Source organism: Actinomyces sp. oral taxon 171 str. F0337 (assembly GCF_005696555.1).
Taxonomy (GTDB): Bacteria; Actinomycetota; Actinomycetes; order Actinomycetales; family Actinomycetaceae; genus Actinomyces; species Actinomyces oris_E.
Genome location: NZ_CP040005.1, coordinates 2,065,025 through 2,295,710, shown reverse-complemented (window position 1 = coordinate 2,295,710; position 230,686 = coordinate 2,065,025). Strand labels below are relative to the sequence as shown.

Annotated in this window: 169 protein-coding genes, 2 tRNA genes and 2 pseudogenes (2 of these 173 cut by a window edge); 88 read left to right on the top strand and 85 right to left on the bottom strand. The window is 67.9% G+C overall.

Annotated features, from left to right (window positions below; translation table 11 throughout):
• The 6 genes from FBF36_RS09900 to FBF36_RS09875 form a co-directional block, all read right to left on the bottom strand.
• Positions 1-3,413: the 5' portion of a tetratricopeptide repeat protein gene (locus FBF36_RS09900; protein ID WP_138137455.1), read on the bottom strand. Its footprint begins 70 nt before the window's first position; the window shows 3,413 of its 3,483 coding nt (coding positions 1-3,413); it begins with the start codon at positions 3,411-3,413; its stop codon lies off the left edge, out of view.
• 42 nt (positions 3,414-3,455) lie between these two features.
• Positions 3,456-6,890: a tetratricopeptide repeat protein gene (locus tag FBF36_RS09895; protein ID WP_138137453.1), complete on the bottom strand. Its 3,435-nt coding sequence runs from the start codon at positions 6,888-6,890 to the stop codon at positions 3,456-3,458.
• A 42-nt stretch (positions 6,891-6,932) separates the two neighbouring features.
• A complete protein-coding gene (locus FBF36_RS09890) occupies positions 6,933-9,359 on the bottom strand; it encodes a tetratricopeptide repeat protein (protein WP_050792637.1) in 2,427 nt (808 codons plus the stop codon).
• Positions 9,360-9,598: 239 nt separating this feature from the next.
• On the bottom strand, positions 9,599-10,435 hold the full coding sequence (locus FBF36_RS09885) for an undecaprenyl-diphosphate phosphatase (protein ID WP_009394638.1): 837 nt from the start codon (positions 10,433-10,435) through the stop codon (positions 9,599-9,601).
• Positions 10,436-10,682: 247 nt separating this feature from the next.
• Entirely contained in the window at positions 10,683-11,795 is a 1,113-nt protein-coding gene (locus tag FBF36_RS09880; protein WP_009394637.1) for an ATP-binding protein, read from the bottom strand.
• Between the two features lie 106 nt (positions 11,796-11,901).
• A complete protein-coding gene (locus FBF36_RS09875; RefSeq protein WP_009394636.1) occupies positions 11,902-12,795 on the bottom strand; it encodes an inositol monophosphatase family protein in 894 nt (297 codons plus the stop codon).
• 257 nt (positions 12,796-13,052) lie between these two features.
• On the opposite strand from FBF36_RS09875, the gene FBF36_RS13745 reads away from it, so the two are divergent.
• Positions 13,053-14,381 (top strand): NAD(P)H-dependent oxidoreductase, encoded by a 1,329-nt coding sequence (locus FBF36_RS13745; protein ID WP_009394634.1) that lies wholly within the window; start codon positions 13,053-13,055, stop codon positions 14,379-14,381.
• A gap of 94 nt (positions 14,382-14,475) precedes the next feature.
• On the top strand, positions 14,476-14,970 hold the full coding sequence (locus FBF36_RS09865; protein WP_009394633.1) for a GNAT family N-acetyltransferase: 495 nt from the start codon (positions 14,476-14,478) through the stop codon (positions 14,968-14,970).
• Positions 14,971-15,054: 84 nt separating this feature from the next.
• On the opposite strand, the gene FBF36_RS09860 is transcribed toward FBF36_RS09865, so the two are convergent.
• From FBF36_RS09860 to FBF36_RS09845, 4 genes are all read right to left on the bottom strand, one after another.
• On the bottom strand, positions 15,055-15,606 hold the full coding sequence (locus FBF36_RS09860; protein WP_009394632.1) for an NAD(P)H-dependent oxidoreductase: 552 nt from the start codon (positions 15,604-15,606) through the stop codon (positions 15,055-15,057).
• A 46-nt stretch (positions 15,607-15,652) separates the two neighbouring features.
• Positions 15,653-16,675: a zinc-dependent alcohol dehydrogenase family protein gene (locus FBF36_RS09855; protein ID WP_009394631.1), complete on the bottom strand. Its 1,023-nt coding sequence runs from the start codon at positions 16,673-16,675 to the stop codon at positions 15,653-15,655.
• 280 nt (positions 16,676-16,955) lie between these two features.
• The gene (locus FBF36_RS09850; protein WP_009394628.1) at positions 16,956-17,822 is read right to left on the bottom strand and encodes an ABC transporter ATP-binding protein; all 867 of its coding nucleotides are present in this window, start codon (positions 17,820-17,822) and stop codon (positions 16,956-16,958) included.
• A 3-nt stretch (positions 17,823-17,825) separates the two neighbouring features.
• Complete coding sequence (locus FBF36_RS09845) at positions 17,826-18,893, bottom strand: iron-siderophore ABC transporter substrate-binding protein (protein WP_034491530.1); 1,068 nt, start codon at positions 18,891-18,893, stop codon at positions 17,826-17,828.
• A gap of 70 nt (positions 18,894-18,963) precedes the next feature.
• Between FBF36_RS09845 and FBF36_RS09840 the strand changes: the two genes are divergently transcribed.
• Positions 18,964-20,007 (top strand): FecCD family ABC transporter permease, encoded by a 1,044-nt coding sequence (locus tag FBF36_RS09840; protein ID WP_009394623.1) that lies wholly within the window; start codon positions 18,964-18,966, stop codon positions 20,005-20,007.
• Positions 20,004-21,119 (top strand): FecCD family ABC transporter permease, encoded by a 1,116-nt coding sequence (locus tag FBF36_RS09835; protein ID WP_009394621.1) that lies wholly within the window; start codon positions 20,004-20,006, stop codon positions 21,117-21,119. Before FBF36_RS09840 ends, FBF36_RS09835 begins: the two co-directional genes overlap by 4 nt.
• A gap of 468 nt (positions 21,120-21,587) precedes the next feature.
• On the opposite strand, the gene FBF36_RS09830 is transcribed toward FBF36_RS09835, so the two are convergent.
• The 11 genes from FBF36_RS09830 to FBF36_RS09775 all read right to left on the bottom strand — a co-directional run bounded on the left by FBF36_RS09830 (position 21,588) and on the right by FBF36_RS09775 (position 37,380).
• Positions 21,588-22,682: an HAD hydrolase family protein gene (locus FBF36_RS09830; protein WP_009394617.1), complete on the bottom strand. Its 1,095-nt coding sequence runs from the start codon at positions 22,680-22,682 to the stop codon at positions 21,588-21,590.
• Entirely contained in the window at positions 22,676-23,098 is a 423-nt protein-coding gene (locus tag FBF36_RS09825) for an NUDIX hydrolase (RefSeq protein ID WP_050792636.1), read from the bottom strand. The genes FBF36_RS09830 and FBF36_RS09825 overlap by 7 nt, the downstream gene beginning before the upstream one ends.
• Positions 23,088-23,912 carry a DMT family transporter gene (locus tag FBF36_RS09820; protein ID WP_263970036.1) on the bottom strand — a complete coding sequence of 275 codons (825 nt, stop codon included), beginning with the start codon at positions 23,910-23,912 and terminating at the stop codon, positions 23,088-23,090. Before FBF36_RS09820 ends, FBF36_RS09825 begins: the two co-directional genes overlap by 11 nt.
• Positions 23,913-24,239: 327 nt before the next feature.
• Positions 24,240-25,565, bottom strand: coding sequence for a molybdopterin-synthase adenylyltransferase MoeB (gene moeB, locus FBF36_RS09810; protein ID WP_050792635.1), 1,326 nt, complete (start codon positions 25,563-25,565; stop codon positions 24,240-24,242).
• 41 nt (positions 25,566-25,606) lie between these two features.
• On the bottom strand, positions 25,607-27,751 hold the full coding sequence (modB, locus tag FBF36_RS09805; RefSeq protein ID WP_138137451.1) for a molybdate ABC transporter permease subunit: 2,145 nt from the start codon (positions 27,749-27,751) through the stop codon (positions 25,607-25,609).
• Positions 27,752-27,793: 42 nt separating this feature from the next.
• A complete protein-coding gene (gene modA / locus FBF36_RS09800) occupies positions 27,794-28,765 on the bottom strand; it encodes a molybdate ABC transporter substrate-binding protein (RefSeq protein ID WP_009394473.1) in 972 nt (323 codons plus the stop codon).
• Positions 28,766-28,800: 35 nt separating this feature from the next.
• Positions 28,801-29,589: a respiratory nitrate reductase subunit gamma gene (narI, locus tag FBF36_RS09795; protein ID WP_009394471.1), complete on the bottom strand. Its 789-nt coding sequence runs from the start codon at positions 29,587-29,589 to the stop codon at positions 28,801-28,803.
• Position 29,590: 1 nt separating this feature from the next.
• Positions 29,591-30,352, bottom strand: a complete 762-nt coding sequence (gene narJ / locus FBF36_RS09790) for a nitrate reductase molybdenum cofactor assembly chaperone (RefSeq protein ID WP_009394469.1) — start codon at positions 30,350-30,352, stop codon at positions 29,591-29,593.
• A 1-nt stretch (position 30,353) separates the two neighbouring features.
• Positions 30,354-32,051: a nitrate reductase subunit beta gene (narH, locus tag FBF36_RS09785; protein WP_138137449.1), complete on the bottom strand. Its 1,698-nt coding sequence runs from the start codon at positions 32,049-32,051 to the stop codon at positions 30,354-30,356.
• Entirely contained in the window at positions 32,051-35,827 is a 3,777-nt protein-coding gene (locus FBF36_RS09780; protein ID WP_009396940.1) for a nitrate reductase subunit alpha, read from the bottom strand. Before FBF36_RS09780 ends, narH begins: the two co-directional genes overlap by 1 nt.
• 221 nt (positions 35,828-36,048) lie before the next feature.
• Positions 36,049-37,380: an MFS transporter gene (locus FBF36_RS09775; RefSeq protein WP_138137448.1), complete on the bottom strand. Its 1,332-nt coding sequence runs from the start codon at positions 37,378-37,380 to the stop codon at positions 36,049-36,051.
• A gap of 320 nt (positions 37,381-37,700) precedes the next feature.
• Here FBF36_RS09775 and FBF36_RS09770 point away from each other — a divergent pair, with 320 nt between their 5' ends.
• Positions 37,701-38,234 (top strand): molybdenum cofactor biosynthesis protein B, encoded by a 534-nt coding sequence (locus FBF36_RS09770; RefSeq protein ID WP_009396935.1) that lies wholly within the window; start codon positions 37,701-37,703, stop codon positions 38,232-38,234.
• Between the two features lie 43 nt (positions 38,235-38,277).
• On the opposite strand, the gene FBF36_RS09765 is transcribed toward FBF36_RS09770, so the two are convergent.
• The 3 genes from FBF36_RS09765 to glp form a co-directional block, all read right to left on the bottom strand.
• On the bottom strand, positions 38,278-38,928 hold the full coding sequence (locus tag FBF36_RS09765; protein WP_050792674.1) for a molybdenum cofactor guanylyltransferase: 651 nt from the start codon (positions 38,926-38,928) through the stop codon (positions 38,278-38,280).
• A gap of 19 nt (positions 38,929-38,947) precedes the next feature.
• Complete coding sequence (moaC, locus tag FBF36_RS09760) at positions 38,948-39,451, bottom strand: cyclic pyranopterin monophosphate synthase MoaC (protein WP_009396933.1); 504 nt, start codon at positions 39,449-39,451, stop codon at positions 38,948-38,950.
• Positions 39,452-39,545: 94 nt separating this feature from the next.
• Positions 39,546-40,871: a gephyrin-like molybdotransferase Glp gene (gene glp, locus FBF36_RS09755; RefSeq protein ID WP_138137446.1), complete on the bottom strand. Its 1,326-nt coding sequence runs from the start codon at positions 40,869-40,871 to the stop codon at positions 39,546-39,548.
• Positions 40,872-41,053: 182 nt separating this feature from the next.
• Here glp and FBF36_RS09750 point away from each other — a divergent pair, with 182 nt between their 5' ends.
• The gene (locus FBF36_RS09750) at positions 41,054-41,521 is read left to right on the top strand and encodes a molybdenum cofactor biosynthesis protein MoaE (protein ID WP_178387588.1); all 468 of its coding nucleotides are present in this window, start codon (positions 41,054-41,056) and stop codon (positions 41,519-41,521) included.
• A gap of 134 nt (positions 41,522-41,655) precedes the next feature.
• Here FBF36_RS09750 and FBF36_RS09745 read toward each other — a convergent pair whose 3' ends face one another.
• From FBF36_RS09745 to FBF36_RS09735, 3 genes are all read right to left on the bottom strand, one after another.
• Positions 41,656-41,964, bottom strand: a complete 309-nt coding sequence (locus FBF36_RS09745) for a MoaD/ThiS family protein (protein WP_009733996.1) — start codon at positions 41,962-41,964, stop codon at positions 41,656-41,658.
• A 24-nt stretch (positions 41,965-41,988) separates the two neighbouring features.
• Entirely contained in the window at positions 41,989-43,218 is a 1,230-nt protein-coding gene (gene moaA / locus FBF36_RS09740) for a GTP 3',8-cyclase MoaA (RefSeq protein ID WP_009733995.1), read from the bottom strand.
• A 121-nt stretch (positions 43,219-43,339) separates the two neighbouring features.
• Positions 43,340-43,636 carry a DUF2249 domain-containing protein gene (locus tag FBF36_RS09735; protein WP_003785642.1) on the bottom strand — a complete coding sequence of 99 codons (297 nt, stop codon included), beginning with the start codon at positions 43,634-43,636 and terminating at the stop codon, positions 43,340-43,342.
• Between the two features lie 232 nt (positions 43,637-43,868).
• Between FBF36_RS09735 and FBF36_RS09730 the strand changes: the two genes are divergently transcribed.
• Genes FBF36_RS09730 through FBF36_RS09720 form a run of 3 tightly spaced genes read left to right on the top strand, consistent with a single transcriptional unit; the run spans position 43,869 to position 48,231 of the window.
• A complete protein-coding gene (locus FBF36_RS09730; RefSeq protein WP_009733993.1) occupies positions 43,869-45,182 on the top strand; it encodes a membrane protein in 1,314 nt (437 codons plus the stop codon).
• Positions 45,179-46,555 (top strand): hypothetical protein, encoded by a 1,377-nt coding sequence (locus FBF36_RS09725; RefSeq protein ID WP_034492735.1) that lies wholly within the window; start codon positions 45,179-45,181, stop codon positions 46,553-46,555. The genes FBF36_RS09730 and FBF36_RS09725 overlap by 4 nt, the downstream gene beginning before the upstream one ends.
• The gene (locus tag FBF36_RS09720) at positions 46,552-48,231 is read left to right on the top strand and encodes a multicopper oxidase domain-containing protein (protein ID WP_138137444.1); all 1,680 of its coding nucleotides are present in this window, start codon (positions 46,552-46,554) and stop codon (positions 48,229-48,231) included. The genes FBF36_RS09725 and FBF36_RS09720 overlap by 4 nt, the downstream gene beginning before the upstream one ends.
• A gap of 135 nt (positions 48,232-48,366) precedes the next feature.
• Here FBF36_RS09720 and FBF36_RS09715 read toward each other — a convergent pair whose 3' ends face one another.
• The 6 genes from FBF36_RS09715 to FBF36_RS09690 form a co-directional block, all read right to left on the bottom strand.
• Complete coding sequence (locus FBF36_RS09715; RefSeq protein ID WP_034491075.1) at positions 48,367-49,098, bottom strand: helix-turn-helix transcriptional regulator; 732 nt, start codon at positions 49,096-49,098, stop codon at positions 48,367-48,369.
• A gap of 259 nt (positions 49,099-49,357) precedes the next feature.
• Positions 49,358-50,479 (bottom strand): ribosome small subunit-dependent GTPase A, encoded by a 1,122-nt coding sequence (gene rsgA / locus FBF36_RS09710; protein WP_009393597.1) that lies wholly within the window; start codon positions 50,477-50,479, stop codon positions 49,358-49,360.
• Positions 50,479-51,918: a 3-phosphoshikimate 1-carboxyvinyltransferase gene (aroA, locus tag FBF36_RS09705; RefSeq protein ID WP_225792337.1), complete on the bottom strand. Its 1,440-nt coding sequence runs from the start codon at positions 51,916-51,918 to the stop codon at positions 50,479-50,481. Before aroA ends, rsgA begins: the two co-directional genes overlap by 1 nt.
• 185 nt (positions 51,919-52,103) lie before the next feature.
• On the bottom strand, positions 52,104-53,900 hold the full coding sequence (locus FBF36_RS09700; RefSeq protein WP_009398197.1) for an AIPR family protein: 1,797 nt from the start codon (positions 53,898-53,900) through the stop codon (positions 52,104-52,106).
• A gap of 87 nt (positions 53,901-53,987) precedes the next feature.
• Positions 53,988-56,264: an NADP-dependent isocitrate dehydrogenase gene (locus FBF36_RS09695; protein ID WP_009398199.1), complete on the bottom strand. Its 2,277-nt coding sequence runs from the start codon at positions 56,262-56,264 to the stop codon at positions 53,988-53,990.
• A gap of 209 nt (positions 56,265-56,473) precedes the next feature.
• Positions 56,474-56,974 (bottom strand): DoxX family membrane protein, encoded by a 501-nt coding sequence (locus tag FBF36_RS09690; RefSeq protein WP_009398204.1) that lies wholly within the window; start codon positions 56,972-56,974, stop codon positions 56,474-56,476.
• Positions 56,975-57,306: 332 nt separating this feature from the next.
• Between FBF36_RS09690 and FBF36_RS09685 the strand changes: the two genes are divergently transcribed.
• The 3 genes from FBF36_RS09685 to FBF36_RS13835 all read left to right on the top strand — a co-directional run bounded on the left by FBF36_RS09685 (position 57,307) and on the right by FBF36_RS13835 (position 58,662).
• Positions 57,307-57,975: a sigma-70 family RNA polymerase sigma factor gene (locus FBF36_RS09685; protein WP_034493433.1), complete on the top strand. Its 669-nt coding sequence runs from the start codon at positions 57,307-57,309 to the stop codon at positions 57,973-57,975.
• On the top strand, positions 57,972-58,415 hold the full coding sequence (rsrA, locus tag FBF36_RS09680) for a mycothiol system anti-sigma-R factor (RefSeq protein WP_009398208.1): 444 nt from the start codon (positions 57,972-57,974) through the stop codon (positions 58,413-58,415). The genes FBF36_RS09685 and rsrA overlap by 4 nt, the downstream gene beginning before the upstream one ends.
• Positions 58,416-58,587: 172 nt before the next feature.
• Entirely contained in the window at positions 58,588-58,662 is a 75-nt protein-coding gene (locus FBF36_RS13835) for a 50S ribosomal protein bL37 (RefSeq protein WP_370538935.1), read from the top strand.
• Positions 58,663-58,763: 101 nt separating this feature from the next.
• Here FBF36_RS13835 and FBF36_RS09675 read toward each other — a convergent pair whose 3' ends face one another.
• Positions 58,764-59,357 carry a GDSL-type esterase/lipase family protein gene (locus FBF36_RS09675; RefSeq protein ID WP_009398209.1) on the bottom strand — a complete coding sequence of 198 codons (594 nt, stop codon included), beginning with the start codon at positions 59,355-59,357 and terminating at the stop codon, positions 58,764-58,766.
• A 132-nt stretch (positions 59,358-59,489) separates the two neighbouring features.
• Positions 59,490-63,314: a multifunctional oxoglutarate decarboxylase/oxoglutarate dehydrogenase thiamine pyrophosphate-binding subunit/dihydrolipoyllysine-residue succinyltransferase subunit gene (locus tag FBF36_RS09670; RefSeq protein WP_009398211.1), complete on the bottom strand. Its 3,825-nt coding sequence runs from the start codon at positions 63,312-63,314 to the stop codon at positions 59,490-59,492.
• A gap of 362 nt (positions 63,315-63,676) precedes the next feature.
• Between FBF36_RS09670 and FBF36_RS09665 the strand changes: the two genes are divergently transcribed.
• From FBF36_RS09665 to FBF36_RS09650, 4 genes are all read left to right on the top strand, one after another.
• Positions 63,677-65,020, top strand: a complete 1,344-nt coding sequence (locus FBF36_RS09665) for a hemolysin family protein (protein WP_009398215.1) — start codon at positions 63,677-63,679, stop codon at positions 65,018-65,020.
• A complete protein-coding gene (locus FBF36_RS09660; RefSeq protein WP_009398217.1) occupies positions 65,017-66,096 on the top strand; it encodes a hemolysin family protein in 1,080 nt (359 codons plus the stop codon). The genes FBF36_RS09665 and FBF36_RS09660 overlap by 4 nt, the downstream gene beginning before the upstream one ends.
• A gap of 758 nt (positions 66,097-66,854) precedes the next feature.
• The gene (locus tag FBF36_RS09655; RefSeq protein WP_087944038.1) at positions 66,855-68,744 is read left to right on the top strand and encodes a peptidoglycan DD-metalloendopeptidase family protein; all 1,890 of its coding nucleotides are present in this window, start codon (positions 66,855-66,857) and stop codon (positions 68,742-68,744) included.
• A gap of 12 nt (positions 68,745-68,756) precedes the next feature.
• Positions 68,757-69,512, top strand: coding sequence for a glycerophosphodiester phosphodiesterase (locus tag FBF36_RS09650; RefSeq protein ID WP_050792692.1), 756 nt, complete (start codon positions 68,757-68,759; stop codon positions 69,510-69,512).
• A 131-nt stretch (positions 69,513-69,643) separates the two neighbouring features.
• Here the strand turns inward: FBF36_RS09650 and FBF36_RS09645 are convergent.
• A tRNA-Arg gene (locus FBF36_RS09645) sits at positions 69,644-69,719 on the bottom strand.
• Positions 69,720-69,851: 132 nt separating this feature from the next.
• Between FBF36_RS09645 and argS the strand changes: the two genes are divergently transcribed.
• The 12 genes from argS to prmC all read left to right on the top strand — a co-directional run bounded on the left by argS (position 69,852) and on the right by prmC (position 85,374).
• Positions 69,852-71,537 carry an arginine--tRNA ligase gene (gene argS, locus FBF36_RS09640; RefSeq protein ID WP_009398227.1) on the top strand — a complete coding sequence of 562 codons (1,686 nt, stop codon included), beginning with the start codon at positions 69,852-69,854 and terminating at the stop codon, positions 71,535-71,537.
• Positions 71,538-71,543: 6 nt separating this feature from the next.
• Complete coding sequence (gene lysA, locus FBF36_RS09635) at positions 71,544-73,004, top strand: diaminopimelate decarboxylase (RefSeq protein WP_009398230.1); 1,461 nt, start codon at positions 71,544-71,546, stop codon at positions 73,002-73,004.
• A gap of 482 nt (positions 73,005-73,486) precedes the next feature.
• The gene (locus tag FBF36_RS09630) at positions 73,487-75,397 is read left to right on the top strand and encodes a DUF5979 domain-containing protein (protein WP_138137442.1); all 1,911 of its coding nucleotides are present in this window, start codon (positions 73,487-73,489) and stop codon (positions 75,395-75,397) included.
• Positions 75,398-75,656: 259 nt separating this feature from the next.
• Positions 75,657-75,818, top strand: coding sequence for a hypothetical protein (locus FBF36_RS13285; protein ID WP_009398236.1), 162 nt, complete (start codon positions 75,657-75,659; stop codon positions 75,816-75,818).
• 270 nt (positions 75,819-76,088) lie between these two features.
• A complete protein-coding gene (locus FBF36_RS09625) occupies positions 76,089-77,417 on the top strand; it encodes a homoserine dehydrogenase (protein ID WP_009398244.1) in 1,329 nt (442 codons plus the stop codon).
• A gap of 1 nt (position 77,418) precedes the next feature.
• The gene (thrB, locus tag FBF36_RS09620; RefSeq protein ID WP_009398246.1) at positions 77,419-78,321 is read left to right on the top strand and encodes a homoserine kinase; all 903 of its coding nucleotides are present in this window, start codon (positions 77,419-77,421) and stop codon (positions 78,319-78,321) included.
• Between the two features lie 225 nt (positions 78,322-78,546).
• Positions 78,547-79,695 carry a CE1758 family FMN-dependent luciferase-like monooxygenase gene (locus FBF36_RS09615; RefSeq protein ID WP_009398248.1) on the top strand — a complete coding sequence of 383 codons (1,149 nt, stop codon included), beginning with the start codon at positions 78,547-78,549 and terminating at the stop codon, positions 79,693-79,695.
• 1 nt (position 79,696) lies between these two features.
• On the top strand, positions 79,697-80,491 hold the full coding sequence (locus FBF36_RS09610) for a CE1759 family FMN reductase (RefSeq protein ID WP_009398250.1): 795 nt from the start codon (positions 79,697-79,699) through the stop codon (positions 80,489-80,491).
• A 374-nt stretch (positions 80,492-80,865) separates the two neighbouring features.
• Complete coding sequence (rho, locus tag FBF36_RS09600; protein ID WP_138137440.1) at positions 80,866-82,920, top strand: transcription termination factor Rho; 2,055 nt, start codon at positions 80,866-80,868, stop codon at positions 82,918-82,920.
• Positions 82,921-83,061: 141 nt separating this feature from the next.
• A complete protein-coding gene (gene rpmE, locus FBF36_RS09595) occupies positions 83,062-83,274 on the top strand; it encodes a 50S ribosomal protein L31 (protein ID WP_003782958.1) in 213 nt (70 codons plus the stop codon).
• A gap of 119 nt (positions 83,275-83,393) precedes the next feature.
• Positions 83,394-84,488, top strand: a complete 1,095-nt coding sequence (prfA, locus tag FBF36_RS09590) for a peptide chain release factor 1 (protein ID WP_138137438.1) — start codon at positions 83,394-83,396, stop codon at positions 84,486-84,488.
• Positions 84,478-85,374: a peptide chain release factor N(5)-glutamine methyltransferase gene (gene prmC / locus FBF36_RS09585; RefSeq protein WP_138137436.1), complete on the top strand. Its 897-nt coding sequence runs from the start codon at positions 84,478-84,480 to the stop codon at positions 85,372-85,374. The genes prfA and prmC overlap by 11 nt, the downstream gene beginning before the upstream one ends.
• 219 nt (positions 85,375-85,593) lie before the next feature.
• On the opposite strand, the gene FBF36_RS09580 is transcribed toward prmC, so the two are convergent.
• The 5 genes from FBF36_RS09580 to FBF36_RS09560 are packed head-to-tail and all read right to left on the bottom strand — an operon-like array spanning position 85,594 to position 90,316.
• Entirely contained in the window at positions 85,594-86,298 is a 705-nt protein-coding gene (locus FBF36_RS09580; protein WP_034492292.1) for an N-acetylmannosamine-6-phosphate 2-epimerase, read from the bottom strand.
• Positions 86,291-87,214 (bottom strand): alpha/beta hydrolase, encoded by a 924-nt coding sequence (locus FBF36_RS09575; protein WP_087943999.1) that lies wholly within the window; start codon positions 87,212-87,214, stop codon positions 86,291-86,293. The genes FBF36_RS09580 and FBF36_RS09575 overlap by 8 nt, the downstream gene beginning before the upstream one ends.
• Positions 87,211-88,011, bottom strand: coding sequence for an alpha/beta fold hydrolase (locus tag FBF36_RS09570; RefSeq protein ID WP_087943998.1), 801 nt, complete (start codon positions 88,009-88,011; stop codon positions 87,211-87,213). Before FBF36_RS09570 ends, FBF36_RS09575 begins: the two co-directional genes overlap by 4 nt.
• A complete protein-coding gene (locus FBF36_RS09565) occupies positions 88,008-89,363 on the bottom strand; it encodes a sugar porter family MFS transporter (RefSeq protein ID WP_034492291.1) in 1,356 nt (451 codons plus the stop codon). The genes FBF36_RS09570 and FBF36_RS09565 overlap by 4 nt, the downstream gene beginning before the upstream one ends.
• A gap of 2 nt (positions 89,364-89,365) precedes the next feature.
• The gene (locus FBF36_RS09560; RefSeq protein ID WP_050792665.1) at positions 89,366-90,316 is read right to left on the bottom strand and encodes an ROK family protein; all 951 of its coding nucleotides are present in this window, start codon (positions 90,314-90,316) and stop codon (positions 89,366-89,368) included.
• 237 nt (positions 90,317-90,553) lie between these two features.
• Here FBF36_RS09560 and FBF36_RS09555 point away from each other — a divergent pair, with 237 nt between their 5' ends.
• Positions 90,554-91,240: a GntR family transcriptional regulator gene (locus tag FBF36_RS09555; protein ID WP_087943996.1), complete on the top strand. Its 687-nt coding sequence runs from the start codon at positions 90,554-90,556 to the stop codon at positions 91,238-91,240.
• A gap of 317 nt (positions 91,241-91,557) precedes the next feature.
• On the top strand, positions 91,558-91,974 hold the full coding sequence (locus FBF36_RS09545) for a nucleotidyltransferase family protein (RefSeq protein WP_138137434.1): 417 nt from the start codon (positions 91,558-91,560) through the stop codon (positions 91,972-91,974).
• Between the two features lie 33 nt (positions 91,975-92,007).
• On the opposite strand, the gene FBF36_RS09540 is transcribed toward FBF36_RS09545, so the two are convergent.
• Positions 92,008-92,472 (bottom strand): MarR family winged helix-turn-helix transcriptional regulator, encoded by a 465-nt coding sequence (locus FBF36_RS09540; protein ID WP_034492288.1) that lies wholly within the window; start codon positions 92,470-92,472, stop codon positions 92,008-92,010.
• 35 nt (positions 92,473-92,507) lie between these two features.
• Positions 92,508-93,503: an NADP-dependent oxidoreductase gene (locus FBF36_RS09535; RefSeq protein ID WP_009396350.1), complete on the bottom strand. Its 996-nt coding sequence runs from the start codon at positions 93,501-93,503 to the stop codon at positions 92,508-92,510.
• A gap of 396 nt (positions 93,504-93,899) precedes the next feature.
• Here FBF36_RS09535 and FBF36_RS13830 point away from each other — a divergent pair, with 396 nt between their 5' ends.
• Positions 93,900-94,379, top strand: a complete 480-nt coding sequence (locus tag FBF36_RS13830; RefSeq protein WP_009396348.1) for a nuclear transport factor 2 family protein — start codon at positions 93,900-93,902, stop codon at positions 94,377-94,379.
• Between the two features lie 326 nt (positions 94,380-94,705).
• A complete protein-coding gene (locus FBF36_RS09525; RefSeq protein WP_138137432.1) occupies positions 94,706-97,624 on the top strand; it encodes an ATP-dependent helicase in 2,919 nt (972 codons plus the stop codon).
• A 91-nt stretch (positions 97,625-97,715) separates the two neighbouring features.
• On the opposite strand, the gene FBF36_RS09520 is transcribed toward FBF36_RS09525, so the two are convergent.
• From FBF36_RS09520 to FBF36_RS09510, 3 genes are all read right to left on the bottom strand, one after another.
• Positions 97,716-98,435 carry a nitroreductase gene (locus FBF36_RS09520; protein WP_009395142.1) on the bottom strand — a complete coding sequence of 240 codons (720 nt, stop codon included), beginning with the start codon at positions 98,433-98,435 and terminating at the stop codon, positions 97,716-97,718.
• Positions 98,432-99,097: a sugar O-acetyltransferase gene (locus FBF36_RS09515; protein WP_009395144.1), complete on the bottom strand. Its 666-nt coding sequence runs from the start codon at positions 99,095-99,097 to the stop codon at positions 98,432-98,434. The genes FBF36_RS09520 and FBF36_RS09515 overlap by 4 nt, the downstream gene beginning before the upstream one ends.
• 79 nt (positions 99,098-99,176) lie before the next feature.
• Positions 99,177-101,705: a TIM-barrel domain-containing protein gene (locus FBF36_RS09510; protein ID WP_138137430.1), complete on the bottom strand. Its 2,529-nt coding sequence runs from the start codon at positions 101,703-101,705 to the stop codon at positions 99,177-99,179.
• 246 nt (positions 101,706-101,951) lie between these two features.
• Here FBF36_RS09510 and FBF36_RS09505 point away from each other — a divergent pair, with 246 nt between their 5' ends.
• Positions 101,952-103,814 carry an alpha-glucosidase gene (locus FBF36_RS09505; protein ID WP_009395149.1) on the top strand — a complete coding sequence of 621 codons (1,863 nt, stop codon included), beginning with the start codon at positions 101,952-101,954 and terminating at the stop codon, positions 103,812-103,814.
• Between the two features lie 13 nt (positions 103,815-103,827).
• On the top strand, positions 103,828-104,097 hold the full coding sequence (locus FBF36_RS09500) for a ribbon-helix-helix domain-containing protein (protein WP_009395150.1): 270 nt from the start codon (positions 103,828-103,830) through the stop codon (positions 104,095-104,097).
• On the opposite strand, the gene FBF36_RS09495 is transcribed toward FBF36_RS09500, so the two are convergent.
• The 4 genes from FBF36_RS09495 to FBF36_RS09480 form a co-directional block, all read right to left on the bottom strand.
• On the bottom strand, positions 104,094-104,957 hold the full coding sequence (locus FBF36_RS09495) for a CPBP family intramembrane glutamic endopeptidase (RefSeq protein ID WP_009395151.1): 864 nt from the start codon (positions 104,955-104,957) through the stop codon (positions 104,094-104,096). The two genes, FBF36_RS09500 and FBF36_RS09495, sit on opposite strands and share 4 nt — an antisense overlap.
• A gap of 100 nt (positions 104,958-105,057) precedes the next feature.
• Positions 105,058-106,359, bottom strand: coding sequence for a chloride channel protein (locus tag FBF36_RS09490; protein ID WP_009395152.1), 1,302 nt, complete (start codon positions 106,357-106,359; stop codon positions 105,058-105,060).
• A 43-nt stretch (positions 106,360-106,402) separates the two neighbouring features.
• Positions 106,403-108,769, bottom strand: coding sequence for a 6-phosphofructokinase (locus tag FBF36_RS09485; RefSeq protein WP_192574966.1), 2,367 nt, complete (start codon positions 108,767-108,769; stop codon positions 106,403-106,405).
• A gap of 347 nt (positions 108,770-109,116) precedes the next feature.
• Positions 109,117-109,887 (bottom strand): phosphotransferase, encoded by a 771-nt coding sequence (locus tag FBF36_RS09480; protein ID WP_034491787.1) that lies wholly within the window; start codon positions 109,885-109,887, stop codon positions 109,117-109,119.
• Positions 109,888-110,178: 291 nt separating this feature from the next.
• Between FBF36_RS09480 and sucC the strand changes: the two genes are divergently transcribed.
• Genes sucC through FBF36_RS09465 form a run of 3 tightly spaced genes read left to right on the top strand, consistent with a single transcriptional unit; the run spans position 110,179 to position 113,597 of the window.
• Complete coding sequence (gene sucC, locus FBF36_RS09475) at positions 110,179-111,384, top strand: ADP-forming succinate--CoA ligase subunit beta (RefSeq protein WP_138137428.1); 1,206 nt, start codon at positions 110,179-110,181, stop codon at positions 111,382-111,384.
• Between the two features lie 3 nt (positions 111,385-111,387).
• Positions 111,388-112,329 (top strand): succinate--CoA ligase subunit alpha, encoded by a 942-nt coding sequence (sucD, locus tag FBF36_RS09470; RefSeq protein WP_009395162.1) that lies wholly within the window; start codon positions 111,388-111,390, stop codon positions 112,327-112,329.
• Complete coding sequence (locus FBF36_RS09465; RefSeq protein ID WP_009395163.1) at positions 112,326-113,597, top strand: DUF6350 family protein; 1,272 nt, start codon at positions 112,326-112,328, stop codon at positions 113,595-113,597. The genes sucD and FBF36_RS09465 overlap by 4 nt, the downstream gene beginning before the upstream one ends.
• 8 nt (positions 113,598-113,605) lie before the next feature.
• Here FBF36_RS09465 and FBF36_RS09460 read toward each other — a convergent pair whose 3' ends face one another.
• Positions 113,606-116,101 (bottom strand): hypothetical protein, encoded by a 2,496-nt coding sequence (locus tag FBF36_RS09460; RefSeq protein ID WP_034491789.1) that lies wholly within the window; start codon positions 116,099-116,101, stop codon positions 113,606-113,608.
• Positions 116,102-116,375: 274 nt separating this feature from the next.
• Between FBF36_RS09460 and purH the strand changes: the two genes are divergently transcribed.
• The 3 genes from purH (at position 116,376) to FBF36_RS09440 (ending at position 120,308) form a co-directional block, all read left to right on the top strand.
• Complete coding sequence (gene purH / locus FBF36_RS09450; protein WP_138137842.1) at positions 116,376-118,211, top strand: bifunctional phosphoribosylaminoimidazolecarboxamide formyltransferase/IMP cyclohydrolase; 1,836 nt, start codon at positions 116,376-116,378, stop codon at positions 118,209-118,211.
• Between the two features lie 116 nt (positions 118,212-118,327).
• Positions 118,328-118,627: a DUF3017 domain-containing protein gene (locus FBF36_RS09445; protein WP_009394204.1), complete on the top strand. Its 300-nt coding sequence runs from the start codon at positions 118,328-118,330 to the stop codon at positions 118,625-118,627.
• A 349-nt stretch (positions 118,628-118,976) separates the two neighbouring features.
• A complete protein-coding gene (locus FBF36_RS09440) occupies positions 118,977-120,308 on the top strand; it encodes a dicarboxylate/amino acid:cation symporter (RefSeq protein ID WP_034491358.1) in 1,332 nt (443 codons plus the stop codon).
• 109 nt (positions 120,309-120,417) lie between these two features.
• Here the strand turns inward: FBF36_RS09440 and FBF36_RS09435 are convergent, their stop codons facing one another.
• Entirely contained in the window at positions 120,418-122,274 is a 1,857-nt protein-coding gene (locus tag FBF36_RS09435; protein WP_034491355.1) for an ABC transporter ATP-binding protein, read from the bottom strand.
• The gene (locus tag FBF36_RS09430; protein WP_009394201.1) at positions 122,271-124,097 is read right to left on the bottom strand and encodes an ABC transporter ATP-binding protein/permease; all 1,827 of its coding nucleotides are present in this window, start codon (positions 124,095-124,097) and stop codon (positions 122,271-122,273) included. The genes FBF36_RS09435 and FBF36_RS09430 overlap by 4 nt, the downstream gene beginning before the upstream one ends.
• Positions 124,098-124,348: 251 nt before the next feature.
• Between FBF36_RS09430 and FBF36_RS09425 the strand changes: the two genes are divergently transcribed.
• The 5 genes from FBF36_RS09425 to FBF36_RS09405 all read left to right on the top strand — a co-directional run bounded on the left by FBF36_RS09425 (position 124,349) and on the right by FBF36_RS09405 (position 129,367).
• Positions 124,349-125,335 carry a malate dehydrogenase gene (locus FBF36_RS09425; protein WP_009394199.1) on the top strand — a complete coding sequence of 329 codons (987 nt, stop codon included), beginning with the start codon at positions 124,349-124,351 and terminating at the stop codon, positions 125,333-125,335.
• Between the two features lie 379 nt (positions 125,336-125,714).
• Positions 125,715-127,034, top strand: a complete 1,320-nt coding sequence (locus FBF36_RS09420; protein WP_009394198.1) for an ABC transporter substrate-binding protein — start codon at positions 125,715-125,717, stop codon at positions 127,032-127,034.
• Between the two features lie 141 nt (positions 127,035-127,175).
• Positions 127,176-128,105 (top strand): carbohydrate ABC transporter permease, encoded by a 930-nt coding sequence (locus tag FBF36_RS09415; RefSeq protein ID WP_009394197.1) that lies wholly within the window; start codon positions 127,176-127,178, stop codon positions 128,103-128,105.
• 6 nt (positions 128,106-128,111) lie between these two features.
• Positions 128,112-128,966 (top strand): carbohydrate ABC transporter permease, encoded by an 855-nt coding sequence (locus FBF36_RS09410; RefSeq protein WP_009394196.1) that lies wholly within the window; start codon positions 128,112-128,114, stop codon positions 128,964-128,966.
• A 110-nt stretch (positions 128,967-129,076) separates the two neighbouring features.
• Positions 129,077-129,367, top strand: a complete 291-nt coding sequence (locus FBF36_RS09405; RefSeq protein ID WP_034491353.1) for a hypothetical protein — start codon at positions 129,077-129,079, stop codon at positions 129,365-129,367.
• Between the two features lie 37 nt (positions 129,368-129,404).
• On the opposite strand, the gene FBF36_RS09400 is transcribed toward FBF36_RS09405, so the two are convergent.
• Entirely contained in the window at positions 129,405-129,896 is a 492-nt protein-coding gene (locus FBF36_RS09400; protein ID WP_009394194.1) for a hypothetical protein, read from the bottom strand.
• A 9-nt stretch (positions 129,897-129,905) separates the two neighbouring features.
• Positions 129,906-131,528: a DivIVA domain-containing protein gene (locus tag FBF36_RS09395; RefSeq protein ID WP_009394193.1), complete on the bottom strand. Its 1,623-nt coding sequence runs from the start codon at positions 131,526-131,528 to the stop codon at positions 129,906-129,908.
• A gap of 151 nt (positions 131,529-131,679) precedes the next feature.
• Here FBF36_RS09395 and FBF36_RS13690 point away from each other — a divergent pair, with 151 nt between their 5' ends.
• The 4 genes from FBF36_RS13690 to FBF36_RS09380 all read left to right on the top strand — a co-directional run bounded on the left by FBF36_RS13690 (position 131,680) and on the right by FBF36_RS09380 (position 135,889).
• Positions 131,680-131,808: a hypothetical protein gene (locus FBF36_RS13690; RefSeq protein WP_009394192.1), complete on the top strand. Its 129-nt coding sequence runs from the start codon at positions 131,680-131,682 to the stop codon at positions 131,806-131,808.
• Positions 131,809-131,993: 185 nt separating this feature from the next.
• A complete protein-coding gene (locus FBF36_RS09390; RefSeq protein ID WP_034491349.1) occupies positions 131,994-133,742 on the top strand; it encodes a hypothetical protein in 1,749 nt (582 codons plus the stop codon).
• A complete protein-coding gene (locus tag FBF36_RS09385) occupies positions 133,739-134,788 on the top strand; it encodes a hypothetical protein (RefSeq protein WP_009394189.1) in 1,050 nt (349 codons plus the stop codon). The genes FBF36_RS09390 and FBF36_RS09385 overlap by 4 nt, the downstream gene beginning before the upstream one ends.
• Positions 134,789-134,953: 165 nt before the next feature.
• Positions 134,954-135,889 (top strand): tetratricopeptide repeat protein, encoded by a 936-nt coding sequence (locus FBF36_RS09380; protein WP_009394188.1) that lies wholly within the window; start codon positions 134,954-134,956, stop codon positions 135,887-135,889.
• Between the two features lie 101 nt (positions 135,890-135,990).
• On the opposite strand, the gene FBF36_RS09375 is transcribed toward FBF36_RS09380, so the two are convergent.
• The 7 genes from FBF36_RS09375 to glgX form a co-directional block, all read right to left on the bottom strand.
• Positions 135,991-138,357 carry a glycogen/starch/alpha-glucan phosphorylase gene (locus FBF36_RS09375; protein WP_009394187.1) on the bottom strand — a complete coding sequence of 789 codons (2,367 nt, stop codon included), beginning with the start codon at positions 138,355-138,357 and terminating at the stop codon, positions 135,991-135,993.
• 275 nt (positions 138,358-138,632) lie between these two features.
• On the bottom strand, positions 138,633-140,867 hold the full coding sequence (gene glgB, locus FBF36_RS09370) for a 1,4-alpha-glucan branching protein GlgB (RefSeq protein ID WP_009394186.1): 2,235 nt from the start codon (positions 140,865-140,867) through the stop codon (positions 138,633-138,635).
• A gap of 88 nt (positions 140,868-140,955) precedes the next feature.
• Positions 140,956-142,578, bottom strand: a complete 1,623-nt coding sequence (locus tag FBF36_RS09365; protein ID WP_009394185.1) for a phosphotransferase — start codon at positions 142,576-142,578, stop codon at positions 140,956-140,958.
• A complete protein-coding gene (treS, locus tag FBF36_RS09360) occupies positions 142,578-144,485 on the bottom strand; it encodes a maltose alpha-D-glucosyltransferase (RefSeq protein WP_034491347.1) in 1,908 nt (635 codons plus the stop codon). Before treS ends, FBF36_RS09365 begins: the two co-directional genes overlap by 1 nt.
• Positions 144,486-144,511: 26 nt before the next feature.
• Positions 144,512-146,671, bottom strand: coding sequence for an alpha-1,4-glucan--maltose-1-phosphate maltosyltransferase (locus FBF36_RS09355; RefSeq protein ID WP_269719376.1), 2,160 nt, complete (start codon positions 146,669-146,671; stop codon positions 144,512-144,514).
• Positions 146,672-146,802: 131 nt separating this feature from the next.
• Positions 146,803-147,915: a tryptophan--tRNA ligase gene (trpS, locus tag FBF36_RS09350; protein WP_009394180.1), complete on the bottom strand. Its 1,113-nt coding sequence runs from the start codon at positions 147,913-147,915 to the stop codon at positions 146,803-146,805.
• A gap of 71 nt (positions 147,916-147,986) precedes the next feature.
• A complete protein-coding gene (gene glgX, locus FBF36_RS09345) occupies positions 147,987-150,380 on the bottom strand; it encodes a glycogen debranching protein GlgX (protein ID WP_009394178.1) in 2,394 nt (797 codons plus the stop codon).
• A 215-nt stretch (positions 150,381-150,595) separates the two neighbouring features.
• Between glgX and FBF36_RS09340 the strand changes: the two genes are divergently transcribed.
• The 8 genes from FBF36_RS09340 (at position 150,596) to FBF36_RS09310 (ending at position 163,345) form a co-directional block, all read left to right on the top strand.
• The gene (locus FBF36_RS09340; RefSeq protein WP_009394172.1) at positions 150,596-151,354 is read left to right on the top strand and encodes an electron transfer flavoprotein subunit beta/FixA family protein; all 759 of its coding nucleotides are present in this window, start codon (positions 150,596-150,598) and stop codon (positions 151,352-151,354) included.
• Positions 151,355-151,466: 112 nt separating this feature from the next.
• Positions 151,467-152,459 carry an electron transfer flavoprotein subunit alpha/FixB family protein gene (locus FBF36_RS09335; RefSeq protein ID WP_138137426.1) on the top strand — a complete coding sequence of 331 codons (993 nt, stop codon included), beginning with the start codon at positions 151,467-151,469 and terminating at the stop codon, positions 152,457-152,459.
• Between the two features lie 52 nt (positions 152,460-152,511).
• Positions 152,512-153,636: an ATP-binding protein gene (locus FBF36_RS09330; RefSeq protein ID WP_009397870.1), complete on the top strand. Its 1,125-nt coding sequence runs from the start codon at positions 152,512-152,514 to the stop codon at positions 153,634-153,636.
• Complete coding sequence (locus FBF36_RS09325; RefSeq protein ID WP_138137424.1) at positions 153,633-156,164, top strand: DUF5682 family protein; 2,532 nt, start codon at positions 153,633-153,635, stop codon at positions 156,162-156,164. Before FBF36_RS09330 ends, FBF36_RS09325 begins: the two co-directional genes overlap by 4 nt.
• Positions 156,161-157,336 carry a VWA domain-containing protein gene (locus FBF36_RS09320; RefSeq protein ID WP_009397876.1) on the top strand — a complete coding sequence of 392 codons (1,176 nt, stop codon included), beginning with the start codon at positions 156,161-156,163 and terminating at the stop codon, positions 157,334-157,336. The genes FBF36_RS09325 and FBF36_RS09320 overlap by 4 nt, the downstream gene beginning before the upstream one ends.
• The gene (locus FBF36_RS13520; RefSeq protein ID WP_225792336.1) at positions 157,333-157,959 is read left to right on the top strand and encodes a hypothetical protein; all 627 of its coding nucleotides are present in this window, start codon (positions 157,333-157,335) and stop codon (positions 157,957-157,959) included. Before FBF36_RS09320 ends, FBF36_RS13520 begins: the two co-directional genes overlap by 4 nt.
• Positions 157,956-159,479, top strand: a complete 1,524-nt coding sequence (locus tag FBF36_RS09315; protein WP_225792335.1) for a hypothetical protein — start codon at positions 157,956-157,958, stop codon at positions 159,477-159,479. The genes FBF36_RS13520 and FBF36_RS09315 overlap by 4 nt, the downstream gene beginning before the upstream one ends.
• Positions 159,480-160,513: 1,034 nt before the next feature.
• On the top strand, positions 160,514-163,345 hold the full coding sequence (locus FBF36_RS09310) for a DUF4132 domain-containing protein (RefSeq protein ID WP_157184131.1): 2,832 nt from the start codon (positions 160,514-160,516) through the stop codon (positions 163,343-163,345).
• A 129-nt stretch (positions 163,346-163,474) separates the two neighbouring features.
• On the opposite strand, the gene FBF36_RS13515 is transcribed toward FBF36_RS09310, so the two are convergent.
• Together FBF36_RS13515 and FBF36_RS13510 are read right to left on the bottom strand one after the other, a co-directional pair.
• Positions 163,475-164,389 (bottom strand): hypothetical protein, encoded by a 915-nt coding sequence (locus FBF36_RS13515; RefSeq protein WP_009397880.1) that lies wholly within the window; start codon positions 164,387-164,389, stop codon positions 163,475-163,477.
• Positions 164,386-165,546 carry a hypothetical protein gene (locus FBF36_RS13510; protein WP_009397881.1) on the bottom strand — a complete coding sequence of 387 codons (1,161 nt, stop codon included), beginning with the start codon at positions 165,544-165,546 and terminating at the stop codon, positions 164,386-164,388. The genes FBF36_RS13515 and FBF36_RS13510 overlap by 4 nt, the downstream gene beginning before the upstream one ends.
• A gap of 502 nt (positions 165,547-166,048) precedes the next feature.
• On the opposite strand from FBF36_RS13510, the gene FBF36_RS09300 reads away from it, so the two are divergent.
• The 4 genes from FBF36_RS09300 to FBF36_RS09285 all read left to right on the top strand — a co-directional run bounded on the left by FBF36_RS09300 (position 166,049) and on the right by FBF36_RS09285 (position 170,367).
• Positions 166,049-168,190, top strand: coding sequence for a DUF4132 domain-containing protein (locus tag FBF36_RS09300; protein WP_225792334.1), 2,142 nt, complete (start codon positions 166,049-166,051; stop codon positions 168,188-168,190).
• Positions 168,191-168,386: 196 nt separating this feature from the next.
• Positions 168,387-168,773, top strand: coding sequence for a GntR family transcriptional regulator (locus FBF36_RS09295; RefSeq protein WP_009397883.1), 387 nt, complete (start codon positions 168,387-168,389; stop codon positions 168,771-168,773).
• The gene (locus tag FBF36_RS09290; protein WP_009397884.1) at positions 168,770-169,546 is read left to right on the top strand and encodes an ABC transporter ATP-binding protein; all 777 of its coding nucleotides are present in this window, start codon (positions 168,770-168,772) and stop codon (positions 169,544-169,546) included. Before FBF36_RS09295 ends, FBF36_RS09290 begins: the two co-directional genes overlap by 4 nt.
• Complete coding sequence (locus FBF36_RS09285) at positions 169,546-170,367, top strand: hypothetical protein (RefSeq protein WP_009397885.1); 822 nt, start codon at positions 169,546-169,548, stop codon at positions 170,365-170,367. Before FBF36_RS09290 ends, FBF36_RS09285 begins: the two co-directional genes overlap by 1 nt.
• 140 nt (positions 170,368-170,507) lie before the next feature.
• Here the strand turns inward: FBF36_RS09285 and mnmA are convergent, their stop codons facing one another.
• A complete protein-coding gene (gene mnmA / locus FBF36_RS09280) occupies positions 170,508-171,629 on the bottom strand; it encodes a tRNA 2-thiouridine(34) synthase MnmA (protein ID WP_138137422.1) in 1,122 nt (373 codons plus the stop codon).
• 134 nt (positions 171,630-171,763) lie between these two features.
• On the opposite strand from mnmA, the gene FBF36_RS09275 reads away from it, so the two are divergent.
• A complete protein-coding gene (locus tag FBF36_RS09275) occupies positions 171,764-172,507 on the top strand; it encodes a Fic family protein (protein ID WP_009397888.1) in 744 nt (247 codons plus the stop codon).
• Between the two features lie 46 nt (positions 172,508-172,553).
• Here FBF36_RS09275 and FBF36_RS13825 read toward each other — a convergent pair.
• A pseudogene (locus FBF36_RS13825) lies at positions 172,554-174,147 on the bottom strand (IS1634 family transposase).
• Positions 174,148-174,274: 127 nt separating this feature from the next.
• Between FBF36_RS13825 and FBF36_RS09265 the strand changes: the two are divergent.
• Positions 174,275-176,455 (top strand): RNA ligase, encoded by a 2,181-nt coding sequence (locus FBF36_RS09265; RefSeq protein WP_009397893.1) that lies wholly within the window; start codon positions 174,275-174,277, stop codon positions 176,453-176,455.
• On the opposite strand, the gene FBF36_RS13490 is transcribed toward FBF36_RS09265, so the two are convergent.
• Positions 176,406-176,792, bottom strand: coding sequence for a transposase (locus tag FBF36_RS13490; RefSeq protein ID WP_232272303.1), 387 nt, complete (start codon positions 176,790-176,792; stop codon positions 176,406-176,408). The two genes, FBF36_RS09265 and FBF36_RS13490, sit on opposite strands and share 50 nt — an antisense overlap.
• Here FBF36_RS13490 and FBF36_RS13280 point away from each other — a divergent pair.
• Positions 176,791-176,952 (top strand): hypothetical protein, encoded by a 162-nt coding sequence (locus FBF36_RS13280; RefSeq protein WP_192575024.1) that lies wholly within the window; start codon positions 176,791-176,793, stop codon positions 176,950-176,952. The two genes, FBF36_RS13490 and FBF36_RS13280, sit on opposite strands and share 2 nt — an antisense overlap.
• 30 nt (positions 176,953-176,982) lie before the next feature.
• On the opposite strand, the gene FBF36_RS09250 is transcribed toward FBF36_RS13280, so the two are convergent.
• The 5 genes from FBF36_RS09250 to FBF36_RS09230 all read right to left on the bottom strand — a co-directional run bounded on the left by FBF36_RS09250 (position 176,983) and on the right by FBF36_RS09230 (position 182,035).
• Complete coding sequence (locus FBF36_RS09250; RefSeq protein ID WP_009397895.1) at positions 176,983-177,348, bottom strand: DUF5655 domain-containing protein; 366 nt, start codon at positions 177,346-177,348, stop codon at positions 176,983-176,985.
• A gap of 103 nt (positions 177,349-177,451) precedes the next feature.
• Positions 177,452-178,498 (bottom strand): DUF418 domain-containing protein, encoded by a 1,047-nt coding sequence (locus FBF36_RS09245; protein ID WP_009397896.1) that lies wholly within the window; start codon positions 178,496-178,498, stop codon positions 177,452-177,454.
• Between the two features lie 115 nt (positions 178,499-178,613).
• Positions 178,614-179,312: a response regulator transcription factor gene (locus FBF36_RS09240; RefSeq protein WP_009397897.1), complete on the bottom strand. Its 699-nt coding sequence runs from the start codon at positions 179,310-179,312 to the stop codon at positions 178,614-178,616.
• A 1-nt stretch (position 179,313) separates the two neighbouring features.
• Positions 179,314-180,663: a sensor histidine kinase gene (locus FBF36_RS09235; protein WP_009397898.1), complete on the bottom strand. Its 1,350-nt coding sequence runs from the start codon at positions 180,661-180,663 to the stop codon at positions 179,314-179,316.
• Between the two features lie 142 nt (positions 180,664-180,805).
• Positions 180,806-182,035 (bottom strand): cysteine desulfurase family protein, encoded by a 1,230-nt coding sequence (locus tag FBF36_RS09230; RefSeq protein ID WP_138137420.1) that lies wholly within the window; start codon positions 182,033-182,035, stop codon positions 180,806-180,808.
• A gap of 398 nt (positions 182,036-182,433) precedes the next feature.
• On the opposite strand from FBF36_RS09230, the gene FBF36_RS13485 reads away from it, so the two are divergent.
• From FBF36_RS13485 to FBF36_RS09210, 3 genes are all read left to right on the top strand, one after another.
• Positions 182,434-184,425, top strand: coding sequence for a PfkB family carbohydrate kinase (locus FBF36_RS13485; protein ID WP_087944031.1), 1,992 nt, complete (start codon positions 182,434-182,436; stop codon positions 184,423-184,425).
• Positions 184,426-184,552: 127 nt separating this feature from the next.
• Positions 184,553-185,668: an NAD(+) diphosphatase gene (gene nudC / locus FBF36_RS09215; protein WP_138137416.1), complete on the top strand. Its 1,116-nt coding sequence runs from the start codon at positions 184,553-184,555 to the stop codon at positions 185,666-185,668.
• A gap of 63 nt (positions 185,669-185,731) precedes the next feature.
• On the top strand, positions 185,732-187,819 hold the full coding sequence (locus FBF36_RS09210; RefSeq protein ID WP_138137414.1) for an ATP-dependent helicase: 2,088 nt from the start codon (positions 185,732-185,734) through the stop codon (positions 187,817-187,819).
• Between the two features lie 80 nt (positions 187,820-187,899).
• Here the strand turns inward: FBF36_RS09210 and FBF36_RS09205 are convergent, their stop codons facing one another.
• Positions 187,900-188,880: a hypothetical protein gene (locus tag FBF36_RS09205; RefSeq protein WP_009395710.1), complete on the bottom strand. Its 981-nt coding sequence runs from the start codon at positions 188,878-188,880 to the stop codon at positions 187,900-187,902.
• 168 nt (positions 188,881-189,048) lie between these two features.
• On the bottom strand, positions 189,049-190,278 hold the full coding sequence (locus tag FBF36_RS09200; protein WP_034492008.1) for a PDZ domain-containing protein: 1,230 nt from the start codon (positions 190,276-190,278) through the stop codon (positions 189,049-189,051).
• 237 nt (positions 190,279-190,515) lie between these two features.
• On the opposite strand from FBF36_RS09200, the gene FBF36_RS09195 reads away from it, so the two are divergent.
• Entirely contained in the window at positions 190,516-192,081 is a 1,566-nt protein-coding gene (locus FBF36_RS09195; RefSeq protein WP_034491994.1) for a zinc-dependent metalloprotease, read from the top strand.
• 61 nt (positions 192,082-192,142) lie between these two features.
• On the opposite strand, the gene FBF36_RS09190 is transcribed toward FBF36_RS09195, so the two are convergent.
• On the bottom strand, positions 192,143-192,724 hold the full coding sequence (locus FBF36_RS09190) for a PPA1309 family protein (RefSeq protein ID WP_009395718.1): 582 nt from the start codon (positions 192,722-192,724) through the stop codon (positions 192,143-192,145).
• Between the two features lie 234 nt (positions 192,725-192,958).
• On the opposite strand from FBF36_RS09190, the gene FBF36_RS09185 reads away from it, so the two are divergent.
• Positions 192,959-196,141, top strand: coding sequence for a UPF0182 family protein (locus tag FBF36_RS09185; protein WP_034491999.1), 3,183 nt, complete (start codon positions 192,959-192,961; stop codon positions 196,139-196,141).
• 120 nt (positions 196,142-196,261) lie between these two features.
• Positions 196,262-196,338: transfer RNA gene (locus FBF36_RS09180), tRNA-Met, on the top strand.
• 616 nt (positions 196,339-196,954) lie between these two features.
• Here FBF36_RS09180 and FBF36_RS09175 read toward each other — a convergent pair.
• Positions 196,955-197,650 (bottom strand): hypothetical protein, encoded by a 696-nt coding sequence (locus tag FBF36_RS09175; RefSeq protein WP_034492001.1) that lies wholly within the window; start codon positions 197,648-197,650, stop codon positions 196,955-196,957.
• Between the two features lie 353 nt (positions 197,651-198,003).
• Here FBF36_RS09175 and ppk2 point away from each other — a divergent pair.
• Positions 198,004-198,842: pseudogene (gene ppk2, locus FBF36_RS09170) on the top strand (polyphosphate kinase 2).
• Here the strand turns inward: ppk2 and FBF36_RS09165 are convergent.
• A complete protein-coding gene (locus FBF36_RS09165; protein ID WP_034492003.1) occupies positions 198,839-199,594 on the bottom strand; it encodes an NAD-dependent protein deacylase in 756 nt (251 codons plus the stop codon). The pseudogene ppk2 and the gene FBF36_RS09165 sit on opposite strands and share 4 nt — an antisense overlap.
• Before the next feature lie 140 nt (positions 199,595-199,734).
• Positions 199,735-199,950 (bottom strand): DUF3107 domain-containing protein, encoded by a 216-nt coding sequence (locus FBF36_RS09160; protein WP_009395727.1) that lies wholly within the window; start codon positions 199,948-199,950, stop codon positions 199,735-199,737.
• Between the two features lie 246 nt (positions 199,951-200,196).
• Between FBF36_RS09160 and FBF36_RS09155 the strand changes: the two genes are divergently transcribed.
• The 3 genes from FBF36_RS09155 to FBF36_RS09145 all read left to right on the top strand — a co-directional run bounded on the left by FBF36_RS09155 (position 200,197) and on the right by FBF36_RS09145 (position 208,054).
• A complete protein-coding gene (locus FBF36_RS09155; protein ID WP_138137412.1) occupies positions 200,197-203,757 on the top strand; it encodes a UrvD/REP family ATP-dependent DNA helicase in 3,561 nt (1,186 codons plus the stop codon).
• Positions 203,754-207,218 carry an ATP-dependent DNA helicase gene (locus tag FBF36_RS09150; RefSeq protein WP_138137410.1) on the top strand — a complete coding sequence of 1,155 codons (3,465 nt, stop codon included), beginning with the start codon at positions 203,754-203,756 and terminating at the stop codon, positions 207,216-207,218. Before FBF36_RS09155 ends, FBF36_RS09150 begins: the two co-directional genes overlap by 4 nt.
• Positions 207,219-207,322: 104 nt before the next feature.
• Positions 207,323-208,054 carry a hypothetical protein gene (locus FBF36_RS09145; RefSeq protein WP_009393284.1) on the top strand — a complete coding sequence of 244 codons (732 nt, stop codon included), beginning with the start codon at positions 207,323-207,325 and terminating at the stop codon, positions 208,052-208,054.
• 25 nt (positions 208,055-208,079) lie between these two features.
• On the opposite strand, the gene FBF36_RS09140 is transcribed toward FBF36_RS09145, so the two are convergent.
• Entirely contained in the window at positions 208,080-209,399 is a 1,320-nt protein-coding gene (locus FBF36_RS09140; protein ID WP_009393283.1) for a phosphotransferase, read from the bottom strand.
• A gap of 286 nt (positions 209,400-209,685) precedes the next feature.
• Between FBF36_RS09140 and FBF36_RS09135 the strand changes: the two genes are divergently transcribed.
• From FBF36_RS09135 to FBF36_RS09105, 7 genes are all read left to right on the top strand, one after another.
• Positions 209,686-210,936 (top strand): CpaF family protein, encoded by a 1,251-nt coding sequence (locus FBF36_RS09135; protein WP_009393282.1) that lies wholly within the window; start codon positions 209,686-209,688, stop codon positions 210,934-210,936.
• Positions 210,936-211,787 (top strand): type II secretion system F family protein, encoded by an 852-nt coding sequence (locus FBF36_RS09130; protein ID WP_009393281.1) that lies wholly within the window; start codon positions 210,936-210,938, stop codon positions 211,785-211,787. The genes FBF36_RS09135 and FBF36_RS09130 overlap by 1 nt, the downstream gene beginning before the upstream one ends.
• A complete protein-coding gene (locus FBF36_RS09125) occupies positions 211,784-212,737 on the top strand; it encodes a type II secretion system F family protein (RefSeq protein WP_009393280.1) in 954 nt (317 codons plus the stop codon). The genes FBF36_RS09130 and FBF36_RS09125 overlap by 4 nt, the downstream gene beginning before the upstream one ends.
• A gap of 86 nt (positions 212,738-212,823) precedes the next feature.
• Positions 212,824-213,054: a hypothetical protein gene (locus tag FBF36_RS09120; RefSeq protein ID WP_009393279.1), complete on the top strand. Its 231-nt coding sequence runs from the start codon at positions 212,824-212,826 to the stop codon at positions 213,052-213,054.
• Entirely contained in the window at positions 213,044-213,526 is a 483-nt protein-coding gene (locus FBF36_RS09115) for a TadE/TadG family type IV pilus assembly protein (RefSeq protein WP_034490843.1), read from the top strand. Before FBF36_RS09120 ends, FBF36_RS09115 begins: the two co-directional genes overlap by 11 nt.
• 147 nt (positions 213,527-213,673) lie before the next feature.
• Positions 213,674-214,087 carry a hypothetical protein gene (locus FBF36_RS09110; protein WP_009393277.1) on the top strand — a complete coding sequence of 138 codons (414 nt, stop codon included), beginning with the start codon at positions 213,674-213,676 and terminating at the stop codon, positions 214,085-214,087.
• A gap of 5 nt (positions 214,088-214,092) precedes the next feature.
• The gene (locus FBF36_RS09105) at positions 214,093-214,590 is read left to right on the top strand and encodes a hypothetical protein (protein ID WP_009393276.1); all 498 of its coding nucleotides are present in this window, start codon (positions 214,093-214,095) and stop codon (positions 214,588-214,590) included.
• A 76-nt stretch (positions 214,591-214,666) separates the two neighbouring features.
• On the opposite strand, the gene FBF36_RS09100 is transcribed toward FBF36_RS09105, so the two are convergent.
• Positions 214,667-215,023, bottom strand: a complete 357-nt coding sequence (locus tag FBF36_RS09100) for a CBU_0592 family membrane protein (RefSeq protein WP_034490837.1) — start codon at positions 215,021-215,023, stop codon at positions 214,667-214,669.
• Positions 215,024-215,095: 72 nt separating this feature from the next.
• Here FBF36_RS09100 and FBF36_RS09095 point away from each other — a divergent pair, with 72 nt between their 5' ends.
• From FBF36_RS09095 to FBF36_RS09085, 3 genes are all read left to right on the top strand, one after another.
• A complete protein-coding gene (locus FBF36_RS09095; protein ID WP_009393270.1) occupies positions 215,096-216,007 on the top strand; it encodes a LysR family transcriptional regulator in 912 nt (303 codons plus the stop codon).
• Positions 216,008-216,107: 100 nt separating this feature from the next.
• Positions 216,108-217,229, top strand: coding sequence for a peptide chain release factor 2 (gene prfB, locus FBF36_RS09090; protein ID WP_009393268.1), 1,122 nt, complete (start codon positions 216,108-216,110; stop codon positions 217,227-217,229).
• A 243-nt stretch (positions 217,230-217,472) separates the two neighbouring features.
• A complete protein-coding gene (locus FBF36_RS09085) occupies positions 217,473-218,312 on the top strand; it encodes a CPBP family intramembrane glutamic endopeptidase (protein WP_009393266.1) in 840 nt (279 codons plus the stop codon).
• Here the strand turns inward: FBF36_RS09085 and FBF36_RS09080 are convergent.
• Positions 218,251-220,323, bottom strand: a complete 2,073-nt coding sequence (locus tag FBF36_RS09080; RefSeq protein WP_138137408.1) for a methylated-DNA--[protein]-cysteine S-methyltransferase — start codon at positions 220,321-220,323, stop codon at positions 218,251-218,253. The two genes, FBF36_RS09085 and FBF36_RS09080, sit on opposite strands and share 62 nt — an antisense overlap.
• Before the next feature lie 316 nt (positions 220,324-220,639).
• Here FBF36_RS09080 and ettA point away from each other — a divergent pair, with 316 nt between their 5' ends.
• Complete coding sequence (gene ettA, locus FBF36_RS09075; protein WP_009393260.1) at positions 220,640-222,322, top strand: energy-dependent translational throttle protein EttA; 1,683 nt, start codon at positions 220,640-220,642, stop codon at positions 222,320-222,322.
• Positions 222,323-222,487: 165 nt separating this feature from the next.
• The gene (locus FBF36_RS09070; protein WP_087944022.1) at positions 222,488-223,192 is read left to right on the top strand and encodes a M23 family metallopeptidase; all 705 of its coding nucleotides are present in this window, start codon (positions 222,488-222,490) and stop codon (positions 223,190-223,192) included.
• 180 nt (positions 223,193-223,372) lie between these two features.
• Here the strand turns inward: FBF36_RS09070 and FBF36_RS09065 are convergent, their stop codons facing one another.
• The 3 genes from FBF36_RS09065 to ptsP form a co-directional block, all read right to left on the bottom strand.
• Positions 223,373-224,152: an alpha/beta fold hydrolase gene (locus tag FBF36_RS09065; protein ID WP_087944021.1), complete on the bottom strand. Its 780-nt coding sequence runs from the start codon at positions 224,150-224,152 to the stop codon at positions 223,373-223,375.
• Positions 224,153-224,431: 279 nt separating this feature from the next.
• Positions 224,432-225,412: an acyl-CoA thioesterase gene (locus tag FBF36_RS09060; protein ID WP_009397270.1), complete on the bottom strand. Its 981-nt coding sequence runs from the start codon at positions 225,410-225,412 to the stop codon at positions 224,432-224,434.
• Positions 225,409-227,106, bottom strand: coding sequence for a phosphoenolpyruvate--protein phosphotransferase (ptsP, locus tag FBF36_RS09055; RefSeq protein WP_138137406.1), 1,698 nt, complete (start codon positions 227,104-227,106; stop codon positions 225,409-225,411). Before ptsP ends, FBF36_RS09060 begins: the two co-directional genes overlap by 4 nt.
• A 324-nt stretch (positions 227,107-227,430) precedes the next feature.
• Between ptsP and FBF36_RS09050 the strand changes: the two genes are divergently transcribed.
• Complete coding sequence (locus tag FBF36_RS09050) at positions 227,431-227,691, top strand: glucose PTS transporter subunit EIIB (RefSeq protein ID WP_075377182.1); 261 nt, start codon at positions 227,431-227,433, stop codon at positions 227,689-227,691.
• A 456-nt stretch (positions 227,692-228,147) separates the two neighbouring features.
• The gene (malQ, locus tag FBF36_RS09045) at positions 228,148-230,367 is read left to right on the top strand and encodes a 4-alpha-glucanotransferase (protein ID WP_009397275.1); all 2,220 of its coding nucleotides are present in this window, start codon (positions 228,148-228,150) and stop codon (positions 230,365-230,367) included.
• A gap of 142 nt (positions 230,368-230,509) precedes the next feature.
• Here the strand turns inward: malQ and FBF36_RS09040 are convergent, their stop codons facing one another.
• Positions 230,510-230,686, bottom strand: the end of a protein-coding gene (locus FBF36_RS09040; RefSeq protein WP_009397276.1) for a PTS glucose transporter subunit IIA. The gene runs 285 nt beyond the window's last position; only the last 177 of its 462 coding nucleotides appear in the window; the start codon falls outside the window, past its right edge; the stop codon is at positions 230,510-230,512.

The following is a 230,686-nucleotide window of genomic DNA, read 5'->3' as shown; positions in this document are numbered from 1 at the left end:
GTCTTGAAGAGGCTGTCTGCATCATCGAATCTGCCCGCGGCGCGATAAGCCTCGGCGAGGTGGTGGCGTGTGGTGAGGGTGTGGGGGTGGTGGGGGCCCAGGATGCGGGTGCAGTCTTTGAGGGTCTGTTCGTACAGGGTGATGGCTTCGTCGAGCCTGCCGGCGTCCTGGTAGGCGCTGGCGAGGTTGTTGCGTGAGATGAGGGTGTCGGGGTGGTGGGGGCCCAGGATGCGGGTGCAGTCTTTGAGGGTCTGTTCGTACAGGGTGATGGCTTCGTCGAGCCTGCCGGCGTCCAGGTAGGTGACTGCAAGGTTGTTGCGTGAGGTCAGGGTGCTGGGGTGGTGGGGTCCCAGGATGCGGGTGAGGTCGGTGAGGGTCTGTTCGTACAGGGTGATGGCTTCGTCGAGCCTGCCCGCGTCGTGGTAGGTGACTGCGAGGTTGTTGCGTGCGGTGAGGATATGCGGGTGGTGGGGTCCCAGGATGTGGATGCTGTCCTCAAGGTTCTGTTCCTGCAGGGTGATGGCTTCGTCAATTCTTCCTGCATCCTGGTAGGCGACTGCGAGGTTGTTGCGTGAGGCCAGGGTATCGGGGTGGTGGGGTCCCAGGATGTGGATGCGGTCCTCAAGGTTCTGTTGGTGCAGGGTGATGGCTTCGTTGAGTCTGCCTGCATCCTGGTAGGCGTTGGCGAGGTTGTTGCGTGAGGCCAGGGTATCGGGGTGGTCGGGGCCCAGGATGTGGATGCGGTCCTCAAGGTTCTGCTCGTACAGGTGGATGGTTTCATCGAGCCTGCCCATGTCCCGATAGGCATCGGCGAGGTTGTGACGTGAGGCCAGGGTATCGGGGTGGTCGGGGCCCAGGATGTGGATGCGGTCCTCAAGGTTCTGCTCGTACAGGTGGATGGCTTCGTTGAGTCTGCCGGCAGCCTGGTAGGCGTTGGCGAGGTTGTTGCGTGAGGCCAGGGTATCGGGGTGGTCGGGGCCCAGGATGCGAGTGCGGTCTTTGAGATTCTGCTCGAGTAGGATGATTGCCTCCTCGAACCTGCCCACCTCTTGGTAAGCGCCAGCGAGATTATTGCGGAAGGTGAGAGTTCCGGGGTGGCTGGGCCCGAGAATGCGTTTAGAATCCTCTAGGTTCTGCTTATACAGAATGATTGCCTCCTCGAGCTTGCCTACCTCTTGGAGAGTGCCAGCGAGATTATTGCGTGAGGTCAGGATGTCGGGGTGATCGGGGCCCAGAATGCGGATGCGATCAGCGAGGATTTTCTCGAACAGGGAGGCGGCATCTTCGATATTGCCGCTGTCTCGGCTGGCATTAGCGAGGGTGTTGAGTGAGGCCAGGGTGGCTGGATGTGTGTCTCCAAGTAGTTTTCTGGAGTACTTGAGATTCTGCTGAACTAACTTGACAGCCTTTTCTATATGCCCTTCTAGTAGGTAGGCATCAGCGAGGCTGTTACGTGATGCGAGGATGTCAGGGTGATCTACCCCTAAAATGTCGCTAGCTTTAGTGAGTGGATTAATGAGGGTGAGTGTAATCTGATGCATGCCGAGTCGCCAGGCATTTTGAAGGGTTCTCGCGAGTATTGTGGCGATGGTGGGGTCAGCAAATAAAGGAAGTGAGTATTCTTGGGAGGCGATGATGCTTAGCTGTTCGATGAGGTTCTGCGTCTCTTGTCGTTCTCTGTCTAGAATGTCTTCAGTGTGTGTGCTAATGCTCTCCAGCACATGAATTGCCGTGGAAACAGCAGTGTTCAGCTCTGTTTTCGTGCTGAGATGGTTCTCTCTAAAAACTCGTCCTTGAAGTTGATGGATTAGAACCTTCTTGCCGTCTGCTGAGATTTGGCACACCGAGGAGTTCAATAGTGCACTGAGAGACTTCTTGGCGTTCTCTGTGTCGTTATAATCTTCCAGCCAGGTGATGGGTACTCCCGGTGAGGCGAGTAGGGATAGCGTGTTCATCTGATGGAGTGATAATTTCCCCTGCGTGGAGTTCTTCTTCTTGATGCTGCCTATTGTCGCTTTGCATGCAAGCCATAAGGCTGTGCTGATTGCTTGTGGGTAATGTTCACCTTCTTGTTTATCGATAGTGGCTGCTAGTGGAAAGTTGTTCAGTCTGCTGAGGTATTCAGTGAGGGTGTATCTCTCATTGTGGGCTGTCGTGGCGGCTTGTGTTATGGCGACGGGGAGGTCGCCAAGAGCCTCTGCGATCTGGTCCGCCGCATCGCGGTGAGTGTCGCCAGTGCGTTCGCAGAGGAGAGTGATCGACTCATCTCTTTCAAAGACGCCGACTGTGATTGGGTGCCATCCGAGACTGTCCCAGTCAAGGTGACGTGTGGTGGTGATGATGACCCGGACTCCTTTACCTTCAGGGATGAGGTGTTTCAGGTCGTCAAGGTTTTCTACGTTGTCGAAGACGAAGAGGTTGTCTGCCGCATCTGCTGAGCGTAGCTGATCTAGAATACGCCGAACGATGATCTCTGGAGGGGTGTCCTTCGTTGCGTTGACGCCGCTCCGCAGCGCGAACTCGTAGAGATCGCCAATAATATCCTTGCGTGAGGCCGCGTGGATCCATGCGACGATGGGCCATCTCTCGTCTTCGCACTTGGATGCAATCGAAGCGGCTAGCTGAGTCTTGCCACTTCCTCGCATCCCCGTCAATACTGTACGAGGCTCGTTGTGGGAGAAGATGGCGTCGACGAGTTGATTCTGCGCTGTTCGTGGAACGAAGTTGGTGGTAACCATAGGGCGGCTGCCGAACCGAATCTGTGTGGGGGTGGCGTGTAGTTGAGCGCGTGTGTTTTGGATGTTGTCGATAATCCTGTCCAAGCGCTCGTAAGTTTTCGTGTACTGATCTAGTAGTCGTTCCTGCCCGGCAAGTAGCTGTTCCTGGCCTGCGAGCAGCTGCTTGAGTGCAGCGATGTCGAAAGCCCGCGAGCCTGGAGCGCGGTAGATGAACTCGTCGGCGACGATGCGGGTCAGGTCGTCGAAGAAGGACTCAGCTGCTGCCTCGACGTTTTGGCGGCGGCTGGCCGTCCGCCGTCGGAGGTAGGTCTCGAAGTTGTCCGGGAACCGCACCGCCTCAATGACTGCGGCGTCGTCACCGCTGAGCTCCTTGAGCGCCACCTCCATCTCGGTGACGGCTCCAGCCAGGATGGATCGACTGATTCCGGCCAGTTCATACCTTTCGCTGGCGTCATCCACCTGCTTCTGAAGACGGCTCTTGATGGAGGCCTCCAGCGGATTCTCCTGTCCACCTCGCCCCCGTTGCAGACGTCTCAGGCTGCGCCACGCGTTAAGGGCATCGCTTGGCAGTGACGCCGCGCTGCCCCACGAAGGATCAACAGCCACAGCGGCTCCACGCATGAGCAGCCCGGTGATGCTGGCAGACAGGACAGCGAGGGAGAGGGGATCGGCCATGCCGCTATCGTACAAGCGGTCAGCGTCCCCGAAACAGAATTCTCACGGCGTCCTGAAGAGCTTCTCCGCATCCTCAATCCTGCCTGCGGCGCGATAGGCGCCGGCGAGGTTGTTGCGTGCGGTGAGGGTGACTGGGTGGGCAGGTCCCAGGGTGCGGGTGCGGTCCTCGAGGTTCTGCTCGAACAGGGCGATGGCCTCCTCGAGCCTGCCGGTTGCCTGGTAGGCGATGGCGAGGTTGTTGCGTGAGGTCAGGGTGTCGGGGTGGTGGGGTCCCAGGATGCGGGTGCTGTCCTCGAGGGTCTGCTCGAGCAGGGGGATGGCTTCGTCGAGTCTGCCTGCGTTGTGGTAGGCGATGGCGAGGTTGTTGCGTGAGGTCAGGGTGTTGGGGTGGCGGGGGCCCAGGATGCGGGTGCGGTCCTCGAGGGTCTGATCGAACAATGGGATGGCCTCATCGAGCCTGCCTGCGTCGTGGTAGGCGCTGGCGAGGTTGTTGCGTGCGGTGAGGGTGCCTGGGTGGGCAGGTCCCAGAATGTGGGTGTGGTCCTCGAGGTTCTGCTCGAACAGGGCGATGGCCTCCTCGAGCCTGCCCGCTGTCTTGTAGGCGTTGGCGAGGTTGTGGCGTGCGGTGAGGGTGCTGGGGTGGTGGGGGTCCAGGATGCGGGTGCTGTCTTCGAGGTTCTGCTCGAACAGTTTGATGGCCTCGTGGAGCCTGCCCGCTGTCTGGTAGGCGAAGGCGAGGTTGTCGCGTGAGAGCAGGGTGTTGGGGTGGTGGGGGTCCAGGATGCGGGTGCTGTCTTCGAGGTTCTGCTCGAACAGTTTGATGGCCTCGTGGAGCCTGCCCGCTGTCTGGTAGGCGAAGGCGAGGTTGTTGCGTGAGATGAGGGTGTCGGGGTGGTGGGGGCCCAGGATGCGGATGGAGTCGGTGAGGGTTTGCTCGTACAGGGGGATGGCCTCGTGGAGCCTGCCCGCTGTCTGGTAGGCGAAGGCGAGGTTGTCGCGTGAGATGAGGGTGTCGGGGTGGTGGGGGCCCAGGATGCGGGTGCGGTCGTCGAGGTTCTGCTCGTACAGGGGGATGGCCTCGTGGAGCCGGCCCGCTTCCCGGTAGGCGCCGGCGAGGTTATTGCGTGAGGTGAGGGTGTCGGGGTGGTGGGGGCCCAGGATGCGGGTGCGGTCGTCGAGGTTCTGCTCGAACAGTTCGATGGCCTCGTGGAGCCGGCCCGCTTCCCGGTAGGCGTAGGCGAGGTTGTCGCGTGAGGTGAGGGTGTCGGGGTGGTGGGGGCCCAGGATGCGGGTGCGGTCGTCGAGGTTCTGCTCGAACAGTTCGATGGCCTCGTGGAGCCGGCCCGCTTCCCGGTAGGCGTCGGCGAGGTTGTCGCGTGAGGTGAGGGTGTCGGGGTGGTGGGGGCCCAGGATGCGGGTGCGGTCGTCGAGGTTCTGCTCGAACAGTTCGATGGCCTCGTGGAGCCGGCCCGCTTCCCGGTAGGCGCCGGCGAGGCTGAGGCGTGCGGTCAGGGTACTGGGGTGATCGGAGCCCAGGGTGTCGCCCGCCCGCGTAACAGAATCAGTAAGGGCAAGTGCCAGATGTGGCATCCCAAGGTCGGTCGCATTCCGCAGAGTCGTTGCAAGTAGTGCAGCAAAATCCGGATCGGAGAATAATGGGTGAGAGTGGTGTTGAGGTGTGACAGCACTTACTTGTTCGACGAGATTGCGTGTTTCCTGTCGCTGCTGTTCAAAATTTTCTAGCTGGTCCACGTCGATTTCGTTGAGAAGAGATGTTGCGTGCGCACGTGCCTCGTTGAGCTTCTCTGGATTGCTCAGGTAGGTTTCGCGGTAAACTTTCCCCTGGAGGCGGTGAATGATGGTCTTGTTGCTGTCGATGGATTCTTGGAGAATTGATGCTCTCTTCAGGAATGACAGGGTGTCTCGGACTGCGTCGGAGTCATCGTCGAGCGCCAGAAGCCAGTGAGTCGGTACTCCGGAAGCGGCCAGAAGGGATAGAATATCAAGGAGTGAGGTGGCGACGCTCTCCTGCTGAGGGTGCTTGGTTCTGAGTTGTTCCAAGGCCTGTTCGTACGCCATGAACAGTGCGCCCCCGACGGCGTCCGGGTAGTCATCTCCCTCGAGGCGGCTGATACTTGACTCGAGCGGGTGATTGCTCAGCCTGTCAAGGTAGCCGGATAAGGTGTATTCACCCCATCTTGCTGTCGCAGCCACTTGGGTCACGGCGACAGGAAGATCGCCAAGCACCTCTGCGATCTGGTCAGCCGCATCTCGGTGAGCGTCACCGGTGCGTTGGCAGAGAAGAGCGATCGACTGCTCCCGTTCAAAGACGCCGACTACCATTGGTGACCACCCCAAACTGTTCCAGTCAAGGTGGCGCGTCGTGGTGATGAGGGCTCGAACTCCGTCGCCCTTTGGGGTAAGGTCTCTCAGGTCGTCGAGATTCTCCACGTTGTCGAAGACGAAGAGACGGTCCGCCGCATCTGCTGAGCGTAGCTGATCCAGGAAGCGCCGAATAATAGTCTCCGGAGGGACATCCTTCGGCGCATTGATACCGATGCGCAGTGCGAGTTCGTAGAGATCGGCGACAAGCTCCTTGCGGGAGGCTGCATTGATCCATGCGACCAGGGGCCAGCCCCCCTCTTCACACTTGGCGGCAACCGCGGCTGCCAGCTGAGTCTTGCCGCTTCCTCGCATCCCGGTCAGTACCGTACGAGGCTCGGCGCGGGTAAGAACGGCATCGAACAGCTCGTCCTGCCCTTCTCGCTTGACGAAGCCTGTAGTGACCTTGGGGCGGCTGCCGAAGCGAATCCGCGTGGGTGAGGCGGATTGTCCGCGCGGGATTGCGCCATGGATCTCCTTGATATCCGTCGCCATAGCCCCCAGCAGTCCGTGAGTCTCTGCCTGCCCCTCCAGCAGTTGCTCCTGCCCGGCAAGCAGCTGTTCCTGGCCTGCGAGCAGCTGCTTGAGCGCGGCGATGTCGAACGCCCGCGAGCCCGGCGTGAGACGGATGAACTCTTCGGCGACGATGCGGGTCAGGTCATCGAAGAAGGGTTCGGCTGCCGCCTCGACGTTCTGGCGGCGGCCGACCGTTTGCCGTCGGAGGTAGGTCTCGAAGTTGTCCGGGAACCGCACCGCCTCAATGACTGCGGCGTCGTCACCGCTGAGCTCCGTGAGTGCCACCTCCATCTCGGTGACGGCTCCAGCCAGGGCGGATTGAGTGACGCTGGTCCGCTCGTACCGTTCGCTGGCGTCATCCACCTGCTTCTGAAGTCGGGCCTTGATGGAGGCCTCCAGTGGATTCTCCTGTCCACCTCGCCCCTGTTGCAGACGTCTCAGGCTGCGCCATGCGTTGAGGGCCTCGCCTGGCAGTGACGCCGCGCTGCTCCACGAAGGATCAACGGCCACAGCGGCTCCGCGCATGAGCAGCCCGGTGATGCTGGCAGACAGGACAGCGAGGGAGAGGGGATCGGCCATGCCGCTATCGTACAAGCGGTCAGCGGTGACGAAACAGAATTCTCACGGCGTCCCGAAGAGCTTCTCCGCATCCTCAAATCTTCCCGCGGCGCGATAGGCGCCGGCGAGGTTGCCGCGCGAGGTGAGAGTGACAGGGTGAGCGGGTCCCAGGGTGCGGGTGCGGTCCTCGAGGTTCTGCTCGAAGAGGGGGATGGCGTCGTCGAGCCTGCCGGCTGCCTGGTAGGCGCCGGCGAGCGTGCTACGTGAGGTGAAGGTGTCGGGGCGGTCGGGACCCAGGATGCGGATGAAGTCGGTGAGGTTCTGCTCGAACAGGGGGATGGCCTCGTCGAGCCTGCCCGCTTCCCGGTAGGCGCCGGCGAGGCTGTGGCGTGAGGCCAAGGTTTCAGGATGGTCGAGGCCCAGCGTGCGGGCGACGTCGTCGAGGTTCTGCTCGAACAGGGGGATGGCTTCGTCGAGCCTGTCCGCATCCCGGTAGGCGCCGGCGAGCGTGCCGCGCGAGGCCAAGGTTTCAGGGTGGTCGGGACCCACAAGGCGGGTGAAGTCGGTGAGGTTCTGCTGATACAGGGCGATGGCCTCGTCAAGTCTGCCCGCGTCCCGGTAGGCGCCAGCGAGGCGGTGGCGTGAGACCAAAGTTTCAGGGTGATGGGGGCCCGCGAGCCGGGTGAATTCCTCGAGGTTCTCCTTGTACAGGGGGATGGCCTCGTCGAGCCTGCCCGCATCCCGGTAGGTAGCGGCGAGGTTACTACGTGCGGCCGAAGCGCCGGGGCTGTCGGCACCCATGATGCGCATGGCGTCTGCGAGGATCTGCTTTTTCAGGGTGATGGCCTCGTCGAGTCTGCCCGCTTCCCAGTAGGTGTCGGCGAGATGGTCACGCGCGGTGAGGGTGCTGCGGTCATCGGGGACCAGGACGCGGCTGCGGCCGCTGAAAACCTGCTCGTACAGGGCGATGGCCTCCTCGAGCCTGCCGCTCGCTCTGTAGGCGCCGGCGAGGTCGAAACGTGAGGTCAGGGTGCGGGGATGGTCGAGACCCAGGACGCGGATGGAGTCCTCGAGGATCTGCTCGTACAGGGCGATGGCTTTGTCGAGCCTGCCCGCATCCCGGTAGGAGCCGGCGAGACTGTTGCGTGAGGTGAGGGTGTCGGGGTGGTGGGGGCCCAAGACGTCGCAGGCCCGGGTCACGGAGTCAGTGAGGCCAAGGGCCAGCTGCGACATCCCAAGGCTGGTCGCGTAGTGCAGTGTCTCGGCGAGCTTTGAAGACACCTGTGGCTCAGAAAACAGTGAATGAGAGTATTCCTGTGATGTGACTGAGAGAAACTGCTCGATGAGATGGTGGGTCTCGTCTCGCCGCTGTTCACCATCCTCTAGGCGGTCTACGTCAATCCCGCTGAGAACTGATGCGGCGCACGTACGCGCCTCACCGAGCTTCTTCTGGTCATTCAGGTAGGTTTCCCGGTACGCGTGTCCCTGGAGCCAGTGAATGAAGGTCTTGTCGCCGTTGCTGGATTCTTGGATGACGGAAGCACTATTCAGAACAGACAGAGTGTCGCGTACTGTATCGGAGTCGCCGTCGAGCGCCAAGAGCCAGTGAGTCGGCACTCCGGAAGCAGCCAGGAGGGACAGCGCGCCGAGGAGCGATACGGCGATCCTCTCCTGCTGAGGGTGCGTGGTTCTGAGCTGCTCCAGGGCCTGTTCATAGGCCATGAGCAGTGCGATGCCGACGGCGTCCGGGTAGTCGTCGCCCTCGAGGCGACTGATGCGTGACTCGAGCGGGTGACGACTCAGTCTGTCAAGGTAGCCGGATGAGGCGTATCCACCCTGTTGTGCTGTCGCTGCGGCTTGGGTGATGGCGAGGGGCACGTCGCCGAGCACCTCCGCGATCCGGTCAGCTGCTTCGCGGTGAGTGTCACCGGTGTGCTCGCACAGGAGGGTGATCGACTGCTCCCGTTCGAAGGCGCCAACCGTCAACCGCAGCCACCCCGGGCCGTCCCAGTCAAGGTGGTGCGTGGTGGTGATGAGGGCCCGGACTCCAGTGCCCTCGGGGATGAGGTCTCGCAGGTCGTCGGGGTTCTCCACGTTGTCGAAGACGAAGAGACGGTCCGCTGCCTCTGCTGAGCGCATCTGATCCAGGAGGCGCTGAACAATGACCTCCAGAGGGATGTTCTTCGGCGCATCGATACCGATCCGCAGTGCGAGCTCGTAGAGACCGGCAAGGAGCTCCTTGCGTGAGGCTGCATGAATCCACGCAACCAGGGGCCAGCCCCTCTCCTCGCACCTGGCCGCAACCGCAGCGGCCAACTGAGTCTTGCCGCTTCCTCGCATCCCCGTCAGAACTGTATGAGGCTGGGAGCGAGCGAAGACGGCCTCGAAGAGCTCATCCTGCCCTTGCCGCTTGACGAAACCTGCGGCGATTGCGGGACGACTTCCGAAGCGAATACGCGTGGGAGAAATGGATGGGTGGCGTGTGGTCATGCTACGAATCTCCCCGACGTCTTTAGCCGACGTCCTCAGCGGCTCGTGAGTCTGCGGTTACCCCAGGGGGTGGTCGTGCCGCCTATCGTACAAGCGGACGACGATGCCGGAACAGGATTCGTACGGCGTCGGAGCCCGACGCTGAGGACCACAGAAAACACGTGGGGCAACGGAGAAATCCGTTGCCCCACGTGAAGAATGCCGGCGAAGGTGAATTGAGATCGGCGGCAAGAACTCCGTCAGGCGGCGATGGTGCCAGCGGCTACCAAGGCGATGATGATCAGGCCCAGCAGCACGCGGTAGACGAGGAAGGACGTGAACTTGTTGGAGGACACGAAGCGCAGCAGCCAGGCGATGGTCGCGTAGGCGACGATGCCGGAGACGACGGTCGCGACAATGGTGGGCGTCCAGCCCACGGTGTTGCTGATGGTGCTGGCCTCCGTTGCGGCCTCCAGCAGTCCGGCCGCGACCAGGGATGGGATACCCATGTAGAAGGACAGGCGCGTGGCCGTCACCCGGTCGAACTTGAGGAACAGGCCGGCGGAGATCGTCGCCCCGGAACGGGAGATGCCGGGGAACACCGGGGCCAGGGCCTGGAACGCACCGATGATGAGGGCGTCCTTGACGGTCACGTCCTTCATGCCCTTGGTGAGGTTCTGCTGGCGGTCAGCTAGCCACATGGCCCCCGACCAGATGATGAGGGCTCCGGCGATCACCCACAGGGAGCGGACCGGCCCCTCGATGAAGTCCTTGAACAGCAGCCCGACGACGGCCACCGGGATCGAGCCCAGGATGATGCCCCAACCGAGCGTGTAGTCGGGGTCCTGGCGGGCCCGCGGGTTGCTCAGGCCCCTGAACCAGGCGCTGACGATGCGGACGATGTCGGCCCAGAAGTAGATGATGGCCGCGAGGATCGCACCCACCTGGATGACGGCGGTGAATGCGGTCGTGCCCGCGGAGTTGATCTCGTAGCCGAGCAGCTTCTCGACAATGTTGAGGTGCCCGGTGGAGGACACCGGGAGGAACTCGGTGATGCCCTCGACGATGCCGAGGAGGACGGCGTGCAGCCAGTTCAAAGGGACTCCTGGGGTGGATGGATGGTGGACTCACGGCAGGTTACCGGCGCACGAGGTGGGGAAACGGCCGGGTAACTGTGGTACCCGCCGCAGCGGTGGCGGTTCAGCCGAGCGGCGACACCGGGGCAAAGGCCCGACTCTGTGGCCGCGTATCAGTTTGTGTCCCTTTTATAACGTTGGAGCCGTGGCAAGTCCAGTCCGTGTGATCCCGGCGTGTGGCCGAGGAGTGGCCGTCGGCTGCTGCGACTCACTCCATGACGAGGTGTGCTGCGTGCTCGCGCAGGTACTCGCGCAGATAGGGGGCGGCGAAGTCGATCTTGCCGTATCCGGCGGTCTTGATGATTCCGGCGGCGAGCAGCCGGTTGCGGTAGACCGACACGTAGTTGACGGGGCGGTCCATGCGTTCGGCGATGTCGGCGATCTGTGACGGACCGTCGTCCTTGGCCATGCACACGAGCATCGTGCGGTCGACGTCGGACAGGTCGCGCAGCGCCGGAGCGTGCACCAGGTTGCCGAGGCGCAGTCGGGCGGCGGTTGTTCCTGCGGCGACTGCTGGCTGGGTCACCGTGCCGTCACCACTGTGTTTCCACACCTGATACCCCACGAGCTGGATCATGAATGGGTAGCCGCCGGTCGCGTTCGCGCACTCCTGAGCCAGGTCGTTGCTCAGCGCCTTCTCGCCCGCGTCGAAGGTCGACTTCAAGGCGTCACAGACGTCGTCGATGGCCACCTCGCCGAGCTCGATCCGCTCGGCCCGGCGCAGGAAGGTGGTGATGTCGTCATTGAGGAGCTCCTCAACGGCCTTGGGGAGGCCCGCCATGAGAAGGCCGATGGGAGCCCCCTCGCGAATGAGGTGCTGCACCTCTGCGGACAGGGCTCGCAGCTCCTCGCGCGGAATGGCATGCACTTCGTCGATCGTGAGCAGCAGACCGGTGCCGTGTTCCGCGAGCCACTGGGTCAGTGCTCGCGCCTTCTGCCGCCAGGAGGGCTCAGGAGTGGGTGCGTGCTCGAGTGTTGCGCTACCGCCACCAAGCGGTGTGCTCAGGCTCAAGGAGGTCAACCGTGAGCGCTCCTTGCCGGCGAGCTGCGACAGCTGGCGAGTGAACTCGGCGGCGAGTCGGTCCATGAGCCCCTCTCGTGCGGTCTCATCAATGACCACCCAGCCGCGCTCTCGTGCCGAGTCTCCCAGAGCGGTGAGCATGACGGTCTTCCCGACGCCCCTGGCGCCAGTGATGAGTTCCAAGAGCCCAGGCGCTCCGGGGCCGTCGTCGAGGCTTTCCAGAAACTCCTCAATGACGCGGTTGCGGCCAACAAGCAACGGAGGCGTCGCGCCCGCTGTCGGTTTGAAGGGGTTGGCCATGTGTGATCGTCTCCACTTTTGCGCGCTTTAGATCTTTTAGATCTTTTATAACTTCGGGGTGTGCTGATGTCTAGCAGAAGGGAATGTCGGCTCAACCGGGGCCGGCTCAGTCCGTCTCGGCGCTCAGGTGGTGCAGGGCGACGTCGTGCAGCAGTGAGTTCGTGGCCACCGCGTTGCCGCCGAAGGGCCCGGGCTCGCCGTCGAGGGAGGTGAAGCGCCCGCCTGCCTCGGTGACCACGGGGACGAGCGCCGCCATGTCGTAGAGCTCGAGCTCTGGCTCGGCGGCCAGGTCCACGGCGCCCTCGGCAACGAGCATGTAGGACCAGAAGTCCCCGTAGGCGCGGGTGCGCCAGCACGACTGCATGAGGCCCAGCATCCCGCGCAGCCGCTTGGTCTGGGCCCACCCCGACAGCGAGGAGTAGGACATCGAGGCCCGGGTGAGGTCGTCGACGCCGGACACGGACAGTCGCCGCGCCGAGCTCAGTGACCGCCCGGTCCAGGCCCCGCCGCCGGACACGGCCCACCAGCGCCTCCCCAGCGCTGGGGCCGAGACCAGCCCGACGACGCACTGGCCGTCCTCGATGAGGCCGATGAGCGTGGCCCACACCGGCACGCCCCGCACGAAGTTCTTGGTCCCGTCGATCGGGTCGATGACCCACTGGCGCGAGGAGTGCCCGGTGGTGGGCAGCTCCTCGCCCAGGACGGAGTCGCGCCCGCGCGCCCGCCCCAGCTGCTCGCGGATGACGTGTTCGGCCTCCTTGTCGGCCTCAGTGACCGGCGTGAGGTCCGACTTGGTCTCCACGGTGAAGTTGCCGGCGTCGAAACGGGCCTGGGTGAGGCTGTCCACCTTGTTAGCGATCGTGTGCGCCAGGTGCAGGTCGTCGCGCCACCGCCGCTGCTTGGCCGGGGGCGCCGTTGGAGCGGGGGGCGCCGCTACCGGTGAGGGTGCCGCGGGCGGCTCCGGAAAGACGGGGCGCTGTGGGCGGGGAGTCTCGCTCATGGCACCACGGTAACGGGGGAGCGGGCTTGGTGAGACCCCGCTGTCATCGGGCGCGCCACCTGGTGGGCCGTCCGGGGTGTGCCGAGTCGTTATCCCGTCTTGAGATCCCGGATCGCGCGAGCGGTGTGGCGAGAGATGGTTTTTGTCTTTATGTTGCGGAAGAACGGCGTCCGTCATCGTGTGGATAGATGCCTTCGATTTGGCGGCCTGTTATTGGTTCGTTACGCTGACAAGTATGACCCAACCCGGGAGGCTCAATGCAGCATAATGCCGGTTTTACCAGGGATGACGTCGTCACGGCTGCCCTTGAGATCGGTGTGGACCGGTTCACGATGGGCAAGGTGGCGCGTCGACTCGGGGTGAGCGCGGCTGATCTGGGACACACCGTCAGCTCGCGCGACGACCTGCTCGTGGCCTGCCTGGAGCGTGTTTCCGCCGACGCCACACTGCCCCCCACCGGCCTGAGCTGGCAGGACTACCTGCGCCAGCTCTCCGACTCGCTGTGGGACGTGCTCGATGCTCATCCCGGCCTGGATCACACCCTCATCAACCTGGCCTGGGCCTACGTGCCTCTCATGTCCGTGGCCAAGCGCGCCCACAACGCCCTCGTCTCCGGGGGCCTGCGCAGTGAAGACGCCTACCTGGCGCTCAACTACACCTTCTCGACGGTTCTGACCGCCCATCAGCAGGCGGTCGCCATGGCCGAGACCGTCGAGTCCGATCGTCAGCCGGGTCGGGGCGAGCGAGGCATCGACGTCGCCACCCGTATGTGGGACGAGCGCTTCGGCGGCTCGGGTGCCGCCCTGGGCATGCGTGGGCCGCAGGAGCTGGACAGCGGTGACGACACCGACCGTGTCCCCTTCCGTCCCAAGGAGTCCTGGCTGGACCGCGGTGCGATGGCCCCTAAGCTGGAGGTCATCATTGGCGGCTTCTCCGGCCTGAGCGACGTCCTGTCCGCCTCCGGCGCCGGGGACGACGGCGCCTCACGGGGATCATCCCCCGCATCTCAGTCCAACGACACCAGGGAGTCCTCCGTGAACACTCTCGTCCTCGTCTTCCACCCCAATATCTCCGAGTCTCGGGTCAACAAGGCCCTCGGGGCCGCGGCGGAGTCGCTCGGCGGCAACATCACCGTGCGCTACATGTACGACATCTACCCCGACTTCAACATCGATGTGGCCACCGAGCAGGCGGCCCTGCTGGGCGCCGACCGGATCGTGCTGCAGTACCCCATGTACTGGCTCTCCTGCCCGCCTCTGCTCAAGAAGTGGCTCGACGACGTCCTCACCTTCGGCTGGGCCTACGGCTCGACCGGCACCGCCCTGCACGGCAAGGAGCTGCTCCTGGCCGTCAGCGTCGGCGGCGCCGGCAGCGCCTACGGCCGCGAGGGCGCACACATCTACACCATCCACGAGTTCCTGCGGCCCATGCAGGGAACCTCGCGAGTCATCGGCACCAAGTACGCGGTGCCCTTCCTGTCGGTGGGTGCCCTGGAGATCACCGATGAGGCCATTGCCGGCCGCGCGCATGACTACGCCGCGGTCCTCCAGACCCCTGAGCTCCCGCTGCTCGACATCTTCGGCTGAGGTTCCTGAGCGGTCCCGAGCCTGCTGGGTCCCTGCCGGCGCGATGACCGGCGGGGACCCGGCGTATCCATGGGGAGCGCCGTAGGATCTTGGCATGGTTGAGATCGTCGCGTACCGGCCGGAGCAGCGTCAGGCGCTGCTGGACCTGTCCCTGCGCGCCTGGGCCCCGGTGTTCCCGCTTATGGAGCAGGACGTGCCCGCCTTCGTCTACCACTCCTTCTACCCCGAGGGCTGGCGGCAGCGGCAGGTCGCAGATCTCGCCGAGGTCCTCGATGGTGAGCCCGACGGCGTCGACGTCGCCGTCCTCGAGGGGCGCCCGGTGGGCTGGGTGTGTACCCGGTTGCACCCCGAGGACCGGATGGGGGAGGTCTATATCGTCGTCGTCGACCCCGACTACCAGCGTCGCGGCATCGGGCGGGCCCTCATGAACCACTCCATGGAACGGGCTCGGGCAGCGGGAATGGCCATGGTGATGGTGGAGACCGGCGGGGACCACGGGCACGCCCCGGCCCGCGCCACCTATGAGGGGCTCGGCTTCCAGCGCTGGCCGGTGGCACGCTACTTCAAGGACCTGGCCGACGGCGACTGAGACGTCCGTGAGACGCGCCGAGGGCCCCAGGCCGGTTCGCCGGTCTGGGGCCCTCGGACTTGTGGAAGCTGCGTGCCGGTGTGCTCAGCCGTGAGGCTCCAGGACGGGCAGGTCCTTGGACTGCAGGACGGCCGCGTAGTCCTCGGCCCGCTGAGTCAGGGCCTCATCGGTGATGGTGAGGATCCCAGTGGTGGTAAAGGGCTTGAGGTAGGTCATCTGGACCATGTTCGCCGTCGCCTGGAGCGGGCGCAGCAGCTCGGTGATCGTGTAGCCGTAGGAGGCCTCGTGGCTGTAGGCGTCACTGGAGCCGCCGGTGCTGACGGCCACCAGCAGCTCCTTGCCGGCCAGGGCCTTGCCGGTGGAGCCGTAGGCCCAGCCGTAGAGGAGCACGTCGTCCTGCCACTGCTTGAGCAGGGCGGGAGTGGAGTACCAGTACATGGGGAACTGGAGGACGACCCGGTCGGCGGTCTCCAGGGCGGCCTGCTCGGCGGCGACGTCGACCTTCTGGTCGGGGTAGATGTCGTACATGTAGCGCACGGTGACGTCGTCAACGAGGGTCTCGGCCCTGGCCGCCAGGGGCCGGTTGACGCGCGAGGCGGACATGTCGGGGTGGAAGACGAGAACGAGGGTCTTCATGAACGCTCCTGTTGTCAGACGGTGATGGTGGGGCGTGCGGCTCGGATCAGGGCTCCAGGAGCACCTTGATGGCGCGGCGCTCATCCATGGCCTTGTAGGCCTCGGGGGCCTCCTCCAGGGGCAGGCGCAGGGTGAAGACCTTGCCGGGATTGATCTCGCGCTTGAGGATGCGGTCGATGAGGTCGGGCAGGAAGCGGCGCACCGGGGCGGGACCGCCCAGCATGTTGATCTCGGCGAAGAAGAGCTGGTCCCCGGGCAGGGAGACACCGTGGGCCACGCCCACGTAGCCGAGGTGCCCGCCGGGGCGGCAGGAGGCGATGGCCTGCATCATCGAGGTCTGGTTGCCCACGGCCTCGACGACGCCGTGCGCGCCGTAGCCGCCGGTGAGCTCCTTGACCTTCGCGGCGCCCTCGTCACCGCGCTCGGCGATGACGACGTCGGCGCCGAACTCGCGGGCGAGCTCCGCCCGGTCCTCGTGGCGGGAGAAGACGATGACCTTCTCAGCCCCCAGAGCCTTGGCAGCCAGGACAGCGGACAGACCCACGGCGCCATCGCCGACCACCGTGATGGTCTTGCCGGGGCCGGCCTGAGCCGCGACGGCCCCGAACCAGCCGGTTCCCAGGACGTCGGAGGCGGCCAGCAGTGAGGCGATGATCTCAGGGTCCTCGGGCCTGCCGCCGGGAACGACGACGAGGGGCCCGTCGGCCAGGGCCACGCGCGTGTACTCGGCCTGGGTGTCCCCGATGAAGCCGCCGTTGGCGCAGCGCGACTGGTAGCCGTCCTCGCAGATCTCGCAGGTGTTGTCGCTCAGGCAGAAGGAGCCGACGACGAAGTCGCCGACCCTGACGTTCTTGACCTCGTCGCCGACCTCGACGACGGCGCCCACGTACTCGTGGCCCATGGGACGGGCCTCCTCCACGGGGGAGATGCCCCGGTAGGGCCACAGGTCCGAGCCGCATACGCAGGCGGCCTCGAGCTTGATGACGGCGTCGGTGGGCTCGATGACGTGGGGGACCTCGCGGTCCTCGACGCGGACGTCACCGGCGGCGTGCATGACGACGCCGCGCATGGTGGTGGGCAGGGTGGGAGCAGAAGCAGTCACAAGCAGTCCTCACATCAGTTCGGGTTGATACGTGAAGACTAGGCACGCGCCTCGATGCGGGTCCACCGCCTGGCAGGTTCTGTCGGGGCCACCCAGTGGGGCTGCAGGGGACCGGTCTCTGCCTGGGGGCAGCGTGCTTCGGCCCGAGAGCGGGCGAAGACCGATGCCGACAGTCGGGCAGAGACGCTCGCGGACGATCACGGATGATCGCGCTCGGCCGAAGCCCGGTTGTGGGCGCCGCCGTTCCCTACCCGGCCTCCCCGGCCGACGCCGTATCCCGGGGCTTGCGCGGAAGCGGTAGAACCAGTGGGGTTCCGGTGAGTGGATCGGTGATGACCTGGACCGCCAGGCCGAAGACCTCCTCGACCATCTCGGCGGTGACGACATCCTCGGGGCGGCCATGGGCCAGGATGCTGCCGGCGCGCATGGCGATCACCTCGTCACCGTAACGGCAGGCCTGGTTGAGGTCGTGGAGCACCGCCACGATCGTGGTGCCCATCTCCGCGTTCAGGTCGCGGCACAGCTCGAGGAGGTCCACCTGGTGGGCCAGGTCCAGGTAGGTGGTCGGCTCGTCGAGCAGGAGGATGTCGGTGCGCTGGGCCAGGGCCATGGCCACCCACACCCGCTGGCGCTGCCCGCCGGAGAGCGCGGACACGTGCCGGTTGGCCAGGCCAACGACGTCGGTGCGCTCCATGGCCTCGGTGACGGCCGCGTCGTCGTCCGCCGACCACTGGCGAAGAAGTGACTGATACGGGTAGCGCCCGCGCGCCACCAGCTCGTGGACCGTGATCCCGGGCGGGGCGATGGAGGACTGGGCGAGCATGCCCACTCGCCGGGCCAGCTTCTTGGGGGGCAGGGTGGCGATATCGCGACCGTCGAGGACCACCTGGCCGGCGCCCGGGGAGAGGACCCGGCTCATGGCGCGCAGCAGCGTGGACTTCCCGCAGGCGTTGGGGCCCACGATCATCGTCACCGCGCCCGGGGTGATGGCCGTGCTCAGGTCCTCGATCACCGGATGGCTGGGGTGGTAGGCCAGGGAGATGCCCCGGACGCCCAGGCCCGTGGCGGGGGCCTGGGCGTCCGCGGGCGCCTTCGTCGAGACGGGACCGGGCACGGACTACTTCTTCTTCGGCAGAGTGTCCGCCACCGTCGTCATGACGAGCCGTGCCGCGGTGGGGCCGGCGTTGAGGAAGAAGGCGTCGTCGTCGACGCGCACGGCGTGCTTGTCGTTGACGGCCTTGAGCCCCGCCCACAGGGGGATGGCGGTCAGCTCGGTGTTGTTCCTGTCCTTGTCCTTCTCATCCTTCGGGGTCTTCTGCGCCCCGTAGAGGATCCAGTCGGCCTCGGCCTCGGCCAGGGTCTCGGAGCTGATGTCCTTGCTGCCGTTGTCGGTGAAGGTCTGGGTGCTGGGGCGGGCGACGCCCATGTCGGACAGGACCGAGCCGGCCAGAGAGACCGCCCCGAAGATACGAAGCTTGTCGCTGGTCTTGCGCAGCAGGGAGACGGTGGGGCTGCCTTCGATGGTTGTGCCGGCCTTCGCGGCGTCGGCCTCATAGGTCTCGATCCACTTCTTGGCAGTGTCCGGCTTGCCCAGGGCGTCGGCCATGAGCAGGAGGTCCTGCTTCCAGGCCTCGCTCTTGCCCTGGGTGACGACGGTCGGTGCCACCTCGGACAGGGACTTGTAGAGGGTGTCGATGTCGTCCTTGCCGGCCTGGTTGACGAGGATGAGGTCCGGGGACAGGTTGCCGATGTCCTCGACGCTGGGGGACTTGCGCGAGCCGACGTCCTTGATGGCGCCCAGCTTGTCAGCCTGCTTGGGGAAGGCCTTCTTGAGGTACTCCGGGACCGTCGCGGCGCCATCGCCCTTGGTTGAGCCGATCGGCACGATACCCAGGGTCAGGGCGGCGTCGAGCTGACCGGTGGACAGGATGACCACCTTGGTGGGGGCCTTCTTGATCTCGGTGCTGCCCTTGAAGTGGGCGACCTTGCGGGGGAAGACGCCGTCGGCCTTGCCCGAGCCCTTGCCCTCGGGCATGCCGGTGGGCACCGACGAGGTGGGCTTGGCCCTGGCGGACGAGGAGGCGCTGGCGTCGGCCTTCTTGCTGGAGCAGGCGGCGAGGACGGGGACGGCGGTGACCAGACCTGCGAAGGCGAGAGCGCTGCGGCGGCTGTAGTGGGATGTCATGGTCTCAGGCTAACCTCAGTCGTGGCGCTTTGATCAAGAATCATCCAGAGGAAAAGGTGGGGGTGGGGACGTGGCAGAGATCGCCCTTCGGGCGCAACCCGAGACGGGGCGTGCGGCCACAAGAGTCCCTACAGGGGTTGTCGTCATTGTCCTGGCGGTGCTGACCGTTCTCCTGTGCCTGGTGAGCCTGGCCGTCGGGTCGCAAAGTCTGACGCTGGAGGAGCTGGTGAGCGCCTTCGTTCCGGGGGAGAGGACGGTGGCCTCGATCATCGTCTGGCAGCTGCGAATGCCGCGGACCGTCCTGGCAGCCATGGTGGGTGCCGCGCTGGCCGTGGCCGGGGTCGTCATGCAGGGCCTGACCCGCAACCCCTTGGCCGAGCCGGGTATTCTCGGCGTCAACGCGGGGGCGTCATTGTCGGTGGTCCTGTCGATGTCTTTGCTGGGGCTGACCGACGTCGGCGAATTCCTCTGGTTCGCCTTCGCGGGGGCCGCCCTGGCCGCCTTCCTCGTCCATCTCATATCAGTGCGCAGCGCCGACGCCGGCCCCGCCAGACTCGTGCTGGCCGGGGTGGCACTGGGGGCGAGCCTGCGGTCGATCACCGGGACCGTCACGATGTACGACTCCGTCACCTTCGACTCCTACCGCTTCTGGGTTCTGGGCTCGCTGGTGGACCGTGATGCGGAGTTGCTGGTGTGGGTGGCGCCCTTCCTCGTCGTCGGACTGGTGCTGGCCCTGGCCTCGGGACTCACTCTCAACGCCCTGGCGCTGGGGGAGGAGCAGGCCCAGGCCCTCGGTGTCAGCCCGAGGCGCGCTCGGGCTCTGGCACTCACCTCGATCACCCTCCTGTGCGGTGCGTCGACGGCGGCGGTCGGGCCGATCTCCTTCGTCGGGCTGGTGGTCCCGCACGTGCTGCGGCTGGCCCTGGGGGCCGATCAGCGCAAGCTGCTGGTGGTCTCCGTCGTCGCCGGGCCGGTCCTGCTGCTGGCCGCCGACATCCTGGGGCGGGTCATCCTGGACTCCGGTGAGATGGAGGCGGGCGTCGTGACCGCGTTCATCGGTGGTCCGGTGCTGCTGCTCATGGTCATTCAGCGCATGGGGGTGAGAGGGCGATGAGGCGGGTGAGGGAGGCGGCCGACGGCTCGCCGTCGTTGATCGCGGGGGTGCGTCTCGGACCGCCGATCTCCCAGCTGCGGTATCGCGTTGGAGGACAGAGGGCGTTCCTCGTCCACCAGCGGGCCGCCGCGGTGACGGTGCTGGCGCTGGCCGCGACGTTGGTCGTGGTGGTTGCCTCGGTGCTGTTCGGTGCCTACAACATCTCCGCGGCAGACGCGCTGCACACGCTGCTGACAGGGGGTGGAAGCAAGATGGATCGTTTCTTCGTCCTCAACCAGCGGCTTCCGCGCGCGGTCGCGGCGGTGCTGGTGGGGGCGATGCTGGCGCTATCAGGTGCTGTTTTCCAAAGCCTGTCGCGAAATCCTCTGGGCAGTCCCGACATCGTCGGGTTCACGACCGGGGCCTCCACCGGCGGGTTGTTCATGCTCCTGCTGGCAGCGTCGGCGAGTGATCTCCAGGTCTCGGCGGGTGCGGTCGTCGGAGGGTTCGTGACCGCGGCGGCGGTTGCACTCGTCTCACGGCGCGGGGGTGTGGGTGGGGACAACCTGGTCCTGACCGGGGTCGCCATCTCCGAGATGCTCTCGGCGGCCAATAACTACCTCATCTCCCAGGCAAGTCTTCCCAGTGCCGAGTCGGCCAAGGCCTGGCAGTACGGCTCCTTCAACGCGATCTCCTGGGGGCAGGTCAGGCCCCTGGCTCTTGCCGCGCTGGTGCTGCTGTCCCAGGTCGTGTGGCTCGTGCGGCCCGCGGGTCTGCTGGAGATGGGCGACGACGCCGCGACCAGCCTGGGACTGCAGGTCGGCAGGGTGCGTGGCGCGATGCTCGGCTACGGCGTCGTGCTCGCGGCGATCTGCGTGGCAACGGCCGGGCCGATCGGTTTCATCGCCCTGGCCGCACCGCAGCTGGCACGCCGGTTGAGCCGGTCGGCCGGGATCACGATGATCACCTCGGCGGCGATGGGGGCGCTGCTGCTGGGCGGGGCCGATTTTCTGGCGCAGCGACTGCTCAGCCCTTTTCAGATTCCTGTGGGCCTGGTCAGTGCAGCAGTCGGCGGGTTCTACCTCATCTGGCTGCTCATGTTCTCCTCCGACCGCCGCGGGCAGACCGGCTGAGGCCAGCGTGAGTGCCAGCGCGTCTGCGGCCGTCGCCCGTGCCGAGAGGAGCATCACCTGCACCAACGCCTTCGCGTTCCGTGCCCTCGCAAGCACCTTGGTCGCCGACGTTGTTCCTTCGCAAGCCAGGCTGCTGCATTTTAGGAACTCGTGTCTCCCACGCAGCTGATGGACCTCCGCCTTGAGCTTCGTGAGTTTTAAGCCGACTCGGAGGTCTTCTGACTGTCCTGGCCGGTGGCATGCACCTTCCTTGCGGCCCGGTTGCCCACGTCTGTGGCTCACAAGATCGTAGGACTCGGTCACCTCCGCTGTGGTGGTCCTCCACAGGCCGCTTCACGCTTGATCTGTGTCCAGCAGTTCCTCTGAGTACTTCGCTGCTCGCATGGTCTTCTCCCATATCTACTCATGAAAAGAGAATCTCCCCAAGTCCGAGAAACGCCAGGCACTCCACACATGCCGGTGGTGACGTCAGTGGTGCAGCTCAAGCAGCTGCTCCAGAATGGACACCACCGCGCCAGGGCGTGAGGGGACGCGGACCGTCTGCCTCCTTGCCCTGACCTCTTTCAGCCCGTCCCCGACAATGACACCGATGTCTGCCGCGCAGATCATCTCCACGTCGTTGGCGTCGTTGCCTACCGCGACCCACGTGGAGACGGGTCGATGGCGAAGGGCCGGTGACTGCCCCATGATGGCTGTCCCTCCCATGGTACCCGCACCTCCCGAGGCGGCCGGCAGCCTCATGCAGACGCTCTTGTCCACCCCTGCCGCGCAGACATCGACCACGCCGTCCTCGTGCGGGTAGGCGACGACGCCGTCGAGGCGTAGCCCCAGCGAGTCCTGGAGAGTGCTCGCGGGCTCCGGCCCACCCGTATCCTGCGCGTCAGCAGCCCTCGTACCCGGACCAGCCGCTCCTTGTAGCGGATCAGTAATGCTCTGCCTGATGATGTCCTGCCCCGCACGGCCCCGGCACCTTTTGCTGACGACCGTCACCTTGAGCACATCCTCAGTCGGTACCTGCGCCGGGTCGGTGCACCACGTGCCATCCGGGTAGTCCCGCATGTGCTCCAGGCCGTCCCAGAGGCCCTGTGCCGTCCCGGAATCTTGGCTGTCCCTTCGCCGGGACTTCTTCTCCACCCCTGTCTCTGGAGACTCAGCGAAATCTGAGACCGCTTCAGACACTTCCCCCGACCACGGATCTGCGGCGGGGTCATGGCCCGCCAGTGCAGTGAAAGAGCTGCCCTGGTCCACGTAGAGGGGCATGCCCGCGCGGAAGGCGGCGTCCACGACGGCGCGGACGTGATCAGCCCTCATGGGGTAGCGCCTCTCCTTGTCTCCTAGGCGCAAGAGAGCCCCGTTGAGGCAGACCGAGCCTTCCAGGCAGGCCACGGCGTCGCCCAGTACCTCGGCCATTCCTCGGGGTGCACGCGAGGTCGCCACGATGACCGATATGTCCTCACGTCCCGCGGCCCGCCTGATAAAGGGGGACAGCCGGGGATCGGCGACTCGGCCGAAGACGACGGTCCCGTCCAGGTCTGTCACTACGCCCACCGGGCTGCTCAGCATTGGCCACGCATCCTTGCAATATCAGGAATGACCCTGCTCTGAAAGGTTGACCCATCGCCTGGCGAGCAGGTCACGGGGACCCATTCTACGGCCTCGATCTCAGAGCGAGGGACCGGGTCGCCCACAATATCGCACATGTAGACGAATAGGGTGATCATCCTGCTCCGGTCGAAGATGGAGACGTCATCGTAGGTACCAAAGTAGGTGGCCGACACCAACGAGACCCCGAGTTCCTCATCAAGCTCACGAGCGAGGCAGGCGACATGCGATTCCCCCCTCTCCAGCTTGCCTCCAGGAGAAATGAGGTCGGTCGTACCACGCTTGCGGACAAGCAGCATGCTGTTCCCGCGGAGGACGACCGCAGCGCACTTGATGACTGGCGGACTCTCCCCCATGTCACGCTTATCACGTCGCACCCGCTCTCTCCCTCCTTGAGCGGCGAATGTAGTACGTGTTGAGGCCGATGATCGCCCCGATGACCACCGACCCACCTACGAGTGAGGCCGCCCCGGGATTCTCACGGAAGAACAGCCACACCCACACCGGGCCCAGCACCGTCTCCGCCAACACGAAGATCGCCACATGGTGCACGGGCAGGAACTTCGGCCCAACCGATAAGCAGACCAGACCGACCGGCATGACCACGAAGCCCTCGGCCACCAGAGGCAGCCATGAGGAGGACTCATCAGGAGCCTCGACCCCGTGCAGAAGGGCAGCAGCGGTGAGTGCGCACAGCGCCCCACCGACGGCAGTGGTGAGGAAAGGGCTGGAGCGGCGTCTGGAGGAGCATACGAAACCACCGCTCATCGACACGGCAGCCAGCAGGGCCAGCAGTTCCCCCCGACCTGCGGCGCTGGACAGCTGTGAAGCGAAGATGACCGTCATACCGGCCAGCGACGCCAGGATCGCCAGGACCGTCGGCCGGTCGATGCTGGCTCGAAGAAACACTCGTCCCAGAACTGCCGACCATACCGGCATGGTAGCCATGATAAAAAGCGTGTTAGCGGCGGAAGTGCTCTCGATGGAGTACACGAACGCCACCGATGCCATCCCGAACATCAGTCCGTTACCCCAAGCAGCCCACTCGTTGTCCCAGCGTTGCTTTACTCCAGCAACGTGGCAGACTCCTGCCGCCAGCACCATGGCAGCGCATATCAGCACGCCGCGCCACAACGACAACACCCCGGCCGGCTGATCTACGGCACGGATGAGGGCTGCATCGAAGGACATGAGCAGGACCCCACCGAGCACCACCACCGCGCCCCGGGCATATCGGTCATCTAGTATTCCCGGCATCTGATCAGTCCTTCCAGGTCGCGGCAGAAGGCATCGGTAGCATCGATCCAGGAGTCATCCTTGCACCCCAGGGGCGAGTACGAGTAGCGAATGATTCCCTGACCGGGACGGATCACCCGAGGATCACCGGTCGCGAGCAACACCCAGGTTGAGCAACGCTTGATCTGCGCCATCTCGGGTACCCGGATGTCAGTAGACCTCACATCACCACAACGACCTTCCCCATGCCCAGAAGCGCGTCGCCCGACGCCGAAGCTCCGGTCAGTCGGCTGCTCCGGCCGCCCAGGCCTTCATGCCGCCCTCGAGGTTGATAAGCCGACCGGGGTAATTCGCTGCGCTTAGTGCCTCGATGGCTCGGACCGAGCGCACGCCAGCGGCGCATACGACCACGGTCGGACGATCCCCATCCAGCTCGTCCATCCGTGCCACGACCTCGCGCAGCGGAATGTGCAGCGCGCCCTCCATCGGCTCGAGCGCCACCTCGATGTCCTCACGCACGTCCAGCAGCGCCGGCGGCTCGGCGCCCTCCAGGAGCCTCCTCAGCCCGGCAGCTGAGACGGTCTCCACCCCTGCCCCGGGCTCCAGGACCTCACCGCCTCCCTGAATCCGAGGGGACGCAGCGTAGCTGGACTCGGAACTCCTGGGCTGCCGGCGGACGACGTCCCCGGAGCCGGGCTCCTGCGGCTGCGTGTCGGCCTTGGGAGTCCGGGGACTCACGCAGGCATCAGTCTCCGGAACCAGCGTCGTGATACTCGGGTTCTCCCCGCACACCGGGCAGGCCGGGTTCTTCGCCACCGGAATCTCCCGCAGATGCGCCCCCCAGGCGTCAAGCATCGCCAGCCTCCCCAGCAGCGGCTGCCCGCCGCCGATCACCAGCTTGAGCGCCTCGGCGGCCTGCATCGTCCCGATGATGCCGGGCAGTACCCCCAGCACCCCCGCCTCCGCACAGGAGGGCACCGATCCTGCGGGCGGTGGAGCGGGGTGCAGGCACCGGTAGCACGGGCCCCGGCGCGCATCGAAGACCCCCACCTGCCCGTTGAACCCCAGCACCGCCCCGTGCACCAGCGGCAGCCCCAGCATGACGGCGGCGTCGTTGACCAGGTACCGCGTGGGGAAGTTGTCCGTGCCGTCAATGACCACGTCCCAGCCGCCCAGTAGGTCCCGGGCATTGTCCGCCGTCAACCGAGTCCGGTGGGCAACGACCTCAACGTCGGGATTGAGCGCCCTGATCGCCTCGGCCGCCGAGTCCACCTTGGGGCGCCCCACGGCGGCCGTGGCATGGATGACCTGGCGTTGCAGGTTGGACACGTCGACGTCGTCGTCGTCAATGAGCCCGATCGTCTCCACCCCGGCGGCCGCCAGGTACAGGGCCGCCGGCGCCCCGAGCCCGCCGGCACCGATGAGCAGGACCCGGGACGCGCGGATGCGCTGCTGCCCCACGACCCCCACCTGCGGCACGAGCGCGTTGCGGTGGTAGCGCTCCAGCTCATCGCGGCTCAGCGGCCGCAGACGCTCCTCAGCGACCACCGAACTGCAGACGCCATCGCGAGTGCTTCGGTCAACGGTGCTCACAAGGCCCTCCCTCATCCTCATCCGGTACTTCTCTCAACGCCCCGGTACCGCAGTTCTCAACCCCGGCGAGCCAGGATACGCACCTGAACAGCCTTGATGACGCAGCAGATCTCCCGGCCCTCGGTGATGCCGAGCTCGGCCACGGCACCCGCGGTGACCGCCGCCGACAGCCGCTGCCCCTCCTCCAGCTCCAGGCGCACGCTCACCAGCGCCCCCGAGCGCTCCAGACCCGTCACGCGGCCGGACAGGACGTTGCGGGGACTGCCGTGCGGCGCCTGCCTGTAGAGGGCGACGGCGTCGGGCGGTACCAGCGCAATTCCCGGCGCTCCGGGGTGCAGGGCCTCGTGGACCTCGTCGTGGTTGTCCCGGTGGCGCTGCTCGCCGACCCACCCGTCAGGGGCATCCTCCCGGGGGCGGCCATGAACGACCTGCCCCGACGGCAGGCGCAATCCCGGCGCCTCGGCGTCGCCGTCAACGACCCCGGTGAGTACGGCCGTCCCCGTCAGGCGGGCGACGAAGTCCGAACGCGGCGCGGGCAGGACCCGCGCCGTCGGCCCCTGCTCCACGACTCGGCCACGGTCCAGGACGACGACGTCCTCGGCCAGAGCCGTCAGGTCCAGGACGTCATGGGTCACCAGCAGCAGCGTCAGCCCCTCCTCAGCGCATCGGCGTGCCACCAGGCGGCGCATCTCCTGGCGGGCGGTGACGTCAAGGGCGGCCATCGGCTCGTCCAGGACCAGCAGGCGAGGGCCCGTCGCCAGCGCCCGGGCCAGCGCCACCCGGGCCGCCTGCCCGCCCGAGAGCGCGCCTCCCGAACGGGAGGCCAGGTGATCGGCCCCGACGGCGGCCAGCTCGGCGCGGGCCCGGCGCGTCGCCTCCAGGCGGCCCACCCCCTGGCAGCGCAGCGCGAACATCACGTTGCCCAGCACCGACATGTGGGTGAAGACGCCCGGCTGCTGGCTGAGCAGCGCCACCTGGCGCCGCCCCGCCCGCACGAAGCCCCCGGGGCCGTCCAGGACTCGTCCGCCGAGCACCACGTGACCGTTCTCGGCGTCAAGCAGGCCGGCCACCACGGAGCAGACCGTCGACTTGCCTGAGCCATTGGGGCCGATGAGCGCCGTCGTGCGCCCCGCCTCCACCTCCAGGTTGACGACGACATCGCGCTCCGGCAGCTCGAAGGTGACGTGCAGGTCCTGGCCGCGCCCGGTGCCCTGGGGCGGTTCGGTGGACGCGGTGCTCGCGGAAGAGGGCACGTCGCCGTCGGATTCCTCATCCGAGGAGGGCTCGGACGACGAGGAGACCTCCTGCTCGGCCCGCTCCCGGCGACCACTCAGCAGCGCACCGACCAGACCGGACCAGTCCACGGTCGTGGCCCCGACGATGATGAACGACATCCCGATGAGCACGACTGCGAGGGCCAGGGCCGTGGCCGCGTCGCTCTCCTTCTCCAGGTAGATGGCCAGCGGCATGGTGCGGGTGACGCCCTCCCGGGAACCCGCGAAGGCGATGGTCGCCCCGAACTCACCCAGGCTCCGGCCCAGAGCCAGGGCGGTGCCCCGGGCCAGTGCAGGAGCCGCCAGCGGCAGCGTGATCTGCGTCAGCACCCGCCAGGGCCCCGCCCCCAGGGTTCGAGCAGTGGTCTCGGCCTGAGTGTCGCGGCTGCGCAGCGCCGCCTCCAGAGTGACCACCAGGTAAGGCATGGCGACGAAGACCTGGGCGAGCACGACGGCGGTCGTCGTGAAGGCGATCGGAGCATCCCAGGCCTCCAGGTAGGTGCCGAACACGCCCCGACGTCCGAAGGTCGCCAGCAGCGCGATACCGGCAACCACCGGCGGCATCGTCATCGGCAGGATCGCGAGGACTCGTGCGAATCTCACCCCCGGCCAGCTGCGGGACAGAAGCAGTGCCAGTGGTATGCCCAGCGCCACGCAGACGAGTGTGGCAGTCAGGCAGGTACGAATCGACAACCAGAGGGCGGCCTGCGCCGACGGCGTTCCCAGCAACTGGGGCAGCTGCCCCCAGGACACACGAGTGCCCATGCCCATCAGAGGCAGGATGATGGCGCAGCCCCCCAGGATCGCCAGGACAGTGACGAGTACCGGCAGAGGGGAACGAGCGGCCCGCCCACGCCCCAGGAGGGCGCGGGCGGGCCGCTGTACCGACTGCTGCGCGGAGCGCGCAGTGGGGGACATCTGCTTCACAGAATCATGTGTACCAGGTCCCCGAGCCAGACAGGTACGTCATCACGGAGCAGTCGTCTCCGCAGTGGGCTTGTCCGTCTCCGTGGCGGACGTCCCCTCAGCGGTCGCGGCCTGAGACGGGGCGGCGCCGGCTGCGGTGCTGGCCGTAGCGGCGCCCCCGGCGCTGGAGCTCGCCCCGGCACTTGCGCTACCGGTGTCGCCGGGCTTCCCGAAACCGTACTTGGCCAGGATGTCCTGACCGGGTTTGCTGGTGATGGCGTTGATGAAGACCTGAGCGGCCTCGGGGTTGGAGGGCTTGGCGGTCTGGGCGATCGGGTAGTGGTTCACGACGCCCTTGTTGTCGATGGTGATCTCATCGACCTTGTCCTTGGCGGCCACGGCGTCAGTCTTGTAGACCACGCCCGCGTCGGCCTCACCGGACTCGACCTTGGTGCGCACGTCCGTCACCTTCTGCTCCTCGGAGACCGGGTTGAGAGTGACGTTGTAGGCCTTGGCCAGCTCCTTGGCGGCATTGCCGCACGGGGCGGTCTCCACACAGACCACGAGCTTGGCGCCGTCGAGTGAGGAGTCAATGCCCTTGACGTTGGCGGGGTTGCCCTTGGGCACGATGAGGGTCGGGACGTTGGTGGCGAACTCGGTGCGCTCGCCGACCAGCTTCTGCTCCACGGCCTTGTTCATGGTGGGCTCGTCGGCCGTGGCCAGGACGTCGGCCGCGTTGCCCTCGGACAGCGAGCTGACGAGGGTCTGGGAGCCCTGGAAGTCGAAGGTGACGTGGAGTCCGGGGTTGTCCTTCTCCAGCTGGGTCCCGATCTCCGTGAAGGACGCCTTGAGGGAGGCGGCGGCCAGGACCTTGAGCTCGCCGGTGGCCTTCTGCGGGGCACCTGAGCCGCTTGCGGAGGCGGCGCCCGAAGCGGCGTTGGTGGAGCTGTTGGAGGCGGAGCCGCCGCAGGCGGCCAGGGAGACGGCGGAGAGCAGACTGACGGCGGCGATGGCGGCGCGACGGGAGATACCCAATGCGTGTCCTTTCGCTGAAGGCAGGGGCGGCCGGCTCAGGCGCCCTGGGAGGGAGTGACGTCGTTGACCCCCTGGTTGCCGGTGCCCTGGGTCCGTACCGGGGTCCAGCCACGTGAGGTCCGGGCAGTGGAGGTGGCCCCCTCGCGTGAACGGTAGACCACGTAGGGGCGGGTCACGTAGCCCACGGGCGCGGAGACCACGTGGACTAGGCGGGTGAAGGGCCAGATCGCCAGGAGCAGGAAGCCCGCGATGACGTGGAGCTTGAAGGAGACCGGCACGTCGGCCATGAGCTCGGGGCGCGGCTGGAGGACCAGCACCGAGCGCAGCCAGGGGCTGATCGTCTCGCGGTAGTCGTAGCCGTGGGCGTCGGAGAGCTGGTTGAGGACCGTGGCGGCCGTTCCCAGCAGGACCGGGACGATGAGGAAGCAGTACATGACCACGTCGTTGCGGGTGGTGGCCAGGCGCACGCTCTTGACGACGATGCGTCGGTAGATGAGCCCGACCAGGCCCACGATCGTCAGGATGGCCGCGAAGGTTCCCAGGTAGGTGGCGCCCAGGTGGTACATGTGCTGGGAGACGCCCAGCATCTCGGTGACGTCCTTGGGCACCAGGAGCCCGACGACGTGACCGCCCATCACCATGAGGAAGCCCAGGTGGAACAGGGGGGAGGCCAGGCGCAGGATGCGGGACTCGTTCCACTGCGAGGAGCGGGAGGTCCAGCCGAACTGGTCGGTGCGCCACCGCCAGACCATGCCTGCCACCAGCAGCACCAGGCTGGCGTAGGGCAGGGCCACCCACATGAGGTTCTGCTGAATCGGGCTCATGTCATGCTCTCCTGGCTGCTCGTGAGGGGGAAGGAACGGCGACTGGTACGGAGCCCGGCACAGTAGGTGCACCGGACAGACTCGGGTTGCGCACGGGAATGGTCGGGAAGGGCAGGGTGTCGGTGACACCGACGGTCTCGGTGGGAGGTCCGGCCGCCACGAGGGCGCGCACGCGCTCGGCGGTGGCCCCGTCGATCTGCGGCAGGGTCATCGAGACGGCCTCCACCAGCCCCGCGTAGGGGGAGGCGGCGTCGGCCAGGGCGCTGCGCAGCACCTCGATGCCCTCACGGTGGGAGGACAGAAGCGCACTGGCCACCTCGTCACCGCTGCGCGCGGACAGCTCGAGGACCACCGGCAGGTAGTCGGGCAGCTCGTCAGCGGCCATCTCGTAGCCGGCCGCCGCCAGCGCCTGCTTGAAGGCCAGTAGCGCGGCGCCCCGGTGCCGGGTGTCGCCCACCGTGTAGTACGTCAGGTACAGGCAGCAGCGCCGACGGCGGTCGAAGACCTCCACGTAGTGCTCGGCCATGGCCCGCTCGCCGCGGCGCCGCGCCTGAGCGACGAACTCCTCCAGGAGGACGGCGACCTCCGCCGGCAGCGTGGCCAGCTCGGCCTCGACGGCGTTCAGACGCGTCTCCAGAGTGCCCTCGGCCGGGTAGTCCAGCAGCAGCGAGGCCGCCATGTGCACGGTGGCTCGCTGAGAGGCCGTCAGGTACACCTCGGCAGGGGTCTGAAGGACCCTGGGGGCGCGGACGAAGGAGACCATCTCAGAGGTCCCTCGGGGCTGCGACCGCAGGGCCGGTCGAGGCTGCCCCTGCGGAGGAGTCGGCCGCCTGAGCCTGCCCCACCGGCTGAGGCACACCGACCTGCGGCATGCCCGGGCCGGCAGCCGGCACCGGCTCGCGGCGCACCGTCGGCAGCGGCAGGCTCACCGGGCCGTTGTTGACGCCGCCGGCAGCGCCCTGGCCGTGGAAGGAGGCGACGTCGGGGTGGCATCCGGCCGGGGCGCCCTCACCCAGGAGGGTCTTGACGTCGTTGCCCATGGACTCCATGCCGCGGGGGACCTCGGGCTTGGCGGTGGGGATGACGTAGCGGTCGTCGTACTTGGCAATGGCCAGCAGGCGGTACATGGCCTCCAGCTTCTTGCCGTCCAGGCCCACAGAGGCGGCGATGGCCGGGTCGGGCTCGCGGCCCAGGCGCACGTCGCGCATGTGGGAGCGCATCGCGGCCAGACGCCGCAGCACGAGCTCAACCGTGTTGGTCTCACCGGCCGTGAACAGGCCCGCCAGGTACTCCAGCGGGATGCGCATGTCGGAGACGGCCGTCAGCAGCACCTTGTAGTTCTCGCCGTCCAGGCCGGCGGCCGCAACCTCGTCGACGACCGGGGAGAGCGGCGGGATGTACCAGACCATCGGCATGGTGCGGTACTCGGGGTGCAGGGGCAGGGCCACCTCGTAGGTGTCGATGAGGTCCCAGATGGGGGAGGCCTGGGCGGCCTCGATCCAGTTGTCCGGGACGCCCTCGGCGCGCGCGCCCGCCACGACCTCGGGGTCGTGGGGGTTGAGGAGGATCTCGCGCTGGGCCATGTAGAGGTCCTGCGGGTCCTTGACGGCGGCGGCCTGCGAGACGCGGTCGGCGTCGTAAAGGAGGACGCCCAGGTAGCGCAGGCGTCCCACGCAGGTCTCCGAGCACACGGTGGGCTCGCCGATCTCCAGGCGCGGGTAGCACAGGGTGCACTTCTCGGCCTTGCCGGTGGCGTGGTTGAAGTAGACCTTCTTGTAGGGGCAGGAGGACACGCACATGCGCCAGCCGCGGCAGGCGTCCTGGTCCACCAGGACGATGCCGTCCTCGGTGCGCTTGTACATGGCGCCCGACGGGCATGCGGACACGCAGGTGGGGTTGAGGCAGTGCTCGCAGATGCGCGGCAGGTAGAACATGAAGGCCGACTCGATGTCGGTGCGCACCTTCGTGCTCATCGCCTCGATGATCGGGTCCTGCTGGAGGGTCTCCATGGAGCCGCCCAGATCGTCGTCCCAGTTGGGACCCCACTTGATGGTGGGCATGTACTCGCCGGTCAGCTGGCTCTTGGCTCGCGCCACCGGGAGCGCCGGGGAGTCCTTGGGTGCCGAGAGCAGACGGTCGTACTCGTAGGTCCACGGCTCGTAGTAGTCCTCGACCGTGGGCATCTCCGGGTTGGCGAAGATGTTGACCAACCGGCGCAGGCGCCCGCCCGAGCGGGGCCGCAGGCGACCCGAGGCCGTGCGCTCCCAGCCGCCGCACCAGGTGTCCTGGTCCTCCCAGCCCTTGGGGTAGCCGACACCGGGGCGGGTTTCGACGTTGTTGAACCACATGTACTCGGTGCCCTCGCGGTTGGTCCAGGCCTGCTTGCAGGTCACTGAACAGGTGTGGCAGCCGATGCACTTGTCGAGGTTCATCACCATTGCGATCTGGGCCATGACCTTCATCAGAAAGTCACCTCCTGGTTGCTGCGGCGACGGATGAGCGTGACCTCGTCGCGGTTGTTGCCCGTGGGGCCGATGTAGTTGAAGGCGTAGGACAGCTGCCCGTAGCCGCCGGCGAAGTGGCTGGGCTTGAGCACGATACGGGTCAGCGAGTTGTGCGTCCCGCCGCGCCTGCCGCTGGACTCGGTCAGCGGGGTGTTCATGGTGCGCTCCTGGGCGTGGTGCATGAAGACCATGCCCTCGGGGATGCGGTGGGAGACGATGGCGCGCGCCGCCACGATGCCGTTGCGGTTGTAGGCCTCGACCCACTCGTTGTCCTTGACACCGATCTTGTCGGCGTCCTGGGGACTCATCCAGATGGTCTGGCCCCCGCGTCCCAGCGTGAGCATGTGCAGGTTGTCGAAGTACTGCGAGTGGATCGCCCACTTGTTGTGCGCGGTGATGTAGCGCACCGCGACCTCCGCCGTGCCCGCCTGGCTCGTGGACACCGCGCCTGGTGCGGCCTCCCCGTACAGGGCGTGGAAGTCCAGCGGAGGCCGGAAGACCGGCAGGGACTCGCCCATGTCCCGCATCCAGTCGTGGTCGAGGTAGTAGTGCATGCGCCCGGTCAGGGTGTGCCAGGGCTTGGCGTGCTCCACGTTGACCACGAAGGCCGAGTAGCGCCGGCCGCCGTGCTCGGAGCCGGACCACTCCGGGGAGGTGATGACTCCCTGGGGCTTGACCTGGGTGTCGGCGAAGGAGATGAGTTTTCCGGCCTCCTCCTCGCTGAGCTCGACCAGCGGGGTGCCGGTGCGCTTGGACAGCGTGTCCCAGCCCTCGGTGGAGATGCGCCCGTTGGTGGTTCCCGACAGCGTGAAGATCGCGTCGGCGGCGCGGATGTCGGTGTCGAGCAGCGGCCGGCCGGCGGCCGCGCCGTCGGAGGAGACCCCGTGGTTGCGGGCCAGGCGCTCCACCTCCGGCCCGGGCTTGAGCATGATGCCCTTGCAGGGCAGTCCCAGTTTCTCGGCCAGGGGACCCAGGGCGTCGAACTTGGCCCGGATCTGGGTGTAGTCCCGCTCGGTGGGCACCAGCTTGGGCATCGTCACTCCCGGCACCCACTCCTGGGGCAGGGAGGACACGTCGCCGTGCGCCATCGTCAGGGCGTCGGGGGTGTCGTGGGTCAGGGGCGCGGCGACGACGTCGGTCTGGGTGCCCAGGTAGCGCGGCGCCCAGGCGGAGATGAGCCCGGCCAGGGTCTGGAAGACCTGGAAGTCGGTGCGCGCCTCCCAGGGCGGGTCGATGGCCGCGTTGAAGGAGTGCACGAAGGGGTGCATGTCGGTCGAGGAGATGTCGTGCTTCTCGTACCAGGTGGCCGCAGGCAGGACGACGTCGGAGTGCAGGGTGGTGGAGGTGTTGCGGAAGTCCGCGGTCCACATGAGGTCGAGCTTTCCGACAGGGGCCTCGTCGCGCCAGGTCACCGAGGCGGGACGCTGCTCGGGCGGGGTCTCGACGGCATTGACGTCGTTGTCCGCGCCCACCATGTGGCGCAGGAAGAACTCCGTGCCCTTGGCCGAGCTGCCCAGCAGGTTCGTGCGCCACGAGCACAGGATGCGGGGGAAGTTCTCGGGGGCGTCGGGGTCCTCGCAGGCGAAGCGCAGCTCACCGGATCGCAGCTGCTCGACGACGTAGTCCTTGGGGTCCATGCCCGCCTCGGCGGCCTGCTGGCCCAGGAGCAGCGGGCTGCGGTTGAAGGTGGGGTAGGACGGCGTCCACCCGCGCTTCATGGCCTCGACCATGGCGTCGGTGGTCGTCTTGCCCGCCAGGGTGCCCGGTCCCAGCGGGGAGGCCAGGCGCTCGGCGGAGGTGGTGTCGTAGCGCCACTGGTCGGTGGTGATGTACCAGAAGCCCGTGGAGATCATCTGCCGGGCCGGGCGGTGCCAGTCCAGGGCGAAGGCGTACTGCTGGAAGCCGCTGAGCGGGCGGACCTTCTCCTGACCCACGTAGTGGGCCCAGCCACCGCCGTTGACCCCCTGGGTGGCGCACATGGAGGTCAGCGCCAGGATCGTCCGGTAGATCTGGTCGGCGTGGTAGTAGTGGTTGATGCCCGCGCCCATGACGATCTGGGAGCGGCCGCCGGACTCCACGGCGTTGAGGGCGAAGTCGCGCGCCACCTGGATGATGGCGGGGCCCGGGACGCCGGTGATCTCGCTGGCCCAGGCGGGCGTGCCCGGGACCGTGGCGTCCTGGTAGTCCGCGGGCCACTCGCCCGGCATGGACGGGCGCTCGACGGCGTACTGGGCCAGGAGCAGGTCGTAGACGGTGGTGACCAGACGGTCCCCGATACGGGTGACCGGCACGCCGCGGCGCACGACGCCGCCGCCCACAGAACCCTCGGGGGTGGAGGAGCCGGGCAGGTCGAAGCGGGGCAGGAGCACCTCGGCGGCCTGAACCTGGGGGCCCTCGCCGTGCAGGTCCAGGATGCTCATGACCGGGTCGACGTCCTCCATGAGCAGGTTCCACTTGCCCTCGCCCTCGGGGGTGAAGCGGTCGGCCAGGGTGCCCCCGGGGTCGGCCGGGCCGCGCTGGCGGTCCCACACGAGGGGACGGAACTCGTTCTTCGGGGCACCGGTGGCGACCCCGTTGACGTCGGAGGCCGTTACGAAGCGGCCGGGTACGTAGCTGGTGCCGTCGGGGGAGGGCTCCAGGCCGATGAGGAAGGGGGAGTCGGTGTGGCGGCGCATGTAGTCCAGGAAGAAGGACTCCTCGCGCTTGACGTGGAACTCGGAGAGGATGACGTGTCCCATCGCCTGGGCCAGGGCGCCGTCGGTACCCGGGGCAACGCGCAGCCACTGGTCAGCGAACTTGGTGTTGTCGGCGTAGTCGGGGGAGACCGCCACCACCTTCTGCCCGTGGTAGCGGGCCTCGGTCATGAAGTGGGCGTCCGGGGTGCGGGTCAGCGGCAGGTTGGAGCCCCACATCATGAGGTACTGGGAGTTGTACCAGTCGCCGGCCTCGGGGACGTCGGTCTGGTCCCCGAAGACCTGCGGTGAGGCCGGCGGCAGGTCGGCGTACCAGTCGTAGAAGGAGAGCATCGTGCCGCCGATGAGCTCGTGGAGGCGGCCGCCGGCCCCGTAGGAGACCTGGGACATGGCCGGGATGACGCTGAAGCCGGCGATCCGGTCCGGGCCCCAGGCGCGGATGGTGTGGACATAGGCGGCCGCGACGATCTCCATGGCCTCGTCCCAGCCCACGCGCACCATGCCGCCCTTGCCTCGGGCCGACTTATAGGCCTTGGCGGTGGCGGGGTCATCGGTGACCTGCGCCCAGGCGGCGACCGGGTCGCCGTCGTTGTCGGCCTTCGCGGCACGGAAGGCGTCCAGCAGGACTGAGCGCACGTAGGGGTAGCGGATGCGCGTGGGGGAGTAGGTGTACCAGGAGAAGGCCGCGCCACGCGGGCAGCCGCGGGGCTCGTACTCGGGCATGTCCGGTCCCGTGGTGGGGTAGTCGGTGATCTGCTTCTCCCAGGTGATGATGCCGTCGGAGACGTAGACCTCCCAGGCGCACGACCCGGTGCAGTTGACCCCGTGGGTTGAGTGGACCATCTTGTCGTGGCTCCACCGGTGCCGATAGAAGGTGTCGGACTCGCGTCCGCCGGTCAGGAACAGGCGGCGGGCGTCGGCAGAGGCTTGTCCTCGACGCAGGTACGAGCCCAGCGTGAGCAGTCCGGGGGCGTTCTCGACCTGCTGGTCGGGTCCAGGGACGATCCCGGGGCCGGTGGTCTGGGAGCCGGTGGTGCTCATCAATGGTCCTTTGGTCCGTGAAGCTGGTGGGTGGTCAATGGTGTGTCTGTGTTCATCGGTGTTCAGCGTGGGGGCGCGGCGGTCCGGCGGGTCGATGGCGACCGGACGGGCACCGAGCGCCCCCGCCGACGGGGCAGGCGCGCGGGTGAGCCGTTAGCCGCCGCGCCGTTGTCCCCGTCAGTCGGTTACGGGTGGCCCGGGCGGACGCCGGATGCTGGAACTCAGCCCGGGAACGGGGCTCCCGGTCGGGCATAGCGCAGCCAGCAGATGACCGCGCACACGGCGCAGTAGGTGACCGAGATCCAGAACCAGGCGGTGGTGCCCAGGGAGGCGATGGCGACGCCGACGATGAAGGGGCCCAGGCTGGCAACGGCAGCCGTGAAGCCGATGGCGCCGCCGGCCTGCCGCTTAGGCATGATCATTGGCATTTGCTTGAAGGTGCCGGCGTTGCCCAGGCCGGAGAAGAAGAACATCGCCAGCATGGACCACAGGAACCCGGGGAACTGCGCCGGATCGGTCGGATGGAGGTAGAAGGTGGTGACGGCCAGCGTGGCACCCATTCCGATGATGGAGATGAAGGTCCAGATGGCCCCGCCGAAGCGGTCGCACAGGGGCCCCCACAGCATTCGGACCACCGACCCGATCAGTGGCCCGAGGAAGGCGTAAGTCGCCCCCAGGGGCAGAAGTGACTTGTCGAAGTGCTCGGCCAGGGCCGACTGAGGCCCGTAGGTGTTCTTGATGAGGAGTCCGAACTGTGCGGCGAACCCGGAGAACAGGCCGAAGGTCGCCACGTACATGAGCGTCATGTACCAGGTGTCGGGGTTGGTGAAGATGTCGATCTGCTGGCGGATGTTGGCCTTGACCGGGACGTCCTTGAGCAGGGCGAAGGCGAGAAGCGCGGCCACGATGGTCCACGGGATGAAGAAGACGGCCACGTTGTGGACCCAGACCTGGCCGCTGCCGGCGTGCTGGGGGGCGATCCAGGTGATGCCCAGCAGTCCGAAACCCATGAGCCAGGGGCTCAGCAGCTGGATGATGCTCATTCCCATGTTCCCGATGCCCGCCTGGATCCCCAGGGCGGTACCGGTCAGCCGCTTGGGGAAGAAGTACCCGGTCGAGGGCATGTAGCCGGAGAACGAGCCGCCTCCGATCCCGCAGGCGAAGGCCAGGGCGAGCAGCGTCCCGAAGCTCGTCTCGGTGCTCTGCACCGCGAAGAACCAGCCGAGCATCGGCAGTGCGTAGAGCAGGGAGGACCATGCGACGAGCTTGCGCGTGCCGACGATCGGCGGCAGGAACATGTAGATGAGGCGGATCAGGCCGCAGGACAGGCCGGGCATGGCGGCGAGCCAGTACAGCTGGCTCTCGGTGAGCTTGAAGCCGATCTCGGTGAGCTTGGGGGCGATCGCGCTGGGAAGGAACCAGACGCAGAAGGCCAGGATCATCGAGTAGGTCGAGACGATCAGTGTGGTCCAGGCGATCTTCGCGGACCAGTTCTCCGGCTCCTCGGGGTTCCACCCTGTCAGGACGCGACCGGAGGTGTCAAGCGTGGACATAGGGCTCCTGCTGTGTGTAAGGCCTGGTCTGCTGGGCGACGGCGCCGTGGACCTGAGGCTGTCGTGAAGATGTGGGAGGGGGCGTGCGGGCACGCGCCGCCCTCATGATGCAGGTCTGTGGTCAGATCTTCAGGCTGGGTGTGATTGTCTCAGCAATACAAGGGGAAAACGGAGGGTCGGCCGTGCTCGGGGCAAGCAAATTAAGATAAACTCATGTTATCTAATTGATGTGGGGTGGAGTGAGACCGCCGAGAACCCCTCGGGGAGCGACTCGTGCGGTGAGGGGTTCAGCGGACGCTCGTGCGGACTACGGTGGGGCTATGAGCGAGACCCCCATCGTCCAGAAGGGCCTGGCGGCCCTGCCCGAGCCCGTCAAGGGCGCCGTCATCACCGTCTCCGACCGCTGCGTCAGTGGTGAGCGCGAGGACCTCTCCGGCCCGCTGGCCCAGCGTCTCCTGGCCGAGCACGACGTCATCGTCGACACGGTGGACCTCGTGCCCGACGGCGTCGAGCCGGTGCGTGAGGCCATCAGGCGGGCGGTGTCCGCCGGCGCGCGGGTGGTCCTGACCACGGGCGGCACCGGCGTCACCCCCAGAGACCTCACCCCGGAGGCCACGGCGCCACTGCTGCAGACCCGTATCGAGGGCATCGAGGCGCAGATCCGCGCCCACGGGCTGACCAAGACGCCGCTGGCGGGACTGTCCCGCGGCCTGGTGGGAGTGACCTCCCGCGGTGCCGACGGAGCCCTGGTCGTCAATGCCCCAGGCTCTCGCGGCGGGGTCAAGGACACCGTCGCCGTCGTCGGCCCCCTGGTGCCCCACGTCCTGGAGCAGCTCGGCGGCGGAGACCACTGAGCGCCACCGTGCGCTACGGAGCGGATCGGCCTGAGCGGGCCCGTTACTCCGAGCGGCCTGCGTCCCAGGCGCGGACCTCGGCCCAGGTATCCAGGTCCCGCACGACATCACGGGACACGGGCAGCGCTGCGATCCGGAGGGGCCTGAGGGCCCGGCGCACGGCGGTGTCCCGCAGAGGTACGCCGCCTGGGGCCACGGCCGTGGCCAGTGCCCGGCGGCGGTAGAGGCCCAGCAGGTACTGGGTGTGCTCACCGTCGCGGGCGCAGACGCCGTCCAGCTCCGGCCCCGCCTTCGCCAGCGCACGGTGCAGAGTCGGCAGCACCTGCCAGGAGGACGGGGCGTCGCAGGTGAGGATCCCGGTGAGCCCCACGACCGGAACGCACCTGCCCAGGAGCTCCAGCCCGGCCGCGATCCCGGCGACAGGCCCTCCCAGGGGAGGGTCCTCCAGCGCCCGCAGGACGTCGCCGGGCAGCGCGACCTCTTCCGGAGCGACGACGCACACGCGCCCGAGCGCGAGGCCCTGTTCCCGTAGCCGCTCCACTCCGGCCAGGACGTGGTCGAGCAGGCGCGCCCCTCGGGCGACGACGTCGGGCTTGGAGGCTCCGCCCAACCGCCTGCCGGTCCCACCTGCCAGCACGACGACATCGGCGACATCGGCGACATCGGCGGCGCCGGCCGGGTCTGCGGTGCTCATGGTGGTGCCAGCCGTCTGCTCAGGCCTCGTCACCGCAGTCACCGCGCACCCAGTCCCCTGAGCGCCCCCCGGACTTGGCCACCACCTTGGCCTCGCGCAGCTCGACGCCGCGGTCCACTCCCTTGACCATGTCGACGATCGCCAGCCCCGCCACCGTGGCTGCGGTAAGGGCCTCCATCTCCACCCCGGTGCGGTCGGCAGTGCGCACCGTGGTCTCGATGCGCACGCCGCCGTCGACGATCTCCAGGTCCACGCGCGCCCCGTGCACGCCGATGACATGCGCCAGCGGCAGGAGCTCGGGGACCTTCTTCGTCGCCGCGATCCCGGCCACGCGGGCCACGGCGAGCACGTCCCCCTTGGGGACCGAGCCCCCGCGCAGGGCGTCGACGATCACCTCCGAGCAGGCCACGAAGGCGCTGGCGCGGGCCTCGCGCACAGTCGGGGTCTTGGCAGTGACGTCCACCATGTAGGCGGCGCCCGCCTCGTCCAGGTGGGTGAGGGTGATCTCGGGGCGAGTAATCATAGGGGCTCCTTCACAAGGGGTGTGGGATCACGTGTTGTGGCCGCGGTCCGGGGGCCTCGCAGGCGGTCCCGACCCGAGGGGTGGTTCGCGAGCTCTACGAGGCGGATAGCGGGATGAGGGGCAGCTCGTCGCCGACCTCGACCGCCTCGACCTCGGCGGCCACCACCGCCAGGGCCTGCGCGGCGGGCAGTGAGGCCACCAGGTGCGAGCCGGAGCCCAGCCGGTGGGTGGGCGTCACCCAGGGCAGGCCCGCGCCGTCACCGACGTCGGAACCGGCGGGGGCCTTGGTGAAGCGCACGGGCACGTGCTGGCGCCGTCCCGGTGGGGTCTGCCAGCCCACTGCCGCACGCGCCGTCAGGCGAGGCCGGCCCGGAAGCGACTCGGTGCCGCCGTCCGCCATCTCCTGACCGGACAGCCGGGCCAGAGCCGGGGCCACGATCGTGGTGAAGGACACCAGGACACTCACCGGGTTACCCGGCAGGCAGATGATCGGCACCCGCCGACCGTCGTCGGCGAGCACCCAGCCGTGCCCCTGGGGCTTGCCCGGCTGCATGGCCACCTTGACGAAGTCCAGGTGCACCGGGACCGCCTCGCCCTGCTGAGCCTGCGCCAGCATCGTCAGGGGATCGAAGGCCCCCGCGGACACGCCCCCGGAGGTGACGATGAGGTCGGCGTCGGCCGCGGCCTGCCGCAGCACCTTAGCCAGGGCCTCGGCCGTGTCGCCGCTGCGGGCCACGCTCGTGCACACCGCTCCGTGCTCGGCGACCAATCCGGCCAGCAGCAGGGAGTTGGAGTCGGGGATCGTTCCGGGCTCAAGCGCCTGACCGGCGTCACGCAGCTCGGCCCCGGTGGAGACCACGGCCACGCGCACCTGCGGACTCACCAGCACCGAGCCGAGCCCCACGGAGGCCAGGGCGGAGATGGCCGCCGCGGACAGCCTCGTCCCACTCGCCATGACCGGATCGCCCGCGGTCACGTCCTCCCCGGCTCGGCGCACGCTGAGACCGGGGCTCACTGCGGCGTGGATCTCGACGCGCTCCGGAACCGGTTGCGGGCCGGGATCCTGGTCGGTGTCCTCCACCTTGACCACGGCGTCAGCGCCCTCGGGCAGCATCGCCCCGGTCATGATCCGCTGGGCGGTTCCGGCAGCGAGGGGACGCGGCGCGGCGCCGGCCGGAACGTCCCCGCTCACTGGCAGAACCACGGGCGTCTGCGGGCCGGCGCCGGTCGTATCCTCAGCACGCACCGCGTAACCGTCCATCGCCGAGTTCGTCCACGGCGGCACCGGGACGGCGGCGGTCACGTCCTCGGCCAGCACCCTGCCGTGCGCCTGTCCCAGCGCCAGGCGGCTGCCTTCCAGGGGCGACAGGGCCCCAAGCACCTGGGCGACGTAGTCCTCCAGGGGAATCATCTGCGCCATCACGGTCCTTTCTCGACGGGCTGCCCTGGGGGTCGTGACCTCAGAGCGGACGGTCGCGGGCGGGGCAGTGCCCGAACGTCGTGGCCCTATCATGCCCGTTCATCCGGAGGTGCCCACATGGGTATGCTCGCGGCCGACCATCCGGTGACGCCCAGCCCGCCGCCCAGATCGAGGAGACTCCCGTGACGTCCAGTCCCGACCAGCCCAGCCGACCGCTCCCGGCTTCCACGCCCCGCGTGGTTCGAGCCGAGGTCACTGAGGCTCCCATCAGCGTCACCGAGCTCGCCGACGCCGTCCAGGACGCGGCCGCCGGCGCCGTCGTCACCTTCGAGGGCGTGGTCCGCAACCATGACGCTGATCGCGCCGTCACCGGCATCGGCTACTCCTGCCACCCCACGGCCGACCAGGTCGTCGAGCAGATCGCCCAGGACGTGGCCCAACGGGGTCGGGTGCGCGCCCTCGGCGTCGTTCACCGCGTCGGCGACCTGAGCGTTGGGGAGGCGGCGCTCGCGGTCGCAGTCAGCTCCGACCACCGCGCCGAGGCCTTCGCCGTGTGCAGCGAGATCGTCGAGGAGGTCAAGCAGCGCCTGCCCGTGTGGAAGCGCCAGACCTTCACCGACGGCTCGACCCAGTGGAGCAACATCGCCTGAGCGCCGCTCCACCTTCTTCGCTGAGCCGGGCACTCCTCGCACAGTCGGGCGGAAAAAATGGTTGGGGCTACGCGTAACCCGCCCGCCTCGATGCGGGCGCGGCGTGGGATCGGTGCGAGAACGCGGCGGGAGACTCACCCGCCGGCGAAGGGTGGGAGCACGTCAACGGCGTCGCCGTCGGCCAGGGGCGTGAGGGAGTCCGCCGGGGTGGAGACCGAGTTGACCAAGAAGCTGCAGATCGGGATGACCCGCGCCATCTCCAGCCCCTGCCCGGCCAGCTGCTCGCGCAGGCCTGCCAGCGTCGTGCCGGTGGGCAGGTCCAGGCGCTCCTCAGGGCGGCCTGCGGCCTCAGCGGCCGCGGCGAAGTAGCGCAGGGTCACGGAGATCTGCTCCGGACTCGCCTGCGCGACCGTCTCAGGGGACGGATCGGGGGAAGGACTCATCGTGGTGGCTCCTAACGACTCGGGTCAGCCACCGATGGCCGACATGGTGCGCTGCGGGCGGGCGAAGCCGTCGCCCTCGGTCTGGGGACTGTCCGAGCCGTGTGCGCGAGGCTTGCCCCAGGTGGCCCTGGACCAGATGCGGATGAGCTCGTCGTCGTCGGCCCCTGCGCGCATGGGGCCGCGCAGGTCGGTCTCGGTACTGGAGAAAAGGCAGGTCATGAGGCGCCCGTCGGCCGTGACACGGGTGCGGTCGCAGTCCGAGCAGAAGGGGGCGGTGACCGAGGCGATGACGCCCACCGTCCCAGCCGGATGGTCCTGGCCCGACGCGCTCCCAGCGGCAACGCGCCACAGTGCCGCAGGACGACGGTCCGGGCGGCCCACCTCGGTGAGGCTGAAGCCGGCCTCCCGCAGCACCCCCAGGATCTGATCGACGCCGACGACGTCCTGGCTGCTCCAGGTCTCGCGCGGTCCCAGTGGCATGTGCTCGATGAACCGCAGCTGCCAGCCACGGCGCAGGCACTCGGCCAGGAGCCGCGGAGCCCGCTCCTCCACGGTGGTGGGCACGGCCACGGCATTGACCTTGATGGGGTCCAGGCCGGCCTCCTGGGCGCCGGCGATCCCCGTCAGGACGTCGGCGAGCCGGTCTCGGCGAGTGATGGCGGCGTAGTCCTGCGGGTCCAGGGAGTCGATGGAGATGTTGACGCGGTCCAGGCCCGCCGCACGCAGCCCAGTGGCCCGTTTCTCCAGCCCCAGACCGTTCGTGGTCAGGGCGATGTCCGGCTTGACACCTGTCGACGTCCGCAGCGCGGACAGTGAGCCGATGATCTCCTCCAGGTCGCGTCGCAGCAGCGGCTCACCGCCGGTCAGCCTGATGCGCTCCACTCCCAGGCGCTCGACGGCGATGCGCCCCAGACGGGCGAGCTCGGCGGTGGTCAGCAGATCCGGGGTGGGCAACCACTGGAGCCCCTGCGCGGGCATGCAGTAGGTGCAGCGCAGGTTGCAGCGGTCGGTGATGGACAGGCGCAGGTCGCGCACGGTGCGTCCGTAGCGGTCGACCAGCTGCTGGGGGACGTCGTCGTCAGCCAGGGCCGGCGGCTCCGGGGCCGTCTCCGCAGAGAGGACCGGCCCCGACGGGCCCGGACGTCCAGATAACTCGGGTAGCACCGACCGGGTCGCCGGCACGGGCAGGTCCGCGGAGGTCCCACGGATCCTGCTCCGGCCGACGACCTCGGCATCGAGCGGTGCTGGTGTCATGCGTTGAGCATATCGGGAGCGCGCCGGTGGCATGCAGTGAGAGCCAATGAGGCCCTGAGCTCATGGCCGAGGGCTCAGACCCGCGGATGCCTCCCGCCAACCGGCTGCGACGGGGCGTGGATCAGGCGGTGCGCAGGATCTCGACGCGGGCGAAGCCCTCGGACTGCTCCAGCAGCGTGTGCTGGAAGGTGAAGGGCAGCTGGTCGATCTGGGCCAGCAGCGGGGTGGGCACATGCGGGGCCACCAGGTCGAAGCCCTCACCGGGGTTCAGGGAGGAGGCGGCACCGATGACCGCGGCGTGGCGCAGACGGTGCGGGATGGCGCGTGCGTCCAGGGTGAGGCGCTCGTCGCTGTGCTCGTGGCAGCCGCAGCTGGACTTCTTCTCAGTGACGGGCAGCAGCTCGGGGCTCTCGCTCATGGGGGTCTCCTTCGGAGTGTTTCTTACTGGTGTGCGTGACCTTACTACTACCGCAGGGCCAGCAGGAACGACCGTCCACAGCGGGAACGGCCGTCCGGCACGACCTGCGCCTCTCAAACCTACCGAAACTTCTTAGACGACAGCGTCGTCAACGACGCGGAGCCGTGTCGGCTATGACGTTCTTGTTGATGCGAGTGCGGGCGTTTCCAGCGCGGTTGGATACGGTTGGGTCGTGGAGACGGACAAGCCGGCGGCGGCCGCGCACGCGCAGGTCAAGGCGCTCGCTGATGACAACGCGGCCGGCGACGTGACCAACGGGACCGCCAATGCCGACGACGCGGCTGACAACGCGGCCGACCGGCTCGGTCGGCTCGGTCGGCTCGGTCGGGCGCTGACCATCCGGGTGGCACCGCGCCTGGTGGCCCTGGCCCTGGGCGCCGCCTGCATCCTCATGGGACTCAACGCCGCGCTCCTGCGTCTCAACCTGCCGGCGCCCATTGACGGGGCCGAGCTGGCGGCGCTCCACGGCCCCCTCATGCTCGTCGGCTTCCTGGGGACCGTCATCGCCCTGGAACGGGCGGTCGCCGCCCGCGCCCCCTGGGCCTTGCTCGCCCCACTGGGCAGTGCCACGGGCTGCCTGGCCCTCATGGCCGGTGCGCCCAACGTTGTCGGCAGGGGACTCATGACCGGCGCCGCCGGCATCCTGTGCGCCATCTACCTGCGGGTTCACCGGCGCGCCCCCAGCGCCGCCGTCGACGTCGAGGCCATGGGCGCGGCCGCCCTCCTGCTGGGAGACATCCTGTGGCTGGGTGGCCGCGGCATGGAGGACGTCGTCCCGCTGTGGCTGCTCTTCCCCACGCTCACCATCGTCGGTGAGCGCCTGGAGCTGGCCCGCATCGCCTTCCTCGACGAGATGGTGGAGACCGTTGTCGAGGTGCTGTCCGGTGCGGCGGTCCTGGGCGCCTGCCTGATGCTGATCGCTCAGGGCTCCTACCTCGTGGTCGCACCGGCCCTGCTGGGTCTGGCCGTCGTCATGGCCTACCACGACGTCGCCCGGCGCACGGTCCGCCTGCGCGGCGGAGTGCGCTTCATGGCGGCCTCCATGCTCGCCGGCTACGTGTGGCTCGCCGTCGCCGGGGCGGTCTGGTCGCTGTGGGGCCTGCAGGGGCTGAACGGGGCCGCCTACGAGACCGTCATCCACTGCATCACGGTGGGCTTCGCCTTCTCCATGATCCTGGCCCATGCACCGGTCATCATCCCCGCGATCGTCCACCGCGCCCTGCCCTACCACCGGCTCATGTGGCTGCCCTACGTTCTGCTTCACGCCGGCCTGGTGGTGCGCGTCGTCGGTCTGCTGGCGGAGGCCTCCACGGTCTGGAAGGTCGGCGGCGCCGTGGGAGTGGCGGCGATTCTCGTCTTCATGGTCCTCACCCTGGGGCGTGTCCTGACCTCCGGCAGCATCCGCAAGCCGGTCCGGGCAGGACCGCCGGCTGCGGCCGCGGCATCCGGGGCGACGACGTCGCGGGCGGGAGGGCGCCCCGCATGAGCCTGTCCATCGGTTCTCCCGGTACCGGGTCCGCCCCCCGCCCCGGCTCGCTTCCCGGCCCCGGTCGTCCCACCAAGAAGCCCTCCCGGCGCACCACCCAGGTGCGTCGCAACGCCCTTGTCATGGCCTGGCTGCTCACCGCCGCCGTCCTGGCGGCCCTGACCATCGTGGGCCCCCTGGTCTCCTGGGGCACCTGGTTGCCCCTGCACGCCCTGCTCCTGGGCGGGATCGGCAGCGCCATCACCATCTGGTCCGCCCACTTCGCCGACACCCTCCTGCACCGCCCGGCCCTGGGCGGCGCCGCCCTCCTGGACGCGCGCCTCTACGCCCACAGCCTCGGCACGGCCGTTGTGCTCACCGGCATCACCATGGGCCAGCAGGCGGTGGCGCTTATCGGGGCGGGCATCGTCATGGCCCAGGCCATCGCCGGCGTCGTGGCCATCACCGTGCAGTACCGGCGCGCCATCGCCCCGCGCCTGGCGTCCCTGGCCCTCCACTACGCCGTCGCCCTGGTCCTGCTGGCCACTGGTGCGCTCCTGGGCTTCCTCATCTCCTGGTCCAACGCCCACGGACGCTCCGACCTGGCCGACGGCTTCTACCTGGCCCACACGACCACCATGCTGCTGGGCTTCGTGGGTACCACGGTCCTGGGCACGCTCACCGTACTGTGGCCCACGATGCTGCGCACCCCCATGGAGCCGGTCGCGCCGCGCTGGACCACCCGTGGTCTGCCCTACCTCGTGGGTGGCACTGCTCTGGTGGCCGCCTGCGGGCTGTGGCCCCCTCTGGCGGGGCTGGGCACCCTGGTCTACCTGGGAGGTGCCTGCGGAGTCCTCGTACCCGCGTACCGAACCGCCCGCCGGGTCCCACCGGCCTCCTTCGCCACGGCCTCCGCCACGGCCTCGGTGGCCTGGTTCGTCGGCTGTGTCGCCCTCCTGGGGGCCCGCATGGCGCTGGCCGATGACGCCGCCACCGCCCGCCAGGTCATCCACGTCCTGCGCCTGCCCCTGGCGGCGGGCTTCGCCCTCCAGATCCTCGTGGCGGCCCTGAGCTACCTCACCCCGGTGATGCTCGGCGGCGGCCCTGCGGCCACGCGGGCCACCAACGCGATCATGGACCGCTGCGCCGCCTACCGGGTCACCGCCGCCAATGCCTGCCTCCTGCTGGCGCTCTACCCGGCGGCGCCCTGGCAGGTGCGCGTCGTCGCCGGCGCCCTGGCCGCGCTGGTGACCTCCTACCTCCTGGTGGGCATGATCCTCAGCCTGCGCCAGCTCTCCCGCCGCAAGCGCACGCCTCGCACCCCGGCCGACGCCGCTCCCACCTCCGACCCCGCGGGCCGCCGGTCCGCCCAGCTCCGAAGAGGAACCCGATGACCAAGACGCCCAACGCGCAGGCACCATCCCCCGATGAGGCCGCCGCTTCTGAGGACGCCACTGCAGGCGGCGCTCAGGACACCGCCGCCAACGGAACCGCGAACAGCGACACCAGCAGTGCTGCTCCGGCTCCCGGCGATGCCGCTGCCGGGAGCCCCGGGACAAGCGTCGACAAGCCCGATGCCGTCCGCCGTCGAGCGGTGACGGCCGGTACGGCCCCCGCCATCGACCGCAGCCGACGCCCCCTGCCTGGCGGGGCCGGCTCGACGCCGGGAGGCGGGGCCGCGGCAGCGTCATCGGGCGGTCTGCTCCAGTCAGCTGACCGCCGCGGCATCCTCATGGGACTGCTCACCGCGGGAGCGGCCGTCGTCGTCGGCAGCGTCATCGGCAACCGTGGTCAGGGCGGAGCCGCCCAGGACGTCTCGCCCACCGGGAACACCGTCAACGCCACCATCAAGGTGGAGGGCCTGCGGTTCGTGCCGGACACGGTCGACGTCACCCCCGGCGACCGGCTTGTCATCACCCTGGACAACACCGCCGATCAGGTCCACGACCTTGTCCTGGCCACCGGCCAGACCACCGGGCGCATCGCCGCCCGAGCCAAGGGCACCCTCGACGCCGGCATCGTTGCGGGGCCGATCGAGGGCTGGTGCTCCATCGCCGGCCACCGCGCCCAGGGCATGGTCTTCCACGTCACCGCGGGCGGGGCGTCCGCCGGCGGCCACCAGCACGGCGGGGGCCAGAGCAAGCACACAGGCTCCGGCAATGACGCGGTTCCCGACTACTCGGCCCGCCTGCCCGCCGACTTCAAGGCCTTCGACGCCGCTCTGCCGCCGGCCCCCGCCAGCCCCGACGGCGGTCCCATGACCCACCGGCACACCTTCACCGTCAAGGAGCAGGTCATGCAGGTCGGCGCCGGCGTCACCCAACGGCGCCTGACCTTCAACGGGCAGGTCCCCGGCCCCGTCCTGCGCGGCAAGGTGGGGGACACCTTCGAGATCACTCTGGTCAACGACGGCACGATGAGCCACTCCCTCGACTTCCACGCCGGGATCACCCCGCCCGATAAAGCGATGCGCTCGATCAACCCCGGGGAGTCCCTCGTCTACACCTTCAAGGCCCAGCACTCGGGGATCTGGCTCTACCACTGCTCCACCTCGCCGATGAGTCTGCACCTGGCCGCCGGCATGCACGGGGCCGTCATCATCGATCCACCGGGACTGCCGGCCGTGGACCGCGAGTACGCCATCGTCGCCTCCGAGGTCTACCTCGGTCCCGAGGGCGGTGAGCCCAACACCGACAAGATCGCCGCCAAGACCCCCGACCTCATGACCTTCAACGGGGTGGCCTTCCAGTACCACCAGCAGCCGCTCAAGGCCAAGGTGGGTGAGCGCGTGCGCTTCTGGGTCATGGCCGCCGGGCCCTCCCTGCCGACGCCCTTCCACGTCGTCGGCCTGCAGTTCGACCAGGTCTTCTTCGAGGGGGCCTGGACCCTCGGTGGCCCGGGCCAGATCGGCAACGCCTGGTCCGGTGGCTCCCAGGCCCTCGGCCTGCAGCCCGCCCAGGGCGGCTTCGTGGAGTGCGTCGCCTCCGAGCCGGGCCACTACGCGTTCGTGTCCCACTCCTTCGCCGACATGGAGAAGGGTGCTCACGGCGTCCTGGAGGTCAGTCCCTGAGCTGCGGCGTCCTCAGGCCATGGCTGGGAGTGCCACCGAACGCTGCTTCGGCCCCGGACGACTGTGCCCGGGGCCGAGGCCTTGCAATCTCAGAAGTGGTGGACGGGTGGATGGGGTGCTGTTGGAGCAGCGCGGTCAGGCGACGTCGGCGTGAACGACCTTGAGGTCCGGCTCCTCGTGGATGGGCTGAGTCGAGCCGATCTGGCAGCCGTCAGGCCCGTTGGGCAGGAACTTGAGGCGCTCGTAGGCAGCCGGGTCGGGGCCGACGACGGCCCGTAGGAAACCCTCGTGCATGGTGCACACCAGGTCGCGCGGCCGGTGGTTGCGCGTGATGAGCGGGCAGGAGCGCAGGACGACGGTGTCACCGGAGACCTCCGGGGCGAAGCCCATGACCGCCAGGTAGGGGATGAGGGCGGTGACCCGGTCCACCTGCTCGCCGTCGACCGTGGGCTCGGCAACGGTGCCGGGGGTCAGCTCGGCCCAGCGGCGACCGATCTCCAGAGCGGTGGCCCGGGCTTCCTCGCCCTCGCCCAGGGTGTCGGCGATCGCGTCGAGCAGCAGCAGGTAGGCGTCGACCATCTGCTGGGGGTCGGGGGCCGTTGAGGCGTAGCGCAGGGCCGGGCGGCCCCGCTTACCCGTCGGTTTGGTGGACACCGTGACGAATCCGGCGTCAACCAGGGCGTCGAGGTGCTCACGAACAGTGTTGTGGTGCAGGTTGAGTGCGCTGGCGACCTGAACGGCCGTCATCGCGTCGTTTGAAGCCTCCACGACCTCCAGGACGCGCCGGCGCGCCGCAGAGAGGTTGGCGCGTGCGGACAGGTCGCCCAGGGCGGGACGTGGGAGCGGAGGAGTCGGACGGTTGTGCATGTCATGAGACTATCGCGCTTTCGCTTGTGGGAACCGTCAAAATCGGTGTGTAGTTGAATCCTGCAACGGCTCTGTGATGTGAGTTCTAGCACATGATGTCCAATAGTGAGTCCATTGAAGCGTGAAAAAACTCAGTACTGACGCCGTTTCTGTCGGGTCGTCGCCCGGTGGCAGGACAAACGACCCTCAGGGAGAAGGATCCCGCTGTCGACGAAATTGTGATGCTCCCGGAAGGGCGCCGCCCGTGCTCAGGGGTGCTTCAGGGGCGGCTGGGATCCTCGGCCTCCAGCGAGGGCGCCAGCAGCCGGCGGAAGGACTCCACCCGTGCGCGTCGATCCTCGGGAGCCACCGAGGCTCCCGGTGCGGCCGGCCCGTCGGCCGTGCCGGCCCATGCGTCCAGGGCGCAGTCGACGACGTCGTCCTCGTGGGTGCACCCGCGAGGACAGTCCTCGGCCACGGAGGCCAGGTCCGGGAAGCCCCGAAGGACGTCGGTGCTGCCGACGTGGGAAACCCCGAAGGAACGCACGCCGGGGGTGTCGATGACCCAGCCGCCCCCGGGCAGCTCGAGGGCCTGAAGACTGGTGGAGGTGTGGCGACCTCGGCCGGTGACCTCGTTGACGTGTCCGGTGGCGCGGTCGGCTCCGGGTACGAGTGCGTTGATGAGCGTGGACTTGCCGACTCCGGAGTGGCCCACGAGTACCGAGGATGCGCCGTTGAGCGCCTGGCGGACCGCTTCGACGCCGTCGTCGGGCCGTTGGTCCCCACCGGTCTGGGAGGGCTCGGTCCCGGCGATGTGGGGGCTCAGTCTCGTGGCCAGGCAGCGCACGCCCAGGGGGCCGTAGAGGTCCGTCAGCGGGGCGGCGTCGGCCAGGTCGGTCTTGGTGAGCACGATGAGTGGCTCCATGCCGGCGTCGTAGGCGGCCACGAGGTAGCGGTCGATCATGCGTGGGCGCGGCTCGGGGTCGGCCACGGCGGTGACGATGACGAGCTGGTTCGCGTTGGCGACGATCCCCCTCTCGGTGCCGGCGGTGTCCCCGTCCTCGGCGCTGCGGCGCAGCAGGGTGGTGCGCTCCTCGATGCGGACCATGCGTGCCAGGGTGCCCTTGCGGCCGCTGGTGTCCCCGACGACGGCGACCCGGTCGCCGACGACGACCTTGCCCCGACCGAGCTCGCGGGCCTTCATGGCGGTGATGTTGCCGCTGGAGTCCTCGGTGAGGTCCGGCTCGTCCAGGCGGATGCGGTAGTGGCCGCGGTCGATGCGGGTGACCATGCCCAGGGCCGCGTCGGCGTGGCTGGGTCGCTGCTTGGTGCGCGGGCGTGAGCCCCGACCGGGGCGGACCCTCACGCGCGGGTCGTCGGTGCCGATGTCGCGGCGAGCCATCAGGCGCCATCTCCCGGGGGCGTCAGCTGAACGTGTGCCCCAGCGGTCGCTCCGGTGCGGTCCCCACAGGCGGCAGTGGCCAGCATGGCGGCCCACAGGTCCGTGAAGCCGGGCAGCGTCTTGGAGGTGCACTCGACGTCGTCCAGGCTCACCCCGTCCACGCTCAGGCCGATGATGGCGGCGAAGGTGGCCATCCGGTGGTCGGCGTAGGAGCGCAGGGCGGCGCCGTGCAGCGGTGCGGGGCGGATAATGAGCCCGTCGTTGCTCTCCTCCGCCTCCCCGCCCAGGAGGCGGATCTGGGCGGCCAGGGCCGCCAGGCGGTCGGTCTCGTGCCCGCGCAGGTGCGCGATGCCGGTGAGGGTGCTGGTGTGGCCCTGCGCCCCGGCGAGGGTCGCCAGGGCCGCCACCGTGGGGGCCAGCTCGCCGACGTCGGACAGGTCCGCGTGGATCCCGGTCAGCCGCCCGGTGCCGCGGGCCGTGAGAGTCCCGTCGGTGAGTGTCACCTCCCCGCCCAGGCGGGGGAGGACCTCGCGCCAGGCGTCGCCGGCCTGGGTCGTGGCCGTCGGCCAGTGGGGGATGCTGACCCGGCCCCCGGCCACGAGGGCCGCCGCCAGGAAGGGGCCGGCGTTGGACAGGTCCGGCTCGATGGCCACCCGTCCGCCGAGGGGGTGGCCGGGGTGGACCCGCCAGGTGCGCTCGCCGTCACCGGCCCCGGGGGCGGGCTCGTCAACGGCGATGCCCCGCTCGCGCAGCGTCTCCACCGTCATGGCCACGTGCGTCAGCGAGGGCACCGGCCCGGTGGGGGTGAGCTCCAGGCCGCCGGGCAGGAGAGCGCCCAGGAGCAGCAGGGCGGAGACGAACTGGGAGGATGCCGAGCCGTCGACCGCCACCCGGGCGCCCTCGGCTCGCAGGAGGGCGCCGTCGCCGGGGGCGACTCGGAAGGGCAGGAAGCCGGGCTCACCGAGGTGGGTGACTTCCGCGCCCAGGGAGGCCAGCGCGTCGAGCAGAGGCGCCATGGGGCGGCGCCGGGCGGCCTCGTCCCCGTCGAAGATGACCGGGGCGTCGGCCAGCGCGGCCAGGGCGGGCACGAATCGCATGACGGTCCCGGCCAGGCCGACGTCGATGCGTCCGATGCCGTCGGATCCGGTCTGCACATGCAGTGGCAGGGGAGCGGGCGTGACGCGCAGCCGGGTGCCGGTCTCGTTGAGGTCCTCGAAGCGGGCGCCGAGCACGCTCAAGGCGGCGAGCATGAGCTCGGTGTCGCGCGAGCGCAGGAGCCCGGTGAGCGTCGTCTGCGCGTCGGCAACGGCGGCCAGGAGCAGGGCCCGGGCACTGAGCGACTTCGACCCCGGCAGCTCCACGACGGCGTCCAGCCCCCCGGCCGCCACCGGTGCCCGCCACGAGATCGCTGGGGCTCCGGGAGATGAGTTTAATGCCATCTAGTTATTATGGCAGATGTGAGGCCCCAACTGCAGTTGGGGCCTCACATCTGTGCTGGTTTGGAGAGCGTAGCGATCGACGGCTCTCAGATAGAAAGCAGGTGCTCAGAAGCATTGTGTGACAGCGCCACTATTCAAGGTGCGTGTCAAGATGCATAGAGTATGGAATGTCAGCGATGCAGATGTTAAAGGGATGCCCTCGTATCTCTCACTCTCGCAAGAAGCGCCTTTTGGTGCTGTAGACCTCTGACATGATCTTTCCGTAGGCTCCCACCTTCTTCTTGCAGGGTGTTCGCAAAGTAATCATAGGTTTCATTGGCAGATATCGATATAGCGGCATCAATTTTTTCCTGATTATTTGGCGCCGCTTTAAGTTTTTTCCTCAGGGGACTCTTCATTTTCGTTAATCTATCTTGTATTTTTTCGTTGTCTTCTTCTTCGAAGTTACTGATAAACTCGGGAAGAGCTATAGCTGAAGCCATCATGGCAATATGATATTTCGCCGCTCGCAGGACTGAATGATTTGCCGTTCGTGCGATGTGTCGTTCCACCCGGTACGTAACCCATGCCGCATAATAAAAGAGTTCGGGTGGGTAGTCTCCCCAAACATAAGAATTTTCTTCCTGGAGTTCTTTGGAGTCAGATATAGCCTTGTTGGAGTCTCCGAAGACGGTAGCGGCGACGGCCCTGTCGAGTTCTAATGTACTAAATACTCTTGTCCTGGCGAAAGGGAGCCCTTCTCCGCGACGCTGCCTTTCATAGCGAAGCCCCTCGGATCCCGATCGGTCGAAGTAGCTCTCGACTTCTTTTGCTATCTGGGAACTAGCTTGAATGTCGGCATTACTGATTGCGCTTTGCAGGTTGGTTGAGACCGTCACGTTTGCTCTGATTTCAGGATTGGTAGACACGATTATTTTTATGGGAATCCAAACTGAAGACAGTAAGTCGTTTTTCTTGCTCTCGTTTAGGGAATCTGCCCACTGAACAATCTGGTTGCTCGTTTGTCCGCCGTTGACGATCTGATATACTGAAGCCAACATCCTATTGCCATGCACTTCAAGTCTTGTGGCGATCATTGTGACGCCGTTGTTTAGGAAGGGAAAGTTGCTGCGCTGCTCGGATTCGAGAGTCTTGTAGATGCGCTGATTTACAGAGTTCTTCCCTCCAAGATGAAGTCGGACGTTGTCGTCGAATATCCCTGGACGCAGCCCACTTTCGTCGCAAAGTAATTTCATAAGTTCCTTTGCGGAAATAACGCCAATATATGATATGGGGTCGTCGACGTCGTCTCCCCCGGAAATTGCGAGGGACTTCTCGAAATTAAACTGTACCTTTTGAGGTCCTCGATTCTCTTTTTCCTTTGCGTCAATCTGCCTGTAGCCTTGGGTTCGAATAGTGAGGTGCTCGTTGTAGACTTGCAGATCGTTGATTCTAGTTAAAGCTTCTGATATTTGAAGATCATTGGTGACGTTCTGTCCGTCGTTCGCGCTGGTGGTGACATAGTACAACTCACATGGAATTCTAAAATCGTCGAAATACTTTCCGTTGTCGGCGATGCATTCTAGTAATTTTGCGATATCGACTAGTTGGGGTGGTAGTTTGATAGACCCGGGCTTCATTGCATATTTTGCAACAGCCTCAACGCCGTGAAGGAACTTTGAAATCAGTTTGGCGTCGTAGCCTTCACTTGTTTTGGCTTGAATGAAAATTACTTTAGCTGAATTGGATGGTTGAGTTGATATCCTGTCTTCTATTTCTTTTGGGTCCGTCACGACTTCATTGTTGACGATTACGGCAGCGACATCTATTCCTTCGTCTGACCCGCCGCCCATAACTGCTGACCTGATTTGTTCCTTGTCTCCTTTTATATACCGATGGAGGTATACTGCCGCAGTATAGAGTTCAAATTTTTCTGCGTCTGAAACATCGAAACCGTAGTCTCTTGCAAATTTGTTTGCACGTTTTTCGATTAGGGCGTGCATGCTGTATTTCCTTTCGAGGTGCTGATTCGCTGATTTCTTTGATCCTTAGAATATGGGTTGCTCTTGTACTCCTTACTTTATGTGAGTTTACTGGAGCGCCTCGATGACCGCATTGAGGGTGGTCGAGGGACGCATGACGGCGTCGGTCAGGGCCTTATCGGGGCGGTAGTAGCCGCCGATGTCCACCGGGGAGCCCTGGACGGCCAGCAGCTCGGCCTGGATCGTGTCGTTGAAGGCCTCGAGCTGCTGGGCGATCGGGGAGAAGACGGCGGCGAGCTCGGTACTGGTCTCCTGCGCGGCCAGCTCGCGGGCCCAGTACAGGGCCAGCCAGGCGTGCGAGCCGCGGTTGTCGATCTGCCCCAGGCGGCGTGCCGGGGAACGGTTCTCCTCCAGCAGCCGGGCCGTGGCGGCCTCCAGGGCGTCGGCCAGCACCTCGGCGCGCTCGTTGCCACTGACCTGGCCCACGTGGTGGAAGGCCTCCGCCAGGGCCAGGAACTCGCCCAGGGAGTCCCAGCGCAGGTAGTCCTCCTCGAGCAGCTGGCGCACGTGCTTGGGGGCCGAGCCCCCGGCCCCGGTCTCATAGAGGCCGCCGCCGTTCATCAGCGGCACCACCGAGAGCATCTTGGCGCTCGTGCCCAGCTCGAGGATGGGGAAGAGGTCCGTGTTGTAGTCACGCAGCACGTTGCCGGTCACCGAGATGGTGTCCTCGCCGCGGCGGGCGCGCTCCAGGGACAGGCGCGTGGCCGCCACCGGGTCCAGGACGCGGATGTCCAGGCCCTCGGTGTCCTCACCTGCCAGGTAACGGTGCACCAGGTCGATGAGGACGGCGTCGTGGCCACGCTCGGGGTCCAGCCAGAAGACGGCCGGGGCACCGGTGGCCCGGGCCCGCGTGACCGCCAGGTGCACCCAGTCGCGCACGGGGGCGTCCTGCGTGGTGCAGGCCCGCCAGATGTCGCCGGCGGCCACCTCGTGGGACAGCAGCACCGCACCGGGCTCGGCGCCCGCGTCCTCGACCGCGACGACCTCCACGGTGCCGTCGGCCGGGATGAGGAAGGTCTTGTCGTGGCTGCCGTACTCCTCGGCCTTGCGGGCCATGAGACCCACGTTGGGCACCGAGCCCATGGTGGCCGGGTCCAGGGCCCCGTGGGCTCGGCAGTCCTCGATGACAGCCTGGTAGACCCCGGCGTAGGAGGAGTCCGGGATGACGGCGAGCGTGTCCGCGGTCTGGCCGTCCGGTCCCCACAGGTGGCCGCCGGCACGGATCATGGCGGGCATGGAGGCATCGATGATGACGTCACTGGGCACGTGCAGGTTCGTGATGCCGCGGTCGGAGTCCACCATGGACAGGCGGGGCCCGGCGGCGAGCTCGGCCTCGATGGCGGCGCGGATCTCCTCACCCTGGGGCAGCGAGTCCAGGCCCGCCAGGATCGAGGCCAGCCCGTCCTCGGGGCGCAGACCCGCCTCGGCCAGTACCCGCCCGTAGGTGGAGAAGACGCCCGGAAGGGCGGCGCGCACCGCGTGACCGAAGATGATCGGGTCGGAGACCTTCATCATCGTGGCCTTGAGGTGCACCGACAGCAGCAGGTCCTCATCCTTGGCGGCGGCCACCTGTCGGGCGAGGAACTCGTCCAGGGCGGCGGCGCTCATGAAGGTGGCGTCCACGACCTCCCCGGCCGTCACCGGCAGCGACTCCCGCAGGACGATCGGATCGCCGCCGTCGGACGGGCGCAACCGGATCTGCAGGGTGCCGGCCTCGGGCACGACGACGCTGCGCTCATTGCGCCGGAAGTCCCCGGTCCCCATCGTGGCCACGCGGGTGCGCGACTCGGGCGACCAGGCCCCCATCGAGTGCGGGTGGGAGCGGGCGTAGGCCTTGACGGCCGCCGGGGCGCGCCGGTCCGAGTTGCCCTCACGCAGGACGGGGTTGACAGCGCTGCCCTTGACGGCGTCGTAGGCGGCGCGCGCCTCCCGCTCGGCGGGCGTGGCAGGGGAGTCGGGGTAGTCGGGGATCTCGTGGCCCAGGGCCTGAAGCTCGGCGATGGCGGCCTTGAGCTGGGGCAGGGAGGCCGAGATGTTGGGCAGCTTGATGATCGTGGCCGCCGGGGACTGGGTGAGCTCACCCAGGCGGGCCAGGTCGTCGTCGGCCAGGGAGAAGGATGCCAGGATGCGTCCCGCCAACGAGATGTCCGCCGTGCCGACGCTCACGCCCGCCCGCTGGGCGAAACCGCGCACGACCGGCAGGAAGGAGTGGGTCGCCAACATCGGGGCTTCGTCGGTCCAGGTGTAGACGATGTCGGGCTCCTCAGCCTGCTTCGACTGGGTCGTCTGGCTTGCCTGAGCCGGCTGGGCGGACTGGACGGTCATGAGTGCTCCCTGCGTGTCGATGACGTGTCTGCGTGTGGTGATGAGGTGGTGCGGGCGCGTCAGGGCGCCGCGACCGGTCGGCAGCGGACCGGGGTGAGAGTAGCCGCCGCCCGTGACACCCAGGTGACAGCTACCGGAGCGTTCTAGACGGTGGCGGTGAACCGACGTCTGACCCGGGCCAGGGGCCGACGGGTTCCGACGTCGGCGCCTCAGGCGGTCACGTGGCGCTGCTGGACGGCCTGCTGGGCGGCCTGCATCGCCTCACGCTGCTGGCGGGCGTTGCGCACCTGCCAGGCCAGTGACGGCCTGCCCTGACGATCGACGGCGGCCAGCGCGAGCCCGGCCCCCAGGGCGGCCCCGCGCAGCAGCCCGGAGAGGGCCTCCTTACGGGCCTGCGTCCCCTTCACCGTCCACACGGGGTTGTTGACCACGGTGAGGGGTACGTTGAGGGCGGCCAGGATGGTGGCGTTCGTGCGGGGAGCTCGGCCGGCGGCCAGCCCCAGTCCGGCCACGAGGCTTGCGGCACCCGAGGCGCGGGTGAGCAGCCGGGCGTCGGCGGCCAGCACCGGTGGCAGGCCGACCCGCTCCAGCGTGGGGGCGACCTTCTCGAACTTCTCCACGTGGCGCGACGGACGCACCAGGGCGTCGAGCCCATCGACGATGAAGGGTGCAGCGAGCATGGGGCGGGCGAAGGATCGCAGAATGTTCATGCCCCCATCCTGGCCTACGTGGGCGGCTCGGGCCAGCAATATCGCCGTTCGAACGTGGCGCGTGCCTCGCTGAACGCGGACGGGGAATGAATCCGGGGCGTCATCGTGTTGGCCGGGACATGAGCACTCAGCAGCCGACCGTGCCGTCGTTGAGCCGGACCGCACGCCGACGGGGCGCACCGCCGGGCGGGCCACGAGGTCGTCATGAGCGATCCGGTCGCCAGGACGGGCACCGTCGGCACCGCCGCATGCCGGGACGAGTCGCCACGATGACCGAGCTTCTCGGCGCAGGTGAGGCCGAGGACTCCCTGGGCACGTTAGGCTCATGGTTGATGACGGACATCGACGACCACACAGATGAGATCGCCCTGGACGAGGTGATCGATCCGGGCGATGCTGCGCACGGTCTGGACCGGGCGCCGGCAGGTGAGGACGAGGCCGCCCGCGCCGCCCGCTTCGAGGCCGAGGCCCTGCCCTACCTGGACCAGCTCTACGGCGCCGCCCTACGCATGACCCGCAACCGAGCCGATGCCGAGGACCTCGTGCAGGATGCCTACGCCAAGGCCTTCGGCTCCTTCCACCAGTACCGGCCCGGCACCAACCTCAAGGCCTGGCTCTACCGGATCCTGACCAACACCTTCATCAACTCCTACCGCAAGAAGCAGCGCGAGCCGCTCCAGTCCGACGCGGAGACGGTCGAGGACTGGCAGCTGCACCGGGCCGCCTCCCACGACTCGGTGGGGCTGCCCAGCGCGGAGAACCTCGCCCTGGACGCCCTGCCGGACTCCGACATCAAGGACGCCCTGGGTCAGCTCACCGAGGACCGTCGCCTGGCCGTCTACCTGGCGGACGTGGAGGGCTTCTCCTACAAGGAGATCGCCGAGATCATGGACACGCCCATCGGGACCGTCATGTCCCGGCTGCACCGAGGGCGCCGCCAGCTGCGCGAGCTGCTGGCCGACTACGCCCGCGAGTACGGGTACGGGGAGGAGGAGAAATGACAGACCGCATGAAACCGGGAACCAGCAGCGACAACGCTGAGCCCGCCAAGAACCCCAAGACCCTTAAGACTACGGACGGCTCCCAGGACTGCTCCTGCGCCGAGGCCCGCGCCCACCTGGAGGCCTTCCTCGACCGCGAGTGCACCGCCGACCTCGCCGAGCGCCTCGCCCAGCACGTGGCCACCTGCTCGCACTGCTCGCGCATCGCCGACGCCGAGACCCACCTGCGTGAGATCCTGCGCTCGCGGTGCGCCGAGCAGGCCCCTCCCGAGCTGCGCGCCCGGGTCCTTGGGCGCCTGTCGGCCCTGCGCGCCACCGCGGTGAGCGTGACGACGACGTCGACCACGACCCGGACTCGGGCCTCCGCCTCCGGACAGGTGGTGCGCATCGTGGAGTCCAGGGTCGAGTCCTCCCGGACCGTCCGCTTCGAGCGCGACTGAGGGGGCGGCCCCGGGCCATCCCGGCTCCGTGTCGTCGTCGCCAGCAGTGACGTGTGGTCTCCTTCACCGGCTGGTCGGCGGTGCGAGACTGGCCGGGGCGCGTTGCCGTGTGCGAGAATTGGCGGCGTTCCGTGCCCCCTCGTGGGGCGAGTCAAGACACGAGGAGGCAGTGATGAGCAAGCGCGGTCGTAAGCGTCGTGCACGCGCCAAGTCCAGCGCCAACCACGGCAAGCGTCCCAACGCCTGAGCCGGGTGGCGCGCTGAGCGCAACGCCCTGAGATATAGCAGACGTCGGCCGGTCACCGCAGCGGTGACCGGCCGACGTGACGTAACCGGGGCCGTCGGGTCTCAGGACTCGGGGCGCTCGACGCCGAGCCACTCGTACCAGCCGCGGTGCAGCACCAGCCAGGCCAGCAGACCGTATCCGGCCTGGCCCGGGTGCGTGCCGCCGGCGGCAGCCACGTCGGCCGTCCACTGCTCGTGGTTGCGCAGCGGCTCGAAGGCGTCCACGTAGGGCACATTGCGGCGCAGGCACACCTCCTCGGCGGCCTGGGACAGCTGGGCGGTGGCGTCGGGATCGGCCTCCGGCAGGGGAGGGGGCCCGACGACGAAGCACTCGCGGTGGTCGGAGGCGGCAGTGTCGAGGATGTTGGCCAGGGCCAGGCGTGAGCGGGCGTATGATATGCCGGCGATCACGTCGGCCACTCCCAGTCCCACGACGAGCCGGTTGATGCCGGTGTGCGTGGAGCGCCGTGCCACCTCGGGCCCCCAGCGGTCGGACATCTGGGCGGTCGTCTCACCGGGAACCGCCAGTGAGGTCCACAGGATGTCGGCGTCCCGGGGCGTACGGGCCATGACCCGGCCCGTCCATCCCAGAGCGCGCCCGTCACCATGACCGGCCACCAGCTCGTCGCCGATGAAGCTCAGCCTCGTCTCACGCATGACAGCGCCTCCTCATGCCTCATGATTCCTCATGCTGCCTTGACATTATCGTGACCTTGCGTCGTAACGGGGGAGGCTGACGGCATTTCGATGGGGCTGACCGGGGACGGATCGGTGATGACCGGCCTGGTCTCAGTCCCGGGTGAAGGCCTGGTGGATGATCTCCTCCTGCTGGGCGCGGTGAAGGCCGGCGGTGCCCACCGCCGGGGCGGCGGCCTCGGGCCGGGAGACCAGCGTGGGCAGGACACCGCCGGTCAGGTCGGTCGGCAGGTTGAGCGCCAGGTAGGGCCACATGCCCTGGTTGGCGGGCTCATCCTGAACCCACACGAGCTCGGCCCCGCTGAAGGGAGCCAGCGCCTCGGCGATGGCAGAGGCATCTAGCGGGTAGAGCTGCTCGAGGCGGACGATGGCCGTGCCCGTGTCCCCGATCTTGGTCCGGTGGGCCAGCAGGTCGTAGTAGACGCGCCCCGAGCACAGCAGCACCCGGTCCACGTTCTGCTTCTGCGCCGCGGCTAGGACGGCGTCGTCGGTCTCCCCGATGACCGGCTGGAAGGTGCCGGAGGTGAAGTCCTCCACCGGTGAGCAGGCGGCCTTCAGACGCAGCAGCTGCTTGGGGGTGAAGACGATGAGAGGACGGCGTGGGCGGCGGTAGGTGTGCTCGCGCAGCAGGTGGAAATAGCTGGCGGGCGTGGAGGGCTGGGCCACCAGCATGTTGTCCTGGGCGCACATCTGCAGGTAGCGCTCGATACGGGCTGAGGAGTGGTCCGGTCCCTGCCCCTCCTGGCCGTGGGGGAGCAGCATGACCAGGCCGGAGCGCTGCCCCCACTTCTGGGCGGCGGAGGTGACGTACTCGTCGATGACGGACTGGGCGCCGTTGGCGAAGTCGCCGAACTGGGCCTCCCACATGGTCAGCCCCTCGGGCCGCTCCACCGAGTAGCCGTACTCGAAGGCCAGGGCGGCGTACTCGCTGAGCAGCGAGTCGTAGATCTCCAGGGGCGCCTGGTCCGGCGTGAGGAAGTTCAGGGGCGTCCACTCCTGACCGGAGGTGTGGTCGTGCAGGACGGCGTGACGCTGGGCGAAGGTGGCGCGGCGGGCGTCCTCGCCGACCAGGCGGATCGGCACGCCCTCCATGAGCAGGCTCCCCAGGGCGATGAGCTCTCCGAGCCCCCAGTCGATACCGCCCTCGCGTGTGGCCTCGCGGCGCTTGGAGAGCATGGCCTGGAGCTTGGGGTGGACGGTGAAGGACTCGGGCCAGGAGACCTGGGCGTCCCCGATGCGCTCGACGACATCGCGCGGCACGGCCGAGGTCCAGCCGAGCATCATGCCGATGCCCGCCTGCTGGGAGTAGGGGATCTCCAGGGAGGACAGGGGCACGCCCACCTTCGTGGGGTCCGACAGGTCCTGTGCGGAGGTGTTGGTCGTCTCGGCGTCGGTATCGGAGACCTTGCCCCCGGTGACCTGGAGGCGGGCCTCGGTGAAGATCCTCTCCAGCTCGTCCTGGTAGCTCTTGGCGATCTCCTGGGCCTCCTGCGGGGTGACGTCGCCGCGCCCCACGAGAGCGGAGGTGTAGACCCCTCGGGTGGAGTCCAGGGAGTCGATGAGCCGGTACATGAGCGGCTGGGTCATCGAGGGGTCGTCCCCCTCGTTGTGCCCGCGGCGCCGGTAGCAGATGAGGTCGATGATGACGTCCTTGTGGAAGGTGCGCCGGTACTCGTAGGCGTGGCGTGCGGTACGGGCCACCGTCTCGGGGTCGTCGGCGTTGACGTGGAAGATCGGCACCTGCAGGCCCTTGGCCAGGTCGGTGGCGTAGATGGTGGAACGGGCCGAGGCCGAGCCGGTGGTGAAGCCGATCTGGTTGTTGACGACGATGTGGACGGTGCCGCCGGTGCGGTAGGCGGGCAGCTGGCTCATGTTGAGGGTCTCGTAGACCACGCCCTGGCCGGCGAAGGCGGCGTCACCGTGGACGAGGACCGGCATGACCGTGTAGCCCTTCTCGCCCAGGCCGATGCGGTCCTGCTTGGCGCGCACGATGCCCTCGACGACGCCGTCGACCGTCTCCAGGTGGGAGGGGTTGGCGGCCAGGGAGACGCGGGTGGACACGCCGTCGGTCCCGGAGAAGACGCCCACGGTGCCCAGGTGGTACTTGACGTCCCCGGTGCCGGCGCCCTCGATGACGCCGTTGCCCTCGAACTCGTCGAAGACCTGGGCGTAGGACTTGCCGGCGATGTTGGTGAGCACGTTGAGGCGGCCGCGGTGGGCCATGCCGATGACGACCTCGTCGAGGCCGTCGTGGGCTGCGGCGTCGAGCAGGCGGTCCAGGGCCACGATGAGGGACTCCCCTCCCTCGAGGCTGAAGCGCTTCTGGCCCACGTACTTGGTCTGCAGGAAGGTCTCGAAGGCCTCGGCCTGCTCCAGCTTGGTGAGGATCCGACGGCGCTCCTCATCGCCGATGTTCTCCCAGTCCCGCTCGAGGCGCTCCTGCCACCAGGCTCGCTGGGCCGGGTCCTGGATGTGCATGTACTCCACGCCCACGGTGCGGCAGTAGGCGTCGCGCAGCATCTTGAGGATCTCGCGCAGGGTGGCCCGATCGCGCCCGCCCAGCCCCCGGGTGGGGAAGGAGCGGTCCAGGTCCCACAGGCTCAGCCCGTAGGAGGTGATGTCCAGGTCGGGGTGGCGGCGCAGGCGGTAGGTGAGCGGGTCGTTGTCGGCGGCCAGGTGTCCGCGCTGACGGTAGGCGTGGATGAGCTCGGCCACGCGCGCCGGCTTGCCGGTCTCCAGCTCGGGGTCGTAGGTGGTGTCACGCATCCACGCGACCGGCTCGAGGGGGATGCGCAGGGACTCGAAGGCCCGGTTCCAGAAGCCGTCCAGTCCCAGGAGCTTGCGTTCCACCAGGCGCAGGAAATCGCCCGAGGCGGCGCCCTGGATGACGCGGTGGTCGTAGGTGGAGGTCAGGGTGACGACCTTGCCGATGGCCTGGCGGGCCAGCGTGTCGGGGCTCGCACCGGCGAAGGCGGCCGGGTAGTCCATGCTGCCGACCCCCACGATGAGTCCCTGGCCGGGCATGAGGCGAGGCACCGAGTGCAGGGTGCCGATCATGCCGGGGTTGGTCAGGGTCACGGTGGTGCCGCGGAAGTCGTCGAGGTCCAGCTTGTTGTCGCGGGCCTTGGCCACGATGGCCTCGTAGGCCTCAACGAACTGGGACAGGTCCATGAGGTCGGCCTGCTTGATGGAGGGCACCAGCAGTCGGCGCTGCCCGTCAGCGCCGGGCACGTCGATGGCCAGGCCGAAGGCCACGTGGGCGGGCTCGTGCAGGACCGGCTTGCCGGCCTCGTCGACTCCGTAGGCGACGTTCATCGAGGGCATCTCGGCCAGCGACTCGACCACCGCCCAGCCGATGAGGTGGGTGAAGGAGACCTTGCCGCCGCGAGTGCGGGCCAGGTGGCTGTTGATGACGGCACGGTTCTCGATGAGGACCTTGGCGGGCACGGCCCGGGCGGAGGTGGCCGTGGGCATGGACAGGGAGTCGTCCATGTTCTTGGCGGTGCGGGCCGCCGCCCCCTTGAGCCGGACGGATCTCTCCTCGCAGCCGTCGCCCTCCAGGTCGTGCGCGGGGTGGGCGGCCAGACGCTGGGCGTAAGGCGAGGTCGGGGGAGCGGTGTCCGACGGCGGGGCCGGCGGAAGGTCTGAGCGCGTGACGTCCTGGACGGCGGAGGAGTGACGCAGGGGGGAGGCGACCTGAGGCGTGATGGTGGCCCGGCGCGGACCACCGGCAGCCGCCGACGCGAAGCCATTCGAAGGGTTACTTGACCGGTGCAGGCCGGCGCTCGGATCGGTCTCGAAGAGCTCTCGCCACTGGGGGCTCACGGAGGAGGGATCCGCTGACCAGGCGGCCCGCATCTCCTCCACCATCCACTCGTTGGCGCCGAAGCCTGGGCTGGTCTGGTCCTGCGTGGGCACGTCGGGTCTCCTCGGAGCTTGTCAGTCTCCCGTTCCGGCACTGGGAGCCTCAGCGGGACCCCGGGGGAGGAACGGCGGCATTCATCGGACATCCTAGAAGGCGAAGGGTGTCTCAAGCGAGTAAATGCGGGACCAAGGACACACGCGTGTCTCGACCGTGATGTCGCTTCGTGCCCGGGTTGTGACAGTCCTGGAGGAAGGCCGCGGTGGTACCGTTCGGTCACTATGCGATCGGCTTTCCGTCGGGCCCGCAGGCGCCGCACCCGCACGCACCGCGCCTCCTCGCCCGCCTCTGACCACCCTCACCCCGACTCGTCCTCCTCCGGCGCCCACGTCGCACTCCACGTGGGGGAGGATCTCGCATGACCGACTGGCTCATGATCGCCGTCGGCGTGGTCCTCACCGTGGGCACCGCCCTGTTCGTGGCCGGTGAGTTCTCCCTGGTGGCCCTCGACCCCTCCACTGTTGAGACCCGCGCCGCCGCTGGGAACAGGCGCGCCACCGTCGTCCAGCGTGCCCTGAGCCGCCTGTCCACCCTCCTGTCCGGAGCCCAGGTCGGCATCACCCTGACCACGGTGCTCCTGGGCTACACCATGCAGGCGGCCCTGGCGAACCTGCTCACCGACCTCATGAGCCACTGGCTGGCCACCTCGGTGGCCACCGGCGCCGCAGTCGTCATCGCCCTCATCGTCGTCAACGCCTTCTCCATGGTCATCGGCGAGCTCATCCCCAAGAACGCCACCCTGGCCGACCCCATGCGCGCCGCTGGGCTCGTGGCCCCCTTCCTCATGGGCTTCACCACCCTCCTCAAGCCCCTCATCGTCCTGCTCAACGGCGCCGCCAACGCCGTTCTGCACGCCATGGGCATCGAACCCGCCGAGGAGCTCAGCGGCACCCGCAGCGCCGGCGAGCTCGCCTCCCTCGTGCGCCACAGCGCCGAGGAGGGCACCCTCGACGCCTCCACCGCCACCCTGCTCACCCGCTCCATCGGCCTGGGGGCGCTGACCGCCATCGACGTCATGACCGACCGCGGCCGCCTCCACACTCTTGAGGCCGACGACTCCGCCGAGGACGTCGTGCACCTGGCCCGCGCCACCGGCCACTCCCGCTTCCCCGTCATCGGCCGGGACGTCGACGACGTCATGGGCATCGTCCACCTGCGCCGCGCCATCGGCGTCCCCTACGAGCGGCGCGCCGACGTGCCGGTGGCCTCCACCTCCCTCATGACCCCCGCGCCCCGCGTCCCCGAGACCATGCCGCTGGCCGACCTGCTCGTCGAGCTGCGCGCCCAGGGCTCCCAGATGGCGATCGTCGTCGACGAGTACGGCGGCACCGCCGGCGTCGTCACCCTCGAGGACGCCGTCGAGGAGGTCGTCGGGGATGTCGCCGACGAGCACGACCGCCGCCGCGCCGGCGCCCACCTCGACCCCTCGGGCCACTGGGTCGTTCCCGGGTGGATGCGCCCCGACGAGCTCGCCACCCGCGCCGCCATCCAGGTACCCGACGACGGCCCCTACGAGACCCTCGGCGGCCTGGTCATGACCGAGCTCGGCCGCATTCCCGCCGTCGGCGACGTCGTCGAGCTGACTCACGCGTCCCTGACCGTCGACGCCATGGACGGGCGCCGCGTCACCCGCCTCCACGTGCGCCCCAAGGACCCTGAGGTCGCGTCCGGGGGACGGGCGCCTGAGGGGGAGCCCCGATGAACACGCCGCTCGCCCTCCTGATCACCGTCATCCTCCTGGCCGGAAACGCCTTCTTCGTCGGCGCCGAGTTCGCCGTCACCTCCTCGCGCCGCAGCCAGCTCGAGCCGCTGGCCGAGGCCGGTGACACCCGAGCCGCCACCGCCCTGCGGGCCCTGCAGAACGTCTCGCGCATGCTGGCCACCGCCCAGCTCGGCGTGACTCTGTGCTCCACGGGCCTGGGTGTCGTCGCAGAGCCGGCCATCGCCCACGCCCTGGAGCCCCTGCTCGCGACCGTCGGCGTCGGGCACTCCGGCTCCCACGCCGTGGCCGTCCTCATCGCCCTGGTCATCGTCGTGGGCCTGCACGTCGTCGCCGGGGAGATGGTGCCCAAGAACATCTCCATCGCCTCCCCGGAGAAGGCGGTGCGCTGGCTCGCCCCGCCCCTGGTGTGGTGCTCGCGCGTCTTCAGTCCCGTAGTCAACGCTCTCAACGGCTTCGCCAACGGGGTCCTCAAGGTTCTGGGCATCGAGGCCAAGGAGGAGATCGCCGCCGCCTTCAACGCCCAGGAGGTCGCCTCCATCGTCGAGCGCTCCACGGCCGAAGGCGTCCTGGAGGACTCCACCGGCCTGCTCAGCGGCGCCCTGGAGTTCTCCGAGGAGACCGCGGGCAGCGTCATGGTGCCCCTGAGCGAGCTCGTCACCCTGCCCCAGGACTGCACGCCCGAGGACGTGGAACGGGCCGTGGCCTCCACCGGCTTCTCCCGCTTCCCGCTCGTTGCCGATCGGGCCGCAGCCGACGAGGGAGAGGAGCCGGCCATCACCGGCTACCTGCACCTCAAGGACATCCTCTACGCCGACGGCGCCGACCGCACCGAACCGGTACCCGCCTGGCGCGCTCGCGCACTCGTACCCGTCGGCTATGACGACGAGGTCGAGGAGGCGCTGGCGGCCATGCAGCGCTCGGGGGCCCACCTCGGGCACGTGCGCAACGCGCAGGGGCGATTCGTCGGGGTCCTCTTCCTGGAGGACATCCTCGAAGAGCTCGTCGGCGAGGTCAACGACGCCATGCAGCGCGAGGAGTACCAGCGCCGTGACTAAATCGTGATTCAAGGGGTGGGATCAGCGGATACCCACAGATCGGGCCGTTTCTGACGACAATCGTCGACTGCCGGTCAGGCTGCGGTGACCAGGAGTCGATTCGTTCGTATGACACGTGTTTCTGGCTCAGGAGTGGTGCCGCGAACGGGACCGTCACATTTGTGCGGGAAGTACAGGTCACACAAAGGTGTGCTGGTTCTCCTGGCAAGACCCACAGGAGACCGCTACTGTTTTAACCGAGTACAACCAAGGCTGTCGCCCTGGCAGCCACCACATCGTGACCGCCGAGTCGTCGGCAGCAACGACTTCCTTCCCTATGTCCCTATGACAACAGCCACCTGGAGGCTTCCCACGTGACCCCGCAGCCCATGAGTCGACGCCAGCGTCGCGAGGCGGAACGTGCTGCCGAAGCCGCTCGCCAAGTCGCTGAGGCGCAGGTCGGAGCCACCCCGCCGTCACCGTCGACGACGCACACCACTCACGTCGCCGGGGCCACTCGCCGCTCACGTCGCGACCTTCACACTCACCGCGCTCAGAATGGCGCCGCCTCCAGCCCCGTCACCGCTCCGAGCCCATCGGCTCTCCCCGACGTTCCGCTCGCCCCGCAGAAGCAGAACCATCCACAGCGGCCCGTGGCTCCGGCAGCGCCTCCGGCAACGGAGGCAGGCACTCGGACAGGAACGCGCCCAGCCGGCGGATCCTCCCGATCGGTCCCCGAAGACCCGACGGAGTCGCAGCCCGTGGCGCCGATGAGCCGCATGGCTCGCCGACGTCAGAACGCCATTGAGCAGCCGGAGTCCGCCTCGCGTCAGCCCGAGCATCCGCACATGTCGGCGGCGCAGGCGCACAGCGCCGCGTCTGTGTCCCCGTCCGTCTCCTCCTCGCCGCAGGTCGCCGGCGATACCCGTCCCACCCGGCGCTCCCGCAAGGACCTGCGTACCGCCCAGGTCGTCGAGGGCACTCAGCAGACGCGGGAGACCCCTGTCGTCGAGAGCACGCCGCAGTCCCAGTCTCGCCGGTTCGAGGGGCGTTCGGAGAACCGTCGTGACCGACACCGCTCTCATCGCGGCGAGCACGCTGAGTCCTCGTCGGCGGCGCCGTCAACACCCTCGGCCCTGACGCCCCTGGTCGCGGCCTCTCTGGCCGAGTCCACCTCGGATCTCGGGCGGGCAGCCAGTGACTCCACCGGTACCACGCCTTGGTGGGCCAGCGGTGGCACGGCTCCTGCTGCGTCCGACGGCACACAGCGCCGTCGTCATGCGGCCGCTCAGACCACCTCTGCCGGGCCAGAGGCCGGAGTAGTCTCGCAGACCGCGCCCCGTTCCGGGAGCCGACGTCAGCAACGTGCCTCCGCAGCGTCTCCCACTGGCGTCTCGGCCGCCTCGGCCAAGCCTGTCGTGGCCTCCACCCCCCACCATGCCGCCCTCTTCGGTGCCCCCGGCACACAGGCGGGCCGTGCCGCGGCCCAGACACCGCAGGCCGAACCATCAGTGCCCGCGACGCCCTTCACTCCCGAGGCGCCGCACGAGATCCGATTCTCACAGCGGATCACGGACTTCCGCGGCGCGGAGACCGTTGAGGTCCCTGAGGTCCGCAAGATCATGGCCGCACGCAAGGCCGGGGTGCCGCTGGCGGACGAGGAGACCCTTCGCGCCATCAAGGCCGCCCGGAGTGCCAGGAAGACCAAGCCCGAAAGGGCGGCTGCCGAGACCACGGGGACCGGGGCCGCCGACGAGTCTGTCGCCCCGGCGTCGTCGGCCAGGGGCGCGGCAGCGTCGAAGCCGGACACTCACCGTGACTCCTCAACCGGACCCGCCCCCGTGCGCCCTGTCCGCCGGCGCACCGGTTCCGGGATCCTGGGGCGCACCGCCGTCCTGTCGGTCCTGGCTGCGGCCACGGTGCTCGCCCCCTTGTCCAGCCACCTCGACAACACCCCTCTGGCCTCGGCCGCCATGAAGATGCACTCCGGCGGCTCCGCCACTCAGAGCCCGGCCGCCGGCGGAACGAGGTCCTCGTCCGTCGCTAGTGCCGTGCTCGGCAGCGACGACCTGGAGTCGGCCTCCGACACCCAGCTGTCCAACGTTCCCGACGCCGCCACCCGGGCCAGGATCCGCGAGGCCTTCCAGAACGCCGCCAAGACCTGCTCCTCGGCGACCGGCGCCTCCGGCGACACCAGCGCCTTCACCTCCAAGCCGCAGCTGTTCTACCCGATGCTTCCGGGAACCTACGAGATCTCCTCGGAGTACGGTTACCGCACCCACCCCACCCTCGGCTACCGCAAGCTGCACGCCGGACAGGACATGGCCGCCCCTGTGGGGACGCCCATCTACGCGGCCGCCGCCGGCACCGTCACCACCGCCGGCATGGTCGACGGCACCGGAACCATCACCATCAAGCACGAGATTGACGGCCAGGTCTGGTACACCAGCTACCTGCACATGTACGAGGACGGCATCCATGTCAAGGTCGGCGACACCGTCACGGCCGGTCAGATGATCGCCGGAGTGGGCAACACGGGCCGGTCCTCCGGGTCTCACCTGCACTTCGAGGTGCGGACCAAGGACGACACCGCAGACGAGTCCACCGTGGAGCCGTGGGGCTGGCTCAAGCAGCACAACGCCGTCGAGCTCACCACCAACTGCAGCTGAGGGAGACCCACTGTGCCGCCTGCCGCGTCACGAACCCGCCGTCCTGCCGTCATCGCCCACCGTGGTGGCGGACGCGAGGTTCCGGAGAACACCTGGAGCGCCGTCGAGCATGTGGCTGCGCTCGGGCTGGAGTGGATGGAGACAGACCTGCGGCTGACCGCCGACGGCGTCGTCGTGCTCAGTCATGATGAGGACCTGCGCCGCACCGCGAACGACCCCCGCACCGTCGGAGAGGTCATGTGGGCCGAGATGGCCGATCTCGACTCCGGTGACGGGCGCGGCTTCGTACGACTCGATGACGCCCTCCACGCCCATCCGACGATGAGGTTCAACGTCGATCTCAAGGACTCCTGCGTGGTCCAGGCCGCCCTGCAGACGGTGCGCGACGCCGAGGCCCTTGAACGAGTCCGGTTCGCCTCCTTCTCCGCCAGAAGGCTGGCCGTGCTGCGCCGCCAGGAGCCGCGGGCCATGACCTCTCTGGGAGTCAGCGACGTACTCGGACTCATGCTGCGCAGCGAGGCGGCCGTCCCCCTGCCCCAGACCCGCTGGGGCTGGACGCGCGGCAAGGTCGACGCCGTCCAGGTGCCGGAGAGCTACCACGGCGTCCCGGTGGTCACCCGCCGCTTCGTCGCCTCCGCGCACACCGCGGGCCTGGAGGTCCACGTCTGGACGGTGGACGATCCCGAGCGGATGCGTCGCCTGGCCGACCTCAACGTGGACGCCATCATGACCGATGTCCCCAGTCTCGCCCTGAAGACCCTCAACTGAAGGACCCGTCAAGAGCCCGGAGCCGGTTCACGGCCTCGCGGAACTCGCTTGGGCTCCGCCTCGGCCAGGGGAATTGTGCCGCAACACGCATGAGCGAGCCCCCGCCGCGGGTGGCGACGGGGGCTCGGGTGTGGTGCCCCGGACAGGATTCGAACCTGCGACCTTCTGCTCCGGAGGCAGACGCTCTATCCACTGAGCTACCGGGGCCCGAGGCGTGACTGTACCAGCGTCCCGGTCCCGGAGCGAAACCGGCACGAGACTGCGACATGTCCCACGATGCCCGGAGGCTGTTGGCCTCCCTCGTGATCCGGTCCGCCCGTTGACGGTACGCTGACGCGCGTGACCCCAGAAGAGCTTGCCGCAGCCATCCGCACCGTCCTGGAGGAGGCCTCCGCCGAGGGCTCCCTCGCCCTGCCCGCCGCCGAGATCCCCGACCCTCGCGTCGAGCGTCCCCGCAACCGCGACCACGGCGACTGGTCCACCAACGTGGCCATGCAGCTGGCCAAGAAGGCGGGCACTAAGCCGCGCGATCTCGCCGAGCTCCTCGTCCCGCGTCTTGAGGCCCTCAACGGCATCGCCTCCGTGGAGGTCGCCGGCCCCGGATTCCTCAACATCCGCCTCGACGCCGCCAGCGCCGGCGAGCTCGCCCGCTCCATCGTCGAGGCCGGAGAGGCCTACGGCCGCAACGACTCCCTGAGCGGCCAGCACATCAACCTCGAGTACGTCTCGGCCAACCCCACCGGGCCGGTCCACCTGGGTGGCGCTCGCTGGGCCGCAGTCGGCGACTCCCTGGCCCGGATCCTGTCCGCCTGCGGGGCCGAGGTCACACGGGAGTACTACTTCAACGACCACGGTACCCAGATCGACCGCTTCGCCCGATCCCTGCTGGCCTCCGCACGCGGCGAGCAGACCCCCGAGGACGGCTACGGCGGCGCCTACATCAGTGAGATCGCCCAGCAGGTGACCGCCGACGAGCTCGCCGCCGGCCGCCCCGACCCGGCCACCCTGCCCGACGTCGAGGCCACCGAGGTCTTCCGCTCCCGCGGCGTCGACCTCATGTTCGCCGCCGTCAAGGCCGAGCTGCACGCCTTCCGTTCCGACTTCGACGTCTTCTTCCACGAGGACTCCCTGCACACCTCCGGCGCCGTCGAGCGCGCCATCACCCGCCTGCGCGAGCGCGGCGTCATCGAGGAGCGCGACGGCGCCACCTGGCTGCGCACCACCGACTTCGGGGACGACAAGGACCGCGTCCTCATCAAGTCCGACGGCAACGCCGCCTACTTCGCCGCCGACCTCGCCTACTACCTGGACAAGCGCGAGCGCGGCGCCGACTGCGCCCTCTACCTGTTCGGGGCCGACCACCACGGCTACATCGGCCGCATGATGGCCATGTGCGCGGCCTTCGGGGACACCCCGGGCACCAACATGCAGATCCTCATCGGCCAGCTCGTCAACCTCGTGCGCAACGGAGTCCCGGTGCGCATGTCCAAGCGCGCCGGCACCATCGTCATCCTGGAGGATCTGGTCGACGCCGTCGGAGTGGACGCCGCCCGCTATGCCCTGGCCCGCTCCTCCATGGACTCCATGATCGACATCGACCTGGACCTGCTGGCCTCCTCCACCTCAGACAACCCCGTCTACTACGTTCAGTACGCCCATGCCCGAACCCGCAACGTGGCCCGCAACGCCGCCGAGCACGGCGTGAGCCGCGACCCGAACGAGGCGCCCTTCGAGCCCGCCGCCCTGGACGATCCGGCCGACGCCGCCCTGCTGGGGGTCCTGGCCCAGTTCCCCGCCACCGTGGCCCAGGCCGCCTCCCTGCGCGAGCAGCACCGAGTGGCCCGTTACCTCGAACAGCTCGCTGCCGCCTACCACGCCTGGTATGGCGCCACCCGCGTCACCCCCCGTGGGGATGACGCCGTGGGCTCCGGGCACGTGGCCCGCCTGTGGCTCAACGACGCCGTCGGGCAGGTCCTGGCCAACGGGCTCGGCCTGCTGGGCGTGGCAGCTCCCGAGAGGATGTGAGAGTCCATGACTGACCAGCTTCCCGCCGGCGAGCCGCCCCTGGGGGCCCTGGCCTGTCCCGAGCCCGAGGACCGTCCCGACCTGTGGCCCACCACAGCACGGCGCACCGCCGACGGCGAGCTCGCCCTGGGTGGGCTGACCGTCTCCGAGATCCTTGCCGACGCCCCCAGCCCCGTTTTCGTCCTGGATGAGGCCGATCTGCGCGGCCGCGCCGCCTCCTGGAGCGCCGCCATGGCCGAGGAGTTCTGGCCGAACTACGGCATGGCCGGGGGAGAGGCCTTCTATGCAGGGAAAGCATTCCTGGCCACCAAGGTGGCCCAGTGGGTCCTCGAGGAGGGGATGGGCATTGACACCGCCTCCCGCGTCGAGCTGGCCGTGGGGCTGGCAGGCCTGGAGAAGGTCGACGGATACGAGGCCACAACCCGTGCCCGCCGCCTAGGGCTGCACGGCAACGGCAAGACCCCGGCGGAGGTGACCACCGCGGTACGCCACCGGGTGGGGCACCTGGTCATCGACTCCCCGGAGGAGGTCGACTACGCCGTGGCCGCGGTGCACGAGCTGCGGCGCAGCGGCGACTTCGGCCCAGCGGAGCGTGCCCGCGTCATGGTGCGCCTGACCACCGGCATCCACGCCGGAGGGCACGAGTACATCTCTACCGCCCATGAGGACCAGAAGTTCGGCCTGTCGGTGTCCACCGGCGCGGCCCGACGCACCATCGACGCCATCATGGCCGCCGAGGAGCTCGAGCTGGCCGGCCTGCACTCCCACATCGGTTCCCAGATCCTGGACCTGGCCGGCTTCCGGGAGGCCGTCGGTGTCGTCCTCGGCCTGCGCCACGAGATCGCCGTCGATACCGGGCACCTGTGCCCGGAGATCGACCTGGGTGGAGGCTACGGCATCGCCTACACCGGCGCCGACCCCGTGGCGCCCTCGCCGGCACAGGTTGCCCGCGCCCTGGCCGAGGCCGTGCGCGAGACCTGCGAGCGCCTCGGAGATGAGGTTCCCACCGTCTCCATCGAGCCCGGTCGCGCGGTTGCCGGCCCGACGACAGTCACCCTCTACACCGTCACCGGCCTCAAGCGCGTCGAGCTGGGAGCGGGGGCCTCGCGCCTCTATGTCAGCATCGACGGTGGCATGAGTGACAACATCCGCCCCGCCCTCTACGAGGCCGCCTACACGGCCCTGGTCGCCAACCGTCGACCCGACCCGCAGGCCGGGCTGGTGCGCAGCCGGGTGGTGGGTAAGCACTGCGAGTCCGGTGACGTCGTCGTGCGTGACGTGGACCTGCCCACCGACCTGGCTGTCGGTGACGTGCTGGCCGTGCCCGCCACAGGCGCCTACGGGCGCTCCATGGCCTCCAGCTACAACCTCTTCACTCGCCCCGGTGTTCGCTGGGTGCTTGAGGGCGAGTCGGGATGGGTCCTGCGCCCTGAGACAATCGAGGACCTCCTGCGCCTCGAGGGCTGAGACCTCCGGTAACTCTCAGGGGCGTCGTCGTTCCAGGAACAATTCCTGGAACCACGGCGCCCCTGTGTGAATTCTGATGAAAGCGTGAGTTAATTCTGGAGGTAATGACAACCTAAAAGAACTCTGAGTGAAGTTGTTCTGAAATGGGGCTGACGACGAATTGTTTTGGAGGGGTGACACAACTGAAGCGCGGTACAACCGATAGGTGAGACACAGGGTTGGCATAGTCAGGCGATACTTGCATTGTGTGAAACCTACAAATTGTGGGGAACTGAGTTGTTTGAAAAGTAAGTTTTGGATGTGCTGAGACTGTGAGGTCGTGCGTGTTCTGAGTGTTCGCTGTTCCCAAACAGTCGGTTTGTGACACAGTGGTCTTGGTCATCACGGGGCGGCCTTTCCCTCTCCTGAACAGACGGTGGGAACGTTCGGTGATGTTTCACAAGGCAAACCCTTGTCATCTATGCCAGGAATCCGGAGAACCCATGAACACAATGTCCACGGGCGCCGCCTCTCGGCCGGCCCTCTCGCGAGGGGCGGTGAGGGGGGCCGCCGCCATCCTCACTCTCTTCCTTGTCGCGATCATGTCCCAGTTCGCCCCCCAGGCGAGCGCCGAGGAGAACAAGAGCGTCAACGTCACCAACCTGTCTCTGACACGTGTGGACGGCAACAACGTTGAGCAGGACGGAAAGCTCAACACCTACGACCTCGCCCGCCTCAGCTTCGACTGGAGCGGTGTCGACGCCAACCTCAAGTCCGGCGACTCCTTCACGATCGGTCTGGGTGAGTACTTCACCAACCTGCAGAACAGCGAGACCCACCCGATGACCGTCGAGCACGGCGGCAAGGACGTCGAGGTCGGCACCTGCACCCTGACTGTCAAGGACGTCACCTGCACCTTCAACTCCAAGGTTGACGAGCTGAAGGCCGCCGGCTTCCACAACTTCAAGGGTTCCGGCTCCGCCCTGGTGGCCGTTGCCAAGGCTGCCGACGTGCAGACTGTCGACTTCACCGTCAACGGTGTGACCACGGCCGTCACCCTGCCCGGTGGCGGCGGCATCGGCGGCCCCGAGGAGAGCAACTGGGAGCTCACCAAGTGGGCCTCCAGCTTCTACAACAACTACAAGGAGCTGACCTGGGGCGTGAACTTCGGGGCCAACCAGACCACTGGAGATAAGCTCGGCAAGACCTTCGACGGCTCCCGCCAGACCATCGTCTTCACCGACACGCTCGGTGCCGGCATGACCTTTAACCAGGCTGACGCCACCCGCACAGTCCTCAACCTGCGTCCCGCGGACGGCAAGTCCATCCCGGTGACCAACGCCGCTGGTCAGGACGCCACCACCCAGTACGGTGACTTCGACGTCAAGGCCACCTACTCCCAGGACGGCCGCACTGCGACTTATGAGGTGACTGGTCCGTTCCAGAACGGCACCAACTTCACCCTGGAGTACCCCGTCTCCTTCGTGGACGCCAACGGCAACGCCGTCGCCGCCTCCCGGGGCACCTCTTACGAGAACACCGTGAACCTCAAGGGTACGGACCTGACCAGCACCCAGCAGCAGTCCTACGTCCAGTACTTTGACATCTCGGTCCAGATGGAGCCCGGCTTCGGCGGCTTCGACGTGACCAAGGTCGTCGAGGGCGAGGCTGCCGCACAGGCCGCCGGCTCCAGCTTCGTCGTCGACGTCGCCTACGAGCTGCCGGCCGCAGCCAGCTCCTACCCGGACTGGAAGGCTCCCGAGGGCCAGAAGGCCACCGGAGAGGGCCGCACCGGAACCTCCTCCGTCACGGTCAAGCCGGGTGAGCCGGTCGCCTTCGACGGCACCTTCCCCGTGGGCACCAAGATCACGCTCACCGAGGACACCTCCAAGGCTCAGCCCGCCGCCTCCGGCTTCAGCTGGGGCGAGCCGGTCTTCACCGTGGACGGTCAGAAGACCAATACCTTCACCATCCGCGACCAGGAGCTCGTCAAGGTCTCCCTGACCAACACGACGACCGCGACGCCGCCGACGACCGCGCAGATGCCGCCCACGGCGTCCAACCCGCCGGCCACCCCGCCGACGACGACCGCGACGCCGCCGACGACCGCGCAGGCCCCGCCCACGGCGTCCAACCCGCCGGCCACCCCGCCGACGACGACCGCGCAGGCCCCGCCCACGGCGTCCAACCCGCCCGCGACCCCGCCGGTGAACACCCCGACGACGACCACGCAGGAGCAGCCGCCGAGCACTCCGGGTGCTCCGGTGCCGCCCACCTCCACCCCGAAGACGCCGAATGGTGGCACCCCGCCGCTGGCGCACACCGGTGCTAACGCCGTTGCGCTCCTGCTGCTCGCCGGTGCCGGCCTGGGTGGTGGCGCCCTGCTGGTGGCTCGCCGCCGCAAGGCCTCCTGAACGCGGGTAGCCGCTTCTCGAGCCTGAGCGCTCTGACATCGGAGCCCACCCAGTGGCCCCGCCCCGGTTGAACCGGGGCGGGGCCACTGGCCATCTCCGCCCAGCGGGCCGTTCGGCATTCCGTCGGCCCTGCTCGGGACGGACTGCCGGAAGCAGGAGAAACCCATGGGATCGTCTCAGCCTTGGGGAGGAGGATCCCTCCCCGCCAATCGTTCTCCTGGGGGGCGCTAGGTGGCGCGCTGCTTCCTAACCTGAAGGCATGAGCGCAACGACCTCCTCGTCCTCACTGACTGCCTTCGTCTCCTCCCTGGAGCAGCCGCCCCCGGCCTGGGGGTACTCCGACGGTGCGACCACCCCGGTATCCATGGGCCTGGGGCGGGTGATCGTTCGGCTGCTCAAGCAGATCATCTGGCGCCGCTGAGAGAGTCCCTCCCGTCCGTGCCTTCTCAGGCGGGTTCCGGAGGCGCCTCTCCCGGCTCCATCGGATCAAGGCGCACAGGGTCGGCCGTGTGTCCACAGGCGGACACGCAAGCGCTCCACGGCCGATGCCCCTTATGCTGGCCCGCAGTGATGGCCAGCGCGGGCGTGCGGCCGGTTGACCGTGCCCGTCGTGAGCGGCCTCATCGCATGACGCAGTCGAAGTGCCCACGCACGGCACGCAACACAGTACACACAGCAAGGTGGTCATCCCGTGGCTCAGGACCTCTCACCCGCCCAGCGCACACTCACCGTCGGCGTCCTCGGCGCCGGGACCGTTGGCAGTCAGGTCATTCGCCTCCTCAGCGAGCAGGCCGACGACTTCGCCGCCCGCTCCGGTGCACGTCTTGAGATCACGGGCGTCGCCGTCCGTGATGTCAACGCGCCGCGTGACGCCTCCGTCTCCCGGGACCTTCTTACCGATGACGCCACCGCTGTCGCCACCGGGAACGACCTGGTCATTGAGCTTATCGGCGGGATCGAGCCGGCCCGCACCCTCATCCTGGCCGCTTTCAAGGCCGGGGCCAGCGTCATCACCGGCAACAAGGCCCTCATCGCAGCCCACGGCCCCGAGCTCTACACCGCCGCGGCTGCGGCCGGCACTGACTTCTACTACGAAGCCGCTGTCGCCGGTGCCATCCCGGTCGTCTACGCGCTGCGCGAGTCGATGGCCGGCGACCGCGTCACCAGCGTCCTCGGCATTGTCAACGGCACCACCAACTACATCCTCGATGAGATGAGCATCAAGGGCCTGTCCTTCGAGACCGCCCTGGCCACCGCCCAGGAGCTCGGCTACGCCGAGGCCGACCCCACCGCCGACGTCGACGGCCTGGACGCCGCCGCCAAGGCCGCCATCATCGCCTCGCTCGCCTTCCACACCCGCGTGGGCCTCGATGACGTCTCCGTCGAAGGTATCCGTGAAGTCACCGCCGACGACATCCGGGAGGCCCACGCCTCGGGCTGCGAGCTCAAGCTGCTCGCCATCGCCCAGCACCGCGACGACGAGCACGCACAAGGCGTCTCCGTGCGGGTCCATCCCGCCCTCGTGCCCAACGACCACCCGCTGGCCAGCGTTCACGGCGCCTACAATGCCGTCCTCGTCGAGGCCGAGAGCGCCGGGCGCCTCATGTTCTACGGTCAGGGCGCAGGAGGAGCCCCGACAGCATCCGCAGTCCTGTCCGACGTCGTCGCCGCCGCCGCCCACCGGGTCCACGGCGGCCAGGCCCCCCGTGAGTCCTCCTACGCGAGCCTGACGGTCCTCGGCCCGGAGGCCGCCGTCACCCGGTACCAGATCCAGCTGCGCTCCGACGACGCCGTCGGCTCCCTGGCCGCCATGGCCACGGTCTTCGCTGAGAATGGGGTCTCCATCAACTCGGTGCGCCAGAGCGCCTACGTCACCACCGATGGCAGCGAGGACCAGGCCGTCGTGACCTTCGTGACCCATCCGGCTCCCGTCTTCCACCTCGACGCCGCTGTCGAGGGGCTGCGAGCCTCGGACCGGGTCGCCGAGATCGTCTCCATCCAACGCGTCGAGGGTGAGTGACATGCGCATCGTCTACGAGCGCGCGGCCGTCCGGGTCCCGGCAACGACGGCGAACATGGGACCCGGATTCGACTCCTTCGGTATGGCCTTCCGCTACTACGACGAGGTCTCGGTACGGCCGACCACCGGCACCACCCGCGTCATCGTCGAGGGCGTCGGCGCCGAGACGGTCCCCACTGACGACGACAATCTCGTCGTGCAGGCCCTGCGGGCAGGTCTGGACGCCGTCGGAGCACCTCAGGCCGGCTTCGAGATGCGCTGCGTCAACCGGATCCCCCACGGCGGGGGCATGGGATCCTCCGCCAGTGCCGCGGTGGCCGGGCTCATGCTGGCGCGCGGCCTCATCTCCGAGCCCGAGGCTCTCAGCGACGACCGGATCTTCGCCCTGGCCACCGACTTCGAGGGTCACCCCGACAACGTCGCTCCCGCCGTCTTCGGAGGCGCGACCGTCGCCTGGGTCGAGCGCGGGGGGCGCCCGCGCATGGCGCCCATGCCCGTGGACGCCTCCCTCGGCGTCAGTCTGCTCATCCCGCCGGCGACGACGCGCCTGTCCACCAAGGAGGCCCGCCAGGTCCTGCCGGTCTCCGTGCCGCGCGAGGACGCCCTGTTCAACACTTCCCGGGCCGCCGTGCTCATGCTCGCGCTCGCCGGGCGCCCCGACCTGCTCATGGCCGGGACCGAGGACCGGCTCCACCAGGAGTACCGGCGTGGGGTCCTACCCGCCTCGATGGCGGTCATGGACTCCCTGCGCGAGCAGGGCTACCCGGCCGTCATCTCCGGCGCAGGTCCCACGGTTCTGGTTCTGTCCACTCTGGCCGACCAGACCCGATTCGCCCTGGAGAACCACGGCTGGAGCGTGCTCAGCCCCGGTATCGACACCCGCGGGGCGGTCCTGACCTCCTGACCCGCACGAACGGCTTCTTCATCCGCCTTCTTGATCGCGGGCGTCCTCGAGTCCGAGGGCGCCCGCGATCCGCGTCCGCCTCGGAGTCCCGGTGGGGTGGTCGTGCCACGCTCCCACGTGGGAATCGCGCCACACTCACGAAGTTGAGAAATAAACTATCGATGTCCTCGGTTCCGTCAGCACACAAGAAATGAAGTAGATCCAGTGTAGAAAAGAGGACGTCTTATGCAGTTCGGAATCTTCACGGTGGGAGATATCACCACCGACCCGGCTACCGGTAAGGCACCCAGTGAGCACCAACGCATCAAGAACACTGTCGAGATGGCGGTCCTGGCCGAGCAGGCAGGTCTGGACTTCTTCGCCACCGGGGAGCACCACAACCCGCCCTTCGCGCCATCGTCGCCCACGACCCTGCTGGCCAACATCGCCGCACGCACGGACAAGCTGCTCCTGACCACCGCGACCACCCTCATCACCACCAACGATCCGGTGCGTCTGGCTGAGGAGTACGCCTACCTCCAGCACCTTGCCGACGGGCGCGTCGACCTCATGATGGGGCGCGGCAACACCGGCCCGGTCTACCCCTGGTTCGGCAAGGACATCCGCAAGGGCATCTCGCTCGCGGTGGAGAACTACGACCTGCTGCGCCGCCTGTGGCGCGAGACCAACGTGGACTGGGAGGGTGAGTTCCGCACCGCGCTGCAGGACTTCACCTCCATGCCCCGCCCGCTCGACGGCGTCCCGCCCTTCGTATGGCACGCCTCCATCCGCTCGCCCCAGATCGCCGAGCAGGCTGCCTACTATGGAGACGGATACCTGCACAACAACATCTTCTGGCCCATCGACCACGTCAAGAAGATGGTCGGCCTCTACCGAGAGCGCTTCGCCTTCTACGGCCATGGCAGGCCCGAGCAGGCGATCGTGGGCCTGGGCGGCCAGATCTTCGCCGCCAGGAGCGAGGCCGAGGCCATCGAGCGCTACACCCCATACTTCCGCAACACCTACGTCTACCAGGGGGCGTCTTTGGAGGAGATGACGCAGCACACGCCTCTCGCCGTCGGCACGCCCGAGCAGATCGTGGAGAAGTACCTGACCTACCGGGACGCGATCGGCGACTACCAGCGTCAGGCCTTCAATCTGGACCTGGGCGGCGTCCCGCACGAGGAGATCATGAAGCAGATCGAGTACCTGGGCTCCGAGATCGTCCCGGCGCTGCGCGCCGAGCTGGAGCCCACTACGTCCGAGGGTGTTCCTGACGCGCCGCTCCATCCGCGCCACCGGGCCCTGCTGGAGGGGGCCGAGCCCCCGGCTGAGGGGCCCTTCTCCATGTCCAACGAGTTCGACCCGCTCACAGGTCGGAAGGTGAGGATCTGAGATGGCCTGGGAGACCTTTGACACCACTGACACGACGAGTGACGAGCAGAAGAAGGATGACATGACCACTGGCACGACCGCGCCCGTCGCCCCGTTCGGGGGCACCCAGTCCCTGGCCGGATCGCCGACCTACGATGTCTACGCCAATACCCAGATGGGGCGTCTGAGCCGGATCGTGGCTCTGCACGCGGGGGTCTCGGAGCCCTCGACCTCCCGGATGCTCGCCGAGCGGTTGGCCGAGTCGACCCGCAAGGCCCTGGAGTCCGACTCCCGCCTCGCCAGCATCGAGGTCATCGGGCTCAGGCCCCTGGTCAAGGACATCGCCCTGGCCAGTGTGGGCGGACCGGTGTCTGCCGACCTGCAGAAGATGATCGACGCCCTGTCCGCCGCCGACGGCGTCATCCTTGTCAGCCCGGTCTTTCAGGCCTCCTACTCCGGACTGTTCAAGTCCGCCATGGATGTGCTGCCGGCTGGCACGCTTGAGGGCGTCCCCGTCCTGCTGGGGGCGACGGCCGGCACTGCGCGGCACAGTCTTGTCACCGAGATGGCGCTGCGACCGCTGGTCGCCTACATGAAGGCCCTGCCGACGCGGACCGCTGTCTTCGCTGCCAGTGAGGACTTCGGTGCGGCCTGGCAGACACCGTCTTCCTCTGAGAGGCCCGAGTCGCCCTTGAACGAGCGCGTGGCCCGGGCGGGGCGGGAGCTGGCCACACTCATGGAGCGCTTCCCGCGCCAGGCGCCGGTTGACCCGCTGGCCGACTTCGCGCCCATGGGGGCGCTTCTCGCAGGTCGCTGAAGCCGCAAGCCCGGGGGCTTGAAGGATAGGAGCCGGCTCGGGTGCGCCTGAGTCGATCAGCCTGGTGGGGCTGATCGTACGGACGGTCGGCCCCACCGGCGTCGAGGCGGCGAGAGACGTCATGGGTGGAATACCGGCGGCATCCCCGGCGTTGCTCGCCGGTGTTCCGTTAGGCACTGCGCGAAGGGGCTGCTATGCTGACGCCGTCGGCCGCGCGGATCGCACCACGCCGCTGACCGCACCAGCCCCGGACCTGAGGCTCAGGTCTCAGCAGAAACCGGCAGTGCATTGACCCACCCCGTGAACGATTCCGGGGAAGTCTCCCCAGTTGAACGTCTCCTTCTTCGGAGCGTCATCACACCGTTAGGACACTCGTGACCGAGACCTCCAGCGCCCAGCCCTCGCTTTCCACCATGCGTCTGGCCGAGCTTCAGTCGCTTGCCGGCTCCATGGGCCTCAAGGGCACCTCCCGTATGCGCAAGAGTGAGCTCGTCGCCGCCATCCGTCAGGCGCGCGACTCCTCCGCCTCCGCTCCCGACTCCCACAGCGCGTCGGACAGCTCGTCCGATGCCGGGGTGACCGACGTCGCCGACTCCTCTGCCTCTTCCTCCACCTCTCCGACTGGTGAACCCTCATCGGAGCAGTCCCGGAACGCCTCAGGGCGCTCCCGCCGCCGGCGCGCCACGGCGGCCTCCGGCGCCCCCGAGGGGCGCCAGACCGTGCCGGCTCTTGACCTGGGCCTCGATCTGCCGGATCGGTCCGGTGCCTCCAGCAGCGACTCGGCCAGCGGCTCCGGCCACGACGAGGAGCGTCCCGCACGCAGCCGTTGGCGTGAGCGCACTGAGCGCACTGAGCGCTCCTCGCGCGACCAGCTTCGCCGCGGCCGCCGACGCGCCCAGGCCTCCGCCGGCGCCCCCGAGAACCAGGAGCGCGCCTCACGCGAGCCCCGCACCGACTCGCCTGAGGATCACGCCGACGCCAAGGCCGCCCTCATGCGCGACCTGGCCGATGCCACTGGAAGCTCCGTCGTCGAGTCCCAGGAGCGCCCGCGCCGGGGCCGGGACGGCAACGACGAGTCCGACGGCTACGACGACGAGCGCGGCGGGCGACGCCGTCGGGGCCGCAAGCGCGGACGCGACCGCTTCGACCGCGATGACCGGGACTCCGGCCGTGAGGGCCGGGACAGCAACGCGGGGCGCGGCAACCGCAACCAGCCACGCGAGGACGAGGTCCTCCTGCCGGTTGCCGGCATCCTGGACGTCACCGACAACCAGCACGCCTACCTGCGCACCTCCGGGTACCTGCCCGGCCCCAAGGACGTCTACGTCTCCAACCAGCTCATCAAGGACAACGGGCTGCGTGCCGGCGACGCCGTGACCGGCTGGGTCCGTGAGGGCGCGGATTCCTCCACGCCTCACCAGGGAGGGCGCAACAACCGCCGTCAGAACCGGGCCAGCCGGGTCAAGTACAACCCCATGGTCAGCGTCGAGACCGTCAACGGCATGGACGCCGAGCGCTCCAAGCGCCGCCCTGAGTTCGCCAAGCTCACCCCCCTCTACCCCCAGGAGCAGCTGCGCCTGGAGACCACGCCCAAGGCCGTCACCCCGCGGATCATCGACCTGGTCTCGCCCATCGGCAAGGGACAGCGCGGACTCATCGTCTCCCCGCCCAAGGCGGGTAAGACGATCGTCCTGCAGCAGATCGCCAACGCCATCAGCGTCAACAACCCCGAGGCCCACCTCATGGTCGTGCTCGTCGACGAGCGCCCCGAGGAGGTCACCGACATGCAGCGCACGGTCAAGGGCGAGGTCATCGCCTCCACCTTCGACCGCCCCGCCTCCGACCACACGATCGTGGCCGAGCTGGCCATCGAGCGCGCCAAGCGTCTCGTGGAGCTGGGACAGGACGTCGTCGTGCTGCTGGACTCCATCACCAGGCTCGGGCGCGCCTACAACCTGGCGGCCCCGGCCAGCGGTCGGATCCTCTCCGGTGGTGTGGACGCCTCCGCCCTCTACCCGCCCAAGCGTTTCTTCGGGGCGGCCCGCAACGTGGAGAACGGCGGCAGTCTGACCATCCTGGCCACGGCCCTGGTGGAGACCGGCTCTAAGATGGATGAGGTCATCTTCGAGGAGTTCAAGGGGACCGGGAACATGGAGCTGCGGCTGTCGCGCCAGCTCGCCGACAAGCGCATCTTCCCGGCCGTGGACGTGGCCGCCTCCGGCACCCGCCGCGAGGAGCTGCTCATCGACCCCGCCCAGCTCAAGATCATGTGGCGCCTGCGTCGACTCTTCGCCGGGCTCGAGCAGCAGCAGGCCCTCGAGCTGGTGCTGTCCAAGCTCAAGGACACCCAGTCCAACGCCGAGTTCCTCATGGTGCTGTCCAAGACCACCCCGGCCGGCACGTCCCTGGCCGACGGCGAGGACGAGTAACGCAACCGGCCAGGTGCCCGGTCTCACGCGGCTCAGCCATTGCGATGGTGCGTGAGACAGTGGCAAAATCTGCTGCTGGCCTCCGGTTCACCCGCGCTCCCGTGTGGGACCCGGGACCCTCTGACGCTTAAGGAGAAACCTATGAAGCAGGGCATCCACCCCGACTACGTGGCCACCACGGTCACGTGCACCTGTGGCAACACCTTCGAGACCCGCTCCACCGTCACCTCCGGTGAGATCCGCGTGGACGTGTGCTCGGCCTGCCACCCGTTCTACACCGGCAAACAGAAGATCCTCGACACCGGTGGCCGTGTTGCCCGCTTCGAGGCCCGGTACGGCAAGCGCAGCAAGTAGCCGCGTCTCACGACGCCGGCGGCCGGCTCCCAGAGCCGCCGTCGGCGTCGTTTGCATATCGCACGAGTGCCGCTGGCGCCCGTCAGCACGACTCCTAGCCAGTGAAGGAACCCGAGTCCATGAGTGAGGACTTCTCCGCCGCAGAGCCGCTCCTGGCCGAGTACGCGGATATCGAGGCCGAGATGGCCGGGCCGGCGGCCGCCGACCCCGGTGCCATGCGTCGGCTGGGGCGCCGCTACGCCGAGCTGGGCAGGGTCGTCTCCGCCTACCGGGCCTGGCAGGCGGCCAGCGCCGACCTGGCCGACGTCCGCGAGCTGGCCGCGGAGGACGAGGACTTCGCCGCCGAGGTGCCGGCTCTTGAGACTGCTGAGGCTGCGGCCGGTGAGCACCTGCGCGAGGTCCTCGTACCCCGGGATCCCGATGACGCCCGCGACGTCATCATCGAGGTCAAGGCGGGTGAGGGCGGTGAGGAGTCGGCGCTGTTCGCCTCCGACCTGGCACGTATGTACTCCCGCTACGCCGAGCGGCAGGGATGGGCCGTGGAGGTCCTTGACGCCACCGACTCCGACCTGGGTGGCTACAAGGACGTGCGCCTGGCCATCAAGACCCGTGGGCCCACGGAGCCCCAGGACGGGGTGTGGGCGCACCTGAAGTACGAGGGCGGTGTCCACCGTGTCCAGCGCGTCCCGGTCACCGAGTCCCAGGGGCGCATCCACACCTCCGCGGCCGGCGTCCTCGTCATGCCGGAGGCCGATGACCCCGGCGAGCTCCAGATCGACGCCGCCGATCTGCGCATCGACGTCTTCCGCTCCTCGGGGCCAGGGGGCCAGAGCGTCAACACCACGGACTCGGCGGTGCGTATCACGCACCTACCCACGGGGATCGTCGTGTCCATGCAGAACGAGAAGTCTCAGCTGCAGAACAAGGAGGCGGCCATGCGGGTCCTGCGGGCCCGGCTCCTGGCTGAGCGTGCGGCGGCCGCGGCCGCCGAGGCGGCGCAGGCCCGTCGCAGTCAGGTGCGCACTGTGGACCGCTCCGAGCGCATCCGGACCTACAATTTCCCTGAGAACCGGATCGCCGACCACCGCACCGGCTTCAAGGCCTACAACCTCGACGCCGTTCTTGACGGTGATCTCGGCCCGGTGATCGCCTCGGCCATCGCCATGGACGAGGCTGAACGATTATCCCAGGTGGGTGAGGGCAGTGGTTCCTGAGTTGTGTGGCGGCGCGCCGGCGGGCGCGGTGGACCGCTACGGGCTGCGGGCGCTGGTGCGTCAGGCGGCCGGTCGGCTGGCTGCTGCCGGCGTGACCAGTCCTCAGGTCGACGCCCGAATCCTGGCCGAGCACCTGCTGGGGCGGGCCCTGCTGTTGGCCGACGGCGCCGACGGCGATTTCCCGGCCGCCTATGACGCGCTGGTGCTGCGCCGCGAGTGCCGTGAGCCGCTCCAGCACATCATCGGCCGCATGTGGCTGCGGGGCGCCGAGCTCATCAGCCGTCCCGGCGTGTTTATCGTGCGCCCGGAGACCGAGGTGGTGGCCGGGGCCGCCATTGAGGCGGCCCGCGAGGTGATGGACGGCGGCGGGGGAGTGGTCCTGACCGCTGACCTGTGCACCGGCTCGGGCGCGATCGCGGCCTGCGTCGCCAAGGAGGTGCCGGGAGCCCGGGTGGTCGCCGTCGAGATCAGCGAGACCGCTGCCTCCCTGGCCCGCGAGAACTGCGAGCGGTTGGTGCCCGGACGCGTCGAGGTGATCCACGCCGACGCCACCGACCCGCTAGTCCTTCACGACCTCAATGGGCAGGTCGACGTCGTCGTCTCCAACCCGCCCTACGTGCCGGCCGGCGCCGTGGAGGACACTGAGACGGCCCAGCACGAGCCCACGGTGGCGCTCTACGGCGGGGGACCTGACGGGCTGGATATCCCGATCGATGTCCTGGTGCGTTCGGTCGCGCTGCTGCGCACCGGCGGGGTGCTCGTCATGGAGCACGACCACGAGCAGGGGGCGCTGCTACGTGCGGCCGCGCTCGGGGCCGGGTTCAAGCAGGCCGAGACCGGCCAGGACCTCACCGGCCGCGATCGCTACCTGCGCGCCGTGCGGTAAACCCCGCCGGCGGGGCCAGCGGTGTTGAGAGTCCCTGTGGTTCTGAAGGTCGCCCCGAGCCCGACCGCGGCGGATACTTGTTTCGGCAGTGTGATGCTCACTCGCACTCGGTGAGCTGAGGCGTCGCAGATTGAGCAGATGTGGACTGGTGGTGGGCTCGTCAACACCGTTGACGAGCCCACCAGATCGGCGGAACAATCGCGCCTTGATGTTCCTCGACTACTTACTATTCACGCCGTCTCCATGCGCCTGCGCAATTCCGTCGCAGAACCAACGGGTGATCGATTCCGGGTGCGTGATCGCCGTACCAATGGTGACGGCTAGAGCCCCGCGTTGTAAGGCCTGAGCCGCTTCGCTAGCATTGTGAATTCGGCCCTCGGCAATGATCGGAACATCGATGTGCTCGCTCAGATCCTCAACCAGCTCCAAGTCGGGACCATGCGTTGCTTGGCGCTCACCGCTGTATCCGGCCAGAGTCGTCCCCACGAGATCAGCGCCCGCATCCCGACTGGCTAGGCCGTCGTCCAGCGAGCCGCAGTCCGCCATGAGGAGGGTACCGGGGAACTGACGCTGCACCTCGGTGATGGTTTCCCTGAGAGAATACCCATCGGGGCGAGGGCGGCGTGTTCCATCAATGGCAACGATCTCGCACCCAGTCTCGGCTACAGCGAGCGCATCCTTGAGCGTGGGAGTGATGTAGACGCCGACGTTGCCGACCTTCACCAGCCCGATGATGGGGACGTGCAACACCGATCTGGCGAGGCGGAGATCGTCCAGGCCCTTAAGTCGCACACCCACGGCTCCGCCACGGACTACCGACTGGGCGACCTGGGTCATAGTTTGCGGATGGAGCATTGGTTCGCCTGGATATGCCTGGCAAGAGACGATGAGTCCGCCGCGAAGTGCTTCGATGATGTCACTCATAGGGTCTCCCGATGCCGATGAGGTCTACCAATCGCTCGAGAACCAATTTCCTCGCCCTGTCGGCGATCCTTGGCCCGTTGAGACCGAGAATCCCGTGGCAGGTTCCGGGAAGCAGGATCGCCTCGGTAGGAACGTTTGCCTCCGTCAGAGATCTAGCGAATGCAAGATTCTCATCCAGGAGAGGATCGCACTGGTTCGCAAGAAGGAATGTTGGCGGAAACCCTGAAAGATCGGTCTCTCTTGCCGGTGCCGCGTGGGGCGTCGGCTTTTGATCACCAAGATATGCCTTCCACGAAGCAGTTGCGTTCGGCAAGTCCCATACGGCTGTACTGGTGGCGCCCTGCATCGAGGCAGTACTCAGACGGTCGTCCAGCACCGGTTCAATGAGGAATACATAGTCCGGCACGCGGATTCCAGTATCTCGACATCGAAGAGATAGCCCCGCAGCCAGGTTTCCCCCGGCGGAGTCGCCGTAGATGAATCGCGTTGCTTCCGGGTACTGCGTGAGGATCCATGTCCAGGCGGCAACGCAGTCCTCGAGTGGAAGTGGAAAAGGGGCTTCAGGAGCGAGTCGGTAGTTAGGGCTTACGACCGTTGCGCCGGTGCGCAGGGATAGAACGGCGTTCCACGCGTCGTCGTACTTTGCCTGCCCAGCAACAAAGCCTCCACCATGAATGGATAGGATGACCGCGCTCTCACCATCCTCCGGGGCATGAACTCTCAGTTCCAATTCCCCGCCATCGGTCGGAACTGTGAGGACTGTGCGAGTAAGCCCCTCAGGGACGGGGGTATCCTGGTCGAGGATCGTTGCCCCTGCGGCACGCATCGTCTGTGGATCCCAGGTGGTCTGGGGAGGAACCTCCTCCACAGCTACCACCACTTCAGGATCAAGAAGGCGAGAAGGCTCAAATGTCATGAGATGACCTCCTTCAGGAACGAGTCGCACACCGCATAGAAGCCCTCGGACTGGTCACGGCGCACGCAGTGAGATGCTCCAGGAACTAGGGTTGTACGGATTATGGTGTTGCCGAGAGAATGAACCGCCTGTAGTCCGTAAACTCCCAGGAGGACGTCATCGCCGTCAGACGTCACTAGGAGCGTGGGCATAGTCAGGACCGACGCCGTCTCTTTCCAGGAGGTATGGGGGGAGACATAGCCGGTGCGGATGAAGTCTCGATCTACCTGAACCTTGCCCTGCAACCACGCACAGGACTCTTCGAGGTCCCACGCGGGGTAAAGCTCTCGGTTCTCGGTTAGCGCCTTGTCCGGATGATCTGAGATCCATGCCATACGGGTAGCCAGTGCTGGCGCGTCGTTGCTGTAAGCGGTTCTCTGATCCTCGGAGAGCCACGCAGGTTCTTCTAGAACCAGTGCGTCAACGAGATCCGGACGCTGAGCGGCAGCGGCCGCTGCAACCGCACCGCCCATTGAATGGCCAATCAAGATCAGCGCAGTGCTGTGCTCGCGGCCCTCGAGGATGGTGATGAGGTCCTTGACCATTACCCCAACTGGATCGTTTAGCTCTGCGGGGCTGAAATGGGCGGATAGGCCGTGACCGCGTGCATCTATGGAGGTGACGTCGTAGTCATTCCGCCAGTGCCGGTGCGCGGCTGCCAGCGATGCTGCGTTGTCGGTGACACCATGATTAAGGAAGAGCTGAGGCGCTCCGGATTTGATGGTGTGGATGCGCGCGATTCCAGACGTGCTTGTCATGCTTCTCTCCTGACATACTCGCGCTCGATGTCCTCAAGTGTTTTACCGCATGTCTCAGGAATGACCTTCAGGGCGAAGACAGCCAGGAGAGCCGTTGCAACGGCGTAGATCCCGAAGGTGCCGACTCCACCAAGGGCATCGAAGAGGCTGAGGAAGGTTAGCGAGACAATGAAGCTCAGCGTCCAGTTGACTCCGATAGTCAGGCTCATGGCGGTCGCACGGATTCGTAGGGGATACAGCTCGGAAGGAATGATGAAGACGACGATGTCCAGTCCGACGGCGACTGCGGCAATGTACAGGAATATGCAGGCAACTCCGATGAAAGAGGTGGCGCCGGAGGTAATTCCACCCATGAGTAGGAAAGCGAAGACGGCGAGACAGATCGCTTGCCCTGCGGCACCGGCTGCGAGCAGTTTGGTGCGACCGATCTTGTCTACCAACCCCATCCCTATAACCGTAAAGATGATGTTGATAACGCCTACACCCACCGTAGCGAGAAGGGCCGATGAGGCGCCGAGTCCAGCGCTCTCGAAGATGGACGGGGCGTAGTAGACCACGGCGTTGACGCCAGTGAGCTGTCCTAGGATCTGCAGCCCTACACCTGCGACGAGAACATGGCGTAGCCGGGGATCGAGCAGTGCCTTCCATCCATCAGACTGGGTGGTCTCGTCAGTGGAGCGGATGTCCTCAAGCTCGGTCTTCACCTCTTCTGGGGTGCGGAACTTTTCTAGCACCTTCTGAGCCTCATCGCTACGGCCGTTGATGGCGAGCCAACGCGGTGATTCCGCCAGGCTGAGGACTCCGATGCCCAGGAGCAGAGAGGGGATGACTGCTAGGCCGATCATCCAGCGCCAGTCCTGGTTGATACCGGCAAGCGCGTAATTGGACAGGTAGGCGAACATGATGCCGGAGACGATCATCAGTTGGTTCAAGCTGACCAGTCTGCCTCGTAGGTCTGCCGGGGCGAGTTCGGAGATGAATACGGGGACGATGCTGGAGGCGCATCCGACAGCCAATCCTAGGATGACCCGGGAGACCACCATGATTGGTACAGACGTTGAGAACGCGGCCATCAGTGAACCAATGACGAATACGGCAGATGCGGCTAGGAGGACAGGTCGACGCCCGAACTTGTCAGACAGACGTCCGGAGGACATAGCTCCCAGCGCGGCTCCCACGGTGAGGGAAGAGACGACGACGCCTGAGGTGAAGGGTGTCAGTCCGAAGTAGTCGGTCATGGCGGGTAATGCCCCGGAAATGACTCCGGTGTCGTAGCCGAAGAGCAGTCCGCCCAGCGCGATGATGGAAGTGGCCCAGATGACGTGGCCATTTCGGGTTCCAGGCGTTGTCATGGTCAGGCTTCCGTTCCTTCAGTAGGGATGTCACATGTCGGGAAATTCAGGGAAAAAGCGGCGGCACCCAGCAGGGCTGCCTGTGAGCCTCGGGTCGCGGTGGTGATAGGAGTGTTGGCGACTACGTCCATGGCGTCATGGGCCACTCCCTGCTTGACCGCGTCGATCCACCCGCTGTAGGCCTCGGTGACGCCACCCGCAAGAGTGACTAGATCGACGTCGAGGGTGTTGAGCAGGCTGCCGATGACTCTGCCTGTGGCGAATCCTGCGATGCGGTATGCCTCCTGCGCGGCGGTATTGCCCTCCTCTGCGGCTCGAGCGAGGGCCTTTCCGTCCTTCGTTGCGTCATCACCAGCATTCAGCTTCTTGGCGACACGTAGGATTCCCGGGCCTGAGGCCAATGCCTCGATGTGTCCGTTGCGCCCGCAGGTGCACTTCATCCCCTCGGCCTCACTGACACCGATGTGCCCAAGGTGTCCAGCTGCACCATGGGATCCTTGAAGGAGGCTCCCGTTGGTCACGATGCTCCCACCGATTCCTGTGCCGACGGCCACCATCATCATTGAGCGGTGATCGCGGCCAGCTCCGAAGAGGGCTTCGCCCAAGCCATGCGCGTGGGCGTCGTTCAGAGCACGGAAAGGTGCGGAGAACTCGGCAGTGAATGGTGCGGAGAGGTCGGCTCCTCTCCAACCCGGGATAGTGTCAGTGGCGTGAGTGACGACACCACGACTGGAATCTATGACTCCGCCTGCTGACATACCGACAGCGTCGAGCTGAACGCCTGGGTGACCCGAGAGCACATCCCTGGCTACTCGAACGGCCGCCGCCAGGATACCGTCACTGCCGTCCTTAGCCACGGTCGGGGTTGTTGCTGACGTGATGATCTCGGCGTCGCCGCCGCTGATACGTACCAGCGCAGCGTTGATCTTGGTGCCGCCGATGTCCAGTGCCACGACGTTGCGTCGTGGGCTGGCTCCACTCTGATGCAATGGGGGTTGCATGAAAACTCACTCTCCTTTGAGCTAGTTCCGCGCGAGGTCCAGGGACCGGGATCTCACGCATCTGCCTGGGCCTGATACGATCCCAGTCAGATCACCATATGGTAATATTCCTAACCATAGGGTGTTTGTTACCGATGGTACACCTGTGCCGGGTGGATGGGAACGGTTTGATTAAAGATTGGAAAAGCCGTGCATAAGTACGAGCGTATTCGTGAGGCCATTGCGGTGATGGTGACTGAGGCTGGTCCTGGGGCGCGCCTGCCCACTGAGAAGGAGCTGGCTCGGCGCTTCGATGCCTCAACGATGACTGTGCGGCGCGCTCTGCAGGTGCTCGCGGAAGCCGGCCAGCTCTATGGGGTTCCCGGGAAGGGCATCTTTGTGGCGCGTTCTCGTGTGACCAAGGTGGCTTGTGTGTCTACCTCCTTCACGGAGGCGCTGCGGGCTTCGGGGCGTCGGGCGAGTAGTCGACTCATCTCGGCAGCTTTGCGGCCGCCCTTGGATGAGGCTGAGCGTGACTTCTTTGCTGTTGGTGAGGGAGGGTTTGTTGTTGAGGTGCGTCGCGTGCGCCTGGGGGATGGGGTTCCTATTGGATTCGAGGTCGCTACTCTTAATGCGGCTATACTTCCTCGAATTCTCGGGTGCGATCTTACTGGGTCTCTGTACGAGTTGATTGAACATCGCTACCATCTTGAGATTGAGCGCACAGGTATTGTTGTGTCATCCCGACTTCCGGATGGGGGTGAGGCGAAGCTACTTGAGGTAGCGACCACTGAGCCGTGCCTGCAGACAATTGTCACCGCCCAGGTTGCAGGTGGGCAAAACCTTGAGCGTACCGTAGCGCTTTATCGCGGCGACATGTATGAGCTTGCCATCTGATTCCGGTGTTTATATAGATGTGGTTCGCTCAAGTTGCTTCGGAGTGGCGGTTGTCGGGGCGGATTAAAGTAAGGGGTAGAAAATTCGTGCTAGCTGCGATGCGTTGTCTATCTGACGGGTGTCCAGCACTGCATATAACGATCTGCGCTCGGGGTCGGGTTCAAGCAGGCCGAGACCGGCCAGGACCTCACCGGCCGCGACCGCTACCTGCGCGCCGTGCGGTAGGTTCTTCGGTAGACGAGGCAAAGGTGGCCGGGCCGCCTGCCGCATTGGTCGGTTCTCTGGTCATCGTTCCGCGGTTCTGAGAGAATAGTTCTGTGGCGGTGAAAGTGGCGATCGATTCCAAGGAACTGTCGGAGGCGTGCGCCCGGTTCGGTGTTGCTCGATTGTGTGTCTTCGGATCAGTGCTTACCGATCATTTTGATCCCCATACCAGTGACATTGACTTTCTTGTTGACTTCCAGGTGGGGCGGGAGGATCGATTCGCGGATTTCTTCGGACTTCAGGATGAGTTGACGAGGATCTTTGGAAGAAAGATTGACCTGGTCGTTGCCGAGTCGGTCAGGAATCCTTACTTCAAGTCCTCGGTGCTGAGGGGTGCTGAGGATGTCTATGCTGCCGGAGTGACGGTGTTGGAGGCTGAGCCGATCCAGGTTGCTGCGGGTACTTGTGATGGCACCGTGATGCTCACTCGTATTCGGCGAGCTGAGGTGTCGCAGCTTGAGCGGATGTGAACTCACCGTTCATGGAGGGGTGTACGACCGGGGTCAGGAGTCGCGGCCGTCTGCGGAGGATAACTGTTCTGCCGACTCGTGGATCACCTTGGTGGCGTTTTCCAGGAACTCAATGAGCTGGTCGACCTGGCTGTCCGGCCAGTGCTCGACCAGAGCAGTCAGCTTCTGGTTGGCGGGCAGGAATATCTCGGCAAGACGATCAACGCTTGTTGCGTGGATGGTGAAGGATCGCAGGTCCGTCTCACTGGGGCGACGCTCCACCCATCCGTCGCGGACGAGTCGCCGCAGCACGCTCGTCATCGTTGTTGTCCCCATCCGGGTTCGGTGGGCGAGGGCAGTGGGGGTCTGTGGCCCGTTGCGGTGCAGGACGTCGAGCACCGCCAGATCGCTGTCATTGAGCCCGGTTTGGGCCGCAACAGCACGGTTGCTGGCGGTGAGTTCGCTGTTCATGGCGCGCAGCGCCTGAATGAGACGCTGATCGTGAATCCGTCTGCTCAAGCGATTCTCCTGATCCGGCTGAACGTGGATGAGCGTCAGGATAGATCGACGACGAGCTTGCCGCGGACATGCCCCGTCGCCAGCTCGGTGTAGGCGGCGCGAATCTGCTCCAGCGTGAAGGAGTAGGTACGGGCGAGTTCGACCTTGATGGCGTCGTCCGCCACCAGCTGTGCCACGTCCTCGAGGTCGCCGCGTCCACTGCTGTGGCGTGAGCCGGTGAACTGCACGCCCTTGAGGATCACCGCGGGCGAAGGAACCAGAGTGCCAATGGAGCGGCCTGTCAGCCCGAGATCGCGGCCAAGTCGTACGTAGCCGCCGCCGTAGCAGTCCAGGAGCTTGGTGACGGACGAGGGAGCCGCTTCGCGAACCCGGTTTGTCAGATTTTCACCGTATGTGACTGGAATAGCGCCCAAGGAGCGGAGGTAGTCCAGATTGCGGGCGCCGGCGATTCCGATGACCGTGGCGCCTCGGCTCACGGCCAGCTGAGCGGCGATCGACCCCACGCCGCCTGCTGCGGCACTGATGACAATGACATCGCCCTGGTGCAGGTTCAGCTGCCTGAATGCGCCGCACGCGGTTTGCGAGGCCACACCCAGGCAGGCTGCCTGCGTGAACGACAGTCGGGCCGGCTTCTTGACGACGTCGTCGGCGGGTGCCACCAGCTCGGTGATGAGTGCTCCGCGGGTATCGGCCTGGCCAGGAGCGCTTCGCAAGGTCCCCAGCACGGCATCGCCCACAGCGAGGTCGGTGACGTTCGCACCGACGGCGTCAATGACACCTGCGAAATCTCGGGCCACGCCCCTGGGGAAGCGAGCGGATGCGCCCTCGAACCAGCGTCGAGGGTGAATGATGCGCTGAACCCGTTCAAGCCGTCGCAGGTCGCCCTGGAAGGTCTTGAAGTCGAGGGGGTTGAGTCCGACGGCGCGCACCGCGACGCGTACCTCTCCTTCGCCGGGCGCCTGCTCCGGGCGCTCGGCCTCCTCCAGAACCTCTGGTCCGCCGAATCTGCGGTACTCGATCGCTCGCTTCATGGTTACCTCCTTGGGCTCGCTCGGCGGCGAGATGGCTGGTCGTTGCTCTGAAGTACTTCGTCGAATGAATAATACGATGATCGTACTAGATTGAGCAATGGTGTGTTTCTGGCCGCCTTCGCGACAACATCCATCGCTGTCGAGAGCTCTCCTCGTCTGCTCGCCCAAGCGGGCTTGGAGGTCTTGATGTTGAGGGAGTCCCTGAGTGCTCGATGTATGTTTTTGCACCTGTAACAAACTACTTGATCTCGAGTGTTGCAACGACCGACGCTGGGTGGATGTTGTCGAAGTGTTTGGTGAACTAATGTTCATCGAACTTGTGGTGTTCATGGGTTGTGAAATGTTGTGCTCGTCACAAATTATCGAGATCGTTGTGAGTGTTGAGTTTAGTTTCTTATGCTTGTGTTGTGCCATGCAGAAGAATTCGACCGTGAAAGCGGGGGTGACATGTCGACATTGCTGGAACACAAAGAGGCCATCCGTGAAGTCATAGATCTTTTCTCGAACCTGGAGATCGATGTGCTTGAGCAGGCTAAGCTCGTCACCTCCGACGTTCATTTCGAGGTCTACGACTCGGATGGTTCTGTCATGGTGGAACTTGACGGTAGAGATAAGCTTATTGAAGTATTTCAAAAGGCAATTTCGGAAATCAAAACTGCTTATCACCTCAATGGGCAGCAAGTCATTACTGTTGATGGCGATTCCGCCATCGATGTTCACTATGGCAAAGCGATTTTGGTGCAAGAGGTGGATGGTAAGGACGTTGTTGTGGATCGCTCCTATCGTTACACTGACACCCTCGTGCTGACAGACGGCGCTTGGCTCATCAAGCGTCGCATTCAGCATCTTGTTTTGAGTGAAACGCGGCCACTTTGAGTGTCGAGATAATCCCATTGCGTAACGTCGCAAGTTAATGGTCATGAGTGCCGTGTAGTCCCCCCGACCGTTGAGGAAGACCTGTTCCCCGGAGCTGGCCACTGCGTCGGCCGCAATTTCGGTGATCCGCATGATCTCTGCGGTGAAGGGGATCGTGTGGATGCCCGAGGCGGTGGTGACGCCCCGGTTGGTCACCACCGGGGCCTCCTCGTAGCGCGCACCACCGCGGTACCCACTGGCCTCCAGGTAGGAGGCGGCATTCGGGGTGTGGCGGCGCTCGTCAAGAGCGGAACGTGTCGGTGCCCTGGCCTAGGCTTGGCCTCACGATGAACGCGATGAACTCCCTCTTTGGCGCCCTGCCCATGCCCGGCTCCGGCGGTGCGGCCACGCCGCCGCCCGAGGCCGCGCTGCCCGCCCTCGTTCCCGCCGCAGGCTCCTTCGACGACGACTCCTGGGCCGACGTCGAGGCCCCGGAGGAGGACTGGGGCCCCGAGGACGCCCCACCGCTCGAGGACGAGTCCGCCGCAGCCCCCACCTGGCAGGAGCGCCAGGACGAGGTCTCCGCCCTGGTCGCCCGCGCCCAGGCCAATGCCGTCGCGGCCCGCGCCCGAGCCGACGGCGCCGCGCCGTTGGGCCAGCCCTCCGGCCCTGCCTGGGGGGTGACGGTTTCAGACCCGGCCGAGCTGCTCTCCGGCCTCAACCCCGCCCAGGAGGCCGCCGTCACCCACGCCGGCGCCCCCCTGCTCATCATCGCCGGCGCGGGCTCGGGCAAGACCCGGGTCCTGACCCACCGCATCGCCCGCCTCATCGCCACCGGCCGCGCCCGCCCCGGAGAGATCCTGGCCATCACCTTCACCAACAAGGCCGCCGCCGAGATGCGCGAACGCGTCACCGCCCTGGTCGGGCCCGCCGGCGAGCGCATGTGGGTCTCCACCTTCCACTCCGCCTGCGTGCGGATCCTGCGCCGCGAGCACGAGGCCGCCGGCCTGCGCTCCACCTTCTCCATCTACGACGCCGCAGACTCCACCCGCCTCATCACCCTCATCGTGCGCGAGCTGGGCATCGACCCCAAGCGCTTCACCCCCAAGACCTTCGCCCACCGCATCTCCGACCTCAAGAACGAGCTCATCACCCCGGCCCAGTTCGCCGAGCGCGCCGTCACCTCCAACCCCCTCGAGTGTCACCTCGCCGAGGTCTACCGCGCCTACGCCGAGCGCCTGAGCGCCGCCAACGCCCTGGACTTCGACGACATCATCATGCGCACCGTCGCCCTGCTCCAGACCCGGCCGGCCGTGGCCGAGATGTACCGGCGCCGCTTCCGCCACATCCTGGTCGACGAGTACCAGGACACCAACCACGCCCAGTACGTCCTCGTGCGCGAGCTCGTCGGCGGCCCCGGCACCTCCGGGGCGGGCTCGGCCCTGCCCCCGGGCGAGCTCACCGTCGTCGGCGACTCCGACCAGTCCATCTACGCCTTCCGCGGCGCCACCATCCGCAACATCGAGGAGTTCGAGGAGGACTACCCGGCGGCGCGCACCATCCTGCTGGAGCAGAACTACCGCTCCACCCAGAACATCCTCTCGGCCGCCAATGCCGTCATCTCCCGCAACAGCGGCCGGCGCGAGAAGAACCTGTGGACCGCCGCCGGCGACGGCGCCCCCATCACCGGCTACGTCGCCGACTCCGAGCACGACGAGGCCCGCTGGATCAGCCAGGAGGTCGACCGCCTGGCCGACGAGCACGGCGTGCGCCCCCGCGACGTCGCCGTCTTCTACCGCACCAACGCCCAGTCCCGCGCCCTCGAAGAGGCCTTCATGCGCGCCGGCCAGCCCTACAAGGTCATCGGCGGCACCCGCTTCTACGACCGCCGCGAGATCAAGGACGCCATCGCCTACCTGCGTGCCGTCGACAACCCCGACGACGACGTCAACCTGCGCCGTATCCTCAACGTCCCCAAACGCGGCCTGGGGGACAAGGCCGAGGGTGCCCTGGCCGAGCACGCCGCCCGCTACGCCGTCTCCTTCGGGCAGGCCGTCGCTGACGCCGCCGGAGCCCCCCGCGAGGACCAGGCCAACGAGCCTGACGGGACCGAGGGTGCCGACGGGCAGGCCCCCTCCAGCATCGGGACGAGCGAGCCGCCCGAGGTCGAGGGCCTGACCACCCGCGCCCGCAACCAGGTGCGCGGCTTCCACGAGCTGCTCACCACCCTGCGCCACATGGTCACTGCCGGTGACGGCGTCGCCGATGTCCTCGACTCCGCCCTGGACGCCTCGGGCTATCTCGCCGAGCTGCGCGCCAGTGACGACCCCCAGGACGCCACCCGCGTGGAGAACCTTGCCGAGCTCCACTCGGTGGCCAGCGACTTCCAGGCCGCCAACCCAGACGGAACCCTGGCCGACTTCCTCGAACGCGTCTCGCTCGTGGCCGACTCCGACCAGCTCCCGCCCAGCGCCGACCTGGAGGACGAGGACGCCCGACAGGCCGAGGAACAGGGCCAGATCACCCTCATGACCGTCCACACCGCCAAGGGCCTGGAGTTCCCGGTCGTCTTCGTCACCGGTATGGAGGACGGCACCTTCCCCCACACCCGCTCCCTGGCCGAGGAGACCGAGCTCGCCGAGGAGCGCCGCCTGGCCTACGTGGCCCTGACCCGAGCCCGCGAGCGCCTCTACCTCACCCGCGCCGCCGTGCGCTCGGCCTGGGGCGCCGCCAACGCCATGCCCGCCTCCCGCTTCCTCGACGACGTGCCGGACGAGACCATCGACTGGAAGCGTCTGGCCTCCTCCATGGAGGCGCTGCGCGGCGGCGGCACCGGCTGGGGTAGCAGCTGGGGCGAGGGCGGCTTCGGCTCGGGCGGGCGGCGCTCGGGCGCCTCTCGACAGAGCACCTACTCCGACGACGATGATTTCGCCCCACCCGTGGGCGCAGGCACCAAGCGCTCGGGCAAGCTGGGGCGCGTGGAGACCGCCCAGGACCGGGCCGCCAAGCGCGCCTCCGCCCGCCTCGAGGCCCGCGGGAAGCAGAGCGCCCCCTCATCGGCCGGCGCCGCCTCGGAGGACCTGCCCGCAGCCGTCGCCGGGCTGAGGACCGGCGACCAGGTGCGCCACGACTCCTACGGGGTGGGTACTGTCGTCGGCCTGGAGGGCAAGGGGCGATCCCTGACCGCCCGCGTCGAGTTCGTCATCGACGGCGCCCCCGCCACCAAGCGCCTCATCCTGCGCTACGCCCCCGTGACCAAGATCTGACGGTTCTGCTCTTGCTTCACCTTCCGCGGGATCGCGCCTGACAGCCCCAGATACTCCAGATACTTCGGTAGTCGCCCGAGTCACGACCGAGTCAGGAGCGGGCGGGCACCAGGCGCACGGGGCGCCGCTCGGCCCGGAAGTCGTTGACAGGGGCGCCGGAGGCGTAACCCAAAGCGAAGCCCGTGATGAGACGGTAGTCCGACGGCGCCTCGAACTCAGCGTCGAAGGGGCGGCGCCAGGTGGCCAGGACCCCCAGGGGGCAGGAGTCGACGCCGTGGGCCTTGGCGGACAGGAACAGGGTCTGCAGCATGATCCCGGCGTCGAGCGCGGCGAAGGGCATGAGGCCCTGGTGGACCAGGACGAAACCGATGACCGGGGCGCCGAAGGCCTCACAGTTGCGGCGGGCGGCCGCGTCACGGGCCTCACGGTCCTTGCGGGCGATGCCCATGTGCGCGTACAGCCGGCCACCGACCGCCTGGGAGTGGGGCAGCAGGTCCGCGGGGTAGGGCGCCCAGGTCGAGTAGTCGCCGTCGGGAGCCTTGCCGCTCAAGGCCAGACGGGCCATCGCCCCCCGCTCCTTGTGCTGGACGGGGAGGGTGGCATCGAACTCCTTGACGTAGGCCGCGCGCAGGCGGTCCGCCTGCTCACCGGTGGCCAGGGCCACCATGAAGGGGCGCGTGTTCGACCAGCTCGGTGCCTGGCGCGCATCCTCCAGGATCTCCTCAATGACCTCAGGCGGTACAGGATCGGCCCGGAAGTCCCGCACGGAGTGCCGGGAAGCGGCCAGGTCGGAGAAGGCTTCAGGGTTCATTGCGGCGTCTCCTCAGGCAGGTGCTGGTGGCGGGGGCCGAAGGTGGAGTCATCGAGCTGACGTAGGACCCGGGCCGGGTTGCCCACCGCCAGGCTGCCTGCGGGAACGTCCTTGGTGACCACTGAGCCCGCGCCGATGACGCAGTTGTCCCCGATGGTCACGCCGGGGCAGACAATGACCCCGCCGCCCAGCCACACGTTGTCCCCGATCGTGATGGGGTCGGCCGCCTCCAGGGAGCAGGCGCGCGGCGTCGGCTCCAGGGGGTGGACCGGCGTGAGCAGCTGGACGTTCGGACCGATCTGGCAGTGCGCACCGATACTGATCCGGGCGACGTCGAGGGCCACGAGCCCGTAGTTGACGAAGGTCCCCTCACCCACGGTGATGTTGTCCCCGTAGTCCACGCGCACCGGCGGCAGCAGACGAGCCTGGTCGCCCAGCCCCGGGATCGCTGAGCGCAGCAGGTCCCAGCAGTCCTCCTCGCCCTCGGCGAAGGCCCGCTCGAAGCGGTGGAGCATCTTGCGGGCGTGGGCGGCGATCCTGGCGTTGTCCGGGTCGTCGGCGACGTACCAGTCACCGGCGAGCATGCGCTCGCGGTTGGTGCGCTTGTCGCCCACGAAGTAGGGCTCGGCCTCCGGGAAGCGCGGGGCGGGACTCTCACTCATACCCAGCAGCCTAGCGGCGGCCCGATGCGCCCGTCGGTCCGTTCGAGCCGACCCGCCGGATCCGGTGCTCGGAGCCTGTTCAGGAGTGGGGGAGCACCTCGGCCACGGCCGCCCGCAGCGTCTCCGGAAGGCCCAGGGCCTCGAGCTCACCCAGCAGGGCGGTTCCGCTCAGACCCCGCTGCACCGCGTCCCAGGCCAGGTCCTTGGCCAGGTACTCCACCCGCGCGGCATCCAGGATCGCGTGGACCTCGGCCCGCCAGTCGGCAGGGGAGTGCTCGGTGCCGCGAAGGACCAGCTGGACGCCGTCGATGAGCTCCTGGCGGCTCAGCTCCTCCAGGTGCACCAGCGTCCCGGCCCCCAGGGTGAAGCCGTCCCCACTGACCTCCTCGGTGGCCAGCCGGCGCGCACGCTCACCCACCCCCAGCCAGGCGCCGGCCACCTGGCCGGCCAGAAGCCGCACCGTCACCAGTCGCGAGGCCGGCACGACCTCGGCCGCCCCCTCCAGGCGGATGCGCAGCACCACGTCGGCGCCGTCCTCGGCCTCCGGCCAGGTCAGCGCCATGTGGGTGCGGGCGATGCGGTCCTCCCCGGGCTGGGCCGAGCCGTCGTCCTCCTCCAGGGTGAAGCTCCCCGAGCCACCGGGCACGACGACGATCTCCAGCTCGCGCGGATTGTCCCCGGCCGCCTCCGTCAGGTTCCCGGCCAGGGGGATCACTGAGCCCGCCCGGGCCAGCACCCCGATCCGGTCCAGGGGGCGCGACAGGCTCAGCATGCGCCCGCGCCCGCCGGTCGTGGCCTCATAGCGGCGCCCCGTGGGCAGGTCGTACCAGACGCCGTCGGGCAGCCAGGTCAGCTCCCGACCCAGGCCGGTGGCCTCATCGAGCCGGGAGGTGAAGGGCACCACCAGCAGGTCCCCAAAGCAGAAGCTGCCCTGGTGCTCGTAGGCGGCCAGCTCGCGCGGGTGGTCGTGGTAGACCGGGCGCACCGGCCCGATGCCCTCACCCACCGAGCGGCGCGCCCACGTGTACAGGTAGGGCACCAGTCGGTGACGCAGCCGCAGGTACGCCTCCATCGTGGCGCGGGCGTCACGCGAGTAGCGCCAGGGCTCCTTGGAGGTGAAGCCCGAGTTCGACGAGTGCAGGCGGTTGATGGGGGAGAAGCAGCCCAGCTGGAACCAGCGGGCTGCCATCGCGTCGTCGCTGCCGCCCATCATGTGCCCGCCGATGTCGTTGGACCACCAGAAGTAGCCGATGTTGGCGGCCGTGGCCGTGAACCGGGGCTGAAAGCGCAGAGAGTCCCAGCTGATGATCGTGTCCCCGGAGAAGCCCACCGGGGTGCGGTGGCTCGAGGCGTCGGCGAAGCGCGAGAAGGTCACTGGGCGGCGACGCTCCACGCCTCCGCCGGCCGTCGGGCGCTCGCGGCCCGAGTCGAGGTAGTGGACGTGGTTGAGCATCCACAGCGGGTCCAGGCCGGGGACCGTCGTGGAGCCGCCCTGCTGCCAGTCCAGCCACCAGAAGTCCACGCCCTCGTCCTCCAGGGGACGGTGGAGGCGCGAGAGGTAGGAGCCCACGAAGTCACGGTCGGCGATGTTGAAGGGCACGTCCTCCCCGGTGCTCGCATCCAGGCCCAGGTCGGCGCAGACCTCCTCGTAGGCTCCCTCATGGCGCCGCACCCCCTGGGCCGGGTGCACGTTGAGCGTGGTGAGCATGCCCCGCTCGTGCAGGCGGGCCAGGAACGCCGCCGGGTCGGGGAACAGCTCCCGGTTCCAGGTGTAGCCGGTCCAGCCCGTGCCGATCGCCGGGTCGATGTCGGTGACGTGCCAGTCCATGTCGATGACGGCCACGGAGAAGGGCAGCTCCTCGGCGGCGAAGCGGTCCATGAGCGCCAGGTACTCCTGGTCGCTGTAGGGGTGGTAGCGGCTCCACCAGTTGCCCAGCAGCGCCCGCGGGATGAGGGGGCTCGGCCCGGTGAGGCGGAAGAAGTCCCGCAGAGCCTCCTGGTAGTCCTGGCCGTAGCCGAAGACATAGAGGTCCTGCGCCCCGTCGGCCAGGCGGTTGCCGGGTTCACGGGGCTGGACCCACTCGTCCTGGGTGAGCAGCAGCGAGGCCGAGTCGTCCAGGGCGGTGATGCCGTTGAGGCTCAGCAGACCCGGACCGAGGGCGACGGCGCCGTCGGCCTCATCCAGGGTGCGGGTGGTGCCGCCCAGGTTCGTCGGGAAGGTCTCGTCCGGATCCCACACGTCGCCGTGGTGCCAGGTGCCGCCGTGGGCGTGGAGTGCCGTCGAGCGCAGCCTGACGCTGAGCCCGGACGGGGAGAAGCCCAGGGAGGGCACGTGGGTCAGGTGCAGGTGCTCGGTGATGATCTCCAGACGGTCCTGACCATGCACCACCCGGAACGACGGCGTCTCACCCAGGTCGCGGCTGACGACCAGCTGGGTGGCGGCGTCGGTGAAGACGCCCGTGGGGGAGTGCTCCATGCGGATGAGCCGAGAGGTGAGCACCGTGAACCGGTAGCGGGACTCCTCCGACGAGGTCCCGGCAATGACCGCCTCAGGGCGGGCGGCGGCTGGACGCGGAGTGTCAGGGGCATCGCGGAGAGGAGAAACCAACGGTCGGCCTTTCAAAGCAGGAGTCGTCGCAGGGAGCGGCGGGAGAGGCAGCGCCCTGGCCAAGGCGCGAGAACTCATCTTAATCGGCCCTGGTCCCAGGAGTGTTCTGACACAATCGGTACCGATCCTCGAGGCTCCGTCAGTCCTTGGCGGTGCAGCAGGGGCAGGCCCTCAAGCACCCTGTCCGACCCTGCTTCTCCTGGATTTCCCTCGGATCTTCCCCGGCCGGTAGGAAGGAAATCGCCCATGACCTCTCCCGCACCCCTGGTCGTCTCCGCCCACCACGTCGGCGACGATCCGGATTGGTGGCGCCACGCCGTCGTCTACCAGGTCTACCCCCGCTCCTTCGCCGACTCCGACGGCGACGGGATCGGCGACGTCCCCGGCCTGACCAGCCGCCTGGACCACCTCGACGAGCTCGGGGTCGACGTCGTGTGGCTCAGCCCCGTCTACCGCTCCCCTCAGGACGACAACGGCTACGACATCTCCGACTATCAGGACATCGACCCCCTCTTCGGATCCCTGGCCGACCTCGACGCCCTCATCGAGGGACTGCACACCCGCGGCATGCGACTTGTCATGGACCTCGTCGTCAACCACACCAGCGACGAGCACCCCTGGTTCACCGCCAGCCGCTCCTCGACGGACAACCCCAAGCGAGACTGGTACATCTGGCGTCCCGCCAGGCAGGTCGACGGGCTCGCCCCCGGGCAGCCGGGCACCGAACCCACCAACTGGGGCTCGGCCTTCTCCGGACCGGCCTGGGCCTGGGACGAGGGCACCCAGGAGTTCTACCTGCACCTCTTCTCACCCAAGCAGCCTGACCTCAACTGGGAGAACCCGCAGATGCGCCGCGCCATCCACGAGATGATGACCTGGTGGCTGGACCGCGGCGTCGACGGCTTCCGCATGGACGTCATCAACCTCATCTCCAAGACCTACCCGCTCACCGACGCGCCCCAGGGCGAGGGCGACCTCTACGGCGACGCCTTCGCCGCCGTCGCCAACGGCCCCCGCATCCACGAGTTCCTCCACGAGATGAACCAGCAGGTCCTCGCGCCGCGGCCCGGACACGTCCTCACCGTTGGCGAGATGCCCGGGGCCACGCGAAGCGAGGCCGCCCTCTACACCGACCCGGCCCGAGGCGAGCTCGACATGGTCTTCCAGTTCGAGCACGTCAGCCTCACCGACGGACCCGGAGGCAAGTTCGACCCACAACCCCTCGACCTCGTCACCCTCAAGCAGAACCTGGCCCACTGGCAGGCCGCCCTCGCCCCCGCCACCGATCCATCCGGCGCCGTGAGCCAGGAGAAGGGCTGGAACTCCACCTACTGGGACAACCACGACCAGCCCCGCGCCGTCTCCCGCTTCGGCGACGACGACCCCGCCTGGCGCGTCCGCTCGGCCAAGACCCTCGCCACGATCCTCCACACCCACCGCGGCACCCCCTACATCTACCAGGGCGAGGAGCTCGGCATGGCCAACACGGTCTTCCGTGGCATCGAGGACTACCGGGACCTGGAGTCCGTCAATCACTTCCACGAGCGCGTGCACGCCGGCGACGACCCGGCCGCTGTCCTGGCCGGTATCGCCCCCGTCTCCCGGGACAACGCCCGCACCCCCGTCCACTGGGACAGCAGCGAGAAGGCCGGGTTCACCACCGGCGAGCCCTGGATCGCCCTGGCCCCCGACCACGGCACCGTCAACGCCGCCGCCCAGGTGGGAGTACCCGGCAGCGTCTTCGAGCACTACCGCCACCTCATCGCCCTGCGGCACGACGACGACGCCTTCGCCCTGGGGACCTTCCGGCTCCTGGCGGCCGACCACCCCACCGCCTGGGTCATCCTGCGCCAGTGGCGCGCCCCCGAGACGGAGGGCAGTGGCGTCGAGCATCTCCTGCTCATCGCCCAGTGCGCCCGCGAGGACCTGCCCCTGGTCGGTGAAGGCGGTCTGCTGGTCACGCTCGCGGCCGAGGGCCTGGAGCCGGGGGAGTGGAGCGGTGCCGAGCAGGTCCTGCGCGCCGGCGACCCGGACGTCCAGCCCGGCTCCGGACACGCAGGCCTGCCGGAGGTGCTACCGGGCTGGGACTCGCTCCTGCTGCGCCGATGAGCAGGAGGAGATCATGAACCGCGATCAGATGAACGCCGCCTTCGGGGTGACTGATGAGCAGCTTGATTCCTTGGCTGCCGACTACGAGTCAGGTGACTGGAAGGGGCGACTTGGTCCTGTAGTGCAGGGTCGTCCTCGTCTGTACGAGGAAGAGATGAGGACTGTTTCTTTCCGCATACCTGCTTCGCGTTTACAGGCCATCGATGCGCATGCTGAGCGTAACGGAAAGAGCCGGTCGGAGTTTCTTCGCCAAGCCATTGATGATGCCCTTCTCGCTGGTTAGAAGACTGGTGATGGCACTCTTCTACGTCGGCCCAGGAGGAGGATGAGACCGGCGACCACGGCCGCGCCGGCGAGCAGGATCGTCGCATTGAGCCACGAGATCTCGAAGTCGGGCAGGTTCTCGCTCTGGAGCTGGCCGATGAACAGGCCCAGGGCGTTTCCGCTGATATGCAGGCCCAGGGCGAAGAACATCGAACGCAGCCGGACCACCGACCAGCCGGCGAGCAGCCCGAAGAGCACCTTGTGCAGAATCTGCCAGGCGTAGCCCTTGAGACTGGTGTCGGAGGTCAGCCAGGTCGGAAGATGCAGGGCGGTGAAGGAGACCGTCGTCATCAGCACAGCAGCCGTTGCCCCAAGACGCTCGTGTACCGGCGAGAACAGGGTGCGTCTCAGCGTGATCTCCTCGGGGATCGCGTTGTAGGCGATGCCGACGGTCAGGGCGAAGACCAGGGCGTGAAGCACCGTGGATGCGGTGATCTCCGGCTTCCACAGCGGGCCGGTGCCCGTCGGCCCCATCCAGGTGTGCAGACCGCCGAAGGCGACTCCGCCCAGGGCGCCGGTGGTGAACAGGACGGTTCTGCTGCGAATGCCTCCACCGGTCAGCAGGTCGCACCAACCGCGGCCCGATAGCCCGAACCACAGGGCGAGCCCGCCCACGTGAAGGAGGACGAGCATGAGGAACCACTGCCCCTGACGGATTGCCAGGGCAGTACCCAATGCCGGAGCGCCGGCCAGCATGGCGACCGCGGTCAGGGCGACGCCTTCGGAGACAGCGGGCCGTCCGGTCTCGAAGGTGTAGGCGTCGGCCGCGGAGGGCCGTAACGCGTGACGAGGCGGTGCGACGTCATAGTGACGATCCATAGTGATTCCGATTGAGACATGCCTGCTGGCTGCGATCCGCGCAGGAGTATACGTTCGCTCGGTAGGATGAATGGCCCTGACACGTCGCAGGAGAGCTCATCTACCGCGCCCGCGAGGCCCTCAGACGCGAGCCTGCTGCATGCCACCAGGCGGGGGAGGCCAGCAGCGTGGCCGTCAGGACGACCGCCAACAGGGCCACCAGTGTCCAGGCTCCGGCGCGGGCCAGCTCCCAGGTGAAGACGATCCCGAAGACGGGGGCCCTCTGGGTGGTGGCGAGCACCGCCCCCGCACCGGCCATCGCCAGAGCCGGCACGCTTACCTCCACCCCGTAAGCATGGAGCACGACTGCCAGGGCGGTTCCGGCGCTTGCGCCCGTTGCCAGCGAGGGAGCCAGCCGGCCACCGGTGGCGCCGGCTGCGAGCGTGAGACCGGTGAGGACCGGCTTGAGGACCACGACGCCCAGCAGCAGGACCACACCGGCCCCCGCAGCGTCGCTCGAGACCTCGGGAACGCGAGTACCCAGGGCCACCTCCATGGCATCACGGCCATTGCCGACGACGGCTGGGACCCACAGACTCACCAGCCCGGTGACCAGCCCCGCCGCTCCGATTGCCGCTGGCAACCACCGGAGGGTGCGCACCCGGTGCGCCAGCATCCACGACCACAGCGCCCTAGCCCCCACGCCGAGCGCGGCGGCTACCGGCACGAGCAGGACCAGGCCGAGGGCGGTCCCCGACGACAGTCCGTTCGAAGCGACCTCGAAGGTGGGCCGCCCGTGGGAGTGCAGCCAGGAGACGATCGTGGCGATGAGGCACACCGGCACTGCCACGAGGGCTCCGCGCCGTCGCATCCCGGACACCATGACGAGCTCGACGGCGTAGGCCGCCCCTCCCATCGGCGCGTTGTACATGGCCGCCAGCCCCGCGCCGGCGGCGGAGGCGATGAGGATCGCACCCTCGGCCCTGCCGATCCCCAGGCGGGTGGTGAGCCTGGCCGCCACCGCTCCAGCAGCCAGGCGCGGGGCGCCTTCGCGCCCCACCGAGTTGCCCGCGCCGACCGTGAGGACCTGAGTGACAGCGTCGAGGAAGGGACGCGCCAGTCCCATCCGGGGAGCCGCTTCGCCGCTGCGATCCGCCACCGCGGACTCCACGTCGGCCACCTCGCCGGTTGCGCGCAGCCACCACCACAGGCCACCGGCGACAAGGCCTCCCAAGGCCGGGGCGAGTATGCGCCGCCAGGGTGGGGAGGCGGCCAGCCGCTCCAGGAGCCCGCCATGGGTGAGGCCGTAGAACAAGGACTCGAAGAGCTCCAGGAGCAGCGCCATCGCGATCCCGATGAGCCCCGCGGCCACGCCCGCCACGGCGGCAGCCACCAGGAACCGGGGTCGTATCAGCGCGCGCACGCCAGGCACGATACCCGGCCCCGCGCCTGCCGGGGCCGGTGGGTCAGCTGGCCGCGTCGTCGACCGCTTCACCGAAGTCGGGGATGTCCTGAAGCGCCAGGATCCCGGTGTCCTGGCTGACCAGCCCCACGGCGGGGCGCAGGCCCAGCCACCACTGGTGACGGGGGCGACGGTTGTCCCGGTCGAGGTCGTCGTTCATGCGGTCCAACGGGTGGTCGGAGACCTTGCCCCCCACCAGACCGACGTAGGAGGCCGTCGGCTCGCCGTGCTTGAGGGCGCAGGCCAGCAGCTCCAGGGAGTGGGCGACGAGCTTGGTCGCCATGATGCGGTCGAAGGCCGTGGGGCTGCCGCCCTGCTGCTGGTGGCCCAGGATCGCCTCGCGCACGTCGTAGAGGCCCTTGCCCTCCTCGGCGAAGATGTGGGCCAGGACGTCGGTGGTGTAGTTGACGCTGGCCCGCTCGTTGCGGATCACCAGGTAGAGGCTGCGGCCCGAGCGGAAGGACTCCACCATCCGCTCGGAGTCGGCGGCCAGGCCCTTCAGGGTGATGCCCTCCTCGTTGAGGTAGACCTTCTCCGCGCCGGTGGCCAGGCCCGACATCAGTGACAGGTAGCCGCACTTGCGGCCCATGACCTCGGCGACGAAGCAGCGGTGCGAGGCCGCCGCGGAGAGCTTGATGGAGTCCAGTGCCACCACGGCGTTGTTGAGGGCGGTGTCGGTGCCGATGCTCAGCTCGGAGCCGGGCAGGTTGTTGTCGATGGAGGCCGGTACGCACACGATCGGGATCTGGAAGGCGGGGTAGCGGTCCCGCTCGGTGACCAGACGGAAGGCGCTCAGGTAGGCGTTGTAGCCGCCGATGACCAGCAGGGCGTCGATCTCATGGAGCTCGATGGCCCGCCCCAGGGCGTAGAGCTGCTCGATGGTGGGCACCTCGCGGCGCGTGCCCAGCTGGGCGCCGCCGTCACCGACCCAGCCCTCGACGTCGGCCCAGGTCAGCTCGTGCACGTCGCCGTCGAGCAGGCCGGGGAAGCCGCCGTAGACGCCCAGCATCGTGAAGTCATGGTCGATGCCCAGGCGCACGGCCGCGCGCGCCGCCGTGTTCATCCCCGGGGCCAGGCCGCCGGCGTGGATGATGGCGACCCGCTTGGGGCGGTCGCTGGACGACGGCGTCGAGCCCGCATCGGTGGCCGGCTCGACGGGAGGCGTGGACATGGTCTCGAACAGCTCGAGCATCCTGCCGAAGCTGGCCCCGCGGGCCTGGATCGCCCCGAGGTAGTCGTGGGCGGCCACGAGGTCCTTGACGGCGCGGGTGGCCGCGATCTGCTCCATCATCGGCAGGCGGCGGATGCGGTTGTGGCGCTCGGCGATGATGACCGGCTCGCTGCCCGGCTCCATGGACACCACCTCGCGGGCGGCGGCGCAGCCCAGCAGCGTCGACATCCAGCGGTCGTAGGCGCTGGGGCGGCCACCGCGCTGGACGTGACCCAGGATGGTGACGCGGGCTGCCTCGCCCAGCTTGTCGGCGATGACCTGGCGGACGTCGTCGGCGGTGATGCGGTTGCCCTCGCGGTCGGTGGCGCCCTCGGCGACGATCACCATGGACTCGCGGCGCCCGGCCTCCCGGCCCGCCTTGAGCTTGGAGCACATGTCCTCCTCCCAGTCCTTGCCCGGGGGGAGCTCGGGGACCAGGACGTAGTCACAGCCCCCGGCCACGGCCGCCATGAGGGCCAGGTAGCCGCAGTGGCGGCCCATGACCTCCACGACGAAGGTGCGCTGGTGGGAGGCGGCCGTCGAAGAGATGTCGTCGATGGCCTCCAGGATGCGGTGGAGCGCGGAGTCGGTACCGATGGTCATGTCGGCGCCCACCAGGTCGTTGTCGATGCTGCCCACCAGGCCGGTCACCATGAGGACGGGGTGGGAGGCGGCCGTCTCCGCGCTGATGTCACCGGCCTCGACGAGCTCCTCGAGCAGGGAGGGCCAGTTCTTGCGGAACTCGTTGGTGCCGGTCAGGGAGCCGTCGCCGCCGACGACCACGAGCCGGTCGATGCCGTGCTCCAGGAGGTTGCGGGCGGCCGCCAGCTGGCCGGCGCGCTCGCGGAACTCGGCCGAGCGGGCGGTGCCGATGATGGTGCCGCCGCGCTGGAGAACGGAGCCCACCGAGTCCCACTCCAGGGGGCGGATGCCGTCGCCGCCGGACACGGCCCCGGCCCACCCCTCCATGACCGCGTAGGGCCTGGCCCCCAGGCGGATGGCGGTGCGCACTACGGCCCGCACGGCCGCGTTCATGCCCTGGGCGTCTCCGCCGGAGGTGAGGACCCCGATGCGCAGGGGCTCGCCGTCCAGGCCGAGCAGCGGGCCGGCCGACGAGCCGGTGGGGGAGGGGACGGTGTCTGAGGACATGGCGGCTGGCATGTGGGGTCCTTCCCTGGGATCGCCGGTGGGCCTGGCTCCCGACGTCGGCCGGGAGGGCATCAGCCCTTATTGTTGCTGGTGAGCGCCGCCACGTCATCCGCCTGTGGTCCCAGGATCGGCTCCACGCGTTCGTCGGTCCCCGGTGAGTACATGGATGAAGGGGAGTGGTGTGTCCGCTTGCTGTGGGAGCAGGGGCTGTCAGGTTCACGACCCGGGATCTACCCGCCTCGGCGGGCCCGGAACCTGTGGGGCTCGGCGTCGAGGACGCGCTTGCGTCGTCGGCCCCATCGCCTGCCGCTCCAGAGGCCGAGCAGCACCATGGCACCCACCATTGCGCTTGGGGTCTCTTACATGAGCGCCCTGCTAAGTGCCGCCGCGTTGGTCCTCAGATAGTGGACGTCACGTAGATAGACGGTGTCGTGGCCGTCGTCGAGGTGGGACTGGAACGCCGCGTCGCCCTGCGCCGCCTGCGACCGCATGTAGCTGACGAGATCGAGCAGCCGTCGGCACGCGGTCTCAACGACCTGAGTCCGATTCACCTCCCCGTACTTGTCGCAGAACAGCCGAGCCCGCCGAGCCTGCTCGGCCAGAGAGCCGAAACCGACCGCGTTTCCTGGTGCGGTGAGTGGGGCGAAACGATAGATCGCGTAGGCGACGTCGCGGATGCGAGGGCCCGGGTGCGCGGTGTCGAAGTCGATGATTCCAACCAGCCCGCTCCCGTCGAACACGCAGTTGTACGGCGCGAAGTCCCCGTGGCAGATGACCTCGTAGGGCTCAACTGCCTCCAGCATCCAGCCGTCCACCACCTCGGTCGCCAGGTCACTGGTCACCTCGTGCAGTGAGCGCAGCGCTCGGGCAGCTGAGATGAGTGCCTCGTCGCTGCGCAGTGCTGCAGGCAGTGGGTAGCTGCCGGCCCGACCCTCCATGAACTCGAGGACCTGCCGGTCGTCGTCGGACAGACCCAGGAAACGTGGGGAGTACCTGAACCCCCTGCGCTCCAGCACGGTGAGCAGCCACTCGACATTGGTGCTGCCCTGGCGCCGACTGCGAAGGACTCTGCCACCCACCTTGGTGATCTCGGTCGAGCCGCCCTGAAGGTCCTCGGGAATCTCGCTCATGACACCTGCCCCATCTCTCATCATCCTACGTGGGCGGACGGCGCGCGTGGCCGACGACGGCTACGAGACGGGCCGGTCAGTCGACCGATCAAGCAGTGAACCGGTCAATGGCTGAGCCGTGACGAAGGACCCGTCCGCACGCCCAGTCGTGAGACGCGGTGACCACGCTGTGTGAGACGCCGCCTCCTCCCGCTCGTGTCCGACCTCCCCGAGCGGTACCGGGACGTTAGGCTCACCACTGGTGCCTGCCCGGCCCGCAAGCCATCCACATGCCCCGAGAGGATCAGCTGCATGGATCTGTACGAATACCAGGCCAGGAACCTGTTCCGCCAGCACGGCGTCCCCGTGCTCGACGGCGCCGTGGCCACGACCCCCGAGGAGGCGCGCAGCGCCGCGCAGTCCCTCCTCGATGCGGGCAGTGAGCTGGTGGTCGTCAAGGCCCAGGTCAAGACCGGCGGCCGCGGCAAGGCCGGCGGCGTCAAGCTCGCCCGCACCGCCGAGGAGGCCGAGGCCCGTGCCCGCGACATCCTGGGCATGGACATCAAGGGCCACACGGTGCGCGCCGTCCTCATCTCCGACGGCGTCGACCTCGACGCCGAGTACTACTTCTCCATCCTCCTGGACCGCGCCGAGCGCCAGTACCTGGCGATGTGCTCGCGTGAGGGCGGCATGGACATTGAGACCCTCGCGGCCGAGCGCCCCGAGGCCCTGGCCCGCGTCGGCATCGACCCGCTCGAGGGCATCACCCCCGCCGTCGCCCACCGGATCGTCGAGGCCGCAGGCTTCGAGGCCGGCCCCCTGGCCGACGAGGTCGCCGCTGTCATTGAACGCCTCTGGGAGGTCTTCACCGCTGAGGACGCCACCCTCGTGGAGGTCAACCCCCTGGTCAAGGCCGCCGACGGCCGCATCATCGCCCTGGATGGCAAGGTCACCCTCGACGACAACTCCCGCTTCCGCCACCCCGCCCACGCCGAGCTCGTCGACAACGCCGCCACCGACCCCCTGGAGGCCCGCGCCCGCGAGGCCGGCCTCAACTACGTGCGCCTCGAGGGCGAGGTCGGGGTCCTGGGCAACGGCGCCGGCCTGGTCATGTCCACCCTCGACGTCGTCGCCGGCGCCGGTGAGCGCCACGGCGGTATGAAGCCCGCCAACTTCCTCGACCTGGGAGGAGGGTCATCGGCCGAGGTCATGGCCACCGGCCTGGAGGTCGTCGCCTCCGACCCCCAGGTGCGCGCCATCCTCGTAAACGTCTTCGGCGGCATCACCTCCTGCGACACCGTCGCCCAGGGCATCGTGGCCGCCGTCGAGTCCCTGGGCGGGCTGCCCAAGCCCGTCGTCGTGCGCCTGGACGGCAACAACGCCGAGACCGGACGCGCTATCCTGGCCGACGCCGCTATCGAGGGCGTCACCGTCGTCGACACCATGGACGGGGCCGCCGACGTCGTCACCGCCATCGCCGAGCAGATCAGCGGCCGGCCCGCTGGCAAGGAGGCCTGAGACATGAGCATCTTCCTGACTGAGAACGACCGCGTCATCGTCCAGGGCATGACCGGCTCCGAGGGCCGCAAGCACACCACCCGCATGCTCTCGGCCGGCACGAAGGTCGTCGCCGGCGTCAACCCCCGCAAGGCCGGCACCACCGTCTCCTTCGACGTCACCCCCATCGGCCCCGGAGCCGGTGAGGTCCAGGCCGGAACCGTCGAGGTCCCCGTCCACGGCACCGTCGCCGAGGCCAAGGAGGCCACCGGCGCCGAGGTCAGCGTCGTCTTCGTCCCGCCCGCCTTCGCCAAGGGCGCCGTCGTCGAGGCCGTCGACGCCGGAGTGCGCCTCGTCGTCGTCATCACCGAGGGCATCCCGGTGGCCGACGCCACCTGGATGCGCGCCTACGCGGCCGACCGCGGCGTGCAGATCATCGGCCCCAACTGCCCCGGCATCATCTCCCCGGCCCGCTCCAACGTGGGCATCACCCCGCCCGACATCACCGGCCCCGGCCCCCTGGGACTGGTCTCCAAGTCCGGGACCCTCACCTACCAGCTCATGCACGAGCTGTCCGATCTGGGCTTCACCACCTGCATCGGCATCGGTGGGGACCCGGTGGTCGGCACCACCCACATCGACGCCCTGGCCGCCTTCGAGGCCGACCCCGACACCCGCCTGGTCGTCATGATCGGTGAGATCGGGGGCGACGCCGAGGAACGCGCCGCCGCCTACATCCGCGAGCACATGACCAAGCCGGTCGTCGCCTACGTCGCCGGTTTCACCGCCCCCGAGGGCCGCACCATGGGGCACGCCGGTGCCATCGTCTCCGGCTCCTCGGGCACCGCCGATGCCAAGAAGATCGCGCTGGAGGCCGCCGGCGTACGAGTGGGGCGCACCCCTAGCCAGACCGCTGAGATCGCCCGCGAGCTCTACCGCCGGCTGGCCGGTGAGGTGAGCGCTTGAGCCTGGCGCGGCAGCGAGCCATCAGCCTGACGTCCTGGGCCCTGTGGTCCCTGCGCGTAGGGGTCGAGTCGGTCGGCCTGGTCTGGCTGGTGGTGGTGCTGGCGACCATCGCCGTGTCCAAGGCGGCCTCCGGTGTCAACGCCGCGGCCATTCTGAGTGCAGGTGACGCCCTGCACGCCGGGACGGCCCTGTGGAGCCTCGCCTTCGGGGGAACGGTCGCCCTGTCCTCCGAGGACGATGGCGTGCTCAGTCTGCCGCTGCTGGGACTCACCCTGGTGCAGGCGGGCTGGACCTGGTTCTGTGTGCGGCGAGCACGCCCCTCCCGACCGGCGGCCGGGGCGGCCATCGTCGCCGCAGCGACCGTCGTCGCGGTCCTGGCCTGCCTCACCGGCCCCTCGGGACTGGACACCTGGCCCGCCGTCATCGGCATCGCCCTGCTCACCGGCGCCATCGTCGCCATCCAGCTCACACGCGCCGGCCACGACTGGCCCCCCTTGACCCGCTGGTGGGAACGCCGTCCCCATTGGTTGGGGCCGTCCCTGTCACTGGCCTACGGGACCACGCGGGCCCTGAGCCTGCTGAGCCTGCTGGTGGTGGTCGTGGCCCTCTTCAACGGTGCCGGCCGGGTCTCGGTCCTGCACGACTCCCTGGCCAAGGACGGCTTCGTCGCGATGGTCGGCCTGATCCTGCTTCAGGCCGGCTGGGTGCCGACCATGGTCATCTGGGCCTGCTCCTGGCTCATCGGCGCAGGCTTCAGCGTCGGCACGGGCACCGTCTTCGCCCCCGACCGCGTGGTGGCCGGCCCCGTCCCACGCCTGCCACTGCTGGGACTGGTGCCGTCAGCACCGCTGAGCAGTGTGGGCCTGTGGCTGCCGCTGGTGGTGACGGCCGGCGCCATGGTCGCCGCCTGGCGGCGTCGGGCGGTACTCAACGCCCTGCGGGTGCGCTATGCCCTCAGCGCCGCCGGTCTGGCAGCCCTCCTCGTGGCCGGCGGTGTGGCTCTGCTGTGCCTGGCCGCCTCCGGGTCCGTGGGGCCGGACCGGATGACTGCCGTCGGCCCACTGGTTCTCTACACCGTCATCCTCGTCTTCGTCGAGGTCGGTGTCGGACTGGCCTCCATGGCCGTTCTGGCCCACCCCTACACGCGCACCTGGGCCAGGAACACCCTGCCCGAGTCGGTCCTTCCGGCCGCCTACCGGCGGCACGATCCGCGCGAAGGTGCCGTCCATGAGGAGGCCGCTGAGGAGGACGAGGACGACGAGGCGTAGACCCCGCGTCAGTGCGCCGTCGTGCCGGTGCTGCTCAGGGCATGGAGGGCCGCATCCACGCCCTCGACGAGCTCAGGCGTCACCGCCAGGAGCGCCGTCCCGGCCCGGTAGGTCATCCCGGGGATGGGGGTGTAGAGGACATTCGCCTGCAGGAGCGCCCGCCCCTCCTTGAGAGCCCGCCACAGCTCGGGATTCTCCCGGAAGAACCGCGTGACGCGCTCATCGGAGGCCAGGTGCTCCAGGACGTTGTCGGCCGACTTGTGCGCCACCCGCCCCGGCAGCCTGCGGGGAGGAATGTCGGTCTCGTCGTCGTCATCGATGGTGGGTGCCGCCCCCTGGTACTCAAGGACCACCAGCTGCTCCCCGTCGGGGGAGAGCGCCAGGGCGTGGACGGGGCTGTCCACCGGCCGCTGGTCGATGGCCTCCCCGCGGAAGTCGTCAGTGATCCTGAAGCCCTCCAGGATGGCGAACTGCTCGCCGTTACCGGTGTTGAGTCGGCGCGTCAGGCTCAGGATCTCGGCCTGCTGCTCCGCCACTGAGGCGGCCAGGTCTCGCATCTGGCCGACGACCCGGGAATCGGCCCCGGAGTCGGCCAGATCGGCGACGGTCTCGTCGAGTCGGCTGGGCTCCAGGGCATCGATACCGACGACGCCCAAGGACTCGGCGAGCTCTCGAAGACGCGCGATGTCGGCCTCCACCGCCACCTGCCGCTTGGTGCGCGCCGTGAAGAGCGCCTGGCTCTTGGAGAAGCTCTCAGCGCCCCGGATCCGCCGGTTGACGGAGAGCTCGGCGGCCAGATCGGTACCGCCCCCGGCGGGACTCGCGCTCAGGGCCGAGCGCGGCATGTATGTCATGGCGAAGTCCAGCAGCGCCAGGCACGCCTGTCCCGGCGTGAGCGTGACCAGGTGACCCAAGAGGCCGGTCGACGACGGTACTGTACTGATACGGCGCCTCGGCGCCCCCAGCGTCAGGACGAGGGACAGGCACATGGCCACCGCGGCCAGCGCGCCAATCGCGTAGAGGAGCCCCTGGGTGCCACTCAACCCGCTCCACCACTGGGAGAACAGGCGCGGCAGGGCTGAGAGGAACAGATCGTCCTCGGTCTCCTTGAGCTCGGGGGCGATCTGCCAGACGGTGCGTACCTCGTACATGCAGCACAGGAGGAACAGCACGACGCTGACCACCAGGATCCCCAGACGGAAGCCCTGACGGGCGTTCGGCTCGGCGCCCGGTGTCGTGGCCTCCATGGCGTCGGCCCGCACGCCGCGCACCTGCTCGGCGGTGGCCCGCCCCGCCCGCATGGCGTAGAGGCGTCCCTGGCGCAGGTCCCCGTAGGCGCCCCAGGTGACGGCCAGATCGCCCCAGGTGAAGTTCGCCAGGGCCACCACCGAGACGATGAGAGCGCGCACGAACGGCGGTGCCTCGGTGAGGTTGGGGTAGCGGGGAGCCGGTGCCCCGGCCACCGTCCAGCCGTGCACGCCCGCGTAGGCGCGGCGGTGGGCGTCCAGGAGCAGGCAGGCGGCCATGAGGATGACGGACAGGGGGATGGCGCTCAGGCCTCCGCCGTTGACCTTCCACAGGAACATGAGCAGCGCCGGGAAACCGCCGCCGGAGTCGCTCTGCCCGAGCTGCTGGGCGATCCTGGCGATGTAGGTGGCGTGGTCACTCACCGACTGCAGGATGACCACCGCCGGAAGGATCCAGGCCACGATCCGCAGCCACACGAGGTTCCTGGCGCCTTCGAAGGCCGGCGAGTCCTTGAGACGCCACAGCGTGATCGCCAGTGCCACCGCCATCGTGATGTTCGCGGTGCTCACCTGGTTGCTGACCGCCAGGACGTTGCTGTTCTCCTGGGTCATGGACCCAGAGGTCCACGGGTTGAAGGAGAAGGGCAGGCGCCCATTGCCCAGGACCGAGGAGAGCAGGCTGTTCTTCTCGAGCGCCCGGACGCCGTCATTGAGGGCCGTCAGGCCCGCGCCGGCGGCGAAGCCCAGCAGGGCCCAGTCGGAGGCCGCCAGACGGCGCATCCGGCCCGGTGCCAGGAAGACCACGAGCACCAGAGGCACCAACGGGCTGAGAACCTCCAGGGCGATGGTCAGCGCGATGCTCATCCCGTTACCCATGACGGACAGTCCTGCGCGGGTGCGCACCGAGCTCATGATCATGGCCACGACGAGCGACCAGGCTGCGCCGACGCCGTACATGAGGAGGACCGAGCGCCAGCTGATGGTGCGTGTGCGCGCCAGGAGAGCAACCACCATGAGGCATACGGCCATGAAGGCCGCCGGAACGGCGGCGTAGGCCAGCCGCGGCACCATCACCAGAGCAGCGATGAGCAGCGGGATCATGAGGGCGTAGGCTCCGCGCACCACCAGGTTCAGAGCGCTGGATAACCCCGGGTGGCGGCTCCACCAGCGCCGGTAGGCGGAGGCGGCCTCCTGCCACCGCTCAGGGGGAGTTCCCCGATATACCGGTGTTGCTGCGATATTGATGGGCGCAGTCATGTTGCGGACTGTATGCCGTATCTAAAGCCGCTCGCAAGGAAACAGGCCATTCGGTCGGGTGGTTCGCCGGAAGCGACATGGCACATGTCAGGGCAGGGAGGAACGTCGCCTCCTCCCGGTGGCGTCACTGCCGCCACTCGATAGGATGGGCCCGGCTGCGACTGGCGAGGGTGGGGCACCACCGGGGAGTGGCCGAGGCCGTCCATGAGCGGGGCGTCGCCCGCCTGGGCGTCCCGCTCCCACACGCCGCACCAGGAGCACCATGTCCTCGTCCATGTCCCCGTCGTCGTCCCCGTCGTCGTCCCGGTCCTCGCAGTCCACGAACCAGACGGTCCCCACCGCTCACGTCCCCACCGAGGGTCTCGTCAGCCCCGACAGCGTCCCCGTGCGCCGCGCCCTCGTCTCCGTCTACGACAAGACCGGCCTCGTCCCGCTCGCCCGCGCCCTGGCCGACGCCGGTGTTGAGATCGTCTCCACCGGCTCCACTGCCGCCACCATCGCCGCCGCCGGCCTGACCGTCACGCCGGTGGAGGAGGTCACCGGCTTCCCCGAGTGCCTCGAGGGGCGGGTCAAGACCCTCCACCCGGCCGTCCACGCCGCTATCCTCGCCGACCGCCGCAAGCCCGCGCATCTCAGCCAGCTCGAGGCCCTGGACGTCACCCCCATCGACCTGGTCGTCGTCAATCTCTACCCCTTCACCGACACCGTCGCCTCCGGCGCTCCCTTCGACGCCTGCGTCGAGCAGATCGACATTGGTGGCCCCACCATGGTGCGCGCCGCCGCCAAGAACCACCCCGCCGTCGCCGTGGTCACCAGCCCCAACCGGTACGACGACGTCGCGGCCGCCGTGCGAGACGGCGGCTTCACCCTGGCCGAGCGCCGCCGCCTGGCCGCTGAGGCCTTCGCCCACACCGCCGCCTACGACGCCGCCGTCTCGACCTGGCTGGCCGGCCAGCTCGAGACCGACGACGTTGCCGACGCCACGGACTCTGCCGACGCCCCCGCGTCCGAAGTGAGCAGGTCGGCCGCGCCGCCGGCCTATATCGGCGTCGGCTACGAGCGCCTGGCGAGCCTGCGCTACGGGGAGAACCCCCATCAGCGGGCCGCCGTCTACCGCGCCGCCGGGGCGAGCGGGGGAGTGGCCGGTGCCCGCCAGCTCCACGGCAAGGCCATGAGCTACAACAACTACACCGACACCGATGCCGCCGTGCGCGCCGCCTACGACCACGGCCAGGCCGTCACGGTCGCCGTCGTCAAGCACGCCAACCCCTGCGGCATCGCCGTCTCGGAGTCCGGTGACGTCGCCGAGGCCCACCGCAAGGCCCACGCCTGCGACCCGGTCTCCGCCTACGGCGGCGTCATCGCCACCAACACGCTCGTCACCGCCGAGATGGCCCGTCAGATCAAGCCGATCTTCACCGAGGTCGTCGCCGCCCCCGCCTTCGAGGACGAGGCCGTGGAGATCCTGTCCACCAAGAAGAACCTGCGCCTGCTCCTCGTCGAGGCCCCGGAGCGTGAGGGTTATGAGATCAAGCAGGTCACGGGGGGCGCCGTCATCCAGGAGCGTGACGTCCTGGATGCAGACGGCGACGCCCCCTCAACCTGGACCCTGGCCGCGGGGCCGGCCGCCGACGACGCGCTTCTGGCCGATCTCGTCTTCGCCTGGCGCTCGGTGCGAGCCGTGCGCTCCAACGCGGTCCTCCTGGCCCACGACGGCGCCACCGTCGGCGTGGGAATGGGGCAGGTCAACCGCGTCGACTCCTGCAAGCTGGCCGTCGAGCGCGCCAATACCCTGGGGCTCCGCTCCACCGGCGACGCCGCACTCGACGGCCCGCAGCAGGAGAAGGGCGCCGTCGGAGGGGCCGACGCCGCCGAGGTCCTGGGCGACTCGGTCGGTGACGCGGCCCCCGCACCGCAGCGCGCCCGCGGGGCCGTGGCCGCCTCCGACGCCTTCTTTCCCTTCGCCGACGGCCTCCAGGTCCTCATCGACGCCGGGGTTCGCGCCGTCGTCCAGCCCGGAGGCTCCATCCGTGACCAGGAGGTCATTGATGCCGCCCAGGCCGCAGGCGTCACCATGTACCTCACCGGCACCCGCCACTTCTCCCACTGAGCCGGCTTCGCCGCCTCGTGCCCGAATCCTCACGCCGGGCACAAGGCCTGCATGCGAGTCGGGGAGCCGGAGAAAGGGCATGGACCCGCACCCCACGCGCCGATAGGCTCCTGTCCGTGACTCATGACCCGCATCCCCAGCAGGCCGAGCACAAGGAGCCCTATCGCACCATCTGTGTTGTCCTCGTGGCCCTCGGCCTGGCAGCGGTCCCCGCCATCGCGCTGCTGGGGCACCGCCGTATTGCCGTCCTGTGGGCGGCCGCTGGGATCCTGACGCTGGCCATCGTCCGGATCCAGCGCCCTGACGGCACCTGGCTGGCGGCGCGCAGCCGCCTGTTCGACGTCGGTCTCGGCATCGGCCTGGCCGCCGTCCTGCTCCTCCTGTCGCCTTACGTCAACCTGCCCCGCATCCTGTGAGCGAGGAGCAGTCCGTACATCGCCTGAGTTCTCACGGCGACGCTGCGCGCCGCCCTGTGTGATCTGCGCCCCTGGGAGTGCTCGTTCTTTGGTCCGGTGCGGCGCTGTGACCGAGTGGTATGGCACGCTGGCCCCAGTCAAGACGTCTTGTCGCTTCGTTTCACATCCTGAAGGTCCCTTTATGCCAAGCAATCCCTCGTCCCTTACCAGGCGCCTGTTGGCCGCGGTGTGGAGGCTCCTATGCCCGATCCGGTGGCTGCTGGCTCTGCTGTGGCGGCCCGTCCGCTGGGTGCTGTTCCTGCCTCCGTTCAGGTGGTGCGGGCGCAAGATCAGAAGCTTTGCGCATCGGATGATTCCGGTGATCCGTCGTCTTCTGCACAGCATTCTGACCTGGGTCATTGGCGCGATCCTGTTGGCCCTGCTCGTGGGTTCGGTCCGCTTTGGGGGCCACCCGATCATTCCCAAGCCCGTCGGCAATGTCTTCGCGACCTTCTCCGACCTGTTCAGCCAGTTCCTCAGCTTCTCCATCCCGCTCATCATCATCGGTCTGGTGACCCCCGCCATCGCCGATCTGGGACGCGGGGCCGGCAAGTGGCTTGGAGTCACGACGGCTCTGGCCTACACCTCCACCCTCTTCGCCGGTTTCCTCACCTTCCTGGTGTGCGCCGCCACCTTCCCGCGGCTGCTCGCAGGAACCTCTCTGGCTGATGTCGCCAAGCCAGAGGGGGCTCTGAGCAGCTACTTCACGGTGGAGATGCCGCCGGCCGTCGAGGTCATGACCGCCCTGCTGCTGTCCTTCGTCCTTGGGATCGGTCTGTCCATGGTGCCCCGGGGCGTGCTGCGCAAGGGCTTCATCGAGTTCCGGGCCATCATCACCCGCCTCATCGAGCGGATCATCATCCCTCTGCTGCCTCTTCATATCTTCGGCATCTTCCTCAACCTCACCTACACCGGGGCGGCCGGGGCGGTGATGAAGGCGCTCCTGCGGGTCGTCGTCGTGGTCCTCATCCTCGAGGTCGTCATTCTGAGCATCCAGTTCCTCACCGCAGGACTCATCGGCCGCCGCAACCCGATCAAGGCACTGCTCACCATGCTCCCGGCCTACCTGACGGCTCTGGGCACCTCCTCGTCCGCGGCCACGATCCCGGTCACCCTGCGCCAGACGAGGAAGAACGGCGTCTCCGACGCGGTGGCCTCCTTCACCATCCCGCTGTGCGCCACGATCCACCTGGCGGGGTCGACCTCGAAGATCTTCTCCTTCGCCTTCGCGATCGTTCTCACCCAGGGCCTGCACGTGAGCACCGCCCAGTGGATCGGCTTCATCTTCATGCTCGGCATCACGATGGTGGCCGCACCGGGCGTGCCCGGGGGCGCCATCATGGCGGCCACCGGTCTGCTGTCCTCCATGCTCGGCTTCAACGACCAGCAGGTGGCCCTCATGATCGCCACCTACATCGCCCTGGACTCCTTCGGCACTGCCACGAACGTCACGGGTGACGGCGCCATCGCCATCATCGTCGATCGCATGGCCGGCGGCTCCGTCAATGACGAGGGCGACCCGGAGAACGTTCGCGAGCTCTCCTTCGACGGCATGGCCTACCTCCACGCCGTCAGTGTCGAGGGGGTCGTCAGTCCCGAGGAGCTCGAGGCCTCGGCCGCGGCCACCCGCTCCGGCGAGTAGAGCCGGGTGGAGCGCAGTCAGCCGATCGGGCTCCGGGAGTCAAGCGACTCTCGGAGCCCGATCCGTGCTTCAGTCTGATCCGCGTGAATCCGCCTGCTGCCGGTTTCTCTCAGCGACCTCGGCCGGTCAGCGTGCGCAGCGGTCCGGGCTCGGCCAGGAGCTTGGCCGGCGGCCCCGTCTGCACGATCGTCCCCGCGTCCATGACGACGACGTGGTCGGCCTGCTCGGACCACTGCAGGCGGTGAGTGATCTCGATGATCGTCGCCTGCGGAAGATAGGTGCGCACCCCGATGCGCACCCGCTCATCCAGCTCAGGGTCCAGGTGGGAGGTGAACTCGTCGAGGATGAGCACCCCGGGACGGGCCAGGAGCACGCGCGCCAGTGCCAGGCGCTGCCGCTGGCCCCCGGACAGCGACTGTCCGCGCTCGCCCACAAGGGTGTCGTAACCGTTCTCGAGGGCCTCGATGTCCTCGTCGATGCAGGCGGCTCGGCAGGCTCGGCGCACCTGGGCATCGCTGGCCGACGGCGCCGCCAGCCGCACATTGTCCGCAATGGTCGCCCGCATGAGGTTGACCCGCTGATCCACCATGCCGATCTCCTGATAGAGGCTGATGGCACGCAGATCGGTCACGTCCTGGCCGTCGATGAGAATGCGGCCTGAATCCGGCTCATCGAAGCGCACCGCCAGCTGGGCAAGTGTGGACTTGCCCGATCCGGAGGCCCCCACGATGCAGGTCCACCGTCCCGCCCTGGCCCTGACGCTGACGCCGCGAACGGCCTGGGCGGCGGTGTTGGGGTAGGAGTAGGAGACGTCCTGCCACAGGACCTCGTGGGAGATGCCGGCGGTCAGCTCCTGATCGCCGTCGCGCACCTCCACGGGAGCGTTGACAACCTCCCACACTCTTTCAGCCGAGGCGAAGGAGGCATTGAGTGCGCCCGAGAGCTCCTCGACGCCGCGCCCGGTGTCGGACAGACGCAGCACCGCAGCGGCCGCGGCAGCCAGGAGGGGGACATCTGTGCTGGAGCCGGTTACGGACATCATCGTGCCCACGGTGACGACGGCGATCGGCGCGGTCAAGCCCGCCAGCTGGCTGATGCCTCGTCGCACGGAGGCCCACTGGCCGTTTGGTCGCGCGGCACCGGCGATCTCGGCGTCGATCCTGGCCATCTCATCAAGACGCTCCTGGCTGCGCCCGTACCCGACGACCTCGCTCATGCCCTGAACGGTGTCGGTCACGTGCTGGGTGAGATCCGCCCGTGCCGCCGAGACTGAGCGGGAGGCATCCACCGAGGTGGCGAACCCCAGGCGGGGCACGATGAGCAGCTGGAGTGTCACGAAGGGGAGCGCCGCCAGGGCCACCAGCCAGGACACCCGCAGGCCGATGACCGTGAGCACCGTGATCGGGACGACGACGGCGCAGACCGCCGGAGCAAAAGTATGCGCGAAGAAGGCCTCGATCCGGTCCACGTCCTTGGTAGCCCGCGCCAGCAGGTCGCCCGAGCGCGACGTCGCACTGACCCTGGGGGAGCGGGGGATGAGGGAGCGGAAGATCTGGCCGCGCAGCAGCTCGAGCGCCTTGAAGGCCACCAGATGACCGAGGAACTGCTCGGCGTAGCGCAGGGCCGCCTTGAGCAGGGACAGCCCCGCCATGACGGCCAGGACCGGCCAGATGGCGGACACTGGTGCGCCAGTCGTCATTGCCAGACCTGCCCGGGCCACGGCGTAGGCCCCTAAGGAGAACAGGGCCACGCCGCACAGCAGGTCGGTGATACGGCACAGGGTGGAGCCCAGCAGCGGTGAGAGGACCGGGCGGGTGACCTGAAGCAGCCACCGCACCAGCAGCGCACGTGAGGGGGGTGCCTGCGCGGAGGCATCGGCCCGACCGGCTCCGCTGCGCTGCCCCGAGCCACCGGCCACCCGGGAGCGGGGCACCGATGATCGCCTCGACTGGTTCGATCGGATCATGCCCGCTCCTCCTGGTGATCCCCATCGGTGGCCTTGGGGGAGGACGCGTCGGCCTCATGGGTGCCGGGCTCAGTGGCCTCCTGATCGGGCGCTGCGCCGGCGGGGCCGGGGGCACTGGCTCCACCCGCCTCGTGCACCGCCCCGGCCTCGACCCTCACGGTCCGGTCCACTGCGGTCAGCGCCCCGGCGCGGTGCGAGATGGTGACGACGGTGCGGCCCCGGGCCAGCTGCTCAATGGACTTGACGATGGCTGCTTCGCTGGCCAGGTCCACCTGGCTGGTGGGCTCGTCCAGGAGCAGCACGGGGCGGTCGGCCAGGAACGCGCGAGCCAGGGACAGGCGCTGGGCCTGACCGCCCGACAGCCCCAGCCCGGCCTCGCCGACCTGCGTCTCCAGCCCCTCGGGCATGAGCGCCACCTCCTTGTCCAGGCGGGCCACCTCCAGGGCCTGCCACATCTGCGACGGCGTTGCGTAGGGCTGGGCCAGGCGCAGGTTGTCGGCGATCGTCCCGGTGAACAGCCAGGTCGTCTGCGCCACCAGCGCGGAGGCGGAACGCACCTCGTCCTGGGTGACGGCGCTCAGCTCGGTGCCCTCGACTTGCACGGACCCGCTGCTGGGCAGCAGGTTGCCGGCGAGCACCGCCATGAGCGTCGACTTCCCCGCACCCGAGGGGCCGACAATCGCCAGGCTCTCCCCGCGCCGCACGCTCAGGTCCACGCCCTCCAGCACGGGGTCCGCGCCCCAGGTGGCCTCGACGTCGTCGAGCACGATGGATGACTGCGCGGTCGCTGCGGGAGAGGTCCTGGCTCCGGGACTCGTGGTGGAGTGTGGCAGAGGGCGCGACAGAAGCCTGCGGATGGCCCGCTGGTTGGCCATTCCGCCCATGCCCACGTAGAAGAAGGCGCCCACGTGAGCCAGCGGCTCGAGGAGCACGTAGGAGGTCAGGACGATCGCCAAGGCGTCACCGACGTCGATCACTCCGGTGGACAGACGCAGCAGAGCCAGACCCGCGGCCGCGGTGATGAGGAAGAGCGAGAACAGGCCGTCGGTGAGCAGGATGACGAGCTGGTTGCCCGCCAGCAGCCCCATGACAGCGCGCCGGTTCGACTCCCCCTCCAGGCGCAGACGCGCGCTGGTGCGTTCCGCGGCCCGGGCCAGGGTGAGGGTCCGCAGCCCCTGGATCGCGTCGAGGTACTCGGCGGCCAGGCGCATACGGGCCCGTCGGGAGTCCGACGACGAGGCCCTCAGCCGTGAGTGGCACCAGATGATGAAGGCCGGCACCATGATGACGGCCGCTGCCAGGACCAGGGCGGGAACGACGTCGACCACCACGGCCAGCTCGATGAGTACCAGCAGAGGCGCTGCTGCGGCCGCCAGAGTGGGGGCCAGGAAGGTCTGACGGTAGAGAGCCACGCGCTCGGCGCCGTCGGTCAGCAGGGAGGCGGTCGCACCGCTGCGGACGTCGGCAGCGCGCGCCGGGCCCAGCCCCAGCAGGTGAGCCAGGGTGAGCCGGCGCAGGTGCGCCTCCTCAGTGATCGCACTGAAGCGAGCGACCCGCTGGGCCAGCAGCTGGCAGACAGCGCTCAGGGCGGCTGCTGCCAGAGCCTGAGCGAGCAGGCCCGCTGCCGACGAGGATCTCAGCAGCGCGCCCAGGGCGCGTCCGGTGGAGATGAGGCACCAACCGGATCCCAGGGCGCCCAGGAGCGTCAGACCGAATGAGAGGGAGCCTGCTCGGCGCCCGGCGGGCGAGGAGACCGCAGGACGGGGCGGGGAACCGCGGCGCAGTGGCGCAAGGATGGACGCGGGGGATCGGCGTGAGCTCATCACGGTCCTGGAAGCGAGAAACGGGCTGGGGAGGCCCCAGCGTATCGACCAGGACGGGATGTTGTCAGGGGCGGCGAGTATCTCACTGAGATCACGGGTACCAGGAGGAATGCGACCTCCCCGGCTCTAGGGAGTGGTGAGAGTCACGAAATGTCGCGGACTGGTGTGTTCACCTGCGCGAACGTCATAGCGTTGTCCTGCCGGGCTGCCGCCTGCGGCCCGCGACGACACACGTCTCGAAGGAGTCCTCGATGGCAAACGCCCCCGTCAACATCACCGTCACCGGTGCTGCCGGCAACATCGGCTACGCCCTGCTGTTCCGCATCGCCTCCGGCGCCCTCCTCGGCCCGGACCAGCGCGTCAACCTCCGCCTGCTGGAGATCCCGCCGGCCGTCAAGGCCGCTGAGGGGACTGCTATGGAGCTGTTCGACTCCGCCTTCTCGACCCTGGGCAGCGTTGACGTCTTCGACGACGCCAAGGCCGCCTTCGAGGGCGCCAACATCGCCTTCCTCGTCGGTTCCATGCCCCGCAAGGCCGGCATGGAGCGTGCCGACCTGCTCTCCGCCAACGGTGGCATCTTCGGTCCCCAGGGCGAGGCCCTCAACGCCGGCGCCGCCGACGACATCAAGGTGCTCGTCGTGGGCAACCCCGCCAACACCAACGCCCTCATCGCGGCCTCGCACGCTCCCGACATCCCCTCCTCGCGATTCACAGCCATGACCCGCCTGGACCACAACCGCGCCCTGGCCCAGCTGGCCACCAAGGCCGGCTGCCACGTCACCGACATCGACAAGGTCACCGTCTGGGGCAACCACTCCTCCACCCAGTACCCCGACCTGACCCAGGCCACCGTCAAGGGCGCCCCGATCGCCGACATCCTGGCCGACCGGGCCTGGGTCGAGAACGACTTCATCCCGACCGTCGCCAAGCGCGGCGCCGCCATCATCGACGCGCGCGGCGCCTCCTCGGCGGCCTCAGCGGCCTCGGCCGCCATCGACCATGTGCACGACTGGGTGCTGGGCACCTCCGGGTCCTGGACCTCCTCCTCGATCATGTCCGACGGGTCCTACGACGTGCCTGAGGGCATCATCTCCTCCTTCCCCTGCACCTCGGAGAACGGTGAGTGGAAGATCGTCCAGGGTCTTGAGATCGACGACTTCTCCCGCGGCAAGATCGACGCCTCGGCGGCCGAGCTCGTCGAGGAGAAGAACACGGTGGCGTCCATGGGGCTCATCTGAGCCCCTCGCACCCTCCGACTCGGCGCCCGGGCTCGGCCTGAGACCCCGCTCGGGCCCACCCCGTTCCTGGTACGGACCACCTTGGGGTGCGGGGCAGTGAGGCCTCGTCCGCTCCTCCTAGGTCCTCGCCGCTCATTCGAGCGGCGAGGACCCTTTTTCATGTCTGTGGTGGATGGGGTGGTGGATGAGCGTTGACATTGCTGGTACAGACCTGTGGTTCACGACCAGTATAATGATTGTTTGCGCAATGTATGCTTGAGTTTCACTCAGTTTGGGTCTACTCTCTGGCGAGATCAGATGACTAGACAACATCTGATCCTCCCGCCCGCGGCAATGGTGCCGTGGTCATGAGACACCGTCGTTTCTAAGGAGCAGTCCCATGCGTTCCACCCACTACCTCTCCCGTCGTGCCGTGCTGGCGGGGCTGGGAACCACTGCAGTCGCCGCTACCCTGGCCGCCTGCGCCACCTCCGGCAGTTCCGGCTCGAAGTCCGCTGGAGCCGCCGGTGAAGGGGACGCCAGCCAGGTCGACGTCGTCACATGGTGGTCGGCCGGCTCGGAGAAGCTCGGCCTGGATGCCCTGGTCAAGGTCTTCAACCAGCAGTTCCCCAAGACGAAGTTCGAGAACAAGGCCGTCTCCGGTGGTGCCGGCAGCCAGGCCAAGCAGAAGCTCGCCGCGGACCTGGCCGCCAAGAACCCGCCGGACACCTACCAGGCCCACGCAGGTGCCGAGATCAAGGACCACATCGAGGCCGGCTACCTGCTGGACGTCTCCGGCCTCTATGAGGAGTTCAAGCTCAACGAGGCCTTCCCGGCCACCCTCATGGACCGTCTCAAGGACTCCGACGGCAAGATCTACTCCGTGCCCTCCAACATCCACCGGGCCAATGTCGTGTGGGCCTCGGTGCCCGCCCTCAAGGCCGCCGGGCTCGACCCGACCAAGCCCGCCACTTCCATCGACGCCTGGATCGCCGACATGGAGAAGGTCAAGGCCGCCGGCCTGACGCCCATCACCATGGGCATGGCCTGGACCCAGCTCGAGCTGCTCGAGACCATCCTCATCGCCGACCTGGGCGTGGACGCCTACAACGGGCTCTTCGCTGGCAAGACCGACTGGGGCGGCGCCGAGGTCACCAAGGCGCTGGGTCACTACAAGACCATCGTGGGGTTCACCGACTCCTCCCTCTACACCGAGGACTGGGAACCTGCCATGAAGCCCATCATGGACGGCAAGGCCGCCTTCAACGTCATGGGCGACTGGGCCGTGGCCGGCTTCGACGCCGCCGGCAAGAAGGCCGGCCAGGACTACGTCTACTTCCCGGTCCCGGGCACCGACGGCGTCTTCGACTTCCTCGCCGACTCCTTCACACTGCCCGACGGCGCCAAGCACCCCGGTGGAGCCAAGAACTGGCTCAACGCCATCTCCTCCAAGGACGGCCAGATCGCCTTCAACACGGTCAAGGGTTCCATCCCCGCCCGCACCGACCTCAGCGACGAGGAGAAGGGCAAGTTCTCCGAGTACCAGCGCTCGGCCATGGAGTCCTTCGCCAAGGACAAGATCGTCTCCTCCATCGCTCACGGCGCGGCCCTGCCCGCAAAGGCCACCAACGCGATGAACGATGCCCTGACCAAGTTCGCTCAGGGCGCCTCCGACGTCACCGCCCTGCAGGCCGACCTCAAGGCCGCTGCCGCCTCCTGATCGGTTCCCCGGGGGTGGGAGCGGGCCGCGCATCCGCTCCGGCTCGCCCCGCCCCGGGGCCGACCTCTCACCGATCATTCAGCCGGCTGTCATCACTACGACAGACGGATTCTTCCGTCACCTACGTATCTGGAGAACCTTGTGAGCACCAAGAGCGCCCCCGTGCGGCGCCGTCGGACGGGCTGGAGGCAGTGGGGGCCCGGCCTCCTCCTCATCTCGCCCTCGATCATCCTTGTCGGCGTCTTCGTCTACGGGATGATCGGGATCAACATCAACACCTCCCTGCTGGACATGCACACCGCCGGTCAGGTCTCAGGACGCCGGGGCACCACCGTCGTCGGCCTGAGCAACTTCACGACCCTGTTCGGCAACCCGGACTTCCGGCACTCCTTCATCAACCTCATCCTGTTCACGGTCACGTTCCTGGCCGGCACCCTCGTGGTCGGCTTCCTGTGGGCCTGGCTCCTGGACCGCCCCATCAAGGGGGAAGGGGTCTTCCGCTCCATCTTCCTGTTCCCCATGGCCGTGTCCTTCGTGGCCTCGGGCGTGGTGTGGCGGTGGCTGCTCAACTCCGCGCAGGGCGAGAAGGCCTCCGGGCTCAACCGTCTCTTCGAGATGACCGGTCTGAGGTTCCTGGAGAACTCATGGACCCAGAACACCACCTGGGGGATCCTCGCCATCGCGCTGCCGGCCGTGTGGCAGCTGGCCGGTTACGTCATGGCCCTCTTCCTGGCCGGCTTCCGTGGCATTCCCGACGACCTGCGTGAGGCCGCCCGGGTCGACGGCGCCAGCGAGTGGCAGCTCTACAAGTCGATCATCTTCCCCCAGCTGACCCCGATCGCCCTGAGCGCCGTCATCATCATCGGGCACATGTCCCTGAAGTCCTTCGACCTCATCATGTCGATCACGGACCAGCGGACCTACTCCACCAAGGTCCCGGCCATCGACATGTTCAACTTCATGACCGACAACGACTATTCCAACGCCGCCGCCGTCGGCACGATCCTGCTGGTCCTGGTCGCCGTCGCCGTCATCCCCTACCTCATCCACGACGCCAAGGGCCGGAGGTGAGCGGCGATGGCACAGTCACTCACGACGCGCAGCCCGCGCCGCCCCGGCTGGGGCCAGACCGTCCGGTTCATCCTGCTGCTGGCCTCGGTGGTCCTCGTCCTCATCCCGGTCTACGTCCTGCTGGTGACCTCCTTCAAGGGCTCCGCCGACGCCGACCCCTCGCGCACCTGGTACCTGCCCGAGGTCTGGGTCACCAAGAACTGGGCCAACGCCTGGAACCAGCTCAGTGGTGGGCTGCTGCGCTCGCTGGCCCTGGTCATCCCCTCCTCGATCATCTCGGCGATGCTGGGCAGCGCCAACGGGTTCGTCCTGTCCAAATGGCGCTTCCCCGGGGCCAACGTGGTCTTCACCCTCATCCTGTTCGGCATGTTCATCCCCTACCAGGCGGTCATGATCCCGCTCATGCGACTGGTGACCAGCGCCGACCTGGGCTTCGGGATCCACACGCTGATCCTCATGCACGTCGTCTACGGCATCCCGATCACGACGCTCATCTTCCGCAACTACTACGAGACCATTCCCAACGAGCTCATTGAGGCGGCCAGGGTCGACGGGGCCGGCATGCTGCGCACCTACGTCTCGGTGGTCCTGCCGATCTCGGTGCCCAGCTTCGTCGTGGTCCTCATCTGGCAGTTCACCTCCGCCTGGAACGACTTCCTGTTCGCCCTGTTCTTCGGCGGCGGGGCACAGTCCGGGCCGGTGACATTGGCGCTGAACAACCTGGCTCACGGGTCGATCCTGGCCGACTACGGTGCCTCCATGTCCGGTGCGCTCATCGCCTCGGTGCCGACCCTGGCGGTCTACATCCTGCTGGGCAAGTACTTCGTCGGCGGCCTCATGGCCGGATCCGTCAAGGGCTGAGGCCGGCCAGAGGGCCGCTCACCCCGCTTCCCCTGCGGACCCCGCCTGTTCTCGCATCCGGCTGCCGCCCCCGGCTTGGGGACGGCAGCCGGATGTGATGAGATCTGGTCATGGCACGTCGCAGATCCAAGCGCCCCTACGGGCAGGGGCACATTCCCCTGAGCATGGACCGTCTCGCCTCCGTGCCGCGCACCCAGACCGGTCCCGGCGGCGCGGACTTCACCGTGCGCCACCTGCGTGGTGGGGACAAGTCCTACACCTGCCCCGGCTGCCACCGCGTCATCCCCGCCGGCACCGCGCACGTGGTGGCCTGGACCAACGAGTCCCTCTTCGGAGCCGACCGGGGACTGGAGGAGCGGCGCCACTGGCACACCTCGTGCTGGGAGCGCCGCCTCTGGTAGAACCCGGCACCGCGGTGGGAAGCGGTGGGGCTGAGAGTCACACGAGCGGCTCGGGGGAGCGCTCCTCCCAGCCCGGCAGCAGGCGGTCGAGCGCGAAGCGCAGCGGCACGACGTCGCCGTCACGCCCGCCCTCGCCAATGGTCATCGGCACGGGTTGACTCTCGGGCCTGACCCCGCGCAGGCGGTGCCGAAGGCTCAGCGGCATCGACAGGACGTAGTAGTTCCCCTCCGTGTCGATACCGACCTTCTCATCGGCCCTCAGGTACCAACCGTGCAGCGGGGTGCGGGCACTACCGCCCGCGTAGCCGCGCACCCGCAGAGGAACGTCCTCAAGGCCCTCTTCGCGGGCGACCCTGAGGAAGAGCCCCACGATGCGGCAGGCCCGGGCGTGCTCGGCGTCCTGATGCTCCTGGAGCATGCGGGCCCGCTGCATGGCCGCTCGACGACGCGACGCCGCCCAGTCGGAGTCACCAGGACCGGAGGTGCTGGTCGACTCGGTCTCGAACCGGGCGGCGTCGTCGGTGGTCACTTCTGCGTCTCAGCGGCGACCTTTGCCCTGGCGGGGGTGGCGATTGCCTGCGTTACCGGAGTTGTTAGAGCTCTTACCGGGGGCCGGAACGTGCTCAATACGACCGGCTCCACCCTTCTGGGCGTTCTTCGGTGCCGACTGCGTGCCAGCCTGCTGGCCACCGCCCGAGGTCGCAGCGGCCTTGCTGCCGGCCGACGCAGGGGCCGCCGAGGTGGCCGACGGTGCGGAGGCGGCGCTGCTCGAGCCGGCGGAGTGCGCGCTGCTGGCACTGCCGGATGCGGCCGGCTCCGCCGAATCCGCGGAGGACTGGTCCGGAGCCGGAGCCGGGCTCGACTCCTGAGGCAGGGCCGCGACGTGGTCGCTGAAGGTGGGAGCCTGGGGCAGTACGCCTCCCAGGACGCCGCGCATCTCGGTGAGGTAGGCGGCGACCGAGTCGCGCTGGCGCTCGAGCTCCTGGAGCTGACGGGCGGCCACCTGGGCGGTGACGTCGGCGTCCGCGCGGGCGTCGCTGATGATCTGCTCGGCCTCGATCCGTGCCTGTGCCAGGGTCTCCTCAGCCTGGGCGACCGCCTCCTCCTGGCGCTTGCGGGCCTCGGTGTCGGTGCGGGCGCGGACCTCCTCAGCCCGGGACAGCGCCTCCTGAAGACGCTCCTCGGCCTCCTGGGCCTGGATCTGGGCCTGCTCCTGCATCTCGCGGATGCGCTCGCGCGTGGCCTCGTGGGCGTCGGAGTCCTCCTGAGCGGCCTGCTCGTGCGCCGCGGCGATCTCCAGGGTCGCCTGCTGGCGCAGCTCGGTGGCCTCGGAGCGGGCCGCGGCCGCCTCGTCGGTGGCCGAGCGACGCAGTGTCTCGGACTCGTTGCGCGCCGAGGTGAGGATCTCCTCGGCCTCGCGCTTCGCCTTGCCGACGGTCAGCTCGGCCTCCTGCTTGGCGGCCGAGAGGATCTCCTCGGCCTTCGCCGTGGAGGTCTTGTGCAGCTCGTCGGCCTCGGCCGCGGCCGCCTCTCGGTTGGCGGTGGCGTCGCGCTCGGAGGTGATGGCGATCTCGGCGGCCTGCTTGCGAGCCTGAGACAGGACCAGGGCGGCCTCGCGCTCCGCGGTGGCTCGCATCTCGGTGACGGCCGCCTCGGAGTCGGCGGAGATCTGGGCGGCCTTGCGTGAGGCGGAGGAGACCAGCTCCTGGGCGCGGGCCTCGGCGTTGGCCAGGGCGGTCGAGGCCTCCCCCTGGGAGCGGGAGCGCAGCTCACTGGCCTCTCGGCGGGCGTCGGCGAGCAGGGTCGCCGCCTCCGAGGCGCTGCGCTCGGAGAGGTTCTTGGCGTTGGTTCGGGTGCGGGTCAGGAGGGCGTCGGCCTCGGCGTTGGCCTTGGACAGGACGGAGGCGCTCTGCTCCTCGGCGCTGCGCAGCAGCTGCTCGATCCGTGAGCCCAGGCCTGCGTAGGTCGGCTTGTCGGACTCCCGCAGCCGGCGCTGGGCGTCGGCCAGCTCGCCGGCCAGCGTCATGGCGCGCTGGTCAAGACTGGCCACCTCACGACGGGCGTCGGCCAGCTGACGCGAGAGCTGCTCCAGCTTCCGGTCGACCTGGGCACGGTCGTAACCGCGCATCGTGATGGCAAACTCGCTGTATTCCTCAGCCACGTCGGGTTCCTCCTCCTGGCGAGCCGGGGACGCTCACCACCGGGCCAAGCCTAACGATTGGGTGTGATCCGGACGGTAAACACGAAAGTGTGACCATGCGCACAAGAAGTGAGTGTGGGATCCGTTCCTGGCCGAGTGAGAGCGGCCGGGGATGGTGATGCTGATGGTCTGCTCGGGCGCGATCGATCTCGTGCGCACGTTTCTCCTCGCGTTCCTCTGGCTCCGCTTCGAGACCGGAGCGCTGCTCGGTGGGCCGGTGGCGCTCTTTCTGTCGGGGTAATCCCGGGAGATGTCGATTCGCTCAGCGCGTGTCTGGTTGTGATCTTGCGCTGAGGTCGGTGCGGTCGCGGGGTCCGTCATGCGATTCTGGTCCCCAGGCGGGCGCACGGTGAGCGCTCGCAGCGATACCCGGCTCCGTAGCCGGCCGTCGTCGAACCGTGTCCACGAACATAGGAGACCCGCGTCGTGAGTCGACGTATCTTGAGCGTGGTGGTGACCGTCCTCGGGCTGGTCCTGGTCGCCCTGGCCGTTTGCTCGGCCACCATCTGGAAACCCAGCTCCAAGGCCGAGGCGAAGCTCGCCTCCGCTCCTTCCCAGCCCTACGTCTTCACAGCCCCCGGGGTTCTCAGTGGTGTGGGGTCCGACGTCACCGTGACCGCGAGCTCCTCCGACGGCAAGGACGTCCACCTCTTCGTGGCCAGGGCGGCCGACCTCGACGCCTGGATGAGCCCCGACGCCGACAGGGCGCTTCCTTACACGGTGGTCACCCGTATCGACGCCGATGCCGGAAGTCTGTCCTCCAAGGACGAGACCAAGTACTGCCCATCGGCCTCCGCCACCCCCGCCGCCTCCGCTCAGGCGGGGGCGACGCCGTCGTCCGCCGGGACGCAGTGCTCGGAGCGCAAGGCCAATGCCGTGACCGCCTCGGGCTCCGATATCTGGCTGGGGGAGAAGACCGGTGGCTCGTCAGTCACCTTCAACACCGCGGAGGACGCTGACCGCGCCATGCTGCCGCGTAAGGACATCGACGAGCAGATCGTCGTCATGGCCATGACCGACGGCAAGGCCCCGGCTCCTAGTCTGACCGTCACCTGGGAGCGGCAGGTGGAAACGCCCTGGTACTTCTACGGGGGGCTGGTTCTGGGCGGCCTCTTCGTGCTCGTGGGGGCATTCCTGTTCTTCATCGACCTCCAGCTGCGCCGCGCCAATGTTGATCGGCGGACCCGTTCCGCCGAGCGTGCGGCCCGCATCGCCAACGCCGACTCCGTCTCCACCGAGGGTATCCCTCAGGTGGACGATCCCGACCGGCAGCTGACTCGCCGAGAGCTGCGGGTCAAGGAGCGCGCCGAGGCATCTGGCGAGCCCTGGACCGACCCGCGCACGGGGCGCGTCTACCTCGACGGCATCGAGACGTCCTCCGTCCCCCAGGCGCCTGAGGCGCCTCCCGCCAACGGTTACGGCTATGACCCCGCCGCCGGGATCAGCGGTGGGTCCAGCGGCGGGTTCGGCGACGAGCCTGACGGCGCCTACGGTGAGGGGCCCGGCGGTCAGGGTGATCATGCGGTTGCTGGAGTGACCCGAGGCGCGTCGGTCGTTCCCGGTCTTGATGAGGCCGCCACCCAGCAGTACCGAGCCGGCCGGGAGCCGGAGGGTCTCCAGGACGGCGAGGCGCTGTCAATCGCCTCGGATGCTGCCGACATGTCCGACTCGTCGGCTCGCTCCAACCCCCCGGCTCTCAGTGATGCTGCAGCCGGCGCCGGCCACATGGCCGTGGGCGTGGACCAGATCACCGACCAGCCCGCTGATGTCCAGGACCACTCCCGCTTCGCGCCGCCGGAGCACCGCACCAGCCACGTGGCAGGCGATGTCGATGCGCAGTCCTTCAAGACCGACACCGCCGGGCTCCAGGACGTGACGGCCTCGGCCCCGTCGCAGGACCCCAGCCTTCAGATGCCGACCGGAATCACCCAGCCGGAGGTGACCGACGCGTCGCTGAGCCGGAGTGAGCAGGAGGTCGAGCCGGCGCAGGGGACCTTCTCCCCGAACAGCTTCGGGGACTCCTCCGCGACGTCGACCACCGTGTCCTGGCCCTCCTACTCCGGCGGCGTCGAGCTGCCTCCCGAGACCGACCCCGCCGTCATCCAGGCCGTCGACGCCGAGCCTCTCGGCGAACCAGACCCCACCGCGGACCCCGACCACCAGGAGCACGCATGATGTCCACCCGTCGAGCCTTTCTGAGCGCAGGCGGTGCCTCCGCCATCGCCCTGAGCCTGGCCGCCTGCTCGCGGTCCCAGACCAAGACCGCCGAGACCCTGGCCTCCGGCACGCCGATCGCCGAGCCCGTCCTCAACGACAAGCAGCTCGCCGAGATCCTCCAGCGCGTCCAGACCGGCCTGGCGGCGGCGGACAAGGAGAAGAGCGAGGCGAAGGTCAAGGAGGTCATGTCCGGGCCTGCGGCGCGGATCCGTGCCGCCGAGTACCGCACCGCCTCCGCCAGTGGGAACGACTCGTTCATCCACGCCATGACCACGAAGATCCAGGGCGGGGGCGTGGGGCAGACCGTCGGTTTCCCGCGTAACGCCGCCGTCGCCTCGGAGGGCGACAAGAGCGTCTCGATCATCTCCCTGGAGCAGGGCTCGGCCCGGGACCAGTTCAAGGTGTGGGGCTGGGTGCAGGGATTCGCCGCGCAGGCGAGCATTCCCGTGCTGACCAAGCAGTCTGCCCAGCGCGCCAAGCAGGTGACGGCCGAGTCCACAGGGCTGGTCGCCACCCCCAAGGCCGTCCTCGACTCCTATGTCGATGCGCTCAACCACCCCGACGGTGAGAACGGCAAGGCCTTCCCCGATGACAGCCTGCGCCGAAAGGTTCACGACGCCCGAACGACCGACCTGAGCAACTACGGGGAAGTGACCGTGACGGCGGTCCCCGGTCAGGACGGGTTCCAGGGCCTCCAGCTGGAGGAGGGGGACGGCGGGGCGCTGGTCTTCACCACCCTGACCTTCACGGTGGTCTACAAGCGCACCGTTGACGGCTCCGACCTCACCCTGCAGGGCGATGTTGCCGCCTACATGGGTGGCAACCAGAAGATCCTCGGCACCGTGACCGCCACCTACGACTCCATGGTCGCCTTCTCCATCCCCAAGGAGGGAACCGGTGAGAAGGTGACCGTTCTGGGCGCCGAGACAGCGCTCATGAAAGTGGAACGGGATGACTCCAAGACGCCCGCCCCCACGGCGTCGGCATCGGCCAAACCGTCCTGAGCGCCACCGATCCCCGGCCCGGCTCCATGACCACTCGGGGCCGGGCCGCTGGTGCGACCAGGCCTCCGAGCGGCGTGAGGCCTGTCAACCGCGCCGATACTAGGACAACGAAAGACCCAGACCATAGAAGCAACCGGGCTGCGGCCCGAGGAAGGCAGAGCTGCTATGAGCATGTTCGGCGCCGTCGACCTGTCCAGTCTCGCCCCCGCCAAACCTGCCGGCTCTACCGGTGGTACCCCGAGCCCCGCCACCAAGGGCCCCGCGGGAGCCTCCGGCCTGCCGGTGCCGCTCGTCGTCGACGTCGATGCCTCCAGCCTGCGCGACGTCGCCGAGGTCTCGACCCAGGTCCCCGTCATCGTCGTCCTGCACAGCCCGCGCAGCCAGGCCAGTGCTGATCTCGCCACCGTCCTGGAACAGCTCGCCGGACAGTACGCCGGCCGCTTCCAGCTGGCGCGCGTGAACGTGGATGCCGCCCCGGAGGTCGCTCAGGCCCTCCAGGCTCAGGCCGTTCCCACCGTCGTGGCCCTCATCGCGGGCCAGCCGGTGCCGATGTTCCAGGGGACGGTGCCTCAGGAGCAGGTGCGCTCGGTCATCGACCAGCTGCTGGAGGTGGCGGCCGCCAACGGTGTCGACGGCACCATCGCCGTCGACGGCGCAGCCGGCGCTGACACTGAGGTCGAGCCCGAGGAGACCGAGGTCGAGCGGGCCGCCCGCGAGGCCATCGAGGCCGGGGACTTCGCCGCCGCCGAGGAGGTGTACACCCACGCCATTGCCCAGAACCCGGGCGACGACGACCTCAAGGTGGCCCGCAACCAGGTGCGTCTCATGGCCCGCCTGGACGGCCAGGACCCCCATCAGCTCCTTGCGGCGGCCGACGCCGCTCCCACGGATCTGGCCGCGGCCCTGGCCGGCGCCGACGCCGCCCTGGCCCTGGGGGATGTCAACGCCGCTCTGGGCCGAGCCCTGGAGGCCGTGCGTACCCACACGGGGGAGGAGCGGGAGACGGCCCGGCTGCGACTGCTCGAGCTCTTCGAGGTCATCGGCTCCACCTCCCCGGAGGTCGCCCAGGCCCGCCGCCGCCTGGCCACCATGCTCTACTGAGCCTCGATGGGTCCCGCTGAGGGCCTGGCAGTCCGGCGCACCAAGCACATACGAGCGCCCCTCGCCAGTGCGGTGAGGGGCGCTCGTATGTGCCTTGACGATCAGGCGATCGGCTCGGGATCGATCTTCCAGACCTCGCGGGCGTAGTCGCTGATAGTGCGGTCGGAGGAGAAGCGGCCCGAGCGGGTGATGTTCACCCAGGCCTTGCGCTGCCAGGCGCGGGTGTCCGCGTAGTCGGCCGCCATGGCGTCCTTGGTCTCGCGGTAGGAGGCGAAGTCGCCCAGGACGTAGTAGACGTCGGCGGGCTCGTAGGAGGCCTCCAGCAGGCTGCGGCGCAGATCGGCGAACCAGCCCGAGCCGTTGTCATCGAGGGTTCCGTCGGTGAAGGCGTCCAGGACGCGCTTGAGACCGGGGACGTTCTCGTAGTGCCACACGGGGTCGTAGCTCTCGCGCAGGGAGGGCAGCTCGTCCTCGGTGGCGCCGAAGATGTAGGCGTTGTCGTCCCCGACGGCCTCCAGGATCTCCACGTTGGCGCCGTCGAGCGTGCCCAGGGTCAGGGCCCCGTTCATCATGAACTTCATGTTGGAGGTGCCCGAGGCCTCCTTACCTGCCATCGAGATCTGCTCGGAGACGTCGGCGGCCGGGATGATGTGCTCGGCCGGGGAGACGTTGTAGTTGTGGACGAAGACGACCTTGATGGTCTGGGAGACCACGGGGTCGTTGTTGACCAGGTCGGCGATGGCGTTGATGAGCTTGATGACGCCCTTGGCCCGGATGTACCCGGGAGCCGCCTTCGCCCCGAAGATGAAGACCCGCTTGGGGACCTGCAGGCTCGGGTCCTGCTTCATGCGGAAGTAGAGGTCCAGGATGTAGATGGCGTTGAGCAGCTGGCGCTTGTACTCGTGGAGGCGCTTGATCTGGACGTCGAAGATCGCCTCCGGGTCGATCTCGACCCCCTCGCGACGGGCGATCCAGGCGGCGAAGTCCGCCTTGTTGGCGTGCTTGATCTCCGCCAGGCGGTCGTAGACGGACTCGTCCACGGAGTCGGTGTGCTCGGCCAGGACGGAGAGGTCCTTGACCCAGGTGTCCGAGCCGGTGACCTCGTCCAGGAGCGCCGACAGGCGCGGGTTGCACTGGCGCAGCCAGCGACGCGGGGTGACGCCGTTGGTCTTGTTGTTGAAGCGCTCGGGCCAGATGGCGTGCCACTCGCCCAGGGTCTCGCGCTTGATGATCTCGGTGTGCAGCGCGGCGACGCCGTTGATGGAGTAGGAGGCGTAGCAGGCGATCCACGCCATGCGCACCTTGTCCCCGGAGATGGGGGCCATGTAGTCGATGGTGCCCTGCTCCAGGCCGCGCTCGGCCATCTCGAGGCGGAAGCGGCGGTCGATCTCGCGAACGATCTCGGTGATGCGCGGGAAGAGACGGTCGAAGATGGAGATCTCCCAGGTCTCCAGGGCCTCGGCCAGCACCGTGTGGTTGGTGTAGGCGAAGGTCTTGGTGACCACCTCCCAGGCCTGCTCCCAGCCCAGGTGGTGCTCGTCCAGGAGGATGCGCATCAGCTCGGGGATGGCGAGTACCGGGTGGGTGTCGTTGAGCTGGATGGCGTTGTAGTCGGCGAAGCCGGACAGGTCCTCACCGTGGTGGCTGACGTAGTTCTCAACGATCTGCTGCAGGGAGGCCGAGCAGAAGAAGTACTGCTGGCGCACCCGCAGGACCTTGCCCTCGTAGGTGGTGTCGTTGGGGTAGAGGACACGGGAGATGTCCGAGGTGCGCTCGCGCTCGACGATGGCCTCGGTGAAGCGCTGGGAGTTGAAGGCGTCGTAGTCGAACTCCTCAAGCGGCTCGGCCTTCCACAGGCGCAGGGTCCCCACGTTCCTGGTGCCGTAGCCGGTGATGGGCATGTCGTAGGGGATGGCGCGCACGGTCATGTCCTGGTAGCGCACCAGGCGCTGGGCCTCCTCGTGGCGGATGACGAAGGGGTAGCCCTCCTCCATCCAGGGGTCGGGGTGCTCGGTCTGGAAGCCGTCTTCGAAGAGCTGCTTGAACAGCCCGTAGCGGTAGAGGATGCCGAAGCCGTTGACCGGCAGGTCGAGGGTGGCGCAGGAGTCGAGGAAACAGGCGGCCAGGCGTCCCAGACCGCCGTTGCCCAGAGCGGCGTCGGGCTCCTGCTCCAGGACGTCGGTGAGGTTGACTCCGAAGGAATCGACGGTCTCGCGCGCCTCGTCGACCATCCCCAGGTTGGAGAGGTTGTTGAGCAGAGCGCGGCCCATGAGGAACTCGGCGGAGAAGTAGTGCTCCTGGCGTCCGGCGCTGTACCTCTGCTCGGTGGCGTACCAGTCGTCCGCGATGGTGTCGACGACGGCGGCGGACAGGCCCTGCCAGACCTCCATGAGGGTGGCTGCGGTCTCGGGCCGACCGGATACGGCGCGCACCTGCGCGGGGGCGCTCGTGACCAGCTTCTGTGTCATTCTTCTTCCCTTGTCAGGCATCGTGGTCGCCGACTGCAAGACTCTTGCATCGGACTGAAACATCGTACATCGACGGGGCCGGACCGACCGGAGCGCGCAGGGAGCACAGGGCACCGGAGGCCGCGCGCCTGTGCGAGACAAGGCCCAGACTACCGGCTCATAGGTGATGGCGGAGGGTCGAGTTCAAGGTTCTGATCACGTTATGGGCATCAGACCGCGGTGGGGCGAGAGGCTCATGCCCCTCACCCCACCGCGGTGCGTGGTTTCAGCTCGGGTCAGTCCTGAGCCGGACGCAGGAAGACCGCTCCCATTGGGGGGACTCGCAGGCGCACCGAGGCCGGGCGCCCGTTCCAGGGCAGGTCCTCGGCCTCGACACGGCCCAGGTTGCCCACGCCGGAGCCTCCGTACTCCTCGGAGTCGGTGTTGAGGACCTCCTCCCAGTCCCCGGCGAAGGGCAGGCCCACCCGGTAGCCCTCGTGCGGGGTGCCGGCGAAGTTGACGATGCAGACCATCAGGTCGGCCCGCCCGTCGGCGTCGGTCCCCTTGCGCAGGTAGGACAGGACGTTGTGGTCGCCGTCGCCGGCCTCGATCCACTCGAATCCCCGGTGGGAGAAGTCCTCTGACCACAGGGCCGGCGAGCTCAGGTAGAGGCGGTTGAGGTCACTGACCAGGGAGAGCAGCCCCTGGTGGCCGGGGTCATCCAGGATCCACCAGTCCAGGGACGTGTCCGCGTTCCACTCGGTTCCCTGCCCGAACTCCTGCCCCATGAACAGCAGCTGCTTGCCGGGGTGGGACCACTGGTAGGCGTACAGGGTGCGCAGGCCCGCCAGCTCCTGCCAGGGGTCGCCGGGCATCTTGGACAGCAGGGAGCCCTTGCCGTGGACGACCTCATCGTGGCTCAGCGGCAGGATGAACTGCTCGGAGAAGGCGTAGACGAGGGAGAAGGTCAGCTCGCCGTGGTGGTAGCGGCGGTTGACCGGGTCCTCCGCGAGGTAGCGCAGGGTGTCGTTCATCCAGCCCATGTTCCACTTCAGTCCGAAGCCCAGGCCGCCGTACTCGGTGGGGGCGGTGACGCCCGGCCACGCCGTGGACTCCTCGGCGGCCATGATGATGCCGGGGTTCTTGCGGTAGGCGGTGGCGGTGGCCTCCTGCAGGAAGCTGATGGCCTCCAGGTGCTCGCGGCCACCGAACTGGTTGGGGTGCCACTGGCCGTCCTGGCGCGAGTAGTCCAGGTAGAGCATGGAGGCCACGGCGTCGACGCGCAGACCGTCGGCGTGGAACTCCTGGAGCCAGTAGAGGGCGTTGGCGACGAGGAAGTTGCGCACCTCGTTGCGTCCGAAGTTGAACACGTAGGTGCCCCAGTCGGGGTGCTCGCCGCGCTGAGGGTCTGGGTCCTCGTACAGCGGGGTGCCGTCGAAGCGGGCCAGGGCCCACTCGTCCTTGGGGAAGTGGGCGGGCACCCAGTCCAGGATGACGCCGATGCCGGCCTGGTGGAGCTGGTCCACCAGGTAGCGGAAGTCGTCCGGGGTGCCGAAGCGCGAGGTGGGTGCGTAGTAGCTGGTGACCTGGTAGCCCCAGGAGCCGCCGAAGGGGTGCTCGGCCACCGGCAGGAACTCCACGTGGGTGAAGCCGGCCTCCTTGACGTAGGGGACCAGCTCCTTGGCCAGACCACGGAAGCCCAGTCCCTGGCGCCACGAACCGATGTGGACCTCGTAGATGCTCATCGGTCCGCTGTGGGGGTCGGTGGTGGCGCGCTTGGCCATCCACTCCTGGTCCTCCCACTCGTGGAACTGGTCGGTGACCACCGAGGCGGTGGCCGGGGGGACCTCGGTGGCGCGGGCCATCGGGTCGGCCTTCTGGTGCCAGGACCCGTCGGCGAAGCAGATCTCGAACTTGTAGCGCGCACCGACTCCGACGCCGGGCACGAACAGCTCCCACACGCCGGAGGAGCCCAGGGAGCGCATGGCGGTGGCCGTGCCGTCCCAGTAGTTGAAGTCGCCGACGACGCGTACGGCGCGGGCGTTGGGGGCCCACACGGCGAAGGCGGTTCCCTCGACCTCACCCATGGGGCCGTCATAGTGCTTGACGTGGGCGCCCAGGACCTCCCACAGCTCCTCGTGGCGGCCCTCGGAGATGAGGTAGGTGTCCATCTCGCCCAGAGTGGGCATGTAGCGGTAGGGGTCGTCGACGGTGGTGGTCTCGTCGCCGTAAGTGACCTTGATGCGGTAGTCGGGGACCTCCTGGCCGGGCAGGACCGCCACCCAGACGCCGTCCTGCTCGTGGGTGGCCGGGTGGGTGCCGTCCTTGGTGACGACGACGACGTCGTCGGCCAGGTGGCGGACGGTGCGGATGGTGACTCCGTTCTCGCCGACGTGGGCGCCCAGGACCTCGTGCGGGTCGTGGTAGCGCGCGTAGGCGACGTCAGCCAGGATCCAGGGGTCAACGGGGACGGGGGCGAGGTCGGCCGGGGCCTCGGGGCCGAGGTCCTTCTCAGGGGTGTTGGCGCTCATACAGCAACTCTTCCATGCGTTGGTGATTAACGGGTGCTTTTGGACGTCGAACCGATGGGAATGCGGGGGATGGAGGATCGTTGCGTGCTCAGCCCTCCGTGTGCGTGGACAGGACCGACTCGATCCCCGCCATGGGGATGCCCAGCCAGTCGGGACGGTTACGGGCCTCGTAGACGGCCTCGTAGAGGGCCTTGTCCAGCTCCAGGCAGGTCAGGACCGTCTGGTACGAGGCCTCGGCCTGCTCCTGGTCGCCGGATGCCGCTGGCGACGGGGTGAGCGAGCCGGTCTCCTGGCGTCCCAGGCGGTAGCCCTCCTCGAAGGCGGAGCGCACGGCGGGGAGCCAGTCGGGGTGAGGTGCCTTGCCCACGGCGGCGGCGTAGTCGAAGGAGCGCAGCATGCCGGCCACGTCCCGGGCCGGCAGGTCGGGGTCGGAGCGCTGGGCCAGGGGGCGCAGGGGCTCGCCCTCGAAGTCCAGGACGTACCAGCGCTGCTGGCCGCCGATCTCGTGAAGCACCTGCCCCAGGTGGTAGTCGCCGTGGATGCGGGTGGCCGGCTCCAGGGCCTCGAGCGCCTCAAGCCGCTCCATGGTCTGCTCCACCTTGAGCTCCAGGGCTCGGATGTGCCCGGAGAGCTCGGGCACCTCCTCCAGCGCCCACCGGGCGCGCTTGCGCAGGGAGGCAGCGAGCTCGGTCGGCGTTGGCGGTCGGCTCGTGCCCAGGGAGGCGGCCAGGTGGTGGTGCATCTGCGCGGTCGTACGTCCCAGATCCCGGGCCAGCTCCACGGCCCGGGCCCGCACCGGTCCGTCGACGTCGTCGGTGGAGGCCAGTGAGCAGAACAGCTCGAAGCCGTCGTCGGCGCGGGGGACGAAGCTGCAGGCCACGGCCGAGTCGGTGGACTCCTCCAGGGCGGGCTGGCCGCAGCCGCCCATGCGCGTCCAGGTCATGGTGGACCAGGCCACCGGCGTGGGCACCCGGTCCCAGCCGCTGCGGGCCAGGGCCACCGACAGCTCCACGTCGGGATTGCGCCCGTGCTCCAGGACCCGCAGGAGCTTGACGATGAGGTCACCGGTGGCGGCGTCCTGCTCCCCAAGAGCCTCGGCGGGGTCGGAAGGGGCCGGCAGGATGACGGAGGTGTTGGACTGCTCCCCGGTGGTCACCCGCAGCCTCGGCGCCCGCTGGGCGATGGCCAGGGCTCCGGCCTCGCTCAGGACGGTGCCCGCCTTCAGCGTGCTCAGGGCCCAGGCCCGCCAGAAGGCCGGGTGGTGGGCGCCGTCGACGAGCGCCACCTGCGTGGGTGACCCCTGAGAGCCGGTGGTCACCAGCAGGCCGTGGTTGCCGGGGGCCTCACCGGGGGTGGCGAAGGAGTCGAGCGCCTCGGCGGCCTCCAGGACCACGGGCACGTGCAGCAGCACCATCCCGTCATGGTGACCGGTCTCGGCCTGGTTGCCCCGCAGGGCGGCGATGACGAGGTCGCGCACCCCCGCCTCCGGCTCCCAGGAGGCGATGATGCGCAGGGAACCCAGCGGCGGTGCGGCATCCCCCTTGAGGGGGAACCATCGCCGCTGAAGCATCCACGGTCCCAGTGCCGCCAGGATATCTGCGTCACTGGGCCAGGTCGACGGCGCCTGGGCGCTGCGCAGGGACCGTTCCTGCAGTGTGGCGGGCTGCGGTGCGGCGGGCTGTGGTATGGCGGAGATCGGCTCGTGGGGCATCAGACTTCCTCGGTCGGGTGGTTCTCGTGATCGCCCTCAGGGGCGTCGTCGGGGTCGGTCCTGTCGACGGACAGCCAGTAGTATCCGCGCGCACCCAGCGTCAGGGTGAGGCGGCCGCGGTCGTCGACGGGAGGGAAGGCGCAGCCCCCGAACAGGTCCGTGGTGCCCTTGCCCGCCAGCTCGGGAACCTCGATCGTCACCGATCGGGGGGTGGAGGAGAGGTTGGCGACGCACAGGAGGGTCTCGGCCCCCTCCACCGCGGCCTCGTCGCAACGCGTGTGCGCCAGGACGGCGTCGTCACTGGTGGGGCGCAGCAGGAAGCTCCCGCGCCCCAGTACGGGGTGGGCGCGGCGCAGGTGCAGGATCCGCCGAGTGAAGTGCAGCAGCGAGTCCGGCCGGGCCATCTCGGTGGCCACCGTCAGGTGCGCGTAGCCGGGGGCCTGGATGAGCGGAAGCGTCAACGCACCGGGATCGACCACGGAGGAGAAACCCATGTTGGGGGAGTCGTCCCACTGCATGGGGGTGCGCACGGCGTCGCGGTCCTCAAGCCAGATGTTCTCACCCATGCCGATCTCGTCGCCGTAGTAGAGGCAGGGACTGCCCGGCAGCGACAGGAGCAGGGCGTAGGCCAGCTCCACCTCGGCGCGTGAGGCGTCCAGGAGCGGCGCCAGTCGGCGTCGGATCCCGATGTTGGCGCGCATGCGCTCCTCGGGGGCGTACCAGGCGTACATCTGGTCGCGCTCGGCGTCGGTGACCATCTCCAGGGTCAGCTCATCGTGGTTGCGCAGGAAGGTCCCCCACTGCCCGTGAGCGGGAATGTCGGGGGTCTTCTCCAGCACCCAGCGGATGGCCTCGGCCGAGCCCTGCCGCAACGCGTAGAAGATGCGCGGCATGACCGGGAAGTGGAAGCACATGGTGCACTCTGGCGCCTCCTCGGTGCCGAAGTACTCCACGACGTCCTCGGGCCACTGGTTGGCCTCGGCCAGCGTGATGGTCCCGGGGAACTCCCGGTCGAGCATCTCGCGGATCCCAGCGATGATCTCGTGGGTGCCGGGCAGGTTCTCGCAGCTGGTGCCCTCCGACTCGGTCAGGTAGGGGATGGCGTCGAGACGGAAGCCATCCACCCCGGTGCGCGCCCAGAAGCGGATGACGTCGTGGATCGCCTCGATGACCGCAGGGTTGCGGTAGTTGAGATCGGGCTGGTGGGAGAAGAAGCGGTGCCAGTAGAACTGGCCGCGCTCGACGTCGTAGGCCCAGTTGGACTCCTCGGTGTCCACGAAGATGATGCGGGCGTCGTCGTAGCCGGAGTCGTCGTCGGCCCACACGTAGAAGTCCCCGTAAGGACCCTCGGGGTCCGAGCGGGAGGCCTGGAACCACGGGTGGGCGTCCGAGGTGTGGTTGACGACCATGTCGATGACGATGCGGATCCCGCGCTGGTGGGCCTGGTGGACCAGCTCCCGGAAGTCCTCCATCGTCCCGTAGCGCGGGTCGATGGCCGTGTAGTCGGAGATGTCGTAGCCGCCGTCACGGATGGGAGAGGGGTAGAAGGGCGGGATCCACACGCAGTCGACGCCCAGCCACGCCAGGTAGTCCAGCCGGGAGATGAGCCCGCGCAGGTCCCCGACGCCGTCGCCGTCGGAGTCCGCGAAGGAGCGCAGCAGCGCCTCGTAGAAGACCGCAGTGCGGAACCACTCGGGGTCCGGGCTCAGGCCGGGGCGGGCCTGAGCCGGCAGGGCCGGCACCCCGGGGATCGGCGGAGCCACCGCCAGCGGCATGGGGATCCCGCCGCTAGGGGTGGGGATCGCCGTCATCTGAGCCGCCACAGGGGCTGTGACGGGGACGCCCGCCGCAGGCTGGCTGAAGGTTCCGGCAGGCACCGCGGCCGGAACCTTGCTGCCGGTGGGCATCGGGGCAGTGCTCATCGGATCGGTGCTCACAGCGGCTCCACGGAGAAGACGTGAGCGGCCTGCCCGGCGAAGGGGTCGAGACGCACATAGTTCTGCCCCGACCACTCGTAGCTCGCGCCGGTGAGCTCGTCGCTCACCTTGACCACTGGGCGCGAGGCATCGACCCAGCCCGGCAGGCCCAGGGCCTCCAGGTTGAGGTAGACCTCGCCTGCCCGTGCTCCGTGCGGGTCGAGGTTGACCACCGTCAGGATGACGTCGTCCTTGCCCGTGGGGTTGTGGAAGGCGTCCACCCGCTTGGAGTAGGCGATGATCTGGTCATCGCTCGTGGGGTGGAAGTAGATGTCCCGCAGCTGGCGCAGCGCCGGGTGGGCCGCCCGGGCGGCGTTGAGGCGCGTGAGGAGGTCCTCGATGCCGTTGCGGCGAGCGGCCGCGAAGTCACGCGGCTTGAACTCGTACTTCTCGTTGTCGATCTGCTCCTCGTAGCCCGGGCGCGGCGTGGACTCGGCCAGCTCGTAGCCCGAGTAGATGCCCCAGGTCGGTGAGAGCGTGGCCGCCAGCACGGCGCGCAGCTTGAAGGCCGGCACCTTCCCGTTGGTCATGAAGGGGGTGAGGATGTCGTGCGTCGTGGGCCAGAAGGCCGGACGCAGCAGGTGGGCGGTGTCCTTGCTGAGCTCCATCATGTACTCGATGAGCTCTTCCTTGGTGTTGCGCCAGGCGAAGTAGGTGTAGGACTGGTGGAAGCCGATCATGCCCAGGGTGCGCATCATGGCCGGGCGGGTGAAGGCCTCGGCCAGGAACAGCACGTCGCGGGACTCGGCGTGGATCTCGGCGATGAGCCGCTGCCAGAAGGGCAGAGGCTTGGTGTGGGGGTTGTCCACCCGGAAGATCGTCACTCCGTGCGCGATCCAGGTACGCACGACCTCCAGGATCGCCTGATAGATGCCCTCGGGGTCGTTGTCGAAGTTGAGCGGATAGATGTCCTGGTACTTCTTGGGCGGGTTCTCGGCGTAGGCGATGGAGCCGTCGGCCAGGACCGTGAACCACTCGGGGTGCTCCGTCACCCACGGGTGGTCCGGGGAGCACTGGAGCGCCAGGTCCAGGGCCACCTCCATGCCCAGCTCGCGCGAGCGCGCCACCAGGGCGTCGAAGTCCTCGAAGGTGCCCAGGTCGGGGTGGATCGCGTCGTGACCACCGTCGGGGGAACCGATGCCGTAGGGGGAGCCGGGGTCGCCGGGACGGGCCGTCAGAGTGTTGTTGCGGCCCTTGCGGTTGGTCAGGCCGATGGGGGAGATGGGCGTGAGGTAGAGGACGTCGAAGCCCATGGCCGCGATGCGGTCCAGTCGCTCGGTCGCGCTGCGCAGCGTCCCCGAGTGCCAGGTACCGTCCTCGCCGGCCCCCGAGCCCAGCGAGCGCGGGAAGATCTCATACCAGGAGCCGGTCAGGGCGCGCTCGCGGTCCACCTGGAGGGGGTACTCGGCGGAGGGGGAGACGTGGTCGCGCAGCGGCAGTCGCTCCAGGGCGGTCTTGACCGAGTCGGACAGGCCCGCAGCCAGGCGGTCGGCCACGGGGTTGGAGGGGTCCCGCATGATCCACACGGCGTCGTTGAGGGCCTTGAGGCCCTCCTCGTCCCGTCCCTCGATGACCGCGGCCCGGTCCAGGACCCTGGCGCCCTCCTCCAGCATGAGCTCGACGTCGATGCCGGCGGGCACCTTGATGCCGGCGTCGTGACTCCAAGTGGCGTACGGGTCCGACCACCCCTCGACGCGGAAGCGCCAGTCCCCAGGGGCATCGGGCGCCAGGGAGGCCTCATAGCGGTCCAGGCCCGGGGCGATGTCGTGCATCCGGGCACTGGGGCCGTCAGTGCCGTCGGGACGCACCAGCACCGCGGTGGCGCCGTAGCGGTCGTGCCCCTCGCGGAAGACGGTGGCGCGGATCGGGATGACCTCGCCGACGACCGCCTTGGCCGGCCAGCGCCCATCCTCGACGACGGGGAAGACCTCGATCACCGGGATCCGGCCGATCAGCGAGAACGGGGCCGGCTGCGGAGCCGCAGAGGTCGCGGACGGGACCGATGGTGTGGCCTCCGTCCCGGTGCCCTGGGCAGATGCATCGGTGGGAGCGGCAGAGGACTTGGAGGGACGGGTGGACTGCTTCTTGCCGGCCTTCGGCGTCGTGTTCGGAGTCACAGGGGCAAGACTACGGTGAGAAACGACCTGAGTCACATGTCGGCTCGCAGGGCGCGGATCGGCCCGGTACGCGCGTCGCGAACCGGGCCGATCATGCGGTTGAGCCTGCGGGCTCAGCGGCAGAAAGGCCGTCAGTAGTTCATCTGCATGGCGGTGCGGACGTCGTCGAGCGTCCTGGTCGCGACCTCGTTGGCCCGGGCATTACCTTGCCCCAGCACGTCCAGGAGGTAGTCCTCGTTGGCCGCCAGCTCGGCGCGACGGGCCCGGATGGGGGCGAAGAACTCGTTGACTGCCTCCGTGGTGACCTTCTTGAGCGTGCCCGCGCCGCCGTCACCGATGCGCTCGGCGATCTCCTCGGGGGTGCCGGCCCCGCACAGGGAGGCCAGCATCAACAGGTTGGAGACCTCCGGCCGGTTGACCGGGTCGTAGGTGATGACGCGCTCGGAGTCCGTCTTGGCCTTCTTGAGGGCCTTGGCGGTCTCATCGGCGCTCATCCGCAGCTCGATCGTGTTGCGGCGCGACTTGCTCATCTTCTCCCCGTCCAGGCCCAGCAGCATTGGGGCCTCGCTGAGCAGCGCCTCAGGGCGGCGGAAGACCGGGTGCTCCTTGACGGCCCGCCCGTAGCGCTTGTCGAAGCGCTGGGCGATGAGCCGGGCCTGCTCCAGGTGGGGGAGCTGGTCCTTGCCCACGGGGACGAGATTGGCCTGGCAGAAGAGGATGTCGGTGGCCTGGTGGACCGGGTAGGTGAGCAGCAGGCCGCTCATGGCCCGCCCGTCGGTGGCCTCCAGCTCGGACTTCACCGTCGGGTTGCGGTGCAGCTCGGACTCGGTGACCAGGGACAGGAAGGGCAGCATCAGCTGGTTCTGGGCCGGGACCGCCGAGTGGGCGAAGATCGTCGAGCGCTGCGGGTCCACGCCCACCGCCAGGGCGTCGGTGACCAGGGACAGGACCCGCTCGCGAATGGGGCCGACGCCGTCGCGGTCGGTGATGACCTGGTAGTCGGCCACGAGGATCCAGGTGTCCACGCCCGCGTCCTGGATCGTCTTCCAGGAGTGCATGGTGCCGAAGTAGTGGCCCAGGTGCATGTTCCCGGTGGGACGGACCCCGGTGAACATCCGGTAGCGGCCGGGGTTGACGGCGATATCGGCCTCGATCTCGGCGGAGCGGGCGATCGATCGGGCCAGGGAGGCGTCATTGGTGGCGTTGGCCAGGGCCTCCTCGGCCGCGGTGGGGGTCTGAGTCATAACCTCATCCTAGGGGGTGCGGTTGCGCAGCGGACTGATGGCGGTCTGCTCCGCCTGAGTGCCGGTGCGGCTCAGTCCGTCTCGGTGCCCGGGGTCAGGTTCTCGAGCGGCTCACCGGAGAAGTAGACCCGTAGGGACAGCGGCTCCAGCATCGTCGTGTCGCCCGGACGGTCCTGATGACAGTCAGTGAGACTCTCAGCGGTGTGGCCGTCAGCGCTGCCGGTCACGGTCCTGACGTCCTTCACCTCACCAGAGTTGTCCGTCTCGATGATGACATCGGCCTCCGCGTCCTGGGGGCTGCGGCTCACCCGCCGCGCCTGGGAGAAGGGGGCGGTATGAGGCTGGGGGACCGCCCAGGTCGAGTCCCAGGACAGGTGCCAGTCGGTCCCGCGCCCCTCGGGCAGGACGACGTCGACCTGGTCCAGGGCGCCGTTGATGACCACGAGCATGTCGTCGTCGTTCCAGGGGTGGCCCGAGCGCAGCATCTGGACCACGCGAGTGTGCGGATCGTGCCAGGAGTCCCCGTCCATCGGTACGGCGTCCGCCCGGTACCAGGCCAGGTCCGGGATCGTGTCGCCCTCGAGGACCTGCCCGGTCGCAAAACGCGAGGGGCGCGCCACCGGGTGGGTCTGGCGCAGATGGATGAGGAAGCGTGCTGTGGCGACCAGATCGCGCTGCCAGACCTCCAGGTTCCAGTCCACCCAGGAGAGCACGGAGTCCTGGCAGTAGCAGTTGTTGTTGCCCTGCTGGGTGCGTCCCATCTCGTCGCCGGCCACCAGCATGGGGGTGCCGGCGCTCAGCAGCACCGTGGCCAGCAGGTTGCGCATCGACCGGCGGCGCAGCACCTCGATCGGGCCACCGTTGATGCCCTCGACGACGTCTCCCTCGAAACCGTGGTTCCAGGAACGGTTGTTGGAGTTGCCGTCTCGGTTGTCCTCCTTGTTGGCCAGATTGTGCTTGTGGTCGTAGACCACCAGGTCACGCAGGGTGAAGCCGTCGTGCGCCGCCACGAAGTTGACCGAGCCCAGCGGGCCGCGACCGCCGGGGAACTCCCCGTGGCTGAACAGGTCCGCACTGCCCGACAGGCGCGTCGCCAGGTCTCGCAGGTCCGAGCCCAGACGGCCCTTGGAGATCTCCGAGGCGTCATGCAGCCAGAAGGAGCGCGTGGTGTCGCGGAAGTGGTCGTTCCAGTCCTGGAAGGGCTCGGGGAACTGGCCGGTGCGCCAGCCGCCGGGCCCCACGTCCCAGGGCTCGCTGATGAGCTTGACGGTGCTGAGGACCGGGTCGGTGGCGATCGCCGTGAGCAGCGGGTGGCGCGGCGAGAACTCCGCGGCATGGCGCCCAAGGGTGGTCGCCAGGTCGAAGCGGAAGCCGTCGACGCCGACCTCGGTGACCCAGTAGCGCAGCGAGTCCAGGACCAGCCGAATCGCCCCCGTGGCCCGGAAGTCCACCGTGTTGCCGGTGCCGGTGACGTCCATGTACTGCGCCGGCAGGTAGGGGGCGTGCAGGTAGTAGTCCAGGTTGTCCAGGCCGCGCAGGCTTAAGGAGGGGCCGTCAACACCGCCCTCGCAGGTGTGGTTGTAGACGACGTCGAGCACGACCTCCAGGCCGGCCTCGTGGAGCATGGAGACCATGCCGCGCACCTCGTCCAGGACCGCCTGCGGGCCCGCCGCACGTGCCGCGGCCGTGGCGTAGGAGGGCTCGGGGGCGAAGTAGCTGAGCGTGGAGTAGCCCCAGTAGTTGGTCAGGCCCCGCTTGGTCAGGAAGGGCTCGGTCACCGAGGCGTGGATCGGCAGCAGCTCGATCGTGGTGATCCCCAGGCCCTTGAGGTGCTCGACCGTCACCGAGTGGGCCAGCCCCGCGTAGGTGCCGCGCAGCTTCTCGGGCACACCGGGAAGCTTGTAGGTCAGGCCCTTGACGTGGGCCTCGTAGATGATGGTGCGCTCGCGAGGCACGCGTGGCCCCGGAACCACCGGGAAGGTATCACCGGTGACCACGCCGACGGCGGTGCTGCCCGCCGAGTCCAGGTGAGAGGGCAGCCACGGCTCGGCCGCCGGAACCAGGTCGTCAGTGACCTCGTGGGCGTAGAGGGCCGGCCCCAGGTCCACTCGGCCATCCAGGGCGCGGGCGTAAGGGTCCAGCAGCAGCTTGCGGGGGTTGTAGAGCAGACCCTCATGCGGGTTCCAGGGCCCGTGGACGCGGTAGCCGTAGCGCTGGCCGGCTCCGACTCCGGGAACGTGGGCGCTCCACAGGCCCCGCGAGGGCCCGTGCATCCCGATCCGGGTCTCGTCCACCACGGCGCCGTCGGCATCCGTGGTCAGCAGGCACAGGTCCACGGCCGTTGCGTGCGGGGCGTGGACCGCGAAGTCCGCCCCGTCTCCGTTCAGAGCGACGCCCAGGCCGTGGTCAGGAGCTGCTGGCAGCTCGGCGCGCGGTGCTGGAGCGGGCTCTGGCATCGAAGACATGGGCCCATTGTCCTGGCGGCTGCTGGTTGCTACCACTTGAGGGGCAGTGAGGTCTCCCTCGTGGGAGTGCGCCGCGTCGCGTTCAGGGGCGCGTTCAGACACCCCGGCGCGATGGCGTCGCCATCATTCCGTCATCCCGATCATCGCCCTGACACCGTGTCAGGGTGACTGAGCGCTCAGTGGTGAGATGCCGCTGTTATGGCAACCTTGAGCCCATGAGAATCGTGGTCTGCATCAAGCACGTTCCCGACGTGCAGTCCGAGCGTCGTATCGAGGACGGTCGGCTCGTGCGCGGCGAGGAGGACGTCCTCAACGAGCTCGACGAGAACGCCGTCGAGGCCGCCGTCTGTCTGGCCGAGGAGGCCGACGGCGAGGTTATCGCACTGACCATGGGACCTGAGGACGCTGAGGACGGGGTGCGTCGTGCCCTGCAGATGGGCGCCGACTCCGGGGTCGTCGTCGCCGACGACGACCTGGCCGGAGCCGACGTCGTCACCACCGCCCGGGTCCTGGCCAACGCCATCGAGCGCATCGGTGAGGTCGACCTGGTCGTCACCGGAATGGCCTCCCTGGACTCCATGACCTCCATGCTGCCCGGTGCCCTGGCCGCCGCCCTGCACCGTCCGGCCCTGACGCTTGCCAACCACCTCGAGGTCGACGGCGGCGCCGTGACCGTCACCCGCACCGTGGGCACCGTCCGCGAGGTCCTCAGCGCTCCGCTGCCCGCGCTCGTCAGCGTCACCGATCAGGCCAACGAGCCCCGCTACCCCAACTTCGCCGCCATGCGCGCCGCGAAGAAGAAGCCCATCGACTTCTGGGACGCCTCCGGGCTCGGCCTCCAGATCGCCGAACCGGCCGTCGCAGTCGTCGACGACGAGGCCCGACCCGCCCGCGAGGCCGGCATCATCCGCACCGACGCCGGCGAGGCGGGCCGAGAGCTCGCCGCCTGGCTCGTGGAGAACAAGCTCGTCTGAGGGTGAGCCGCAGCGCCCGTACACTCAGCTCGGCGTCGTCCTCAATCAGGGCGCACGAACCGGGCGCGCTGCCCCACCCGCCTCATACCACCTGCGAAAGAAGCTGATTCCCATGCTCGATGCCCCCCTCCTCGTCCTCGTCGACCTCGAGACCGCCGAGGCCGCCCCCACCGGCCCCAGCCTGGAGCTGCTCACCGCCGCCCGGGAGCTGACTAGCGGCGATGTCTTCGCCCTGGCACTTCAGCCCCTGGGTGAGCCGGTCCGTGCGGCCCTGGCCGGCGCCGGAGCCACCCGGCTGCTGACCGCCGACCTGGGCGAATCCGCCCACCTGCCCGCCACCGCGGCCGACGCCGTTGTGGCGGCCGTCGGCGCCGTCCAGCCCGCAGCGGTCCTGGTCGTCTCCGACTACCGGGGCAAGGAGCTGGCCGGGCGAGCCGCCATCGTACTCGGCTCGGCCTGCGTCTCCGACGCCACCGCCCTGGAGGCGGTCGGTGCGGGCGACGACTCCGTGCTGCGCGCCTCCAAGCTGGTCCTGTCCGGCTCCTGGTCCACCACCGCCTCCGTCGGCTCGGGCGGCAGCGCCCCGATCATCGCCCTGCGCCCCGGGATCGCAGAGGTCGCCGCAGCCGACGGCGCGCCACTGACCGCCGAGCCCCTCGAGGTGCCCGTCAGTGCTGAGGCCGCCGCTGTTCGCCTCGTCTCGCGCGAGGCCACCTCCGTCGCCTCCGGCCCGGCCCTGACCGAGGCTCGCACCGTCGTCGTGGGCGGCCGCGGCGTGGACGGCGACTTCGACCTGGTCCGTTCCCTGGCCCAGCCGCTCGGCGCCGCCGTCGGAGCCACCCGCGTGGCCTGCGACGAGGGCTGGATCGAGCGCAGCGCCCAGATCGGCCAGACCGGCGAGACCATCTCCTCGCGTCTGTACATCGGCCTGGGCGTCTCCGGCGCCGTCCACCACACCAGCGGCATCCAGGGCGCAGGCACCGTCGTCGCCATCTGTGACGACTCCGAGGCCCCGATCTTCGAGATGGCCGACTTCGGCGTCGTCGGTGACGTCACCGAGGTCGTGCCCCAGCTCGTCGAGGAGCTCGCCACGCTGCGCGGCTGAGACGGCAACGGCGGACGGATGATGCGGCATCGATCGATCGGGAGGCAGGAAGATGACCGCAGGATCGAGCGGGTGGTCTGCGCCTGAGACGAAGCAGGTGCTGCGTCCTGCCGCTGAGGAGCGGTGGGCCGATGAGCTGGCCGCCCTGGCCGCCGCCGATGCTCAGCGCGGTGCGGAGATCCCCCGGGGGTGGCGCCTGTCGCCCCACTCGGTGCGCACCTTCATCGTTGGGGACGAGGACCTCGGCGTCACCCGGAAGTTCTACGGGGACGACCCGCTCGTCGACCGGGCGATCGTGACGCTGCTCGGACGCCAGGGCCTCATGCTCGTCGGCGAGCCGGGAACCGCGAAGTCCATGCTCTCTGAGCTTCTTGCCGCAGCGGTCTGCGGTGCCTCGACTCTGACCATTCAGGGCTCGGCAGGCACCACCGAGGACCACGTCCGCTACTCATGGAACTACGCGCTCCTCATTGCCGAGGGCCCCACGCGCAGGGCCCTGGTGCCCTCGCCGGTCTACCAGGCCATGGAGCAGGGCAGCATCGTGCGCTTCGAGGAGATCACTCGCTGCCCGCCCGAGATCCAGGACACGCTCGTCTCCGTGCTCTCCGAGAAGCAGCTCATGGTTCCGGAGCTGGGAGACGGGTTCCGCGTCAGTGCGGCTCAGGGATTCAACGTCATCGCCACCGCGAACCTGCGGGACCGGGGCGTCCACGAGATGTCCTCCGCGCTCAAGCGGCGCTTCAACTTCGAGACGGTCCGCCCCATCGCCGACCGCGCCTTCGAGGCCGATCTCATTGCTCGTGCCCTGGATGCCGAGCTCGGTGAGCAGCGGGTGCCCATGAGTCCCCAGGTACTCGGCGTCCTGGTCACCGCCTTCGCCGACCTGCGCACCGGGACCACGCAGGCCGGCACCCCGGTCAAGCGCCCCGAGACCGTCATGTCCACCGCCGAGGCCGTCAACGTCGGTGTGGCTGCGTCGTTGAGTGCCCGCTACCTCGGCGACGGCATGGTGAGGGCATCCGATATCGCCCGCCAGATGGTGGGAGTGGCACTCAAGGGCGAGGACGAGGACGCCACCCGTATCCGTTTCTACCTCGACTCGGTGGTGCGTGAACGGGCGGAGAGCAGCGCCGAGTGGAGAGACTTCCTGGTCGCCTCCCAAGGACTATGGGAGTGAGTGCTTCGACGACGCAGGTCCCCGCCCGGCTCCAGTACGCCTTGGACTCCCAGCGGCGCTGGGGCGAGGCGGGTGTTCACCTCGTCCCCGTCCGTCACCACTCACCCGCCTGCGCCCTGGCCCTGTCGGCGCTTCTGGAGGAGGTGCATCCCGCCACGGTTCTCATCGAGGGGCCGGTCGAGTACGCCGCCCTCCTGCCCTCCCTCCAGGACCCGCGAACCGTACCGCCGGTGGCGCTGCTCTCCCTGGGTGAGCGCACCGCCTCCTACTACCCGCTGGCCGAGTTCTCCCCGGAGTGGGTGGCTCTGCGATGGGCCGGGCAGCACGGGGCCGAGGCCGCCTTCATCGACCGCAGCGCCTGCCTTCGAGATGATGACGATCCCCGCGACGATGCTCGCGGCGCGGTCGCCCGCACGCTCCAGGCCGAGCGGTACCTGGCTCGCTCGCGCAGCCTGGACGCCCTCGCCCGGCGCCTGGGCTGCCGGGACCACGACGAGGTCTGGGAGCACCTCTTCGAGGACCGAGCCACCGCCGATATCCGATCCTGGCGCGGCTTCTTCTCCGACACACTGGCATGGTCGGGGCTGGCACGGCTCGACGTTGAGCGCGAGGTCCTCGACGCCGACGGCACCCACGCCCGCGAAGCCGTCATGTCGGCCGCCCTGAGACGGCACCTGCCGGCAGCCGCACCGACCGGTGCCGGCGAGAAGGGCTCCGCTGCTCCGGCCGCCCCGGTCGTGGTCGTCACCGGGGGCTTTCACATCATGGCACTGCTCGACTGCCTCGACGCGACCGAGCACGCCGCGTGGCTGCCCGAGCCGCAGCCCCAACCCGGCGGGCCGGCATGGCTCATCCGCTACGACTTCGCCCGCCTCGACGCCTTGCGCGGATACGGCGCCGGCATGCCCTCACCGGGCCTGTGGCAGCGAGCCTGGCGGGCCCGCACCGGGGCCAGTCCTCTCGATGGCAGTGGCACAGGCCCTCGACGAGCCACGCGGCGGACTGCCAGGCCCGTCCCGGAGCCGGCGGGAGCCGCCCGGGCCTTCGCCACCACCGTGGTCATCGACGTCGCCACCGCCCTGCGTGAGCTCGGCGAACCACTGGGGACCGCCCAGGTGCTGGCCACTGTGGAGCAAGCCATGCGGCTGGCCGCACTGCGCGGCCGGGCATGGCCCGGACGCTGCGACATCCTTGACGCCCTCACCAGCTGCCTGGTCAAGGACGAAACCGGGCTGTCGGGCAATCTGGGAGCGGCCGTCGCCTCCGTCCTGGCCGCCTCCGACGTGGGGGAGGTGCCCGACGGCATCGCCACCCCGCCACTGGTCCGCCAGGTGCGCGACCGCCTGCGCGCCGCGCGCTTCATCATCGACGACGCCGTCGAGCACCGCGTCAGCCTCGACACCAGCCGCCGACCTCGCCACCGCGAGCGCCGCGAGCTGCTCGCTCGCCTGCGTTTCGTCGGCTCCGGCTTCGCCCACCAGATCTCAGGGGCCGACCTCGTCGCCGGCACCGGCATGGGGCAGTTCCTCGAGGAGTGGGTCTACAGCTGGACCCCCATGGTGGAGGCCGCACTCGTGCGCGCGGCCCAGGAGGCCCCCGATCTCGATGTCCTCGTGCGAACCCGACTGGCCCAGCGGCTCACCGGTGAGCTCAGCGCTGAGACCCTGGTGGCGCTGGTCAGTGAGCTGGCGGTCATGGGGCTCGACGCCGAGGCCGGCGACGTCTGCGACCGCCTTGAGAACAGTCTCGGACAACTCAGCGACCTGGGGGAGCTCGTTGAGGCCCTGCACCGGCTGGCGGGCCTGATCGAGTCCACGTCCCGACTGCGCCTGGACCATGCCGCTGCCCGGATCCGGTCCATTCTGCACCGGGGCGACGCCATGATCGCCCGGCGTCTTTCCGATCTGGTCGGCCTGGAGGGCCAGGAGGCGCTTCAGGCCGTCGATGCCCTCATCTCGGTACGGGACCTCATCATCCGATCGGCTGCCGATGATGAGCGCATGGGTGAGGCTGCCCAGGGCGCCGGCTTCGGGGCGGTACTGCGTCAGATCGAGGTTCTGCGTCGAAGCCGCGACGCAGCCGCGGTTCTTGTCGGCTGTGCCACCGGCATCGCGGCCTCCGTCAGGGCACTCAGCCAGGAGGAGGCGGTGTGCGCCGTCGTCACTCATCTCGCAATGGGAGCGGATCCGGCACGGGCCGCAGACTTCATCGTGGGCCTGGTGCGATCCGCCCCGGACGTGCTTCTGCACTCTCCCGACGCCGTCGAGGCCGTCACCGGGGCGCTGACCGGCCTTGATGATCGGGCCTTCGTCGCCGCACTGCCCGACTTGCGGCGGGCCTTCACCGCACTGAGGCCCGTGGAGACCCATCGCCTGGCAGAGATGGTGGCACAGCTCATCGGGGCCGCCGCCTCCGATCTCGACACCGTCTGGACCGTGGATCCGGCCCACGTCGCGCTCGGGTCTCAGATCGAACGGGACCTGGTCGCCTCCCTGGTGCGCGACGGACTGGGGGAGTGGGCAGGATGACGAGCGGCACGCCGTTGAACGCCTCCGCCTCCTGGGAGGGGCCGGAGGGTGACCTGGCAGCACGTCGCTGGCGCATGGTGCTGGGCCGATACGCCGAGCCGAAACTGCCGCGCAGGCACCAGGACGCCGACCTCGATGACGCCCTGGGCTACATCTATGACCGCGAGTACACGGGCCGCGGGCACCGGCTGGGCGCCGGAGGCGGCGACGGCACGAGAGCCACCCTGGGACCATCGGTCATACGGGCGGTCGACTGGCTCGATGGCGCCCGCAGGCTCTTCCCGGCCTCCACCCTGCAACGACTCGAGAGCGACGCGCTGACCCGATACGGGCTCTCCGAGCTGCTGGCCGACCCGGACGCCATTGAGGCCATCGACACCAGTCCCGAGCTCGGGGCCGCACTGCTGCGGATCAAGGGGACGATCTTACCCCAACTCACTGACGGGCTGCGTGCCCTCATCTCCCGGATCGTCACCGACATCATGGAGCGCCTTCAGCACCCCGTGACGACGGCCCTGAGCGGAGCCCGTCGGCGCAGCAACAGTCCTCATGCCTTGGCGCGCAACTTCGACTGGCGTCGCACTATTACCGCGAACCTGGGCAACGTGGACCCGGGCACGGGCCGCATGATCGTCGAGGACGTGCGCTTCATGTCCCGCCAGAGGAGACGCAACCTGACCTGGGACGTCATCATCCTGGTGGACCAGTCCGCCTCCATGGCCTCCAACCTGCTCCACAGTGCCATCATGGCCTCGATCCTTGCGGGTCTTCCCGGCCTGTCCGTACGACTGGCCGTCTTCGACACCACCGTCGTCGACCTCAGCCACACGGTTCACGATCCCGTCGAGGTTCTCATGACCAGTCAGCTGGGAGGCGGAACGGACATAGCCAACGCCGTCGGCTACGCCGCTGGAACGGTGACCAGCCCCAGTCGGACGATTGTGACGGTCATCAGCGACTTCGAGGAGGGGGGATCGGTGTCCACCCTCGTCAAACGGGTGCGTGACCTGGTTGCCCAAGGCATGACCGTGCTGGGGCTGGTCTCCTTGGACGACAGGGGACACGCCTGGTACGACCATGACGTGGCCGAGCGCCTGTCCGAGGTCGGTATGAGGATCGCCGCCATGACCCCGGACCGGTTCGCCTCCTGGCTGGCTGAGGTGACTGTATGAACGAGCGGACCGGCCAGTCTCAACGCTCCGCCGGCGCCCCCGATGCCTCACAGACCCCGGGAGCCTGCGGTGACTCCTGGGCAGCTGCTTTCTCGGTCTATGGTGCGCTTGACGATGTCGCCCTGATCGCCCTGGGCAACCGGGGCCTGCTGCGTCGCGGACGTGCCGAGCTGGCCGCCGGCCGGGTCGAGCCCGTCAACGGGCCCATTGATCCCGAAGCAGGGGAGCAGCCAGTACCCGGGACAGTGACCATCGGAGTCGGCCGGCCAGCGGTTCCCGTCACCCTGACCGTCTCCGGCCCGCAGGACGCGCGCTGTCCCTGCCCCGTGGCCGGCATCTGCGTGCACATCCTCGCCGCCTGCCTGTGGCTGCGCGAAGCCGTCAACCGGGACGGGGCCGACGAGAGCACCACGGCCGCCGAGACGCCGACGAACCCCGCATCCCCGGATGCCTCCGTCACCCCCGCACCCGCCCAAGGGCCCCGAGCGATCCGGTCCTGGAGGAGGTCCTCGCCTGGAAGCCGGCCGACGTCGAGAAGTCCCTGGGGGCTGAGGCCCGGCGGCGCGCGCAGGCGTCCCTGGCCGGAACCGCACCGGACCGGCTCGCTGCCCCCACCGACGTGACCAGTGCTCCTGGACGCCTGAGCATCACCTGGCCCGACGCTCCCGAGATCGTTGTGATCGCGGGACTGGGGCCACGAGGCATGATCGTCTCTGGACGTCACTCCTCGGCCGCCAAGGCGGCCTGGTGCCTTCAAGCCGTCATCCGACTCTTCGCCCGCGCAGGCCGCCCCTGGCCGTGGCCGGATGAGAAGTCCACCTTCGACGACCGGAAGCGGGACGTCGTCTCAACGGTCGCAACCGCCATTGAGACTCTCCTCTCCGCGGGGATCTCACACGCCGGCCCCCGCAGCGCCACCGACCTGGAGCGCCTGGCCCAGGTCACCCGTCTGGAGGAGCTGCCCCGACTGTCCCGGCTGCTGACCTCCGCCGCCGGGAGGCTCCGGGCTCTCGCTGAGCGTGACGACGCCGTCGATGAGGCCACCGTCCTCAGCGCCCTGGCCGCGGCCTGGGCCCTGACCCAGGCGCTCACAGCCGTCACCGGCCCACCCGACCCCGCTCTCATCGGGCCAACCGACACTGAGACGGCCCACACCGGGCTGCTGCTCCCGCTGAGCGCCACCTGGTGGACGGCCCCCTCGGGAAGCCGAGGACTGACCGTCAGACTCTGGGACCTGGACCACGACCAACCGGAGATGGTCACCACCGGGCGAGCCGCCGGGACCGACGTCGCCTTCCACTACTCACTGGACGCCACCCTCCTGTGGGGCACATCGATGAGGAACATCCTGTCCGGCCCCCTACGCCTGACCGGTGCCGAGCGCCGGCCCGACGGCTCCCTGGCCCCCTCCAACCGCACGTCCGTCACCCGCCGCAGCGCTGAGGCCGGCTACGACGACATCGACCTGGAAGCCGTGGCCGATCATCTCCAACAGACCGGATCCGGGCCGGAGGTCGCCCGCTTCGAGGCGCCCGTTCCCCGGCTCCGTCTGATCATAGTTGCCCAGGACGGCCTGGGACCGATCAGCATCGACGAGGTCCACCAGCACTACCTGCTGCCGGTGACGAGCACCGACGGGCGCAGGCACCTGCTGTGTATGGAGGTCGGCGGCGGTGAGATGCAGATGGTCTCCGACGTGCTCTCCCGCGAACTTCAGGTGCATGCCATCACCGTCGAGGGCGACCATCCATCCGGTGTCTTCGTGCGCGAGCACGACCGGATCAGCCTTCTGGTGGCCACTTTCCCTCCTTCTCGCGGCGCTTCCGGGAGGGGATACGGCCGGCTGCGCAGACGCGTGGAGGAGACGCACACTCACGAGGCCCATACGAACCGGGGCGATCGCATGCCTATACGGGCACTGGTCCAGGACGTGCGCGAGGCGCTCACCGCGCTCGCGGCCTCCGGGACGACACGGCCCACGAGCACGGTGGCGCACGTGCTGCGCGCGCGAGTCCGCATGGCCGGTGACCTCCAGCTCACCACTCTGGCGGCCGTGCTTACCGAGGTGGACGACCGGCCGAGTCCCGGCGCTGTGCTGCGGGCCTGCGCCGTCATCGATCGGCTCGACGCCTTGACGCTCTGATATCACCGGAGCCTCCGGCCGAGTGGCACACGGCCCGCACAGCCTGCACGGACCTCTCGGCGGCGGGAACCGACAGCTCGAAATGGAGAAAGCGCTCAGGGCACGATACCGCACCTGTAGGATGACTGTCTGCTGACCGGTATATCGAGTCGGATTCATGCGCTGTGCGGATGCTTATGGAGAGTGTTGTGAATCGGGAAGAAGTCGCTGAAATGTGTGAGGTCGTCCCATCCGATGAACTGGCCAGGGCGCTCCTGCCCCTGCGGGTGATCAGTGCAGACCTCCATGAGAAGGCCGTCTCCTATGTGCTCTCGGGAGAGTCTGCGGATGTCGTGGAGCAGGTGTGGCAGGAGCCGGAGACGGACGCGTTGTTCGGTGGTGTTGGCGAGCTGAATAGAACACTTCCTGTGAGGGACGATCTTGCAGATCGGCTGTCTGCAGTAGGTGTCGCATGGTCGTCGGATATGAGGGAGCCCCCTCGAGATCGTCGCCGTGTTCTGTATTCACTACGTGACAGTCTGTATCGTTGTGATGCGTTCAGTGCTCAACAGTGGTGGCGATATGGTCAGCTCCTTCGTGCGATCTGGGCTGCCGATACTCCGGGAAAACAGGACTGGCGCCGGAAGGCTTTCACCCCTCTCTGGTTACTTCTCTTGAACGAGGATGTGGTCAGAACCGTCGACCCCTGGGAAGAGGCGGCGGTGAATATGGTGAAAGAGCGATTGATGTGGGGGCCTGAGCGCTTCGCTGAGGTCTTGGCCCTGGATGGAGTCAAAGCGGGCAAAATCCCCTCCCTGGTACTGACCTTGTGGTTGTCACGATACGCGTACTTAAATGACGACAGTCGAGTTCCCTGCCGTCTCCCGGGAATCGCGGAGTACCTGCAGTCACACGGGTCGCGGATTCCGGCGTCGTTCATCCGCAGCCTGAACGAGTACGACCGACGTGATCTTGTGCTGCTCCTGGCCGGTCTTGACATGGATCTTGGGCCTGTGGCCCACCTCCTGGTCCCACTGACGCTGGAGGAGAAGCGCATGACGCGTCTCCAAGCCATCGACCTGCTGGGGCGGGTTCCCGATACCCCACGCCGTGAGGCCCTCGCCGAGCTCCTGTCCGGGAAGGCGATCCGCAGCAAAGCAGGTTTCCAACGCTCCACCGACCTGCTCGACCACCTGGCCGAGGGAGCTGATGACGATCTTCTCGACGTCGCGGCCGAGAAAAACCCCGTGCTCGCCGTGGCGGTCGAGCAGCTGCGTGCCCGTGCGGCCTTCTCCCGGTGGGCGAGTGAGGAGTCCGAGCAGGCTCCCGTCGTTCTGCCGGAGGTCGAGCACATCGCTCTCGACCAGCCGGCCGATGCCGCACGGCAGCAGCTCTGGCGCATCCTCAACCGGCTCGTCGATGACGCCTGGGATCCTCAAGGTGCGGAATCTCGGGAGGAGATCGCCGCGAGGTACCTGGCCACTGAACAGGATGTGGAGGCCTTCATCGCAGTCGCCGAGGGTCGATCAACAGGAGTCCCGGCCATTCTCAGGAAGTACCGCCTTGGGTGGGTGGGCTCCTTCGTGCCGTCCCTGTCAGTCGTCCACCTTCTGCGGCTGACCGCCGACGAGCCCTCCACCAGATGGAGAGACGCTCTGTCGTGGGGAGAGGACGCGGATGCCGATCCTCGAGCCATTGAAGCGGTGCTGAGGCACTTCAACCTCCCGATTGACGGTGCGGTCCGTGACGTGGTCTGGCGTACGGGAGATCCCGTGATCCTTTGGCCGTGGGCGTGGGAGCACCTCGATGACCTGGCCGAAGGGCTCGATAGCTCGGAGAAGGTTCTTCGTGCGCTGGACATTCTGGAGGCATTCCCCAGACTGCCCGTCGACCTCCTCCCCAGGCTCGCGCGCATGGCGGTCACGGCCTCCCCACGGCTGCGACGTCGGGTGCAGCGGCTGCTCAGCGTCTCCCCGGCCGCACCCATCCTGGCCGAGCCCATGCTGAAGGACCCGTCAGCGGAGGTCAGGCGATCCGCGGCCGAGTGGATCGCCGCTCAGGCCCCTCAGCGATCCCTTGACCCCCTTCGCGCCGCCTACGCCACAGAAGAGGATGCGGCGACTCGTGCCAGCATGCTCAAAGCCATGCGGGCCTGCGGCGAGGATCTCACCGAGCTCCTGTCTCCCGGCCGTCTCCAGCAGGAGGCTGCCGAGGGACTGGAGGCCGATCCAGCAGCCGGTCCGGACTGGCTCGACTGGGACGGCCTGCCCACTGTGCGCTGGCGAGACGGCGCCCCGGTGAGCTCGCTGGTGATCCGCTGGTGGGTGAGCCTGGCCGTGATCATGAAGGATCCCGACGGTCGGGGCCTCATCGGCCTGTATCTGTCCCTCCTCGACCCGCACGATGCCCGTCGACTGGCCCTCCATCTGGTCAGAGCCTGGGCGGCGCGGGACACCGCTCACCCGAGCCCCGAGCAGAGCCTCGCCCATGCCCAGGACATCGGGCTGAAGCGGTATCAGTACTTCCAGCGGTACTGGACCTCGGCAGCCCAGAGCGACGATCCTGAGGAACGGGAAAGGGCCAGGCAGGGGCTGGCTCGACCTCTGGAGAGTTACGTCAAGCAGATCTACGACGAGCATCAGGGGACGTATCTGGGTTCGGCGATGGCGGACAAGGGCCTCATGGCCTTCGCCGTCGGAGCCGATGGCGGCGAGCTCGCCAGCCTGACCCACAGCTACATGCGGAGCCACCGCAACCGTCGTCCCCAGTACGAGGTCCTCATTCGGGCTCTTCGAGCCAACGGCCAGGACCCCGCTCTCCAGGTGCTGATCGGCGTGGCGCAGCGTCACAAGATGGCGAGCCTGCAGAAGACCGCCCGCGAGCTGGTGGACGAGGTCGCCGTCGAACGGGGCTGGAGCGCCGAGCAGCTGGAGGATCGGACCGTCCCCACTGCAGGCTTCGGCTCTGACGGCCTGCTGCACCTGAGCTACGGAGCCCGTTCCTTCACCGGCCGGTTGACCGCGGACTTCAAGATCGCACTGACCGGGCCGGATGGGAAGACCCGGGCCTCACTGCCGGCGCCCCGGGCCGACGACGATGCGGACGCGGTCAAAGCCGCCAAGAAACAGCTCACCGCCTCCCGCAAGGAGGCCAAGAACGTGCTCTCCCTTCAAAGCAGCCGGCTCTACGAGGCCATGTGCGTGCGACGCGGATGGAGTCCTGTCGAATGGCGTGACCTTCTGCTCGCCCACCCGCTCATGAGGCACCTCGTCACTCGGGTCATCTGGCAGCTCGACCCGGCTGACGGCGGCGAGTCGATCGTCTTCCGTCCCACACCGGAAGGGGACCTGCTGGGAGTCGACGACGCCGTCGTCGACCTCCCGGGCCAGGGGGAGATCACGGTGGCGCACGGGACCATCATCGGGCCCGACGCCGTGGCGGCGTGGCGAGAGCACCTGGCCGACTACGAGGTCGAGCCGCTGTTCGACCAGCTCTCCGCGCTCGCACCCGTCATCACACCGGGCCAGCAGCGGCTCACCGATCTTCGTGGGCACATGACCGACGCCTACTCCGTGCGCAATGTCGCCTCTCAGCGCGGGTACCGTCGCGGGGGAACGGAGGACGGGGGTTGGTTCACCGAGTATCTCCGCACGATCCCCGCAGCGGGCCTCACTGTCGCGCTGACCTTCACCGGTGCTTTCGTGTCGTGGGGTAACAACCCGTGTGCGACCGACAGCCTGGAGCTGCGTCGCGGAACTGGTCGTCGTTTGGTGGCACTGGACGAGGTGCCCACGCCGCTACTGGCCGAGTGCTACGCGGACTATGCGGCCCTGGCGGCGCTGGGGGCCTACGACCCGGACTGGGAGGACAGGACAAGACTGTTCTAGAGGCGGTGGTGAGGGCCCGCAGGGGGGGCGGCCGCGCTCGTAGGCGGCGCGGCTGAACAGTTCCTCCGACGTCATTGTGGGGGTGCACCATCTCGTCGACGGTGCACCCCCACAACGCGCCCGGGGCCGTCAGTTGACCTTGTGCTGCAGGTGGGTGATTCGGAAGCGTTCCATGTCAGAGCTCAGCAGCAGCCAGGACCCGTACTGCTTCTGCTCACTGTTGTTCGTACTCGGCCTGGGCGTCATCCACGGCTTCGACGGATCGTCCAGGGCGATCGGGCAGATGATCGTTCCCTGATCCAGGTCCATGGAGTTGGCGACCGAGGCGCCTGAGGAGTCCTTGGGGCCGGCCAGCAGGCAGGCGACCACCTTGCCTCCCTCGGGCAGGAAGGCGGTGCACATCGTGTCACCCGTCGGTACCCGCTCCGCGGGCTGATCCATGAAAGGCAGGATCGTGGGATCGATGTGCTCGGCCGCCTTGTCGTCCTGCCCCGAGGCGAGGGCGTCATAGACCTTCTGCACCTCGGCCAGGGACGGGCGCCGGTGGTCCCCGCTCATGGGCAGGCTGCCCGGAATGTGGTAGACGACGTCGGCGAGCGTCAGGGCCTGACCGTCCCATTGCGCGGTGACCGTCGCTGAGGCGCTGCCGCCGCAGGTCCGGCAGGACTCGTCACCGTAGAGCCGCAGCTGCGGCTCGTCGAAGATGACGGTGCCGCCGACAACGCGCAGGTTCTCCATGTGCGGGGCGGGAACGTAGCCGATCTCGTTGCTGCCCTCCATCATGAGGGAGCCGACCATCTCCTTGTCAGCGTTGTAGGCGACAAGAACATCGAAGCCGTAGTCGGGAAGGTCGGCGTTGCAGTCCAGGACGGCGACCATCACCGGTGAGGTGCCGAACAGACCCAGCTGTGTCGACTTCATGGCGATCGTGTTCGACGAGCCGCCCCCCAGGCCGTTACCTCTGGCGGTGCCGGCGGCCTTGCCGTCGGAGAAGGTGACTTTCGTCTTTTCCGGGGCCTGCTCGACTATGTCGGCCCTCGTCATCCCCGACCCCCTCGGCTGAAGGCCTCCGCGCAGATACCCGGGACGTCGAGGTCCGCGTTCTTGAGCTCCTTCAGGTCGGGAGCATCTGCGGAGACTGGGGCCGAGGTCGGCAGAGCCGTGGCGCGGGTCGAGCTCGAACCGGAGTCGAAGGCCAGGACTGAGGTCGTCGAGCCGTTGAAGACCACGACGTAACCATCACCGGCCGCCCACGAGGTCACTGGGGTGGAGACCCGCCAGATCGTGCTTCCATCGACTGGGTCGAGGGCGCGCAGCGAGTCCGGGTAGGCCATGACGATGGCGCCCTTGCTCGTCTGCCAGCGGGGTACCACCTCGGTACCCAACGTGTTGAGGGCGCCCACGTCCTCGGGGAGCTTGCTCGACCACAGCACGCTGCTGCCGTCGAGACCTGCCACGGTGACGCCGTCGCTGACCACCCAGATATCGCGGCTCATCGGCAGGCTGACACCGGCGAGCTTGCGGGACGCCTCGACTCGGGTCGCCCACACCGGCTTGGTGCCGTCAAGCTTCAGGCCGGAGACCTTGTCCCGGTTGACACTCACGGTGCCGTCGGAGCTGACCGACAGGGGCTTTCCGCTGCTGGGGGTATCGCCGAGCCGCACCGAGGCGGGCGCCGGCGCCGACGTCGCCGTACCTGGTGACGCTGTTGCGGCAGGAGTGGAGGACGAGGTGGCGGAGGGGGCCGCGGGGTTCGCAGAGGTCGTGCCGCTGGGAGCACTCGGAGTCCCGGTCTGGGCGGGCGCGTCGGAGCTGTTGTCGCTCGGCTGGGCCGGAACCGCTGAGGCGGGCGTCGTGGGGGAGGCGGCGGAGACGGTCGACGGCTTGGCGGGGGCGTTGATCCCCGAGGCCAGGTCGACGCTGATCTGGTCACCGCAGTCGAAGGTCTTGGCGTTGATTCGACAGTTGAGGTGCTGCCCCGCCAGGTTGTCAGGGACAGGAACCTGCCAGGCGGCGTAGAACGACGATGAGCTCGCGCTCAGGGCCACCAGCGTCTCACGGTGATCGGCGATCACCCGCAGGATCGTCAGCTGCTTGTTGGTGATTGCCGTGGTGCCACTCGCGTCGAAGGGTGCTGCCGCAGGCTCCTTGCCGAGGTTGGACAGGTCCTGCTGAGCCTTGAGGATCGGGGCCTTGACCATTGAGAGCGGGTTGGAGCCGCGCGTCAGTGCCCACAGCCCTCCACCGCCGAGTGCCAGGACCAGAACGACGACGACGCTGAGAATTCCGAGCCGTGCCCGATGCCGTCGTTGAGGTGATGGTGTTGAGGCGGAGACCGGGGCGACCTGGGTTGGTGCCGTGGGTGGCGGGGTCGTGGATGAGGGGATCTCGGGAGAAGAGAATTCGGGGGAGGAGGAGTCAGGAGACGGAGACAGGGCCGTAGCGTAGAAGGAAGCGGTCCGGCCGAGAGGCGAAATAGATGACCGATCAACTGGTGAATATACCTTCGTCTAGAAGGACGTATGTCCGGAGTAATGCTCCGTCATTTCCGCATCCGGTGCTCGTGAGGGCCGGCACAATACGGCTATGCCGGTCACGCCCAGGTCTCAGAACCCGTCCGACGACACAAGTCAGGAAGTCGTGAAGCAGGTGGAACAGGCAGGAGCGGAGTCGGGTGACACTTCACCGGTCGTGGTTCCCCCGATGATTCCTCTTCCTGAGGCTCGCGCTGCGGCGCTCGATGACCTGTGCCGCTCCCTGAACATATCTGACGGGGACATCGGCACAAGTACTCACCGCCACAGCCTGGAGGAGGGCCTGCCGTGGGACACCGATCCGCGCCTCGTCGCCGACGCGTTGGCCCGGGCGGGGCATCCGCCCGAGGTGGTGCGCACGATCACCTGGGGCTGGGCCCTGTGGACTTGTGAGTCCGAGGACAGTTGGCCGTGGATGGCCCAGGACCTGGCCAGGGCCCGTGACCTGCTGGAGGATTCCACGTCGGCGACGCGAGTGCTGTGCGCGCTCGCCCACTTCCCCGCCGTTCCCCAGAGCATGGTGCCGGCCCTGGCGCAGGTCGCGGTGGGGCGCTCCGAGTTCAACCGGATGCTGGCCCAGGAGCTTCTCTCAGGCCTCCCCGAGGTCGGGGATCTGGCCCTTGAGGCGGTGATGAGTCCGATTGCGCACGTGCGCCGGGTGGGTGCGGCCTGGCTGGCCGGTCTGATGATTCCCGACGGCGTCGCCCGACTGCGTGCCGCCCGCGCCCAGGAGAAGGACCGTCTCGCGCGGGCCAACCTGCTGCGCACGTTGCAGGTCTACGGGGATGACGTCACCGACATCGTCACAGCGGAGGCCCTCACACCTCCCAAACGGCGACTGAAGCGCCCTCCGGTGGCCCTGGACTGGTTCCCCTTCGAGGCTCTGCCCCAGGTGAGGCTCGCCGACGGGACGCCGCTCGACCCGGACATCGTGCGCCACTGGGTGCTCGAGGCCTACAGGCTCAAGACCCCCGACGGGGCCGGCACCATCGAGCTCTACCTGAGCCTGCTCGATGCGGCGGACACCCGTGAGCTGAGTGCCTTCGTCGTCGAGTCCTGGGTCGCCCATAACCGTGAGGCCGTCAAGGGGGAGAGCCTGAAGAACAAGGGGCTGCTCGCCTTCGCCGTCGGGATGGAGGGTGAGCGTCTTGCCGCCGCCGCCAGGAGCGCCCTGAGCCGCCATGCCACATGGCGCGCCGAGTCCGAGACCGTCCTGACCGCCGTCGCCGCGAACCCGTCCGCCGAGGCCCTGCAGGTCATGGTCTCGGCTGCAGCCCAGCACCGCTTGCCGCAGGTGCGTGGTTTCGCCAACCTGCTCACTCGGGCTGTGGCCGCCGAGCGAGGCTGGAGTGAGGCCGAGCTCGGTGACCGCAGCGTCCCCACGGCCGGTTTCGGACATGACGGCCTGCTGCACCTGTCCTACGGCGAGCGCGAGTTCCTGGGGCGCCTGACCCCTGAGCTGACCATCGCCCTGACGGACTCCGACGGACGGGCACGCAAGAGTCTGCCCGCCGCACGCAAGGGCGAGGACAGTGAGATCGTGGCGCAGGCCAGGCGCCGCCTGACCTTTGCGCGCAAGGAGGTGGCCGCTGTCCTCAAGGTCCAGAGGCGGCGTCTGTACGAGGCCATGTGTGTCGGGCGCTCCTGGCCGTTTCCGCTGTGGCGGGAGCTGTTCGCCGACCATCCGCTGGCCCGGCACCTGGCGGCTCGTCTGGTCTGGGTGGCCCGCCGTCAGGACGAGGGTGGGAGTGCTAATGAGCTGGAAGGCGGCGGCGAGGCGCCCCAGGCCTGGACCTTCCGCCCCGCCGAGGACGGTCAGCTTCTGGGGGCTGACGACGCCGTCCTGGAGCTGCCTTCGGAGGCCGTGGTCGGACTGGCACACGGGACGCTGTTGTCGGAGGCGGAAGTGGCCGACTGGTGGGAGCACCTGGCCGACTACGAGGTCGCTCCGCTCTTCGACCAGTTCTCTGCTCGGGTCCCGAAGGTGGGCAAGGGGCAGCGGGGCATCGACGATGGGGCGGGAAGGCGTGTCATTGCCCGTGACCTGCGCAAACGGGCCAAGTCCCGTGGCTACGAGCCCGACTCCAACATCCACTGGTACAGCACGTTCCTCAAGGACTTCCCGGTAGCCGGTCTGTGCAGCGTCATCGATTTCAGTGGGGTGGACGTGTGGAGTGAGGACCAGGTAGTGACCACTGGTCCCCTGTGCCTGGTCGATGGTCGTCGGGTCGTGCCCTTGGAGCAGGTGCCGCCTGCGCTTCTTGCCGAGTGCTATGCCGACTACCGCGCCATCGTCGATCCTCCTGACTGAGCCTTCGGTGGGAAGGGGTGGTCGACCCTGACCGACGAGGAGCTGCGGCCTCGAGTCCGAGTGTGGGCTCGAGGCCGTTCGGGTTGACGGCAACCCCTCCTTGTGTCACTGTATTAGTGCAGTAATACAGGTGGTCTGCTGAGGCCGCCTGTGCTGCGCTCATGAGCACTTCCCGTCCCCGAGCACTAGGAGAGCCATGGATCTCGACGACTCGCGTCCGATCTGGATCCAGCTGGTCGATGATTTCCGCATGCGGATCGTCACCGGCATCTGGCCCGCCGGAACCCGGATCCCCAGCGTGCGCGATCTCGCCACGCAGGCCGGGGTCAACCCCAACACCGTCCAACGCGCCCTCGCCGAGCTCGATCGCAGCGGCCTGACCGTTACCGAGCGCACTGCCGGGCGCTTCGTCACCGCTGATGCCGCGGTGCTCGACGCCGTCCGACGTGAGCTCGCCGTCGGCGCCACGGACACCTTCATCGCCGCTGTCACCGCCATCGGTATGGATCTCGCTCAAGCGGGCGAGACCCTTGCCGAACGGTGGCCGGCTTCCACCACTGACGAATCAGGAGAGCCCTCATGAGCAGTTCGCTGACGGCGGCGCCGTCGGATGTGCAAGGCTCCGATGCACGCTTCAATACCATTCCGTCCCTGGATGGCGCCCCGCCCCTGGTGACCGTGCGCCACCTGACCAAGACCTATCGCGGGCGTCCTGCCCTGCGCGATCTGAGCCTGTCGCTGCCCGCCGGACGCATCGTCGGCCTCATGGGCGCCAACGGTTGCGGCAAAACCACTCTGCTGAAGATTCTCGCCGGCGTCCTGGCCGACTACGAGGGTCAGGTGCGCATCGCCGGGCATGCCCCCGGGCCGCTGTCCAAGGCGCTGGTGTCCTTCCTGCCCGACGCCGACTTCCTGGCCACCAGCCTCACCCCGCCTCGGGCGATCGCCCAGTTCTCCCGGCTCTTCGCCGATTTCGACGCCGCCAAGGCCCGCCGGCTGGTCGACTTCTTCGCTCTGCCCGCTGAGCGCTCCATCAAGGAGATGAGCAAGGGCATGGGGGAGAAGCTGCGCATTGCACTGATGATGAGTCGCCGCGCCCGGGTCTACCTGCTCGACGAGCCCATCTCCGGTGTTGATCCGGCCGCCCGCGAGATCATCCTCGACGGCGTCCTGCGCGACTTCGAATCGGATTCCCTCATGCTCATCTCCACTCACCTCATCGCCGACGTCGAGCCGATCGTCGACTCCGTCGTCTTCCTCAAGGACGGTCGCCTGCTCCTGGCCGGCGATGCCGACGATCTGCGTCAGACCCATTCCACGAGCCTGGACGCCCTGTTCCGGAAGGAGTACCGCTGATGCTTCGCACGCTCTTCATCGAGGAGGCTCGTACCCAGGTGGGGCGCAATGCCTCTGTGACAGGGGCCTGCTGCCTCGTTCTGCTCGGGTTCCTCGGCCTGTGGTGGCTGCTGGCCGACGTGCCGGCGCTGGCCGGCCTCATGCAGCTGGCGTCCATGGCGGTGATCATCGCGATACCGGTCGCCGTCATGGTTCAGGTCGCCGTCGACTACTGGCAGTCCATGTACGGGCAGCGCGGTTACCTCACCATGGTCGTTCCGGTTCGCGGACGGGTGCACTTCGCGGCCAAGGCTCTTTACGCCTGCGTAGTGGTGCTGGTCGAGGGTGCGATCTGCCTGGGTGGTCTCATCGCCTGGTGCGCCGTTCTCGCCCACAGTATCGGGTCCACCACCGAAGATGTGCTCCAGCCGGTGCTCTGGGCCATTGATACGGCCGGACCGGGCAAAATGGCCTTGTTCGTCCTGATCGTGCTCATCGGGCTCTTCTCGCTTGTCATCGAGGTCGGTGCTGTGATGAGTATCGGTGGGCAGGGCCGTTTCAACCACCTCGGGTTCGGGGCACCCATGATCGGGCTCGTCCTGCTCTACGCGGTCAATCAGGTACTCGCCCTGATTGCCGTTCTCTTCGTGCCGCTCAGCATGGATGTCACCACCGGCGATTTCACGAGCCAGATGATGTGGCCGCAGTTCCTTGAGGCGCTCCGAACCGGCGTCCAGCCGTCGGTGATCGGTGTCGGGTCCGTGGTCGTCGGGCCGGTGCTGGCTGTGGTCCTGGCCTGGTGGGCGGTGCGCGCGATCGAGCAGCACACCTCCCTGCGCTGAGGCGGGGGCGTGGTGCGCCGGCCTGGCATCGGTTCTTCTGCTGATGCCGGGGCGGCGCACCAGTCGTGCGGCCGCGCCTTTCCTTCGTGCTGGCAGGCAGGGGATCGTCGGCTGAGCGCCCCCGTCCTGCGACGCGCAGCTCAGGCCACGGTTGCCTGAGCCAGTACCTGGTCACCGGAGTCGCCGCCGTAGACGACGACGGATTGGCCGGCCGCCAGGCCTCGCAAAGGGTGGTGCAACTTGGCCCGCAGCGTTCCGGTCTCGACATCGACGGCAACGTCAGCGGGGAGGGGGCGTCCGTGGGCGCGCACCTGGATGGTCACGTCCTGCCAGCCGAGGTCGCCGTCGTTGAGGGGGAGGGGGTCGGCCAGGAGGATGAGGTTGTTGCCGTCGACGCTCTTGCGGCTGAGCAGTTCTTCGGGGCCGACGACGACTTCGTTGGTGGAGGGCCGGGTCTCGATGACGTAGCGGGGCCGTCCGTCGGGGGCCGGGCGGGTCAGGCCCAGGCCTTTGCGCTGGCCGACTGTGAAGCCGAAGTAGCCGTCGTGGGTGCCGAGGACGTCGCCGTCGGGGGAGACCAGGGTGCCTTCGTGAACGCCGAGGCTGCGGGTGAGGAAGCCGCGGGTGTCGCCGTCGGCGACGAAGCAGATGTCGTAGGAGTCGGGCTTGGAGGCCACCGGGAGGCCGCGTCGCTCTGCTTCGGCGCGTACATCTGCCTTGGAGGGGGCGTCACCGAGTGGGAAGAGGGCGCGGGACAAGCCGTCGCGGCCGGAGACCGCCAGGACGTAGGACTGGTCTTTAGCTGCGTCGGCGGCGCGGCGCAGTGTTAGGCCGGTGGTCTCGCCTGGGCGACTGGAGGCGGCACCGCCGGTGAGGCGGGCGTAGTGGCCGGTGGCGACGGCGTCGAATCCCAGGGCCAGGGCGCGCTCGAGCAGGGCGTCGAACTTGACGCGCTCGTTGCAGCGCACGCAGGGGTTGGGGGTGCGCCCGGCGCGGTACTCGTCGAGGAAGTCGGCCACGACGCGCTCCTCGAACTCCTCGGACAGGTCCCACACGTAGAAGGGGATGCCCAGGATCTGGGCGGCCCAACGGGCGTCGGCGGAGTCCTCGATGGAGCAGCAGCCGCGCGAGCCCGAGCGGGTCTGGGTCCGGTTGCGGGTCAGGGCCATGTGGACGCCCACGACCTCGTGACCGGCGTCGACGGCGCGCGCCGCGGCCACGGCGGAGTCGACTCCGCCGGACAGGGCGGCCAGAACGCGCACGAGGGTCTCCTTCAGGCAGACGGGTAGCCGTTGCTACGGGCCGTGGCAGGCTACCGCAGGTTGACGGTGGTGGGGAGCAGGGGACAGTGAGGTAGTTGCCGCTGGGATATATTTATCCCAGATGAAGGAGCCCGATGACCGACGAGTACGCCATTGACGCCCGCAGCTTCGCCCGGACCCTGCGCGATCAGCGCCGCACGCGGATGAAGGGCGGCTTGTACCACCTCAACCAGGTGCTCATGGCGTACAACTCCAACCGTATCGAGGGCAGCCGGCTCGATGAGGAGCAGACCCGGTTCATTTACGAGACCCGCACCATTACGGGAGAGAACGTCCTCGTTGATGACGTCGTGGAGGCGGTCAACTCCTTCGAGCTGTTCGATGAGATGATCGACCGCCTCGGCGAGCCGATCACCGCTGAGACGATGAAGGACTACCACCGAGTTCTCAAACAGGGGACCGCAGATGCACGGCGGCCTTCGTTCGCCGTCGGGGACTACAAGCGCCTTCCCAACGTGGTGGGCGGACGCGAGACCGTGGCGCCCGAACATGTCGCGCTCGCCATCGACGATCTCATCGCGCGCACCCCGGCGAGCATGACCTTTGATGACATCGCCGACTTCCACTACCGCTTTGAGGTCATCCACCCCTTCCAGGACGGCAACGGTCGGGTGGGGCGGATCCTCATGTTCCAGCAGTGCCTGGACAACGGCATCATGCCGTTCATCGTGCTCGACTCGACCAAGGCTTTCTACTACCGCGGCCTGAGCGAGTACGAGCAGGAGCCGGGGTTCCTGCGGGAGACCTTCCGGTCCCTCCAGGACGACTACTACGCGCGCTTCGCCAGGTTCGTTGAGATCGTCGCCGGTGAGGAATGAACGAGCGGTCCTCGAACCCGTGAGGGGCGCTCCTGACTCATGACGCTTAGTGCGCCGGGGGTGGGGTGCTCGGGGTGGTGAGGATGTCGTTGGCGGCGTCGGTCAGACGCGGTGCGGCTGTGAGGTGGTGGCCGTTGAGGTTGATGGTGACGTCTTGGAGGGGTTTGAGGGCGCGGATGACGCGTTTGATGCTGATCCCGGTGGCCTCCTGGAGGTAGCCGGCTACGGCCAGGGAGGCCATGACCACGGTCAGGTGGGCCCAGGTGGCGTCTCGGGTGTGGTGGAAGACCGGGCGGGCCCTCAGGTCGTGCTTGCTCATCGGCGAAGGACTGCCCGGGCGTGCCACAGCTCGTGGTAGGAGGAGATGACATCGCCGGCGTCCATCAGATGCGCGGGGACGAAAGGTGACGTAGCCCTTGAGGCCGACCAGGGACCGGGCTCTGGCCAGGGAGGCCTCGTCCAGGGTGGCGTCACCGGCGTGGACGGTGACAAAACGCGTGCCCTTGGGACGCTTCTCACCGGCGACGGATGGCCCGGGCGCGATTGGCTTGAGCGGTCAGAGTCTGGTTGTCCCGGGCCGCGCGGCGCTTGGAGTATGCCCACACCGCCCTCCACGAGCCTGGATGGGTGTGCGGGTCCCACACCGGCTCATGGCGCCTGCTGACGTCACGCTGGCTCCGCGAGCCCCTCCTGGGGGTGATGGTGTCGATGACCTGCCCGTCGGCGGGGGCGTCGCCTTTCCAGCGGAAGTGCGCCTCCAGATCCCCGGGGGCGCGGACCTGTCGGGCCCCAGGCGATGAACCGCAGCCGAGCGTCGTCCAGGGCCGTCAGGTTGGCCGCTGAGAGCATGCCTGCGTCGGCGACCACCACGAGCTCGGCGATGCCGTGGGCGGCCTGGAAGGCCTCCACGATGGGGATGATCGTGGTGGTCTCGGCCTTGTTCCCCTCCCAGTATCCGACCTGGAGAGGAAAACCGGCCCGGTCGACCAGCAGCCCGACGATGATCTGGGGGTCGACCCTCCGCTCCTTGGAGTAACCCACCCGCCGCAGATCATCCTCACGCTCGGCCTCAAAGTACAAGGTGGTCACGCCTGCAGGCACAGGGCCAGACCCCCACCGGCGGTGACGTGATCGAACAGGGCCTGAGAGATCGCCTGGCGGTAGCCCCGCTCTTGGGCCCGGGCCAGGCAGGCTTGCAGGGTGTTGCGGTGGGCCGGGGCTGGCCAGCCGATCTCGGACAGGACTCTGGGGGTGTCGGCCTTGCAGGTGGTCGGCTCGACCAAGCGCGCGACGACCATCTGCTCAAACGCCCGATCACCCCCAGTAGCGTTCCTCAGTCCCAGACGGGCGTAGACCCCGTGCAGAACGTCCCACAGCAGGCCCGAGCGCTTGGACTCCACCGTTGCGCCTACCAGGCCGGTTCGTCCCGCTGCTGGTTCCAGGGACTCCAGGTCCAGCAGCCCCTGGCCCTGCCAGGCGGCCATCTTCTGCCGCCCGACCTCCAGCAGGGCCGCCACCTCGGTCTTGTTATGGGCTGAGCCCAGGTGCTCCACGATCCGGCGCACGCCGTCCTCCTTGACCGCGATCTGCACCGCCGTCGCCCCCGAGGAGGTCCTGACCTTACGCAGAAACGGGCTCATACCACCGCACCATCATGAGCCAGGCACAAAACTGAAATACGTAATTGGTGTTTGCGCAATGTTCTGATATGCTATAAAAGGTGTAGTTAAGTGAAATCTCGAAAACGACACTACAAAGGGAGAGAATATGCGCCACCTTTTTATTACACGTGGAATTCCTGGGTCTGGCAAAAGTGCCTTTTTGCAATCTGCTGGACTTGACCCATATACACTATCTCCTGATGCTCTGCGCCTAGCATATAGTGGCCCGGTGATGAATGACGCAGGACGTATCGTTATGCCATATCGGGATGATCGGCGGGTGTGGCAACAACTTCATGAGTTGCTTGACATGCGGATGGCTCGTGGTGAGTTCATTGTGGTTGATGCAACACATACAACGAGCTCGTACTTTCAGCAGTATGCTCGGCTTGCGCGAAAGTATCGCTACAAGCTGTACGTTATAGATTTTGCGGATGTGCCTCTCAAGGTTTGTCTGGAGCGTAATCGTCAGCGTGCACTACATAAGGTAGTCGATGATGCAGTTCTCGAGAAGATGCACGCTCGCCTCTCCACGTGTGCTATACCAAAACGATACACTGTCATACAGCCAGCGGAAGTAAAAGAGATTATCACGTCATATCAGCAACCGATCAATTTGAGTCAGTATGAGCATATTCACCATATTGGTGATATCCAAGGATGCTATACGCCACTGCGTGAATATTTTGAGCAGCACCCCTATGTCGAGCACGATTATTATATCTTTACAGGTGATCTGCTCGATCGTGGCACAGAGAATGCAGAAGTATTGCAGTATGTGTGCGATAATTTTGTCGACAGGCCGAATGTGACGTTTATTGAGGGTAACCATGATGGCTATATTTGGCAGTGGCTTAATCGCCAACCTATAAGAGCGCGAGAGTTTAATGGCCGAACTCGAGCGCAGTTAGAGCGTGCCAATATAGACAAGCGTGTTGTCAGTCGCTTGATGAACTCCATGCAAGATTTTCTCTACTACACATGGAATGATAAACAAGTATTTGTGAGTCATGCGGGAATGAGTAATCTACCGGAGAGTCCTTTGCTGCTTGCCAGCCAGCAGTATATTCGTGGTGTGGGACGCTATGAGCAGGTTGGTGCTATTGACGATGCTTTTGTTGCCCATACCCCTGATAATGTCTATCAAGTGCATGGCCATCGCAACGCTCAGAATTATCCAGCGCAGTATAATCAGCGGTGCTTTAATCTCGAGGGCAAAGTGGAGTTTGGTGGCACGCTACGGGTTGCTCAGCTTGCCGAGGAGGGTTGGTCGGTCGTTGAGGTAAGCAACCAGTCGGCTGAAGGCATCCTCCATCCGGAAAACGCACCGCTCATCCATGGTCTGCGTGCCAATAAACTGATTGGTGAGCGGTCACTGCCGGGCAATATTAGCTCATTTCACTTTAAACCAAAGGTGTTTTATGACAAAAAATGGACAGCGCAAACAGTGCGAGCTCGTGGACTATTCATGAATACACTGACGAACGAGATTGTAATTCGCGCCTATGACAAGTTCTTCAATATTGGTGAGCGACGAGAAACTGAATTTTCTGCGCTCAAAGATCAACTTGTCTTTCCAGTGCGCGCCTGGGTGAAGGAGAATGGTTATCTTGGCTTGGTAGGCTATGATGCGACACTGGGTGACCTCGTCTTTGCGTCGAAAACAACAACGGAGAGTGAATTTGCCGAGTGGTTTCGCCATCTGTTTTTACAGAGCTATGGCGAGCATGTTGATGTGATTCGTCAGTATCTTGCCGAGCATAATGCATGTTTGGTCTGTGAAGTAATGCTTCCGACAGAGGATCCACACATCATTGAGTATGTACAAGACCGGATTGTTTTGCTCGACATAGTGCATCGCCAGGCGGAATTTGCCGCTGTTGACCAAGTTGAGCGTGAGCGATTTGCGGCTATGCTTGGTATGGAAACCAAGCGGCTTGCGGCGACGTTCCAAACGTGGGAGGAGTTTGCGGCCTGGTATGAGCAGGTGCAGGGGCTTGACTATTTGTATGACGGTGTACCAATCGAGGGCTTTGTAATAGAGGATGCTCAGCATTGGCAGGTCAAAACCAAACTCGATTATTACTCATTTTGGAAGCGGATGCGTGGTGTGCTTGATGGACTTAAGGAGGGGCGCAGGCCAAAGCGTGCCGCTGCCTACCCATATCCTGAGTACGAAGCGCGTGTCATTGCCTATATGCAGGGCATCCCTACTGACGTGTTGGCTCAGATGTCTATTATCGATGTTCGTCACCGCTGGCAACGTGAGCAAGAAAAAGCCGTATAGCCGCATTACCAACCTTGCCCTTCCGAGTATAATAGAAGCATGAAAACGACACGCCGTCCTCCACAAGAGGTCGGTAAACTCGGTTTAGGGGATTGGTTGGGTGAGTAGTCTGATGGCTCGTGTGGGTCGTCTTGATAGGGATCTGGTGGTGTGGAAGAGGCGGATGAGGCCGGGTGGTCAGGTTGCGTAGTGCGGCTATGATCTCGGGGCCGTTGCGGGTGCGCAGCTGGTGGCGGTCCGCGTCGAAGATGACGTCTCTGATCCAGTGGAGCTGCTTCTCGATTCCCCAGTGCCCTTGGACCCAGGTGGCAACCTGCTCGGGCTGGGCTTGCTCCATGGGTAGTGAGCAGACCCGGGACGGCCCAGACACCCTCATCCACCGACTTTGCCGACCCCCTGAGGAGCCGGGGTTCCTGCGAGAGATCTTCAGGTCCCTCCAGGACGACTACTACGCGCGCTTCGCCAGGTTCGTTGAGATCGTCGCCGGTGAGGAATGAACGAGCGGTTCTCGAACCCGTGAGGGGTGCTCACCGGGCGGCGAACTCGTGACCGGCGCGAATGAGGTCCCTGAGCCAGTCACTCTGCGCGGCCTCCATCGTCTTGACGACGACGTGGTGGTTCCACCTGTTGGCACTGACCTGGTCAACGTGGTGGCAGTGCGGATCCTCCACGGGACGATCGAGCCTCACGTTGAGGAACAGGGTGCCGTCGCCCGTCCGCTCATAGGCCCAGACCCACAGGAACTTCCGGTTGACGGAGAAGCTCACCTGGGCCGTCAGGTGCTTCGTGACGGAGCCGAGCGAGAGGGCGTAGGACTCGATTGCCGCGTACATGGCGGCCGAAGCCGGCTTGCCGCTGAAGTCGCCGATCATCTTGTTGGAGGTGGTTGGCATGCGGTGCTCCTCGGCGCGAGCAGTGCTGTACGACGGGCGGCGGTCTCTTCGTTGTTCTCCTGCACGGGAGGACGTCGGGATCCTGAGATACAGAGTACAGGGTCTACATTACCCCGGTCGTCGGTAACCGAGCGTACCTGTATGGGCTTGACTGATTGTCAGGCTGCTGTGACTGCTGGCGCCGCAACGGAACCCACCGCCACCAGGTGACGCATCGCCACGCCCACTCCAGGGGGCCGTAGGCGAACCGGGAGAGCCAAAGACGGCAGAACACCCATTGGAGGGGCAGAACCGCGGCAGCGACGATGAGACCGGGAATCACGTCATGGGTGGAGCGCGAATCGAGCAGCACTCCCGCCGGCACCATGACGAAGGAAGCGGTGACGTAGCAGGTCAGCGCCATGCGGCCCAGGGGCTCGAATACCGCGCTCAGGGCCCGCCGCACCGGGGTGCGCCAGAGCAGCGCCAGAAGGCAGACGTAGAGACAGGCCATGAGTCCTCCGGCGACTCCGCCCGCCGTGAAGAACCTGGGATCACCGCCCTCGGCGGCCTGCCAGGGGATCGCGGCCGCGCTGGCGGCTGCGAATACGAGCGTCGCCGCCCCGATCCTACGGTCGGCGTGCTCGAGCCGTGCCGGAAGGCCGTAGGCCTGGGCCGCCGATCCCAGAAGGAACAGCCCGGGCAGTGATAGTGCCCCTCCTCCTGTAAATGCGTAGGCGCTGACCGTTGCCAGCAGACCGAGTACCAGACGCACGGAGCGCGGGACCTTGAGGGCGAATGGCAGGAGGATGGCTCCCGCAACCGCGTAGTCGCGCAGGATCTCACCGGGATAGAGGATCGAGTGGAGTAGCCCAATCACCAGGAGCGCGGCCAGGCGGCGCAGCAGGATCTTCCATGCAGGGGCACCCCGGCGGATCGCGGAATCGATGACGAACCCCATGCTCATTCCGAACATGAAGGAGAAGATCGGTACGAAGCGGGTCGCCACCAGGAAGTTCAGGACGTTCTCCGCCAGCGGGACGGCTTGGAAGGGCCGGACCGGGACGTCATGTCCCAGGCACATGAGATCTGCGGCGTTGACGAGGAGAATGCCTGCGACGGCGAAGCCGCGCAAGGAGTCGAGGAAATGGAACCGGTTGCTGGAACTCATGGAGCCGACCGTAGAGCCCGACGACGGTCATCGTGACCGATGGGGGCCAGTTTCCACCCGGGGTTGCAAGGTGTCGGGGCGATTTCCAACTCGGGGACGCGCAACCGGTGCCGGGTTACCCACCCACGCGCACGAGTCCGCTCTCGTAGGCCAGCACAATGAGCTGGGCCCGGTCACGCAGCTCCAGCTTGTGCAGGATCCGGTTGAGGTGGGACTTGATCGTTGACTCGGCCAGGACGAGGTGCTGGGCGATCTCGGTGTTGCTCATGGCGCGTCCGACCAGCGTGACGATCTCCTTCTCCCGATCGGATAGAGCATCGATGGACTCTGTGTGCACGGCGTCAGCTCTGCGCACCGAGAGTCCGCCCGGACCGGTAGGACCAGAGGGCGCAAACCACTGCTTCAGCAGCCGGCGTGTGGTCGATGGTGCCACCACCGAGTCTCCCCTTGCCACGGCGCGGATCCCGGCCAGCAGCTCGGGCGCCGTCGCGTCCTTGAGCAGGAATCCCGAGGCCCCGGCCCGCATCGCTGCCACAAGGTAGTCATCCAGGTCGAAGGTGGTCAGGATGAGTACCTTGAGGTCGGGATGGCTGCCCAGAACCGCATGGGTGGCGGAGATGCCGTCCAAGGTGGGCATCCTGATGTCCATGAGGACGATGTCGGGGTGAGTGGCCTCGACCATGTCCAGGGCGCTGACGCCGTCGGAGGCCTGACCGACCACACACATGTCCTTCTGGGCATCCAGAATCATGCGGAAGCCGGAGCGAACCAGGTCCTGGTCGTCCACCAGCGCGATGCGCAGCGGTCGGGTCATATCAGCTCACCTTCGGGTTGACGGGTGTCGGCTGCGAGGACTTGGTGGGGATGCGGGCGCACACGATGAATCCCCCATCGGGTCCGGGACCCGTCTTCAGGGATCCACCGACCACCGCCAGGCGTTGGTGCAGGTTGGCCAGCCCCTGGCCCCCGCCGACGGGTGCCGGAGTCGGCTCAGGCGAGAGATGACTGCCGAACGCCGGGGGAGAGGTCCCACTGCCGGCCGTGCCGGGGTGGTCGGCGACGGTCAGGACCACGTCCTTGCCGGGCGCGCTGTCACGGTACTCCAGTCGCACCTCGACCGAGGCTGCCTCAGCGTGCTTGAGCACATTGGTCAAGGACTCCTGAGCCGTCCGGTAGAGAGCGAGCTGCGCCTGCGCGCTGAGAAGGTTGATGCCATTCGGTTGCATGCCCTCGCTCATGAGCCGATCGTCCACTGACAGGGTGACCGTGAGACCGGTCGTGCGAACGTCGTCAATGAGCCCAGGCAGGTCGGAGATCCGCGGGATCGGACGCAGTGTTTTATCGGTGACCTGGGATGCGGCCCGGGCGTCGTCGGGCTCGGCGGAATCCGCAGCGCCTGGTGGTTCTCCCGGTTGTGGGGGAGAGGCCAGGGTCCGGGTGAGGCTGCGGGTGTCGGCCAGAGCCGAGCGCACCGTCGTCCGGATCTGCCCGAGAGCCTGCGCGGCCTGCTCCAGTCGCTCGTCGGCGGGGACGTCGATGTCATCCGAGCCGGCTGCCAGGTAGTGACCCGCCTCGGCCTGCACGGCGATCAGTGCCAGGGCGTGCCCGACGACGTCGTGAACCTCCTGGGCGATCTCGTTACGCAGCGCGGCGTCGTGCGCCGCCTGGCGGCTGGCCCGCAGCTGGCCGCGCTGCGTCACCAACCTGCCCAGCCCCCAGGTGGCAACGGCGACGCACAACTGAGTGACAAAGGCCTGCGCCATGTCCTGAGCCCAGAGGGAGAGCGGGACGACTCCCAACTCATCCCGGTTCCAGTCCCACGCGCCCAGTGCCGCGCCGACGACGACGGCAGCCGCCCAGACAGGCGTGAGCTCGCGCCTGCCCCGCCGGCCGACCGCATAGAAGGACGCAGCGACCGCAAGGTCCGCAGGAAGCGGGGAGTCGACAACGACAAGCTGTAGCGCGCACAGGACAAGGTGGGTGCCGAGCACGGCATCGGGGTGCTTACGGCACCAGTACAGGACGATGAGGGCCAGGGCAGCGCCCGCTGTGATCCCCCAGGAGCTGGTGAGTGCCCAGGTGCTCGCGGTTGAGACGCATGCCAGGGCGCCGACACCAAGGACCTTCGCGCAACAGATCACAATGCGTTTGTTCTGCCCGAGCATGCTTCCCACTATGGCAGAGAGCGTTGGGTGGTTCTGCGCTTCCTCCAGGACGATGACTGCGGCTACCTCCTCAAGCTCGTTAAGGGCCTATTGGAGGCGAGGGGGCTGGATGCATCAAAGAGGGGAGCGGAAGCCCGAACAATCAACCTTCGCAATGCGGCTTGTGCGTCACTTTCCAAGCGCGCCTGGCCCCCTCAAGAGCCGCGGGGAGCGCGGCGAGCAGGCGCTCGACGTCGTCGGGGCTCGTCTCCCGGCCCAGGGAGCAGCGCAGCGTGGAGCGGGCCGGCCCCTCCTCGAAGCCCATCGCCAGGAGCACGTGACTGGGCTGGGTGACCCCGGCGTGGCAGGCCGACCCCGCAGATGCATCAATCCCCGCCAGGTCCAGGGCCATGAGCAGCGCCTCGGCGTCGGCCTCCTCGAACCACAGGTGCGCCGTGGAGGCCACATGATTGGCACTTTCCGGCAACGTGGCGTGAACGCCCGGAAGCGCCCCGGCATCCTCAAGGATCCGACGCCGCAGCGTCGCCAGCCGAGCCTCCTGCTCCTCCTGCTCGGCGACCGCCAGCTCCACTGCCAGGGCCAGTGCCCGGGCCGCCACCACGTCCTGCGTGCCCGAGCGGAGCCCCCGCTCCTGACGGCCCCCGCCCGTGGCCGGCGTCAACGCCAGGTCGCGGCGAACCACCAGCGCTCCCGCGCCCACCGGCGCCCCCAGCTTGTGCCCGCTCAGACTCATCGCATCCAGGCCCCAGCCGTGGAAGTCCACGGGAACCTTCCCCAGGGCTGCGACCACGTCGGAGTGGACGGGCACGTACCCGGCCTCCCCGGGGCGCCCGCTGCCGCTGGCTTCGCGCACGCGCGTCACCAGCGCCGCCATGTCCTGCACCACGCCGGTCTCATTGTTCGCCGTCATGACCGAGACCAGGGAGGCGGGGGAGTGGTCGGTACTGCCCGCCGGCGCCACCGCCCGCTCCACCGAGTCGAGCTCGACCCGCCCCGCGCCGTCCACCTCCAACAGGCTCAGCCCCGCCCCCAGCTGGTCCACGGCGGTGCGCGCCGAGTCCAGAACCGCCGGATGCTCGATCGGGGAGACCACCAGCCGCCCGCCCGGAACCGCTCGCGCACGCCCCGAGACCACCAGGGCATCAGCCTCCGTACCACCGGAGGTCAGCAGCACCTCATGGGCATCCACCCCCAGGGCACTCGCCAGACGGGCACGCGCCTGCGCCAGCAGCGCCCCCACCCGCCGGCCCGCAGTGTGCTGCGCACTCGGGTTCGCCCAACCCCCGAGCCCACTGGCCAGGTCCTCGGCGACCTGCTGGGCGACCTCCGGGCGGACCGGTGACGAGGCGGCATGATCGAGGTAGGTGCGCACGCCCCCAGCCTAGACGGCGGTGCTGGCGACCATCGCGGCCCGCACGCTATCCTCGCACGAGGTACCGAAAGCAAAAGGCTGTGGGCCCGTACAGATGTCAGCAGTCTTCAACCGGTTCGCCGTCAGAGTCATCCCACACGAGCGTCTTCTCTCTGGCATAGCCCCGGCACTGGTTCCTGTCCCATCCCCACGCTCCTCCGGGCCGACGGCCGCATCACCGAAATATACTTCCGGCTCACGGACCGGCGCAACAAGATCTAGCCTTGAACTCGAGACTCAAGAGACAAGCGCACCAGTTTCACCAGCCGGCAGTTCCCATCCTACCTCCCAGTGCTTCATATCTTACCCGATCACCATCTCCACCCCCTGTACCTCATTTGAATCCCGGAGAATGCGATATGCGAAAAAAAATGGACATTGCCGTCATCGGCTCCAACATGGTCGGCCTTATTTCCTACCTCCGTCCTATGTCCTGCCAGGGGAAGCCCCTGGAAACCTTTGAAGCCCGCAGGGAATGTGAAGACAAAGAGGCCAATGGCCTCCTCTCACCTGATGATCTACATGACGCAGAAGAAGACATCGCCTCCTGTCGACTTATCGTCTTGCAGCTCGAAATCCCCCTGAATACTGTCTATGAGGCGATCGCCTTGGGACGTAAGTACAATGTCCCTGTTCTGCTCAACCCTGCTCCCGTCGACCCTCATCTCGATTTGGCGCGGATTCGCGGCTGTGACTACATTGTTCTTAACAACACCGAGCTGGCTATGATTGCCCGCATGTCGACAAGCACCCCTGAAGACGTTAGGAGGGCCGCCGTCGCAATACGCGAGAACGATATCGATAACGTCATTGTAATCCTCGGAGAGCAGGGCGTCCTGTGGATTTCCAGTGCCGGCGAGCGGATCCTGTCCGCGGCCCCTGACGTCACACTTGATACCACGAGCGCAGGTGACGCTTTCGTCGGCTGCTTCAGCCACCACCTGGTAAGTACTGGCAACGTGGAGCGATCCTTAGAGCTCGCCCTTACTTCGCAGATTCCATCGATAAACCGGGGGGTCGACCATTCTTCGCCGTCATCGTCGAGTTCGAGATCGAAATGTGAAACAAATAGCAAATTAAAAGCTCCTAAATGTAAATTCTGGGAGGGTGATAAAGATAAGAGTAGGGTGATTCGAGCTCGGATTCGACTATCTGAAGGCCACGTTCTGTGGCAGTTCCTGATGGTGATTTTCGCCCTCGGGCTGGTCCCTGCTGGGTGGTTTATGTTTGATCGTGGCGGTGTGTTATCGTGGGTTGCAGAGTTTCGGGAACGAGAGAAATGTCTTGCGCTGCGTCACTGGGGGGATTCATGGGGGCCAGGTGTTTATTTTTCGAACTTAGGTCAACTCTTTGCCTTGGTTGGGGGAGTCCTTGCTCTTACGGCGATAGCCAGTTCTCAGTTCGGTTCTGTTGCTGATAAATTGGGGCGCATTCTTGCTGAATCACGGAAGTCCTGGTGTGTGGCGCTGGCTATGGTGTTTTTGTTTTGCCTGGTTGTTTTAGTGAATTTCATCTGGTGGGTTAATCCGAAGACGTGGTCGGACGGCGTGCTGGTGCTGGGGGGAGTGTGCTTTAGTGTGCTCTGCGTAGGATCTCCCTGGGTGCTGATTGCGGTTGTTCATGAGCCTGTAGTAGAGAAAATAAACTCTCGGTTTGAGAGAAAGAAAAAAGAGTTGGACGCCTTGTGGGAAGAATATAAGAAGCACTCCGGCAACTTTGAGTCTACTGTGTATAGTGATGGTTTCGGAAATATTGTGGAGCTATATCCAAGTAGAGAGTATAGTCGTTGGATTGTTTTGACGAATCGAATTCTAGTGACTATTTCGTCACTATTCCTTGGGGGTATTTGTATCGCGGGGGTTCTGAGAGGTGGCGGGGGTCGAGAGGAAGCGCCTTCTTCCTGGGTTTTTGTGGCTGTTGTCACAGTTCTGGCTGTAATGTTTTCGTCGACTCTCATAACTATTTGGGTGTCTGTGATGAGGGTTATTTATGTGTTCTTTATGCTAAATGAAAGAGTTGTCGATGTTAATCGACGTAGATGGCTAGACCGCCCGCTTCGGGCACTCTATTTTGTGTTCGCATTGATTTATGGGATGCCGTTAGGTGTGGGATCGTGGGTCGCTGTTTGGCATGTGGCTAATGCTGCTGAAGGATCGCATGAATGGGCTTGGCTGGCGTCTGCGCTTTCCGCTGTGTTTTCGTTGGCTATCTCCTTCTATTTTCTTGCATATTTTGCCGGTGGTGTAGGTCGTTTGTGTCATCCGGTTTTAGCGGAGCTCCCAAGAAGGTTGATGTTATGTAGGGAGGAGGTGTTGGAGCTGAGTGAATGTGATGAATTTCAAAATAGGTAGCTTCCGGTGCTTGGTGTGATGTAGTGGTTTATTCCTGGAGCTGGCTGCTAGGTCTGTAGTCATCTTGCGAGTTGCGGGTGGTTAGCGTCCATGTGCACTTCCCGCTGCGGGATGGAAGAGTGACCCCATGCGCACCTCCCAGCTCGCCCTGTCCCGCTCCGCCACCGACCGCGACGCCGAGCGACGCAGCGAGCCCGGGCTGCTGGAGCGCCTCGCCGCCGACCCCGACACCCGGCTGCTGCTGGTCGACGCCCGCGGCCGCGTCGCCCTGACCGGCCCCGCCATCCACCCCGACCTGCCCGACGACGGCCTCACCCCGCCCAGTCTCATCGGCAGCCCCGGCGCCACAGCCTGGGAGGGCCCCGGCACCCGCAGCGGCTGGGGCCTGCCCGACCTGCGCGTCGGCTACCTCGGAGCCTCGGCCCCCACCCGCTGCCCCGACCTCACCGTCCTCTACATGGGCCGCGAGCTCGCCGACGACGCAGCCTCCATCGGCCCCAGCTGGATCGCCGTCGTCGTGCCCCAGGCCCTCGAGGTCCCCGACGCCCCCGAACCGCCCGCCACCGGCTCCGACGCCGAGGGCACCGCCGTCGACCACCCCGACCTGCGCCGCCTGCTGGAGCGCTACCCGCTCTCCGCCCTGCGAGCCATGGGCGCCCAGATGACGGCCCGCGACGCCGGCCTGGCCACCACGGCCACCGCCCTGGCCGCCTGGCACGCCCGCTCCGCCTACTGCCCGAGCTGCGGCGGACGCACCGAGATCATCGAGGCCGGCTGGGCCCGCCGGTGCTCCGACTGCGCCACCGTCCACTTCCCACGCACCGACCCGGCCGTCATCATGACGGTCACCGACACCTCCGACCGCCTCCTCCTCGTGCGCGGAGCCACCTGGGCGCCCCGGCGCTACTCGGTCGTGGCCGGCTTCGTCGAGGCCGGTGAGTCCGTTGAGGCGGCCGTGGCCCGGGAGGTGCGGGAGGAGACCGGGCTGCGGGTGGCCGATGTCGAGTATGTCGCCTCCCAGCCCTGGCCCTTCCCGCGCTCCCTCATGCTCGGCTGCCGCGCCCGCCTGGCCGCCGGCGAGGACCGGCCCCGCCCCGACGGCCAGGAGGTCGTCGAGGCCCGCCTCGTCTCCCGTGACGAGCTCACCGCGGCCGCCGATGACGGCAGCATCCTCCTGCCCGGCCCCACCTCCATCGCCCGCCTCCTCATCGAGGACTGGTACGGCGGCCCGATCGTCAGCTGACGCCACCCGGCGTGGGTCACCAGCCGTCGATTCCTGTCACCGCCCCGTGGCAGGCTGGTCCCGATGAGCCCGACCACCCTCCACCCCGCCCCTCTCGACGCATCCAGGCTCCTGGAGGCCCTCGACCCCGATCAGCGCGAGGTCGCCGAGCACCTCGAAGGACCCCTGTGCGTCCTTGCCGGCGCGGGCACCGGCAAGACCCGGGCCATCACCTACCGCATCGCCCATGGCGTGGCCACCGGCGCCTACCAGGCCACCCAGGTCCTGGCCGTCACCTTCACCGCCCGCGCCGCCGGCGAGATGCGTTCGCGCCTGGCCGACCTCGGCGTCCCCGGCGTCCAGGCCCGCACCTTCCACGCCGCCGCCCTGCGCCAGCTCACCTACTTCTGGCCCACCGCCATCGGCGGGCGCCGCCCCGACATCCAGGCCCACAAGGCGCCCCTGGTCGGTGCCGCCGCCCGCCGCCTGGGCCTGTCCACCGACCGGGCCACCGTGCGGGACCTGGCCGCCGAGGTCGAGTGGGCCAAGGTCACCATGACCCTGCCCGAGGACTACGCCCAGGCCGCCGTCGCCGCCGGTCGCACCGGCGTGGCCGGGCAGGAGGCGGCCACGGTCGCCCAGGTCCTGTCCCTCTATGAGGAGGCCAAGAGCGAGCGCGGCGTCATCGACTTCGAGGACGTGCTCCTGCTGACCATCGGGATCCTCCTGGACCGCGAGGACGTCGCCGCCCAGGTGCGAGGCCAGTACAAGCACTTCGTCGTCGACGAGTACCAGGACGTCTCCCCGCTCCAGCAGCGCCTGCTGGACCTGTGGCTGGGGCGACGCCGCCAGCTGTGCGTGGTGGGGGACGTCTCCCAGACCATTTACTCCTTCACTGGGGCCACGCCTGCGTTCCTCACCGGCTTCACCACCCGCTACGACGGCGCGCGCACCGTGCGCCTGAGCCGCGACTACCGCTCCACCCCGCAGGTCGTCTCCCTGGCCAACCGGGTCCTCTCGCGCTCGCGGCGCGGAGGCGGCGGCCTGCACCTGCCCGCCGGCGCCGTCGAGCTGGTCGCCCAGCGGCCCAGTGGCCCCGCCGTACGCTTCGAGACCTACGACGACGACATCGCCGAGGCCGAGGGCGCCGTCGCCCAGGTGCGCCGCCTGCAGGCCGCCGGGGTCCCCCTGAGCGAGATCGCGATCCTGTACCGCACCAACTCCCAGTCCGAGGTCTTCGAGCAGGCCCTGGCCGGCGCCCAGATCGGCTACCTCGTGCGCGGCGGCGAGCGCTTCTTCGAGCGCGAGGAGGTCAAACGCGCCATGGCCGTCATCCTCGGGGCGGCCCGCACAGAGAAGGCCTCCCTGACCGGTGACCTCAGCCAGGATGCACGCACCGTCCTGTCCCGCGAGGGCTGGAGCGAGGAGCCGCCCGCACCTCGCGGAGCCGTGCGCGAGCGGTGGGACGCCCTCAACGCCCTGGTGACTCTGGCCGATGAGATGGCCCAGACTCGCGGCGCCGACCTCGACGCCTTCCACACCGAGCTGCGTGAGCGCGCCGACGCCCAGAACGCCCCCACCGTCGAGGGCGTCACCCTGTCCTCCCTGCACGCCGCCAAGGGCCTGGAGTGGGACGCCGTCATCCTCGCCGGTGTCTGCGAGGGGCTGCTGCCGATCTCCCTGGCTGAGGGGCAGGCCGCCATCGAGGAGGAGCGGCGCCTGCTCTACGTGGGCGTCACCCGCGCGCGCGAGCACCTCATCATCTCCTACGCACGAGCCCGCAACGCCGGAGGGCGGGCCGCCCGCAAACCCTCCCGCTTCCTGGAGGGCCTGTGGCCCACCGGCCACGGAACCAAAGACGCCTCCCGGCGCCAGGGCCGCCAGAGCGCCAAGGAACGTTCCCGGCAGTCCGCCGCCGACTTCGAGGCCAACAACGACCCCCGCACCATCGCCCTGTTCGAGGAGCTGCGGGCCTGGCGCTCCGAGATCGCCAAGGAGAGGTCCAGGCCCGCCTACACGGTCTTCGCCGACGCCACCCTGCGGGACATCGCCGTCGTCAAACCCACCAGCCTGCCCCAGCTCTCCCTCATCCGCGGAGTGGGTGCCACCAAGCTCCAGGACTACGGCGGTCCGGTCCTCGCCCTCCTGCGCGACTTCGAGGCCGAGAACTGAGCGGCCAGGGACACTCCCGCTCGACGGCGTTCACAGCTGCGAGCACAGGCACTCGGGGTGACGCTCCCGCTCGACGGCGTTCACAGCTGCGAGCACAGGCACTCGGGGTGACGCTCCCAGGACCTCTGCCGCCCCCGGGGCTCCTGGCCGGTGACCTCCACCGAGTGCGTGGACCACCACGCGGCCGAGTCCTCGCTCTTCTCCCCGCCCGGTTCAGTCCCGTCCTGGGTGCCGTTGCCACTGGACTCCTGTCCTATCAGCGTGTCGATGACGGCCCGAGCCGTTGACGCCGCGGCCTCGTGCAGGACCAGGTGCTCGACGTCGGGCATGGGCAGGGTGCGCATCTGCGTGGCCAGCGCAGGCCAGCACGGGTCGGCGTCCCTCTCCCACAGCTCCAGGCAGGTCGAGCACGGGCCGCCACCACCCAGGACCGGGCCGATGCGCACCCCTGCCTCGCCGACGACGACCGGGAGATGAACCACGTCCTCCTGAGCGAGCCTGCGCGCGAGCAGCGGCTCCACGACGTGCGCATCCACCGTCACCATGACATCGGGACGGGTGCGCAACGGTGCCCGCGTCCTCAGGGCCGGAAAGCGCGCCGACAGGAGCGAAGCCAGGCCCCCGTCCTGCGGTGCACGGGTGGACAGGATCGTGCCCACCCCGGCCTCCGCCAGCCACAGAGCAGTCTCCTGAGCGAGGGTACTCACGCCGTGAATCGCCAGGACGGCCTGGGACAGAACCATGCTGCGGCCCTTGGCGTCGACGCCCAACCGGTCCCAGTAGACGCCGTCGGACCCGCCGAGCTCGCTGGTCGCCGTGGCCACCAGCGCCCCCTGACGCTCCAGGTCCTCGACGATCTGACGTGCCCGAGCCACCGGCACACGGCTGCGTCGGGCGGCCCGGTAGACGCCGGCGCTCTCCAGGTTGCGCGCGAACTCATCGAGCAGGCGCTGCTCGGCCAGGCTCAGGTCACTGACAATGGTGCGTCGCCCGGGACTCGTCCCGATCTGGCTGACGCCCTGCTGGCGCCACAGGATGGCGCACCCACCTCGTACACGCATCGTGCCTCCTCACAGGTCTCCTGGAACCCAGAGGGGGCGCCGGGAGCTCAACGTCCTGACGGGCGCGTCAGGGCTGGGGTGACAGTGGCACGGGTCGGAGCCGAGCCGCCAGAGGCAGCTGCCGGGCTGTGGATAACCATCCCCGGCTGAGCGCCGGTCCTGCTGGAGTCACTGGGCCGAGCAAGTGGCCAGGCCGGAGGTGTCTCCCGACGCGATCGCCTTGGTGGCGGTGACGGCCTCGTGCAGCGTACCGACGGCGAAGACCTTCATGCCTTCAGGCTCATGGCCCTTGACCTCGTCGCAGTTGCTCGTCGGGGCCAGGAAGAACGTGGAGCCCGCCTTGCGGGCACCGGCCATCTTCTGCTGGATGCCGCCGATGGGGCCGACCTGACCATTGATGTCGATCGTCCCGGTTCCGGAGATGTCCTTACCCCCGGTCAGGGCCCCCGGGGTGATCTCGTCAACGACCCCCAGGGCGAACATCATGCCGGCACTGGGACCGCCGACGTCGGACAGGCCGAAGGTGGCGTCCACCTGACTGTCCACCGAGATCTTCAGGCTCAGCCCCAGCAGGGAGCCGGTCGTCCCCTCCTGCGGGGCGATCGTGGTGAGTGCGGCGGCCACCTGCTGGTCGCCGCGGCGCACGCCGAGGGTCACCCGAGTGCCCTCGGCGATGGTGGTCATGAGCTCTCGCAGCTGGGAGAAGGAGGTGATGGTCGTCGTCTGACCGCCCTCAGGAGTGATGGTCTCCAGGACGTCCCCTGCCTGGACCTTGGTCGAGGTCTGTTGCTCGGTCACCTCAGTGACTGTCAGGTGCATGGCGCCGGCCTTGCCGGTCTCCACGAGCGCGGCGATGACGGCGGAGTCCTGCGAGGCGGTCATCTGGGCCTTACCGGTCTCCTCGACCTGCTCGGCGCTCTGGTCCTGAGGGCACACCTCGTTGCGGTCCACGATCCGCTTGTCCGCCGAGAACCAGGCGGCGATGAGGTCGGCGGTGGTCACCGGGTAGCCGGGGCAGCCCGACACCGAGACCGTCGTCATCCGCAGGGCGCCCTCGGTCGGGTAGGTCTCGGTTCCCGAGACCTTCAGGACGTCCTCGCTCGACGACGAGCCGTTGTCCAGCACGTTCCAGGTCGGACCGGGGGCCTCAATGACCACGTTGACCGGCACTGTGAAGACGGCGACGATGAGGGCCACCACTAGGAGGGCAGCCCCGGCGACCACGGAGCGCCGAAGCCTGCGCTGACGCCGGTCCTGCGAGGAGGGCCGCACGTGCGGGTCGTCCGCGTGCCCGGCCTGGGCGAGCCTGCTGCCCTCATGCTCCCGGGCCGACCTGGCGTCGTCCGGGGCGACTGAGATCGCAGCGTCGGTGTCGTCGTACTGGTCTGGGTGCGTCACGCGCTCATCATGCGACATCTTCCTGGGGAAGAAGGACAGTTATCGATACGAACCTGGCACAAAGTCGACACAATGCCGACACGGTGAAGACCAGGGCCGTACCGAGACGGTGCGGGCACGCCGTCGGCGAACGGAACATGGCCCCGGCACAGGAATGGGTGCGACCATAAGGCCGTTAGACGCAGTGTCCTGACGGTCCAGACGATGTCCCAGGACGACCCGGCGAGAGGAGACCCCGTGAGCGAGGACGCCTTCGACGAGCTCGAGAAGATGCTCGCATCACTGTTCGGCGAGCAGATGGCCTCCGACGCCGTCAGCGCCCTGCGCTCATCCGGGGTGGATCCCAGCTCCATAGCCCAGATGCCGGGAGTGGGGGACGTCTCCCAGCTCAGCCCCGCCCAGCTGCTGGCCATGCGCGCCCAGTTCCAACAGATGTTCTCCGCCTCCACCGCCGAGCCGGTCAACTGGCAGATGGGGCAGGAGCTGGCCCTCCAGCAGGCGCGTGGCAACGGCGACCCCACGGTGACTGCCGCGATCGCCGACTCCACGCGTCAGGCCCTTCAGGTGGCCGACCTGTGGCTCGACACCGCCACCGAGTTCATGCCCGCCCCCGGGCAGCGGGAGGCCTGGAGCCGCAGTGCCTGGGTCGAGCGCACGCTACCGGTGTGGAAGGACGTGTGCGCCCCCGTGGCTGAGGCCGTCACCACCGCCCTGGCCCGCACCCTGGAGAAGCAGATTCAGGACATGCCGGCCGAGATGGAGCAGGCTGCCCAGCAGATGGGGGCTCTCGGATCCATCATGCGCACCATGGCAGGCACGGCCTTCGGCCTCCAGATCGGCCAGGCCATCGGCGAGCTCGCCAAGGAGGCGCTGGGAGCCACGGACACCGGTCTGCCCCTGACCCGTGAGCCCGGTACGGCACTGGTTCCCGCCAACGTGGCAGCCTTCGCCGAGGGACTGGAGGTCGACGAGGACGAGGCCCGCATGTTCCTGGCCGTGCGAGAGGCCGCCTCCGCCCGCCTTTACGCCCATGTGCCGTGGTTGCGTGGACAGGTGCTCCAGGCAGTGGTCGCCTACGCCCGCGAGATCCGTATCGACACCGAGACCCTGGAGTCCGCCGTGGCCCAGGTGGATCCCAACGACCCCGACGCCCTGCGCGAGGCCCTCGAGAGCGGGCTGTTCGCGCCCCAGGAGACGGTGGCTCAGCGGGAGGCCCTCGAGGACCTGGAGACGCTCCTGGCACTCGTCGAGGGCTGGGTCGAGGTGGTCACCGCCCGCGCAGCCGCACCGCACCTGCCCCACCTCATGGCGCTGGCCGAGATGATGCGCCGGCGCCGGGCCCAGGGCGGTGCCGCCGAGCAGGTCTTCGCCCGCCTCATCGGGCTGACCTTCCGGCCACGCCGGGCCAGGGAGGCCGCTGAGCTGTGGGCCCACCTGGGCGCCCAGGCCGGCGACGCCGAGCGCGACGCCTTCTGGAACCACCCCGATGTCATGCCCACGGCCTCCGAGCTCGCCACCCCCAAGGACTTCCTCACCATGCGGCGCATGGCCCAGGACATCGATGCCGAGATCGACGCCGACCTGGCCTCCCTGCTGGACGGGACCCTCGGGTACGCCGAGGGCGCCAAGGAGGCCGATGAGAACAGTCCCGAGGGGCTCGGGGACCGGATCCTCACCTCCTCCGCCGACTCCGCCTCCCCGGAGCCCGGCCGGTCAGCCGATCCCGCCTCTGACGGTGCCGGTGACAGCGACTGGCCTGATGAGCCCGATGAGCAGGACCCGACCGATACGGACAAGGCCTGAGACATACGGGAGCACGCGGCGACGAGGACCGGCGCCGGGCGCTCACCCAGGGGTGACCGGCTTACAGGAAGGTCGCCGTCAGGGCCTCGACCAGGCCGGGAACCAGATGCTCGCCCTGGTAGACCGAGGCGTCGTCGTCATGACTGCGTGAGCGCAGCACGCACCAGGACTCCCCGCTGCGCAGGACCCCCACCGCCATGCGGATGTCCTCACGGTCCGGACGCTCCTGGAGGAAGGCGAGACGTTCGGCGGCATCGGTGATGGCCTCGGCCTCCTCCTGGGCCGCAGGCGGCAGAACCAGCCGCTCGACGCTGATCGCGGCGCCGTGGACCGAGTCGGGCCAGGCGAGCTGGGCCAGTAGGTGCTCCAGGTCCGCGGCGGGCGGCAGCCCCTCCTGCTCCACCACCATGAGCAGCTCGGGGTCTGTGCGGGCCTCCTCCACGGTGGCGGTGTCCAGGAGGCCGGCCACGTCCGGGTCGCTCTCGATGGCCTCAGCGGTACGCACCAGCGCGAAGACGCGCACCGGCTGGTCCCAGCCCCGGGCCGCCACGTGGGTCTCCGTCTCAGCCACCGCGCGGGCGAGGGCTCGCACCGAGGAGGAGACGGATCGGTCCGCGCCAGGGGTGGTCGCGTCGTCGTGCATCTCGTCAGTCACGCCGTCATCGTCTCACTGGAGGCGTCGTCTCTCCAACGACCCGGCTCCCTCGGTGAGGCCCTCACGGTGTTCCCGCCCGAGGCGTTTTCTCATCCTGGAGAAGGTTATGGCCGTGTCAGGGGTGTGTGGGACGATGACCCGAGCGGCCCTTCCGGCCGATGACGCCGCGTCTCATCGCGTGCGAGGCGGCGCCACCATGCACGTCAGACAGGGAGCAGGATCGTGAGCACCAGGCCCGACGACGAGTCCCAGGACTCGACCTCCGAGGAGTCCTCGAGCAAGACCACCGGCTCGTCCCGGCAGGAGAAGCCTGGCAACAGGACCGGGCTGTTCAGTCTTGGACGCATGGGCGGGGGAGGGTCCCGGCCTCCCCGTACGCCGCGCAGCAGGACAGGTGGCGGCCGTCCCGGCCCACTGACCCTGACCATCTCGATCATCGTGGCCATCGCCGTGGCCATCGGCATCATGTCGCAGGTGTGGACCGAGGTCCTCTGGTTCAGTCAGATCGGGTACGCCCGCGTGCTGTGGACGCAGTGGATCGCCCTCATCGTCCTCTTCCTCGTGGGATTCGTCATCATGTTCGGGGCCGTCTTCATCTCGATGACCACGGCCTACCGGGCCCGGGAGATCGGGATGCCCGACGACGAGGCCACGCGCAACCTCGAGGCCTACCGCACCGTCATCGAGCCCTTACGACGTCGACTGACCTGGATAGTGCCCGCGGTGCTGGCCCTGTTCGGGTCGGCCTGGGAGCTGGCCCCCAGCTGGCGAGAGATTCTTCTGGCCTTCAACTCCCAGTCCTTCGGAGTCAAGGACCCCCAGTTCGGGATCGACATCTCCTTCTACGTCTTCATCCTGCCCGCGGTGCTGACACTCGTGTCCTTCCTGTCCGGCGTCATCCTGTTCTCCGGGGTGGCCTCCATCGTCGTTCACTACCTGTACGGCGGTATCTCCGTAGCGCGCAAGCCCCACTTCACCAAGGCCGCCCGCATTCACCTGGCGGTCTTCCTGGCGCTGTACGCCGTCATCCGGGCCGTGAGCTACTGGTTGGGGCGTTACAGCGCCCTGTACGCCTCCAACTCCAAGTTCGACGGCGCCAGCTACACCGACGTCAACGCGGTCATTCCCGCCAACGCGATCCTCGCGGCGATCGGACTGGCCGTGGCGATCCTCTTCGTCGCCTCGGTGCGCTCCAGCTCCTGGCGCCTGCCGATCATCGGCGTGGCCGTCATGATCGTCTCCTCCCTGGTGGTGGGGACCGCATACCCGCTGGTCATCCAGAAGTTCGTCGTCGACCCCAACGCCCAGCGCCAGGAGGCCGAGTACATCCAGCGCAACATCAATGCCACCAAGGCCGCCTACGGCCTGGAGAACGTGGAGACCACCAACTACGACGCCACGACGAAGACGGCGGCCGGCCAGCTGGAGAAGGACGCCGAGTCCACCACCTCGATCCGGCTCCTGGACCCCGGACTCATCTCCCCGACCTTCCAGCAGGTCCAGCAGAACAAGCAGTACTACTCCTTCGCGAACCGGCTCAACGTGGACCGCTACAAGGTGGGATCCACCAGCCGGGACACGGTCATCGCGGTGCGTGAGCTGAACCTGTCCGGCCTCGGCTCGGAGCAGCAGACGTGGGTCAACGAGCACACCGTCTACACCCACGGCTACGGCGTCGTGAACGCCTACGGCAACACGGTGGCCACCCGCGGCTACCCCTCCTTCTGGGAAGGGGGCATCCCGTCCAAGGGGGACCTGGGAGAGTACGAGCCCCGGATCTACTTCGGCCAGTCCTCGCCGTCCTACTCCATCGTGGGTGGCAAGGACAACGGCTCGCCGCGCGAGCTGGACTACCCCGATGACCAGTCCAAGACCGGTCAGGTCAACACCACCTTCGCCGGCAATGGCGGTCCGAGCGTGTCCAACCCGTTCAACCGCCTGCTCTACGCCGCCAAGTTCCGGGAGGCCAACATCCTCTTCTCCCAGGAGGTACGTGACGGCTCCCAGATCCTCTACGACCGGGACCCCGCCAAGCGCGTCTCCAAGGTGGCCCCCTGGCTGACCCTGGACAACAGCCCCTACCCGGCCGTCGTCGATCACGATGACAACCCGGCCACCCCCAAGCGGGTGATGTGGATCCTCGACGGTTACACCACGACGAACAACTACCCCTACTCCCAGCACGAGTCCTTGGCCCGGGCGACGGCGACCGCCGACAACAAGGGCGGACTTCTCAGAGCACCGGAGGAGTCCAACTACGTGCGCAACTCCGTCAAGGCCGTCGTCGACGCCTACGACGGATCGGTCAAGCTCTACCAGTGGGATGACAAGGACCCGGTCCTCAAGGCCTGGCAGAAGGTCTTCCCCGGGACGGTCACGCCCATGAACCAGATGAGCGCCGACCTCATCGCGCACATGCGCTACCCGGAGGACCTGTTCAACGTCCAGCGCACCATGATGGCGACCTACCACGTCAACGATGCTGCGGAGTTCTACTCCGGTGGAGACTTCTGGAAGATCCCTGACGACCCGACCACGCCGGGGCAGGACCAGCAGGCCCCCTACTACCTGACCCTCAAGATGCCGGGGCAGGAACAGGCGAGCTTCTCCCTGTCCAGCGCCTACATCATCGGTGGAAACACCAACCGCAACGTGCTCACCGGCTTCCTCGCCGTGGACTCCGAGACCTCTCCCGGCACCGGGAAGAAGGGGGAGCGCAGTCCGAACTACGGCAAGCTGAGACTTCTGGAGCTTCCACGTTCCTCGAACGTGGCCGGGCCCGGGCAGGTGCAGAACATCTTCGACTCCAACCCGGAGATCTCCAAGGAGCTGAACCTCCTCTCCCAGGAGGGCTCCCAGGTCATCAAGGGCAACCTCCTGACGCTGCCCGTGGGAGGCGGCCTGCTCTACGTCCAGCCCGTTTACGTGCAGTCGTCGTCCGGCACTCAGTACCCCCTGCTGCGCAAGGTACTGGTCTCCTTCGGGGACAACGTCGGATTCGCCGACACCCTCTCAGGGGCGCTTGACCAGGTCTTCGGCGGCAACTCCGGGGCGACTACGGGCCAGGAGGCCATCGACGGCGATGCCGCTGCGGCCAATGACACCAATGAGACGACCGATGGCAAGGATCCGACTGCGGATGGTGGGGCCAAGGCCTCGCCGACCCCGAGCGCCGCGCCCACGGCCTCCGCGAGTGCGCCGCCCACTGCCTCCGCCAACCCATCGGCCTCGGGGTCCTCGGATCCGAAGGCTGAGCTCAACCAGGCGCTCTCCGACGCTCAGACCGCGATGACCGACGCGGACACGGCCAGGAGCAAGGGCGACTGGGCTGCCTATGGTGATGCGCAGAAGCGCCTCAACGAGGCCGTCAAGCGGGCCGTTGAGGCCCAGCAGAAGCTGGGCTGAGCCCGTTCGGAGCGCAGCATGAGGGCGTGCCCTGCGACCCGCCTCACCGGGCGGTGAGGAAGGGCACGCCCTCGCTATTTGCCTCAAGGGTGGGGTGCCCCCTAAGGTTGGTGACACCGACGCGGGGTGGAGCAGTTCGGTAGCTCGCCGGGCTCATAACCCGGAGGTCGCAGGTTCGAATCCTGTCCCCGCTACCACTCCAGAGGCCTCGGTCCCGACAGGGACCGGGGCCTTCTGCATGCCCGGAACATAGGGTGCCGGAATCCAACCTTCGCCACTGCGGGTGGGGTATAGATCGGCAACCTCTACGCCGAACATGTCGGCAGTCACCGCAAGATCGACGGCTGACCACTTGATGCGACCACGCAGACGGTTTGACACGCCTGGGTAGGCGATACCAAGTTCCTTCGCCAGTTTCGTCTGCGTAACCGAGCGCGCAAACAGGTACTGACTGATGGTGAAGCCAACCGCCTGGTCGAACTCGACGATCATCGCTTGATTCTGGGTGGGGGTCTCAGTCATGCAACTAACGTAACAGACGTAAGCAAAGCCTGCAAGTGAAGTCTTGACAGATGTTCATAGGGGATACATGCTAGTCTTATGGATGTAGGTAAATCGTATGCTCACAAGTTGAGAGGTCCACTACTCACCATGAAGGAGGTGATGAAGGGTGTCTGATCCACTGCTTACTGCGAAGCAGGTGGTGGAGCGCTGGCCGGACGCGGGCTTCTCACGCGATCAGATGCTCAATGCCGAGCACCAAAAGAGACTGCTGCACCAGCGAAAGCGGAACTATCGACGAGCGAGCTTTCATCAGTCTTCCTTTCGTGGACGGGCCTGGCTGGCGAACCGGGCCAGGCATTCTTCCCAGGCCTCGAAGGCTTTGGGTGAGGGGCCGTTTTCTACCGGCCCTGAGTACTGGATCGGGACGATGACGGTGAAGAGACCGTCATCACCGGATGAGATGGTGAGACCGCCACCCACGCAGCGCTGAACCGTCAGACCTCCCTCGAGGGGCGCGGTGGCTGTCTTGAGGAGGTCAGCGCCGATTAAGCAGGTGCCCCGATCCTGATGACGCATCTCCTTCACCATCGCGCCAGCAATGCTCTGCGCCACGCTCTCGTGGCTGGAGGTCGTCAGCGTCGAACTCCGACGATCATCAGAGTGGACGTGGATGGTAACGGTGTCTCCGATCGCAGCCAGAGACACCATCACCTCGCCGGTGTCACCATGGTCGGCGACGTAGTCGACCAGCGTCAGCGTCATGCGCGCAGCATCAGCATCGATGCTGAAGCTGCCGTCGACGTCTGATTCCACGCTGTCGGCAGTGCGCGCGACAGTAGCGACGATCCCGTCGGTCGCCGCCATCCACACCTCCGAAGCGATGGTGCGGAAGCTGATTCGCTCGAGCTCCGGTGAGCCGGAGCCCGGTTGCGCGGTGCTCGCAAGTAGAGCCTTGATGTGCGTCATCCATCGGGTACCGCTCATGGTGATGACTGTCAGGTTCACTTCTTCCCTCCTTCGTGAGTGACTGGTGATCGGCCCTAACGCATGAGTTGACTCAAAACGCCAGTGTTTATGTGATGTATGGTGTTGATATGAAACGCTGGTTATAGAAGCGTCTGAGGGTTGTGTACTCGAGCGCAACGATCGCGCCGTGGGCAAGCCAGCGCGTCCACGATACGAGACCGTGGACCTGCAACCCGGAGGTCGCAGGTTCGAATCCTGTCCCCGCTACCACTCCAGAGGAGCCCAGTCCTTTTCCAGGACTGGGCTCCTCTGATTCCATTTCCGTTGAGGGCTCCCTGCGCGCACGGGGGTGTGCTGTGCGAAACTCAAGCATGGCAAAGAAGCACCCCACCATGGACCGTTCCCTGTACGAGGCCGAGCTGCTGAGGCTGCAAGCGGAGCTGGTCGAGATGCAGGAGTGGGTCAGGGCCACCGGTGCCCGCGTCGTCGTCATCTTCGAAGGTCGCGACGCGGCCGGCAAGGGTGGGGCGATCAAACCATCACCGAGTACCTCAACCCGCGTATCGCGCGCGTGGTCGCACTTCCCGTGCCCACCGAGCGTGAGCGCACCCAGTGGTACTTCCAGCGCTACATCGCGCACCTGCCCGCCGCCGGCGAGATCTGCCTGTTCGACCGCTCCTGGTACAACCGCGGCGGCGTCGAGCACGTCATGGGCTACTGCACCCCGGAGGAGCACCGGCGCTTCCTCCAGCAGTGCCCGGTCTTCGAGAGGATGCTCGTCGACGACGGCATCCTGCTGCGCAAGTACTGGTTCTCCGTCCCCCAGAAGGAGCAGTACAAGCGCTTCAAGTCGCGGATGACCGACCCCATGCGACGCTGGAAGCTCTCTCCCACCGACCTGGAGGCCCTGCCCCGCTGGGAGGACTACTCGCGCGCCAAGGACGAGATGTTCGTCCACACGGACATCGACTCCGCACGCTGGCACGTCGTGGAGTCCGCCGATAAGCGCAAGGCGCGCCTCAACATGATCCACCACCTGCTGGAGTCCATTCCCTACGAGCACGTGGAGCGTCCCGAGATGACGTTCCCGAAGAAGTCCTCGTTGCCGTCGTCGGGCTACCGTCGTACGGACCGCTCCCTCCAGAGCGAGGTGCCCGACTACGCGGCCACTCTCAGCGAGTCCGGTACTCCCGAGCGCTACGTGGACCGTGAGGACCAGGGGATCGGTTAGGGCTGCCGGCTCCTGCGCTCCAGCTCCTGGAAGACCTGACCGACCGGCTCACGGATGATGAGGTCGGCGCGGAAGTCATACGGCGTGGGAGTCGCGTTCATGAGGACCAAGTGCTCACCGGTGTAGTAGTCGATGAGGCCCGCCGCCGGGTAGACGACCAGGCTCGTGCCGGCCACGATCAGCAGGTCCGCCTCCGAGATGGCCCGTGCGGCCCCCTCCATGACGGCGCTGTCCAGCATCTCCCCGTAGAACACGATGTCCGGGCGCAGCACCGAGGAGCACCCGGGGCAGCGGGGGACCTCGCCGGAGCGGGCGTCGTCGACGTCGTCCAGGGTGAAGCGCTCACCGCAGCCGGTGCAGGTCAGACGCGACCAGCTGCCGTGCAGCTCGAGGACCCGCTCGGAGCCGGCCCGCTGGTGGAGGCCGTCGATGTTCTGCGTGATCACGGTAGACAGCTTCCCGGCCCTCTCGAGGCCGGCCATGAACCTGTGCGCCGCGTTGGGGGCCACGCCCTCGCGGGCGTTCTCCTGGGCGAACCACTCCCAGTAGGCCTGCGGGTGCTCGGTGAAGAAGTCGATGGACAGGACCTGCTCCAAGGGGATCTCCCGGTCCTGGTGGTAGAAGCCCCTGGCGCCCCGGAAGTCAGGGATCCCCGACTCGGTGGAGACCCCGGCGCCGCCGAAGAAGACGATGCGCTGCGACTGCGTGATCCACTGACTGAGCAGGCCCCACTGGCTGTCCTGGTGGTCCATGCACCCCATACTAATGGTGGCGACCGGGCCTGCCGGGCACCGGGCGGCCTCGAGGGGCATCGGTTTGCTTGCTCCCGACTCACGTCAAACGGCGCCGCCTCCCGTTCTGGGAGGCGGCGCCGATGTGGAGAGCTCGAGGCTCAAATGCCGAAGCCGACCCTGCGGGGCTCGGCCTCGCCGAGCTCGATGTAGGCCAGGGAACCGGCTGGGACGAAGACCTTACGACCCTTGTCATCAGTAAGAGTGACGGCCTTGGTCTCGGCATTGGCCACGGCGGCCAGCACCTTCTCCTGAGAGTCGGAGGTCTCCAGGGAGAGCTCGCGGCTGGCGTGCTTGATTCCGATCGTGACCTGCATGGGGCTCCTTCGCATCGTCTGTGTGCCGTATTGAGCGGCATAGCGCCCATCGGGGAGAGGGGCGTGAACCTGCCCTGAATCCTAGAGTGGCCCCGGTTACACCAGCTCTTCGAGTGCCCGAAGAGCCGCGCCGTTTCGCGCCACGCGGAACATGCACGGTCAGCTCTCCCCGGTGACGGACTCACAACCGATGACGATCCGTTAACAGTGCGCGCTCCTGTCGGTGGGCCGTGGTGAGATGGTCCCATGCCCCAGGACCCCGTCCATCTCCTTCCGCCTACCGAGGCGCCGGAGCTGCCCGCCGTCGACGCCGATGGGCAGCGAGTCCTGGACCGCATGGCCGAGGGCTCCAACGTGGTCGTCCTGGGGGCTCCCGGGACCGGCAAGACCTCTCTGGCCCTTCGGCTGCTGGCCGAGGCGGTCGCCGGCGGCCGGGACGCCGTCCTGCTCGCCCCCACCCGTGCGCGGGCCGACTGGCTGCGTGGCCGAGCAGCCCACCTGCTGCGTGAGGGCCATGGCGACGGCGTCGTACGAGTGCGCACCCCCGCAGCTCTCGCCCTGACGATCCTGACCACCTCCTTGACCATGCGGCCCGACCCGCTGCCGCCCCCGGTGCTTCTGGCCGGTGCGGAGGAGGACTCGGTCCTGGCCTCGATGATCAGTACCGTCACCTGGCCGGGGCTGCCCACCGAGGCAACCGGGTCGCGGGCGTTCCGCTCCGAGCTGCGCAACCTCCTGGCGCGCGCCGGAGAGCTCGGCGTCAACGCCGATGAGCTGGCCGACCTGGGACGCCGACTCGAAGTCCCCATCTGGGGACCCGCGTCCCAGCTTCTGCGCACCTGGGACGCGCAGGGCCGGGCCAGCGCTGAGCGCCGGGCCCAGACCCGCAAGATGGACACGGCTCGTCTCCAGGACCGAGCCGTGGAGGCCCTGAGCTCCTGGGACTCCGACGTCGTCACCGTCCCCCGCCCCGTCCCTGACCTCGTCCTCGTGGACGACTATCAGGACTGCACGGCCGCCACGGCCAGGCTCCTGACCGCCCTGGCCACCCCGGACCCCGACGGGCATCGGGCGCAGATCGTGGTGCTGGGAGACCCCGATGTCGCGGTGGAGACCTTCCGCGGCGGCACGCCCAGCCTGCTCATCGCCGCTGAGGACCACTCAGGGTTCGGAGCCACCCGCCTGCAGCTGACCACCTGCTACCGAGGCAACCCGGGAATCGCGGCGGTGGTCGCCGACCAGAGCGCCCGGGTCCCGGTGACCGGCACGACGGCCCACCGGCAGACGACTCTTGCTCCCCAGTCATCGGCAAGGCTCTCCTCCGGCGGGTCCGACGATGAACGCCCGGCAGCAGCAGCCGGCGTCGAGGTGATCCTGGCCTCCTCCACCTGGCAGGAGCACGCACACGTCGCCCGGGCGCTCAGGCTCGAGCACGTCCACCACGGCATCGCCTGGTCGCAGATGGCGGTCATCGCTCGCAGCGCCGCCGATGCTGAGACCCTCGCCAGGGACCTGCGCAGGCGAGGCGTGCCCCTGGCCTCCCGCACACCCGCGGTGCTGCTGCGCGCGGAACCGGCCGCGGCCGCACTCCTGGACATCGTGCGCGCCGCCATCCGCGACCAGCTGGGCGGGCACGGTGAACCGCCTCAGCGTGACGCCGCCATCACCCTCCTCACCAGCCCCCTGGTGGGGCTGACCACCATGGACCTGCGCCGACTGCGCCGAAGGCTGCGCCAGGACCCGGAGGCCACAGCCACCCGTGTCAGTGGGACCGAGACCTGGGCTCGAATCGGTGCCGATGCCGCCCTCCTGGCCCTGCTGGCCGACACCGAGCAGGCCTCCGCCTTCGCCCGGTCCCTGGACGGGGAGCCGCTGAGCACCCAGGCGGATCGGCTCCTCACCGCAGCCCGGATCATCGAGGCTCTGCGCGCCGCCACCGGGGAAACGCCCGCCGACGCCCCTCGCGATGTCGAGGCCCTGCTGTGGGCCGCATGGAACGCCTCTGACCGGGCCGAGGTCTGGCGGGCCACCGCCCTGCTGCCCTCGGCAAGCCCCGTGCGATCACTCCTGTCCGAGGCCGCCGAGCACGACCTCGACGTCGTGACGGCCCTGTTCAAACGCGCCGAGGTCTGGGCCGAGCGTCACCCGGGCCAGGACGCCTCCTGCTTCCTGGCCGAGCTCGACGCCGAGGTCCTGCCCTCGGACTCCGTCGCCCCCCAGGGCCGGCGACCGGAGGGCGTCGCCGTCATGACCCCGGCGCGATGCGCGGGCCAGGAGTGGGAGCTCGTCGTGGTCGCCGGGCTGGAACGGGACCGCTGGCCCGACCTGCGCCTGAGAGACTCCCTGACCCGCACTGGCCTCCTCGTCGACGCCGTCACCGGACGCCTGACAGCAGGCACCACCGCCCCGGGGGACGGGACCGGCGGCAGCGGCGCCATGGCGGCCGCCCGGGCACAGGTGCGCGCCGACGAGCGCCGCATGCTCATCATGGCCCTGTCCCGTGCCACCAGGCGCCTCCTGCTGACCGCCACCGCCGACGCCGAGCACGCCCCCTCACCCTTCCTGACCGAGATAGCCCACCGTGCCGGGATCGCCCTGACCGACGCCGACGGTGCCCCCCTCCTGAGCCCCGACACCGGCGACCTCACTCTGCGCGGCCTGGTGGGGGAGCTGCGCCACGCCGCCATCTGCGGGAACCTGGAGACGGCCACTGACACCGAGCGCCGGCGCGGCCGGGTCGCTGTCGACCTGCTGGCCGACCTCGCCCGCCAAGGCGTATCCGGCGCCGACCCAGCCACCTGGATCGGCGCGGCCGGCCCCACCTCCCACACCCCCCTCGTCGCCCAGGGGGAACGGATACGGGTCAGCCCCTCCGACGTCGAGGGCCTGGCCGCCTGCCCCCTCAAGTGGTTCCTGACCCGCAACGGCGGATCGGCCCCCGCCAGCGACGCCCAGGCCCTGGGCAGCCTCGTCCACGAGATCGCCGAACGGGCGGAGAGCGAGCACCTGCGCGGTCCCGCTCTGCGGGAGGCCTTCGAGGAACGCCTGACCGACCTGGGCTACCCCGCCACGTGGCAGGGGGGCCTGGCCGCAGACCGCGCCCGCGCCATGATCGAGCGCCTCGACGCCTACCTGAGTGACTGCGACGCCCTGGGCATTCGCGCCGACGTCGAGCGGCCCGTCCGATCCGACGTGGACATCCCCCTGCGCGTCCTCAGCCCGGAGGTCCGTGAGCGGGCCGGCCTCCGTATGCCGATGGAGGGCCCCGACGCCGTCCCGGTCAGGATCTCCGGGCGCATCGACCGTCTCGAGCGCCTCGGCGGCAGCCCGGGAGACGACCCGGACGACACCGCCGGTATCGGCCGGAACGGCACAGTGCGCATCATCGACCTCAAGACCGGGCAGCGCGTCCCCCAGGACGTCCAGCGCCACCCCCAGCTGGCCACCTACCGGTTGGCCCTGAGTGCGCAAGGCCTCGACGTCGTCGGCGGAGCCCTCGTGCTCCTGGGCAAGGAGCCCTCCAAACGCTCAGGAGACGGCTACGTCCTGGCTCCGCCGGGCGCCGCCCTCGACCCCAGCCCCGCAGCCACCGAAGCCACGGACGAGCCCACGGAGAGGGTGGAGGACAGTGAAGCGAACGATGGTGCCCGGAGCAGTGAGGAGTACTGGGCCGAGGACCTCGTGGCCTCGGCCGCCGTGGCCGGAGTGGGCCCCGTGATCGAGGCCCGCACCGGCGAGCACTGCCGTACCTGCCGAGTCAAGGACTCCTGTCCCGTCCAGGTTGAGGGAAGGAGGGTCGTCTCATGACCCCCATCGGCTCGCGCGAGCTCACCCCGCAGGCCTTGGCGGCAGCGCTCGGCATCCACACTCCCACCCAGGAGCAGGCGCGCGTCATCGCCCACCGGCTCAGCCCCCTCCTGGTGGTCGCCGGAGCCGGCTCGGGCAAGACCGCCACCATGGCCCAGCGGGTCGTCCACCTGGTCGCCACCGGGCAGGTCCGCCCCGACCAGATCCTCGGACTGACCTTCACCCGCAAGGCCACCGCCGAGCTCGACCAGCGCGTCGCCTCCCGCCTGGCCGACCTCAGTGCGGCCGGCCTGCTCCCGGCCACCGCGTCGGATGATGACGGCGGCGTGCGCGCCGCTGACGCCACGGACGTCGGCGAGCCGATGATCGCCACCTATAACTCCTTCGCCGGCACCCTGGTGCGCGACCACGGACTGCGCATCGGCGTGGACCCCGACTCGACCCTCATCACCCAGGCCCGTTCCTGGCAGATCGTCTCCTCCCTGCTCGAGGCGCGCACGCTCCCGCTGCCCAACGAGAGCCTCAGCCACAACGCGAGCGCCGCCCTGGTCCTGGGCGACGCCCTGAGCCAGAACCTGCTGACCATCGAGGATGCCGCCAAGGACCTGGCCGACCTGACCGAGCAGTTCACTGCCCTGGCCGCCATCAAGGGCTGCAAGACCCTGGTCGGCAAGGCGCCCGCCGTCATGGCCGAGTGGGAGGCCCTGCTCGACGTCGTCGCAGAGCTGCGCGAGTACAAGCGTCACCACGGCCTGCTCGACTTCGGTGACCAGATCGCCCTGGCCTGCACCATCGCCGAGACCGTCCCCGATGCCGCCTCCCAGGTGCGGGCCCAGTACCCCGCGGTCCTGCTCGACGAGTTCCAGGACACCTCGGTGGCCCAGGTCCGGCTCCTGTCCGCCCTCTTCGCCGACTCCGGGGTGACGGCCGTCGGTGACCCCCACCAGGCCATCTACGGGTGGCGAGGAGCGAGTGCCGGAGCGCTGGACACCTTCCACCAGCGCTTCAACCCCACCGGCACCGCGCGCCTCGACTCCGGGGCGTCACCGGCCGACGCCACCCCCGTCCTGGAGCTGTCGACCTCCTGGCGCAACGACTCCACCATCCTGGACGTCGCCAACGTCGTCTCCGCGCCCCTGCGCTCCGGCGTCGTCGAGGACGGGGACCCGGTGGGCGAGCACATCACCGTCGCCCCTTTGCGGCCCCGCCCCGCGGCCTTCGGCCTGGAGTCCGGGGCGGTGCACGGGGCCTTCCTCCAGGACCCCGCCGAGGAGGCCCGCACAGTCATCGCCTTCCTCGCCGAGCGCTGGTCTCCCAGTGCCGAGATGGCCGTCCTGTGCCGCACCCGGGCGCAGATGGATCCCATCGCCGCCGAGCTGGAGGAGGCCGGCCTGCCCTACACGATCGTCGGCCTGGGCGGGATGCTCTACGTCCCCGAGGTCGCCGACGTCCGCGCCCTGCTGACCGTGGCCTCGGACCCGGAGCGCGGGGACCGGGTGGTCAGGCTGCTGACCGGTTTCGGCATCGGCGCCAGCGACCTGCGCGCCCTGGCAGCGCTGGCCCGTGAGCTCACCCGTCCCGCGCCCGAAGGCGACCAAGCCGGATCGCCGGTTCACGGCGACCAGGTCGAGGCCGACGCCCCACTGCTCAGCGAGGCCCTGGACACCCTGCTGCGATGGCATGAGGACGGCGCGCAGGAGGAGGCCGCCGCGACCCGGGACCTGACCGAGGCCGGACGGGCCGTCGCGTTGCGCACCGCCCGGGCGATCCAACGCATCCGGGAGGCCGACTCCCTGCCCCTGCCCGACCTCGTGGCCATGGCCGAGCAGGCACTCGACCTCGACATCGAGATCGCCGCCCGGGTCGGTCACCCGATGGGGCACCGGGCCCTCGACTCCTTCCACGAGACGGCCCTGGCCTTCGCCACGGACACCGACGCCCCCACGCTCACCGGCTTCCTGGACTGGCTCGACGCCGCTGAGGAGCACGAGGACGCGATGAGCGCCCCCGAGGTCGAGCCCTCGCCCGGGGCGGTCCAGATCCTCACCGTCCACGCCGCCAAGGGCCTGGAGTGGGACGTCGTCGTCGTCCCCGGCATGGACGAGCAGGTCTTCCCCTCTTATACCAGCGCCGTCAAGGACGATCTTCGTGTCGCGGAGACCGGGTGGATGGGCAGCACCTCGATCTTCCCCTTCCCACTGCGGGCCGACGCCGACGACCTGCCGCCGTTCACCGTCGGGGACCTCGACCCCGCCATGACGGACAAGCCCCTCCTGACCGAGACGATGAGCGCCTACAAGGAGGCCCTCGGGCGCCAGAGCCTGCGCGAGGAGCGCCGCCTGGCCTACGTGGCCTTCACCAGGGCCCGCCACGATCTCCTCCTGACCGGCTCCCACCTGTCCAAGACCGCCTCCAAGCCCCGCCGGCCCTCACGCTTCCTCACCGAGCTCCAGCGGCGTGACCTCCTCCTTCCCTACGCGGAGGGCTGGGTCGACTTCGATGAGTCCCGCCCCAACCCGCTGACCGCTCTGACCCAGGTGGGTACCTGGCCCCTCGACGCGGGCGGGATGGAGACACAGAGCAGCCAGACCCCGGAGACCGCGGGGAAGGACGCACCGATCGCCGACCGGGTCGCCGCTGCGCGCCGGGCCCGGCACGCGGCCGCCGCCCAGGTCGCCGCGGCCATGAGCGTAACCGGCCCCGCCGAGGAGGCCCCTGTGCAGGCGGAGCCCGACGACGAGACCGTGCGGCGGTGGCGACTCGAGGCGGGACTCCTCCTGGCTGAGCGCTCACGGGCCCTGAGCAGCGGACCTGCTGTCCGCCTGCCCGAGCACCTGGCCGCCACCCGCCTGGACGACCTGCGCGCCGACCGCCGGCAGTTCGCACTCGACCTACGTCGTCCGCTTCCACCTGAGCCCCGCGCCGCCGGACGGCTCGGAACCGTCTTCCACGACGCCGTCGCCCAGCGCCTGAGCGCACGCGGCACTCTGTTCGGCCTGGGGCAGGCTGGTGTCCCCGACAGCCTCGGTCCCCAGGACCGGGACCGCATCGAGCGCTGGCTGGACACCGCTGAGAACCTCCCGCTCCTGGAGGACTACATTCTGGCCGAGACCGAGACCGACCGGGAGATCACCATCGGCGCCACCACCCTGCGCTGCCGCATGGACGCCGTCTTCCGCCGCTCGGACGGGGCCGGATGGCTCATCGTCGACTGGAAGACCGGACGACGCCAGGTGCCAGTGGACCAGCTCAGCGTCTACGTCCACGCCTGGGCGGCCTCCCAGGGCGTGCCCACCGGCTCGGTACGCGCCGCCTACGTGTACGTCGACTATCCCGGAGGGCGCGTCGATGAGCTCACCGCCGCGGGCCTGCTCGACCTCGACCAGATCGAGTCAGCTCTGACACCGGGCTCCCCACCCGACGAGATGACACCTCTTCCCGCACCCGAGCAGCAAGGCTAACGTCAGCCTCAGGGCCGCCCGGGCTCGGCCGTTCGACCAGAGGCACGGCCGGTCCTGGCCCGGCGCACCGACTCTTCGCACCCGACGCCGCAAGGAGAACCCATATGCTGGTGACCTGGTCGATTGTCGCCTTCCTCATCAGCGCCCTGTGCTGGATCCTCGGCGACGTGCTCATCGTCGGATTCCGTCGGCCTGACCGGCACGAGCACGGCGAGTTCATCGACCTCATGGGAGACGACGCCTACGCCTTCTACACGCGCGTCAACGAGCCTCGCCTGCGATGGGGCGCGCTGGTCGCCAACTACTCCATCCCGCTCATGCTCGCCGGTCTCTATGCGCACTGGGTGCTGTTGCGCGGATCGCCGGTGGGGATGGCGGGAGCGGTGCTGCTCGGCGTCGGGTTCAGCCTCTCGCCCCTGGCCCACGCCTCCTTCTACCCGCTCGCTCTGGCCTCGGAGCGCGCCCACACCGCCCATCAGGCGTACGTAGCCGCCAGGGCGGCGAGCAGCGGGAAGGAGGACAGCGAAGGGCCCGACCCCGCCGCCCTGGAGCACGCGCGCAGGCTCTACCGCTTCCTCATGCAAGCCTGGGGCCCCGCCATCGGGCTGACGGCGCTGGGCTGGCTCCTCGTCTGCATTGCTCTGGGCTCAGGAGCCACCGCCTTCCCTCGATGGTCGCTGCTCCTGACCCCACCGGTGCAGGCCCTCCCGTGGTACGCCCTCACCCGCCTGCCCTATCCCGGCAAGCCACTGCTGGACGGGGCCCTGTTCAACATCGTCAACCTGGTGTGGGCCATCGCCTTCCTGGTACTCATGAGCCACAACCCGCTGACCTGATCCCGGGCGAGGCGCCGACGCGGCGTCAGTCGTCCTCGTCGTCGACGCGCACCATGGCCACCGGGTTGGTGACGGCGTCGGGCTCAGCCGGCTCGCGGACCCCGGGCACCGGTGCCAGTCGGGGCGTGGACGGCTCCACCAGCGGGGCGTCGCCCACCTGGGCGGCCAGGTCCTTCAGCATCGCGACCGCGTCATTGATGACCGGCTTGTCCCCGGTTCTCACTCCGTGCAGTAGCCAGCGCGCCAGGCTGAGCTCGCTGACCAGCTCGGCCCGCTCACGCAGGTGCCGGTCAACGCCCTCGGAGCGGGCGATGTCGTAGGCGTCCTCAATGGAGTCCAGGCAGTCCACCGGTGCCGAGGAGTACACCCAGGCCAGGTCCTCGGCCGGGTCTCCCACATGCGCCTGGGACCAGCCCCGCACGGCCACCACCGTGCCGCCGGCCACCAGGACGTTCTCCTCGGCGAGGTCGCCGTGCACCACGGTGGGGCGGAAGCGCCACAGGGCGGTGTCCTCCAGTGCCTGCTCCCAGCGCCCCAGCAGCGCCGGTGGGGTCCTGCCCGTCGCGGCGGTGTCGTCCAGCAGGCTCAGCCAGCGCCGACGCACCTCCTCGGCGTCGTAGACCGGCATGCCGGCCTCGGAGACCACCCTCATGGCCAGCTCGTGGATCTCACCGAGCGCCTTTCCCAGGCCTGCCGACATCCCGGGCCCCGGTCGAAGCGTCTCCACCGGGATCGGCTTGCCCTCCACATGGGAGCGGACCTGGATGTGAGCGTCCTTCTGCCGCAGGGACCCGGAGACGCGAGGAACGTCGAAGGAGAGCCGTCCGTCGTCGACGACCCGGCCGATGCGGCGCAGGACCTCGGCCTCGGCCTCCAAGGAGGCGCCCACGGCATCGGTGCGGGCCTCATGGACCTCCCAGTGCCGGCCCTGGGTGTCGATGACGCCGATGATGTGCCGCTCGGGGGTCTCGGACTGCGGAAGCGCCAGCCGAGTCGGGTTGAGTCCGGCGACGGCGACGCTCGCCATCGCCGCCAGGGACAGCGCGGAGCGATGGGGGCGGGGAGCCTCGGCGGCCTGGGGTGTCGAGACCCGCCGGCCTCCCTGTACAGACCCGGATGACGCCCCGGGCAGCGGAGCGACGACAACGGGGGCGCGATAGTCATCGTCATAGTCGGTGTCATCGGCATCCTGGTCATTGGGGGGTCCGCTGTGCTCGCTGCGGTCGTCGGCAGCTTGAGCCGCAGCACGCTCGACGTCGGAGGTCGCCTCGTCGGTGAGGCTGTCGACACCGCTGTCGACATCAGTGGTGCCGGGGGCGTCCGGGGACTGCGGAGGCTGTGACATGGTCCAACCGTAGGCGACAGGTCCTATGTCTCGCAGGACAGCCGCGCCCGTCCGCTGGCGGCAAACGTCCGCAGCCGTGGGAAGCGGCTTGAGGAATGCGCCATCTGGTCGAAGTTATCCACAGGTTCTACCGAGGTGGTGGCCATTTCGCGACCAGGTGCCCTAGAGTTTATTCGTGACAATGGTCACCGACCGGCCGGTGTGTCACGGTTCAGCGCAGAACCCCTGGTCGTTCCTCAACCATCCTCACTCATCCCTTCACACAACACCCACGCTGAGAGGCATCATGGACGCTGCCGATCTTCTCCTGACGGAGGTTCGCGAGCTGGTGCGCGCTCGCGGCATCGACCCCCTCAAGGACGCCTCCGACCTCGAGCAGCTCATCACCGAGGCCGAGAAGGACTATCTGCGTCGTTCCGACGCCGGACTCGTCCCCCCGCTTATCGACCCTCCGGGGGCGCGTTCCCACGTGCTGGACTCCATGGCGGGTCTGGGACCGCTCCAGAGCTACCTCGATGACGAGTCCATTGAGGAGATCTGGGTCAACGCCCCCGGCCGTGTATTCGTCGCCCGCTCCGGACGCCCCGAGCTGACCACCACGATCCTGGAGAGCGAGGACCTCACTGTTCTGGTCGAGCGGATGCTGCGGGCCTCCGGGCGCCGGCTGGACCTGTCCAGCCCCTTCGTCGACGCCCAGCTCGCCGGGGGACAGCGGCTTCACGTCGTCATCCCGCCCATCACGTCCCAGCACTGGGCGGTCAACATCCGCAAGCACACCTCCCGCGCCTCCCGCACCGGTGACCTCGTGCGCATGGGGTCGCTGACCAGCCAGGTCGCCGCCTTCCTGGACGCCTCCGTGCAGGCCGGCCTCAACATCCTGGTCTCGGGCGCCACCCAGGCAGGCAAGACCACCATGGTCCGGGCGCTGGCCGGAGCGATCCCGGGCGCGCAGCGGGTCATCTCCTGCGAGGAGGTCTTCGAGCTCGCCCTGCGCAACCGGGACTGCGTGGCCATGCAGACCCGGCCGCCCAACCTCGAGGGCGTCGGAGAGATCAGCCTGCGGCGCCTGGTCAAGGAGGCCCTGCGCATGCGCCCCGACCGCCTCCTCATCGGAGAGGTCCGCGAGGCCGAGGCTCTTGATCTGCTCATCGCCATGAACTCGGGCCTTCCTTCGATGTGCACCATCCACGCCAACTCCGCTCGGGAAGCCGTCATCAAGATCTGTACGCTCCCTCTGCTGGCGGGGGAGAACGTCTCCAGCGACTTCGTGGTCCCCACCGTCGCCAGCGCCATCGACCTGGTCGTCCACCTCGACCTGGATCGCGGCGGGCGCCGCACCGTCCGAGAGGTCGCAGCCCTGTCCGGTCGGGTCGAGAACGGCATCATCGAGCTCTCCGACGTCTTCCACCGCGATCCCGCCGGCAACCTCGTACGGGGCGTCGGGGCGCCCGACGCCGCCGAGCGCTTCAACCGGGCCGGCCATGACCTGACCGCCCTGCTCAACGCCCGCCCCACCAACACCCAGGAGGCCTACTGATGGGCGCCGTCGCCGGGCTCCTGGCCGGAGTGGGGCTGCTCCTGATCTGGATGGCCTGCACCTCCGACCCGCCCCAGTGGCGCTCGAGGCGCTCCCGTATCCTGGCCGACATCCTGGTCCAGGCCGGTGCCGGCCGCACCAGCCCCACGATGTTCGTCCTGGGCTCGGTCGGGCTGGGGCTGCTCGTCGGTCTGGTGTTCCTGGGAATGTCTCGGGCCTGGCCGGTGGCCCTCTCCTTCGCCTCCATCTTCACGGCCGTCCCCTTCCTCATCATCTCCTCACGAGCGCGCAACCGCCGCACCCGACTGCGCGAGGTGTGGCCCGAGGCCGTCGATACCCTCGTCTCCGGAGTCCGCGCGGGCATGAGCCTGCCGGAGGCGCTGACCAACCTCGGTGAGCGAGGCCCGGAGGCCGTCCGCCCCCAGTTCCGGGCTTTCGCCACCGACTACGCCGCCTCCGCCCGCTTCGACAGCTCCCTGGACCGGCTCAAGGCCCGTTTCGCCGACCCGGTCGCCGACCGGATCGTTGAGGCCCTGCGCCTGGCCCACGAGGTCGGCGGGACCGACCTGGGGACGCTGCTGCGCTCCCTGTCGCAGATGCTGCGTGAGGACATGCGCACCCGAGGAGAGCTCGAGGCGCGCCAGTCCTGGACCGTCAACGGCGCCAAGGTCGCGGTCGCCGCCCCATGGCTGGTCCTGGCGCTGCTGTCCACCCGGCCCCAAGCAGCGGCGGCCTATGCCACCACCGCCGGAGCAGTCATTCTCCTGGTCGGCGCCGTCGTATCGGTCATCGCCTACCGGCTCATGCTGCGCCTGGGGCGGCTTCCCGAGGAGGAGAGGACACTGCGATGAGCCCCATGAACGCAATACTCACCGGAGGGCTCGCCGGGCTGACAGGGGCCGTGGGCATCCTGAGCGTCATCTCAGCCCTTCGCCGGCGCCGGCCCACACTCATGGCCCGCCTGGAGCCCTACGTCCACCGCCAACCCACGACCTCTGGCCTCCTGGCCGCTCCGGCGGGGCTGGCCTCGGACGGGAGCACCGTCGTCGGTCTGCTCATGGCCTCCACCGCAGGGGCCCTCAATCTCGGCAGGCTGATGGACTCCCTTGGGTCGTCGGCCGACTCGGTCCGGCGGCGCCTGACGCGATCAGGATCGCCACTGGGGGTCGACCAGTTCCGCCTCCAGCAGGTCCTGTGGTCGACGACAGCGCTCCTCCTCGTCCTGGCCGCCGGGGGCCTGGCGGCCCTGGCCCGGTCCGTCAACGTGCCCGCGCTCATCCTCCTGTGCCTCATGGCGACGGTGGCCGGGGCCGCTGCCCGCGACTGGTGGCTCAGCCGGGCCGTGGCGAGGCGTCTGTCACGGATCGAGGCGCAGCTGCCCGACATCGTCGAGCTCCTCGCCCTGGCGGTGGGAGCCGGTCAGGGCCCGGTACCGGCCATCGAGCGCGTCGTCGCACTTGGTCGCGGCGACCTCATCGACGAGCTGGGCGCCACTCTGACCGACATCCGCTCCGGCACGGTCCTGTCCACCGCCCTGGACCGCATGGAGCGGCGAGTCGGTTCTGTCCACGTCACTCGCCTGTGCGAGGCGATCATCGTGGCCCTTGAGCGTGGCACACCACTGGCGGACGTTCTGCGCTCCCAGGCCACCGACGTGCGTGAGGCGGCGCGCCAGGACCTCATGGAGGAGGGTGGCAGGCGTGAGATCGCCCAGATGGTTCCCGTGGTCTTCCTCGTCCTGCCCATCACCGTCGTCTTCGCCCTCTTCCCGGGACTGTTCGTCCTGCGACTGGGGGTGTGAAGCGTACCCGTCACCCCCTGCGCCTCCAGAGCCCGACCAACCGTCATCCCCTCACCCGGATTCCCGCCCGACAGCAAGGAGCAATCATGAAGCGCCTCATCCCTCCCTCCTCTCGCACCTCTCAACACGGTTCCCGGCCATGGCGTGCCGCCGGCCCGACCCGGATCGATCTGCGCGATGAGCGCGGCGACGTCCCCGGCTGGGTCCTGGTGACCCTCATGACAGCAGGTCTCGTCGTGGCTCTGTGGACGGTGGCCGGCAGCACGCTGACCGAGGTCTTCCTCAACGCCATCGCGAAGGTGACGAGTGCGATCTGAGCAAGGGCCTCGCCGAGGCGCGGTCCCGTGGAGTGGTCGCGCACGACCCCGGGTGGGCCGCAGCCGCCGCAGCCGCCTCAGTGCGCAGAACGAGCTGGGGTCGGCCGTCGTCGATTTCGTCATGGTCGGTGCGCTCGTCATCACCGTTTTCGTGGCGCTCCTCCAGGTCACCCTGGGGGTCTACGCCCGCAACGTCCTCACCGACGCCGCCGGAGACGGCGCTCGTCGAGCCGCTCTGGTCGGGGGCACGGAGGCCGAGGCGCGCCAACGGGTGCAGGTTCTGTCCGACGCCGCCCTGAGGCACGGCTACGTGGACACCGTCACCATCTCGCGGGTCCCCTCCGGTGACCTGACGATCGTTGAGGTGACAGTGACAGCGCCACTTCCCGTCCTGGGGCTCCTCGGACCCGGGGGGACGCTGAGGGTCACCGGGCACGCCGTCGATGAGTCCTCCCTGATCCGGGAGAGGTGAGTACGGGTGATAGCCATGGCCGGCTCAAGGAGTCGCGGACGTCGTGCCGCATCTCGGTCACCGAGGAGGGAGGTCCCTTTCACCGGGCGGGCCGTCGGCTGGCTCCGAGAGCCTCTCAGGCCAGGCGGTCGGAGCATCCGGTGGCTCATGAGCCAGGAGGAGGGCAACGCGATCGTCGAGTTCATCGGTTGGAGTGCCGTCCTGGTGGTGCCCGTGCTCTATCTGGTGGTCACGCTCGCCCAGATCCAGGCCACGACCTTCGCCGTCGCCTCGGCGGCCGACGCCGCCAGCCGGGTCCTGGAGGTCGATGACTCGCCCTCCGCGATGGACAACGCGCAGGTGGCGATGCAGCTGTCCCTGTCCGATCAGGGCGTCGACGCCGATCCCTCCGGCTCCCTGTCGGTGACCTGCGCGCACGGCTGCGCCCGGGGACAGACGGCGACGGTCAGGGTCTCGGTCGGTGTGGACCTTCCCGGCTTCGCCTCGCTGGGGATCGGTCGCGACGTCGTCGTCGTGGACACCGAGCGCTCCATCACCCTGCCGGGCAAGGAGGAGCAGTGAACAAGATGCCCGGTCCCAGGGCTGCTCAGCGGCGGCTCCGTGCCCTGGCGCATCGGCTGCGCCGCGAGGAGAACGGGCAGACGCTTCTCCTGGGAGTCGGGCTCATCTGCGTCGTCCTCGCGCTGCTGTTCGTCGCGGCCTCGGCCACCGCCGTCTACCTCGACCTCAAGACCCTCACATCCCTGGCGGACTCGGCTGCGGCCGCGGGAGCCGACAGCATGGATGAGCACCCCTACTACGGGGGTGGCGCCACGGATACGGCGCCCGGAGCCCTCACCGATATGGGGGTGAGAAGCAAGGCGGCTGAGGACCTGTCCGCCCAGCCGGCAGCGGCCAAGCTGGAGGGGGCCACGATTGTCAGTGCCCGAGCCGCCGACAGCCAGACCGCCGTGGTGACGCTGCAGGCGCGTTCCCGTCCGCCCTTCCTGCCCTGGGGGATCCTTCCGGCCGAGGGCTTCACCATCACCGCCACGGGTTCGGCCCGGATGACGACGACGCAGTGAGTCGACAGGACTCGCTGCGTCGAAACGGGTAGGTGGAAGGTTGTGTGAGGGAGGAGTCTCGAGGAGGCCTGCGCCCTCAGGCCTGCTCGACGAAGCCTGCTGAGACCACGGGGGAGGAGCGCCGGCGCTGGTGCATCCGGGCCCACAGCTCCTCCTTCTGTCGGCGCGAGAGCTGCGCGATGTAGGCCCGCTTCACCGTGAACAGGATGTTGATGCCCACCATGAGGTAGAAGGCGTTGGCGATGACGCTGGGCCAGGCCCCGGAGCTTGCGCAGTTGATCGTCAGCAGCACGGATCCGGTGATGTTGAGGGCCTGGTACTTGAGCGAATCGCCTGCGATCGTGCCCTTGGAGACCATGAAGTAGGCCATGAGGAGCTCAGCGGCACCGATCCAGCCGCCGATAGAGATGAGGGAGGAGAGCACGTCGTTCACGGGGATGATTCTTGGACACCCCCGAATGAAGGTCAATCGCATCTATCTGCATGAGGGGTGTAGATTTACTTCATGCAGGTACTGCCTCAGAGGCTCTCGGTTCTATTGGCCGTCCATCGGGCCGGAGGAGTCGTCGCAGCGGCAGATCTCCTTCATATAACGCCGTCGGCCGTCTCCCAGCGGATTCGCCTCCTGGAGCGCGAGTGCGGTGCCCGGGTCCTGGACCGCACACCCACCGGAGCCGTGCTCACGGCGGCCGGGAAGGTTCTGGCGGACGCGGCCGAGCGCATTGAGGACGAGCTGACCACCGTGCGCCGTGAGCTGGCGGACCTGGACGACTCCATCCCCTCAGGTGTGGTGCGTGTTGGGGGCTTCGCCTCCGCCGTCCGTGCGCTCCTGCTGCCCCTCCTGAGCTCTCTGGTGACCACCAGCCCGGAGCTGGAGGTGATCGTCGAGGAGGTCGAGGAGCGCAACGCCCTGTCCCGGCTGCGTCGGGGCGAGCTCGACCTGGTCCTCATCGAGCGTGACGAGCACACGCTGCCCGCGGCGCCCCGGGGCATGGCCGACATCCCGCTGCTGGACGAGTCCTGGCTCGTTGTCGTGCCGGCCGAGCAGGCGGCCCCAACGACCCTGGCGGACCTGGCACGCGCCACCTGGATCGATCTGGCCCCGGGGACCGCAGGCGCCTTCGCCCTGGACCGCCTGGAGCGTCAGCTGGGGGTGCCGTTGACGACGCGGCACGTCGCCTACGACTACGACGTCGTTCTGGCCATGGTCGGTCAGGGGCTGGGGTGCGCCCTCCTGCCCGAGCTGGCCGTCTACTCCGGACTCGTCCCGGACGAGCTCAGCGTGGTGCGCCTGCCCGGGCTGGGCGCGCGCCAGCTGGTGGTGCGTCACCGATCAACCCGCACCGAGCCGGGCCCAGCGACACGCGCGGTGCTCGAGGCGCTGCTCACCCAGGCCCAGGGCATTGAGCTGGGGTGAGGGGCGGATCAGGGACAACAGCGGGCGTGACCGAGCCGTCGGAGCGGGCCGAGTCCGTCCCGACGGCACCCCTTGCGCGTTCTGCCGTAGACTCCCCTCTGTGGCCACTGACTTCTCCGCTGAGATCGAACGACTCCGACACACCTACGCCTCCATCGCCGCGGTTACCGACCCCGAGGCCCTGCGCGCCCGGATCGCCGAGCTTTCCGAGCAGGCCTCCGCGCCTGACCTGTGGGATGACCCCGACTCAGCTCAGGTGGTCACCTCGGCGCTGTCCCACGCTCAGGCCGACCTCAAGCGGGTTGAGAGCCTGGGGGAGCGCATTGAGGACCTCGAGGCGATGGTCGAGCTCGCCGGCGAGGAGGAGGGGGAGGACGCCGCCGAGATCCTCGCCGAGGCCGAGGCGGACCTGTCCGCCATCAGCAAGGACCTCTCCGAACTGGAGATCCGCACGCTGCTCAGTGGCGAGTACGACCCCCGCGACGCCGTCATCACCATCCGCTCCGGCGCCGGCGGTGTGGACGCCGCCGACTTCGCCGAGATGCTCTTGCGCATGTACACCCGCTGGGCCGAGCGGCACGAGTACCCCGTCAAGGTTCTCAACACCTCCTACGCCGAGGAGGCGGGCCTGAAGTCGGTCACCTTCGAGATCCACGCCCCCTACGCCTACGGGACCCTGAGCGTCGAGGGCGGCACCCACCGCCTGGTGCGCATCAGCCCCTTCGACAACCAGGGCCGCCGCCAGACCTCATTCGCCGCCGTCGAGGTCATTCCGCTCATCGAGTCCACCGACCACATCGACATCCCCGAGACCGACATCCGCATCGACGTCTTCCGCTCCTCGGGACCCGGTGGGCAGAGCGTCAACACCACCGACTCCGCCGTGCGCATCACCCACCTGCCCACGGGCCTGGTGGTCTCCATGCAGGACGAGAAGTCCCAGATCCAGAACCGCGCCGCCGCCATGCGCGTCCTCCAGTCGCGACTGCTCCTGCTCAAGCAGCAGGAGGAGGACGCCAAGAAGAAAGAGCTCGCCGGGGATGTCAAGGCCTCCTGGGGGGATCAGATGCGCTCCTACGTCCTCAACCCCTACCAGATGGTCAAGGACCTGCGGACCAACTTCGAGGTCGGCAACCCGGATTCGGTGTTCGACGGCGACATCGACGGCTTCATCGACGCCGGCATCCGCTGGCGCAAGCAGCAGGAGACCGCCGAGGACTGATCGGATCGCTTCATCAGAAACGGCATCGGAGTCAGGGATCCCCCGGAGGGGGCCCTGATTTCTTTTCCATGCGCCCCTGATTCCTCCGGGGTGCGATTGAGGTCGCAAAATGGTGAGCGTACCGTGAATTTCATGAGTGCATCACATGGAAAATCTCGGTCGGTGGAAGTCTCGTCAACGCTCTCGTCTCTAGAGTCCTCGGATCTCAGTGGGTATCGATCGGATCAAGGTCATCGCCTCACTGTGGGCGGCAAGGTTCTGCGCTTCGTGATTGCGTTTGCGATGATGTTCGCCTGCGCGCTCGCTCCGCCTTTACTGAAGCAGATTCCTGTCATCCAGTCTTTTGCTCTCGCACATGAGAATCCCGATGATCTCGTGGAGTCATTCGTGGTGGGGTCGTGTGTGCTGCTGATCTATGGGGCGGCGGTGGTGCTCGCTCTTACCCTGTGCTATGTCTTGGGCCGCACGCTTGACCGAGGCCGGCATGTCAGTATGGGCCTGCGCATCGACAGACGTGCGATGCTTTGGCTGGCAGGGATGATTCTGGCTGCGCTCGTCGTGGACCTTGTGGTGGCCGGCATGCTTCAAGTGCTCGGGTTTGCCGGTGGCGACCAGTCGGTACTCCAGGGTCCACTGTGGCTCGCGATCGTCGAGTCCTTCTCCGTAGCCTTCCTTCTTCAGGGAATTCCTGAGGAGATCATATGGAGGGGGTGGCTCTTCTCATCGCTGGGTGAGACGCGTTTCGCTGCGGCCTCCAGTGTCCTCGGATTCACTGTTCTTCATCTTCTCTCTCAAGTAGGGCAGCAGAATCTTCTTGAGCACATCACGTATCTTGCCTTGCCGTGTGGATTCGCGGTAACGGCGATGATTGTCCGAATCGTCTCCGGGTCGACATGGTCTGCGATCGGCGTGCATGGAGGGTTCCACCTGGTGAACTACTACGTGGCAGAATCCCTGCATCTGCCCGTCGGGTCGATCACCTGGATTCTCCAAGGTGTGATCTGGGCCGTGGTCGGCCTTCTCATTCTCGCGTTTCACCGCCGTCGTCAGCGGCTGGCGGTGTTAACAGACCGGACACGTTGACCCCCTCCATCTCCAGGAGCCATTCCTTCCGGTTGACCCCGCCCGCGTAGCCGCGCAGACTGCCGTTGGTCGCGACCACGCGGTGGCACGGCACGATGGGAACGATCGGGTTGCGCCCGACCGCGCCACCCACGGCCTGGGCGGACATCTGCTTCCGACCGGTACGCCGGGCCACCTCGGCAGCGATCTGGGCGTAGGTGCTGGTGGCGCCGAAGGGGATGGAGAGCATGATGGAGGTGACCATCTTCTTGAAGTCGGAGCCCTCAACCCTGATCGGCGGGGTGAAACCCGGATCGGCTCCCTCGAAGTAGGTGTCGAGCCACTGCGCCGTCTGCGTAAAGATGGGCAGATGGGGCTGGACTGCCGCGTCGTTGTCGATCGTCGAGCGGTCGTACTTCTGACCGTCGAACCACAGGCCCGTGAGGTACTCGCCATCGCTGGCCATGGTCATGGCGCCAAGGGGTGACTCGTAATGGCTGAGGTAGTGCATCTCTTCCTTCTTCTCGTTCCGCTTCTTGCTCTTGGTGGCGTGTTCGGATGCTGATTCTGCTTCTGCCCGGTTCCACAGGTGCATGACGGCGTAGGCCCGCCACGGTTTCCAACATTCAGCCAGGGTGAGGATCTTCCCTGGGGGCGGGGTTCCCAGCGCCTTTCTGACCTCCAGGTCGGTGGCGAGGAATGCATCGGGCCAGGCCAGGCAGCGCATGGCGATATAATTGGCGGTCCAGGCTCCAATGCCCGGGATCTCCATGAACCGAGCAACTGCGGCTTCAGGGTCGGGGCAGCAGGAGGCGTCGATGATGCCAGAACTCATCATCGCGGCCAGGCCGTGAATAGCCCGTGCCCGGGCCGCAATGATGCCGAGCGGTCCTAGATGCTGCTCGATCGCACCGTCGAGGTTGAGGAGCTCCTGAACCATGGGGAAGGTCATGGTCAGTCCGTCGATTCCGGTGTCCAGGGGCGAGCCGAGGGTCTGGACGAGCCGACCGGCCAGTGTCCTGGCCGCCTGGACCGTGACCTGCTGACCCAGGACCGCGAGGACAGCGGTTTCGAAGGCGTCGAAGCAGCCCGGTACGCGTATGCCCGGGATGAATGTTCCGAGTGCGGACTCGTCCATGCTTGTGAGCGCGCGAGCCACGGTATCCGGCTCGCAATGGAGATCGAACAGATTCTTGATCCCATCCAGCACCACCGGTAGTGCGGGCAGCAGGGAGGCGGAGACGGTCACCGTCAGCCGATTGTGCTCAGCGTCGTTGTCCACGGTCACCCAGCCGGTGAGATCACGTCCTGAGGAGCGCAGGCGGATCGTCCTGGCGTAACGATCCTCCTCGACCTTCTCGACGCCGGGGATGGCTCTGCGTGCCAGGAACTTCAGCATGAGGTCCCAACAGTATGGGGGACGGTACCCCAGACTGAGCCGGACGGCGTCACCATCGGTCCTACTGAGCCGTGCTTGGCTGCGCAAAACGGTGGGCGTCAGCCGGTAGCGACGTCGGAACACCTCGTTGAAGCGGCGCAGGCTGCCGAATCCCGCGGAATAGGCCACGTCCACCACAGATAGGTTCGTGTCGGTCAGAAGGCTCTTGGCCAGTAGAAGTCTGCAGGTCTGGCGGTACTCGACGGGACGCACGTGATAAGCGCCCTCGAAGACACGGCGCAGGTGACGGTTGGAGCATCCCAGATGACGGGCGATGTCCGTCAGGCTTCCCTGAACACCGCAGTTCCTCTCGATGTAGCGCGCCGCAGCGCGAGCCAGTGACGCTGAGGAGTCCACGGGCGCGTACCCGGGTGCCAACTCGGGCCGACACAGCAGGCACGGTCGGAAACCCGCCTGCTCGGCCTCGGCTGCCGTGGCGTAGAAGGAGCAGTTGACCGCAAGCGGTTTCCGCGCCCGGCACACTGGACGGCAGTAGACGCCGGTCGTGGCGACTCCGACGAAGAATCGCCCGTCGAACCGGCTGTCCTTGGCCAACAGGGCCTTGTACAGCGATTTACTGTCCAAATCCGGCATGATCCTCCTCAGAAACGCTCCAAGCATGGCATCGGTGCCTTAAGGAGTCCGGCCGTTTTCGGACATTGATGTCCAAGCCCTTGACCCGCTCCTTCCACAGACGCTTTACCTCCTGGCTTACCAGGGGCATGGTCCGAGAACATATGGGACCTCAGCGGGGCGCTGCGGATCCGCGTGCACCGTCTCACCTCCGCCGTCGTCGCCATTGCCCCGCGGCTCCCTTAGGCTTGGCCACGGTGCGCACGGAGGGGACCGGTCGGTCGCCGTCGTCGCGCAGAACCTCCGCTCACACCCTGACGAAAGGCGCAGACGAGCAGTGGCTGAGTACATCTACCAGATGATCAAGGCGCGCAAGGCCCACGGGGACAAGGTCATCCTCGACGACGTCACCATGGCCTTCCTCCCCGGAGCCAAGATCGGCATGGTCGGCCCCAACGGCGCCGGCAAGTCCTCCATCCTTAAGATCATGGCCGGCATCGACCAGCCCTCCAACGGCGAGGCCCGCCTGACCCCCGGCTACAGCGTCGGCATCCTCCTGCAGGAGCCCCCGCTCAACGAGGACAAGACGGTGCTCGGCAACGTCGAGGAGGGCGTTGCCGAGATCAAGTCCAAGCTGGACCGTTTCAACGAGATCAGCGCCGCCATGGCGGACCCGGACGCCGACTTCGACGCCCTCATGGCTGAGATGGGCACTCTCCAGGACGCCCTGGACGCCGCCAACGCCTGGGACCTCGACTCCCAGCTGGAGCAGGCCATGGACGCCCTGCGCTGCCCCCCGCCGGATGCCGAGGTCAAGAACCTCTCCGGTGGTGAGCGCCGCCGTGTGGCCCTGTGCAAGCTGCTCCTCGAGGCCCCGGACCTCCTCCTCCTGGACGAGCCCACCAACCACCTCGACGCCGAGTCCGTCCTCTGGCTCGAGCAGCACCTGGCCAGCTACCAGGGCGCCGTCATCGCCGTCACCCACGACCGCTACTTCCTCGACCACGTCGCCGAGTGGATCGCCGAGGTCGACCGCGGTCACCTCTACCCCTACGAGGGCAACTACTCCACCTACCTGGAGACCAAGGAGAAGCGCCTCGAGGTCCAGGGCAAGAAGGACGCCAAGCTCGCCAAGCGCCTCAAGGAGGAGCTCGAGTGGGTGCGCTCCTCCGCCAAGGGACGCCAGGCCAAGTCCAAGGCCCGTCTGGCCCGCTACGAGGAGATGGCCGCCGAGGCCGAGCGCACCCGCAAGCTCGACTTCGAGGAGATCCAGATCCCGCCGGGGCCCCGCCTGGGCAACCAGGTCCTGGAGGCCACCAACCTCAACAAGGGCTTCGACGGGCGCACCCTCATTGACGGGCTCTCCTTCACCCTGCCGCGCAACGGCATCGTCGGGGTCGTCGGCCCCAACGGCGTCGGGAAGTCCACCCTGTTCAAGACCATCGTGGGCCTGGAGCCGCTCGACGGCGGGGACCTCAAGATCGGCCAGACCGTCAAGCTGTCCTACGTCGACCAGTCCCGAGCCGGCATCGACCCCAAGAAGACCCTCTGGGAGGTCGTCTCCGACGGGCTGGACTACATTCAGGTCGGCAACGTGGAGATGCCCTCGCGCGCCTACGTCGCCTCCTTCGGCTTCAAGGGGGCCGACCAGCAGAAGCCGGCCGGTGTGCTCTCCGGCGGTGAGCGCAACCGCCTCAACCTGGCCCTGACCCTCAAGCAGGGCGGTAACCTCATCCTCCTGGACGAGCCCACCAACGACCTCGACGTCGAGACCCTGGGCTCCCTGGAGAACGCTCTGCTGGAGTTCCCCGGCTGCGCCGTGGTCATCACCCACGACCGCTGGTTCCTCGACCGCGTGGCCACCCACATCCTGGCCTGGGAGGGCACCGACGAGAACCCGGCCAGCTGGTACTGGTTCGAGGGGAACTTCGCCTCCTACGAGGAGAACAAGGTTGAGCGCCTCGGCCCCGAGGCGGCCCGCCCCCACCGGGTCACCTACCGGAAGCTGACTCGAGACTGAGTGGGCGCGGTCAATCACCCGCCGGTCGACCGCATAAGAAGAAGCGCCATTCCCTCGGCCAGATGGCCGAGGGAATGGCGCTTCTAGTCCTGTTTCAGGCGGCGAGCTCGCGCGTATTGTTAGTTGGGACCGATTGCGCTGATCGGTGTTGTGGGAGGTGTCATGATGAGTAGGAATACCCCAGTACTCATCCCCGAAGGCGGTGTCATCGGGAAGCTTCCGTTCGACGGGCAGTGGCTGACCGAGCGCAGCCCCACACACCGCGTTCCCAGCCACGGGACTCACCTGTTCGCCACCACGTACGCGCTCGACTTCGTTGCCGTGGACGACGTTGGTCGCACGGCTCCAGCGCGCAGCCTGCGTGCGCTCTTCGCCCCCGAGCCACCAGAACTCTTCCGCGCCTTCGGCCTTCCCCTGTACTCGCCTGTCACGGGAACCGTGGTCTCGGTTCACGACGGCGAACCCGACCACGAGGCGCGCCGCCCCGCACTGACACTCCTCCCGTACGGATTGAGTCAGCCCCAACGGATTCGGCAGGGACTTACTGCCATCCCCGGAAACCACGTGATCATCCAGGTTGCCGAAGGGCCCCATTACGTTGGACTCGTGCACCTTCAGCGAGGTTCTGTTCGGCACTCACCCGGTGACCGGGTGAGTGCCGGCGATCAGATCGGTAGATGCGGCAACTCCGGGAACTCCACGCAGCCCCATCTCCACATCCAAGCGATGGACAGCTCTGATCTCAATGCTGCGAAGGGTGTGCCGCTCCGTTTTGAGGAGTTCCGGCAATGCAGCCCGCAGCGAGGTGCTCCCTGGGTGCTTCACCGGCAGTCATGCCCTGAGCAGGGATCGGTTATCGCTGGACTTTGATGTGACGCCTGAAGGTCGGATCTGGCGCGGTGCGCTGATTATGATCTGCGGCAACGTTGGAGGTCGAGCAGAGCTCTCGAGATTCTGAGGTTGTCGCTCGACCGCATTGACTGTGGATCAGGCACGTCAACTACGTTGGACACCGAGTCGCTGGCGCGACGCGGGAGAACAACGAGGGCATCAGTTCGGGTCGTTCGATGAAAGGAATTTCGCAACCGAGGAATGAACATCTGGTTTTCCGGCCCAGTAGGCGTGCCTGGCATCTGGAACCATCAATACTTCCGAATTTGGGATTCTCTTTCCAAGAATTGCTGCGTTGCCGGGGTCGGAGATGGGGTCATTCGCGCCGTGGAGGATTAAGGTGGGGGTCGTGATTTTCTCTGGAGCTGGCCCGTCAGGTCGGTCTGAGGCCTTGCTGTGGATGCTCATTGCTTCTGGTGAATGAGGCTCAGGGAGGACGCTGGTGGCTTGTTGAGGATTTGCTGCGACCCAAACATCCGGATAGAAGAGTGAAGCCAGTGCGCTCGGGTCCCCGGATGCTAGGGCCGCTGCGCCAATGGTGGGGCGAGGTAGTCCAGTTCCGTCGCCAACGCTGGTGCCCCCAATGGTGAGTGTAATAATGCGGTCGGCGTGCTCCGCTCCGAGCCACTGAGCAATTCTTCCTCCCATTGAGTGTCCGTAAACGTGTGCCCTATCGATGCCTGCATGATCGAGGATGGTTACTACATCATTTGCGAAATCTCGTGTCGACCACTCTGAGTTCAGTGAAGCCGTGCTCTGGCCGGTGCCCCTGTGGTCGATGAGTATGATGGGTCGATTGGTGAATTCGTTCAGGACGGAGTCCCATCCATGGTGGTCCAGGCCTCTTCCTTGGACGAGTACTAATGGGGCCTTGGGTGATGATGCGCTTCTTATGGAGTACCAAAGATGTCCGTCGTTCGGCAAAGTTACAAAAGTCATGATTAAATCATATCATGAAGGCTTTGAAATTGATCGTTGGGGTGGCGGAGGTTGGTGTGATTGTGTTCATAATTGGGGGGCGTGTGTTGGTGAAAGTAGTTCTTGCACGCGGTCTTGCTTGCGTTTTTATTTTGGGTGGCTCCACCTCGACATCAATGTCCTCACTCTGTCGTCTCGATATTCAGGCTGACCTTATTCTCACCTCTGGAGAGAAATCCAGTACATGTATCTATGTCGTCCAAGTTGTGGGGATTTAGGCGATGGGGTGAGCAGAAGGCTTCAGCCGGGGATCGCGCTGCCGTCGTCGCCTTCACCCATCCGGATCCGCCAACGTCCCGAACCGCCGTCGGACTGGGAGCCGGTGGGCATGCGCACCATGCCCTCCTGGGCGATGGTCGACACCAGGCGACCGGATGAGTCGAAGACCTGGGCGCGAGCCATGCCGCGGCCGCCCTGTGAGGAGGGGGAGTCCTGCACATAGAGCAGCCAGTCGCCCATGTCGACGTCCCGGTGGAACCACTGGGCGTGATCGAGGGTCGCCAGACTCAAGCCCTCGCTGCGCCAGGACAGTCCCTGGCTTCGCAGCACCGGCTCCAGCATCACCTGGTCGCACACGTAGGCCAGTAGCGCCCGGTGCACTGTCTGGGAGGTCTGCTCCGGGATACGGCTGCGCGATCGCATCCACAGGTGCTGGCGGCCGGCACGATCCTCAGCGGGGCGCAGGTAGAGGTTGCCCTCCACGTGCCTGAGGTCGAAGGCCGCCGTGCGCCCCAGGAAACGCGCCACCGGATGATCGATGGTGCGGAAGATCTCCAGAGCGCTCGTTAAGTCCTCAGGTCGCGGAACCGAGGGGGCTGGGACATGGAGGTCGGCGCCCTCCTGCTCCTCCTGGAAGGAGGTGAGCATCGTCAGGATCTGCGTGCCCTCCTGGGAGGCGGCCGTGCGCCGTTGGGAGAAGGACCGTCCGTCGTGCAGGCGCTCGACGGTGAAGGTGATCGGCGTGTCGGGCTGTCCGCCTCGCATGAAGAAGGCGTGGACCGAGTGCGGCAGGCGTTCGCCGTCACCGTCGTCCTCGATTGTGGAGGCCGCGGCGAGCATGCCCTGGGCAACCACCTGTCCTCCGTAAACCCGGCCCGAGAGCTGGGGCAGGGAGCCCCCGGAGAAGATGTCCTCCCCGTCACCCGCCGCCAGGCTGAGGATCCGGGTCACCGACCCGAGGGGCTCCTCCGTGGCGGCGGGGACGGGGTAAGGGGTTGTCACAGGCCGAGCTCCTCCAGGATCGGCAGCTGCGCACGCACCGCCGTGCGCGCGTCCTCGGCTGTTGCCGCGTCCAGAGCGATCTTCGCCAGCTCCTGGCACTCGGCAAGCGTGACGGACTTCAGAACGGAATCGACATCCGGCAGCGCACGTGCCGTCATCGACAGGGAGGCGACTCCCAGACCCACGAGGACGGAGGCCAGCGCCGGGTCCGCGGCGGCCTCACCGCACACGCCTACCGGACGTCCCTTGGGGGAGGCCCCCTCGCACGCGGTGCCGATCAGACGCAGGACGGCCGGCTGCCAGGCCGTGGACAAGTCCGCCAGTGAGGACAGCAGACGGTCGGCCGCCATGACGTACTGGGTGAGGTCGTTGGTTCCCACGGAGGCGAAGTCGGCGTGCTCGAAGAGCTTGTCGGCCATGAGTGCGGCCGAGGGCACCTCGATCATCATTCCGGCCGTCTTCAGGCCGTAGGAGCGGGCCTTCTGCGTGAAGGCCTCGGCCTCGTCGGCCGTGGAGATCATCGGGGCCATGACCCACACCTTGGCCTCGGTGGCAGCCTCGGCCTTGGCCAGGGCCTCGAGCTGGTGGTCCAGGACCTCGGGGTCGCGGCGCGTCGTGCGGTAGGCGCGCACGCCGAGCGCCGGGTTGGCCTCGGTGGCGTCGGTCAGGAAGGGCAACGGCTTGTCCGCCCCGGCGTCAAGCGTGCGCACCACGACTTTCTTGCCGGGGAAGGCCTCGAGGACGCCCTGGTAGGCCTCCACCTGAGCCTCTACCGTGGGCTCCTCGGGCTGGTCCAGGAAGCAGAACTCGGTGCGGAACAGGCCGATGCCCATGGCCCCGGCCTCCGCGGCGCTGCGGGCGCCGGCCGCGTCACCGACATTGGCCAGCAGCTGGACCTCGTGGCCGTCCTTCGTGGCGCCGTCACCGTTGAAGACGCGCACGCGCGAGGCAAGCTCTCGGGCCCGGCGCAGAGCGTCCTCGGAGGGGTTGAGGGTGATGCTTCCCTTCGTGCCGTCGACCAGGACGATGTCGCCCTCGGCCAGGGCGTCGGTGACCTCCTCGCCAGTGCCGACGATCGCCGGCATGCCCAGGGCGCGCGCCAGGATCGCGGTGTGGGAGGTGGGGCCACCCTCGGAGGTGATGAAGGCGATGACCTTCTCGGGGTCCAGCAGCGCGGTGTCGGCCGGGGCCAGATCGGTGGCCACGAGCACGAAGGGCTCGGGCAGGCGGGGGATCCCCGGCATCGGGGACTCGGTCAGGACGGCGACGATGCGGTCGCGCACATCCTGGACGTCACGGGTACGCTCGGCCATGTAGCCGCCCAGGGACTCCAGCATGGTGGCCAGTGTCCCCGCGGACTCCCACACGGCGCGCTCTGGAACCAAGCGCTTCTCGCGCACCATGGCCTGCGCCGTCGAGGTCAGGGTGGGGTCGGCGGCCATCTGCGCAGTGGTCTCAAGGAGGGTACGGGCCTCGGCCTTGGCCTCGGCTGCGGACAGCTCCAGGCCCTTCTTGACCTGCTGGGCCGCCAGCGCGATGCGCTCGCACTCCTTCTCGACGTCGCGACTGGACTCGAGGGTCGCGATCTCGGGCTCAGGAATGGGAGGTGCCATCCTGGCGACGGGACCGGCCACAAGCCCAGGGCTCACACCGATGCCGGACAGAGTTGTGGAGGTGGTGTCGGACGCTGTCATGTGGTGCTCCTCATCGGAGACGAATGGGGATCATCGCTCATTGTGCCCCGACTGTGGCCGGGATGAGACGTTTCCGCCAGGGGAATAACGAGCTCCTCTGCGGCGTCGTCAAGGCATCTGTCGCGTTCCCGTAAGGTTACGTGAGGGAATGTCGTCAGGCGAGGAGGTTCCTCCTGCGCGGTCACCTCCGGTGCGTCAGGCCTGCGGCCTCCGTGCACACGTCCCTCCCGACCCGAATTCTTCGCCGCGGACGAGGTGGAGGTGGGATAAAGTGATCGTGAGCACGAAGGACCTCAGCTGCCCGACCAAGCGCATGACCGGGGATTGCGCGAGGACGGGAACCGGGAAGGAGAAGCCATGAGCACTGCATCAGACATCGTCGCCGGTCTCGGCGGCCAGGAGAACATCACCGATCTCGAGCCGTGCATCACGCGTCTGCGCGTCGAGGTCGCCGATCAGACGAAGGTAGATGAGGAGGCGCTGCGGGCGGCCGGCGCCTTCGGCGTGGTGCGTTCCGGCCGCATCGTCCAGGTCGTCGTGGGGCCCACGGCGGACAACCTCGCCTCAGAGATCGCGGCTCTCTGACTGATCACCCGGTTCCCGGACGGTCTGCACGGTCGCCCGGCTCCAGCACCTTCAACGTGGAGTCGGGCGACCTGTCTGTCCTTTTACATCACTCGGTACAGCACTCGGACTCATTCGGACTCATGTCGAGAACGGGACACCGGCCTTGCCCGCCGGCTTGCCGATCGTCGACCAGCCGTGTCGTCCCGGGCGCACCTTCCTCGAGTTTCTCATCCGCAGTGGCGCCATCCCGGCACCTCACGGTGAAACAGTTGCAGCAAAACATCAGAGAACACGGTGCGGCGCGTGCACAACCCTCAGCCGCTAGGGCACACTTGGACACTGCTAGTCCTGCTAGCGTCCGCATCCCGATCCGACCCATCCATCCCCAGGGGTGATGGCGGAGCGCAACCTTGCTCCATGCCCGCTCCATGGCGCTCCACCGCACATCTGCTCACGCAAGGCTGACCCACGCACATGAACGAGTTCAACGACGACCAGTTACCTGCTTCCGAGAGCCTCAAGCAACTCGCCGAGGCACACGGTGTCTCCACCGAGTACTGGGACTATCACGGCAACCTTGCCTCCCCGTCAAGCGCCACCCTCAAGGCCGTACTCGCCGCGTTGGGGGTGAGCACCCACTCCGAGGAGGAGGTCGGGCGCGCTCTGCGAGAGGTCGAGGATGCCCCCTGGCGCCAGACGCTCGCTCCCACGGTCGTCACGCGCGGCGGCGTGGAGTCCACCGTCCCCGTCTATGTGCCCGACGGTGCCAAGGTACGGGTACGCGTTGAGCTGGAGGACGGCGGCGTCCGTGAGCTGACTCAGACCGAGGACTGGACCGTGCCTCGGGAGGTGGACGGCATCAAACGTGGCCGAGCCTCCTTCATCCTCGGAGCTGATCTGCCCCTGGGGTGGCACCGGATCATCGCCGAGGTCAGCCCCGGCTCCAGCTCCACCGACCAGTCGGCCCCGCAGGGGGCTCACGCCGGGCCGCCCGCCGACGGTGAGGTGGAGACCGTCACGGTGACCTCGGCTCTGGCTGTCACCCCCAACCACCTCGATCTGCCCGAGTCCCTCGGTGAACGCGGCTGGGGAGTCATGACCCAGCTGTACTCGATCCGCTCGCGCAGGTCGTGGGGGACCGGCGACGCTGATGACCTCACTGAGCTCGCCGCCTTCCTGGGGGACCAGGGGGCCGACTTCCTGCTCATCAACCCGCTGCACGCGGCTGAGCCGGTGGCGCCGATGACCCCCTCGCCCTACCTGCCGGTGACGCGTCGCTTCGTCAACCCGATCTACATCCGGCCGGAGAACATCCTCGAGGTGGCCCACCTGTCCGGCCCCAAGCGCTCGCTCGTGCAGTGGGCCTTCGAGGAGGTCAAGGACAGTGACCTGAGCGCCGAGCCGATCGACCGCGACGTGGTGTGGAAGGCCAAGCGAGAGGCCCTCGAGGTTATCTTCGCCGCCGGTCGCTCCTACTCCCGCCAGCGAGACTTCGAGCGCTTCCGCGCCGAGCAGGGCGAGGGGCTGGAGCGCTTCGCCCTGTGGAGCGCGCTGGTGGAGAAGCACGGGCCCCTGCAGTCCTGGCCCGCCACGCTGCGGGAGGCGGACTCCGCCTACGTCGCCAACGAGGCGCACCAGCTGGCCGAGCGCATCGATTTCTTCGCCTGGCTGCAGTGGATCGTCGACGAACAGCTGGCCCGCGCCCAGACCGAGGCCCTGGCCTCGGGGATGGCCCTGGGCATCATGGACGACCTCGCCGTGGGTGTGCACTCGCAGGGAGCGGACGTATGGTCAAACCCGGAGGCCTTCGCCTCCGGAGTCACCGTGGGGGCTCCGCCGGACATGTACAACCAGCAGGGCCAGAACTGGTCCCAGCCGCCGTGGAACCCCGAGTACCTGGCGCGCAGTGCCTACGCCCCTCTGCGCGACATGGTGCGCACGGTCCTGCGTCACGCCGGCGCGCTGCGCGTGGACCACATCATCGGCCTGTTCCGTCTGTGGTGGATTCCTGAGGGCATGGGCGCAGACCACGGCGCCTACGTACGCTACGACCACGAGGCCATGCTCGGCGTCGTCCTCCTGGAGGCTCACCGGGCCGGTGCCGTCGTCATCGGTGAGGACCTGGGAACCGTGGAGCCCTGGGCGCGCGACTACCTGGCCAGCCGCGGCGTGCTGGGAACCAGCGTCCTGTGGTTCGAGAAGCAGCATGACGGCTGGCCCCTCCAGCCCCAGGACTACCGCAGGCTCGCCCTGTCCACGGTCAACACCCACGATCTTCCCCCGACTGCCGGCTACCTGGCTGACGAGCACGTTGATCTGCGTGAGCGTCTCGGCCTGCTCACCGAGCCGGTCGAGCAGGTGCGCACCGAGGCTCGCATTGAGCGCGACCGGATGACCGCCCGGCTGCGCGAGCACAGCCTGCTGGAGGACGCGCCCACCGAGCGTCAGGTCGTGGAGGCCCTGCACCGCTACGTGGTGCGCACCCCCTCGGTCCTGGTCGGCATCGCCCTGGTCGACGGCGTGGGGGAGCGTCGTGCTCAGAACCAGCCCGGCACGGACCAGGAGTACCCCAACTGGCGGATCCCGCTGGCCGACGGCGCGGGCGAGGTCGTCCTGGTCGACGACCTGCCCGAGAACGCGCGCCTGGGCAGCCTGCTGAGCGTCGTGCGCGACGAGATGGCTCCACGGGACTGAGGGATCCTGGTCCGCGCTCACCGGAACGGGCGGACCGGAGTCGGGTGGGTCAGTGAGATGCTGTGGACCCGACCGTCAGTGTGACGGTCGGGACCACGCGTAGTTCAGCAGGGTCCGAATGAGACCGGACGCGCGCTCGGACTTACGTCCAGGTCACGAGCGTGTCGCCGGCTGCGACCCTGCAGCCGGGTGACACGGGCTCCAGATCGGACTCATCGCCCTCCAGGGCGATGACGGGGACGATCGGGTTGAGCCCACTGGCCTCGATCCGGGCCGGGGACCAGCTGATGACGGGGCTGCCCGCGTCGACGGTCTCCCC

Bases quoted from the DNA above. Each gene is read 5' to 3' on its own strand.
- aroA (WP_225792337.1), bottom strand. From the start codon at position 51,918: ATGGCATTAAACTCATCTCCCGGAGCCCCAGCGATCTCGTGGCGGGCA.
- FBF36_RS09580 (WP_034492292.1), bottom strand. From the start codon at position 86,298: ATGAGTGACATCATCGAAGCACTTCGCGGCGGACTCATCGTCTCTTGC.
- FBF36_RS09330 (WP_009397870.1), top strand. From the start codon at position 152,512: ATGACCGCAGGATCGAGCGGGTGGTCTGCGCCTGAGACGAAGCAGGTG.
- FBF36_RS09340 (WP_009394172.1), top strand. From the start codon at position 150,596: ATGAGAATCGTGGTCTGCATCAAGCACGTTCCCGACGTGCAGTCCGAG.
- FBF36_RS09775 (WP_138137448.1), bottom strand. From the start codon at position 37,380: ATGTCCACGCTTGACACCTCCGGTCGCGTCCTGACAGGGTGGAACCCC.
- FBF36_RS09275 (WP_009397888.1), top strand. From the start codon at position 171,764: ATGACCGACGAGTACGCCATTGACGCCCGCAGCTTCGCCCGGACCCTG.
- FBF36_RS09655 (WP_087944038.1), top strand. From the start codon at position 66,855: ATGGCTCGCCGACGTCAGAACGCCATTGAGCAGCCGGAGTCCGCCTCG.
- FBF36_RS09310 (WP_157184131.1), top strand. From the start codon at position 160,514: ATGACGCGTCTCCAAGCCATCGACCTGCTGGGGCGGGTTCCCGATACC.
- FBF36_RS09735 (WP_003785642.1), bottom strand. From the start codon at position 43,636: ATGAGCGAGAGCCCCGAGCTGCTGCCCGTCACTGAGAAGAAGTCCAGC.
- purH (WP_138137842.1), top strand. From the start codon at position 116,376: ATGTCCCCGTCGTCGTCCCCGTCGTCGTCCCGGTCCTCGCAGTCCACG.
- FBF36_RS09765 (WP_050792674.1), bottom strand. From the start codon at position 38,928: ATGAGCACCGCAGACCCGGCCGGCGCCGCCGATGTCGCCGATGTCGCC.
- FBF36_RS09720 (WP_138137444.1), top strand. From the start codon at position 46,552: ATGACCAAGACGCCCAACGCGCAGGCACCATCCCCCGATGAGGCCGCC.
- malQ (WP_009397275.1), top strand. From the start codon at position 228,148: ATGAACGAGTTCAACGACGACCAGTTACCTGCTTCCGAGAGCCTCAAG.
- FBF36_RS09420 (WP_009394198.1), top strand. From the start codon at position 125,715: ATGCGTTCCACCCACTACCTCTCCCGTCGTGCCGTGCTGGCGGGGCTG.
- FBF36_RS09405 (WP_034491353.1), top strand. From the start codon at position 129,077: ATGGCACGTCGCAGATCCAAGCGCCCCTACGGGCAGGGGCACATTCCC.
- FBF36_RS09780 (WP_009396940.1), bottom strand. From the start codon at position 35,827: ATGAGCACCACCGGCTCCCAGACCACCGGCCCCGGGATCGTCCCTGGA.
- FBF36_RS13690 (WP_009394192.1), top strand. From the start codon at position 131,680: ATGGTGATGCTGATGGTCTGCTCGGGCGCGATCGATCTCGTGCGCACG.
- FBF36_RS09285 (WP_009397885.1), top strand. From the start codon at position 169,546: ATGCTTCGCACGCTCTTCATCGAGGAGGCTCGTACCCAGGTGGGGCGC.
- FBF36_RS09880 (WP_009394637.1), bottom strand. From the start codon at position 11,795: ATGGCCAACCCCTTCAAACCGACAGCGGGCGCGACGCCTCCGTTGCTT.
- FBF36_RS09265 (WP_009397893.1), top strand. From the start codon at position 174,275: ATGCGCCACCTTTTTATTACACGTGGAATTCCTGGGTCTGGCAAAAGT.
- FBF36_RS09300 (WP_225792334.1), top strand. From the start codon at position 166,049: ATGATTCCTCTTCCTGAGGCTCGCGCTGCGGCGCTCGATGACCTGTGC.
- FBF36_RS09160 (WP_009395727.1), bottom strand. From the start codon at position 199,950: ATGCAGGTCACGATCGGAATCAAGCACGCCAGCCGCGAGCTCTCCCTG.
- narH (WP_138137449.1), bottom strand. From the start codon at position 32,051: ATGAAGGTCATGGCCCAGATCGCAATGGTGATGAACCTCGACAAGTGC.
- FBF36_RS09505 (WP_009395149.1), top strand. From the start codon at position 101,952: ATGACCTCTCCCGCACCCCTGGTCGTCTCCGCCCACCACGTCGGCGAC.
- FBF36_RS13515 (WP_009397880.1), bottom strand. From the start codon at position 164,389: ATGACGAGGGCCGACATAGTCGAGCAGGCCCCGGAAAAGACGAAAGTC.
- FBF36_RS09380 (WP_009394188.1), top strand. From the start codon at position 134,954: ATGAGCATGTTCGGCGCCGTCGACCTGTCCAGTCTCGCCCCCGCCAAA.
- FBF36_RS09865 (WP_009394633.1), top strand. From the start codon at position 14,476: ATGGTTGAGATCGTCGCGTACCGGCCGGAGCAGCGTCAGGCGCTGCTG.
- FBF36_RS09665 (WP_009398215.1), top strand. From the start codon at position 63,677: ATGACCGACTGGCTCATGATCGCCGTCGGCGTGGTCCTCACCGTGGGC.
- FBF36_RS09365 (WP_009394185.1), bottom strand. From the start codon at position 142,578: ATGCCCCACGAGCCGATCTCCGCCATACCACAGCCCGCCGCACCGCAG.
- FBF36_RS09125 (WP_009393280.1), top strand. From the start codon at position 211,784: ATGAGCCCCATGAACGCAATACTCACCGGAGGGCTCGCCGGGCTGACA.
- FBF36_RS09070 (WP_087944022.1), top strand. From the start codon at position 222,488: ATGAGTAGGAATACCCCAGTACTCATCCCCGAAGGCGGTGTCATCGGG.
- FBF36_RS09250 (WP_009397895.1), bottom strand. From the start codon at position 177,348: ATGCCAACCACCTCCAACAAGATGATCGGCGACTTCAGCGGCAAGCCG.
- nudC (WP_138137416.1), top strand. From the start codon at position 184,553: ATGCGCACCTCCCAGCTCGCCCTGTCCCGCTCCGCCACCGACCGCGAC.
- narI (WP_009394471.1), bottom strand. From the start codon at position 29,589: ATGAGCCCGATTCAGCAGAACCTCATGTGGGTGGCCCTGCCCTACGCC.
- FBF36_RS09860 (WP_009394632.1), bottom strand. From the start codon at position 15,606: ATGAAGACCCTCGTTCTCGTCTTCCACCCCGACATGTCCGCCTCGCGC.
- rpmE (WP_003782958.1), top strand. From the start codon at position 83,062: ATGAAGCAGGGCATCCACCCCGACTACGTGGCCACCACGGTCACGTGC.
- glp (WP_138137446.1), bottom strand. From the start codon at position 40,871: ATGGCGCAGATGATTCCCCTGGAGGACTACGTCGCCCAGGTGCTTGGG.
- FBF36_RS09745 (WP_009733996.1), bottom strand. From the start codon at position 41,964: ATGAGTCCTTCCCCCGATCCGTCCCCTGAGACGGTCGCGCAGGCGAGT.
- FBF36_RS09140 (WP_009393283.1), bottom strand. From the start codon at position 209,399: ATGTCACAGCCTCCGCAGTCCCCGGACGCCCCCGGCACCACTGATGTC.
- FBF36_RS13520 (WP_225792336.1), top strand. From the start codon at position 157,333: ATGAACGAGCGGACCGGCCAGTCTCAACGCTCCGCCGGCGCCCCCGAT.
- FBF36_RS09700 (WP_009398197.1), bottom strand. From the start codon at position 53,900: ATGCACGCCCTAATCGAAAAACGTGCAAACAAATTTGCAAGAGACTAC.
- FBF36_RS09155 (WP_138137412.1), top strand. From the start codon at position 200,197: ATGCCCCAGGACCCCGTCCATCTCCTTCCGCCTACCGAGGCGCCGGAG.
- FBF36_RS09565 (WP_034492291.1), bottom strand. From the start codon at position 89,363: ATGACAACGCCTGGAACCCGAAATGGCCACGTCATCTGGGCCACTTCC.
- FBF36_RS09890 (WP_050792637.1), bottom strand. From the start codon at position 9,359: ATGACCACACGCCACCCATCCATTTCTCCCACGCGTATTCGCTTCGGA.
- rsrA (WP_009398208.1), top strand. From the start codon at position 57,972: ATGACAGACCGCATGAAACCGGGAACCAGCAGCGACAACGCTGAGCCC.
- FBF36_RS09770 (WP_009396935.1), top strand. From the start codon at position 37,701: ATGAGCGAGACCCCCATCGTCCAGAAGGGCCTGGCGGCCCTGCCCGAG.
- FBF36_RS13830 (WP_009396348.1), top strand. From the start codon at position 93,900: ATGCTTGTGTTGTGCCATGCAGAAGAATTCGACCGTGAAAGCGGGGGT.
- FBF36_RS09690 (WP_009398204.1), bottom strand. From the start codon at position 56,974: ATGAACATTCTGCGATCCTTCGCCCGCCCCATGCTCGCTGCACCCTTC.
- glgB (WP_009394186.1), bottom strand. From the start codon at position 140,867: ATGAGCGCCAACACCCCTGAGAAGGACCTCGGCCCCGAGGCCCCGGCC.
- FBF36_RS09685 (WP_034493433.1), top strand. From the start codon at position 57,307: ATGACGGACATCGACGACCACACAGATGAGATCGCCCTGGACGAGGTG.
- FBF36_RS09295 (WP_009397883.1), top strand. From the start codon at position 168,387: ATGGATCTCGACGACTCGCGTCCGATCTGGATCCAGCTGGTCGATGAT.
- FBF36_RS09425 (WP_009394199.1), top strand. From the start codon at position 124,349: ATGGCAAACGCCCCCGTCAACATCACCGTCACCGGTGCTGCCGGCAAC.
- moaA (WP_009733995.1), bottom strand. From the start codon at position 43,218: ATGACACCAGCACCGCTCGATGCCGAGGTCGTCGGCCGGAGCAGGATC.
- FBF36_RS09830 (WP_009394617.1), bottom strand. From the start codon at position 22,682: ATGCTGAGCAGCCCGGTGGGCGTAGTGACAGACCTGGACGGGACCGTC.
- FBF36_RS09210 (WP_138137414.1), top strand. From the start codon at position 185,732: ATGAGCCCGACCACCCTCCACCCCGCCCCTCTCGACGCATCCAGGCTC.
- FBF36_RS09610 (WP_009398250.1), top strand. From the start codon at position 79,697: ATGGCCTGGGAGACCTTTGACACCACTGACACGACGAGTGACGAGCAG.
- FBF36_RS09375 (WP_009394187.1), bottom strand. From the start codon at position 138,357: ATGACACAGAAGCTGGTCACGAGCGCCCCCGCGCAGGTGCGCGCCGTA.
- FBF36_RS09820 (WP_263970036.1), bottom strand. From the start codon at position 23,912: ATGTCCTTCGATGCAGCCCTCATCCGTGCCGTAGATCAGCCGGCCGGG.
- FBF36_RS09095 (WP_009393270.1), top strand. From the start codon at position 215,096: ATGCAGGTACTGCCTCAGAGGCTCTCGGTTCTATTGGCCGTCCATCGG.
- FBF36_RS09570 (WP_087943998.1), bottom strand. From the start codon at position 88,011: ATGACAAGCACGTCTGGAATCGCGCGCATCCACACCATCAAATCCGGA.
- FBF36_RS09065 (WP_087944021.1), bottom strand. From the start codon at position 224,152: ATGACTTTTGTAACTTTGCCGAACGACGGACATCTTTGGTACTCCATA.
- FBF36_RS09135 (WP_009393282.1), top strand. From the start codon at position 209,686: ATGGACGCTGCCGATCTTCTCCTGACGGAGGTTCGCGAGCTGGTGCGC.
- ptsP (WP_138137406.1), bottom strand. From the start codon at position 227,106: ATGACAGCGTCCGACACCACCTCCACAACTCTGTCCGGCATCGGTGTG.
- FBF36_RS09130 (WP_009393281.1), top strand. From the start codon at position 210,936: ATGGGCGCCGTCGCCGGGCTCCTGGCCGGAGTGGGGCTGCTCCTGATC.
- FBF36_RS09245 (WP_009397896.1), bottom strand. From the start codon at position 178,498: ATGAGTTCCAGCAACCGGTTCCATTTCCTCGACTCCTTGCGCGGCTTC.
- FBF36_RS09165 (WP_034492003.1), bottom strand. From the start codon at position 199,594: ATGGACCACCAGGACAGCCAGTGGGGCCTGCTCAGTCAGTGGATCACG.
- FBF36_RS09520 (WP_009395142.1), bottom strand. From the start codon at position 98,435: ATGAACCCTGAAGCCTTCTCCGACCTGGCCGCTTCCCGGCACTCCGTG.
- FBF36_RS09500 (WP_009395150.1), top strand. From the start codon at position 103,828: ATGAACCGCGATCAGATGAACGCCGCCTTCGGGGTGACTGATGAGCAG.
- rsgA (WP_009393597.1), bottom strand. From the start codon at position 50,479: ATGGCTCGCCGCGACATCGGCACCGACGACCCGCGCGTGAGGGTCCGC.
- trpS (WP_009394180.1), bottom strand. From the start codon at position 147,915: ATGACTCAGACCCCCACCGCGGCCGAGGAGGCCCTGGCCAACGCCACC.
- FBF36_RS09485 (WP_192574966.1), bottom strand. From the start codon at position 108,769: ATGCCAGCCGCCATGTCCTCAGACACCGTCCCCTCCCCCACCGGCTCG.
- FBF36_RS09695 (WP_009398199.1), bottom strand. From the start codon at position 56,264: ATGACCGTCCAGTCCGCCCAGCCGGCTCAGGCAAGCCAGACGACCCAG.
- FBF36_RS09575 (WP_087943999.1), bottom strand. From the start codon at position 87,214: ATGACATTTGAGCCTTCTCGCCTTCTTGATCCTGAAGTGGTGGTAGCT.
- FBF36_RS09855 (WP_009394631.1), bottom strand. From the start codon at position 16,675: ATGCGCGGCGTCGTCATGCACGCCGCCGGTGACGTCCGCGTCGAGGAC.
- FBF36_RS09845 (WP_034491530.1), bottom strand. From the start codon at position 18,893: ATGACATCCCACTACAGCCGCCGCAGCGCTCTCGCCTTCGCAGGTCTG.
- FBF36_RS09190 (WP_009395718.1), bottom strand. From the start codon at position 192,724: ATGCACGACGACGCGACCACCCCTGGCGCGGACCGATCCGTCTCCTCC.
- glgX (WP_009394178.1), bottom strand. From the start codon at position 150,380: ATGTCTTCGATGCCAGAGCCCGCTCCAGCACCGCGCGCCGAGCTGCCA.
- lysA (WP_009398230.1), top strand. From the start codon at position 71,544: ATGACTGACCAGCTTCCCGCCGGCGAGCCGCCCCTGGGGGCCCTGGCC.
- FBF36_RS09235 (WP_009397898.1), bottom strand. From the start codon at position 180,663: ATGCTCGGGCAGAACAAACGCATTGTGATCTGTTGCGCGAAGGTCCTT.
- FBF36_RS09150 (WP_138137410.1), top strand. From the start codon at position 203,754: ATGACCCCCATCGGCTCGCGCGAGCTCACCCCGCAGGCCTTGGCGGCA.
- FBF36_RS09725 (WP_034492735.1), top strand. From the start codon at position 45,179: ATGAGCCTGTCCATCGGTTCTCCCGGTACCGGGTCCGCCCCCCGCCCC.
- FBF36_RS13285 (WP_009398236.1), top strand. From the start codon at position 75,657: ATGAGCGCAACGACCTCCTCGTCCTCACTGACTGCCTTCGTCTCCTCC.
- FBF36_RS09535 (WP_009396350.1), bottom strand. From the start codon at position 93,503: ATGAAGCGAGCGATCGAGTACCGCAGATTCGGCGGACCAGAGGTTCTG.
- narJ (WP_009394469.1), bottom strand. From the start codon at position 30,352: ATGGTCTCCTTCGTCCGCGCCCCCAGGGTCCTTCAGACCCCTGCCGAG.
- FBF36_RS09385 (WP_009394189.1), top strand. From the start codon at position 133,739: ATGATGTCCACCCGTCGAGCCTTTCTGAGCGCAGGCGGTGCCTCCGCC.
- FBF36_RS09205 (WP_009395710.1), bottom strand. From the start codon at position 188,880: ATGCGTGTACGAGGTGGGTGCGCCATCCTGTGGCGCCAGCAGGGCGTC.
- FBF36_RS09675 (WP_009398209.1), bottom strand. From the start codon at position 59,357: ATGCGTGAGACGAGGCTGAGCTTCATCGGCGACGAGCTGGTGGCCGGT.
- FBF36_RS09495 (WP_009395151.1), bottom strand. From the start codon at position 104,957: ATGGATCGTCACTATGACGTCGCACCGCCTCGTCACGCGTTACGGCCC.
- FBF36_RS09715 (WP_034491075.1), bottom strand. From the start codon at position 49,098: ATGCACAACCGTCCGACTCCTCCGCTCCCACGTCCCGCCCTGGGCGAC.
- prfA (WP_138137438.1), top strand. From the start codon at position 83,394: ATGAGTGAGGACTTCTCCGCCGCAGAGCCGCTCCTGGCCGAGTACGCG.
- FBF36_RS09435 (WP_034491355.1), bottom strand. From the start codon at position 122,274: ATGATCCGATCGAACCAGTCGAGGCGATCATCGGTGCCCCGCTCCCGG.
- FBF36_RS09410 (WP_009394196.1), top strand. From the start codon at position 128,112: ATGGCACAGTCACTCACGACGCGCAGCCCGCGCCGCCCCGGCTGGGGC.
- treS (WP_034491347.1), bottom strand. From the start codon at position 144,485: ATGCCCACCGGCAGCAAGGTTCCGGCCGCGGTGCCTGCCGGAACCTTC.
- FBF36_RS09615 (WP_009398248.1), top strand. From the start codon at position 78,547: ATGCAGTTCGGAATCTTCACGGTGGGAGATATCACCACCGACCCGGCT.
- FBF36_RS09320 (WP_009397876.1), top strand. From the start codon at position 156,161: ATGACGAGCGGCACGCCGTTGAACGCCTCCGCCTCCTGGGAGGGGCCG.
- FBF36_RS09290 (WP_009397884.1), top strand. From the start codon at position 168,770: ATGAGCAGTTCGCTGACGGCGGCGCCGTCGGATGTGCAAGGCTCCGAT.
- thrB (WP_009398246.1), top strand. From the start codon at position 77,419: ATGCGCATCGTCTACGAGCGCGCGGCCGTCCGGGTCCCGGCAACGACG.
- FBF36_RS09105 (WP_009393276.1), top strand. From the start codon at position 214,093: ATGCCCGGTCCCAGGGCTGCTCAGCGGCGGCTCCGTGCCCTGGCGCAT.
- FBF36_RS09660 (WP_009398217.1), top strand. From the start codon at position 65,017: ATGAACACGCCGCTCGCCCTCCTGATCACCGTCATCCTCCTGGCCGGA.
- FBF36_RS09145 (WP_009393284.1), top strand. From the start codon at position 207,323: ATGCTGGTGACCTGGTCGATTGTCGCCTTCCTCATCAGCGCCCTGTGC.
- FBF36_RS09525 (WP_138137432.1), top strand. From the start codon at position 94,706: ATGAACGCGATGAACTCCCTCTTTGGCGCCCTGCCCATGCCCGGCTCC.
- FBF36_RS09430 (WP_009394201.1), bottom strand. From the start codon at position 124,097: ATGAGCTCACGCCGATCCCCCGCGTCCATCCTTGCGCCACTGCGCCGC.
- moaC (WP_009396933.1), bottom strand. From the start codon at position 39,451: ATGATTACTCGCCCCGAGATCACCCTCACCCACCTGGACGAGGCGGGC.
- FBF36_RS13280 (WP_192575024.1), top strand. From the start codon at position 176,791: ATGGGTAGTGAGCAGACCCGGGACGGCCCAGACACCCTCATCCACCGA.
- FBF36_RS13745 (WP_009394634.1), top strand. From the start codon at position 13,053: ATGCAGCATAATGCCGGTTTTACCAGGGATGACGTCGTCACGGCTGCC.
- FBF36_RS09120 (WP_009393279.1), top strand. From the start codon at position 212,824: ATGAAGCGCCTCATCCCTCCCTCCTCTCGCACCTCTCAACACGGTTCC.
- FBF36_RS09440 (WP_034491358.1), top strand. From the start codon at position 118,977: ATGATTCCGGTGATCCGTCGTCTTCTGCACAGCATTCTGACCTGGGTC.
- sucD (WP_009395162.1), top strand. From the start codon at position 111,388: ATGAGCATCTTCCTGACTGAGAACGACCGCGTCATCGTCCAGGGCATG.
- FBF36_RS09835 (WP_009394621.1), top strand. From the start codon at position 20,004: ATGAGGCGGGTGAGGGAGGCGGCCGACGGCTCGCCGTCGTTGATCGCG.
- FBF36_RS09240 (WP_009397897.1), bottom strand. From the start codon at position 179,312: ATGACCCGACCGCTGCGCATCGCGCTGGTGGACGACCAGGACCTGGTT.
- FBF36_RS09630 (WP_138137442.1), top strand. From the start codon at position 73,487: ATGAACACAATGTCCACGGGCGCCGCCTCTCGGCCGGCCCTCTCGCGA.
- FBF36_RS09895 (WP_138137453.1), bottom strand. From the start codon at position 6,890: ATGGCCGATCCCCTCTCCCTCGCTGTCCTGTCTGCCAGCATCACCGGG.
- FBF36_RS09480 (WP_034491787.1), bottom strand. From the start codon at position 109,887: ATGAGCGAGATTCCCGAGGACCTTCAGGGCGGCTCGACCGAGATCACC.
- FBF36_RS13510 (WP_009397881.1), bottom strand. From the start codon at position 165,546: ATGGTCAAGGCCCCGATCCTCAAGGCTCAGCAGGACCTGTCCAACCTC.
- sucC (WP_138137428.1), top strand. From the start codon at position 110,179: ATGGATCTGTACGAATACCAGGCCAGGAACCTGTTCCGCCAGCACGGC.
- FBF36_RS13485 (WP_087944031.1), top strand. From the start codon at position 182,434: ATGCGAAAAAAAATGGACATTGCCGTCATCGGCTCCAACATGGTCGGC.
- FBF36_RS09460 (WP_034491789.1), bottom strand. From the start codon at position 116,101: ATGACTGCGCCCATCAATATCGCAGCAACACCGGTATATCGGGGAACT.
- FBF36_RS09080 (WP_138137408.1), bottom strand. From the start codon at position 220,323: ATGCCGGATTTGGACAGTAAATCGCTGTACAAGGCCCTGTTGGCCAAG.
- FBF36_RS09515 (WP_009395144.1), bottom strand. From the start codon at position 99,097: ATGAGTGAGAGTCCCGCCCCGCGCTTCCCGGAGGCCGAGCCCTACTTC.
- moeB (WP_050792635.1), bottom strand. From the start codon at position 25,565: ATGAGGGAGGGCCTTGTGAGCACCGTTGACCGAAGCACTCGCGATGGC.
- FBF36_RS09875 (WP_009394636.1), bottom strand. From the start codon at position 12,795: ATGAGCGAGACTCCCCGCCCACAGCGCCCCGTCTTTCCGGAGCCGCCC.
- FBF36_RS09335 (WP_138137426.1), top strand. From the start codon at position 151,467: ATGCTCGATGCCCCCCTCCTCGTCCTCGTCGACCTCGAGACCGCCGAG.
- FBF36_RS09110 (WP_009393277.1), top strand. From the start codon at position 213,674: ATGAGCCAGGAGGAGGGCAACGCGATCGTCGAGTTCATCGGTTGGAGT.
- FBF36_RS13490 (WP_232272303.1), bottom strand. From the start codon at position 176,792: ATGGAGCAAGCCCAGCCCGAGCAGGTTGCCACCTGGGTCCAAGGGCAC.